The 227,053-nt window shown below is 72.8% G+C and carries 206 protein-coding genes, 4 tRNA genes, 1 other RNA gene and 4 pseudogenes (1 of these 215 cut by a window edge); 93 read left to right on the top strand and 122 right to left on the bottom strand.

Annotated features, from left to right (window positions below):
- The first annotated feature begins 122 nt into the window (after positions 1-122).
- The 4 genes from M6G08_RS03375 (at position 123) to M6G08_RS03360 (ending at position 5,309) form a co-directional block, all read left to right on the top strand.
- On the top strand, positions 123-1,118 hold the full coding sequence (locus tag M6G08_RS03375; protein ID WP_272591244.1) for a helix-turn-helix transcriptional regulator: 996 nt from the start codon (positions 123-125) through the stop codon (positions 1,116-1,118).
- Positions 1,119-1,492: 374 nt separating this feature from the next.
- A complete protein-coding gene (locus M6G08_RS03370; RefSeq protein WP_272585695.1) occupies positions 1,493-2,965 on the top strand; it encodes an NlpC/P60 family protein in 1,473 nt (490 codons plus the stop codon).
- Positions 2,966-3,063: 98 nt separating this feature from the next.
- On the top strand, positions 3,064-4,281 hold the full coding sequence (locus M6G08_RS03365) for a transglycosylase family protein (protein ID WP_336298978.1): 1,218 nt from the start codon (positions 3,064-3,066) through the stop codon (positions 4,279-4,281).
- Complete coding sequence (locus M6G08_RS03360; protein WP_272585694.1) at positions 4,281-5,309, top strand: DUF6528 family protein; 1,029 nt, start codon at positions 4,281-4,283, stop codon at positions 5,307-5,309. Before M6G08_RS03365 ends, M6G08_RS03360 begins: the two co-directional genes overlap by 1 nt.
- A gap of 51 nt (positions 5,310-5,360) precedes the next feature.
- Here the strand turns inward: M6G08_RS03360 and M6G08_RS03355 are convergent, their stop codons facing one another.
- The 5 genes and pseudogenes from M6G08_RS03355 to M6G08_RS03335 all read right to left on the bottom strand — a co-directional run bounded on the left by M6G08_RS03355 (position 5,361) and on the right by M6G08_RS03335 (position 10,097).
- Positions 5,361-5,990 carry a class F sortase gene (locus M6G08_RS03355; protein ID WP_272585693.1) on the bottom strand — a complete coding sequence of 210 codons (630 nt, stop codon included), beginning with the start codon at positions 5,988-5,990 and terminating at the stop codon, positions 5,361-5,363.
- A 122-nt stretch (positions 5,991-6,112) separates the two neighbouring features.
- On the bottom strand, positions 6,113-6,646 hold the full coding sequence (locus tag M6G08_RS03350; RefSeq protein WP_272585692.1) for a GVDTG sorting domain-containing protein: 534 nt from the start codon (positions 6,644-6,646) through the stop codon (positions 6,113-6,115).
- A 249-nt stretch (positions 6,647-6,895) separates the two neighbouring features.
- Positions 6,896-7,057: pseudogene (locus M6G08_RS03345) on the bottom strand (M4 family metallopeptidase); the annotation flags it as partial.
- Between the two features lie 31 nt (positions 7,058-7,088).
- On the bottom strand, positions 7,089-9,296 hold the full coding sequence (locus M6G08_RS03340; RefSeq protein ID WP_272585691.1) for a molybdopterin oxidoreductase family protein: 2,208 nt from the start codon (positions 9,294-9,296) through the stop codon (positions 7,089-7,091).
- A 114-nt stretch (positions 9,297-9,410) separates the two neighbouring features.
- Positions 9,411-10,097, bottom strand: a complete 687-nt coding sequence (locus M6G08_RS03335) for a SanA/YdcF family protein (RefSeq protein ID WP_272585690.1) — start codon at positions 10,095-10,097, stop codon at positions 9,411-9,413.
- Between the two features lie 167 nt (positions 10,098-10,264).
- On the opposite strand from M6G08_RS03335, the gene M6G08_RS03330 reads away from it, so the two are divergent.
- From M6G08_RS03330 to M6G08_RS03310, 5 genes are all read left to right on the top strand, one after another.
- On the top strand, positions 10,265-11,128 hold the full coding sequence (locus M6G08_RS03330; RefSeq protein WP_272585689.1) for a sirohydrochlorin chelatase: 864 nt from the start codon (positions 10,265-10,267) through the stop codon (positions 11,126-11,128).
- A 39-nt stretch (positions 11,129-11,167) separates the two neighbouring features.
- Positions 11,168-12,442: a deoxyguanosinetriphosphate triphosphohydrolase gene (locus M6G08_RS03325; RefSeq protein WP_272585688.1), complete on the top strand. Its 1,275-nt coding sequence runs from the start codon at positions 11,168-11,170 to the stop codon at positions 12,440-12,442.
- Positions 12,443-12,587: 145 nt separating this feature from the next.
- Complete coding sequence (locus M6G08_RS03320) at positions 12,588-13,853, top strand: NAD(P)/FAD-dependent oxidoreductase (protein WP_272585687.1); 1,266 nt, start codon at positions 12,588-12,590, stop codon at positions 13,851-13,853.
- Positions 13,854-13,882: 29 nt separating this feature from the next.
- Positions 13,883-15,826: a DNA primase gene (gene dnaG, locus M6G08_RS03315; protein WP_272585685.1), complete on the top strand. Its 1,944-nt coding sequence runs from the start codon at positions 13,883-13,885 to the stop codon at positions 15,824-15,826.
- Between the two features lie 94 nt (positions 15,827-15,920).
- A complete protein-coding gene (locus M6G08_RS03310) occupies positions 15,921-17,180 on the top strand; it encodes an RNA polymerase sigma factor (RefSeq protein WP_272585684.1) in 1,260 nt (419 codons plus the stop codon).
- Between the two features lie 35 nt (positions 17,181-17,215).
- Here M6G08_RS03310 and M6G08_RS03305 read toward each other — a convergent pair whose 3' ends face one another.
- From M6G08_RS03305 to M6G08_RS03285, 5 genes are all read right to left on the bottom strand, one after another.
- Entirely contained in the window at positions 17,216-17,452 is a 237-nt protein-coding gene (locus tag M6G08_RS03305) for a hypothetical protein (RefSeq protein ID WP_272585683.1), read from the bottom strand.
- A 34-nt stretch (positions 17,453-17,486) separates the two neighbouring features.
- Positions 17,487-19,415 (bottom strand): ABC transporter ATP-binding protein, encoded by a 1,929-nt coding sequence (locus M6G08_RS03300; protein WP_272585682.1) that lies wholly within the window; start codon positions 19,413-19,415, stop codon positions 17,487-17,489.
- Positions 19,415-21,148, bottom strand: a complete 1,734-nt coding sequence (locus M6G08_RS03295) for an ABC transporter ATP-binding protein (RefSeq protein ID WP_272585681.1) — start codon at positions 21,146-21,148, stop codon at positions 19,415-19,417. The genes M6G08_RS03300 and M6G08_RS03295 overlap by 1 nt, the downstream gene beginning before the upstream one ends.
- Before the next feature lie 141 nt (positions 21,149-21,289).
- Positions 21,290-22,744 carry a xylulokinase gene (locus tag M6G08_RS03290; protein ID WP_272585680.1) on the bottom strand — a complete coding sequence of 485 codons (1,455 nt, stop codon included), beginning with the start codon at positions 22,742-22,744 and terminating at the stop codon, positions 21,290-21,292.
- Between the two features lie 55 nt (positions 22,745-22,799).
- Complete coding sequence (locus tag M6G08_RS03285; protein WP_272585679.1) at positions 22,800-23,099, bottom strand: YtxH domain-containing protein; 300 nt, start codon at positions 23,097-23,099, stop codon at positions 22,800-22,802.
- Positions 23,100-23,249: 150 nt separating this feature from the next.
- Here M6G08_RS03285 and M6G08_RS03280 point away from each other — a divergent pair.
- From M6G08_RS03280 to M6G08_RS03270, 3 genes are all read left to right on the top strand, one after another.
- Positions 23,250-23,322 (top strand) — tRNA-Asn (locus M6G08_RS03280).
- Positions 23,323-23,327: 5 nt separating this feature from the next.
- Positions 23,328-23,400, top strand: a tRNA-Asn gene (locus M6G08_RS03275).
- A 188-nt stretch (positions 23,401-23,588) separates the two neighbouring features.
- A tRNA-Ile gene (locus tag M6G08_RS03270) sits at positions 23,589-23,662 on the top strand.
- A gap of 55 nt (positions 23,663-23,717) precedes the next feature.
- On the opposite strand, the gene M6G08_RS03265 is transcribed toward M6G08_RS03270, so the two are convergent.
- The 8 genes from M6G08_RS03265 to M6G08_RS03230 form a co-directional block, all read right to left on the bottom strand.
- A complete protein-coding gene (locus M6G08_RS03265; RefSeq protein WP_198941288.1) occupies positions 23,718-23,861 on the bottom strand; it encodes a hypothetical protein in 144 nt (47 codons plus the stop codon).
- Between the two features lie 77 nt (positions 23,862-23,938).
- The gene (locus M6G08_RS03260) at positions 23,939-24,607 is read right to left on the bottom strand and encodes an ANTAR domain-containing protein (RefSeq protein ID WP_272585678.1); all 669 of its coding nucleotides are present in this window, start codon (positions 24,605-24,607) and stop codon (positions 23,939-23,941) included.
- 372 nt (positions 24,608-24,979) lie between these two features.
- Positions 24,980-26,422: a sensor histidine kinase gene (locus tag M6G08_RS03255; protein ID WP_272585677.1), complete on the bottom strand. Its 1,443-nt coding sequence runs from the start codon at positions 26,420-26,422 to the stop codon at positions 24,980-24,982.
- A 55-nt stretch (positions 26,423-26,477) separates the two neighbouring features.
- Positions 26,478-27,527, bottom strand: a complete 1,050-nt coding sequence (locus M6G08_RS03250) for a rod shape-determining protein (protein WP_272585676.1) — start codon at positions 27,525-27,527, stop codon at positions 26,478-26,480.
- Positions 27,528-27,660: 133 nt separating this feature from the next.
- Positions 27,661-31,611 (bottom strand): SAV_2336 N-terminal domain-related protein, encoded by a 3,951-nt coding sequence (locus M6G08_RS03245; protein ID WP_272585675.1) that lies wholly within the window; start codon positions 31,609-31,611, stop codon positions 27,661-27,663.
- Positions 31,611-32,636, bottom strand: coding sequence for an AAA family ATPase (locus M6G08_RS03240; RefSeq protein WP_272585674.1), 1,026 nt, complete (start codon positions 32,634-32,636; stop codon positions 31,611-31,613). Before M6G08_RS03240 ends, M6G08_RS03245 begins: the two co-directional genes overlap by 1 nt.
- A 118-nt stretch (positions 32,637-32,754) precedes the next feature.
- Positions 32,755-34,416: a VMAP-C domain-containing protein gene (locus M6G08_RS03235; protein ID WP_272585673.1), complete on the bottom strand. Its 1,662-nt coding sequence runs from the start codon at positions 34,414-34,416 to the stop codon at positions 32,755-32,757.
- On the bottom strand, positions 34,413-34,799 hold the full coding sequence (locus tag M6G08_RS03230) for a CU044_2847 family protein (protein WP_272591242.1): 387 nt from the start codon (positions 34,797-34,799) through the stop codon (positions 34,413-34,415). The genes M6G08_RS03235 and M6G08_RS03230 overlap by 4 nt, the downstream gene beginning before the upstream one ends.
- A gap of 226 nt (positions 34,800-35,025) precedes the next feature.
- Here M6G08_RS03230 and M6G08_RS03225 point away from each other — a divergent pair, with 226 nt between their 5' ends.
- Positions 35,026-38,700 carry a S8 family serine peptidase gene (locus M6G08_RS03225; protein ID WP_272585672.1) on the top strand — a complete coding sequence of 1,225 codons (3,675 nt, stop codon included), beginning with the start codon at positions 35,026-35,028 and terminating at the stop codon, positions 38,698-38,700.
- Between the two features lie 258 nt (positions 38,701-38,958).
- Here M6G08_RS03225 and M6G08_RS03220 read toward each other — a convergent pair whose 3' ends face one another.
- Genes M6G08_RS03220 through M6G08_RS03210 form a run of 3 tightly spaced genes read right to left on the bottom strand, consistent with a single transcriptional unit; the run spans position 38,959 to position 43,211 of the window.
- The gene (locus M6G08_RS03220) at positions 38,959-40,323 is read right to left on the bottom strand and encodes a carboxyl transferase domain-containing protein (protein WP_272585671.1); all 1,365 of its coding nucleotides are present in this window, start codon (positions 40,321-40,323) and stop codon (positions 38,959-38,961) included.
- Positions 40,316-41,773, bottom strand: a complete 1,458-nt coding sequence (locus tag M6G08_RS03215; protein ID WP_272585670.1) for an acyl-CoA synthetase — start codon at positions 41,771-41,773, stop codon at positions 40,316-40,318. Before M6G08_RS03215 ends, M6G08_RS03220 begins: the two co-directional genes overlap by 8 nt.
- Before the next feature lie 58 nt (positions 41,774-41,831).
- Positions 41,832-43,211: an SLC13 family permease gene (locus M6G08_RS03210; RefSeq protein ID WP_272585669.1), complete on the bottom strand. Its 1,380-nt coding sequence runs from the start codon at positions 43,209-43,211 to the stop codon at positions 41,832-41,834.
- 196 nt (positions 43,212-43,407) lie between these two features.
- On the opposite strand from M6G08_RS03210, the gene M6G08_RS03205 reads away from it, so the two are divergent.
- Together M6G08_RS03205 and M6G08_RS03200 are read left to right on the top strand one after the other, a co-directional pair.
- Positions 43,408-44,115: a FadR/GntR family transcriptional regulator gene (locus M6G08_RS03205; protein WP_272585668.1), complete on the top strand. Its 708-nt coding sequence runs from the start codon at positions 43,408-43,410 to the stop codon at positions 44,113-44,115.
- Between the two features lie 4 nt (positions 44,116-44,119).
- Entirely contained in the window at positions 44,120-44,989 is an 870-nt protein-coding gene (locus tag M6G08_RS03200; protein ID WP_272585666.1) for an ATP-grasp domain-containing protein, read from the top strand.
- Here the strand turns inward: M6G08_RS03200 and M6G08_RS03195 are convergent.
- Complete coding sequence (locus M6G08_RS03195; protein ID WP_272585665.1) at positions 44,986-45,579, bottom strand: hypothetical protein; 594 nt, start codon at positions 45,577-45,579, stop codon at positions 44,986-44,988. The two genes, M6G08_RS03200 and M6G08_RS03195, sit on opposite strands and share 4 nt — an antisense overlap.
- Positions 45,580-45,715: 136 nt before the next feature.
- Here M6G08_RS03195 and M6G08_RS03190 point away from each other — a divergent pair, with 136 nt between their 5' ends.
- Both M6G08_RS03190 and M6G08_RS03185 read left to right on the top strand, forming a co-directional pair.
- On the top strand, positions 45,716-46,489 hold the full coding sequence (locus M6G08_RS03190) for an IclR family transcriptional regulator (RefSeq protein WP_272585664.1): 774 nt from the start codon (positions 45,716-45,718) through the stop codon (positions 46,487-46,489).
- Positions 46,486-47,367 (top strand): SMP-30/gluconolactonase/LRE family protein, encoded by an 882-nt coding sequence (locus M6G08_RS03185; RefSeq protein ID WP_272585663.1) that lies wholly within the window; start codon positions 46,486-46,488, stop codon positions 47,365-47,367. Before M6G08_RS03190 ends, M6G08_RS03185 begins: the two co-directional genes overlap by 4 nt.
- Before the next feature lie 665 nt (positions 47,368-48,032).
- On the opposite strand, the gene M6G08_RS03180 is transcribed toward M6G08_RS03185, so the two are convergent.
- Genes M6G08_RS03180 through M6G08_RS03170 form a run of 3 tightly spaced genes read right to left on the bottom strand, consistent with a single transcriptional unit; the run spans position 48,033 to position 51,249 of the window.
- Positions 48,033-49,427 carry an FAD-dependent oxidoreductase gene (locus tag M6G08_RS03180; protein ID WP_272585662.1) on the bottom strand — a complete coding sequence of 465 codons (1,395 nt, stop codon included), beginning with the start codon at positions 49,425-49,427 and terminating at the stop codon, positions 48,033-48,035.
- Positions 49,424-50,650: an MAB_1171c family putative transporter gene (locus tag M6G08_RS03175; RefSeq protein WP_272585661.1), complete on the bottom strand. Its 1,227-nt coding sequence runs from the start codon at positions 50,648-50,650 to the stop codon at positions 49,424-49,426. Before M6G08_RS03175 ends, M6G08_RS03180 begins: the two co-directional genes overlap by 4 nt.
- A complete protein-coding gene (locus M6G08_RS03170) occupies positions 50,647-51,249 on the bottom strand; it encodes a toxin-antitoxin system, toxin component family protein (protein ID WP_272585660.1) in 603 nt (200 codons plus the stop codon). The genes M6G08_RS03175 and M6G08_RS03170 overlap by 4 nt, the downstream gene beginning before the upstream one ends.
- Positions 51,250-51,470: 221 nt before the next feature.
- Between M6G08_RS03170 and M6G08_RS03165 the strand changes: the two genes are divergently transcribed.
- The 7 genes from M6G08_RS03165 (at position 51,471) to M6G08_RS03135 (ending at position 62,031) form a co-directional block, all read left to right on the top strand.
- Positions 51,471-52,823 (top strand): extracellular solute-binding protein, encoded by a 1,353-nt coding sequence (locus M6G08_RS03165; protein WP_272585659.1) that lies wholly within the window; start codon positions 51,471-51,473, stop codon positions 52,821-52,823.
- Positions 52,824-52,825: 2 nt separating this feature from the next.
- On the top strand, positions 52,826-53,767 hold the full coding sequence (locus tag M6G08_RS03160; RefSeq protein WP_272585658.1) for a carbohydrate ABC transporter permease: 942 nt from the start codon (positions 52,826-52,828) through the stop codon (positions 53,765-53,767).
- Positions 53,764-54,627, top strand: a complete 864-nt coding sequence (locus tag M6G08_RS03155) for a carbohydrate ABC transporter permease (protein WP_272585657.1) — start codon at positions 53,764-53,766, stop codon at positions 54,625-54,627. Before M6G08_RS03160 ends, M6G08_RS03155 begins: the two co-directional genes overlap by 4 nt.
- A complete protein-coding gene (locus M6G08_RS03150; protein ID WP_272585656.1) occupies positions 54,624-55,595 on the top strand; it encodes an arabinan endo-1,5-alpha-L-arabinosidase in 972 nt (323 codons plus the stop codon). The genes M6G08_RS03155 and M6G08_RS03150 overlap by 4 nt, the downstream gene beginning before the upstream one ends.
- 79 nt (positions 55,596-55,674) lie before the next feature.
- A complete protein-coding gene (arfA, locus tag M6G08_RS03145) occupies positions 55,675-57,180 on the top strand; it encodes an arabinosylfuranosidase ArfA (protein ID WP_272585655.1) in 1,506 nt (501 codons plus the stop codon).
- 208 nt (positions 57,181-57,388) lie between these two features.
- Positions 57,389-57,781 (top strand): CU044_2847 family protein, encoded by a 393-nt coding sequence (locus M6G08_RS03140; protein ID WP_272585654.1) that lies wholly within the window; start codon positions 57,389-57,391, stop codon positions 57,779-57,781.
- Positions 57,782-57,783: 2 nt separating this feature from the next.
- Positions 57,784-62,031: an nSTAND1 domain-containing NTPase gene (locus M6G08_RS03135; protein ID WP_272585653.1), complete on the top strand. Its 4,248-nt coding sequence runs from the start codon at positions 57,784-57,786 to the stop codon at positions 62,029-62,031.
- Positions 62,032-62,067: 36 nt separating this feature from the next.
- On the opposite strand, the gene M6G08_RS03130 is transcribed toward M6G08_RS03135, so the two are convergent.
- On the bottom strand, positions 62,068-64,806 hold the full coding sequence (locus tag M6G08_RS03130) for a beta-galactosidase (RefSeq protein ID WP_272585651.1): 2,739 nt from the start codon (positions 64,804-64,806) through the stop codon (positions 62,068-62,070).
- A 206-nt stretch (positions 64,807-65,012) separates the two neighbouring features.
- Here M6G08_RS03130 and M6G08_RS03125 point away from each other — a divergent pair, with 206 nt between their 5' ends.
- Positions 65,013-65,666, top strand: a complete 654-nt coding sequence (locus M6G08_RS03125; RefSeq protein ID WP_272585650.1) for a DUF4360 domain-containing protein — start codon at positions 65,013-65,015, stop codon at positions 65,664-65,666.
- Between the two features lie 24 nt (positions 65,667-65,690).
- On the opposite strand, the gene M6G08_RS03120 is transcribed toward M6G08_RS03125, so the two are convergent.
- Positions 65,691-67,256, bottom strand: a complete 1,566-nt coding sequence (locus tag M6G08_RS03120; RefSeq protein WP_272585649.1) for a substrate-binding domain-containing protein — start codon at positions 67,254-67,256, stop codon at positions 65,691-65,693.
- A 243-nt stretch (positions 67,257-67,499) separates the two neighbouring features.
- Between M6G08_RS03120 and M6G08_RS03115 the strand changes: the two genes are divergently transcribed.
- Together M6G08_RS03115 and M6G08_RS03110 are read left to right on the top strand one after the other, a co-directional pair.
- Entirely contained in the window at positions 67,500-68,468 is a 969-nt protein-coding gene (locus M6G08_RS03115; protein WP_272585648.1) for an arabinan endo-1,5-alpha-L-arabinosidase, read from the top strand.
- Positions 68,450-69,883: a family 43 glycosylhydrolase gene (locus M6G08_RS03110; RefSeq protein ID WP_272585647.1), complete on the top strand. Its 1,434-nt coding sequence runs from the start codon at positions 68,450-68,452 to the stop codon at positions 69,881-69,883. Before M6G08_RS03115 ends, M6G08_RS03110 begins: the two co-directional genes overlap by 19 nt.
- 16 nt (positions 69,884-69,899) lie before the next feature.
- On the opposite strand, the gene M6G08_RS03105 is transcribed toward M6G08_RS03110, so the two are convergent.
- The 8 genes from M6G08_RS03105 to M6G08_RS03070 all read right to left on the bottom strand — a co-directional run bounded on the left by M6G08_RS03105 (position 69,900) and on the right by M6G08_RS03070 (position 80,238).
- A complete protein-coding gene (locus M6G08_RS03105) occupies positions 69,900-71,582 on the bottom strand; it encodes a pyridoxal phosphate-dependent aminotransferase (RefSeq protein ID WP_272585646.1) in 1,683 nt (560 codons plus the stop codon).
- A 102-nt stretch (positions 71,583-71,684) separates the two neighbouring features.
- Entirely contained in the window at positions 71,685-72,833 is a 1,149-nt protein-coding gene (locus tag M6G08_RS03100; RefSeq protein WP_272585645.1) for an aldose epimerase family protein, read from the bottom strand.
- A gap of 65 nt (positions 72,834-72,898) precedes the next feature.
- Entirely contained in the window at positions 72,899-74,140 is a 1,242-nt protein-coding gene (gene mmsB, locus M6G08_RS03095; protein WP_272585644.1) for a multiple monosaccharide ABC transporter permease, read from the bottom strand.
- On the bottom strand, positions 74,137-75,696 hold the full coding sequence (gene mmsA / locus M6G08_RS03090; protein WP_272585643.1) for a multiple monosaccharide ABC transporter ATP-binding protein: 1,560 nt from the start codon (positions 75,694-75,696) through the stop codon (positions 74,137-74,139). The genes mmsB and mmsA overlap by 4 nt, the downstream gene beginning before the upstream one ends.
- Before the next feature lie 32 nt (positions 75,697-75,728).
- A complete protein-coding gene (chvE, locus tag M6G08_RS03085) occupies positions 75,729-76,838 on the bottom strand; it encodes a multiple monosaccharide ABC transporter substrate-binding protein (protein ID WP_272585642.1) in 1,110 nt (369 codons plus the stop codon).
- Positions 76,839-76,933: 95 nt separating this feature from the next.
- A complete protein-coding gene (locus M6G08_RS03080; protein ID WP_272585641.1) occupies positions 76,934-77,905 on the bottom strand; it encodes a hypothetical protein in 972 nt (323 codons plus the stop codon).
- 165 nt (positions 77,906-78,070) lie between these two features.
- The gene (locus M6G08_RS03075; RefSeq protein WP_272585640.1) at positions 78,071-79,075 is read right to left on the bottom strand and encodes a zinc-dependent alcohol dehydrogenase; all 1,005 of its coding nucleotides are present in this window, start codon (positions 79,073-79,075) and stop codon (positions 78,071-78,073) included.
- The gene (locus tag M6G08_RS03070; protein ID WP_272585639.1) at positions 79,072-80,238 is read right to left on the bottom strand and encodes a mandelate racemase/muconate lactonizing enzyme family protein; all 1,167 of its coding nucleotides are present in this window, start codon (positions 80,236-80,238) and stop codon (positions 79,072-79,074) included. Before M6G08_RS03070 ends, M6G08_RS03075 begins: the two co-directional genes overlap by 4 nt.
- A 215-nt stretch (positions 80,239-80,453) precedes the next feature.
- Here M6G08_RS03070 and M6G08_RS03065 point away from each other — a divergent pair, with 215 nt between their 5' ends.
- From M6G08_RS03065 to M6G08_RS03055, 3 genes and pseudogenes are all read left to right on the top strand, one after another.
- Complete coding sequence (locus M6G08_RS03065; RefSeq protein WP_272585638.1) at positions 80,454-81,176, top strand: SCO2400 family protein; 723 nt, start codon at positions 80,454-80,456, stop codon at positions 81,174-81,176.
- 266 nt (positions 81,177-81,442) lie between these two features.
- Positions 81,443-81,928, top strand: coding sequence for a GntR family transcriptional regulator (locus M6G08_RS03060; RefSeq protein ID WP_272585637.1), 486 nt, complete (start codon positions 81,443-81,445; stop codon positions 81,926-81,928).
- Positions 81,925-82,688, top strand: a pseudogene (locus M6G08_RS03055) (GntR family transcriptional regulator). Before M6G08_RS03060 ends, M6G08_RS03055 begins: the two are co-directional and overlap by 4 nt.
- A gap of 3 nt (positions 82,689-82,691) precedes the next feature.
- Here the strand turns inward: M6G08_RS03055 and M6G08_RS03050 are convergent.
- On the bottom strand, positions 82,692-83,147 hold the full coding sequence (locus M6G08_RS03050) for a MarR family winged helix-turn-helix transcriptional regulator (RefSeq protein ID WP_272585636.1): 456 nt from the start codon (positions 83,145-83,147) through the stop codon (positions 82,692-82,694).
- 104 nt (positions 83,148-83,251) lie between these two features.
- Here M6G08_RS03050 and M6G08_RS03045 point away from each other — a divergent pair, with 104 nt between their 5' ends.
- From M6G08_RS03045 to M6G08_RS03035, 3 genes are all read left to right on the top strand, one after another.
- Positions 83,252-84,274 carry an NADP-dependent oxidoreductase gene (locus tag M6G08_RS03045; RefSeq protein ID WP_272585635.1) on the top strand — a complete coding sequence of 341 codons (1,023 nt, stop codon included), beginning with the start codon at positions 83,252-83,254 and terminating at the stop codon, positions 84,272-84,274.
- Between the two features lie 121 nt (positions 84,275-84,395).
- Positions 84,396-84,815, top strand: coding sequence for an organic hydroperoxide resistance protein (locus tag M6G08_RS03040; protein WP_102930817.1), 420 nt, complete (start codon positions 84,396-84,398; stop codon positions 84,813-84,815).
- Between the two features lie 126 nt (positions 84,816-84,941).
- Positions 84,942-85,796, top strand: a complete 855-nt coding sequence (locus M6G08_RS03035; RefSeq protein WP_272585633.1) for an EI24 domain-containing protein — start codon at positions 84,942-84,944, stop codon at positions 85,794-85,796.
- Here M6G08_RS03035 and M6G08_RS03030 read toward each other — a convergent pair.
- The 3 genes from M6G08_RS03030 to M6G08_RS03020 form a co-directional block, all read right to left on the bottom strand.
- On the bottom strand, positions 85,747-87,054 hold the full coding sequence (locus M6G08_RS03030; protein ID WP_272585632.1) for a pyroglutamyl-peptidase I: 1,308 nt from the start codon (positions 87,052-87,054) through the stop codon (positions 85,747-85,749). The genes M6G08_RS03035 and M6G08_RS03030 overlap by 50 nt on opposite strands.
- A gap of 279 nt (positions 87,055-87,333) precedes the next feature.
- Positions 87,334-88,311: an aldose epimerase family protein gene (locus tag M6G08_RS03025; protein WP_272585631.1), complete on the bottom strand. Its 978-nt coding sequence runs from the start codon at positions 88,309-88,311 to the stop codon at positions 87,334-87,336.
- A 51-nt stretch (positions 88,312-88,362) separates the two neighbouring features.
- Positions 88,363-89,289, bottom strand: a complete 927-nt coding sequence (locus M6G08_RS03020) for an SGNH/GDSL hydrolase family protein (RefSeq protein ID WP_272585630.1) — start codon at positions 89,287-89,289, stop codon at positions 88,363-88,365.
- 258 nt (positions 89,290-89,547) lie between these two features.
- Here M6G08_RS03020 and M6G08_RS03015 point away from each other — a divergent pair, with 258 nt between their 5' ends.
- Complete coding sequence (locus M6G08_RS03015) at positions 89,548-90,042, top strand: DUF3145 domain-containing protein (RefSeq protein WP_272585629.1); 495 nt, start codon at positions 89,548-89,550, stop codon at positions 90,040-90,042.
- A gap of 86 nt (positions 90,043-90,128) precedes the next feature.
- Here M6G08_RS03015 and M6G08_RS03010 read toward each other — a convergent pair whose 3' ends face one another.
- The 5 genes from M6G08_RS03010 to fasR all read right to left on the bottom strand — a co-directional run bounded on the left by M6G08_RS03010 (position 90,129) and on the right by fasR (position 95,116).
- Positions 90,129-91,418, bottom strand: a complete 1,290-nt coding sequence (locus M6G08_RS03010) for a beta-ketoacyl-[acyl-carrier-protein] synthase family protein (RefSeq protein WP_272585628.1) — start codon at positions 91,416-91,418, stop codon at positions 90,129-90,131.
- Positions 91,419-91,505: 87 nt separating this feature from the next.
- A complete protein-coding gene (locus tag M6G08_RS03005) occupies positions 91,506-91,754 on the bottom strand; it encodes an acyl carrier protein (RefSeq protein ID WP_019326292.1) in 249 nt (82 codons plus the stop codon).
- Between the two features lie 79 nt (positions 91,755-91,833).
- Complete coding sequence (locus tag M6G08_RS03000; protein WP_272585627.1) at positions 91,834-92,865, bottom strand: ketoacyl-ACP synthase III; 1,032 nt, start codon at positions 92,863-92,865, stop codon at positions 91,834-91,836.
- A gap of 16 nt (positions 92,866-92,881) precedes the next feature.
- A complete protein-coding gene (locus M6G08_RS02995) occupies positions 92,882-93,820 on the bottom strand; it encodes an ACP S-malonyltransferase (protein WP_272585626.1) in 939 nt (312 codons plus the stop codon).
- Positions 93,821-93,910: 90 nt separating this feature from the next.
- Positions 93,911-95,116, bottom strand: a complete 1,206-nt coding sequence (gene fasR, locus M6G08_RS02990) for a PucR family transcriptional regulator (protein ID WP_217252297.1) — start codon at positions 95,114-95,116, stop codon at positions 93,911-93,913.
- Positions 95,117-95,178: 62 nt separating this feature from the next.
- On the opposite strand from fasR, the gene M6G08_RS02985 reads away from it, so the two are divergent.
- Positions 95,179-95,835, top strand: coding sequence for a pirin family protein (locus M6G08_RS02985; RefSeq protein ID WP_272591241.1), 657 nt, complete (start codon positions 95,179-95,181; stop codon positions 95,833-95,835).
- 18 nt (positions 95,836-95,853) lie between these two features.
- Here M6G08_RS02985 and M6G08_RS02980 read toward each other — a convergent pair whose 3' ends face one another.
- The 3 genes from M6G08_RS02980 to M6G08_RS02970 are packed head-to-tail and all read right to left on the bottom strand — an operon-like array spanning position 95,854 to position 97,576.
- Entirely contained in the window at positions 95,854-96,264 is a 411-nt protein-coding gene (locus tag M6G08_RS02980) for a hypothetical protein (protein ID WP_272585625.1), read from the bottom strand.
- A gap of 1 nt (position 96,265) precedes the next feature.
- Positions 96,266-97,087, bottom strand: a complete 822-nt coding sequence (locus M6G08_RS02975) for a serine hydrolase domain-containing protein (RefSeq protein ID WP_272585624.1) — start codon at positions 97,085-97,087, stop codon at positions 96,266-96,268.
- Between the two features lie 18 nt (positions 97,088-97,105).
- Entirely contained in the window at positions 97,106-97,576 is a 471-nt protein-coding gene (locus M6G08_RS02970; protein WP_272585623.1) for a GNAT family N-acetyltransferase, read from the bottom strand.
- Between the two features lie 97 nt (positions 97,577-97,673).
- Here M6G08_RS02970 and M6G08_RS02965 point away from each other — a divergent pair, with 97 nt between their 5' ends.
- The gene (locus M6G08_RS02965) at positions 97,674-98,159 is read left to right on the top strand and encodes a MerR family transcriptional regulator (protein WP_272585622.1); all 486 of its coding nucleotides are present in this window, start codon (positions 97,674-97,676) and stop codon (positions 98,157-98,159) included.
- Positions 98,156-99,172 (top strand): aldo/keto reductase, encoded by a 1,017-nt coding sequence (locus M6G08_RS02960; protein WP_272585621.1) that lies wholly within the window; start codon positions 98,156-98,158, stop codon positions 99,170-99,172. Before M6G08_RS02965 ends, M6G08_RS02960 begins: the two co-directional genes overlap by 4 nt.
- 78 nt (positions 99,173-99,250) lie before the next feature.
- Here the strand turns inward: M6G08_RS02960 and M6G08_RS02955 are convergent, their stop codons facing one another.
- The 3 genes from M6G08_RS02955 to M6G08_RS02945 form a co-directional block, all read right to left on the bottom strand.
- Complete coding sequence (locus tag M6G08_RS02955) at positions 99,251-100,120, bottom strand: DUF4429 domain-containing protein (RefSeq protein ID WP_272585620.1); 870 nt, start codon at positions 100,118-100,120, stop codon at positions 99,251-99,253.
- Between the two features lie 75 nt (positions 100,121-100,195).
- The gene (locus M6G08_RS02950) at positions 100,196-101,404 is read right to left on the bottom strand and encodes an alpha/beta hydrolase family protein (protein ID WP_272585619.1); all 1,209 of its coding nucleotides are present in this window, start codon (positions 101,402-101,404) and stop codon (positions 100,196-100,198) included.
- 54 nt (positions 101,405-101,458) lie between these two features.
- A complete protein-coding gene (locus tag M6G08_RS02945; protein WP_272591240.1) occupies positions 101,459-102,118 on the bottom strand; it encodes a TetR family transcriptional regulator in 660 nt (219 codons plus the stop codon).
- A 191-nt stretch (positions 102,119-102,309) separates the two neighbouring features.
- Between M6G08_RS02945 and M6G08_RS02940 the strand changes: the two genes are divergently transcribed.
- Positions 102,310-103,926 (top strand): MFS transporter, encoded by a 1,617-nt coding sequence (locus M6G08_RS02940; protein ID WP_272585618.1) that lies wholly within the window; start codon positions 102,310-102,312, stop codon positions 103,924-103,926.
- Positions 103,927-104,437: 511 nt separating this feature from the next.
- Here M6G08_RS02940 and aceE read toward each other — a convergent pair.
- Positions 104,438-107,203, bottom strand: coding sequence for a pyruvate dehydrogenase (acetyl-transferring), homodimeric type (gene aceE / locus M6G08_RS02935; RefSeq protein ID WP_272585617.1), 2,766 nt, complete (start codon positions 107,201-107,203; stop codon positions 104,438-104,440).
- A gap of 411 nt (positions 107,204-107,614) precedes the next feature.
- On the opposite strand from aceE, the gene M6G08_RS02930 reads away from it, so the two are divergent.
- The 6 genes from M6G08_RS02930 to M6G08_RS02905 all read left to right on the top strand — a co-directional run bounded on the left by M6G08_RS02930 (position 107,615) and on the right by M6G08_RS02905 (position 112,164).
- Positions 107,615-108,052, top strand: coding sequence for a DUF3052 domain-containing protein (locus M6G08_RS02930; RefSeq protein WP_019326279.1), 438 nt, complete (start codon positions 107,615-107,617; stop codon positions 108,050-108,052).
- Between the two features lie 140 nt (positions 108,053-108,192).
- The gene (locus M6G08_RS02925) at positions 108,193-108,651 is read left to right on the top strand and encodes a peroxiredoxin (protein ID WP_272585616.1); all 459 of its coding nucleotides are present in this window, start codon (positions 108,193-108,195) and stop codon (positions 108,649-108,651) included.
- Positions 108,652-108,806: 155 nt separating this feature from the next.
- Positions 108,807-109,382 (top strand): calcium homeostasis/redox stress adaptation protein, encoded by a 576-nt coding sequence (locus M6G08_RS02920; RefSeq protein WP_219177445.1) that lies wholly within the window; start codon positions 108,807-108,809, stop codon positions 109,380-109,382.
- A gap of 112 nt (positions 109,383-109,494) precedes the next feature.
- Positions 109,495-110,070 (top strand): TerD family protein, encoded by a 576-nt coding sequence (locus tag M6G08_RS02915; RefSeq protein WP_272585615.1) that lies wholly within the window; start codon positions 109,495-109,497, stop codon positions 110,068-110,070.
- Positions 110,071-110,119: 49 nt separating this feature from the next.
- Positions 110,120-111,262, top strand: coding sequence for a DUF475 domain-containing protein (locus M6G08_RS02910; RefSeq protein WP_272585614.1), 1,143 nt, complete (start codon positions 110,120-110,122; stop codon positions 111,260-111,262).
- 164 nt (positions 111,263-111,426) lie between these two features.
- A complete protein-coding gene (locus tag M6G08_RS02905; protein WP_272585613.1) occupies positions 111,427-112,164 on the top strand; it encodes a TerD family protein in 738 nt (245 codons plus the stop codon).
- A 107-nt stretch (positions 112,165-112,271) separates the two neighbouring features.
- Here the strand turns inward: M6G08_RS02905 and M6G08_RS02900 are convergent, their stop codons facing one another.
- Complete coding sequence (locus M6G08_RS02900) at positions 112,272-113,225, bottom strand: TerD family protein (protein ID WP_272585612.1); 954 nt, start codon at positions 113,223-113,225, stop codon at positions 112,272-112,274.
- A 207-nt stretch (positions 113,226-113,432) separates the two neighbouring features.
- On the opposite strand from M6G08_RS02900, the gene M6G08_RS02895 reads away from it, so the two are divergent.
- The 3 genes from M6G08_RS02895 (at position 113,433) to M6G08_RS02885 (ending at position 118,175) form a co-directional block, all read left to right on the top strand.
- Positions 113,433-114,599, top strand: coding sequence for an HpcH/HpaI aldolase/citrate lyase family protein (locus M6G08_RS02895; protein WP_272585611.1), 1,167 nt, complete (start codon positions 113,433-113,435; stop codon positions 114,597-114,599).
- A 133-nt stretch (positions 114,600-114,732) separates the two neighbouring features.
- On the top strand, positions 114,733-117,363 hold the full coding sequence (locus tag M6G08_RS02890; protein ID WP_272591239.1) for a phosphoribosyltransferase: 2,631 nt from the start codon (positions 114,733-114,735) through the stop codon (positions 117,361-117,363).
- Entirely contained in the window at positions 117,363-118,175 is an 813-nt protein-coding gene (locus M6G08_RS02885; RefSeq protein ID WP_272585610.1) for an HAD family hydrolase, read from the top strand. Before M6G08_RS02890 ends, M6G08_RS02885 begins: the two co-directional genes overlap by 1 nt.
- On the opposite strand, the gene M6G08_RS02880 is transcribed toward M6G08_RS02885, so the two are convergent.
- Positions 118,093-118,923 (bottom strand): DedA family protein, encoded by an 831-nt coding sequence (locus M6G08_RS02880; protein ID WP_272585609.1) that lies wholly within the window; start codon positions 118,921-118,923, stop codon positions 118,093-118,095. The two genes, M6G08_RS02885 and M6G08_RS02880, sit on opposite strands and share 83 nt — an antisense overlap.
- 132 nt (positions 118,924-119,055) lie before the next feature.
- On the opposite strand from M6G08_RS02880, the gene M6G08_RS02875 reads away from it, so the two are divergent.
- Together M6G08_RS02875 and M6G08_RS02870 are read left to right on the top strand one after the other, a co-directional pair.
- Positions 119,056-120,198 carry a sensor histidine kinase gene (locus M6G08_RS02875; protein WP_272585608.1) on the top strand — a complete coding sequence of 381 codons (1,143 nt, stop codon included), beginning with the start codon at positions 119,056-119,058 and terminating at the stop codon, positions 120,196-120,198.
- Positions 120,189-120,833 carry a response regulator transcription factor gene (locus M6G08_RS02870; RefSeq protein ID WP_272585607.1) on the top strand — a complete coding sequence of 215 codons (645 nt, stop codon included), beginning with the start codon at positions 120,189-120,191 and terminating at the stop codon, positions 120,831-120,833. Before M6G08_RS02875 ends, M6G08_RS02870 begins: the two co-directional genes overlap by 10 nt.
- An 89-nt stretch (positions 120,834-120,922) precedes the next feature.
- Here the strand turns inward: M6G08_RS02870 and M6G08_RS02865 are convergent, their stop codons facing one another.
- The 3 genes from M6G08_RS02865 to M6G08_RS02855 all read right to left on the bottom strand — a co-directional run bounded on the left by M6G08_RS02865 (position 120,923) and on the right by M6G08_RS02855 (position 123,505).
- Entirely contained in the window at positions 120,923-121,147 is a 225-nt protein-coding gene (locus tag M6G08_RS02865) for an FmdB family zinc ribbon protein (protein ID WP_073723898.1), read from the bottom strand.
- A gap of 97 nt (positions 121,148-121,244) precedes the next feature.
- Positions 121,245-122,651 carry a coiled-coil domain-containing protein gene (locus M6G08_RS02860; RefSeq protein ID WP_272585606.1) on the bottom strand — a complete coding sequence of 469 codons (1,407 nt, stop codon included), beginning with the start codon at positions 122,649-122,651 and terminating at the stop codon, positions 121,245-121,247.
- Positions 122,652-122,722: 71 nt separating this feature from the next.
- Positions 122,723-123,505, bottom strand: a complete 783-nt coding sequence (locus M6G08_RS02855) for a DUF4097 family beta strand repeat-containing protein (RefSeq protein WP_272585605.1) — start codon at positions 123,503-123,505, stop codon at positions 122,723-122,725.
- 224 nt (positions 123,506-123,729) lie between these two features.
- Between M6G08_RS02855 and M6G08_RS02850 the strand changes: the two genes are divergently transcribed.
- Positions 123,730-123,801: transfer RNA gene (locus M6G08_RS02850), tRNA-Val, on the top strand.
- A 200-nt stretch (positions 123,802-124,001) separates the two neighbouring features.
- On the opposite strand, the gene M6G08_RS02845 is transcribed toward M6G08_RS02850, so the two are convergent.
- The gene (locus tag M6G08_RS02845; RefSeq protein ID WP_272585604.1) at positions 124,002-124,358 is read right to left on the bottom strand and encodes a DUF8825 domain-containing protein; all 357 of its coding nucleotides are present in this window, start codon (positions 124,356-124,358) and stop codon (positions 124,002-124,004) included.
- Positions 124,359-124,474: 116 nt separating this feature from the next.
- Between M6G08_RS02845 and M6G08_RS02840 the strand changes: the two genes are divergently transcribed.
- A complete protein-coding gene (locus M6G08_RS02840; protein WP_272585603.1) occupies positions 124,475-125,008 on the top strand; it encodes a GNAT family N-acetyltransferase in 534 nt (177 codons plus the stop codon).
- A gap of 4 nt (positions 125,009-125,012) precedes the next feature.
- Positions 125,013-125,246 carry a DUF2277 domain-containing protein gene (locus M6G08_RS02835; RefSeq protein ID WP_272585602.1) on the top strand — a complete coding sequence of 78 codons (234 nt, stop codon included), beginning with the start codon at positions 125,013-125,015 and terminating at the stop codon, positions 125,244-125,246.
- Positions 125,247-125,418: 172 nt separating this feature from the next.
- On the opposite strand, the gene M6G08_RS02830 is transcribed toward M6G08_RS02835, so the two are convergent.
- From M6G08_RS02830 to M6G08_RS02815, 4 genes are all read right to left on the bottom strand, one after another.
- Positions 125,419-126,057, bottom strand: a complete 639-nt coding sequence (locus M6G08_RS02830; RefSeq protein WP_272585601.1) for a DedA family protein — start codon at positions 126,055-126,057, stop codon at positions 125,419-125,421.
- A 194-nt stretch (positions 126,058-126,251) separates the two neighbouring features.
- Positions 126,252-126,707 (bottom strand): DoxX family protein, encoded by a 456-nt coding sequence (locus M6G08_RS02825; RefSeq protein ID WP_272585600.1) that lies wholly within the window; start codon positions 126,705-126,707, stop codon positions 126,252-126,254.
- 232 nt (positions 126,708-126,939) lie between these two features.
- On the bottom strand, positions 126,940-128,754 hold the full coding sequence (locus tag M6G08_RS02820) for a DUF7800 domain-containing protein (RefSeq protein ID WP_272585599.1): 1,815 nt from the start codon (positions 128,752-128,754) through the stop codon (positions 126,940-126,942).
- A 148-nt stretch (positions 128,755-128,902) separates the two neighbouring features.
- The gene (locus M6G08_RS02815) at positions 128,903-129,547 is read right to left on the bottom strand and encodes an HNH endonuclease family protein (RefSeq protein WP_272585598.1); all 645 of its coding nucleotides are present in this window, start codon (positions 129,545-129,547) and stop codon (positions 128,903-128,905) included.
- Positions 129,548-129,981: 434 nt separating this feature from the next.
- On the opposite strand from M6G08_RS02815, the gene M6G08_RS02810 reads away from it, so the two are divergent.
- Positions 129,982-130,563, top strand: a complete 582-nt coding sequence (locus M6G08_RS02810) for a TMEM165/GDT1 family protein (protein ID WP_073722673.1) — start codon at positions 129,982-129,984, stop codon at positions 130,561-130,563.
- Between the two features lie 142 nt (positions 130,564-130,705).
- Positions 130,706-131,371, top strand: coding sequence for an HAD-IA family hydrolase (locus M6G08_RS02805; protein WP_272585596.1), 666 nt, complete (start codon positions 130,706-130,708; stop codon positions 131,369-131,371).
- A 676-nt stretch (positions 131,372-132,047) separates the two neighbouring features.
- Here M6G08_RS02805 and M6G08_RS02800 read toward each other — a convergent pair.
- The gene (locus tag M6G08_RS02800) at positions 132,048-133,262 is read right to left on the bottom strand and encodes a peptidoglycan-binding domain-containing protein (protein ID WP_272585595.1); all 1,215 of its coding nucleotides are present in this window, start codon (positions 133,260-133,262) and stop codon (positions 132,048-132,050) included.
- 125 nt (positions 133,263-133,387) lie between these two features.
- Positions 133,388-133,885: a GNAT family N-acetyltransferase gene (locus M6G08_RS02795; protein WP_272585594.1), complete on the bottom strand. Its 498-nt coding sequence runs from the start codon at positions 133,883-133,885 to the stop codon at positions 133,388-133,390.
- Between the two features lie 161 nt (positions 133,886-134,046).
- Here M6G08_RS02795 and M6G08_RS02790 point away from each other — a divergent pair, with 161 nt between their 5' ends.
- Together M6G08_RS02790 and M6G08_RS02785 are read left to right on the top strand one after the other, a co-directional pair.
- Positions 134,047-134,718: a hypothetical protein gene (locus M6G08_RS02790; RefSeq protein WP_272585593.1), complete on the top strand. Its 672-nt coding sequence runs from the start codon at positions 134,047-134,049 to the stop codon at positions 134,716-134,718.
- Positions 134,719-134,723: 5 nt separating this feature from the next.
- On the top strand, positions 134,724-135,182 hold the full coding sequence (locus M6G08_RS02785; protein WP_272585592.1) for a hypothetical protein: 459 nt from the start codon (positions 134,724-134,726) through the stop codon (positions 135,180-135,182).
- Between the two features lie 10 nt (positions 135,183-135,192).
- Here the strand turns inward: M6G08_RS02785 and M6G08_RS02780 are convergent, their stop codons facing one another.
- A complete protein-coding gene (locus M6G08_RS02780; protein WP_272585591.1) occupies positions 135,193-135,600 on the bottom strand; it encodes a DnaJ family domain-containing protein in 408 nt (135 codons plus the stop codon).
- A gap of 87 nt (positions 135,601-135,687) precedes the next feature.
- Between M6G08_RS02780 and M6G08_RS02775 the strand changes: the two genes are divergently transcribed.
- A complete protein-coding gene (locus M6G08_RS02775) occupies positions 135,688-136,080 on the top strand; it encodes an FHA domain-containing protein (protein ID WP_272585590.1) in 393 nt (130 codons plus the stop codon).
- 13 nt (positions 136,081-136,093) lie between these two features.
- Here the strand turns inward: M6G08_RS02775 and M6G08_RS02770 are convergent, their stop codons facing one another.
- On the bottom strand, positions 136,094-136,765 hold the full coding sequence (locus tag M6G08_RS02770) for an O-methyltransferase (protein WP_272585589.1): 672 nt from the start codon (positions 136,763-136,765) through the stop codon (positions 136,094-136,096).
- 523 nt (positions 136,766-137,288) lie between these two features.
- The gene (gene proP, locus M6G08_RS02765) at positions 137,289-138,722 is read right to left on the bottom strand and encodes a glycine betaine/L-proline transporter ProP (RefSeq protein ID WP_272585588.1); all 1,434 of its coding nucleotides are present in this window, start codon (positions 138,720-138,722) and stop codon (positions 137,289-137,291) included.
- Between the two features lie 482 nt (positions 138,723-139,204).
- Here proP and M6G08_RS02760 point away from each other — a divergent pair, with 482 nt between their 5' ends.
- The gene (locus M6G08_RS02760) at positions 139,205-141,364 is read left to right on the top strand and encodes a bifunctional glycosyltransferase 87/phosphatase PAP2 family protein (RefSeq protein ID WP_272585587.1); all 2,160 of its coding nucleotides are present in this window, start codon (positions 139,205-139,207) and stop codon (positions 141,362-141,364) included.
- On the opposite strand, the gene M6G08_RS02755 is transcribed toward M6G08_RS02760, so the two are convergent.
- The 3 genes from M6G08_RS02755 to M6G08_RS02745 all read right to left on the bottom strand — a co-directional run bounded on the left by M6G08_RS02755 (position 141,318) and on the right by M6G08_RS02745 (position 144,140).
- Positions 141,318-142,955 carry a DUF8823 domain-containing protein gene (locus M6G08_RS02755; protein WP_272585586.1) on the bottom strand — a complete coding sequence of 546 codons (1,638 nt, stop codon included), beginning with the start codon at positions 142,953-142,955 and terminating at the stop codon, positions 141,318-141,320. The two genes, M6G08_RS02760 and M6G08_RS02755, sit on opposite strands and share 47 nt — an antisense overlap.
- Before the next feature lie 95 nt (positions 142,956-143,050).
- Positions 143,051-143,332, bottom strand: coding sequence for a DUF397 domain-containing protein (locus M6G08_RS02750; RefSeq protein ID WP_272585585.1), 282 nt, complete (start codon positions 143,330-143,332; stop codon positions 143,051-143,053).
- Positions 143,292-144,140: a helix-turn-helix domain-containing protein gene (locus M6G08_RS02745; protein ID WP_272585584.1), complete on the bottom strand. Its 849-nt coding sequence runs from the start codon at positions 144,138-144,140 to the stop codon at positions 143,292-143,294. The genes M6G08_RS02750 and M6G08_RS02745 overlap by 41 nt, the downstream gene beginning before the upstream one ends.
- A 93-nt stretch (positions 144,141-144,233) precedes the next feature.
- On the opposite strand from M6G08_RS02745, the gene M6G08_RS02740 reads away from it, so the two are divergent.
- Positions 144,234-144,692: an ATP-binding protein gene (locus M6G08_RS02740; protein ID WP_272585583.1), complete on the top strand. Its 459-nt coding sequence runs from the start codon at positions 144,234-144,236 to the stop codon at positions 144,690-144,692.
- Here M6G08_RS02740 and M6G08_RS02735 read toward each other — a convergent pair whose 3' ends face one another.
- From M6G08_RS02735 to M6G08_RS02725, 3 genes are all read right to left on the bottom strand, one after another.
- Complete coding sequence (locus M6G08_RS02735; RefSeq protein WP_272585582.1) at positions 144,693-145,838, bottom strand: hypothetical protein; 1,146 nt, start codon at positions 145,836-145,838, stop codon at positions 144,693-144,695. It lies immediately after the preceding gene.
- Positions 145,839-145,957: 119 nt separating this feature from the next.
- A complete protein-coding gene (locus M6G08_RS02730) occupies positions 145,958-146,680 on the bottom strand; it encodes a cysteine hydrolase family protein (protein ID WP_272585581.1) in 723 nt (240 codons plus the stop codon).
- Entirely contained in the window at positions 146,680-147,270 is a 591-nt protein-coding gene (locus M6G08_RS02725) for a cysteine hydrolase family protein (RefSeq protein ID WP_272585580.1), read from the bottom strand. Before M6G08_RS02725 ends, M6G08_RS02730 begins: the two co-directional genes overlap by 1 nt.
- Positions 147,271-147,416: 146 nt before the next feature.
- On the opposite strand from M6G08_RS02725, the gene M6G08_RS02720 reads away from it, so the two are divergent.
- On the top strand, positions 147,417-148,436 hold the full coding sequence (locus M6G08_RS02720; RefSeq protein ID WP_272585579.1) for a GlxA family transcriptional regulator: 1,020 nt from the start codon (positions 147,417-147,419) through the stop codon (positions 148,434-148,436).
- On the opposite strand, the gene M6G08_RS02715 is transcribed toward M6G08_RS02720, so the two are convergent.
- The 3 genes and pseudogenes from M6G08_RS02715 to M6G08_RS02705 form a co-directional block, all read right to left on the bottom strand.
- Complete coding sequence (locus M6G08_RS02715) at positions 148,408-148,644, bottom strand: hypothetical protein (protein WP_272591523.1); 237 nt, start codon at positions 148,642-148,644, stop codon at positions 148,408-148,410. The genes M6G08_RS02720 and M6G08_RS02715 overlap by 29 nt on opposite strands.
- A 91-nt stretch (positions 148,645-148,735) precedes the next feature.
- Positions 148,736-149,269, bottom strand: a pseudogene (locus M6G08_RS02710) (hypothetical protein); the annotation flags it as partial.
- Positions 149,270-149,343: 74 nt separating this feature from the next.
- Positions 149,344-150,000: a M15 family metallopeptidase gene (locus M6G08_RS02705; RefSeq protein ID WP_272585578.1), complete on the bottom strand. Its 657-nt coding sequence runs from the start codon at positions 149,998-150,000 to the stop codon at positions 149,344-149,346.
- 125 nt (positions 150,001-150,125) lie between these two features.
- On the opposite strand from M6G08_RS02705, the gene M6G08_RS02700 reads away from it, so the two are divergent.
- The gene (locus M6G08_RS02700) at positions 150,126-150,299 is read left to right on the top strand and encodes a hypothetical protein (protein ID WP_272585577.1); all 174 of its coding nucleotides are present in this window, start codon (positions 150,126-150,128) and stop codon (positions 150,297-150,299) included.
- 89 nt (positions 150,300-150,388) lie between these two features.
- Here M6G08_RS02700 and M6G08_RS02695 read toward each other — a convergent pair whose 3' ends face one another.
- The 6 genes from M6G08_RS02695 to M6G08_RS02670 form a co-directional block, all read right to left on the bottom strand.
- A complete protein-coding gene (locus M6G08_RS02695) occupies positions 150,389-150,802 on the bottom strand; it encodes an aggregation-promoting factor C-terminal-like domain-containing protein (protein WP_272585576.1) in 414 nt (137 codons plus the stop codon).
- A 196-nt stretch (positions 150,803-150,998) separates the two neighbouring features.
- The gene (locus tag M6G08_RS02690) at positions 150,999-151,850 is read right to left on the bottom strand and encodes an ECF transporter S component (RefSeq protein WP_272585575.1); all 852 of its coding nucleotides are present in this window, start codon (positions 151,848-151,850) and stop codon (positions 150,999-151,001) included.
- Complete coding sequence (locus tag M6G08_RS02685; RefSeq protein WP_272585574.1) at positions 151,847-153,538, bottom strand: ABC transporter ATP-binding protein; 1,692 nt, start codon at positions 153,536-153,538, stop codon at positions 151,847-151,849. The genes M6G08_RS02690 and M6G08_RS02685 overlap by 4 nt, the downstream gene beginning before the upstream one ends.
- The gene (locus tag M6G08_RS02680; RefSeq protein ID WP_272585573.1) at positions 153,535-154,713 is read right to left on the bottom strand and encodes an energy-coupling factor transporter transmembrane component T; all 1,179 of its coding nucleotides are present in this window, start codon (positions 154,711-154,713) and stop codon (positions 153,535-153,537) included. Before M6G08_RS02680 ends, M6G08_RS02685 begins: the two co-directional genes overlap by 4 nt.
- Positions 154,700-155,356 (bottom strand): SCO2322 family protein, encoded by a 657-nt coding sequence (locus M6G08_RS02675; RefSeq protein WP_272585571.1) that lies wholly within the window; start codon positions 155,354-155,356, stop codon positions 154,700-154,702. Before M6G08_RS02675 ends, M6G08_RS02680 begins: the two co-directional genes overlap by 14 nt.
- Positions 155,353-156,609 (bottom strand): SCO2321 family membrane protein, encoded by a 1,257-nt coding sequence (locus tag M6G08_RS02670; RefSeq protein WP_272585570.1) that lies wholly within the window; start codon positions 156,607-156,609, stop codon positions 155,353-155,355. Before M6G08_RS02670 ends, M6G08_RS02675 begins: the two co-directional genes overlap by 4 nt.
- Before the next feature lie 313 nt (positions 156,610-156,922).
- On the opposite strand from M6G08_RS02670, the gene M6G08_RS35955 reads away from it, so the two are divergent.
- On the top strand, positions 156,923-157,075 hold the full coding sequence (locus M6G08_RS35955; RefSeq protein WP_443048726.1) for a hypothetical protein: 153 nt from the start codon (positions 156,923-156,925) through the stop codon (positions 157,073-157,075).
- A gap of 5 nt (positions 157,076-157,080) precedes the next feature.
- Here the strand turns inward: M6G08_RS35955 and M6G08_RS02660 are convergent, their stop codons facing one another.
- Positions 157,081-157,830: a TetR family transcriptional regulator gene (locus tag M6G08_RS02660; protein ID WP_443048725.1), complete on the bottom strand. Its 750-nt coding sequence runs from the start codon at positions 157,828-157,830 to the stop codon at positions 157,081-157,083.
- 181 nt (positions 157,831-158,011) lie between these two features.
- On the opposite strand from M6G08_RS02660, the gene M6G08_RS02655 reads away from it, so the two are divergent.
- The 3 genes from M6G08_RS02655 to M6G08_RS02645 are packed head-to-tail and all read left to right on the top strand — an operon-like array spanning position 158,012 to position 161,225.
- Positions 158,012-159,403 (top strand): glycosyltransferase family 4 protein, encoded by a 1,392-nt coding sequence (locus M6G08_RS02655; protein WP_272585569.1) that lies wholly within the window; start codon positions 158,012-158,014, stop codon positions 159,401-159,403.
- Positions 159,397-160,131, top strand: coding sequence for a class I SAM-dependent methyltransferase (locus M6G08_RS02650; RefSeq protein ID WP_272585568.1), 735 nt, complete (start codon positions 159,397-159,399; stop codon positions 160,129-160,131). Before M6G08_RS02655 ends, M6G08_RS02650 begins: the two co-directional genes overlap by 7 nt.
- Positions 160,128-161,225, top strand: a complete 1,098-nt coding sequence (locus M6G08_RS02645) for a prenyltransferase/squalene oxidase repeat-containing protein (RefSeq protein ID WP_272585567.1) — start codon at positions 160,128-160,130, stop codon at positions 161,223-161,225. The genes M6G08_RS02650 and M6G08_RS02645 overlap by 4 nt, the downstream gene beginning before the upstream one ends.
- A gap of 21 nt (positions 161,226-161,246) precedes the next feature.
- On the opposite strand, the gene M6G08_RS02640 is transcribed toward M6G08_RS02645, so the two are convergent.
- From M6G08_RS02640 to M6G08_RS02620, 5 genes are all read right to left on the bottom strand, one after another.
- Positions 161,247-161,540 (bottom strand): hypothetical protein, encoded by a 294-nt coding sequence (locus M6G08_RS02640; RefSeq protein ID WP_217252419.1) that lies wholly within the window; start codon positions 161,538-161,540, stop codon positions 161,247-161,249.
- Positions 161,541-161,665: 125 nt separating this feature from the next.
- Positions 161,666-162,529, bottom strand: coding sequence for a hypothetical protein (locus M6G08_RS02635; protein WP_272585566.1), 864 nt, complete (start codon positions 162,527-162,529; stop codon positions 161,666-161,668).
- A 158-nt stretch (positions 162,530-162,687) separates the two neighbouring features.
- The gene (locus M6G08_RS02630; protein ID WP_272585565.1) at positions 162,688-163,689 is read right to left on the bottom strand and encodes an N-acetylmuramoyl-L-alanine amidase; all 1,002 of its coding nucleotides are present in this window, start codon (positions 163,687-163,689) and stop codon (positions 162,688-162,690) included.
- Positions 163,690-163,699: 10 nt separating this feature from the next.
- A complete protein-coding gene (locus M6G08_RS02625) occupies positions 163,700-164,377 on the bottom strand; it encodes a class I SAM-dependent methyltransferase (RefSeq protein ID WP_272585564.1) in 678 nt (225 codons plus the stop codon).
- 105 nt (positions 164,378-164,482) lie between these two features.
- Entirely contained in the window at positions 164,483-166,249 is a 1,767-nt protein-coding gene (locus tag M6G08_RS02620) for an MFS transporter (RefSeq protein WP_272585563.1), read from the bottom strand.
- 220 nt (positions 166,250-166,469) lie between these two features.
- Between M6G08_RS02620 and M6G08_RS02615 the strand changes: the two genes are divergently transcribed.
- Positions 166,470-167,912 (top strand): MFS transporter, encoded by a 1,443-nt coding sequence (locus M6G08_RS02615; RefSeq protein ID WP_272585562.1) that lies wholly within the window; start codon positions 166,470-166,472, stop codon positions 167,910-167,912.
- A gap of 7 nt (positions 167,913-167,919) precedes the next feature.
- On the opposite strand, the gene M6G08_RS02610 is transcribed toward M6G08_RS02615, so the two are convergent.
- The 4 genes from M6G08_RS02610 to M6G08_RS02595 form a co-directional block, all read right to left on the bottom strand.
- Entirely contained in the window at positions 167,920-168,492 is a 573-nt protein-coding gene (locus tag M6G08_RS02610) for a response regulator (protein ID WP_383138785.1), read from the bottom strand.
- Positions 168,493-168,678: 186 nt separating this feature from the next.
- On the bottom strand, positions 168,679-169,878 hold the full coding sequence (locus tag M6G08_RS02605) for a sensor histidine kinase (RefSeq protein WP_272585560.1): 1,200 nt from the start codon (positions 169,876-169,878) through the stop codon (positions 168,679-168,681).
- 28 nt (positions 169,879-169,906) lie between these two features.
- Complete coding sequence (locus M6G08_RS02600) at positions 169,907-170,626, bottom strand: ABC transporter permease (RefSeq protein WP_272585559.1); 720 nt, start codon at positions 170,624-170,626, stop codon at positions 169,907-169,909.
- Positions 170,623-171,573, bottom strand: coding sequence for an ABC transporter ATP-binding protein (locus M6G08_RS02595; protein WP_272585558.1), 951 nt, complete (start codon positions 171,571-171,573; stop codon positions 170,623-170,625). Before M6G08_RS02595 ends, M6G08_RS02600 begins: the two co-directional genes overlap by 4 nt.
- A gap of 161 nt (positions 171,574-171,734) precedes the next feature.
- Here M6G08_RS02595 and M6G08_RS02590 point away from each other — a divergent pair, with 161 nt between their 5' ends.
- The gene (locus M6G08_RS02590) at positions 171,735-172,613 is read left to right on the top strand and encodes a MaoC/PaaZ C-terminal domain-containing protein (protein ID WP_272585557.1); all 879 of its coding nucleotides are present in this window, start codon (positions 171,735-171,737) and stop codon (positions 172,611-172,613) included.
- 72 nt (positions 172,614-172,685) lie between these two features.
- On the opposite strand, the gene M6G08_RS02585 is transcribed toward M6G08_RS02590, so the two are convergent.
- Positions 172,686-172,853, bottom strand: coding sequence for a hypothetical protein (locus M6G08_RS02585; RefSeq protein WP_272585556.1), 168 nt, complete (start codon positions 172,851-172,853; stop codon positions 172,686-172,688).
- 97 nt (positions 172,854-172,950) lie between these two features.
- Entirely contained in the window at positions 172,951-174,186 is a 1,236-nt protein-coding gene (locus M6G08_RS02580) for a hypothetical protein (protein WP_272585555.1), read from the bottom strand.
- A gap of 198 nt (positions 174,187-174,384) precedes the next feature.
- On the opposite strand from M6G08_RS02580, the gene M6G08_RS02575 reads away from it, so the two are divergent.
- Genes M6G08_RS02575 through M6G08_RS02565 form a run of 3 tightly spaced genes read left to right on the top strand, consistent with a single transcriptional unit; the run spans position 174,385 to position 177,548 of the window.
- Complete coding sequence (locus M6G08_RS02575) at positions 174,385-175,242, top strand: Nif3-like dinuclear metal center hexameric protein (RefSeq protein ID WP_272585554.1); 858 nt, start codon at positions 174,385-174,387, stop codon at positions 175,240-175,242.
- A complete protein-coding gene (locus M6G08_RS02570) occupies positions 175,239-175,982 on the top strand; it encodes a zinc ribbon domain-containing protein (protein ID WP_272591237.1) in 744 nt (247 codons plus the stop codon). Before M6G08_RS02575 ends, M6G08_RS02570 begins: the two co-directional genes overlap by 4 nt.
- Positions 175,983-176,030: 48 nt before the next feature.
- The gene (locus M6G08_RS02565) at positions 176,031-177,548 is read left to right on the top strand and encodes a bifunctional RNase H/acid phosphatase (RefSeq protein WP_272591236.1); all 1,518 of its coding nucleotides are present in this window, start codon (positions 176,031-176,033) and stop codon (positions 177,546-177,548) included.
- Here the strand turns inward: M6G08_RS02565 and M6G08_RS02560 are convergent.
- The 4 genes from M6G08_RS02560 to M6G08_RS02545 all read right to left on the bottom strand — a co-directional run bounded on the left by M6G08_RS02560 (position 177,523) and on the right by M6G08_RS02545 (position 180,463).
- Positions 177,523-178,188, bottom strand: a complete 666-nt coding sequence (locus M6G08_RS02560; RefSeq protein WP_272585553.1) for a bifunctional 4-hydroxy-2-oxoglutarate aldolase/2-dehydro-3-deoxy-phosphogluconate aldolase — start codon at positions 178,186-178,188, stop codon at positions 177,523-177,525. The genes M6G08_RS02565 and M6G08_RS02560 overlap by 26 nt on opposite strands.
- Before the next feature lie 72 nt (positions 178,189-178,260).
- The gene (gene yaaA, locus M6G08_RS02555; protein ID WP_272585552.1) at positions 178,261-179,043 is read right to left on the bottom strand and encodes a peroxide stress protein YaaA; all 783 of its coding nucleotides are present in this window, start codon (positions 179,041-179,043) and stop codon (positions 178,261-178,263) included.
- Between the two features lie 35 nt (positions 179,044-179,078).
- On the bottom strand, positions 179,079-179,705 hold the full coding sequence (locus M6G08_RS02550; RefSeq protein WP_272585551.1) for a hypothetical protein: 627 nt from the start codon (positions 179,703-179,705) through the stop codon (positions 179,079-179,081).
- Positions 179,702-180,463 carry a MerR family transcriptional regulator gene (locus M6G08_RS02545; RefSeq protein WP_272585550.1) on the bottom strand — a complete coding sequence of 254 codons (762 nt, stop codon included), beginning with the start codon at positions 180,461-180,463 and terminating at the stop codon, positions 179,702-179,704. The genes M6G08_RS02550 and M6G08_RS02545 overlap by 4 nt, the downstream gene beginning before the upstream one ends.
- Before the next feature lie 140 nt (positions 180,464-180,603).
- Here M6G08_RS02545 and rnpB point away from each other — a divergent pair.
- Positions 180,604-181,007, top strand: an RNA gene (rnpB, locus tag M6G08_RS02540) — RNase P RNA component class A.
- A gap of 60 nt (positions 181,008-181,067) precedes the next feature.
- Here the strand turns inward: rnpB and M6G08_RS02535 are convergent.
- The 8 genes from M6G08_RS02535 to M6G08_RS02500 all read right to left on the bottom strand — a co-directional run bounded on the left by M6G08_RS02535 (position 181,068) and on the right by M6G08_RS02500 (position 188,705).
- Entirely contained in the window at positions 181,068-182,612 is a 1,545-nt protein-coding gene (locus M6G08_RS02535; RefSeq protein WP_272585549.1) for a hypothetical protein, read from the bottom strand.
- Positions 182,609-183,241: an ABC transporter ATP-binding protein gene (locus M6G08_RS02530; protein WP_272585548.1), complete on the bottom strand. Its 633-nt coding sequence runs from the start codon at positions 183,239-183,241 to the stop codon at positions 182,609-182,611. Before M6G08_RS02530 ends, M6G08_RS02535 begins: the two co-directional genes overlap by 4 nt.
- Positions 183,238-183,975, bottom strand: a complete 738-nt coding sequence (locus tag M6G08_RS02525) for a class I SAM-dependent methyltransferase (protein WP_272585547.1) — start codon at positions 183,973-183,975, stop codon at positions 183,238-183,240. Before M6G08_RS02525 ends, M6G08_RS02530 begins: the two co-directional genes overlap by 4 nt.
- Positions 183,968-184,540: a CypD family RiPP peptide-cysteine decarboxylase gene (locus M6G08_RS02520; protein ID WP_272585546.1), complete on the bottom strand. Its 573-nt coding sequence runs from the start codon at positions 184,538-184,540 to the stop codon at positions 183,968-183,970. Before M6G08_RS02520 ends, M6G08_RS02525 begins: the two co-directional genes overlap by 8 nt.
- The gene (locus tag M6G08_RS02515) at positions 184,537-185,103 is read right to left on the bottom strand and encodes a hypothetical protein (RefSeq protein ID WP_272585545.1); all 567 of its coding nucleotides are present in this window, start codon (positions 185,101-185,103) and stop codon (positions 184,537-184,539) included. Before M6G08_RS02515 ends, M6G08_RS02520 begins: the two co-directional genes overlap by 4 nt.
- The gene (locus M6G08_RS02510; RefSeq protein ID WP_272585544.1) at positions 185,093-186,601 is read right to left on the bottom strand and encodes an alpha/beta fold hydrolase; all 1,509 of its coding nucleotides are present in this window, start codon (positions 186,599-186,601) and stop codon (positions 185,093-185,095) included. The genes M6G08_RS02515 and M6G08_RS02510 overlap by 11 nt, the downstream gene beginning before the upstream one ends.
- 360 nt (positions 186,602-186,961) lie before the next feature.
- On the bottom strand, positions 186,962-187,165 hold the full coding sequence (locus tag M6G08_RS02505; RefSeq protein WP_272585543.1) for a cypemycin family RiPP: 204 nt from the start codon (positions 187,163-187,165) through the stop codon (positions 186,962-186,964).
- Positions 187,166-187,655: 490 nt separating this feature from the next.
- Entirely contained in the window at positions 187,656-188,705 is a 1,050-nt protein-coding gene (locus M6G08_RS02500) for an LLM class flavin-dependent oxidoreductase (RefSeq protein ID WP_272585541.1), read from the bottom strand.
- 330 nt (positions 188,706-189,035) lie between these two features.
- On the opposite strand from M6G08_RS02500, the gene xynA reads away from it, so the two are divergent.
- A complete protein-coding gene (xynA, locus tag M6G08_RS02495; RefSeq protein ID WP_272585540.1) occupies positions 189,036-190,034 on the top strand; it encodes an endo-1,4-beta-xylanase XynA in 999 nt (332 codons plus the stop codon).
- Between the two features lie 34 nt (positions 190,035-190,068).
- On the top strand, positions 190,069-191,049 hold the full coding sequence (locus M6G08_RS02490) for a polysaccharide deacetylase family protein (RefSeq protein ID WP_272585539.1): 981 nt from the start codon (positions 190,069-190,071) through the stop codon (positions 191,047-191,049).
- Positions 191,050-191,093: 44 nt separating this feature from the next.
- Here M6G08_RS02490 and M6G08_RS02485 read toward each other — a convergent pair whose 3' ends face one another.
- Both M6G08_RS02485 and M6G08_RS02480 read right to left on the bottom strand, forming a co-directional pair.
- Positions 191,094-191,438 (bottom strand): MazG-like family protein, encoded by a 345-nt coding sequence (locus M6G08_RS02485; protein WP_272585538.1) that lies wholly within the window; start codon positions 191,436-191,438, stop codon positions 191,094-191,096.
- A gap of 39 nt (positions 191,439-191,477) precedes the next feature.
- Complete coding sequence (locus M6G08_RS02480; protein ID WP_272591235.1) at positions 191,478-192,020, bottom strand: DoxX family protein; 543 nt, start codon at positions 192,018-192,020, stop codon at positions 191,478-191,480.
- A 193-nt stretch (positions 192,021-192,213) separates the two neighbouring features.
- Here M6G08_RS02480 and M6G08_RS02475 point away from each other — a divergent pair, with 193 nt between their 5' ends.
- The gene (locus tag M6G08_RS02475; RefSeq protein ID WP_272585537.1) at positions 192,214-192,540 is read left to right on the top strand and encodes a nuclear transport factor 2 family protein; all 327 of its coding nucleotides are present in this window, start codon (positions 192,214-192,216) and stop codon (positions 192,538-192,540) included.
- A 268-nt stretch (positions 192,541-192,808) separates the two neighbouring features.
- Here M6G08_RS02475 and M6G08_RS02470 read toward each other — a convergent pair whose 3' ends face one another.
- Positions 192,809-193,600, bottom strand: coding sequence for an SDR family oxidoreductase (locus tag M6G08_RS02470; RefSeq protein ID WP_272585536.1), 792 nt, complete (start codon positions 193,598-193,600; stop codon positions 192,809-192,811).
- 132 nt (positions 193,601-193,732) lie between these two features.
- Here M6G08_RS02470 and M6G08_RS02465 point away from each other — a divergent pair, with 132 nt between their 5' ends.
- Entirely contained in the window at positions 193,733-195,388 is a 1,656-nt protein-coding gene (locus tag M6G08_RS02465; RefSeq protein ID WP_272585535.1) for an alkaline phosphatase D family protein, read from the top strand.
- On the opposite strand, the gene M6G08_RS02460 is transcribed toward M6G08_RS02465, so the two are convergent.
- Positions 195,375-196,397: a Gfo/Idh/MocA family protein gene (locus tag M6G08_RS02460; RefSeq protein ID WP_272585534.1), complete on the bottom strand. Its 1,023-nt coding sequence runs from the start codon at positions 196,395-196,397 to the stop codon at positions 195,375-195,377. The genes M6G08_RS02465 and M6G08_RS02460 overlap by 14 nt on opposite strands.
- Positions 196,398-196,514: 117 nt before the next feature.
- Here M6G08_RS02460 and M6G08_RS02455 point away from each other — a divergent pair, with 117 nt between their 5' ends.
- The 3 genes from M6G08_RS02455 (at position 196,515) to M6G08_RS02445 (ending at position 200,103) form a co-directional block, all read left to right on the top strand.
- A complete protein-coding gene (locus M6G08_RS02455) occupies positions 196,515-197,822 on the top strand; it encodes a multidrug effflux MFS transporter (protein ID WP_272585533.1) in 1,308 nt (435 codons plus the stop codon).
- Positions 197,789-198,958, top strand: a complete 1,170-nt coding sequence (locus tag M6G08_RS02450; protein ID WP_272585532.1) for a serine hydrolase domain-containing protein — start codon at positions 197,789-197,791, stop codon at positions 198,956-198,958. The genes M6G08_RS02455 and M6G08_RS02450 overlap by 34 nt, the downstream gene beginning before the upstream one ends.
- Positions 198,959-199,107: 149 nt before the next feature.
- On the top strand, positions 199,108-200,103 hold the full coding sequence (locus M6G08_RS02445) for a small ribosomal subunit Rsm22 family protein (protein ID WP_272585531.1): 996 nt from the start codon (positions 199,108-199,110) through the stop codon (positions 200,101-200,103).
- Between the two features lie 99 nt (positions 200,104-200,202).
- Here the strand turns inward: M6G08_RS02445 and M6G08_RS02440 are convergent, their stop codons facing one another.
- Positions 200,203-200,415, bottom strand: coding sequence for a DUF6243 family protein (locus tag M6G08_RS02440; protein ID WP_272585530.1), 213 nt, complete (start codon positions 200,413-200,415; stop codon positions 200,203-200,205).
- 105 nt (positions 200,416-200,520) lie between these two features.
- On the opposite strand from M6G08_RS02440, the gene M6G08_RS02435 reads away from it, so the two are divergent.
- Positions 200,521-201,162, top strand: a complete 642-nt coding sequence (locus M6G08_RS02435) for a TetR/AcrR family transcriptional regulator (protein WP_272585529.1) — start codon at positions 200,521-200,523, stop codon at positions 201,160-201,162.
- Positions 201,163-201,281: 119 nt separating this feature from the next.
- Positions 201,282-202,013, top strand: a complete 732-nt coding sequence (locus M6G08_RS02430) for a bifunctional DNA primase/polymerase (RefSeq protein WP_272585528.1) — start codon at positions 201,282-201,284, stop codon at positions 202,011-202,013.
- A gap of 13 nt (positions 202,014-202,026) precedes the next feature.
- Here the strand turns inward: M6G08_RS02430 and M6G08_RS02425 are convergent, their stop codons facing one another.
- The 4 genes from M6G08_RS02425 to M6G08_RS02410 all read right to left on the bottom strand — a co-directional run bounded on the left by M6G08_RS02425 (position 202,027) and on the right by M6G08_RS02410 (position 206,147).
- On the bottom strand, positions 202,027-203,016 hold the full coding sequence (locus M6G08_RS02425; protein ID WP_272585527.1) for an SCO2278 family lipoprotein: 990 nt from the start codon (positions 203,014-203,016) through the stop codon (positions 202,027-202,029).
- 100 nt (positions 203,017-203,116) lie between these two features.
- A complete protein-coding gene (locus M6G08_RS02420; protein ID WP_272585526.1) occupies positions 203,117-204,034 on the bottom strand; it encodes a heme ABC transporter ATP-binding protein in 918 nt (305 codons plus the stop codon).
- The gene (locus M6G08_RS02415) at positions 204,031-205,122 is read right to left on the bottom strand and encodes a FecCD family ABC transporter permease (protein ID WP_272585525.1); all 1,092 of its coding nucleotides are present in this window, start codon (positions 205,120-205,122) and stop codon (positions 204,031-204,033) included. The genes M6G08_RS02420 and M6G08_RS02415 overlap by 4 nt, the downstream gene beginning before the upstream one ends.
- Positions 205,119-206,147, bottom strand: coding sequence for a heme/hemin ABC transporter substrate-binding protein (locus M6G08_RS02410; RefSeq protein ID WP_272585524.1), 1,029 nt, complete (start codon positions 206,145-206,147; stop codon positions 205,119-205,121). Before M6G08_RS02410 ends, M6G08_RS02415 begins: the two co-directional genes overlap by 4 nt.
- Positions 206,148-206,248: 101 nt before the next feature.
- On the opposite strand from M6G08_RS02410, the gene M6G08_RS02405 reads away from it, so the two are divergent.
- The 4 genes from M6G08_RS02405 to M6G08_RS02390 all read left to right on the top strand — a co-directional run bounded on the left by M6G08_RS02405 (position 206,249) and on the right by M6G08_RS02390 (position 210,444).
- Entirely contained in the window at positions 206,249-207,706 is a 1,458-nt protein-coding gene (locus M6G08_RS02405) for an HtaA domain-containing protein (protein ID WP_272585523.1), read from the top strand.
- 52 nt (positions 207,707-207,758) lie between these two features.
- Positions 207,759-209,315, top strand: a complete 1,557-nt coding sequence (locus M6G08_RS02400; RefSeq protein ID WP_272585522.1) for an HtaA domain-containing protein — start codon at positions 207,759-207,761, stop codon at positions 209,313-209,315.
- A gap of 131 nt (positions 209,316-209,446) precedes the next feature.
- The gene (locus M6G08_RS02395) at positions 209,447-210,130 is read left to right on the top strand and encodes a PhzF family phenazine biosynthesis protein (RefSeq protein ID WP_272585521.1); all 684 of its coding nucleotides are present in this window, start codon (positions 209,447-209,449) and stop codon (positions 210,128-210,130) included.
- 98 nt (positions 210,131-210,228) lie between these two features.
- On the top strand, positions 210,229-210,444 hold the full coding sequence (locus tag M6G08_RS02390; RefSeq protein WP_073722444.1) for a hypothetical protein: 216 nt from the start codon (positions 210,229-210,231) through the stop codon (positions 210,442-210,444).
- 81 nt (positions 210,445-210,525) lie between these two features.
- Here the strand turns inward: M6G08_RS02390 and M6G08_RS02385 are convergent, their stop codons facing one another.
- Positions 210,526-211,173, bottom strand: a complete 648-nt coding sequence (locus M6G08_RS02385) for a biliverdin-producing heme oxygenase (RefSeq protein ID WP_272585520.1) — start codon at positions 211,171-211,173, stop codon at positions 210,526-210,528.
- 132 nt (positions 211,174-211,305) lie between these two features.
- On the bottom strand, positions 211,306-212,166 hold the full coding sequence (gene map / locus M6G08_RS02380) for a type I methionyl aminopeptidase (RefSeq protein ID WP_272585519.1): 861 nt from the start codon (positions 212,164-212,166) through the stop codon (positions 211,306-211,308).
- Positions 212,167-212,224: 58 nt separating this feature from the next.
- On the opposite strand from map, the gene M6G08_RS02375 reads away from it, so the two are divergent.
- Positions 212,225-212,455, top strand: a complete 231-nt coding sequence (locus tag M6G08_RS02375; protein ID WP_272585518.1) for a hypothetical protein — start codon at positions 212,225-212,227, stop codon at positions 212,453-212,455.
- 33 nt (positions 212,456-212,488) lie between these two features.
- On the opposite strand, the gene M6G08_RS02370 is transcribed toward M6G08_RS02375, so the two are convergent.
- On the bottom strand, positions 212,489-213,091 hold the full coding sequence (locus M6G08_RS02370) for a hypothetical protein (RefSeq protein WP_272585517.1): 603 nt from the start codon (positions 213,089-213,091) through the stop codon (positions 212,489-212,491).
- 323 nt (positions 213,092-213,414) lie between these two features.
- Here M6G08_RS02370 and npdG point away from each other — a divergent pair, with 323 nt between their 5' ends.
- Both npdG and M6G08_RS02360 read left to right on the top strand, forming a co-directional pair.
- Complete coding sequence (gene npdG, locus M6G08_RS02365; RefSeq protein WP_073722436.1) at positions 213,415-214,122, top strand: NADPH-dependent F420 reductase; 708 nt, start codon at positions 213,415-213,417, stop codon at positions 214,120-214,122.
- A 77-nt stretch (positions 214,123-214,199) separates the two neighbouring features.
- Entirely contained in the window at positions 214,200-214,391 is a 192-nt protein-coding gene (locus M6G08_RS02360) for a hypothetical protein (RefSeq protein ID WP_272585516.1), read from the top strand.
- Here the strand turns inward: M6G08_RS02360 and M6G08_RS02355 are convergent.
- Positions 214,381-215,178, bottom strand: a complete 798-nt coding sequence (locus M6G08_RS02355; RefSeq protein ID WP_272585515.1) for a site-2 protease family protein — start codon at positions 215,176-215,178, stop codon at positions 214,381-214,383. The two genes, M6G08_RS02360 and M6G08_RS02355, sit on opposite strands and share 11 nt — an antisense overlap.
- A 161-nt stretch (positions 215,179-215,339) precedes the next feature.
- On the opposite strand from M6G08_RS02355, the gene M6G08_RS02350 reads away from it, so the two are divergent.
- Positions 215,340-218,954 (top strand): AfsR/SARP family transcriptional regulator, encoded by a 3,615-nt coding sequence (locus M6G08_RS02350; RefSeq protein WP_272585514.1) that lies wholly within the window; start codon positions 215,340-215,342, stop codon positions 218,952-218,954.
- Between the two features lie 27 nt (positions 218,955-218,981).
- Here M6G08_RS02350 and M6G08_RS02345 read toward each other — a convergent pair whose 3' ends face one another.
- The 3 genes from M6G08_RS02345 to panB all read right to left on the bottom strand — a co-directional run bounded on the left by M6G08_RS02345 (position 218,982) and on the right by panB (position 221,939).
- Positions 218,982-219,812, bottom strand: a complete 831-nt coding sequence (locus M6G08_RS02345; RefSeq protein ID WP_272585513.1) for an ABC transporter permease — start codon at positions 219,810-219,812, stop codon at positions 218,982-218,984.
- Positions 219,809-220,843, bottom strand: coding sequence for an efflux ABC transporter ATPase subunit, DrrA-related (locus tag M6G08_RS02340; RefSeq protein ID WP_272585512.1), 1,035 nt, complete (start codon positions 220,841-220,843; stop codon positions 219,809-219,811). Before M6G08_RS02340 ends, M6G08_RS02345 begins: the two co-directional genes overlap by 4 nt.
- Positions 220,844-221,063: 220 nt before the next feature.
- Positions 221,064-221,939: a 3-methyl-2-oxobutanoate hydroxymethyltransferase gene (panB, locus tag M6G08_RS02335; protein WP_073722392.1), complete on the bottom strand. Its 876-nt coding sequence runs from the start codon at positions 221,937-221,939 to the stop codon at positions 221,064-221,066.
- 315 nt (positions 221,940-222,254) lie between these two features.
- Here panB and M6G08_RS02330 point away from each other — a divergent pair, with 315 nt between their 5' ends.
- The 4 genes from M6G08_RS02330 (at position 222,255) to M6G08_RS02315 (ending at position 225,864) form a co-directional block, all read left to right on the top strand.
- The gene (locus tag M6G08_RS02330; RefSeq protein WP_272585511.1) at positions 222,255-223,307 is read left to right on the top strand and encodes an endonuclease/exonuclease/phosphatase family protein; all 1,053 of its coding nucleotides are present in this window, start codon (positions 222,255-222,257) and stop codon (positions 223,305-223,307) included.
- Positions 223,308-223,417: 110 nt separating this feature from the next.
- Positions 223,418-224,641, top strand: coding sequence for an MFS transporter (locus M6G08_RS02325; RefSeq protein ID WP_272585510.1), 1,224 nt, complete (start codon positions 223,418-223,420; stop codon positions 224,639-224,641).
- Between the two features lie 162 nt (positions 224,642-224,803).
- On the top strand, positions 224,804-225,658 hold the full coding sequence (locus tag M6G08_RS02320; protein WP_272585509.1) for a helix-turn-helix domain-containing protein: 855 nt from the start codon (positions 224,804-224,806) through the stop codon (positions 225,656-225,658).
- Positions 225,655-225,864, top strand: a complete 210-nt coding sequence (locus M6G08_RS02315; protein ID WP_272585508.1) for a DUF397 domain-containing protein — start codon at positions 225,655-225,657, stop codon at positions 225,862-225,864. The genes M6G08_RS02320 and M6G08_RS02315 overlap by 4 nt, the downstream gene beginning before the upstream one ends.
- Before the next feature lie 46 nt (positions 225,865-225,910).
- On the opposite strand, the gene M6G08_RS02310 is transcribed toward M6G08_RS02315, so the two are convergent.
- Positions 225,911-226,144 carry a hypothetical protein gene (locus tag M6G08_RS02310; protein WP_272585507.1) on the bottom strand — a complete coding sequence of 78 codons (234 nt, stop codon included), beginning with the start codon at positions 226,142-226,144 and terminating at the stop codon, positions 225,911-225,913.
- A 406-nt stretch (positions 226,145-226,550) separates the two neighbouring features.
- On the opposite strand from M6G08_RS02310, the pseudogene M6G08_RS02305 reads away from it, so the two are divergent.
- Positions 226,551-227,053, top strand: a pseudogene (locus M6G08_RS02305) (class I SAM-dependent DNA methyltransferase); it runs 170 nt beyond the window's last position.

The raw sequence follows: 227,053 nt of genomic DNA, 5'->3' as shown, positions 1-227,053 counted from the left end.
TCGTCCTTGGCCGTTTCCGTCCAGGATCCTTCACCGTGCGGTCTCGATCGAACGCGTATGTGGAGTTCGATGGCATGATCAAGGAGACTTCGTGGAGGCCATTGATCGGCGCAGGGGGGCCATTGCTGACGTCATTGGGGCTCGGAGCGGTTGAGGAGGCTGTTTACCGGGCGATGCTGTCGGAGCCGCGCAGTGGGGTCGCCGACCTGGCCGTCGCCCTGGGCCGCCCCGAGGGGGAGGTCCGCCGGGCGCTCGACGTGCTCAGCGAACTGGCGCTGGTCAGGCCGTCGGCTGAGTCGCAGGGGGGTCTGCGGGCGACGGCGCCGGAGATCGCCATGGAGATCCTGATGGCCCGGCAGCATGCCGACCTCGCGGCCCAGCAGGAGCGGCTGGAGTCGGCGCGCGCCAAAGCCGCCCAGCTGATCGCCGAGTACGCGGATCTGCGGCCCAGTGCCGGCAGCCCTGGAGTGGAACACCTCATAGGGCTGGACGCGATCCGTGACCGGCTGGCCCTGCTCACCCGGGACCTCCGCCAAGAGGCCATGACCTTCGTCCCGGGGGGAGCTCAGCCGGAGCACGCCATGGAAGCCGCCCGGCCGCTCAACCGCGACCTGCTGGCCAAAGGGGTGCGGATGCGCACGGTCTATCAGGACAGTGTCCGCAACGACCGGGCGACCGTGGCCTATGTCAACTGGCTCGCGTCGCTCGGCGGGCGTGTGCGCACCGCTCCCTCACTGCCCACTCGCATGATCATTTTCGATCGTGGTGTCGCCGTGATCCCCGTGTCCAGCAGCGACACGGCCTCCGGTGCCGTGGTGCTGACCGGGCAGGGCACGCTGACCGCGCTGTGCGCGCTTTTCGAGACGGTGTGGAGCACCGCCCAGCCGCTCGGCAAGGGGCCGGTGCGGGACGGGCTGGGTCTGAGTCCGCAGGAGTCGACGGTCATCCAGCTGCTGGCCAGGGGGTACACGGACGAGTCGATCGCGAAGCGGCTGGGGGTGTCGCACCGTACCGCGCGGCGGATCGCGAACGAGCTCATGGAGCGGCTGGAGGCGCGCAGTCGCTTCGAGGCCGGTGTCCGGGCGGTGCAACGGGGCTGGCTGCCCTCGGAGCCCTGACGGGCGGTTCCGGCGTACGGCTCCCGCGCGCGGCCCGGCTTCGTGGCCCGACGTCCGGCCGGGCGGCGCGCCCTGCGGTGTGTCCCACATGGCCGTCGGTACTGAGGCCCTGTCCCTTCCGGGCAGGGCCTTTCGCCTTTCGTCATGACGGCCCGGTGTCCTGAAGCGGACAGGGCCGTTTCGGTCCAGCGCCGAGCTCTTTCCGGGCGCTCACCGCGTGGCGAGAGTTGTGTCCGCCGGAAGAGGGCGTGACCCGGCCGGTCACCCGACACCAAGCGTTCCAGAACCCCGGAACCGCTGCCTCATGTCATGACCATGTCTATCCGCGCCCCGGCCCATGCCCAGTCCATCCCGCACGCAGAGAGTGACACGCCTTGAAGAACATCAGAAGCCCTCGCCACGCGGCCGCGGTCGCCACGGTCGCCGCGGTCGCCGCCGGACTCACGCTCGCGACCGCGCTCCCCGCCGTCGCCGAGACCCCGGCGGCCGTCGGCGCCGCGTCCGACCACGGAAGCCCGGGGCAGGGCCCGGTGACGTCGGCGAGGAACTCGCCGTCCGCCTTCGCCGCGGCGAGCAGCGCGGCGCCGGCCATCAAGCGTTCGACGGTCATAGCCCGGGCGGACAGCTGGGTGGGGAAAGGGCTGGACTACAGCTGGACGGGCTCGCACGAGGGATACCGCACCGACTGCTCCGGATACGTCTCGATGGCCTGGAACCTGGACAGGTCGCTGACCACCCCCACCTTCGCGAGCGCGGGCGTCACCGAGACCATCAGCAAGGGCGAACTCAAGGCCGGTGACGCCCTGCTGGACGACGACGCGGGCGCCTCCGGGCACATCGTCCTGTTCCACAAGTGGGCCAATGACGCGAAGACGCAGTACTGGGGCTACGAGTTCACCGGGTCCGGCGTCCACCACCGGCAGATCCCCTACCCGTACTTCGCGGGCTCCGGCCCCTACGTCCCGGTGCGCAACAAGTCGATCGTCGACGACGCCCCGGCGGTGGAGGACGGTTCGGTGTGGGATCGGGAGCTGTCGGTGTCGGGGCAGTGGCAGTCGGCGGCGACGCATGTTGATGAGAACACGCGGATCAATGGGTTCGCGGCGGCGGGTCTGCCGGATGGTTCGTTGCATGTGCAGACGTTGGTGAACGGTGATGTGTGGAACCGGGTGCGGTCGGCGTCGGGGGTCTGGCAGAAGGCGGCGACGAAGATCGATGACAACGGGTCGTTGAAGGGTGTGTCGTCGGCGGCGTTGCCGGACGGGTCGCTGCATGTGCAGACGTTGGTGAACGGTGACGTGTGGAACCGGGTGCGGTCGGCGGAGGGTGTGTGGGGCAACGCGGTGAAGATCGACGACAACGGCGGGGTCACGAAGGTGTCTTCGGCGGCGTTGCCGGACGGCACGCTGCATGTGCAGGCGTTGGTGAACGGTGACGTGTGGGACCGGACGCGTCGTGTCGACGGTACGTGGACGAACGCGACGAAGATCGACGACAACGGGTCGATCAAGGATGTCGCGGCGGCGGCGTTGCCGGACGGGTCGCTGCATGTGCAGGCGCTGGTGAACGGTGACGTCTGGAGCCGCTCTCGCGGCGCGGGCGGTGCCTGGGACCGTGCGGCGGTGAAGATCGACGACAACGGCGGTATCACGGACGTGTCCTCGGCGGGTCTGGCCGATGGGACGCTGCACGTCCAGGCCGTGGTCAACGGTGATGTGTGGGACCGCACCCGTCGGGTCGGCGGTTCCTGGACGAACGCCTCGAAGATCGACGACAACGGCCGCATCTTCGACACCTACGCCGCTGCCCTGCCCGACGGCAGCATGCACGTCGGAACCATCGTCTGACCTGCTGCAACGCCTTCTTCCCTGTACTTCACGGTGCCTCGTGACGCCCTGTCGCGCCACGAGGCACCGCCTCGTGCCGATCCACCCTGGAGAATTCCTTGCGTACCTTCCAGCGGCTCATGGGCCTCGCGGTCGCCGCCGGCGTCGCCCTCCCCCTCACCGCCACCACCACCGCGGCGCAGGCCGCCTCCGTCACCACCTGGGACAAGGTCGCCGCCTGCGAGAGCGGCGGGAACTGGAGCATCAACACGGGCAACGGCTACTACGGCGGCCTGCAGTTCTCCCTCAGTACCTGGAACGCCTTCGGAGGCGGGCAGTACGCCGACTACCCGCACCGGGCCACGAAGAAGGAACAGATCCTCACCGCCGAAAAGGTGCTCGCCGTTCAGGGCGAAGGCGCCTGGCCGACCTGCGGTCCCCGGGCCGGGCTCGGTGGCGACACCGCGGAACCCTACCCCGACCCGCCGGCCCCGGCAGCCGGTTCGGTGTGGGATCGGGAGCTGTCGGTGTCGGGGCAGTGGCAGTCGGCGGCGACGCATGTTGATGAGAACACGCGGATCAATGGGTTCGCGGCGGCGGGTCTGCCGGATGGTTCGTTGCATGTGCAGACGTTGGTGAACGGTGATGTGTGGAACCGGGTGCGGTCGGCGTCGGGGGTCTGGCAGAAGGCGGCGACGAAGATCGATGACAACGGGTCGTTGAAGGGTGTGTCGTCGGCGGCGTTGCCGGACGGGTCGCTGCATGTGCAGACGTTGGTGAACGGTGACGTGTGGAACCGGGTGCGGTCGGCGGAGGGTGTGTGGGGCAACGCGGTGAAGATCGACGACAACGGCGGGGTCACGAAGGTGTCTTCGGCGGCGTTGCCGGACGGGTCGCTGCATGTGCAGGCGTTGGTGAACGGTGACGTGTGGGACCGGACGCGTCGTGTCGACGGTACGTGGACGAACGCGACGAAGATCGACGACAACGGGTCGATCAAGGATGTCGCGGCGGCGGCGTTGCCGGACGGGTCGCTGCATGTGCAGGCGCTGGTGAACGGTGACGTCTGGAGCCGCTCTCGCGGCGCGGGCGGTGCCTGGGACCGTGCGGCGGTGAAGATCGACGACAACGGCGGTATCACGGACGTGTCCTCGGCGGGTCTGGCCGATGGGACGCTGCACGTCCAGGCCGTGGTCAACGGTGATGTGTGGGACCGCACCCGTCGCGTCGGCGGTTCCTGGACGAACGCCTCGAAGATCGACGACAACGGCCGCATCTTCGACACCTACGCCGCTGCCCTGCCCGACGGCAGCATGCACGTCGGAACCATCGTCTGATGCGCGCCCGCACCACATGGACCCGCCGTGGCGTGCTGCTCGGAGCCCTCGGCGCCGGAGCGACCGCCGCACTGCACGCCACCGGCTCCGGACGGGCGACCGCGGCCGCACTGCCACCCCTGCTGGTGGGAGACCAGAAGTCCCGCCGGGTGCTGCTGCTCGACTCCGCGACGACGACGTGGGAACCGTCCGGCGATCCCGCCTCGGTGCGCTGGGAGTTCACTCCGGAAGAGGACAGCCGCTACGACGACCTGGACCCGGGCCACAGCTGGACCTACGTCAGCGAGGTCAAGTCCCGTACGTGGCAGGGGAAGACCTACCTGCTCACCACCGCGTCCTACGGCTTCGCCGCCGTCGTCGAACACCCAGGCAAGAACCGGTACTGGGCGGCCCGCGTGACGGACGCCGCGGGCACGGAGAAGTCCAACCCGCACAGTATCGAGCTGCTTCCCGACGGCAACGTGGCGGTGGCCCTCAGCGGGAGCGGCGAAGTCCGCCTGTACGCGGCCTCGCGGTCCCCGTACGCCACCGAGTACACCAGCGTCCCGCTCACCTCTGCCCACGGAGTCCACTGGGACCCCGCCACCGAGATGCTCTGGGCCGTCGGGTCCGGGCAGTTGGCGGCCTACGAGCTCAACGGGCCGGCCACCGGGCGGACGCTCGTGCGGGCCTACGCCACCGACCTGCCCGGACCGGTGCCGGGCCGGGCGCCGGGAGGTCACGACCTCAACGCCGTCGCGGGCGAGCCGGATCTCTTCTGGGTGTCGACCACGGACGGACTGCTTCAGTACTCGAAGTCCCGCCGGCAGTTCGCCCCCTACGTCCCCTCCTCGTGCGGGGGGACACTGGCGAACGTGAAGGCCGTGAGCAACGCGGGCGCCACCGTCGCCCTCACCGCCCCGGACGGCGGACTCGACAGAACCTGGTGGACCCGGTCCGTGCGCGTCGACAACGGCCCGGTGCCCGCCCACACCCTCGCCGGCGCCGCCTACGGCGGCATCTACAAGGCCAGGTGGTGGCAGCCGTGACCGCCGGGCACCGCGGGGCGGGCGGCCGCGTCCGCCTGCCTGTTCCCGGACTCACCGGCTGCCGGTCAGGTGGGCGAAGACGACCACGTTCCCCTGGTAGCCGGTACCGCGCGCGTAGTCGCCGCCGCAGGTGATCACGCGCAGTTCGGGCCGGTCGGCCGCGCCGTAGACCTTCTCGTCGGGGAAGTCCTCGGCCTCGTACACCTCGACGGCGTCCACGGTGAACACCGCGACGCCGCCGTCCTGCCGGTCGACCTCGATCACCGAGCCCCTCTCCAGTGCGCCCAGCCGGTAGAAGACGGCGGGCCCCTCGGCGTTGTCGACGTGCCCGGCGACGATCGCGGTGCCCGTCTCGCCGGGGGTGGTGCCGGCCTCGTACCAGCCGGCCAGGTTCTCGTCCTCGGCGGGCGGTACGTCGAGGCTGCCGGACGGTGTCAGTCCGAGGCCCGTCATGGGGGCGTCCACTCCGATCGCCGGGATGCGGACGCGGTCGGGCGGGGAGGGCGGCAACGCCGGTGCCACGGGCGCCCGCCCCGCCTGCCCGGCGCCGGCACGGGCGGCCTGCGCGGCCGACGGTTGCGGCGGGGCCTCGGCGCCGGTGCCGTCGAGCAGCAGCCACGCCCCGGAGCAGAGGGCGAGTGCGGTGACCGCGGCTATCGCGGAGTTGCCGATCCTGCGCATGACGCGCCCCTCTCCCTAGGGTCCCTCGGGGGCTCCCCTGCCCCCTCCGGGCCGCGAGGGGCATCGGACCCGGAGGGGGTGGGGAAGTGCGGTACCGGCGAACGGGCAGCGGAGGGTGCCCGTCAGATCCCGTCGCCTCTCGCCCGGCGATGCAGGAGCCAGGTACCGCCCGCGGCGGCGACGGCCAGAGCCGCAACACCGGCCGCGGTCTGCACGGGGTCGGGGCCAAGAGCGCCACCGACCCCCGTCTTCACGCTTCCTCTGGGGTACACCTGCTCACGGGCCGCGGTCAGCGTGACCACGAGGTCACCCGCCACCCGCTTGCCGCTCCCGCCACAGGTCGCGACGATCTCGTACGTCCCCGGCTGGGCGCTCGGCGGCACCTGGAAGCCGCCCGTCGTCTCGCCCCCGCCCGAACCCGGCGCCAGCGGGAACTGCCCGGCGCCCACGGCGCTGGCGTCCCCCGCCGCCGCGCCGTCCTCGCCGCACGCCGCCGTGCGCACCGTGGCCCGCTCGCCCGGCACGACCGAGGACGGGTACACCTCCAGACCACCGGTGACCGGGGCCTGACCGGCGTACGCGGGCGCCGGGGAGGCGAGGCCGGCGGCCGCGACGGCGAGCGCGGTGCCGGTCAGCAGTCGGGCGGTACGTCGCATCGGTGCTCCTTCGAGCTCTTCGGTGGCCCCTGCCCTACCGAGGAAAGTCGCACCGGGCGCGGCCCGCTCCCCGAGAGCGCGCCGGGAATGGGATGAACGGGTGTCGCCCGCGCTCCAGGCACCCCCGTGCGGGACGCCGTTCCGGCAGGTCACGGGCGTACAAGGCGTCCACCCGGGGAAAGTTGTGCCGGTGCGCGGGGCGCGCGTGTGAACGGGTGACCGTGCCGCCGAACGGACCCGCTCAGCGCGTCAGCCGACGCTCACCGCGCTCCACGCCGCGCCCACCGCGGCGTACTCCGCGCTGTCGACGCCGTACAGGTCCTTCGCCGCGTCCAGGGTGGCCGTGCGGGCGCCCGCGTAGTCCGTGGACGAGGTCATGTAGACCGTCAGCGCCCGGTACCGGATGTCGCCCCCGGCTGACCGGTGACCCCGGCGGACGGCCCTACGGCCCCGCCACCGCCTCCACCCGCACCGCGCACACCTTGAACTCCGGCATCCGGGAGGTCGGGTCGAGGGCCGGGTTGGTCAGGGTGTTGGCGCGGCCCTCGCCCGGCCAGTGGAAGGGCATGAACACCGTGTCGGGCCGGATGCCGGAGGTGATCCGGGCCGGGGCCACCGCCCGCCCGCGCCGCGACACGACGGCCACCGGATCGCCCTCGGCCGCCCCGAGCCGCGCCGCCAGCCGGGGGTGCAGCTCCACGAAGGGGCCGGGCGCGGCGGCGTTCAGCTCGTCCACCCGCCGGGTCTGCGCCCCCGACTGGTACTGGGCCACGACCCGGCCGGTCGTCAGCAGCACCGGGTACTCGTCGTCCGGCTCCTCGGCGCTCGGCCGGTGCGAGACGGGGACGAACCGGGCCCGGCCGTCGCCGGTGGCGAAACGGTCGAGGAAGAGGCGGGGGGTGCCCGGGTGGGGGCCGGGTGTCGCGGCGGTGCCGGCCGTCCGGTCGGTCGCGGTGGTTCCGGTGGTCCGGTCGGCTTCGGCCGTGTCGGCGGCCCGCTCCGCCCCGGTGGCCCCGTCACCGGCGTCCGCCCCCTCCGGCGCCGGACACGGCCAGAACACCCCGTCCTCATCCGCCAGCCGACGGTAGTCGATCCCGGAGTAGTCCGCCGGACCGCCCGCGCTCGCCCGGCGCAGTTCCTCGAAGACCTCCTCGGGGTCGGTCGGGAAGCCCTTCTCCACGCCGAGCCGGCCGGCCAGCCCGTGCAGCACCTCCAGGTCGCTGCGGACGCCGTCCGGCGGTGTGATCGCCCGCCGCCGCAGCAGTACCCGGCCCTCCAGGCTGGTCGTGGTCCCCGTCTCCTCCGCCCACTGCGTCACCGGCAGGACCACGTCCGCCAGCGCCGCCGTCTCGGAGAGCACCACGTCGCACACGGCGAGGAAGTCCAGCGACCGCAGCCGCCCCTCGACATGCGCCGCGCGAGGCGCCGACACCACCGGGTTGGACCCCATCACCAGCAGCGACCTGATGTCCGTCCCCAGCGCGTCCAGCAGCTCGTACGCACTGCGCCCCGGACCCGGCAGCGAGTCGGGGTCCACACCCCACACCCCGGCCACGTGCCGCCGCGCCGCCGGGTCGGTCAGCTTGCGGTAGCCCGGCAGCTGGTCGGCCTTCTGCCCGTGCTCGCGCCCGCCCTGTCCGTTGCCCTGCCCGGTCAGACAGCCGTACCCCGACAGCGGCCGCCCGGCCCGCCCGGTCGCCAGGCACAGGTTGATCCACGCGCCCACCGTGTCCGTCCCCTTGGCCTGCTGCTCGGGCCCGCGCGCGGTCAGCACCATCGCCGCCTCCGGGGCGCAGAACAGCCGCACCGCCTCCCGCAGCTCCGGGACGGACACCCCCGTGATCCGCTCCACGTGCTCCGGCCAGTGCGCCATCGCCGCCGCCCGCGCCTCCTCCCAGCCCGCCGTGCGCTCCTCGACGTACTCCGCGTCCACCCGCCCCTCGGCGACGACCAGGTGCAGCATGCCCAGCGCGAGCGCGAGGTCCGTGCCGGGCCGGGGCGCGAGGTGCAGGTCGGCCTGTTCCGCGGTCCTCGTCCGCCGCGGGTCGACGACGATCAGCGTGCCGCCGTTCTCGCGCAGCTCGGTGAAGTAGCGCAGGGACGGCGGCATGGTCTCCGCCGGGTTCGACCCGACGAGGATCACGCACCCGGTCCTCGGGATGTCCTCCAGCGGGAACGGCAGCCCCCGGTCCAGCCCGAAGGCCTTAGTGCCGGCCGCCGCGGCCGACGACATGCAGAACCGCCCGTTGTAGTCGATCTGCGAGGTGCCCAGCACCACCCGGGCGAACTTCCCCAGCGCGTACGCCTTCTCGTTGGTCAGTCCGCCCCCGCCGAACACCCCCAGCGCTTCCGCGCCGTACTCCGCCCGCGTACGGGCCAGGTTCCCGGCGATCCGCCCCAGCGACTCGTCCCAGCCCGCCGGCACCAGTACCCCCTCGCCCGACCGCACCAGCGGCGAGGTCAGCCGCACGCCCGACGAGAGCACCGCCGGCGCCGTCCGCCCCTTGCCGCACAGCGCGCCCCGGTTCACCGGGAAGTTGGCGCGCTCGGACAGCTCGACGGTGCCGTCGGCGGCGGGCGTCAGATTCATCCCGCACTGCAGCGCGCAGTACGGGCAGTGGGTGGGCGTGGGCGCGGCGGTGTTCTGCATGCCGCCAGCGTGCGACGTGCGTGTTACGCGTCCGGGCGGCCGTTTGTTACACCGCCGGGACGGTGACCTCCCCGCTGCCCGCCGGCCGCCGTGAGGGCCGCGGCACGCCACGGTTCAGCGCGCACCGGCCAGGGCGCGCTCCACCCCGGGCTCCCTCGGCCCGAGGAAGTGCGGATCCGGCTCGAAGACCGCGTCCAGCGCCGCCTTGCCCGCCGCGAGGATCTCCCGCGCGCCCCCGTAGTACCAGGTGAGGTCGTGCCGGTCGTCGACCCCGACGCCGTACGACGCCACCCCCGCCTCCTGGCACAGGGCCACCGCCCGCCGGATGTGGAAGCCCTGGCTGATCAGCACGGCCCGGTCCACACCGAAGATCTTCTTCGCGCGGACGCAGGAGTCCCAGGTGTCGAAGCCCGCGTAGTCGCTGACGATCCGCCCGTCGGGCACCCCGTGCCGGACCAGGTACGCGCGCATGGCGTCCGGCTCGTCGTACTCCTCGCGGCTGTTGTCCCCGGTGACGAGCACCACCTCGACCCGGCCCGCGCGGTACAGCCCGGCCGCCGCGTCCAGCCGGTGCGCGAGGTACGGCGACGGCTCCCCGTCCCACAGCCCCGCGCCGAACACGACCGCGACGTCGGTACGGGGCACGTCGGCGGCGGTACGCAGCCGGTCACCCGTCACGACGTACAGCCATGTCATCGGCAGCAGCGCCAGCACACACCCGGCCACCACCGCCCGCACCAGCCGCCGCTGCCCCTTCCGGGTGCGCGGAAGGCGCGGTCTGCGAGGTCTCCAGCGGCGCATCGGTGTCGGTCCCCTCCCGGTCGGCACTCCCGACTCCAGGGACGTCCGGGCGCGCGGTCCGGTTCACCGCCCGCTCACACGCACCGCCCGGCACCGTGTGAACCGCCGGAAAACACCCGTGACATCCGCGCAACGGGGAGGCAACGTCCGGCCGCCACCCTCGACACATGACGGCGACGACACCGATGGGCAGGACCACCGGCACGGCGACCCCCGGCGGCACCCCCGCCCTGGTCGTCGTCGCCCACGGCAGCCGCGACCCGCGCGCCCTGAGCACCGTACGGGCGCTGCTCGACCGGGTCCGCGCCCTGCGCCCCGCCCTCCCGGTGCACCTCGGCCACATCGAGCTGAACGCCCCGCTCCTCCCCGACACCCTGGCCGCGCTCGGCCACCGCGAGGCGGTCCTCGTCCCCCTCCTCCTCAGCCGGGGCCACCACGTCAAACGGGACATCCCGGAGATGGCCGAAGCCTCCCCGGCCCACACTCGCGTGGCCGCCCCGCTCGGTCCGCACCCCCTCCTCGTGGACGCCCTGCACGACAACCTCCTGGAGGCCGGCTGGCCCCTCCACGCCCCGCGGGACGCAGCCGTCGTCCTCGCCGCGGCGGGCTCCCGCGACCCGGACTCCAGAACCGACACGGACCGCACGGCATCGCTCCTGTCCGCCCGCCTCGGCGTCCCGGTCCTCCCGGCGTACGCCTCGGCGGCGGCCCCGACGGTGCCGCAGGCCGTACGCACGCTGACCGCCCGCGGCTACCGCGACGTCGCCGTCGCCTCGTACTTCACGGCCCCGGGCCGCTTCGCGACGGAGTCCACGACAGCCGCCCCGTGGATCGCGTCGGCCCCCCTGGGCACCCACCCGGCAATGGCCCACCTCCTCCTCCACCGCTACGACCAGGTACTCGAAGAAGACGGTGACAACAACGCACCTGAAGGGGCGCGGGGCTGTATCGATTGCGGCTCCGCCGCGCGGGCGCGACCAGCCACAACCGGACCCGCGCTCGCCCGACAACCTCACCCGGCACACGCATAGGCGACCCACCTGTCACACCTTCCGCTTAATGTTCATGGCATGGAAGGCACAGGCACCCCACCCCCGTACGACCCCACATCAGTGGCCCGCTACGCCCCCGAGCCCGACAAGCGCCCCGGCCGCACCGCCTTCCAGCGTGATCGCGCCCGCATCCTGCACTCCGCCGCCCTGCGCCGCCTCGCCGGAAAGACGCAGGTCGTCGCGCCGGGCGAGGGCAACCCCATGTGGGACGCCAGCCCCCGCACCCGCCTCACCCACTCCCTGGAATGCGCCCAGGTGGGCCGCGAGCTCGGCGCCGCCCTCGGCTGCGATGCCGACCTCGTCGAGGCCGCCTGCCTCGCCCACGACCTGGGCCACCCGCCCTTCGGCCACAACGGCGAACAGGCGCTGAACGACTTCGCCGAGGACTGCGGCGGCTTCGAGGGCAACGCCCAGTCGCTGCGGCTCCTCACCCGCATCGAGCCCAAACGGTTCACCGACGTCGGCTCCGTCGGCCTCAACCTCACCCGCGCCACCCTCGACGCCGCCACCAAGTACCCGTGGCCCCGGGGCGCCCATCCCACCGACCCGGCGTCCCCCAAGTTCGGCGTCTACGACGACGACCGGCCCGTCTTCGCGTGGCTCCGCGAGGACGCCCCCGGCGCCCGCACCTGCTTCGAGGCGCAGGTCATGGACTGGGCCGACGACGTGGCGTACTCCGTGCACGACGTCGAGGACGGCCTGCACGCCGGCCACATCGACCCGAACTGCCTGCTCGCCGACCCCGAGCGGGAGACGGTCTTCGCCGCGGCCGTCGGGCGGTACGTCCCGGACGGCACCGACCACGCCGAACTCGCCGCCGCCCTCGACCGCCTCCTCGCCCAGGACTGGTGGCCGCACGGCTACGACGGCTCGGCCGTCGCCCAGGCCCGGCTGAAGGACGCCACCAGCCAGCTCATCGGCCGGTTCTGCCTCGCCGCCGAGTCCGCCACCCGGGCCGCGTACGGGGGCGGGCGGCTCACCCGGTACACCGCCGAACTGGTGGTCCCCCGCGCCACCCGCATGGAGTGCGCCGTCCTCAAGGCGGTCGCCTTCCGGTACGTCATGCAGCGCACCGAGCAGGAGCGGCTCCGCGCCGACCAGCGCGTCGTCGTCGCCGAGCTGGCCGAGGCGCTCACCGCCCGCGCCCCGGACGGACTCGACCCGCAGTTCCGCGCGCTGTTCGACACGGCCGCCGACGACCGCGCCCGCAAACGGGTGATCGTCGACCAGATCGCCTCCCTCACCGACGCCTCGGCGCGCTCGCTTCACGCCCGCCTGACGGGGCATCCATGAGACTGACGGGACGGGAGTGACCCGACAGGCCGGACGGCGCCGGAAACAGCGTCCCCCGTGGCCTGATCGGGTCACTCCCTCTTCCCGCGCCACGCCACGTGCGGGACGCTCGCATGTGGCGGCACCCTGACGAGGAGGCAGACAAGTGGTCGACGCGGATCAGACATTCGTCATCGTCGGAGGCGGCCTGGCCGGCGCGAAGGCGGCCGAGACACTCCGCACGGAGGGCTTCAGCGGCCGGGTGATCCTCGTCTCGGACGAACGCGACCACCCCTACGAGCGCCCGCCGCTGTCCAAGGGCTTCCTCCTCGGCAAGGAGGAACGCGACAGCGTCTTCGTCCACGAGCCCGCCTGGTACGCCCAGCACGACATCGAGCTGCACCTCGGCCAGACCGTCGTCGCGATCGACCGCGCCGCGAAGACCGTCCACTACGGCGACGACGGCACCCACGTCAGGTACGACAAGCTGCTCCTCGCGACCGGCGCCGAGCCCCGCCGCCTCGACGTCCCCGGCACCGGCCTCGCGGGCGTCCACCACCTGCGCCGCCTCGCCCACGCCGAACGCCTCAAGGGCGTCCTCGCCTCCCTCGGCCGGGACAACGGCCACCTCGTGATCGCCGGCGCCGGCTGGATCGGCCTGGAGGTCGCGGCGGCGGCCCGCGAGTACGGGGCGGAGGTGACGGTCGTGGAGCCCGGACCGACCCCGCTGCACGGCGTCCTCGGCCCCGAGCTGGGCTCCGTCTTCGCCGAACTGCACGAGGCGCACGGCGTCCGCTTCCGCTTCGGGGTGCGGCTCACCGAGATCGTCGGCCAGGACGGCATGGTGCTGGCCGCCCGCACCGACGACGGCGAGGAGCACCCCGCGCACGACGTGCTCGCCGCGATCGGCGCCGCCCCGCGCACCGCGCTGGCCCAGGCGGCGGGCCTGGAGATCGCCGACCGCGCGGCCGGCGGCGGCATCGTCGTCGACGCGGACCTGCGCACCTCCGACCCCGACATCCACGCCGCCGGTGACGTCGCCTCCTTCCACCACGCCCTCTTCGGCACCCGCCTGCGGGTCGAGCACTGGGCGGGCGCCCTGAACGGCGGCCCGGCGGCCGCCCGCGCGATGCTCGGCAGGGGGCCGGCCCACGACCGCGTGCCCTACTTCTTCACCGACCAGTACGACCTGGGCATGGAGTACTCCGGCTGGGCGCCGCCCGGCTCCTACGACCAGGTGGTGATCCGCGGGGACGCGGCCAAGCGCGAGTTCATCGCCTTCTGGGTGAAGGACGGCCGGGTGCTGGCCGGGATGAACGTCAACGTGTGGGACGTCACGGAGCCGATCCAGCAGCTGATCCGCTCGAAGGCGCAGGTGAACGCGGAGGCGCTGGCCGACCCGCACGTCGCTCTGGACAGCCTCGTCCCGTGACTGTCGGACCGCCCCCGTAGAATTCACGCGTGGCAGGACGGATCAACGACGAGGACGTGAAGGCGGTACGGGACGCGGTCCCGATCGACGCCGTCGTCTCGGAGTACCTCCAGCTACGCAACGCGGGCGGCGGCAATCTGAAGGGCCTGTGCCCGTTCCACGACGAGAAGTCCCCGTCCTTCCAGGTCAGCCCGAGCAAGGGTCTCTTCCACTGCTTCGGCTGCCAGGAGGGCGGCGACACCATCACGTTCGTGATGAAGGTCGACCACCTCACCTTCTCGGAGGCCGTCGAGCGCCTGGCCGGCCAGGCCGGCATCACCCTGCGTTACGAGGAGGGCGGGTACAACCCGACCCACCAGCGCGGCGAACGCATCCGCCTGGTCGAGGCCCACAAGATCGCCGCCCAGTGGTACGCGGAGCAGCTGGCGAGCAGCCCCGAGGCGGACACCGGCCGCGCCTTCCTCGCCGAGCGCGGCTTCGACCAGGCCGCCGCCGAGCACTTCTCCGTCGGCTACAGCCCCCAGGGCTGGGACCACCTCACCCGCTTCCTGCGCGGCAAGGGCTTCAGCGACAAGGAGCTGCTGCTCTCCGGGCTCTCCCAGGAGGGCCGCCGCGGCCCCATCGACCGCTTCCGCGGCCGGCTGATGTGGCCCATCCGCGACATCGGCGGCGACGTCGTCGGCTTCGGCGCCCGCAAGCTCTACGAGGCGGACAACGGCCCGAAGTACCTGAACACCCCCGAGACCCCGATCTACCGCAAGTCCCAGGTGCTGTACGGCATCGACCTGGCGAAGAAGGACATCGCGAAGGCCTCCCGCGCGGTCGTCGTCGAGGGCTACACCGACGTCATGGCCTGCCACCTGGCCGGGGTGACGACCGCCATCGCGACCTGCGGCACCGCCTTCGGCGGCGACCACATCAAGATCCTGCGCCGCCTGCTGATGGACAACGGCTCGGCCCGCGTGATCTTCACCTTCGACGGCGACGCGGCCGGCCAGAAGGCGGCCCTGCGCGCCTTCGAGGACGACCAGAAGTTCGCCGCCGAGACCTACATCGCCATCGCCCCCGACGGCATGGACCCCTGCGACCTGCGTCTGGCCAAGGGCGACGAGGCGGTCGCCGACCTGGTGGAGCCGCGCACCCCGCTCTTCGAGTTCGCGCTCCGCCAGATCGTGGGCCGCTACGACCTGGATACCCCGGCCGGCCGCGCCGCGGCCCTGGACGAGGCCGCCCCGGTCGTCGCCCGGATCAAGAACAGCGGCGCCCAGCACGAGGTCGCCGTGCAGCTCGCCGGCATGCTCGGCATCCTCGACACCCAGTTCGTGGTCAAGCGGATCGCCCAGCTCGCCCGCTGGGCCCGCGACCGGGGCGGCAAGGGCCCCGCAGGCCCCGACCGGGGACAGCAGCACGGCAACGGCGGTGGCCCGCGGGCGTACGCGTCCGCCGCCGCCCCGGGCCCCCGCGGCGGCGGCCCGGCCCTCAACCTCCGCAACCCCGTCTTCGCCACCGAACGCGAACTGCTCAAGCTCGCCCTCCAGCGCCCCGAGCTGGTCTCCCCGGCCTTCGACGCGTACGGCGTGGACGAGTTCACCGCCGCGCCCTACGCCGCCGTGCGCCAGGCGATCCTGGAGGCGGGCGGCGCCGAGTTCGGCGTCCAGGACCCGCAGGACTACCTGGTCCGCGTCCGCGACGCGGCCCCGGACGACACCGTCCGCGCGACGGTCACCGAGCTGGCCGTCGAGGCGATCATGCTGCACCGGGGCGTCAAGGACGTCGACGAGGTCTACGCGGGCGCCCAGCTGGTGACCGTCCGCCGCCGCGCCGTCGAACGCCGCATCCGCGAGATCACGGGCCGCCTCACCCGGCTCACCGGCCACGGCGACCCCGCCGAACTGGCCGCCGTGCAGAACGAGCTCTGGGTCCTCCAGCAGTACGACCAGACCCTGCGCGAACACGGCGCCGCCGCGCTCTGAACGCCCCCGGGTAACCGTCCGGTCACGCCCCGGACGCAAAAAGTCACCGCACGCCCCTCGTGGCGGCGATGTGTCTTACCCCACACTGGGGGCGGTGCCTGAGTCCTCGGAGCGCGGCCGGGTCCCCACGATCCCCGCGGTTCCGTCCAACGCGTGCGGGGCGGACAGCGGCGTGCGAGCCGGCTCCGTCCCGAAGTACCGCCGCCGGCCGCCGCCGGCCGCGTCCATCCTGGAGGTCGCCCCCGTGCAGACCCAGACCCTCACCCAGACCGACACCAGTACCGACGGCGCGGAGCCGGACCCGGCCGGCGGCGTCCTCGTCGCGATGCCGCCGCAGCCCCGCGCCGTGCACCACCCCGACGACCGGCCCGTCGAGGACGACGCGGCCGCGGACGCCGTCGTCTCCGTCGAACCGCCGCCGCCCACCCGCACGGAGAGCGGCGGGCCCTCCTCCGACCTGTTCCGCCAGTACCTGCGGGAGATCGGCCGGATCCCGCTGCTCAGCGCCGCCGAGGAGGTCGACCTCGCCCGACGGGTGGAGGCCGGGCTGTTCGCCGAGGAGAAGCTGCGGCTCACCCCCGACCTGGACAGCCGGCTCGCCCTGGACCTCGACCGGCTCGTCGTCATGGGGCGCCTGGCCAAGCGCCGCCTGATCGAGGCGAACCTGCGGCTCGTGGTGTCGGTGGCCAAGCGGTACGTCGGACGCGGACTGACCATGCTGGACCTGGTCCAGGAGGGGAACCTCGGGCTGATCCGGGCCGTGGAGAAGTTCGACTACGCCCGCGGCTTCAAGTTCTCCACCTACGCCACCTGGTGGATCCGCCAGGCCATGTCGCGGGCGCTGGCCGACCAGGCGCGCACCATCCGCGTCCCCGTGCACGTCGTGGAACTGATCAACCGGGTGGTCCGCGTCCAGCGCCGCATGCTCCAGGAACGCGGTTACGAGCCGACGCCGCAGGAGGTCGCCGCCCACCTGGACCTGGCCCCCGAGCGGGTCGGCGAGGTGCTGCGCCTCGCCCAGGAGCCGGTCTCGCTGCACGCCCCGGTGGGGGAGGAGGACGACGTCGCCCTCGGCGACCTCATCGAGGACGGCGACGCCGCCAGCCCCGTCGAGTCCGCCGCGTTCCTGCTGCTGCGCCAGCACCTGGAGGCGGTGCTCTCCACCCTCGGCGAACGCGAGCGCAAGGTCGTCCAGCTCCGGTACGGCCTGGTCGACGGCCGGCCCCGCACGCTGGAGGAGATAGGCCGCATCTTCGGGGTCACCCGCGAGCGGATCCGCCAGATCGAGTCCAAGACGCTCAACAAGCTGCGGGACCACGCCTACGCGGACCAGCTGCGCGGGTACCTCGACTGAGGCGGGTACCTCGGCCGGGACCGGTGGCGGTCCGGTCAGGCGTCGCCCGGGCCCGCCGCCTCCCGCCGTTTCCCGGCGTCGACACCGGCACCGACCGCCACGCCGCCCGCGATCCCGAGCGCGACGCCCAGCCCCAGGTTGCCGCTCAGCTGCCCGAGGCTGAGGCCCAGCGCCACACCGATCGGCAGCCACAGCGCCAGTCCCGCGCCCGCCCGATACCCGGTGCCGTCGCCCGTCCCGTCCGTACCCGCGGCCTTGCTGTCGTCCGCCATCGTCCTGTTCCCCCTCGTGTCCGTGGCCGCGCGGTCAGTCGACCTCGGCGACCGCCTGCGCGAACTGCGCCGCGTACAGGCGCGCGTACCCGCCGCCGGCCGCCAGCAGTTCGCCGTGCGTGCCCTGCTCGATGATGGACCCATTCTCCATCACCAAGATCACGTCGGCGTCGCGGATCGTCGACAGCCGGTGCGCGATGACGAAGGACGTCCGCCCGTGCGCCAGCTTGGCCATCGCCTTCTGGATCAGCACCTCGGTACGGGTGTCCACGGAACTCGTCGCCTCGTCCAGCACCAGGATCACCGGGTCGGACAGGAACGCCCGCGCGATCGTGATCAGCTGCTTCTCGCCCGCGCTCACCCCCGTGCCCTCGTCGTCGATCACCGTGTCGTAGCCGTCGGGCAGCGTCCGCACGAACCGGTCGGCGTGCGCGGCCCGCGCCGCCTCCTCGATCTCCCCGCGCGTCACCTTCCGCGACGCCCCGTACGCGATGTTCTCCGCGATGGTCCCGCCGAACAGCCAGGTGTCCTGGAGCACCATGCCGATGCCGGAGCGCAGCTCGTCCCGGGACATCTTGGCGATGTCCACGCCGTCCAGGGTGATCCGGCCGCCGGAGACCTCGTAGAACCGCATCAGCAGGTTGACCAGGGTGGTCTTGCCGGCGCCAGTGGGGCCGACGATGGCGACCGTGTGACCCGGCTCCACCTTCAGCGACAGGTCCTCGATCAGCGGCTTCTCGGGGTCGTAGCGGAACGACACGTGCTCCAGCTCCACCCGCCCGCGCAGATCCTCCGGCCGCACACCCGGGATCGGGTCCGCCGACTGCTCCTCGGCGTCCAGCAGCTCGAAGACCCGCTCCGCCGACGCCACGCCCGACTGCACCAGGTTCGCCATCGACGCGACCTGCGTCAGCGGCATCGAGAACTGCCGGGAGTACTGGATGAAGGCCTGCACGTCACCGATGGAGAGGGAACCCGAGGCCACCCGCAGTCCGCCCACCACCGCGACCAGCACGTAGTTCAGGTTGGACACGAACATCATCAGCGGCTGCATGATCCCGCTGTTGAACTGCGCCTTGAACCCGGCCTCGTACAGCGCCTCGTTCTGCTCGGCGAACTGCTTCGCCGACTCCTCCTGGCGCCCGAACACCTTCACCAGCGTGTGCCCGGTGTACATCTCCTCGATGTGCGCGTTCAGCGCGCCCGTCGAGCGCCACTGCCGCACGAACTGCGGCTGCGACCGCTTGCCCACCCGCGTGGCCACCACGAACGACAGCGGCACCGTCACCAGCGCCACCAGGGCCAGGATCCAGGAGACGTAGAACATCATCGCCAGCACGCCGATGATCGTCAGCAGCGAGTTGATGAGCTGCCCCATCGACTGCTGCAGCGTCTGCTGGATGTTGTCGATGTCGTTCGTCGCCCGGCTCAGCACCTCGCCCCGCTGCCGCTTGTCGAAGTACGACAGCGGCAGCCGCGACAGCTTCGTCTGCACGTCCTCGCGCAGCCGGAACATGGTGCGGTTCACCGCCCGGTTCACCAGCCGCGTCGCCACCGCCATCAGCAGCCCCGCCGCGCCGAACACCGCCAGCGCCAGCAGCAGCACCTCGCCCACCGCGCCGAAGTCGATGCCCTGGCCCGGCGTGAAGTCCGTGGAGCGGAGCATGTCGGCGACGTTGCCCTCACCGCGCTCCCGCATCGACTCCAGGACCTGTTCCTTCGTGGGCCCGGACGGCATGTCCCGCCCGACGATGCCGGCGAAGACCAGGTCGGTGGCCCGGCCGAGGATCTTCGGCCCGACCACGCTGAGGCCGACGCTGACGACCACGCACGCCAGCAGCGTGAACAGGGTCGCCCGCTCCGGCCGGAACTGGGCGATCAGCCGCTTGCCCGACCCCTTGAAGTCCATCGAACGCTGGTCGGGGCCGCCCCCGGCCATCATGCGACCCGCAGGCCCCGCCATCAGGCAGCCTCCGCTTCCGTGAGCTGGGAGAGCACGATCTCCCGGTAGGTCTCGTTGTCCGCCATCAGCTCGTGGTGCCGGCCCTCGCCGACCACCCGCCCCTCGTCCAGCACGATGATCCGGTCCGCGTCCCTGATGGTCGCCACCCGCTGCGCCACGATCACCACGGTCGCCTCGGCCGTCTCCCGGCCCAGCTCGGCCCGCAGCGCCGCGTCGGTCGCGTAGTCGAGGGCGGAGAAGGAGTCGTCGAAGAGGTAGATCTCCGGTCGCTGCACCAGCGTGCGGGCGATGGCGAGCCGCTGCCGCTGACCGCCCGACACGTTGGTGCCGCCCTGGGAGACCGGCGCGTCCAGCCCGCCGTCCAGCGCGGAGACGAACTCCCTGGCCTGCGCCACCTCCAGCGCGTGCCACAGCTCCTCGTCGGTGGCGTCCGGATTGCCGTACCGCAGGTTGGTCGCGACCGTCCCCGCGAAGAGGTACGGCTTCTGCGGCACCAGTCCCACGACCCTGGCCAGCACCTTCGGATCGAGGGTCCGTACGTCCACCCCGTCGACCAGCACCTCGCCCTCCGTGGCGTCGACCAGCCGCGGGACCAGGCTGAGCAGGGTGGACTTGCCGCTGCCGGTCGAGCCGATGACGGCGGTCGTCTCGCCCGGCCGCGCCACCAGCCCGATGTTCCTGAGCACCGGCTCCTCGGCCCCCGGGAAGCGGAAACCGGCCCCCCGGACCTCCAGGTGCCCGTGCCGCCGCAGCTCGGTGACCGGCGCCGACGGCGGGACCACACTGCTTCGGGTGCCCAGCACCTCCTGGATGCGCTCGGCGCACACCTCCGCGCGCGGCACCATCATGAACATGAAGGTGGCCATCATCACGGACATGACGATCTGCATCAGATAGGCGAGGAACGCGGTGAGGTCGCCGATCTGCATCCCGCCGCTCTCGATCCGGTGCGCGCCGAACCACACCACCGCGATCGACGACAGGTTCACCACCGTCATGACCACCGGGAACATCAGCGCCAGCAGGTTGCCCGTGCCGAGGGACACCTCGGTGAGGTCGGCGTTGGCCTTCCGGAACCGCTGCTGCTCGTACTCGTCGCGCACGAAGGCCCGGATGACGCGGTTGCCGGTGATCTGCTCGCGCAGCACCCGGTTCACCGTGTCGAGGCGCTCCTGCATCGCCCGGAACAGCGGGCGCAGCCTGCGCACGATCAGCGTGACGCAGACCGCCAGCACCGGCACGACCCCGACCAGCACCCCGGACAGCGGCACGTCCAGACCGAGGGCCATCACGATGCCGCCCACGCACATGATCGGCGCCGACACCATCAGCGTGAAGGTCATCAGGGCCAGCATCTGGACCTGCTGCACGTCGTTGGTGGTCCGGGTGATCAGCGAGGGCGCGCCGAAGCCGCCGACCTCGCGGGCCGAGAAGGACTGCACCCGGTCGAAGACGGCACCGCGCACGTCCCGGCCGAGCGCGGCGGCGGTGCGGGCACCGAAGTAGACGGCACCGACGTTGCCGACCACCTGCACCAGCGAGATGGCGATCATGAGGGCGCCGTAGCCCAGGATGTAGCCGGTGTCGCCCTTGACGACGCCGTTGTCGATGATGTCCGCGTTCAGCGTCGGCAGGTAGAGGCTGGCGCAGGTCTGCACGAACTGCAGCGCCACCAGCAGGGTGATGGGTTTCCGGTAGGGCCGCAGATAGGCCCGCAGGAGTCGTATGAGCACGCTGGGTCTCTCGGAGTCGGCGACGGGGCCGGTTGGTTGCCCCTGGCCCCTATCGTCGGACACTCCACCCGCGTTACCTCAACCGAATTAACCCAAGAGCGCGGCAAATTCCGGCCTACGAGCGGTACCGGGCCCTCCGGTTCACCCGTGCAGTGCCCCCGGGTGCGTCTGCTCCCGCACCGACACGAACTGCTGCCGCACCGCCTGCCCCACGGCCAGCTCCTCGCCCGGCTCCAGCACCTGGGCCACCGCGCCCTGCCAGAGAGGGGGAGTGCGCGGGTCCAGCGTGCCCTGGGACACACCCAGCGCCCAGGCCGCCTGCCGGGCCGAGCCGAGCGCGGCGTAGTCGGCGGGCTGCGGCACGACGACCTGCGTGCCGAACAGCATGGGCGCCGCCGCCTGCACCGCCGGCAGCTCGGCCGCCGCGCCCAGCAGGAAGACCCGCCGCACGTCCACGCCCCGGCCGCGCAGCACGTCCAGGGCGTCCGCGAGGCCGCACAGCATCCCCTCGAACGCCGCCCGCGCCAGGTGCTCCGGCCTCATCGACTCGCGCCTGAGCCCCGCCAGCGTCCCGGCCGTGTGCGGCAGGTTCGGGGTGCGCTCGCCCTCCAGATAGGGCAGCAGCACCAGCCCGTGCGCGCCCGGCGTCGACTTCATCGCCAGCTCGGACAGGCTCTCCAGATCCGCCGCGCCGAGCAGTTCGGCGGTGCCGCGCAGGGTCCGTACGGCGTTCAGGGTGGTGACGACGGGCAGGTGCATGCCGGTGGCGTCCGCCAGGGCGGTGATCATCCCGGACTGGTCGACGAGCGGCTCGGTGTGCACGGCCATCACGGACCCGGAGGCCCCCAGCGACACCACCGCGTCGCCCAGCCCGATGCCGAGCCCGAAGGCGGCGGCCTGGGTCTCGCCGGTCCCGGCGGAGATCAGCAGCCCCTCCGGCGTCGTACCGGCCGCGTCGGCGGGGCCGATCACCTCCGGCAGCACCGCCTGGTGCCCGAGCGCCAGCTCGACCAGGTCGGGCCGGTACCCGCCGGTCGCCGCCGACCAGTACCCGGTGCCGGACGCCCCGCCCCGGTCGGTGGTGCGCCGGGCCGGCCGCCCGAGCAGCTGCCACACCAGCCAGTCGTGGGCCTGGAGCAGGGCCGCGGTCCGCGCGGCGGCCTCCGGCTCGCTCCGCGCCAGCCAGCGCAGTTTCGTCACCGCCTGCGCGGCCTGCGGGACACAGCCCACGGCCTGCGCCCACGCCTCGCGCCCGCCGAAGGCGTCGATCAGGTCGGCCGCCGCCACCTGCGAGCGCTTGTCACCGCCCACCATGGCCGGGCGCACCGTGTTGCCCTGGGCGTCCAGCGGCACGACCGAGTTCGCCTGCGCGGACACGCCGATGGCCTGCACGCCCTCCAGCAGCCCGCCGCCGGCCGCCTCGCCCAGGGACAGCAGCCAGGCCTGCGGATCGACGTCGGCGGGCCGGCCCCCGCCCTCGGGGCTCTCCACCGGATGAGGCGCGTAGCCCTGCCGCAGCACGGAACCGGTGTCCGAGTCACAGACGACGATACGAGTGAAATCGGGCGAACTGTCCAACCCGGCGACTATCCCCATGCCCGAAATTCTGCCGTACCGGGAGAGGTGTCCGTACCCGGTGGGGGCACGGGCGTCAGGTGTTGCTGGTGCCCCAGTCGTCCGGGCCGCTGCCGTTGCGCTCGCGCAGCGACCGCACCCGCTGGGCCACCGAGTCGGGCATCCGGTCCCCGACCCGGTCGCTCACCACGTGGTACGCCTTGTCGGCGAACTGCCTGCCCTGCTGCGCCGCGGACTCGGCGGTGTTGCGCACGGCCGGGTTCTGCGCGACCTGCCGGGCGGACCTCCGCAACTGCTCGTAACGTTCCCGCCCGGCCTTCGTGCCCAGCACGTAACCCACGGCGAGTCCGACGACGAACGTGACCCTGTAACGCATGGCGGCCACCCTTCCCTTGCTCTGGCTCCGAGGTGCCGGGGAGTACCGATTGGCGGAGCACCCCCCTGCTTGCGCTAATGTATGTGTCGCAGCGAGCGCGCGCCCCCTGGCGAATACCCAGGCCGACGCGTTCGATGCGACACGAGACCTTCCTCGGTAGCTCAATTGGCAGAGCAGCCGGCTGTTAACCGGCAGGTTACTGGTTCGAGTCCAGTCCGGGGAGCTCGGTCCTCCGTAGCTCAATTGGCAGAGCAGCCGGCTGTTAACCGGCAGGTTACTGGTTCGAGTCCAGTCGGGGGAGCATGGTGAACGAGGACCCCGCCGGGGTCCTTTTTCATGTCCTTCTCCATGTCCGGGAACCGCGCGGCACGCTGCGGAGTCCTCAAGGTCATGAAGGCGCCGCGGTAGCCGACCAGCCGAGGCAGGAGATCGTATGAGCGGCTATGCTGCGGCAGACGGCGCGCACAGATGTACGCGACACGCCGCTATGGGGCGGTAGCTCAGCCGGTTAGAGCAGCGGACTCATAATCCGTCGGCCGTGGGTTCGAGTCCCACCCGCCCCACTCCGCGCCACCTCTGCAGAAACCTTTTCTGGTCGGACGGTGGCGGCGCGTCGGCCTATCCGGCCGGCCTGGTCTCCGTGGCGTCCTCGTCGTCCCGCTCACCCTCCGCCTGGGACGGTGTGGTGTGCGGCACGTCCGGGACGTCGTCCCGTTCGTCGTCGCGTTCGCCCTCGGCCTGGGACGGGGTCGGCTCGCTCATCGTGGTCCCTCCTCCTGCCGGACGGAATCGCGGGCCGAGTACCCGCCCGTACCGCCCCCACCACACGGGACGTGGTTTCAGCGGCGCAGCCGGGCCAGCGCCGTCCGCAGGGCCGCGCGCACCCGCGGGGGCGGCGGCGGGCCGTCGCTCTCGGCACCGGCGGTGACCGCCGCGGCCACGGTGCGCAGCTTGGTGTTGGACAGCTGCGAGGCCTCCCGCAGGATGTGCCACGCCTCGTCCGAGGTGCAGGCGTGCAGCGCCATGAGGACGCCCCGGGCCTGGTCGATGACCGGGCGGGAGGCGATCGCCCGGCGCAGCTGCTCCACCTCCTCCTGGAGGACGTGCAGCCGTTCGGCGGGAGGCGCGGGGGGTTCGGTCGCGGGCTCGGTCCGGTGGGCCGGGGCGCGCAGGGGGTCGGCGGGGTCCAGTCCGGCCAGGTCCAGGACGCGCAGCGGCTGCCCGTGCCAGTTCGTGGCCGTCGCCGGCACCGCCTGCCGGTTGCTGTAGCCGCCGAGCAGGTCCAGGAACTGGAGCCCGGCCGTGTCCATGAACACCACGTCGCCCATGTCCAGGTCGACCCGGCCGATGTCGCCCGGCAGCGTGGCCAGCGCCTCGGCGAGGATGTCCGCGCAGCCGTGGACGAGTTCTCCCCGTGGCAGGAGCAGGGCCCGGCCGGCGTGCACCCGGCCGTCGATGACCAGGGTGGCCGGCCTCCCCGCCAGACGTGGTGGTGCCCCTGAGGTCATGTCACCGCCTTGTCCGTCCATGTCGATCCCCGGCAGACGTTCGCAACGCCACACAGCCCCCGTCGGTGCACCTGCCCGCCGGGCGGGGGACTACACCCGGGCGCGGGGAGTGACCGGCCCACGGGTGGGTAGCGGCGCCTCCCTCGCACTGGCGCGCGGTTCCGTTCTCGCCGTTCACCGGGTGCTCACCGGATGCCTTCGAGGAGGGCCCGGCAATCACGCGCCCTCCCCGAGGGTCAGGAACTCCGCCCGTGTGATGCCGGTCCGGGCTGGCCCCGACCCGGCGGGCGCTGATCGTGCAGGAGCGGGCGGACCCCTGGTCCCGGCCGACGTGGGCCAAAAATCCCCGTCCTCCAGGGCGGGGGAGGGATGTCAAAGCGGCGACCACCAGGTGACGGTCGTTCCCTCGCCGTCGCCCCCGGGCCCCGCGCCGTCGTCGGAGACCGTAAGCCGGACGCCGCCAGGGCCGTCCCGGCCGTCCGGCGGGGCGGCGGTCGTGCCGACGGCGACCTCGACGCGGGTCACGTCCGTCCGGTCGGCCGCGTCGGCCAGGGCCCGGCGCAGCGCCGTGAGCAGACGGTCCCCGACCGCGTCCGGTACGCGGGTGTCGACGGCGCCGGTGAAGTGCGTGGACGGGGGGAAGCCGAGCCGGGCGGCGGCGGACGCCGTCTCCCGCAGCACCCGGCCGCGCAGCCCGGTGGGCGGGCCGGCCGGGGGCTGCCGCAGCGCCAGGATGGTCGTACGGACCTCCTGGATGGTGGACCGCAGCTCGTCCACCGCCCGGCCGAGGACGTCCCGGACGTCGTCCGCGCCCGGCCGCCGCTGCGTGGACTCCAGCATCAGGCCGGTGGCGAACAGCCGTTGCACCACCAGGTCGTGCAGGTCCCGGGCGATGCGGTCCCGGTCCTCGTAGACGGCGAGACGCTCCCGGCCGCGCCGGGCGCCGGCGAGGACCAGGGCGAGCGCGGCCTGCGAGGCGAACTGCGTCGCGAGCAGCCGTTCGACGGCGGTGTACGGGCTCTCGCCGCGGCGGCGGGGCAGGGCGAGGGTGCCGATCAGCCGGCCGTCCGCCCGCAGGGGCAGCATCATGCTGGGCCCGAAGCGGTGCCGCACGTGCGTCGTCATGCGCGGGTCGGTCGCCGAGTCGGCGACGAAGACGGGCTCCCCGCCCAGGAGTTGGTCCAGGACCGGGCTGCCCGGTGCGATCGTCGCGCCGACGATGCCGTCCGGGTCCCCGGGCGCCGAGGCGGTCACGATCTCCATGCCGCCCTCGGCGGTCGGCTGAAGGATCACTCCGGCACTGGCGTCGGCGAGCAGCCGGGCGCGTTCGGCGACCGTCGTCAGCGCGTCGTCCGCGCCGTCCTCGGTGAGCAGCGCGTTGGTGACGGCCGCCGCGCCCTCGATCCAGCGCTCGCGCTGCCGGGCCGCCTCGTACAGGCGGGCGTTGCCGATCGCGATGCCGGCCTGCGTGGCCAGGAGGCGCAGCAGCTGCTCGTCCTCGGCCGTGAACGGTTCCCCGCCGGGCCGTCCGGCCAGCCGCAGCTCGCCGAACTCCTCGTCGTGCACGTGGATCGGCATCCGGAGCCGGGGCGCCTGGTCGCGCTCGCCGGGCCGGCCCGGGGTGCGGATCCCGGTCAGGCCGTCCCGGGCGGGGTCGGTGGTGGTCAGCGCCGCCGAGGTGGCGCCGGTCAGCTCGGCGGCGCCGTCCACGATGTGCTGCAGCGTGCCGCGCAGGCCGAGGTCGGTGCCGACCTCCAGGACCGCTTCGAGCAGCCGGGTCAGCCGGGTCAGCCGGGGCGCGGGCTGGGTGCTCATCGGTCCGGTCTCGTCGGTCTCTGCGGTTCCCGGCCTCCGTGCTCCCGCGCCGCCCTCAGTCCGCCGACGTCGGGTGCAGCGCCAGCGGCTCGATGCGGCCCTCCAGCATGGTGCCGAGGCCCTGGACCGCGCACACGTCGGGGCGTTCCGCGATGTGCACCGGCATGCCGGTCGCCTGACGCAGCATCTGGTCGAAGCCGGGGAGCAGCGCGCTGCCGCCGACCATCATGATCCCGCGGTCGGCGAGGTCCGCGACCAGGTCCGGCGGGCAGTCGCGCAGCACCTTGCCGATCCCGTCGAGCACGCCCGTCAGCGGCGTCTGGATGGCGTTGCGGACGGCGGCGGTGTCGACCCGCACACTGCGCGCCAGCCCGGTCGCCACGTCCCGGCCGTGGATCTCGGTGGACGCCGGGCCCTGCGGGGTCAGCCCGTTGCCGGACAGGGCGACCTGGAGCGGGCGCACTGACTGGCTGGGCAGCACCAGTTCGTGCTGGTGGCGCAGGAGCTGCACGATCGCGTGGTCGACGGCCTCACCGCCGACCGGGATGCGCTCCGCGGTCACGATCGAGCCGAGGGAGAGCACCGCGACCTGCGTGGCGTGCGCACCGCACACCATGATCATCGTCGCCTCGGGCTGTTCCACCGGCAGCCCGCAGCCGACCGCCGCGGCGATCAGCGTGTCGACGAGCTCCACCCGGCGCGCGCCCAGCCCGACCAGCGTCTCGATCGCCGCCCGCTGGGAGAGGGGGTCCGCGTCGTGCGGGGTGCACACGGCGGCGCGCAGCCGGGGCTTGCGACGCAGTGCGCGGCGGATCTTGTCGCCGAGCAGGTGCCGCAGCATCCGCTGGGCCATCTCGATGTCGACGACCGTGCCGCCGGACACGGGCCGCACGACGCGGATGTAGCCCGGGGTGCGGCCCGTCATCTTCTCCGCGAACTCACCGACCGCGATGAGTGCGCCGGTGCGGGTGTTGACCGCGGCGGCGGACGGCTGGTCGACGACGAGCCCGGCACCCTTCACGTACACGCGGGTCCGCGCCGCGCCCAGGTCGACGGCGAAGTGGCAGCGGCGCAGCGCCTCCAGGCTGGCGGTACTGGCGGTCATGGCGGATCCTCCCGAGAGCGCGGACCGTGCGGGGCCGGCGGGTGGCCGGCCTCCTTGGCATCGTGCGCGGGGCAGGGGACGGGCGCGCCTTGGAGGGGGCCGGGCGGGGGGCCGCCGAACGGGGGGTGCGCGGTCAGTGGCGGGCCGGCGCCGCGGGTTCCCCGGCGGCGGCCCGCCCGACCGGCCGGTACCAGCCGGTGTCGTCGCTCAGCGGCCGGAAGGTGTCCGGAGCGAAGGCGGGGCCGTTCTGCCCTTCCTCGTACACCTCGTCGTAGTAGAGGGAGTCCGAGAGGGCGATGAGCGCCTGGGCGCCGGTGGTGTCCAGGGCGTCGCGGACCGACCGGGGGTCGGCCCGGAAGACCTGCTCCTCGCCGCCGTCGAGCCGGAACTCCACCTGCCAGAACTCCGCCAGCAGCCGCGGACCGCCCAGGTGCGCCAGCAGGCCGGGCAGACCCTCGACGGTCGCCCGCAGGAGGGGGGAGGCTTCGACCCGCGGCGCCAGCAGCACGAGCAGGTCGCCCGCCCGGTCGTCCAGGAGCTGGTACGCGTCACCGTGCAGTCCGCTGTCCGCGAGCAGGTCGGTGACGACGCGGTGCAGGGCCGCGCGGGTCGCGCCGCCCGGGGGGCCGTCGGGGAAGGCGTAGCGGGCGCAGTCGTGGAAGTCGGTGTCGATGCCGGCGTCGTCGTCCGTGTGGTCCGTGTGGTCCGCGTCGTACGCGTCGTCCGCCGTGTGTTCCGCCCCGGGGCCCCACGCGCCCCCCGCCATGGCCCCCGCCGGTTCTCCCACCGGGATGTCCCACATATCCACGGGGAAGCGGGAAGCGTCGGTCTCCGTCCCCCCGGCCCGTACGGTGATCTCCTCGGTGGCCTCCGCCTCCTGCTCGGTGGGGCGGTCCTCCTCGCCCTCGCCCAGCAGCGGCGTCCACAGACCGTCCTCCGTGGGGAAGGGGCCCTCCGGGAGTTCGTCCGGCGCGGACACGACGGTCTCCGGTCCGTCCGGTCCCGCCGTCCCCTCGTACTCCTCCCACGGGGCGTCGTCCGCCGGCCCGGCGTGCTCCTCGCGCAGTTCCCGGCCCAGTGCCACCAGCGCCGGACTCCTCCCGCCGGACAGCTCGTACTCCCCGTACACCTCCAGCGCCTCCTCGACCCGGCCCTGGCGGCGCAGTGCGATCAGGTACAGGCGGCGGAAGTCCTCCCGGTGCGGGTGCGCGCGCAGCAGGCCGGCCAGGTCGCCGGCGGCCCGGTCGTACTCGCCCAGGGCCAGGTCGAGTTCGGCCCGCTTGGTGTGCAGGGCGAGGCAAAGCCGCGTGAGGCGGGTGCGGGCGGTGCGTGCGCCGGGGCCGGGCACGTCCGCCAGGGGTTCCGTACCGCGCCACAGCGCCAGCGCCGCGGTGACGTGGTCGCGGGCCTCGGCGAGCGCGCCCGCCAGCCGCGCCGCGTCGGCCCGGCGCACCAGCTCGTCGCAGTGCACGACGTCCACGTGGTCGCAGCTGGTGTGCAGGGCGTAGCCGTGGGCGGACGTCGCCAGTACGCCCGGACCCAGCAGGGCGGCCAGCTCCCCGGCCGCCCTGGTCACCTCGGCCCGGGGGTCGCGCGGCTCGTCGCCCGGGTCCCACAGCCCCCACCGCAGCTCCTCGTGCGTCACCGTGCGGCCGTGCTTGAGCAGCAGCGTGGCGAGCAGCGCGCGGACGGCGAACGGCAGCGTGGGGGAGCCGTCCGGGAGGTCGACCCGCAGCGGGCCCAGGGCGCCGTACCGGCGCGGCTGGTACGCCTCCCGGGCCCTGACCGGCAGCTCCGGGTGGGCGAGCAGGTCCCGGCCCCGGACCTGGGTCTCCAGCGACGGGAACATCAGCTGGTCGAAGGCGTGCGCGTAGTGGATGCGCAGGACCTCGGGCAGCCGGTCCAGGCGGCGGGACTCGATGGGGACGGTCAGGCGCGAGGTCCCCGACGTCAGCGGCAGCAGGACGTCGCACAGGGCCCGCAGATCCTCGGAGCGCCCGGCGGGGCCCGAGGTGCGGCCCGGTTCGAAGAGGCTGAGCCGGGCCGTGCCGTCCGGGAGCAGGACCACCCGGGACGCCTCCAGGCCGCCGTGCGTGACGCCCGCCTCGTGCAGGGCGGCGAGGGCCCGGGCGAGCTGCGCCCCGACCGACACCGTCAGCGGCGGCGGCAGCCGCCGGCCGTTGGACCGGGCGAGCGCGTTCAGGGCGATGCCGTCGAGGTGCTCCATGACGACGTACGGGACGTCGTCCTCGACGCCGCCGTCGAGGACGGTCACCACGTTCGGGTGGGCGAACTCCGTCAGACGGCGCGCGTTGCTCAGGAACGCCCGGCGCGCGGCGGCGTCGGGAAGGGGATCGTGCAGCCGCACCGCCACGGTCCGGCCGGTCCCGGCGTCCTCGGCCAGCCACATCCTCCCGGCCGGTGTGAGCCGCCGCACCGGCCGGTAACGGGTGCGCAGCCCGGGCGGGAAGGGCGAGGGCCCCGGCGGGCGCGGCGGCGTGGACAGCTGCCGTGCGCTCTCCTGGCTGATCGCCGCGAACGACCCCTTCCCGTCGGCCCGTTCGGTGCCGTCCCGGGAGGGGATCAGCGCACGGAACTCGCCGGGCGAGCGTCCGGCCCGCTCGTCGATCAGACCGCCGGTCCGCAGCAGCAGCTCGTGGGTGCGGGCGCGCGCGGTGCGGGGCAGACCGCGCAGGAGCAGCTCGCGTACGCCGGGGCGGAACTCGTAGGAACCGGGCGGCCCGGGGACGGTGGTGAGCAGACCGCTGAGGATGACCTCGGCCAGGTGGCTCGGGAGCGGGTCCGGCTCCACGGCCGCCTGCACCAGCCGCATCACCGGCAGGTCCGGACGCCCGAGCGCGAGGTGGCCGGCGAGCCGGAAGGCCTGCGGGGAGGCACCCGCGCGAAAGCGCAGGACCAGCTCCTCGGCGGACAGCCGCGCGACGTCGGCGCGGTCGTCGGCGTCGGCGGGCAGGGGGCGGTGCAGTACGGCCGCCGCGCCCGGGTAGCGGGTGCCGCCCGGACTCGCCACCAGCGACGCCCAGTTCGCCAGCCACTCGGGGCCCGGCTCCAGCACCGGCACGCGCACCGCGCCCCGGGGGGCCCGGGGCGCGGTGCCGTCGTACGGGGTGAAGTCGAGCGCGGCGCTGGGCGCGGCCCGGTGCGGGGCGGACAGCAGGCCGGGCACCGGCGGCAGCGCGGTGTCCCGCCACAGCTGTTCGGGCAGCGGCTGGAGGACGGCGAGGGGGGTGCGGTGCGCCCAGCGGCGCAGGGTGGCGAACCACCGGGTGCCGGCCGGGCCCTCGCGCCACTGCGGTCCCATGCAGTCGCTGATCAGCAGGGTGACCGTGCGGCCGTCGGCGGGCGCCTGGGCGCCGTCGCCGGGGACCGTGCCGTCGGCCTCCGCGCGGTGCAGGGTGACCGTGCGGAAGACGCCCGACTGGGCGAGCGCGGCGTGCAGTTCCCGCACCAGGGGCTGCCAGACGGGCATCGTGGGGCCCGCGTCGTGCACCAGGTTCAGCCGCAGCCACCGCTCCCGCACGGGGCGCAGCACCGGCAGCCACCACGCGGGTCCGGCACCGAGCCGGGCGATGCGGTCGGCGGTCGCGGCCTCGTCCACCTCCCGGCCCACCGGGGCGTCGGCACGGCGCTTGAGCGGGCGCAGCGACCGCTGGAGCGCCAGGGGGTGGCGCAGCATCGGCGGGGCGGGCGCCAGCAGGGCGCTGTGCGGTTCGGCCGCCGCCGTGCCCGGGGCGGGGGCCGGTGAGGGCAGGCGCAGGGGGCTGCGGGGGGCGGTCGGCTCGGGCGCGGGAGGGGTCACGGTCGGACGGTCCCGCCGCCGCGGCTCCCGGGGACGGTCGGCCGCCGGCGGTACGGGGGCGGGCCCGGGCGGCGGCTCGGGCGCCACGGGTTCCGTACCGGCCGACGGGCCCGGCGGGTTCTGCTCCGGGTTCTCCATGTGCCCCGCCAGCCACAGGAGCTCCGCCAGCTCCAGCGGGGTCGGGCGGGGGCCCGAGGACGCCCGGCCGAGGAGGTCGGCGAGGCGGGGCAGGGGGCCCGGCGGGCCGGGGCGGTCGGCGGGCATCAGAAGGCGTCGGGCTGCGGGGAGCGGCCCAGGTACGGCATCAGCCGCTCCGCCAGCTCGTCCAGCGAGTCGGTGCCCAGGCCGGAGGAGCGGGCCAGGTAGATGGCGTTGAGGAGCTGGTCGGTGGCGAGTTCCCCGCTGCCCACGCGGGACAGGAAGCGGTCGATCAGCTTCTGGGCGTATGCGTCGGGCTCGCCCAGGTGGGCGCGGACGATCTCGGCGAGGTGGGCGTCGTCGGGCTGCCGCAGCCGCAGCGAGACGCAGCGGCGCAGGAAGGCGGGCGGGAACTCGCGCTCGCCGTTGCTGGTCAGGACGACGAACGGGAAGGCCCGGCAGCGGACCCGGCCGCGCTCGACCGGCACCCGCCGGTCGGTGCCGTCGATCAGCACCTCGGCGCGTCCGCCCGGGGTGTCCCGCGAGGCGCGCACGAGTTCGGGGATCTCGTACTGGCCCTCCTCCAGGACGTGCAGCAGGTCGTTGGGCAGGTCGAGGTCGCTCTTGTCGATCTCGTCGATGAGCAGGGCGCGCGGACGGGCGTAGGGGAGGAGGGCGGTGCCGAGCGGGCCGAGGCGCAGGTGGTCCTCGATACCCGTGCCGCCGGCCGTGCCGCCGGGGCGTTCGGCGTCCTGGCGCGCCGCGTACAGGCGGGAGAGCGGGTCGTAGGCGTAGAGGCCGTCGTGGAGGGTGCTGCGGCTGGTGATGTTCCACCTGAGGACCGGGCCGAGCCGCAGCTCGCGCGCCACCGCGTAGGCGAGGGACGACTTCCCGGTGCCGGGCGGGCCGGTGACCAGCAGCGGGCGCCGCAGGTACAGGGCCGCGTTGACCAACTGCACCGTGTGCTCGGTGGCCTGGTAGGTCGCGGCCCGGTGCGCGCGGTCGGGGGAGGTGGCCGGGGCGTCGCCGTCGTCGTCCGGCGGGTCGAGCACGGGGTGGCCGTCGAAGGCGCGCCAGGGCGGGGGCGGGGGCAGCCTGGTGATGCCGTCGTGCGGGTCCGGCGCGCCGGTGTAGACGGGCCACAGGGGCATGGTTCTTCTCTCCGAGCGGTCGGTACGGCGGGTGGTTCCTGGGGGTCGGGGGGTCGGGGGGGGCGGGGGTTCGGGGTTCGGAGGTCCGGGGGCCCGGGTCTTTTCGGGGCGGGCGGCCTCAGGCGACGGGTGAGTGGAGCAGGGCGGCGGGTTCGGCGAAGCAGCGGGGGTCGTCCCACAGCAGCTGGAGGTCCCTCGCCCAGTGCCCGTCCGGATCGTCGGCCGCGTCCGCCGTCTCGCGCAGCTCCATCACCAGGCGGGGGAGTTCGGAGGGCGGGACCCCCGCCACGGACACGGCGAGTTCGTCGAGGAACGCGGTGCCGGAGCAGTCGCCGTCGTGCCCGTCGCCGGGGCAGCCCGCGCGCGGCCACAGCAGTACGGGCACGGGCAGGTTGAGGCCGACCTCGAAGTGCTCCCGGGCCGTCGTGGGCGGCGCGGCGAAACCGGCCAGTTCCGCGTCGTCCCGCAGCCGCCTGCGCAGTCCGGCCGGCCGCTCCGGGGTGCCGCAGTCGACGCGGTGCAGCGTGCCGCCCGGGCTGACGGCGAGCTTGCGCCACCGCTTGCGCAGCTGGTGGCGCAGCCGTCCGCTGCGGTGGCGGTACCGGTCGGTGACGACCAGCGGGTAGGCGCAGCCGAGCGGGGTGGGATCGTCCTCGCTGCACGCCCAGTGCGCGACCGGTTCGTTCAGCCACTCGCGCGGCAGGACGAAGGTGAGCAGTTCCTCGGCGCCGGGGTCGAGCTGGGTGAACGCCTCGTCGATGCGTTCCTGCACGAAGGCCCGCACCGCGCTGCGGGCCATCCGGCGCGAGGCCACGGGGCGGCGCTGCCCGTCCCGGTAGGCGGACACCTCGACGGTGACCTGGTCGGCGCCGGCGCCGCTGTGGTCGATCTCCACGACGATGGGCGACCACGTCGCGGGACGCGGCGGCGCGGACCGCCCTTCCGCCAGCCGCCGCTCCAGCCGGTCGGCGAATCGGGCCACGGCGTCCGGCTCCGTCACCTCCCACTGGACGTAGGCGGCGGCCTGGCGCAGGGAGGCGAAACCGCCCTGCGGGGGCGGTGGGGCGAAGGCGTCCATGGCGGAGACGTACAGCCGGTTCGGATCGCAGGCCAGGCCCGTCTCCTCGGCCCGGCGCACCAGCGCGTACAGCCGCCGGCGCGCGTCCGGCCGGTGCCCGGGGGTGGGGACCAGTTCGCCGAGCTCTGGCCAGTAGCGCGCCATGACCTCGACCGGCAGCATCCGCCCGACGCGCACGTCCCTGGCGCCCGCGACCGCGGAGACCATGCCGACGACCGTCCCGTCGGCCAGCGTCACCGCCGCCCCGCTGAACCCGGCCGCCAGCGGCTGCCCGTGCCCCGTCAGCGCCTCCAGCTGGACCCACTCGTCCGAGATGAGCGGGCCCGGCAGGGCACGGTAGGAGGCGAGCATGCCCTCGTCGTACCCCTTCGGGAAGCCGTAGGCGACCAGCTCGGGTGCGGGCGCGGTCCGTTCCGCGCCGGGGCGGGCGAAGACGGCCGGGGCGAGCGGCACTTCGCGCTCCAGCTCGAGTACGACCAGGTCGCCCCGGTCGGCGGCGCCGCCCCGCCAGCCGCCGTGCACGGCGACCGTCGCGGACAGCTCGCCCAGCCCCCGGTGGCCCGGGAAGGTCACCGTGACCGGGGCGTCCTCGCTCCACCTGACGACATGGGCGCAGGTGAGCAGCCGGCGCCCCGAGACGAGGAACCCGGCGCCGACCTCCTTGCCGCACTCGACGCGGGCGTGCCACGCGGCACCGCTCATGACCGGCCGGCGGCGTCCGGCCCACCGGCGTCCCGCAAGCCCCCGGGGCCACCTCCGGAATCCTCCGCGGGCCGGGGCGACCAGCTCAGCCGCACGACCAGATGCCCCTCGGCCGCGCCCTTCGCGATGACCGCGCCGGTCTCCGCGGTCAGCCTGACCCCGAACTCCAGCTCCACCGAGTCGGGTCTGAGCGAGCCGTCCCGGAACACCCGCAGCGCGGACGCGGCGGCGGCCCGCACGCCCTCCAGGGACCCCTCGAAGGTGCGGGCCGCCCGGGCCGGACCGTCGCCGCGCGAGACCAGCCGCGCGCCGTCCTCGTCCTCGACGCCCTCGACGACCACCAGCGCACCGTCCTCGGTGCTGAACTCGACCAACCGGTCCATGACGCCGTTCGCTCCCCGTTCGCCGTGCGTACCCGTGCGGAACCTCATTGTGACGGACGGTACTTGACGGTGTCCCGCTCGCCGCCGCCGGTGCCGAGCGGGGCTGGCGGAAACCCGCCAGGGCGCCAAACCGCCACCCTTGGTCAACTCACCAGCCCCGCAAGCCCCCTGAGACTGCTCTCAGCACTCGTCACAGCACTCTACGACGACACGAAGAGAGACGTGGATGAGCACAGGACCAGTCAGACGCGGGGCGACCCTCCTGTCGGCGGGGCTCGTGATCGCGCTGCTGCCGGCCGGAGCGGCGGCGGCGCAGGAGCCGCCCGGAGCGGCGGCCGGCCGCACCCAGGCCGCCGACGCCCGCACCGAGGCCCGTGAAGGCGCCGCCCGTGACGGCACCCGCACCGTCACCCTCGTCACCGGCGACCGGGTGACCGTCGGCGACCTCGGCGGTGGCCGGAAGACCGTCACGGTCGAGCGGCCGAAGGGCGCCACCGGCGCGGTGCACACCCGCAGCAGCGACGGGCGCATGCTGGTCGTGCCCGACGAGGCGCTGCCCCACCTGCGCGACGGCAGCCTCGACGAACGGCTCTTCGACGTCGGGGCGCTGCTGGAGCAGGGGCTCGCCGACACCGAGACCGGCGAACTGCCGCTGATCGTGACCTACGAGAAGGGCGCGCGGGCCGCCGTCCTGAAGGGGGCCGAGCGGACGCGGTCGCTGCCCAGCGTGCGCGGGGCCGCCGTCGATGCGGACAAGGGGCGTACGTTCTGGCGGGAATTCACCCGTCGGGGCTCCGCCGTCGACGCCGTGTGGCTCGACGGGCGGGTCACCGCCACCATGGCCGAGTCCAACACCCAGATCGGCACGCCCGAGGCCTGGGAGGCCGGGCTCACCGGCGAGGGCGTCACCGTCGCCGTGCTGGACAGCGGCGTGGACGCCGGCCACCCCGACCTGGCGGGCCGCGTCGCCGAGAGCCGCAGCTTCATACCGGGCGAGGAGGTCGCCGACCGGCACGGCCACGGCACGCACGTCGCCTCCACCGTCGGCGGCAGCGGCGCGGCCTCCGACGGCAAGGAGAAGGGCGTCGCGCCCGGCGCCACCCTCGCCGTCGGCAAGGTCCTGTCCGACGAGGGCTTCGGCAGTGAGTCCGAGATCATCGCGGGCATGGAGTGGGCGGCCCGGGACGTGGACGCCGACATCGTCTCCATGAGCCTCGGCTCCACCGAGCCCAGCGACGGCACCGACCCGATGGCGCAGGCCGTCAACACCCTGTCCGCCGAGACCGGCGCGCTGTTCGTGATCGCGGCGGGCAACACCGGCGCCCCGTCCTCCATCGGCTCGCCCGCCGCCGCCGACGCCGCGCTGACCGTGGGCGCCGTCGACTCCGCCGACCGGGCCGCCTGGTTCACCAGCGCCGGCCCCCGGTACGGGGACAACGCCCTCAAGCCCGACCTGTCCGCCCCGGGCGTCGGCATCCTCGCCGCCCGCTCCCGGCTCGCCGAGGGCAGCGGCGACTACACCTCCATGGACGGTACGTCGATGGCGACGCCGCACGTCTCCGGTGTGGCCGCCCTGCTCGCCCAGCGGCACCCCGACTGGAGCGGCGCGCAGCTCAAGAGCGCGCTGATGTCCACCTCGAAGCAACTCGACGCCTCCGCCTACCGACTGGGCGCCGGCCGGGTCAGCGTGCCGGACGCCATCGGCGCCGAGGTCACCGCCACCGGAAGCGCCGACCTGGGCTTCCACTCCTGGCCCTACGACGCCAACAAGCCGGTCACCCGAACCGTCACCTACACCAACTCCTCCGACACCGACGTCGAGTTGAAGCTGTCCGTGCAGGGCGCCCCGGACGGCGTCGCCACCCTCGCCGACACCACCCTCACCGTGCCCGCCCGCGGCACCGCCGCCACCACCGTGACCGGCGACGGCGCCAAGGCCCCGGTCGGGCAGACCAGCGGCCGGATCGTGGCGACCGGCGCGGACGGCACGCCCGTCGCGCACACGGCGTTCGGACTGGTGAAGGAGGAGGAGCGGTACACGCTCACCGTCCACGTCAAGGACCGCGACGGTGCCGCCACCGCCGCCGACCTGACCGTCCAGCGCCTCGCCGAGGGCGTCGACCCCTTCCCCGCGCACGTCGGCGACTCCGGCACCCTAGAACTGCGCCTCGTGCCGGGGACGTACAGCCTGACCTCCTTCCTCGACGTGCGCGGCAGCCACGGCGCCGACTCGCTCGGACTCGGCTTCCTCGCCGCCCCCGAGGTCGTCGTCGACCGGGACCGCGAGATCACCCTCGACGGCCGTGAGCTGCGCGAGATCAGCGCCGACGTCCGCGAGCGCACCGAGACCCGGCAGCTGATCATGGAGTTCGACCGCAGCGCGAACGGCTCCGACCTGTTCGGCGCGGTGCAGGTTCCCCTGACCTACGACAGCGTCTTCGCCGCGCCCACCGGCGAGAAGGTCACCGAGGGCGGTTTCGAGTACCGGACGGTGTGGCGGCTCGGCAAGCCGCTGCTGGAGGTCCGGGGGATCGGTGACGCCGCCGTCCAGTCGGGCGGCACCCTGATCGAGGGCCGCACCCGACTGTCGCTGACCGACGTCGGGGACGGGCCCTTCCCCGAGGGCGTGCGGGGCGAGGCGGTCCTCGCCGAGCTGACCGGGGACACCGAGCCGGCGGCGCTGGCGCGGGCCGCGCAGGACGCGGGCGTGAAGGCGCTGTTCGTCACCGACGACACCCCCGGGCGGCTGATGTCCTGGTGGGGCACGGACGACAACGCCGACCGGCCGCTGCAGATCGCCACGGTGAGCGCGGCCGACGCCGAGCGGCTGCGGGACGCCGGGCGCGTCGACATGACCGGGACGCGCAACACGCCGTACACCTACGACCTCTCCGAGGGCCATCGCGGCGCCGTGCCCGACCGGGACCTCACCTATGAGCCGGGCCGCCGCGACCTGGCCACCCTGCGGGCCAGGTACCACGCGGCCGAGCCCGCGGGCGGCGGCGAGTTCCGGTACTCCATCACCGACACCTTCCCGATCGGCCTCGGCTTCAAGGAGCGGATCGACTTCCCGGCCGAGCGCACCGAGTACGTGTCGACCGGGCCCGGCCAGCTGTGGCACGAGTCCGTGACGACCGCCGACGGCGCGCTGGAGCAGCGGTCGGGCACGGTCCGGTACGAGGGCGGCTCGCGTACCGGCCTGGACTGGTTCAAGCCGGTGTGGCACCCCTACCTCGGCACCGGTCTCGGCTGGGGCCAGCAGCGGGCCGGCAACCAGCTCAAGCTGAACGCGCCGGGCTGGGGCGACTCCGGCCCCGACCACACCGGCTTCGGCGACGTGTGGAGCGAGGGCAGCGGGATGACGCAGACGACGTCCGTGTACCTGGACGGCGAACTGGTCGACCAGGGCCCGTCTTCCGCCGCGTACGTCTGGGACGCGCCGGCCGACGAGCGCACGTACAGGCTCGTCACCGAGACCGCGCTCGACGCCGGGCGCTGGTCGCCGGCGACCGAGGGCCGCGCGGAGTGGACCTTCCGCTCGGCGGCCACGCCGGAGGACCGCTGGACCTACCTCCCGTTGATCAACCTCTCCTTCGACGTGGACACCGACCTCGCGGGGAAGGTGCGCGGCGGGAAGAAGCTGCGGGTCGGGATCGGCGCCGAGCACGTGGCCGGTGCCCCGGACGCCGGGACGATCGACGGCGGAAAGCTGGAGGTGTCGTACGACGACGGGAAGACCTGGCAGCAGGTCGGGCTGCGCGGCGGTGACGGGGAGGCGTCCTGGCACGGGACGCTGAGGGTGCCCCGCGACGCGGAGCACGTCTCGCTGCGGGCCTCGGCGAGCGACGACCGGGGCGGCTCGGTCACGCAGGAGATCGTGCGGGCCGTGGCCGTGCGCTGACACGCGGACGGCGCCGCCTCCCTGGGACGGGGTGGCGGCGCCGCCTGGTTTCTCGGACCGTCAGACCAGCCAGCCGACGAAGTGGACGAGACCGGCGAGGATGTCGGTGAGAAGGTTCATGATCGTGCAGCTCCTTGCGCTGTGCTGTGTGGGACCTACTGCTAGGACCTACTGCTACTTGGGACATGTGCGTCAACTACGGTCTGCAGCCCGTCGCTTGCACACCGTAAGTATCGTTGGTCGCTGCAGTCACATGCGTCATTCCGATCGACGATCACCTGTTCCAGGGAACAACTGATCGCCTGTTCGGATCACTCCCAGCTCCGCCAAGTCCTGTGTCCGCAGGCGCAGTTGCCCGGCCGTCGCCTCGGTCTCCTCCGGTCCCCGCTTCAGGATCGCCGCCGCGAGCTCCGGCGCGATGACGGAGAAGTAGCTGTCCGGCGTGGCCCAGGTGCGGCCGGGCGCGGCCAGCGCCAGCGCCCCGCCCGAGCCGCCCTCGCCGATCAGCAGCGTCGTCACCGGCGTCGTCACCGACGCCAGCGCGGCGAACAGGTCGGCGATCGCCGGGCCCGCGCCCTGCCGCTCCGCCTCCGCGTCGGCCGCCGCGCCCGGGGTGTCCACCAGGGTCAGCACCGGGACGCCGAGCCGGTCCGCGAGCCGGACCAGCCGGGCGGCGGTGCGGTAGCCGGCGGGACGCGTCGCCGTCCCGGTCTGGGCGGCGTACGCCACCGTCCGGCCCGCGTGCTCGCCGAAGCCGCAGAGCACGCCGTCCGGGTCGGTGCCGCCGCAGCGGTCGCCGGACAGGGCCACGCGGTGGGTGAAGTAGGCGTCCAGGTACGCCCCGGCGCGCGGGCGTTCGGGCGACCGGGCCCGCCGGACCGCGTCCCAGCCGCTCACCGGCAGGTCCCGCGCCCCCAGCGGCTCCGGCACGGGCGCCGGTTCCGCCGACGGCGTCGTCAGCAGCCGCAGCCACCGCCCCAGCGTCGCGCGCAGCTCCCCGGCCGGCACCACCGCGTCCGCGCTGCCCGCCGCCACCTGCGCCTCGGCCGTGTACGCCGCCGGGTCGGCGTCCGGCGGCCGGACCCGGGACCCGGCGAAACCGACCTGGGCGCCGGGCAGCGCGAGGACCACGTCGGCTCCCGCCCCCAGCGTCGCCCAGCCGCCGCCGGTGGCCGGGTCGCGCAGTACGGCGATCTGCGGCAGCCCGGCCTCCCGGGTGAGCGCCGACTGCCGGGCCACCCGCTGGAGCTGGGTCAGCGCGAGCATCCCCTCCTGCATCCGGCTGCCGCCGGTCGCCACCAACGGCACCACCGGCAGCCGGTGTTCACGGGCGTACGTGTACGCGGCCTCCAGCCGGTCGCCGGTGCGCCGGCCGAGCGAGCCGCCGAGGAAGCCGAACTCGAAGGCGAGCAGTACGGCCGGGGTGCCCTCGACGCGGCCGGTGCCGCAGACCACGGACTCCTCCTCGCCGGTGCGCTCGGCGGCGCGGGCGCGGGAGGCGTCGTAGCCGTGCCAGCCGAGGGGGCCGTCGGGCGGCTCCGGCCGGGAGGGCGGGTGGGGGAGTTCACGGAAGTCGTCCGTGACGAGGGCGAGGAACGCGCGTGCGGACAGCCGGTCAGCCATGGGTCAGCGCCCGCTTCATGATCTTCCCCATGTCGTTGCGGGGCAGCGCGTCCACGTGCCGCACGACACGGGGCCGCTTGTGCGGGGCCAGCCGCCCGGCGACGTGGTCGGCCAGTGTCCGGAGGGCGGGCGGTGAGGCCGGATCGGCGGGTACGATCCACGCCACGATCCGCTCGCCCAGGTCCGGGTCGGGCTCCCCGGTGACGGCGGCCTCCCGCACCGCCGGGTGTTCGAGGAGCGCGTTCTCGATCTCCCCGGCCCCGATCTTGTATCCGCCGCTCTTGATCAGGTCGGTGGCCTTGCGGCCGACGATGCGGACATAGCCGTCGGGGTCGCGCACCGCCATGTCGCCGGTGCGGAAGAAGCCGTCGGGGGTGAAGGCGGCGGCGGTGGCGTCGGGGCGGTTCAGGTACTCGGTGAACAGGTTCGGGCCGCGCACCTGGATCTCGCCGACGCTCTCCCCGTCCAGGGCCGCGATCGGCGTGCCGTCCTCCTCCACCAGCCGCAGCTCGACGCCGGGCAGCGGCACGCCCACGGTCCCGGCGCGCGGCTCGCCGTCCGCCCGCACGCTGGTGTTCATCAGCGTCTCGGTCATGCCGTACCGCTCGATGACCCGCCGTCCGGTGGCGGCGGCGATCCGCTCGTGGTCGTGCACGGGCAGCGCGGCCGACCCGGAGACCAGCAGCCGGGCCCCGGCCAGCGCCTTCGCCAGCTCCGGGTCGCCGGGCAGCGACTCGGCGATCCGGTGGTACATCGTCGGTACGCCGAACAGCATCGTCGCGCCGTCGTTCAGCTCGCGGGCCGCGCCCTCGGTGGAGAACCTGCCCAGGTGCCGCACGGACCCGCCGCGCCGCAGCGGGCCGAGGACACCCAGCACCAGCCCGTGCACGTGGAACAGCGGCAGCCCCTGCACCAGCACGTCGTCGCCGGTCCACTGCCAGGCGTCGGCGAGCGCGTCCAGCGTCGTCGCCAGCGCGCGCCTCGGGATCACCGCGCCCTTGGGCGGGCCGGTGGTGCCGGAGGTGTAGACGACGAGGGCGGGGTCACCGTCCTCGGCGCGGTCCTCGGGGACGGGGCCGGTGGCGTGCGCGTCGACGTCGATCCGCTCCAGGGCGGCGAGCGCGGGCGGGAGTTCGGCGCCCGGGGGCGTGAGGACCAGCGACGGCCCGCTGTCGGACAGGATGTGCGCCAGTTCCTTGTCGCCGGACTTCGGGTTGAGCGGTACGGCGGGGACCCCGGCCAGCAGCGCCGCGACGACGGCGACGGCGGTCTCCATCGCCGGGGTCGCCCAGACGGCGACCCGGCCGGCCCCCCGGATGCGTCCGGCGGTGCCGCCCGCCGCGGCGGCCAGTTGCGCGTACGTCAGGGAGCGCTCGCCGAACCGCAGGGCGGGCCGGTCGGCCGCGGCGCCGGTCGGAGCCGGGGTCAGGGCCGGGAAGAGAGAGGACACGCGTCGTACTCCTTAGTCGTTTCGCTGCTGCTCGCGTTTGCCGGTTTCCTGCCTGGACCTACCCGAAGCCGGGCACGACCAGCACCAGCCACGCCAGCGCGGGCACGGCGGCCACCACGATGCCTCCGTAGATCATCAACTGCCGGAAGAACCGCTCGCGGTCGACGTCCGGGGCCGCGGCCAGCACCAGCGCGCCGTTCGTGGAGAACGGGCTGACGTCCACGACCGTCGCCGACACCGCTAGCGCCGCCACCATGCCGACCGCCCCGATCTCGCCCTGCGCGAGGAACGGCACCGCCAGCGGGATCAACGCGCCCATGATGCCCACGGAGGAGGCGAAGGCCGACACGATCGCGCCGATGTAGCACAGCAGCACGGCGGCCAGCAGCGGGACGCCGATCCCGCCGACGCCCTCACCGGCCCAGGTGATCGTGCCCATCTCCTCCAGCACACCGACGTACGTCAGGACACCGCAGATCAGCAGCACGGTGGACCAGGCGATCTCGCCGACCGCGCGGCGGCTGTCGTCCGGCCAGGCGGTGCTCAGCACGACGGCGAGGGTGACCGCGGTCAGACCCGCGTCCAGGTCGAAGCCGAGGACGGCCACGACGAGGGCGACCAGGGCGCCGAGGGTGGCGATCCGGGCGGGGCTGAGACGGGTGGCGCCGCCCGTGCCGTCGGTGTCCTGGCCGGGGCGGACGGCCACGGCGGTGGGGGCGGTTGTGGCGGGTCCGGACCCGGGCGCGGTGCCGGACCCGGTGCCGGTCGCGGTGGGCTCCGTGCCCAGGTCCGCCGCGCCCGCGCCGTCGTCCTCGGGCGCCACCGACCCCCGCGCCCACAGCTTGCGCCCGCCGAAGAGCACGAACAGCACGCTCGCGATGAGCAGGTTGGCGATCAGCGAGGCCAGGAAGAGGGTGACCTCGCTGCCCGGAAGGCCCTCGCGCTCCACGATGCCGTTGACGATGGAGCCGTAGATGCTGATCGGCGAGAAGCCGCCGGCCTGCGCCCCGTGCACCACCATCGTGCCCATCAGCAGCGGACTGATCGAGTACCGCGTGGCGAAGCTCAGCGCGACCGGCGCGACGATCGCCACCGCGGCCGGGCTCACCGCGCCGATCGCCGTCAGCGCGCCGGTCAGCGCGAACATCACCCACGGGATCAGCGCCACCCGCCCCCGCACCAGCCGGACGGCGGCGTGCACCAGCCAGTCGGTGGTGCCGTTGGCGCGGGCGATCGCGAACAGGTAGGTGACACCGACGAGGACGACGAACAGGTCGCCGGGGAAACCGGCGAAGATGCCGTCCGCGTCGAGGTCCGCGACGAGCGTGCCCACCCCGAAGGCGGCGGCGAAGGCGAGGGCGCCCATGTTGACGGAGCGGGTGGTGGCGATGACGAACACCACCACGAGGACGAGGATCGAGACGAGTTCGGGGGACATGCGGGGCTCCCGAGGACCAGCCTGACGAACAGGGGCCCGATTGGCAGAGTGGCTGAGCCACTTGGACGATGCTACGGGTCGACTGGTCGGTCAGCGTGGGCCCGCTCCGGGCCCGCGTCAAGGGGTCGCGCGCGAATTGGCTCAGCCACTCGGCCACAGACGGCCCGGTGTTACGCTCCCGGCGAGAGGGGGAACCGTGACCGACGCCTTGCGCCCCATGACCAGGCAGCGCTTGTACGAGCAGGTGCTGGAGCGGCTGCGCCAGTACGTCACCGACGGCGGCCTGCGGGCCGGCGACCGTCTTCCGCCCGAACGGGACCTCGCCCGGCGCCTCGGTGTCAGCCGGGCCTCGGTGAAGCAGGCGATCGTGGTCCTGGAGGTCCAGGGCCTGGTGGAGGCGCGGCACGGCGGCGGCACGTACCTGGTACGCGACAGCCTCGACGTCGAACCGTTCGAGGACATGGTCGAACGCCGGCGACGGCTTCCGGACGTCCTGGAGGCCCGCGAGGCGCTGGAGACCAAGCTCGCCGAACTGGCCGCCGAGCGCCGCACGGAGGACGACCTGGCGGCGATGCGGTCGGCGCTCGCGGTCATGGCCGAGGAGGTCGAGGAGGGCGGTCACGGCGTCGAGGGCGACCGCCTGTTCCACGCGGCGGTGACGGCCGCGGCACACAGCAGCCTGCTCGCGGAGTTCATGCGCTCCATCGCCCACCAGATCGCCGAGAGCCGCACCGAGTCCCTGCGCCAGCCCGGCCGCCCCGGCCGCTCGCTGGCCCAGCACCGGGCCATCCTCGACGCGATCGCCGAACGCCGCCCCGGGCAGGCCGCCGCCGCTATGCGCCGCCATGTCCGTACGGTCGCCAAGGTCCGACTGCTGGACTGGGACCCGGGAGAGGAACGATAGGACCATGCCACGAATAGCACTCGTCACCTGCCGCCCCGGCCCGCAGGTCAGCGACGACCGGGACCTGCCGGTGCTGGTGCGGGCCCTGGCGGACGCCGGGGCGACGGCGTCCGCCGAGGTCTGGGACGACGACGGCGTCGACTGGGGCGCCTTCGACCTCGCCGTCATCCGCTCGACCTGGGACTACAGCTGGCGGTCCGCCGAGTTCACGGCCTGGGCCGAACAGTGCGGGAAGCTGACGCGGCTGGCGAACCCGGCACCCGTCGTGCGCTGGAACACCGACAAGCGCTACCTGGGCGAACTCGCCGGCGCCGGCGTGCCCACCGTCCCCACGAGCTACGCGGCGCCCGGTGAGGCGCCCGTCCTGCCCGACGGCCACGAGTACGTCGTCAAGCCGGCCTCCGGCGCCGGGGCCCGCTTCGCCGCCCGCTACACCCCGGGCGAGCACGCCACCGCCCTGCGCCAGGTGGAGCGGATGCACGCCGAGGGCTTCACGGCGATGGTGCAGCCGTACGTGCGCGGCATCGACGCCACCGGGGAGCGGGCGCTGCAGTTCTTCGGCGGGCGACTGCTGCACGCCAGTCGCAAGGGCGCGGTCCTCGCGCCCGGGACGCCGTACGACGAGCGCAAGGTCGCGCACCCGGGCCTGGAGCCCTGGACGCCGACCGCGGCCGAACTCGCCGTCGCCGAACGCGCCCTGGCCGCCGTGCCGGACGTTCCCGAGCTGCTGTACGCCCGGGTCGACCTGGTGGACGGGGACGACGGGCGGCCGCGGGTGATGGAACTGGAGCTGGTGGAGCCGAACCTGTTCCTGTGGCTGCACGAGCGGTCGCTGCCGCGGGTGGTGGAGGCGGTGCTGGAGGCGGCTCGCTAGCGGCCTCGGACCGCCGTCCGCTGGAGCAGGCCCCAGGTGAACTCGGCGACGACCTCGTGCCGTTGCCCGTCCGCGTCCGGGGCGGTGAAGGCCAGGCCCCACCGGGTGGGGGCCGAGCCCTGGAGCGGGCGGGCGGGTGCGAAGGCGCGGGCCGCCTCGTCGACCGTGCAGGACCAGGGGGTGAGGTCGTCCAGGGTGCGCAGCTCCGGTCCCGGGGCGCCCGGGGCGCGGACCAGCCACTCGTTCCAGACCACGCCCTTGTCGGCGACGAGCACCTCGAAGCGCAGGTCGGGCCAGAGGGGGAGCGCCCACTGCCGGGCCTCGCACTCCAGGTCGCCGATCCGGCGGGGCGCCGCCGACTCGGGTTCGCCCAGGACGGAGCGGTACCGGGAGGCGGCCGAGCGGGAGTGCGGGGAGCGGAGCATCGCCTGCCAGCGGCGGTTGGCCTCCCGCATCTGAGCGATCGAGGCGCCCAGCTCGCGGCGGGCGTCCTCCACCGGGCCGGGATTGTGGTCGGCCATGCGGCGCAGCAGCACGAGCTGGAAGTCGCGCGGGGTGAACGGGCCGGAGGGCCGCTTTCCGGTGGGCATGGGTCCATCGTGGCCCATGGGGCGGAAGAGCACGCGGGCGCACGCCCATTGCCCCGGCAAACGCGATGTGAGTAGCCTGTGTTCGTTATTCCGATCGCCTGTTGAAATCTCGAACAACTTAGGGAGGGGGCCGGACGTGGGACGCCTCGTACCAGCCGTGACCCGGGCTCTCGACATACTCGAGCTCTTCCTCGACGGGGACGGCACGCTCTCCGCCCCCGACATCGTGCGCCGGCTCCAGCTGCCGCGCACCACCGTGCACGAGCTGGTCACCACGCTCGCCGCCCGCAAGTACATCGTCCCCGTGGCCGGGCAGCCCGGACGGTACCGGCTCGGTGTGCGCCCGTACCAGCTCGGCGCCCGCTACGCCGAGCACCTCGACCTCGCCGCCGAGGGCCAGCAGGTCGCCCGGTCCGTCGCCGAGACCTGCGACGAGACGGTGCACGTGGCGATCCTCGAGGACACCGACGTCATCTACATCGCCAAGGTCGACTCCACGCACGCGGTGCGCATGGTGTCGGCGGCCGGGCGGAAGCTGCCCGCCCACTGCACCTCCGTCGGCAAGATGCTGCTGGCCTCCCTCCCCGAGCCGGAGCTCGCCGCCCGCTTCCCGGACGGCACCGAACTGGCCGCGATGACGCCGAACAGCATCACCGACCCGGCCGCGCTGCGGGAGGCCCTGGCCGGCATCCGCGAGCGCGGCACCGCGGTGGAGAACCGCGAGTCCAACCCGGACGTCTCCTGCGTCGCCGCCCCGGTCCGCGACCGCACCGGCCGGGTCGTCGCCGCGCTGTCCATCTCCGTGCCCATGATCCGCTGGAGCGAGGACCGCCTCGGCGAGCTGGAGGAACTGGCCGTCAAGGGCGCCGCCGACCTGTCCGAGCGCCTCGGTCACCGGGGTGCGGAATGACGGGGGCGGGCAGGGGCCCGGGCACGGCCACGGCGTACGAGGTGGCGGTCCGGGCGGAGGCCGCCCTCGGCGAGGGACCCACCTGGGACCCGGCGACCGGCCGCCTCCTGTGGATCGACATCCTGAACTGCCGCGTCCACACCTACGACCCGGCGACCGGCCGGCGCACGGTGCGCCGCACCGAGCAGCACGTGGGCGCGGTCAAGCCCCGCGCGGGCGGCGGGCTCGTCCTCAACCTGCGGGACGGCATCGGCCTGCTCGACCCCGACGGCGCCTTCCGCTGGCTGCACCGGGAGACCGTCCCCGGCCGCCGCGCCAACGACGCCGCCGTCGCCCACGACGGCACGCTGTGGGCCGGCACCATGCGCTACGACGAGGCACCCGGCGGCGGCACGCTGTCCCGGATCACCGGGGACGGCACGGTGACGACGGTGCTGGACGACGTCGCGGTGAGCAACGGCACCGGCTGGAGCCCCGACGGGCGGCTGATGTACTACGTCGACACACCGACCCGCCGCATCGACGTCTTCGACGTCACCGCCCCCGACGGCCGGATCACGGGCCGCCGCCCGCTGGCCACGATCGAGGACGGCGCCGGCTTCCCCGACGGGCTGTGCGTCGACGCCGAGGGGTGCGTGTGGGTCGCCCTGTGGGACGGCGGTGCGGTACGCCGCTACACGCCGGCCGGCGACCTGGACCGGGTGATCCCCCTCCCCGTGCCGCGGGTCACGGCCTGCGCGTTCGGCGGTCCCGGCCTGAGCGACCTGTACATCACCACGGCCCGCGTCGGCCTCACCGCCCCGCATCCGCTGGCGGGTTCACTGCTGGTGGTGCCGGACGCGGGGCGGGGGGTGCCGCAGCCGGCGTTCGCGGGCTGAGCACGGGGCGCGGTCGCGCCGGTCCAGGGCGGCTGCGGCCGGTCTGGGGTGTGTGCTGCGGGTTCGAGGCCGTGTGCGACCGGTGCCGGAGGGTGTGCCGCCGGTCCGGGGCGTGTGCCGCCGGTCCGGGGCGTGTGCCGCCGGTCCGGGGCGTGCGTGGCGGGTTCGGGCTGTGTGTGGCTGGTTCCGGAGTCTGGGTGTGTGCCGCCGGTTCGGGCGCCGTGTGCCGCTGATTGCGGGGCGTGTGGCGGGTCGGGGGCGTGTACGGCGGGTTCGGGGCCGCGTGTGGCGGGTTCGGGCCGTGTGCGGCCGGTCCCGGAGCTTGGGCTGCCGGTTCGGGCGCCGTGTGCCGCGTTGTGGGGCGTGTGTGGCGGGTTCGGGGTGTGTGCGGCGGGTTCGGGCCGTGTGGTGGGTTGGGGCCGTGTGCGGCCGGTCCCGGAGCTTGGGCTGCCGGTTCGGGCGCCGTGTGCCGCGTTGTGGGGCGTGTGTGGCGGGTTCGGGGTGTGTGCGGCGGGTTCGGGCCGTGCGGCGGGTTCGGGCTGTGTGCGGCCGGTCCCGGAGCTTGGGCTGCCGGTTCGGGCACCGTGTGCCGCTGATGCGGGGCGTGGGAAAACCGGCCCCCGGGGCGTATGCGACCGGTCCGGGGGCGGGGACCGGGCGTACACCTAGAGCAGCCCGGCGGCCACGCGCTCGCGCTTCGTCAGCGGTGGGCCGCTCAGCTGCGGCTTGAGCGGGCCGGCCGCCGCGGCCACGAGTACCCGCGGCGCGAGCAGTACGTGCGCGCCCCGCTCCAGGGCCATCACGTCCGTCACCCGGCGGGCGACGCGCCCGTTGCCCGTGGCGGTGTACGCGAGCCGGCCGACGTAGGCCGCCGACAGTCGCTCCAGCAGCGACGGCCCGCCCTGTGCGGCGCCGGGGAAGAACACGTCCTGCCCGACGGCGAGTTCCCACGCGGCGCCCGCCGGGCGGGCCACCGCGCGCTGGGCCGACCGGGCCAGGTCCGGTGCGTCCCAGCCGGACCGGCCGAGCACCGAGCGGAGCGCCAGCGCGCCCTGCGCCGCCACCGACATCCCGTGCCCGTAGACCGGATTGAGGGCGGCCAGCGCGTCCCCGAGCACCACGAGGTTCTCCGGCCACACGGGCATGCGCTCGTAGTAGTGACGCCGGTTGGCCGTGGCCCGCGTGGCCGACACGCCGCCCAGCGGCTCCGCCCGCGCCAGCAGCTCGCCGATCAGCGGGTGCCGCAGCTCCTCGAGGGCGTACCGTTCGAAGTCCCCGGCGTCGGCGGACGGTTCGCCGCCGCGGGTGCCGAACAGCGTGACCAGCCACCGGCCGTCCTCGACGGGCAGCAGTACCCCGCCGCGTCCCGGCCCCGGGGACCGCGGGTCGGGCTGCACGTTGACCACCGGGAAGCCGTCGTGGGCATCCCGAGGTGCCCGGTACAGGCGGCTGGCGTACCGCACCCCCGCGTCGACCCGCCGTGTCTTCGGCGCGGCCAGCCCGAGTTCCGCCAGCCACCGGGGGGTGCGCGACGCACGCCCCGTGGCGTCGACGACCAGGCCGGCGGGCAGTGTGCGCACGCCTGCGCCCGCCACCCGTATCCGCACTCCCGTCACGGCGCCGCCCGAGCCGTCGAGCCCGACCGCCTCGGCGTCCTCGACGACCTCGATCCGCTCGTCGGCGCACACCAGCTCCCGCACGGTGGCGTCCAGCAGGTCGCGGGTGCACAGCAGCATCTGGTGGGACTCGTCCCACCGCCGGTACCAGCCCCGGGGGGAGAGCACCACCATGTCCGTGGTGACGGGCAGCCGGTGGGCCCCGGCCCGCCGGAGCCGGGCGGTGACGCCCGGTACGAGTCCCTCCAGTGCCCGTGTCCCGCCCGACCACAGCTGGTGGGCGTGCCGGGCCTGGGGCAGTCCCCGGCGCGGTCCGGGCCCTGCGGGCAGCGCGTCGCGCTCGACCACGGTGACCCGGCCCGCGTACGGCGCCAGGGCACGGGCGGCGAGCATGCCGGTGAGCGAGCCGCCGAGGACGACGGCTCCGGTGGTGCGATGGCTCATGTGCGGGCGCTCTCTGTGGGGGCGGCCGCACGGGCGCGTACCGCCTCGATCTCGTCGGGGCGCCGCAGCGCCCGGGACATGGACCCGATGTCGCGGAGGAGGTCCGTGCTGTCCACCTCGCCGGTGCCGTCCGCGCGTTCCGGCGCCCGCCGTCCGTGCTCCACGGCGTCCAGGACCACCACCGCGGCGGCCAGCGCCTTGGCCCGCTCCGGTGCGAAGCCGAGCGCGAGGGCCGCCTCGTACGACCGTCTGCGCCGCGCCTCGTCGATGTGCCGGGACAGGGGAAGCAGCGCGTCCCGGATGAACGTCTCGCGGCGGACGAGGCGCAGTTCCGGCGTGGAGCGCAGGACGAACGGCAGACCGGCGCCCTCCCCCGACCGCAGCAACTGGTACAGCGGCCGCAGTTCGCGGTGGGCGGCCCGGAGCAGCCGGCGTTCGTGCAGGTACTGGCCGGCGTGCGGGAGGATGAAGCCGAGGGCGATCACGATGGCGGACAGGCAGGCGACGGGCGGGGCCAGATCGGTGCTCAGCCAGTCCGCGTCGTGGCCCGTCCAGCGGGCCACGACGGCGGTGAGCTTGGCGGCGTCGAAGACCAGGTTCAGCGCGTAGCCGACGCCGAGGAACATCAGTCCCCAGCGCAGCCAGGCGTCGAGGCCGTCGGTGCGCACCCAGTTCCAGATGAGCCACGACGTGATCAGGACGGCCACGGTGTGGGCGAGCAGGTAGAGCACGATCTGCTCGCGCATGAAGGGTGTCGTGGCGTAGTACGTGTCCAGGTCCCGCAGGCGTTCCACGGGTGCGTCGGCGAGGGCGAACAGCGTCCACAGGGCGGCGATCACCCCCGAGTAGACGCCGACCACCCAGCGCACGGCGCGGCGGGTGGCCGCCGGGCGCTCCGACGGCCCGTTGCGCCAGGTGATGATCAGCAGCAGGCAGGAGCCGCAGAACGCGGTCAGCAGGGAGTACACCCACGGCGCCGAGATGTTGGTTACGCCCGTGACCCGGTTGGTCCAGGCGATGGTCGAGGGGGCGGCGAAGACGAACACCGCGCAGGCGAGCAGCAGCAGACCGCCGACCGCGCGCAGCAACGGGTCCCGCCAGAGCCGGACGACGGTGGGCAGTTTGATCGCGAACGCGGCCGTCAGGATCGCGGCCGGTATCCAGAAGGAGATGTACAACTCGCCGAGCACGCCGGCCGGTTCGAGCGCCGACACCGTCGTCACCGCGGCGCACCTCCCCGCCCGCGGTAGCCGAGCGACCTCTGGACCGGACTGGAGGGCCTGGTGCCGGTCCGCCCCGGCAGCAGCGGCCGGCAGGCGGCGGCGAGGCGGTGACCGAAGTCGTCGGCCTCGGCCTCGTCGTCCTGCCGGGAGCCGTCGCGGGCGGCCGCGGCCAGTGCCTCGTCCGTCCAGCCCGGCCGGTCGGCGAGGGCACGGACGGCGGTGGAGCCGGCGCCGTGGTGGTGGCGGTGCCCGGCGTGGAGGTGCCACAACTCGTGCCCGAGGATGACCAGTTGCTGCACCGCCTCGGCCCGCTCCTCGACGATGACCAGGTCGCGGTCGTGGAACTCCACCCACACCCCGGTGACCAGCAGTTCGTCCGGGAACCGTTCGAAGCGCAGCTCGACCGGTCGCCCGGCGCGGCGCGCGGCCATCTCGGCGCACAGCGTGTGGCACAGCTCCCGCACGTCGCGCGGCGCCCGGTCCCGTGCGCGGGCCGCTGCGGCGAGGTCGGCGGCCAGGGCGCCGGCGGAGCCGCCGCGCGAGCGTCTGAGTGCCGCGGCGGCCCGGACGGCCCGCCCGCGCGCGCCCGCGAGGTTCATGTATCCCCCTTCTCCCGGCCGGTCCGAAGCCCTCCGAGGTTACGCGTCCGGGTCTGTCCGCGTCATGTGATCGAGGGACATCTGTTCAACGCGGAACGACTCCCGGTCGTGGAAAGTCGTGCGCGACCCATTGACGCGCCCGTCGTGCCACCTTACGGTCCCGTTCGAAGTTACGAGCGTCATCCGAAATATCGAACAGCTTCATGACAGATGGGCAGGGCATGGGACGACCTGACCTGAATCGCAGGCACTTTCTGGCCGCGGCGGGTGGCCTGACGGTCGCGGGGAGCTTCGGCTTCGCGGCCCTCGGCACGGGCGCCGACGCCCTGGCCTCCGACGCGGACACCCGGGTGCGCTACTGGAACCTCTTCAGCGGCGGCGACGGGTACAACATGATCGCGATGCTGGACGCCTTCCGGAGGGACAACCCCGGCATCGACGTGCAGGACTCCACCCTCCAGTGGGGCAGCCCCTTCTACACCAAGCTCGCCATGGCGGCCGCCGGCAACCGCGCGCCGGACCTCGGCGTGATGCACCTGGGCCGCGTCACCGGCTTCTCGCCCGGCCGCCTCCTGGACCCCTGGGACGTCGGCCTGCTCGCCAAGTACGGCGTGCGGGAAGCCGACTTCAACCCCGAGCTGTGGCGGCGCGCCGTCATCGACGGCGAGCTCTACGCCCTCCCCCTCGACATCCACGTCCAGCTCTGCTTCTACCGCAAGGACGTGCTGAAGAAGGCGGGCCTGCTCGGCGACGACGGCCGGATGGTCCCGGTCACCTCCGTCGACGAGTGGTTCGGCGTGCTGAAGGAAGCCAGGAAGGCCACCGGGAAGGGCCTGCAGACCATGGGCTTCTGGCACAACGACCAGAACTTCCAGTGGTGGTTCTTCGTCGCCTTCTACACCCAGCTCGGCGGCACCTGGTTCAACGACACCAAGACGGACGTCACCTTCGACACCGGCAAGGCCGTCCAGGTGCTGGAATTCCTGCGCCGGCACATCGCCGACGGGTACGCCAACCCCGGCTTCGGAGGCGGCGCGGGCGCCGAACAGTTCGTCAACGGCGCACCCTTCGCCTGGGAGGGCAACTGGTCGGTGCCGGTCTTCTCGGGGGCGAAGCTCGACTACGGCGCCACCCCGCTGCCGCCCGTCTTCGGCGAGCGGGCCACCCACGCCGAGTCGCACTCCTTCGTACTCCCGCACCAGGCGGACCGCGGCGGCGCCACCAACGAGGCCGCGCACCGGCTCGCCGCCTACGTCGTCAAGCACGCCCGGCAGTGGGCGGCCGGCGGCCACATCCCCGCCTACACCCCCACCCTGTCCACCGCCGCGTACCGCGAACTGGAGCCGCAGAACGAGTACGCCGCCGCCATGGACCACCAGGCCACCGAACCGAAGGTGTGGTTCGCCGGCTCCACCGGCATCCTCGCCCAGCGCGTCGGCCCCATCGTCGTCTCCTCCACGATGGGCTCCACCAAGCCCGAGGCCGCCGCCCGCCGGATGAAGGGCGCGCTGACCGAACTGCTCGCCATGAAGAACCCGATGGACGGCCGGACCGCCGCGCAGGGAGGTGCCTGAGCATGACCACCACCAGCGCCGAGACGATCGTCCGCCCCGCGCGGGCGAAGACCGCCGCGGCCGGCGCCACCGTCCGCCGCAGGCAGGGCTTCCAGCACGGCGGCTGGTTCGTCGCCCCGTTCCTCGCCCTGTTCGCGCTCTTCGTGATCTGGCCGCTGCTGCGCGGCCTCTACCTCAGCTTCACCGACGCCAACATCTCCGGCGACGGCGCGAGCTTCATCGGCCTCGACAACTACCGCGAGGCCCTCCAGGACCCCCTGATGTGGGACGCGTTCGGCCACAGCGCCTACTTCACGCTGCTAGTCGTTCCCTGCATCACGGCCCTCGCCTTCCTGCTGGCGATGCTCGCCCACCACATCGAACGCGGCAAGTGGCTGTGGCGGCTGTGCTTCTTCCTGCCCTTCCTGCTGCCGTCCACCGTCGCCGCCAACCTGTGGCAGTGGCTGTTCAACCCCGGCACGGGAATGATCAACCACGTCTTCGGCCTTCAGACACCCTGGCTGACCGACAAGTCCTACGCGCTGCTCGCCGTCGTCATCGCCACCCTGTGGTGGACGGTCGGCTTCAGCTTCCTGCTCTACCTCGCCGCCCTCCAGGGCATCCCCGCCCACCTCTACGAGGCCGCCAAGCTGGACGGCGCGAACGCCTGGCACCGCACGCTCCACATCACGCTGCCGATGCTGCGCAACATCACCGGACTCGTCGTCGCCCTCCAGATCCTCGCCTCGCTCCAGGTCTTCGACCAGGCCGTCGTCATGCAGGACTTCGGGCCCGGCCCGGAGGAATCGACCCGGACCTTCGTGCAGTACACCCTCGAACAGGGCTTCACCAGCTACCGCGTGGGCTACGCCTCCGCGATCTCCATCATCTTCTTCGTGCTCATCGCGGCCGTCGCCCTCGCCCGGATGTGGCTGCTGCGCAACCGTGAGGAGGGCGGCCGATGACCACCGCCGCACCATCGGTCCGCACCCGGCCCCGCCGGGCCTGGACCCCCGGCCAGATCGTGCTCACGCTGCTCGGCACCGCCGTCTCCGCGGTCTTCCTCGCACCCCTCGCCTGGGCCCTGTTCACCTCCCTCAAGTCGGAGACCGAGGCCGTCGAGGTACCCACGCACTGGCTGCCCGAGGACTGGACCGGCCAGGCCTGGACGGCCCTCTTCGAGACCGGCAACATCACCAACTGGTTCGTCAACTCCCTCGTCGTGTCGGTCTGCGTCACGACGGTGGTCCTGCTGGTGAGCGCGCTGGCCGGCTACGGCTTCGCCCGCACCGAGTTCCGCGGCAAGGGCGCCCTGATGGCCCTGGTGATGGCCGGCCTCATGATCTCCCCGGCCGTGCTCGGCGTGCCCCTGTTCACCACCGTCCAGCAGATGGGGATGGTCGACACCTACTGGGGCATGATCCTGCCGCAGTGCGCGCCGGCCGCGATGGTCTACATCCTCTACAAGTTCTTCCAGGGCATCCCGCGCGAACTGGAGGAGGCCGCCTTCATCGACGGCGCCGGCCGCTGGCGGGTCTTCTTCACCATCATCGTGCCGCTCTCCCGCCCCTCGCTCGCGGCGGTCGGCATCTTCACCTTCATCAGCTCCTGGAACAACTTCCTGTGGCCCTACATGGTCACCAACAACCCCGACCTGATGACCATGCCGAACGGCATCGCGACCGTCATGAACTCCTACGGCATCCAGTGGGCCCAGCTCATGGCCGGCGGCCTCATGGCCGGCCTGCCCCTGATCGTCGTCTTCGTCTTCTTCCAGCGGCAGATCGTGGCGGGCGTCGCCCACACGGGATTGGCGGGACAGTGACCGTACGCAGAATCCTCACCGCCGCGGCGACCGCGGCCCTGGTGGCCCTGCTGCCCCACACGGCCCAGGCGGCGCAGAGCTACCCCGACCCGCGCCCCATCACGGGTCAGGAGATCATCCACGACCCCACCGTGCTGCGCCTCAAGTCCGGCGGCTACGTCGCCTACTCCACCGGCGGCGTCATCGGCGCCCGCCTCTCCGAGGACGGCAGGCACTGGGACGACGCGGGCAACGCCTTCGGGAAGCCCCCGGCCTGGTGGTACGAGTACAACGACACCGGCGACCCGTGGGCCCCCGACCTCACCTACCGCGCCGGCCGCTACTGGCTGTACTACGCCGTCTCCTCCTGGGGCACCAACCACTCCGCGATCGGCGTCGCCACCTCCAGCACCGGCCTGCCCGGCACCTGGACCGACCACGGCAAGGTCTTCTCCTCCGAGACCACCGACACCTGGAACGCCATCGACCCGGCGGTCGTCCGCGCCGACGGCAGACTGTGGATGTCCTTCGGCTCGTACTGGTCCGGCATCCGCATGGTCGAGCTGGACCCGGAGACGGGCAAGGCCGTCGAGGGCGCGGAGGTCCACCATCTGGCGACCCGGCCGGACGAGCCGTACGCGGTCGAGGGCCCGGAGATCGTCAAGCACGGCCGGTACTACTACCTCTTCGCCTCGCACGACGCCTGCTGCTCCGGTGTGGACAGCACGTACAAGATCAAGGTCGGCAGGTCGACGTCGGTCACCGGCCCCTACGTCGACAGCACGGGCAAGCCCCTGCTGGAGGGCGGCGGAGACCTGCTCCTGGCCGGCCACGGCCGCTACATCGGCACCGGCGGCCAGTCGGTCTTCCGCGACCGGGGCCGCGACTGGCTGGCGTACCACTACTACGACAAGCAGGACAGCGGTACGCCGAAGCTCGGGCTCAACGAGCTGAACTGGGCGAGGAACGGTTGGCCGACCGTGGCTTAGGGGCGCGGGGAACCGCGCGACCAGCCACCGGCGACCTTCAGCCGCCAACGAACAAGCACCCCCTCTCCGAAAGGCGCACATGCGAACGGCCCGCTTCACCCTCGACCCCGCCTTCACCGTCGGCGAAGTCAACCCCCGCCTCTTCGGCTCCTTCGTCGAACACCTCGGCCGCTGCGTCTACACCGGCGTCTTCGAACCCGGCCACCCCGCCGCCGACGCCGACGGCATACGGACCGACGTGCTGGAACTGGTCCGCGAACTCGGCGTCACCGCCATCCGCTATCCCGGCGGCAACTTCGTCTCCGGCTACAAGTGGGAGGACTCGGTCGGCCCGGTCGAGGACCGCCCCCGCCGCCTCGACCTGGCCTGGCGCACCACCGAGTCGAACCGCTTCGGCCTGTCCGAGTACATCGCCTTCCTCAAGAAGATCGGCCCCCAGGCCGAGCCGATGATGGCTGTCAACCTCGGCACCCGGGGCGTCGCCGAGGCCCTCGAACTCCAGGAGTACGCCAACCACCCCTCCGGCACCGCCCTCTCCGACCTGCGCGCCGAGCACGGCGACAAGGACCCCTTCGGCATCCGCCTGTGGTGCCTGGGCAACGAGATGGACGGCCCCTGGCAGACCGGCCACAAGACCGCCGAGGAGTACGGCCGCGTCGCCGCCGAGACCGCCCGCGCCATGCGCCAGATCGACCCGGACCTCGAACTCGTCGCCTGCGGCTCCTCCGGCCAGTCCATGGAGACCTTCGCCGCGTGGGAGGCGACCGTCCTGAAGGAGACCTACGACCTGGTCGACCACATCTCCCTGCACGCCTACTACGAGCCGCACGACGGCGACGTCGACTCCTTCCTCGCCTCCGCCGTGGACATGGAGTCCTTCATCGAGAACGTCGTCGCCACCTGCGACCACGTCGGCGCCCGCCTCAAGTCCAAGAAGAAGATCAACCTCTCCTTCGACGAGTGGAACGTCTGGTACATGGCCAAGACCCAGGCGGAGGTGAGCGCCCTCGACTGGCCCGAGGCGCCCCGCCTGCTGGAGGACAACTACAGCGTCACCGACGCCGTGGTCTTCGGCTCGCTCCTCATCGCCCTGCTCAGGCACGCCGACCGCGTCACCGTCGCCTGCCTCGCCCAGCTCGTCAACGTCATCGCCCCGATCATGACCGAGCCGGGCGGCCCCGCCTGGCGCCAGACGACGTTCTTCCCCTTCGCCCAGGCCTCGAAGCACGGCCGCGGTGAGGTCCTGGACGTCCGGGTGGACTCACCGACGTACGAGACGAAGAGGTACGGCGAGGCCGACCTGCTGCACGCCACCGCCGTGCGCGCCGAGGACGGCTCGGTCACCGTCTTCGCCGTCAACCGCTCGCGCACCGAGCCGCTGCCGCTGGAGGTCGCCCTCGGCGGCCTCGGCCTCACCGAGGTCGTCGAGCACAGCGCCCTCGCGGATGCCGACCCCGACGCCCGCAACACCCTCGCCGACCCCGAGCGGGTCGTCCCGCACGCGGTGGACGGCACGACGGTGAGCGACGGCGGGCTGAGCGCCACCCTGGAGCCGCTGTCCTGGAACGTCATCCGGCTGCGCTGAGGACCGCCTCAGTGCCCGCGGGCGACGACCGGGCGTGGGCGGCGCGATCCCCGGGAGACGGAGTGCTCCGGTGTCGCCCGCGCACCGGGAGCAGGCGGGCCGGAGGCACGGAGGTTGGCCGAAATGGCTGTTGCTGGCATGTGACCGGCGACGATGGAGTGGCTGATGAGGCCGCGCCTACAGGAAGCGAGGAGCGGAGCGAACACATGTGACGGGGAGCACGATGACGTACGTGGTGGAGCTGCCGCTCGACGACGGGCCTGACGGAGCGGCTCGTGCCGTCAAGGTCGAGGTCCGGGAAAAGCCGGAAGACGGTCTGGTCAAGGTGGCCCGGCCCGGACAGGTGGTGGCCAGGGCGAGCCGCTCCATGGCAGAGATGCTGTCCGGGCTCCGGCCCGTGGCCCAGCAACTGGTGAACACCTTCGGCGAGACGGCGCCGGGCCCGCAGGAGATCACTGTGGAGTTCGGCCTGTCGCTGTCGGCCGCGGCCGACATCGTGATCAGCAGCAGCACGGCCCAGGCGCACTTCACCGTAACCCTCACATGGGACCGGAGCGGGAGCGGGGACGCGGGCCGTCCGACGGCCGAACCGGGGGCTTGAGGGTGCCGGAAACCGCCCCGACAGGCGGGAACGGCCCGGCGGCGCTCGACTCGGCCGTCCTGCGCGTCACGGACCGGCAGGGAAACTGCTGGGGCGCCGGTTTTCTGGTCGGCGAGCAGACCGCCCTGACCTGCGCCCACGTGGTGAGCGCCGCCCTCGGAACGCCCGAGGACCACCCTCCCGCGGCGACGGCGCGGGTGTTCGTCGAGCTGCCTCTCCTGCCCGCGGCCGAGTCCGGCCGGGCCGCGGTGCCGGCCCGGATCGTGCACTTCGCGGCGGGGGACGACGACGTGGCGGTGCTGCGTCTGGAAACCGTGCTCCCGCGGGCACGCCCGGTGAGAATGGTCGACGCGCCGGACGTGTGGGGGCACCCGGCCCGGATCTTCGGCTTCCCCCAGGGGCGCCCGGCCGGCGTGTGGCACGCCGGAGTGCTCCGCTCCCGCCAGGCCGACGGATGGATCCAGGCCGACCTGGCATCCCACGGCTACCGGGTCTCCGGGGGATTCAGCGGCAGTCCCGTGTGGGACGAGGATCTGTCCGCCGTCGTCGGCATGGTGGCCGTGGCGGAGTCCGGGGAGCCCGCGGCGAGCTATCTCATCCCCTCCGACGCGCTGCTGCGCCTATGGGAGCCGTTGCGGGCCCTGACGTCGCCGGTCTCCCCGTTCCGCGGCCTGGCCCCGTTCCGGGAGACGGACGCCGCGTGCTTCCACGGCAGGGAGGAGGAGAGCGAGGAGCTGACCGCCGAGGTGGCCGCCGAACGCCAGGTCTGCCTGGTCGGCCCGTCGGGGTCGGGCAAGTCATCGCTGGCCCTGGCCGGCGTGGTACCCCGCCTGCGTGCCCAGGGATTCTCCGTGGGCGTACTGCGGCCCGCCTCCGGCAGCCGGCCACTGGCCGCACTGGCGGCCGCGCTACTGCCCCTGCTGGAACCCGGCCTGTCCGCCGTCGACCGGCTGGAGCGGCTTCCGTCCTTGGTGAGCGTCCTCGAGCGGCAGGGCATCGCGGACACCGTCAGCGCGATACGGGAACGCCGGGGAACCCGCGCCCTGCTCCTCGTCGTCGACCAGTTCGAGGAACTGCTCGTCTCCGCCCCCGGCCTCGTGGACGAGTTGGCCGGCGCGCTCTACGCCGCGCCCCTGCCCGAGGGCCTGCACGTGCTCACCACCCTCCGCGCCGACTTCCTGGACAGTGCGCTGACCCATGCACAGGTGGGCGCGGCCTTCCGCAACCGGCTCCACGCCCTCGCCGCTCCCGGCCCGCGGCAGCTTCGCCGGATCGTCACCGCACCGGTGGACGCCGTACCGGGAGTCGGCTACGAGGCCGGTCTCGTCGAGCGGGTGCTCGCCGACGCGGGGCAGGAACCGGGCGCGCTGCCCCTGCTCGGCTTCACCCTGGACCGGCTGTGGCGGAACCAGCACGGCGGAGTCCTCACGCACGAGTCCTACGAGGAACTGGGCGGCGTGGCGGGAGCGCTGGGACAGCACGCGGAACGTCTGTGGAACGCACACGTCCCGCAGCACACGGCGCCCGCCGCACGCCGGCTGTTCGCGACACTGGTGCGCGTGCCCCTCGGCACCAGTGCGATCACCCGGCGGACCGCGCTGCGCAGTGAACTGGACGCCGAGGCCTGGGACATCGCGCAGACCCTGGCCGACGCACGCCTGCTCGTCACCGGGCGCAACGCCGAGGGCTTGGAGACGGTCGAGGTGGCGCACGAGGCCCTCATCGGCGAATGGCGGCGCCTGGCCGACTGGACCGAGGAGGACCGGGCGTTTCTCGTCTGGCGTGAAACGCTGCGCCACGACAGCGAACGCTGGGAGCACGGGGGAAGGCCGCCGGATCTCCTGCCGTCCTGGTCGGCCCTGGAAGCGGCCGAACGCTGGCTGCCCGACCGCGGCCGGTTCCTGACCGACGCCGAGCGGGACTACCTGCGTCGCGGTCGGACCTACCGGCACGCGCGACGGCGGAGACGGCGCGCGCTGACCACCGCCATCGCCTCCCTCACCGCCCTCGCGGTCCTCTTCGGCGCACTGTTCGCCTACTACCGCTACGTCAGTGACCAGCGCGCCGCGGAGTCCGCCTCGCGCGCGCTGGCGCAGAGCTCGGCCGACCTGGGGACGTCGGACCCGGTGGTCTCCGTCATGACGGCGCTGGCGGCCTACCGGACGTCCCCGACCGAGCAGGCCCGGGACGCCCTGCTGCGGGCCCGGCTCGCCCACCGTCCCGATCAGCGCATGCTGTCCGGGTCCGACGGCTCGGTCGGTGGCGTCGCCGCGAGCGAGGACGGCGAAGTGGTCCTCGTGCACTCGGACTTCGGCAAACCCACGCTGTACGTGCACGCTGCCACGGGAACGGTACGCACCCAACGGCTCGACCTGCCGTACCAGGCCAGACTGAGCTTCGTCTCCCCGGACGGTAGCCGGGCCGGGTTCTTCACCGACGAGCGGGAACTGGTGTGGTTCGACGTGCGGCGCGACGGCGATCCCGGTGAGCTGGCCGGCCCCGGGCATCATCTGCCGCCCCAGCTCGAACCGCCCCCCGGCTACAGCACCGCCGGTGACGACGCCGCGGTGTCGAGTGACGGGCGGATCGTCGCACAGACCGGGGCGGACGCCACGGCGATCGCCTGGTGGGATCTCGAAAGGGGAACGTCGGGAACGGTTCCGCTGCCCACCGGGTCGTCGGAGACCAGCCGCTTCGACGGTGTGCACATCGGCTCGGACGACCGAGAGCTGCTGGCCAGTGTCTGGGACCGGGAGACCGAGAAGGGCACGCTGCTCGCCATCGACCGAAGCACGCGGAACTCGCGGGTCGTCGTGGCACCGACCCCGCTCTTCGAGGTGTCCGACGCGGGGAACGCCGTAGCCGTCTGCGAGCCCTCGAAGGAGCACGGAGAGCGCGTACTCACCGTACGGAGGACCGGGCGTCCACAGGAGACGCTCCGCTACACGGGCTCGGGCCTGGGAGACGATGAGCAGTGCGGGTTGGAAGCCGTCGCCGACAGCGGCAGATGGGCGGTGACACAGGAGTACGGCGGTACGGGCGGATACCGTTTCCACCTGCTCGACCTCGAAAACGGTCGGCGTTTCTCCACCGGGAGAGCCGTGGACCCGAGCACAACGGTCCAGAAGGTGGTCACGGTCGACGGTGCCCCAGTGATCCTGGCCGCCACCGAGAAGAGCGTGCTGTTCATTCCGGCCCGGCCGCAGAGCCCCCGGATGGATCCGCTGCCGCTTGCGGCCTTCTCTCCGGACGGGAGGTCCTTCGTGGGCCTGGCGGACAGCGGGAAGCGAATCGTGCGCCGCGCGTCGGACGAGGGCGGCAAAGTGCTGGCCGAGGCGGAACGCCGGGCGGGCGACTTCGAAAACCGGGACGCGGTGCTCGGGTTCAGCGCGGACGGGGAGGTGGTGGCCGACCAGACCGGGAAGCGCACCGTCGTGCTGCGCCGGGCCTCGGACCTGCGCCCTCTCCGTACGATCACCGCGGCGGATCCGCCGGACGGTGGCTCGACGTTCAGTTACCTCCTGTCCAAGGACAGCGTGGTGACGGTGTCCGGCCCGGTGGTGCAGCAGTGGGACCGGAGGACCGGACGGCAGACGGCGCGGACGGACTTGCGCCGTCTGATCAACGGGGTCACCGCCAAGAGCGTTCTCCAGGTCAGCCACTCTCCGGAGCCCGGTCACCTGGCCGTCGTCGTGTGGGGCGACCCGAGGGTCCACATCATCGATCCGGTGACGGGGAGCGAGCTGAGGACGGTCAGGACGGGACCGGACACGGCGAGGGCCGAGTTCGCCCCGGACGGAGAGTCCTTCGCCGTGCTCCGCAGAGGAGGGAACGTCGAACTCTGGCAGAGCGACCCGCCGCACAAGGAAATCGGGCCGATCTTCACCAGCGACCCCCACAGCCGTGGCTTTGTCGCCCAGTTCCTCCGCGACGGGCGTTTCCTGCTGGCGTCGCGTACCTCGGTGCACTTCTACGACATCGGCGCGGGCAGGTCGGAGGACACCTACACCTTCGGCGTCCCCGTCGACGGCTTCCGGGGGTACTCCTACGTCGACGCATCGGCCGATGGCAGGAGCCTCATGTTCCGGGACGACGAGATGGTGGACTCCGCGTACCGGTTCATCCGGCTCGACGCGGCTCTGTGGGAGCGCCAGCTGTGCCGCGTGATCGGTTACCGGGAGTTCACCCCTGCCGAAAAGGAGGGCCTGGGCGTCTCCCTCCCCCGGGAGCCCCTCTGCCACGACGGATGACGCGGTCCGTCCCCGAGCGCCGTCGGTGCCTCGGTCTCAGTCGCGGCGCCTGCCGGGAGAGGGGACCGGTTCCACCCGCACCCCTCCGGCCGCGCCGCCCAGCAGCTCCAGCCGCACCGCCCCCGGCCCCGGCGCCGACGTGCCGTCGGACAGCACCGCGAGGGCCAGGGTGTTGGCGGCGGCGCGGGTGCGCAGGATGCCGTTGGGCAGGACGAAGGTGTGCGGCTCGCCCGTGACGTCACCCGCGTACTCGCCCATGTTCCAGCCGTTCAGGAAGAGCTGGCCGCGGCCCGGCCCGTCGAGGACCAGCCCGACGGAGGCGTCCACGTCCGGCGGGACGTCCAGCCGGAAGGCGGTCCGGTACCAGGTCACGCCCTGGCGCCGGTCGCCGCCGCCCGGGGAGGAGACGGGCTCCCAGTCGCCGTCGTCGTACCCGGGCAGATGCCAGCCGTGCCGTTCCCCGTACAGGCCGCCGTTGTTCAGCGGCCCGCGCACGGGGTCGGCGGCGGCCGTACCCATGATCCGCCAGGCCACCTCGGGCGAGGCCCCCTCGAACGCGGCCGAGGTCAGCCCGCGGGCCGCCTTGTAGTCGTCCTGGGCGTGCTGGGTCCGCCGGACCAGGACCGACAGCACCGGTGGGCCGTCCGCGCCGGGCCGCTCCCGCAGTGCGGCCCGCGATCCGTCCGGCAGCCGGAACCGGGCCGTTGCGGTCCACGTGCCCCGCCGGCCGTCCCCCTCCACGCGGTGCGTGCCCAGCGGCTCCCCGTCCAGCCAGGCCATCAGCAGCCCCCGCGCGCCCGTGCTGTAGGACAACGACACCGACTCCAGGCCCTCGGCGCCGGTGAGCCGGCCCCGGTACCAGACGTCGCCGTAGTGGAAGCCGTAGTCGTCGGCGAAGAGCACCGGCTGCCCCTCGGGCACGGGGGTCGTGCTGAACGACGTCTTCCGGTCGGCGGCCGTCCACCCCGAGTCGTCGTAGCCGGGCCGGGCCTCCGGGTTCTCGTCGCGGCGCCGCCAGCCGTCCAGCGCGGGCAGGACCAGCTCGGGGACGCCGGGCAGGGACCAGGCGGCCCACAGGCTGTGGGCCCGGCCGAGCGACGCGGTCACCCGGCTGCCGTTCCAGGTGACGTCCGTGATGCCGGGCGGCGCCCATACCTCCAGGTCGCTCTCCTCGACTGTGTCCCCGGTCAGCCGGATGGTGTCACCGTCCAGGGCGACGTCGCGCAGCAGCGCCGGGCCGTACACGAGCACCCGGCCCGACGGGGTCTCGTACGGCCACAGCCGCAGGGAGGCGGCGTCGTCGGCGAAGAGCACGATCATGGTGCGGTCGGTCTTGCCGCTGCGGATCCGGAGCCGGGTCAGCCTGTTCTTCCCGAGCTCCACCGTGACGTGCAGCTTCCCGCGGACGAACGTCCAGGCGACCTCCTCGTTGATCCGGGTCGGCCACGGATCGTGCGGGCAGTCCAGCACCAGGTGCGCCTTGTCCCCGGCCCGGCCCACGAAGGCGGCGATGTCCAGCTTCCCGACGCTCATGGAGAGCATGGGCTGCACGGTGGCGTACGCCAGTTTCCGCCCCGCGCCCAGGTGCAGCCCGGTGGCGAACAGCTTGGCGTCCCGGCCGGGGACGGTGACCTCCACGTCGGTCCCGCCCATCGGCAGCCTCGACGTGACGTCGGTGGCGGAGTCGTTGCGCACGACGTAGGCGTGGGTGCCGGTGTCCGGGTTGGCGAGGTGCCGCACCCGCAGGCGGGCGTCGGCGGCCCGGACCTCGGCGGCCTCCTCCAGCCGGGTGAAGTCGGGCACGTGGCGCAGGAGCTGCCCGAGCTGGTGGAGCGGGGCCGTCTTCTCCGTCGGCCGCCGTGCCTCGTCGATCCCGGCGGCGGGGTCGTACGTCGGGCCGGGCGCGGACGGCGCGGGCAGCCAGCCCCAGGAGGTGCCGCCGAACGCGGTGCGCACCTGGTGCAGCGCGGTTCCCCGCGCGAGCTGTGCGAGGTGGAGCTGCCGAGCCTCGCCGGCGTCCCGGGTCCGCTCGGGCTCGCCCGGGACGACGGGGGTGTCGGCGTGCAGCAGGGGTACGTCGATCCCGTCGGCGCGGACCCTCTCGTGCAGGTGGGACAGCTGGGCGCGCCGCGCGGCGTCGAGGCGGTAGAGCAGGACGGTGCCGGTGCCGCGGGTGTAGAGGTGCCGGGCGGCGACCGCGTTGACGCGGCTCAGCCACTCGTCGGCGTGGCGCAGGTACGCGGGGTCGGTGGTCCGGGCCTCGCCCCCGGTGGCCGTCAGCCAGCCGGGCAGGCCGCCGGCGTCCACGTCCGCGCCGATGTACGGGCCCGGGTCCAGGACGACGTACATCCGGGTCTCGGCGGCCGTGCGCAGGAACAGGTCCAGGTCGCGGACGCCGGTGAAGTCGTACTCGCCCGGGGCGGGGGAGTGCACGTTCCAGGCGACGCGGACACTGACCGCGTTGTAGCCGTACGCGTGCATCTTCTGGAGGACGTCCCGCCACAGGGACGGGCTCGGCAGCCGGAAGGGGTGCATCTCGCCGGCCCACAGGGCCAGGCGCCGGCCGTCGACCAGCAGGGAGTGGCGGTCCAGTGCGACGTGGTGGCGCTGCCCGTCGGCGGCGGGCGGGCCGGGCGGCGGGCCGGTGGGCACGGGCCCGCGGGCGCCGGAGCGGGGCAGTGCCTGGCTGCTCACGCTGCCGCCGAGCGCCAGACCGAGGACGGTGGTGCCCGCGAGGGCGCTGAACGCTCGTCTGCCGAGCCTGCTGAGCTCCAAGGGAGCCTCTCCTGTTTGCCGTACTTCCGCTGCTTCGCTGCCGGGCCATTCTGCACAACCGGAGCGGTGCTGCGGTAAATGGCCAAAGTGTGACCTGTCCGGGTCCGGCGGACGAACATACGATGCGAGCGCGTTGCAAATGACATGTGCACAACACATGTGCAGTGCATTCAACTACACCCCCCACCGACCGGGATGGGAGACCCATGGCCACCGGCCTGCTCCTGAGCGGCACGATCGCCGCGCTCCTCACCTCCGTGCTGCCCGCGCAGCACCAGCCCTCCGGCGGGTTCGAGGACCCGCCGCCGGACAAGATCGTCATCAAGGTCGCCACGGTGAACGGCTCCGGCTGCCCGCAGGGCACCGCGGCCGTCGCCGTCTCGGAGGACAACACCGCCTTCACGGTGACCTACAGCGACTACCTCGCCCAGGCCGGCGGCGGCTCGCCGCCCACGGCCTTCCGCAAGAACTGCCAGCTCAACCTGCTCGTCCACGTCCCGCAGGGCTTCACCTACGCCGTGGCCAGCGCGGACTACCGCGGCTTCGCCGCCCTCCAGGACGGCGCGAAGGGCACCCAGCGGGCCTCGTACTACTTCCAGGGCTCCCCGAACACGGAGTACCGCACCCACCCCTTCGACGGCCCCCTCAACGACAACTGGCAGGCCACCGACAGCACCGACTGGGCCCAGCTGGTCTGGGCGCCCTGCGGGGTCCAGCGCAACTTCAACATCAACACGGAGCTGCGGGTGAGCACGGGGACGTCCGACCCCGCCGAGGTGAGCTTCATGACGATGGACTCGACGGACGGGGACATCAGCACGGTGTACCACCTGGCGTGGAAGGAGTGCCCCGCCTCCTGACCGCCCGGAGCACGGCCGCCCGGGTCACGCCCCGCCCGGGCGGCACACCAGCGGCTCGGCCAGTTCCGAGCAGGGGCGGTGGCCCCGGGAGCGGATGATGTCCTTGCCGACCTCGTCGGCGAGGTAGCGCAGGAAGCCCGCGGCGATCGAGTCCGCCGGCGGCTCGCCGTAGGTGTAGGCGATCTCGGTCTCCCAGAAGGGGTACGCCCCCTGGTCGGCGCCCTCCAGCGTCGCCGGGTAGCCGTCGATGCGGACCTGCCGCACCCCCTCGTGGGCGGAGGCGGAGCCGACCTCGCTGTGGCCGAGGGCGCCGGGCGTCGCGGCGACGGTGTCCAGCAGGGCCCGGGTGCCGCCGACCTCGCAGCGGCCGGGTCTGCCGGTGTCGAGGCTCCGGCAGTCGTTGGTGGTGACCGCGGGCAGCGGGCTGCCGTCCAGCACCCGCCGCTCCAGGGCGGTCCGGGTGCCGGAGCCCGGGTGCCGGCTGACCAGTTGGACGGGCAGGGGGTTGCCCTTGACCTGGCTCCAGTTGGTGATCCGCCCGGCGTAGATGTCCCGGACCTGCTTCAGCGACAGGTCCCGCACCCCGGTGTCCTCGCTCACGACCAGGGTGAACAGCGACAGGGCCACCGGCCTGGGCAGCAGTTGCGGGCGGCCGTCGGACTTGGGGCCGTCGCTGAAGGCCAGCCGGTCGCCCAGCCCGCCGTCCTCGCCGAGTTCGGCCTTCCCGCCCGCCGCGGCGAGGGTGTCCAGGCCGGGGACGCTGCCCCGGAACGAGTCGGCGGTCAGCGGGATCCGGGCCCCGGGGCAGGTCTTGGCGTACTGCTCGGCGGCCTGTTCCAGCACCTCCTTGAAGGCGGTGGAGCCCGACAGGTGCAGCGTGCCCTCGGCGCAGTCCAGCGGGGCGGCGACCGCGTCCTCGCCGCGGGCGAAGGTGGACACGGACTGGGCGACGCTCACGAGGACGAGGAGGGCGAGGAGCCAGCGGACCGGCCGGGAGGCGAAGGGGTAGTACTCGGTCCTCTTGATGGTCCCGCCGCGCACCCCGCCGACGATGCCCGCGCTGATCTCCGGGCCGGGAAGGTCGTCCCCGGTGGCGTCGGGGAGGCGGTCCAGTACCGCCAGCACCTTGTAGTGGGCGCGGCGGTTGAGCTTCACCTTGGGCAGCGTGATCACGCCGTCCGTGGCTCCCAGGCCCGCCGTGCCCGGTTCGAAGAACTCGCGCAGCACGGGGTGGCTGCACTCCGTCACGACCATGCCGACCACACGGCGGCCCGGGAACGCCGCGCGTATGCCCACCGGGTCGTCCATGCGGGCGACGTAGTCCTCCTCGACGATCGGGGTCCAGCCGACGTTCTCGATGCGCAGCAGGACGACCGAGGGATCGTCCAGGTCGACGCCGTCCCACTGCATGCGCTGGAGGATCCTGGCCTGCGGTCCCGTGGACGTGCCCGAATCCCGGGCGCTGGTGTCCATCTGGACGCGGTAGCCCAGCCGTTTGCGGCCGGCCACGACGAACTCCCAGAGGGCGGCGACCACGGGTACGGCGAGGCCGAACACCGCGATCACCGACTCCCACGAGACACCGCTCATGACCGACTCCCGACGCAGGCACGCACATGGATGGGGAGGCCATGTTGTCCGGGCGCGGCCGTCCTCGAACACGGTTGCGCCGACGATCCGTCAGGAATTCACCGGTGTGTCACCTCTGCCACGGGGTGTTTTCCGGACGTTGGTTGCCCTTGCTGCGCAGACCGTTGACGCGCAAGGGGTTCGATTCTACGTTCCGTCCGACAGTCCGATCGGCGTTCGAGATATGGAACAGGAGCGTTCCCCATGAGGCGCACAAGAACCGCACTCCTCGCCCTCCCCACCGCCGCCCTGCTCTCGCTGGTCCCCACCACGGCGTCGGCGTACCCCGGCCCCGGCCGGGTCACCGGCTCCGTCGTCACCCACGACCCGACGATGATCCGCACCGCCTCCGGGCAGTACCAGCTCTACGCCACCGGCGGAGGCATCAGCAGCAAGACGTCCTCCGACCGCACCGCCTTCGCGGCGGGCGCCGACGCCTTCGGCTCCCGGCCCGGCTGGTGGTCGCGCTACTCGTCGGTCCCGGAGGCGTGGGCGCCCGACATCTCGTACCACGGCGGCAAGTACCTGATGTACTACTCCGTCTCGAAGTTCGGCTCCAACACCTCCGCCATCGGGCTCGCCGGCTCCACCACCGGGCAGCCGGGCAGCTGGAGCGACTACGGCATCGTCTACACCTCCGGCTCCTCCAGCGACTTCAACGCCATCGACCCCAACCTCTTCGTCGACGACGACGGCAAGTGGTGGCTGTCCTTCGGCAGCTGGTGGACCGGCATCAAGATGATCCGCATCGACCCGTCCACCGGCAAGCAGCACGCCTCCGACACCGCCCGGCGCTCCCTCGCCTCCCGGCCGTCCGGCACCAAGGCCGTCGAGGCCCCCTACATCGTCAAGCGCAACGGGTACTACTACCTCTTCGCCTCGTACGACACCTGCTGCGCCGGCACCAGCTCCACGTACAAGATCAAGGTGGGCCGGGCCACCAGCGTCACCGGGCCCTACCGCGACCGGAACGGCGTCTCGATGATGAACAACGGCGGCACTCCCGTGCTGGAGTCGCACGGCAGCGTCATCGGTCCCGGCGGGCAGTCGGTCATGAAGGACGTGGACGGTGACCTGCTCGTCTACCACTACTACGACGGCAACGACAACGGCACACCCAAGCTCGGCATCAACCTCCTGAACTGGAGCAGCGGATGGCCCGTCGCCTACTGACCCTGCTGGCCGCCCTGCTGCTCGCCCTCTCGCTCGGACAGCCCTCCGCGAGCGCGGCCACCTTCGCCAACCCGGTCAAGGCCCAGAAGGGCGCCGACCCCTGGATCACCCACCACGACGGCAACTACTACATGGTGACGACGAGCTGGACCGACGTCATCACCGTCCGCAGGTCGCCCACCCTCGGCGGGCTCGCCACCGCTCCCGGCGTGCAGGTCTGGAAGGGCGACGCGGCCTCCCGGTGCTGCAACATCTGGGCGCCCGAACTGCACTACCTGAACGGCCGCTGGTACCTGTACTACGTCGCCGGGCAGAACGTCCCCGACTACAACCCGACCCAGCGCAGCCACGTCCTGGAGAGCACCGGGTCCGACCCCATGGGCCCGTACACCTACCGGGGGCAGCTCAACCCGGCCTGGATGCTCGACCCCACGGTGGCCACGATCAACGGTCGGCTGTACCTCTTCGGCAGCACGCACAGCGGGACCCAGAACATCGTCGCCGCGCGGATGTCGAACCCGTACACGGTCTCCTCCTCCTTCACCACCGTCTCCACGCCGACGCACGACTGGGAACGCTCGGGCGCCCCGGTCAACGAGGGGCCGGAGATCCTCCAGCGGGGCGGCCGGACCTTCCTCGTCTACTCCGCCAGCGGCTGCTGGACCCCCGACTACAAGCTCGGGCAGCTGGAACTGACCGGGTCCGATCCGGTGTCCGCGTCCTCCTGGACGAAGAAACCGACGCCGCTGTTCCAGCGCAGTGACGGCAACGGCGTCTACGGGCCGGGGCACAACGGCTTCTTCACCTCGCCCGACGGCTCCGAGAGCTGGATCGTCTACCACGCCAACGACGCCGCCTCGGAGGGCTGCGACAACGGGCGTACGGCGCGGGCGCAGAAGTTCGGCTGGAACTCCGACGGCACCCCGAACCTCGGCACACCCGTCCGGCTCGGGGCGAGCATGCCCGGGCCCTCGGGCGAGCCGGCCTCCGTCTCGACCACGTACACGGTCACCAACCGCAACAGCGGCAAGTGCCTGGACGTGGCCGGGGGTTCGTCGGCGGACGGGGCGGACGTGGTGCAGTACTCCTGCAACGGCGGCGCCAACCAGCGCTGGCGCCTGGAGGACCGCGGCGACGACACCCACCGGCTGGTCAACGTGGCCACCGGGAAGGTGCTGGACACCGCCGACTGCTCGGCCGCCGACGGGGCGGACCTGCGGCAGTGGTCCTGGCTGGACAACACCTGCCAGCGGTTCCGGTTCCTCGCCACCGACGGCGGCCACGTCCGCATCGTCAACGAGGCCACCGGCAAGGTCGCCGACGTCGCGAACTGCTCGTCGGCGGACTCCGCCGACGTACGGCAGTGGACGTGGCTGAACAACGCCTGTCAGCAGTGGCGGCTGAACCCGGCGTGAAGCACGGTCCGCGACCTCACCCCGTACGGCCCATGCCCGCCGGGTTCGGCCAGTTCGGCGGGCCCGGCCGGCCCGTCGCCGGGACCGACTCCAGCCCGTTGGTGCCCCTGACCTGGGCGGCCGTGAGGCCACCGCGGGCCGGGACGCCGGGCGGGGTGGGGCCGGTGGGCGCCGGGTACCGCGCCGCCGCGGCGGCGGGGGCCGGGGCGGGCGCGGGGAAGGGGGCCGGTGCGGGCATGGGCTGCTGCGGGGCCGGTGCCGGGTGGGGGACCGGCACCGGCCCGGGGTACGGCACCGGCTGGGGGACCGGCGCCGGTTGTGGGACCTGCCGCGGTGCCGTCGGCGCCGCCATCGGGCCGAGGGCGGCCGCCGCCGGGTGGGCGGGCACCGCGGCGGGGAGCGGCACGCCGGTGCCGACGGCCGGAGCGGCGACGAGCCCCGGGGTGCCGGCACCGGCGGCCGGAGCGGCGAGCCCCCGCAGTCCGGCCCCGTTGGTCTCGCTCATCAGCCGGTCCACCGCCGCCGTGCCCGAGCTGTAGCCGGTCCCTGTAGCGGGCTCGGGCACGGCGGCTCCCCTCCCGGACCCGTAGAGCACCTGTTCCAGGCCGGACACCAGGCGACGCACGTCGGCCTGGGGGCGCACCACGAGACGCAGGAAGCGGCTGGACGAACCGATCTTGTTGCCGCACTCACGGACCAGGACCCGGTGCTCGGTGAGCATGCGGTCCCGGACGACGGTGCCCTCGGCGCCCACGGGCAGACGCACGAAGAGGAAGTTGCCCTGGGAGGGATAGACGGTCAGGCCGGGCAGCGAGGAGAGCCGGCCGGCCATCTCCAGGCGGTCGCGGCGGACCTGGTGCAGGCTCTGCGCGTACTCGGGCCCGTGGTCGCGCAGCATGAACACCACGTGCTCCGCGAAGGAGTTGAGGTTCCACTTGGGGAGCATGGCGCGCACCCGGCCCGCGAGCGCCGGGTTGGCGACCAGGTAGCCGAAGCGGATGCCGTGCAGTCCGAAGTTCTTGCCGAGGCTGCGCAGGACGACGACGTTGGGGCGCAGCATCGCCTCCTGGACCACACTGGGCTCCGCCTCCGCGTCGGCGAACTCCAGGAACGACTCGTCGATGACGATCAGGTCCCGGTCGGCCATGGCGTCCATGAACTCCACGAGCGCCTGCTTGTGCAGGAAGCCGCCGTCGGGGTTGTTGGGGTTGCAGACGACGGCGACCCGGGTGCCGCGGACCCGGATGAACTCGGCGTACCGCGCGAGGTCGAGGGCGAAGCCGTTGGACTCCTGGAGCGGGAACATGTCGACCCGCTTGCCGGTCTCCATGGGCTGGTCGGTCCAGCGGCCGAAGGTGGGGACGGGGACGGCGAGGGACTCCCGGACCAGCAGATGGTCGATCCAGGTGATCAGCTCCGTGGAGCCGTTGCCCATCGCCACGCACTGCGGCGGCAGTTGGAGCAGGCCGCACAGCTCGGCGGTGATGGTGTCGGCGCCGCTCGGGTAGTACGTGATGATGTCGCGCAGCCGGCCGGCCAGCTCCTCGAACATCGCCGGGGTGGGGAAGTACGGGTTGCAGGGGATGCAGAAGTCCACCGGGCCGGCGCCCGTCGCCTCGCCGCTCTCCCGCGTCAGCGCCGCCATCGACGGGCTGTGCGCCGCGGTGCCGCGGAACAACGAGGTGACGTTGCCGGACAAGAGAACCTCCGTAGGTGGGCGGCCCGCGCGGGGGAGCGCGGGCCGCCCTTACATACGGAGGGAGGTGGGACGCCGTTCAACGCGTGTGGAGAAAGTGTGCCCTCACGCGTCGAACGAGTGCACCGTGGTCGTCCGGTACGTCTGCCCCGGCCGCAGCACGGTCGACGGGAACGACGGCTGGTTCGGCGAGTCCGGGAAGTGCTGCGTCTCCAGGCACAGGGCGTCGCCCTGCCGGTAGAGCGAGCCGCCGGTGCCGGTGAGCGTGCCGTCGAGGAAGTTGCCCGAGTAGAACTGCAGACCGGGTTGGTCGGTGGCGATGCGCAGGGTGCGGCCCGAGCCGCGCTCGCGCAGGGTGGCGATGTGCTCGGGGCGGTCGGTGACGCCCTTGTCCAGCACCCAGTTGTGGTCGAAGCCCTTGGCGGTGACCAGCTGCGGGTCGGCGTCGCGGAGGTCCCGGCCGATCGGCTTGGCCCGCCGGAAGTCGAAGGGCGTGCCGGACACCCTCGCCAGCTCGCCCGTCGGGATCAGGCCCGCGTCGGTGGGCGTGTAGCGGGAGGCGGCGATCGACAGCTCGTGGTCCTCGATCGTGCCGCTGCCCTCGCCGGCCAGGTTCCAGTAGACGTGGCTGGTGAGGTTGACGACGGTGGCCTTGTCGGTGGTGGCCTCGTAGTCGATGCGCCACTCGCCGCGCCGGGTGAGGGTGTACGTCACCTTCGCCCGGAGCGTGCCGGGGTAGCCCATCTCGCCGTCGGCGCTGGTGTAGTGCAGGACCAGGCCCACGTCGGAGCCCTCGCGGAACGGTTCGACGTCCCACACCCGCTTGTCGAAGCCCTGGGCGCCGCCGTGCAGGCTCTGCTCTCCGTCGTTGACGGAGAGCTGGTACGCCGTGCCGTCCAGGGTGAAGCGGCCCTGGCCGATGCGGTTGCCGTAGCGGCCGATCAGGGCTCCGAAGTAGGGGCTGGAGGCCACGTAGTCGTCGAGGTTGTCGAAGCCCAGCGAGACGTTCTCGTAGCGGCCCCGGCGGTCGGGGATCTCCAGGGACTGGACGACGCCGCCGTACGACAGCACCTTCATCCGCGTGCCGCCGTTCTCCAGCGACCAGCGGTACACCTTCGTGCCGTCGGCGAGCTTGCCGAAGAGCTCCTTCACCGGCTTCCTGCCTCCCGTGGCGTGTGCCGTGCCGCCCACCGCGGTGGCCGTCAGGCCGGCGGCGGCCGCCGATGCGATGACCGTGCGTCTGCTCAGTTCCATGTGCGGCTCCTGTACTTCCGTGAGAAGAAGCGGGCCCCGCCGTGAGCGGCGGGGCCCGAGATCCGTTACGAACCGACCCTGCGCTTGTTCCACACGTCGAACCCGACCGCCGCCAGCAGCACGGCGCCCTTGATCACCTGCTGCCAGTCGGTGCCGATGCCGACGAGGTTCATGCCGTTGTTCAGCACGCCCAGGACCAGACCGCCGATGATCGCGCCGAGGACCGTGCCGACGCCGCCGCTCATCGACGCCCCGCCGATGAACGAGGCGGCGATGGCCTCCAGCTCGAAGTTGAGACCGGCCTTGGGGGAGGCCGCGTTGAAGCGGGCGGCGAAGACCAGGCCCGCCAGCGCCGCGAGCATGCCCATGTTCAGGAAGACCAGGAAGGTGACCTTCTTGTCCTTCACGCCCGACAGCTTGGCCGCGGGCAGGTTGCCGCCGATGGCGTAGATGTGGCGGCCGATGATCGCGTTGCGCATCAGGTAGCCGAACCCGACGACCAGCACGCCCAGGATGAGCAGCACGATCGGGGCGCCCTTGTAGCTGGCGAGCAGCAGGGTGACCACGAGGACGGCGGAGACCAGCGCGACCAGCTTGAGCCAGAACAGCTTGGCCGGCAGCACCTCGAGCGCGAACTCCTGCTGCCGCTTGCGGTCGCGGACCTCCTGGTAGACCACGAAGGCGATCAGCGCGAAGCCCAGCAGCAGGGTGAGGTTGTGGTAGTTGGTCTCCGGGCCGACCTCGGGCAGGAAGCCGTTGGCTATCTTCTGCAGGTCCCGGGGGAACGGGCCGAGGGTCTGGCCCTCCAGGAAGATCTCCGTCAGACCGCGGAAGAGCAGCATGCCCGCCAGGGTCACGATGAACGACGGTATGCCGAGATAGGCGATGAAGAACCCTTGCGCGGCGCCCGCGGCGGCGCCGATGGCCAGGCACAGCAGCACGGCGACCGGCCAGGGCAGGTCGTTCCTGACCATCAGTACGGCGGCTATCGCCCCGGTGAACGCGGTCAGTGACCCGACCGACAGGTCGATGTGCCCCGCGATGATGACCAGCATCATGCCGATCGCGAGGATCAGGATGTAGCTGTTCTGCAGCACCAGGTTGGAGACGTTGCGCGGCAGCAGCAGGTCGCCGTCGGACCAGACGGCGAACAGGGCCACGATCAGGCCGAGGGCGATCAGCATGCCGTACTGCCGCATGTTGCGGCGCAGGCCGTCGAGCATCAGCTGCCACAGGCCGCCGGCGGCCGGACCGCCTGAGCCGGGCGGCGCCGGGGCCGGGGTCTTCGCGGTCACGTCCGTGCTCATCGGGTTACCTCTTTGTCCTTCGTGTCCTTCGTCATCCGACGCATCAGCGCTTCCTGCGAGGCCTCGGCCCGTGAGAACTCGCCCGTCAGCCGGCCGGCGGCCATCGTGTAGATGCGGTCGCACATGCCGAGCAGCTCGGGCAGTTCGGAGGAGATGAAGACGACCGCCTTGCCCTGGGCGGCCAGCTGGTCGATGACCGTGTAGATCTCGTACTTGGCGCCCACGTCGATGCCCCGGGTGGGCTCGTCCAGGATCAGCACCTCGGGACCGGCGAAGATCCACTTGCTGAGGACGACCTTCTGCTGGTTGCCGCCGGACAGCTTGCCGACCGGCTCGAAGACGGTCGGCGCCTTGATGTTCATGGCCTTGCGGTAGTCCTCGGCGACCTGCCGCTCTCCGTGCTCGTCGACCACGCCCCGCTTGGCGACCTTGCCCAGCGCGGTCAGCGAGATGTTCCGGTTGATGGTGTCGATGAGGTTGAGGCCGTAGTGCTTGCGGTCCTCGGTGACGTAGGCGATGCCGTGCCCGACCGCCTCGGGGACGGTCTTCGTACGGACCTCCGTGCCGTCCCTGAGGACGGTGCCGCCCGCGTGCCGGCCGTAGGTGCGGCCGAAGACGCTCATCGCCAGCTCGGTGCGGCCCGCGCCCATCAGCCCCGCGATGCCGACGATCTCGCCGCGCCGCACCTCGATCGACACGTCGTCCACGACCTTGCGCTGCTGGTCGATGGGGTGGTGCACGGTCCAGTTGCGGATCTCCAGGGCGGGCGCGGCGCCCTCCTCCGGGTGGTGCGGGGTGCGTTCCGGGAAGCGGTTCTCCAGGTCCCGGCCGACCATCCCGGAGATGATCCGGTCCTCGGTGGTCTCCGCCGCCTTCACGTCGAGCGTCTCGATGGACTGCCCGTCGCGGATGATCGTCACCGAGTCGGCGACCCGGCGGATCTCGTTCAGCTTGTGCGAGATGATGATCGAGGTCATCCCCTGTTCCTTCAGCTGAAGGATCAGGTCGAGGAGTTTGCCGCTGTCCTCGTCGTTGAGCGCGGCGGTCGGCTCGTCGAGGATGAGCAGCTTCACCTTCTTCGACAGCGCCTTGGCGATCTCCACCAGCTGCTGCTTGCCCACGCCGATGTCGGCGACGCGGGTCTCGGGGTGCTCGTCGAGACCGACCCGGCGCAGCAGTTCGGTGGCGTGCCTCAGGGTCTCGGTCCAGTCGATCAGGCCGCGCTTGGCGTGCTCGTTGCCGAGGAAGATGTTCTCCGCGATGGACAGGTACGGCACCAGGGCCAGCTCCTGGTGGATGATCACGATGCCGTGCTGCTCGCTCGCCCGGATGTTCCGGAACCGGCAGGTCTCGCCCTCGAAGAGGATGTCCCCCTCGTAACTGCCGTGCGGATGGACGCCGGAGAGCACCTTCATCAGGGTCGACTTGCCGGCGCCGTTCTCTCCGCAGATGGCGTGGACCTCGCCCTGGCGGACGGTCAGTGTGACGTCCGACAGCGCTTTGACACCGGGAAAGGTCTTGACGATCGAGCGCATTTCCAGGACGGGTCCCGCCATGGTCGTGCCTTCCAATCCTTGTAGGGACCCGGTCAGTTGAGCTGGTCCTCGGTGTAGTAGCCGCCGTCGACGAGGACCTCCTTGTAGTTGGACTTGTCGACGCTGACCGGCTGGAGCAGGTAGGCGGGGACGACCTTGGCACCGTTGTCGTACGACTTGGTGTCGTTGACCTCGGGCTTCTTGTCGTTCAGGACCGCTTCGACCATGTTCGAGGCGACCTTGGCGAGTTCGCGGAGGTCCTTGTAGACGGTCTGGGTCTGCTGGCCCGCCTTGATCGACTTCACCGAGGCGATCTCGGCGTCCTGGCCGGTGACGACCGGCATGGGCTTGCTGCCGGAGCCGTAGCCGTCCGACTTCAGCGCGGAGAGGATGCCGATGGAGATGCCGTCGTAGGGCGAGAGCACCGCGTCGACGCGGGCGCTGCGGTAGCTGGAGGTGAGCAGGTCGTCCATGCGCTTCTGGGCGGTGCCGCCGTCCCAGCGCAGGGTGGTGACCTGGTTGAGGTCGGTCTGCTTGGAGCGGACGACGAGCTGGCCCTTGTCCATGTACGGCTTCAGGACCTTCATCGCGCCGTTGAAGAAGTACTTGGTGTTGTTGTCGTCGTTGGAGCCGGCGAACAGCTCGATGTTGAAGGGGCCCTTCTTGCCCGCCTTCAGCCCGAGCTTGTCCACGATGTACGAGCCCTGCAGCTCGCCGACCTTCTCGTTGTCGAACGAGGCGTAGTAGTCGACGTTCTCCGTGCCGAGGATCAGCCGGTCGTAGGAGATGACCGGGATGTCCGCGTCCTTGGCCTGCTGGAGGACGTTGCCCAGGGACTTGTTGTCGATCGCGGCGATGATCAGGGCGTCCACGCCCTGCGTGATCATGTTCTCGATCTGCGAGACCTGCTGGTCGGGGTCGTCCTCGCCGTAGACGAGCTTGGTCTCGTAGCCCTTGGCCTTCAGTTCCTTCTCGACGTTGGCGCCGTCGGAGATCCAGCGCTCGGAGGACTTGGTCGGCATCGCGATGCCGATGGTGGCGCCGTCGCTGCCTCCCTTGTCCTCCTCGCTGCCGCCCTCACTGTTCTGGCCGCAGGCGGTCAGCGTCAGGGCGAGCGAGGCGGCGGAGGCTATGGCGGCGAGTGCGGCTCTGCGGTTGCGCATGGTCATCATCCTTGAGGTGAGGGCTGGAACGGCGACGCAGGTGTGTGGGATTGTGCGCGGTCGTGTCTTCTTTTGTGAAGGGAGTTTCCGGAACGTTATGACGAGATCTCGAACCGGTTGAGCGGGCCCGGCAGCCGCGAACCGAGCGGTGCCATCTCCCCGTCCGCCCCGTGCCGGGCGAGCAGATCGAGGGCGAGCCGGCCGCGCCGCACCCGCTCCTTGGCGGTGGCCAGCGTCAGTTCCCGCAGGTGATGGCCGTACGGGTAGATCCCGGGCGCCTTGGAGAGGCCGAACTTCAGGTACAGCGGGGCGCCGCGCCGGATCAGCTCGGCGATCTCGTACATCCGGACATAGCCGCCCAGGTCGTCGGGAGCCTCGATGTACATGTCCATCGGCGCGGCCGAAACCCGCCGTATTTCGGTCAGGTGATCCGGCGTCAGATCGCTGGGCACGTTGATGGAGTCGGCGCCGAGCCCTTCGTAGACCGCGTACGAGGCCGGGTTGACCGGCCCGACGAGCGCCGAGAGCTTGAGCGTGGTGCCGGCGGGGATGATGCCCGCCTTCCGCGCCCGGTGCAGCGTCCACAGCACGCCCTCGTCGGCGACCAGCAGGCACTGGACGCCCAGTTCGGTCGCCCGGACGGCGTCCTCGACGCACCCGGCGACCGCGTCGTGGCCGCGGGCGCGCAGGCCCGCGCCGCCGGAGTCGGTCCGGGTGGAGCCGCCGATGTCCCAGGTGCCGCGCGGGCCGGTGAACAGGCAGAGCTCGATGTCGCGTTCGGCGGTGGCCTCGACCATCTCGGTGATCTCGGCGTCGGTCAGCATCCACACCCCGCTGCCCTGGCTGATCCGGTGGATCGGCACGTCCAGCCGCGAGGACTCCTTCAGCACCACCCCCAGCGCCTCGGGACCCTCGCAGGAGGGGATCTCGGTGCGCCAGCGGCCGCCGCCCGGGAAGGAGTGCGGCGAGGCGTCGGCGGGGTCGAGGGCGGGCGCGGCCAGGCCGAGCGCGGTGAGCGCCTGCTCACCGGGCCTGCGTGCGGCGGCCTTGGCGGAAGCGTCGGTCACAAGCGTTCCTTAGGTTCGGTACGCCGGAGTCCGCACCCGGCAGGTCGTGTTCGACATGTCGGACGAGGTTCGCGACGTGAGGTACGAAAAGCCTCGAAGTGGAGGTACGCCGGTACGGAGGCCGTCAGGTCGCCCCCGTACCGGCGTACGGCTCAAGGGGCGGGGTCAGGGATGCAGCAGCACCTTGCCGACCTTCGGGTCGCCGGACCCCACCAGCTCGATGGCCTCGGGGAACTCGGCGAGCGGCAGCTCGTGGGTGACCAGCGGCCGCGGGTCGAGCAGGCCGGCCGCGAAGACCCGCACCGTGTGCGCCCAGGCGTCCGGCGCCGCACCGAAGACGGTGTGCACCTCCAGCTGACGCACCACGAGGTCGGTGGGGTCGAGCCCGTCGGCGCCCGGCGCCGGGATACCGGTCAGGACCAGCCGCCCGCCCCGGCGCAGCAGTGCGGCGGCGGTGCGGGCGGCATCGGCGGACCCGGCGGTCTCGATCACGACGTCGAAGTCGTCCGGCAGCGGCTGGTCCTTGGTGCGGAAGTCCGTCGCCCCGTACTGCCTCGACAGCGCCTCCCGGTCCCCGCGCGAGCCGACGACCAGCAGCTCGCCGGGCGAGGCGGCGCGCAGGAACTGCACGGCGAACATGCCGAGCGTCCCCGTGCCGACCACGGCGACCCGCTCGCCCGGGCGGGCGTTCGCCTTGAGCGCGGCGGCGGCGATGCAGGCGGCGGGCTCCAGCAGGGCAGCCGCGGTGAGGTCGGCGTCGTCGGGCAGCACGTGCAGCAGCCGCGCGGGCAGGGTCAGCGTGGGCGCCATCGCCCCCGGCTGGGTGAACCCGGTCTCCTCGTAACCGGCCGTGCACAGCGTCGTCTCGCCCGCGTGGCAGCGGTCGCACACCTGGCAGTTGCGGAAGCCCTCACCGACCACCTTGCGTCCGGCGAGGGAGTCCGGCACCCCGGCGCCGACCCGCTCCACGGTCCCGGACCACTCGTGGCCCGGGACGAGCGGGTAACGCACGTACCCCTCGGGCCGGTTGCCCTGCCAGACCTCGCGGTCGCTGCCGCAGATCCCGGCCGCGTGCACCCGCACCAGCGCCTCGCCGGGACCGGGCTCGCGCACGTCGTGCGGCGCCAGCCGGTACGCGCCCGGCGCCTCGACGACGACCGCGCCGCTCATGCCCCGGTCCCCTTGGGCTTGCGCTGCTCCCAGCCCTCGGCCCACAGGTCGAACCGCGCCTGCTGCTGGGGGAACTCGGCCGCCGCGTCGGCGTCCAGCTCGACGCCGAGACCGGGCGCGTCGGACAGGTGGAAGCAGCCGTCCTCCGGGTCCACCACCGGCGCGCCCTTGACGACCTTCTTGATCTCCGCGTCCGCGAAGTCGTTGAAGTGCTCCAGGATCTTGAAGTTCGGGGAGGTGAAGCCGACCTGGAGGGAAGCGGCGGTCAGCACGGATCCCCCCACGTTGTGCGGCGCGACGAGCGTGTAGTGCGTCTCGGCGGTCGCCGCCAGCTTGCGGGTCTCCCAGATGCCGCCGATGTGACCGACGTCGGGCTGGATGACGTCCACGGACTGGTCCTCGAACAGCTCGCGGAACTCGATCCGGTCGTGGATGCGCTCACCGGTGGCGACCGGGATGTCGACCTTCTCGGCGACCTTCCGCAGCGCCTTGAGGTTCTCCGGCGGGACCGGCTCCTCCAGCCACGCCGGCTTGAACGGCGCGAGTTCCCGCGCGAGCCGGACGGCGGTGGAGGGCGAGAACCGGCCGTGCATCTCCAGCATCAGCTCGGCGTCCGGCCCGATCGCGTCCCGCACCGCCTCGATCAGCGACACGGCGTACAGGGTCTGCTCGTGGTCCAGCTCGAAGTGCCCGGTGCCGAACGGGTCGATCTTCAGCGCCCGGTACCCGCGCTCCATGACCCCCTGCGCGGCCTTGTGGTACGCCTCCGGGGTCCGCTCCGTCGTGTACCACCCGTTGGCGTACGCCTTGACCTTGTCGGTGACCTTGCCGCCCAGCAGCTGCCAGACCGGGACCCCGAGGGCCTTGCCCTTGATGTCCCAGCAGGCCATCTCCACGACCGCGATGCCGGACATCACGATCTCGCCGGCGCGGCCGTAGTCGCCGTACTTCATGCGGCGGACCAGGTCCTCGACGGCGAACGGGTCGGAGCCCAGAATGTGGTTGGCCTCCGCCTCCTTCAGATAGCCGAGGAGGGCGTCGGTGTGCCCCAGCATCCGGGTCTCGCCGACTCCAGTGATTCCCTCGTCGGTGTGCACCTGGACGTACGTCAGGTTGCGCCACGGCGTCCCGACCACGTGTGTGCTGATTCCGGTGATGCGCACGGCGGTTGCCCTTCGCTGTGTTCGATATTTCGTCACTCGTTCGAAATGCTGGCGTGACAGTAAGGAGGGGGCGGTGGGGGTGTCAATGGGTCGGACACATAACGGTTTCGGCAGTTTCGAAAGTACGGCGAGGGGCGGCCGCGGCGGCTTCGGCACACAACCTTCACAGCCGCCTCTAGGAACACGTCCGTCCCGGAACTTAACCTTCCCGCGTCATGGACTATTGCCACCCGTGCCGACGGCACCTGAACGGCGCCCTCGCCTGCCCGGGGTGCGGCGTCCCTGCCGGCCAACCCGGCGCCTCTGACGCGGACCTGACGATGAGTGGGGCGGCGGGCCCGCCGTGGTCCACCGAAGAAGTGAGCGCGCCCGAGGAGGGTGCCGACGGGGACCCCGGCGACACCGCGCCCGGCGCCCGGGCCGGCCGCCGCGACCGCAAGGCCGCCGCACACCGCAGGCGCCGCCGCCGGACCCTGTTCGTCACCGCCGGTTTCGTCCTGGCCGCCGGCGGACTGAGCCTCGCGGAACTCGGCCTCGACGCCCCGGGCGCCCCGCCGACACCGGCGGCGGCCGGCGGCGAGTCCACGGACGGCGAGGCGGCACGGGAGGTGGGGGAGGCGTCCGCCCTACCGGCCGACGCGACCTCGGCCCCGGCCCCGGCCCCGGGCACCGCCTCCCCGGACGCCTCCACGTCGGCCTCGGCGCCGGCGTCCGCGTCAGCCTCGCAGTCCCCGTCGGCGGAGAACCGGGAAACGGCCGAGGAGGAGGGTGACCCCTCCCGGCCCCCGCCGGAGTCGGCACCGGGCTCACCCGGCACCCCGGACCGCCCGACGACATCCCCGGCCGACCCGCCCCCGACCACCACCCCCACCCCTACGGCGTCACCGGACCCCACCCCCACGGAGACGTGCGACCGCTTCCTGTGGTGGTGCACGTAGGAGCCACGCCTCGGTCCTGCGGCCGTGGTCACGGACTTGACCGGCCCCTGCCGTCGCGCTGATCTTCGAGGCGGGCGGTGAGGTCGGGCCACCACTCGGACCACCGCGCCAGATCGCTCGCGGTCAACGCCCATGGTGAACGCAGGGCTTCGTTGGGAAGGAAGCGGACGCAGGTCCCCGTGGTCCCGTCGGCCTCGACGGGCATCAGGTCACTCACCGGGACACCGTGCTCATAGCGCTGGCTCCAGGATCCGTTGCGGCGGCGGTTGGTATGGATCAGCCCGGGCGCGGAGGCCGAGGCGCGGGGCCGTCGGGGGACCCAGCGCATCCTGCGCGCCGACGAGGTGGCCGCGCCCGCCGAGGTGGCGGAACTACTCGGCGTCGCCGAAGGGGATCCGGTCGTCGTGCGTCGGCGCCTGATCCTCCTCGACGAGATGCCGAACGAGCTGACCGACACGTACTACCCGCTGGCCATAGCCCAGGGCACCGCCCTGGCGCGCACCGCCAAGATCCGTGGCGGTGCCGTCACGCTGCTCGCCGAACTCGGTCACATCGGCGTCCTGGTGCGCGAGGACGTGACGGCCACGATGCCGGACGAGGAAGAGCGCCGGACCCTGAACACGGCCCCCGATGAGCCGGTGCTGCGGCTTACCCGAGTGACGCTCGACCGTGAGAACCGCCCGATCCAGGTGGACCGTATGGTGATGCCTGCCCTGCGGCAGAGACTGCGCTACGAGATCGAGATCGGATGACCGTGCCCCGAGCGGAAACGGAAGGCGTCGACCGTCGCTCCCTCCACGAGCGCATCGCCGCCGACCTGCGCGACGCCATCATGAGTGGCGAACTGGCGCCGGGCGCGAGTCTCCCCTCCACGGCGCGGCTCAAGGAGCGCTTCGACGCGTCGAACGCCACGGTGCAGAAGGCGTTGCAACTCCTCAAGGAGGAAGACCTCGTGGTCGGCAGGGCGGGAGCCTCCGTCACCGTCCGCGAGCACCGGCAGCGTACGGTCTCCCCGGCCGCGCTCACGACAGCGGACCACTGGCTCACGGAGGCCGCCAAGTACGGCACCCGCGCCCGCAGCGTTCTCCGTGAGGTCGCGGAGGTCCACCCGCCCGCCGCGTCCGTTCCGCCTTCGGTCTCCCCGCGGACGGCACGGCACTGTTGCGCAGCCAGATCCTCCTGATCGACGACGAGCCCGCGGAACTCGTCGACTGCTATTACCCGCCGGCCATCGCCCGGGGCACGGCGCTCATGGAGCGGCGCCGGATCGAAGGCGGCGCACCCGCGCTGCTGGCGGAACTGGGCCACCCCGGGCGCCGCAGCGTGGACCGGGTCTGCGCGCGGATCCCGACCCAGGAGCAGTACCGGGCCCTCCACCTCACCAGCAGCACACCGGTCCTGCGTACGCTCCGGGTCGTCCACGGGGACGGGGACAGCAGCCCGGTCGAGGTGACGGTCATGGTGAAGGCCGGGCACCTCTACGAGTTGCAGTACGAATTCGAAGCGTGCTGAGGATCAGCTCTCCGCCGAGTCCTCCCCGAGCATCCTCCGCAACGCGTCCCGCAGCGCCACCCGCTCCCCCTCCGACAACCCGGCGAGCGGCTCCCGCGCGAAGTGCAGCGACTCCCGCAGCCCCCGCGCGACCCGGCGCCCCTCGTCCGTCGCCGCCGCCACCTTCACCCGCCGGTCGGAGGGATCGGGCCGCCGTTCGACCAGTCCCCGTGCCTCCAGCCGGTCCACGATCCCGGTGACGTTCGACGGCTCGCACTTCAGTTTCCGCGCCAGCTTCCGCATCGGCAGCGGTTCCAGCGACAGCAGGCTGAGCAGCTTGGCCTGCGCGCCGGTCAGGGCGCGTTCCGCGGCCGCCTCCTCGTAGTCGGCGTGGAAGCGGGCCACGACCTCGCCGATCAGCTCGACGACTTCGAGAGTGAGTGCGTCGGGTCGACGGGTCGTGTCGCGTGGTGTGGCCATGGAATCCAGGGTAACCATTTGTTTGACAATGTGAAATGTTCAGTCGCATGGTTGTTTCATAGGCTGAAGCATTTTCTCCCCGCCCGCCACCAGGAAGGTGCGCCATGACCGACTCCCCCTCCCTCCCCTCCGTCAACCGCGAATGGCACCTGGCCAGCCGCCCGGTCGGCTGGCCCAAGCCCGAGGACTTCTCCCTCGTCGAGACGGAGCTCCCCACTCCGGGCGAGGGCCAGGTGCTCGTGCGCAACCTGTACGTCTCCGTCGACCCCTACATGCGCGGCCGCATGAGCGCCGCCAAGTCCTACGTCGCCCCCTACGAGCTGGGCAAGCCCATGCAGGGCGGCGCCGTCGGCGAGGTCGTCGCCTCCAACGCCGACGGCATCGCCGTCGGCGACCACGTCCTGCACTTCTTCGGCTGGCGCGAGTACGCCGCCGTGGACGCGAAGAACGCGGTGAAGGTCGACCCGGAGGCGGCGCCGCTGTCGACGTACCTGGGCGTGCTCGGCATGACCGGCCTGACCGCCTACGCCGGACTGCTGCGCACCGCGTCCTTCAAGGAGGGCGACTCGGTGTTCGTCTCCGGTGCCGCGGGTGCCGTCGGCAGCCAGGTCGGCCAGATCGCCAAGCTCAAGGGCGCCTCCCGCGTCATCGGTTCGGCGGGCTCGGACGAGAAGGTCAAGCTGCTCCTCGACGAGTACGGCTTCGACGCCGCCTTCAACTACAAGGACGGCCCGGTGAGCGAGCAGCTGCGCGCCGCCGCCCCGGACGGCGTCGACGTCTACTTCGACAACGTGGGCGGCGACCACCTGGAGGCCGCCATCGGGTCGCTCAACCGGGACGGCCGCATCGCCATCTGCGGTGCGATCTCCGTCTACAACAACACCGAGCCCGCCCCCGGCCCGAAGAACCTCGCCCGGCTGATCCAGACCCGCGGCCGTATCGAGGGCTTCCTCGTCGGCGACCACTACGACCTCCAGCCGCAGTTCGTCCAGGAGGTCGGCCCCTGGGTCCGCTCCGGCGAGCTGAAGTACCGCGAGACGGTCGTCGAGGGCATCGAGAACAACCTGGAGGCGTTCCTCGGAGTCCTGCGCGGCGACAACACCGGCAAGATGATCGTCAAGCTCTGACGATCCCGTGGCGTGGAGGAGGAGCGGCCTTCACTGAATTTCCGGCATGCGGTAGCGTCTTTCCGAAATCCGTCGTGGTCGTGGGCGCGAGTCACGGCGGACCGAGGAGGAAGACAACCGCATGCCCATTCAGCAGTCCGAGGTCCTCTACACCGCCGTCGCCACCGCCGAGAACGGCCGCGACGGCCGGGTCGCCACCGATGACGGCAAGCTCGACGTCGTCGTGAACCCGCCCAAGGAGATGGGCGGCAGCGGCGCCGGCACCAACCCGGAGCAGCTGTTCGCCGCCGGGTACAGCGCCTGCTTCCAGGGCGCGCTCGCCGTCGTGGCCCGCCAGGAGGGCGCCGACGTGTCCGGCTCGACCGTCACCGCGAAGGTCGGCATCGGCAAGAACGACGACGGCTTCGGCATCATCGTCGAGATCTCCGCCGAGATCCCGTCGGTGGACGCCGCCACCGCGCGCTCGCTGGTGGAGAAGGCCCACCAGGTCTGCCCGTACTCGAAGGCGACCCGCGGCAACATCACCGTGACGCTCGTCTGACCGCGGGCCGTCGCGCAGGACCCGACGCGGGACTCACCGGAGGCCGCACCCGGATGCACCGGGTGCGGCCTCCGGCGCGCTCCGGCGGCCCCGCCCGGCCGGTGCGGTCCCGGTAGAGTGCCGCACATGCGCGATCTTGGGGCGGGATTCGGTCACCTTCTGAAGGGCCAGCGCTGGGTGGCCCGGCACGGCAAGAGCTACGGCTTCGGGCTGGTCCCCGGCCTGATCACCCTTGTCCTGTACGTGGCGGCGCTGGTGTCGCTGGCGCTGTGGGGCACGGACTTCGTCGCCTGGGCGACCCCCTTCGCCGACGACTGGTCGAGCCCCTGGCCCGGCCTCTTCCGCGGCTTCCTCACCGCCGTCCTCTTCGCCCTCGCCCTGCTCCTGGCCGTCCTCACCTTCACCGCGGTCACCCTGCTGATCGGCCAGCCCTTCTACGAGAGCCTCTCCGAGCGCGTCGACCGGGACGTCTCCCCGGACGGCACCGCTCCCGAGTCGGACCTCCCGCTCCTGCGTGAACTGTGGATCTCGGGCCGCGACAGCCTCCGTATCCTCGTCCGCGCCGCCCTGTGGGGCGTACTGCTCTTCGCGCTCGGCTTCATCCCGGTCGTCGGGCAGACGGTCGTCCCGGTGGCCGGCTTCTTCGTCACCGGCTTCTTCCTCACCGAGGAGCTGACCTCCGTGGCCCTCCAGCGCCGCGGCGTCGAGCTGCGCGACCGGCTCGCCCTCCTGCGCTCCCGCAAGGCGCTGGTCTGGGGCTACGGCACCCCGCTGGCCGTGTCCTTCCTGGTGCCCTTCGTCGCGGTGTTCCTGATGCCGGGCGCGGTCGCCGGGGCCACCCTCCTCGCCCGCGACCTGCTGGGCGAGGAGATCCGGGACGGCTACGACGACGATGGCGACCGCCCCGACGGCGGCTCCGCCAGCCGGACGGTCAGCTCGGGTCCGACGACCGGTCCCGCCGGTCCGGCTCCGACGCGCTGACCGCCACCGCCACGATCGACCGCACCTGGGCCACGATGTCCAGCCGGTTCCGCACGAACGCGGGGTCGGTGACCGTCCCCGTCGCCGGGTCGGTGTTCCCGTCCCCGAACCGCAGCACCGGCGTGTGGACGTGCCCGCCCGGCAGCGTGCCGCGCAGCCCGAGCCGGTCCCGCAGCAGGGTCGCCCGGTAGGCGATCTCGTTGGAGAGGTAGTCCCCGCCGCCGCCCGCGCGGGCCGTCGAACCGGGCGTCGGGCCGTCCGGCCGTACGACCGCCTCCGTGCCGCCCGCCGGGATCTCCGTCACGCTCGTGTTGTCGTACACGGGGAACCGGCCGGTGTCCGCGGCCGTGATCGCCTCGTACGGCAGCGTCGTGGTCGTCCACTGCGGCTGCGAGGCCGGATCGGCCACGGGCACCGTCTCCGTACGGGAGACGTCGTCGTTGTCGGGGAAGCCGCCCCGCCACGCCCCGTTGGTCCGCTCCACGTCGAACCGCCCGACCCGGCCCTGGCTCACCGTCGTGAACAGGTCCACCCGCGGCAGGTACGGCCGCAGCGCTTCCTCCACCGCCCCTTGGGTGAAGTCCCGCCACCGCACCGGGAACACGGCCGTCTCCACCCGCGCGGGCCCCGCCTCCGTCCGGATCACCGTGCCGTCCAGCGCGAGCGCGGCGGCGCCGGACGGGTTGGAGATCCGGACGTCGCGGTCCAGGGTGAACGGGTCGAAGCCGGTCAGCAGGACCCGCTTGAGGCCCTTGCCGCGCCGCTGACCGCCGGGCAGGTCGATGTCGGTCTGGCCGCGCGAGGTGCGCTCCAGCACGCCGAGCAGCGCGTCCCGCTGCCGCTCCGTCAGCCGGAACCCCGGGTGCCAGGTGCGCAGTTCCCGGGTCATCCCGAGCCGCGCCCAGTACAGCGGCCGGTCGTCGTCCCGTGCGAGGTCCCCGCCGGCCGGCCCGCGCCCCTGCGCCCGGTCCACCGCCCGCCGCCACAGCGCCGAGCCCTCGCGCGCGACGAGACGGCGGGCCTCCCGGTAGGAGTCGGCCCGCCCGAGCCCGCGGGCGAACGCCGGTGCCGTCCCGGCGAAGCCGGAGCGCCGCAGGATCTCCCGGGGCACCTCGCCGTCGAGCCGCCGTTCCTCGACGGTGGGAGCGGGTGCGGTGGCGGTGGTGGCCGGGGGAGCCGCCGTGGCCGTCGCGGGGGCCAGGAGTCCCGCCACCAGGGCCAGTCCGAGTACGCCGGTGCGAACGCGTATGTGTGTCAAGGGAGTCCAGGCCTTCCGTCGCCGTGGGGTGCGCTGCGGACGGCGGCAGTATCGCGTGACGGAAGGGACGCGCGCTACGGCGAGCGGCTCATGGGCGTTTGTGAAGGGTTCGTACGAACTCCGCTTCGGGCGCTTGATCACCGGTCGTCGGATCCCGGCGGCGATTAACGTCTGGGACGGGCCGCCGCCCGACGGCGCGCCCCCGCGAGCAGCCCCGGCCCGGGACCTGACGGCCGGGCCGGGGCTCAGGACCGCGACCGGGGCCCGTGTACGCGCCCGCTACCGCACCGAGAAGCCGTACACCGTCTCCGAGTGGAACACCTCGCCCGGCCGCAGCACCGTGCCGGGGAACTCCGGACGGTTCGGGGAGTCCGGGAAGTGCTGCGTCTCCAGCGCGACGCCGTCGCCGGGCGCGAAGGGCTCGCCCAGGTGGTCGGCGGTGTACAACTGGAGGCCCGGCTCGGTCGTCGACACGGTCAGCACCCGCCCCGACGCCGGGTCGTACAGCTCGGCGACCTCGACGGCGGTGTCCGTCACGCCCTTGTCCAGGACGAAGTTGTGGTCGTAGCCGGAGCCGACCTTGCGCGGGCGCCGGAAGTCGAAGCGCGTGTCCGTCACGTCCAGGGGAGCGCCCGCCGGGATCAGGTCGGCGTCCACCGGCGTGATCCGGGATGCGGCGAGCCGCAGCTCGTGACCGCCCGCGTGCCCGGACCCGGGCCCGCCCAGGTTGAAGTAGCTGTGGTTGGTCGGGTTCAGCACGGTCGGCGCGTCGGTGACCGCCTCGTAGCCGATCCGCAGCGCGCCCGACGCGTCCAGCGCGTACGTCACCGACATCTCCAGCCGGCCCGGGAAGCCCTCCTCGCCGTGCGGGCTGACCCGGCTCAGCCGGACCCCGTCCGCGACCGGCGCCACGTCCCACACCCGCTTGTCGAAGCCGCGCTCGCCGCCGTGCAGCGAGTTCGGCCCGTTGTTGAGCGCCAGCGCGTACGTCCGCCCGTCCAGCGCGAAACGGCCGCCCGCGATCCGGTTGGCGTACCGGCCCACCAGCGCCCCGAAGTAGGGCTCCGGGTGCGCCAGGTAGCCGTCCAGAGCGGCGAACCCCAGCACCACGTCGGCACTGTTCCCGTCGCGGTCCGGGACCTCGGCCGACTGCACGATCCCGCCGTACGACAGGACCCGCACGCGTACGCCGGCCCGCTCGAGGGTCCAGCGGTGGACGGGGGTGCCGTCGGGAAGTGTGCCGAAGAGTTCGTTCATGTGCGGAACTCTAGGACACGCCGCCCAGGTCAGACCGGGTCAGGCCCGGGGTCAGGGCTGCTTCGCGGTGACCGCGCGGTAGGCGATCTCCGCCAGCCGCGCCTGGCCGTCCACGCTCGGGTGGAACCAGTCCCAGCGGCTCAGCTGGTCCGTGCCGAACCGGAACTCGTGCACCGCCCCGCCGTCGGTGCGGCACCGCCGGTCCTTCGCGCAGACGTCCCGCAGCACCGCGTTGTAGTCCTCCACCCGGTCCCGCACGGTGTTGCGCCGCAGCACCGCCGCCGAGTCCAGCGCGTCCGCGTCCGCCAGCATCGACGGACAGATGCCCAGCTTCCAGACCTGCTTGCCCAACGGGTTGGTGCGCCCCTGGGACCACAGCCGCTTCAGGTCCGGGATGCTCGCGACGTACACCTGCGCCTTCGGCAGCCTCTCGCGCAGCGCGCCCAGCGCCTCCTCGAACTGCGCCCGGAAGTCGGCCACCGACGTCATCGCGGAGGTCGTGGCCCGGCAGGCGTCGTTGGCCCCCACCATCACCGCCACCAGCTCCGGCTTTCGCGCGGCCGCCCGCGTCATCTGTCCCGTCAGGTCCGCCATCCGGGCGCCGGTGACCGCGTAGTTCCAGCTGTTCTCCGCCGCATCCGCCTGCCCGAGCAGCCGTACGGCCAGACTGTCGACCTCGGCGCTGGTGCCCGTGGCCCACGAGACCTCGGGACAGTCCGACAGGACCGCGCACGCGTCGAAGCCGCGCGTGATGGAGTCACCCACGGCGGCGACCGACTCCGGGCGGGTGTCCCACAGCGGAGCGGGCTTGGTGCTCTTCGACGCCGAGCCGGACGGGGCGGGGGAGTCCCCGCCCACCGCGTCGCAGCCCGTCGCGCCGACGACGGCCGCGGCCAGCACGGCCGTCGCGCGGACGGCGAGTACGGCACGCGCACGCCGGCGTACGCGCCACGCCCCGCGCTCCCTGCCCTGCCCCATGCCGGTCCCGTCCCTCGCCTCGTGCCTCCAGTGTGCTCAACCCATGACACCGCGCGAGGGTTCCCGGGGGCGGCGATGGTGCGTCTCACACCCGCACAAGCGTCCTGCCGGGTGAATGGCGGAGGTTTGTCGGCACCGGGACCGACGGTACGTCACACTCCGCGCCCCGGCGCACGGTAGCCTCGCCATCAACGTGGCCCGCCCGGCCACGGGCCGTTCCACCCGTTCCGAGATGTCCCGCTCAGCCCGGAGGTTCCGGTGACGACACGTGGAGTTCTGTACGTGCACTCCGCGCCGCGCGCGCTCTGCCCGCACGTCGAGTGGGCCGTCGCCGGGGTGCTCGGCACGCGCGTCAGCCTGGACTGGATCCGGCAGCCCGCCGCGCCCGGCACCTGGCGCTCGGAGTTCTCCTGGCAGGGCCAGGTCGGCACCGCCTCCAAGCTCGCCTCCGCGCTGCGGGGCTGGCAGCTGCTGCGCTTCGAGGTCACCGCGGAGCCGTCCGCGAACGCCGAGGGCGAACGCTACAGCTGCACCCCCGACCTCGGCATCTACCACGCGGTCACCGGCATCCACGGGGACATCCTGGTACCCGAGGACCGGCTGCGGGCCGCCCTGACCCGCTCCCAGCACGGGGAGAGCGACCTGGAGTCCGACATCGCCAGGCTCCTCGGCAAGCCCTGGGACGACGAACTGGAGCCCTTCCGCTACGCGGGCGAGGGCGCCCCGGTGCGCTGGCTGCACCAGGTGGTCTGAGCCCCGGCCCGCCGCCCCCCCGTACACGGACATGTGAAAGGGCCCCACCGGCCGGTGGGGCCCTTTCACACGCTTACGGAGGCCGCTCAGACCGTCCGGAACGCGAGTACGACATTGTGGCCGCCGAAGCCGAACGAGTCGTTCAGCGCGGCGATGCGGCCCTCCACCGGCAGCTTCCGGGCCTCACCGCGCACGATGTCCGCGTTGGCCTCGGCCTCCGGGTCGAGGTTCTCGACGTTGATGGTCGGCGGCGCCACCCGGTGGTACAGCGCGAGCACCGTCGCCACCGACTCCACGCCGCCCGCGCCACCGAGGAGGTGACCGGTCATCGACTTGGTGCCGGAGACCGCCATGTGGTCGACGTCGTCGCCGAGGACCTTGCGCAGCGCCTTCAGCTCGGCGATGTCACCGGCCGGCGTCGAGGTGGCGTGCGCGTTGACGTGCACGATCTCGGCCGGGTCCAGGTCGGAGCGGTCCAGCAGGTTCTGCAGGGCGTGCGAGATGCCGCGGCCCTCCGGCTCCGGCTGCACGATGTCGTGGCTGTCGGCGGAGACGCCCTGACCGACCGCCTCCGCGTAGACGCGGGCGCCGCGCGCGGCGGCGTGCTCCGCGGACTCCAGGACGAGGACGCCGGCGCCCTCGCCGAGGACGAAGCCGTCACGGCCCGTGTCGAACGGACGCGAGGCGCCCTGCGGGTCGTCGTTGTTCTTGGACATCGCCATCATGTTGCCGAACGCGGCGATGGGCAGCGGGTGGATCGCCGCCTCGGTGCCACCCGCGACGACGACGTCGGCGCGGCCGGTGCGGATCATCTCGATGGCGTAGCCGATGGCCTCGGCGCCCGACGCGCAGGCGGAGACCGGCGTGTGCACGCCCGCGCGGGCGCCCACGGCCAGACCCACGTTGGCGGAGGGGCCGTTCGGCATCAGCATGGGGACGGTGTGCGGGGAGACGCGGCGGACGCCCTTCTCCTTGAGCACGTCGTACTGGTCGAGCAGGGTCGTCACGCCGCCGATACCGGAGGCGATGACCGCGCCGAGCCGGTCGGGGTCGACGCTGCCGCCCTCACCGGGTTCGGTCGCCTCGCCGGCCTTGCCGGTGAAACCGGCGTCCTTCCAGGCCTCCTGCGCGGCGATCAGCGCGAACTGCGCCGAGCGGTCCAGCCGGCGGGCCTGCGGCCGCGGGATGACCTCGGAGGGGTCCACGGCGACGGGAGCGGCGATGCGGACCGCCTGGTCGGCGGCCCAGTCCTGCTCCAGGGGCTTGACGCCGGACTTGCCGGCGACCAGGCCCTCCCAGGTCGAGGCTGCGTCGCCACCCAGCGGTGTGGTTGCGCCGATACCGGTGACGACCACGGTGCGCTTGGTCGAGCTCACGGGAATTCTTTCTCCAACGGGATACGGATTCGTACGGCGCCACCGCCGGGTGGCGGGGCAGTCAGCCCAGAGACAGTGATCGGGTGATCAGCTCTGGTGCTTGAGGATGTACTCGGTCGCGTCGCCGACCGTCTTGAGGTTCTTGACGTCGTCGTCCGGGATCTTGACGTCGAAGCGCTCTTCGGCGGCGACGACGACCTCGACCATGGACAGCGAGTCGACGTCCAGGTCGTCGGTGAAGGACTTGTCCGTCTGGACGTCCTCAACCGGGATGCCGGCGATCTCGTTCACGATCTCCGCGAGACCGGCGACGATCTCTTCCTGAGTGGCGGCCATGATGGCGCTCCTTCGTAGATGTTCCAGAGTGGGTGGCTCTTGTGTTCCGCTCCGGACCGCATGATCCGGCACGGAGTGCCTAGGGGAGGGTAACGACCGTCGCGGCGTAGACGAGACCCGCCCCGAAGCCGATGACGAGCGCGGTGTCGCCGCTCTTCGCCTCGCCGGTCGCCAGGAGCCGCTCCATCGCGAGCGGGATCGAGGCGGCCGAGGTGTTGCCGGTGGTGCGGATGTCACGGGCGACCATGACGTGCTCCGGCAGCTTCAGTGTCTTCACCATCGAGTCGATGATCCGCACATTGGCCTGGTGCGGGATGAAGACGTCCAGGTCGTCCGGGCTGATCCCGGCCGCGTCCAGCGCCTGCTGCGCGACCTTCGCCATCTCGAACACGGCCCAGCGGAACACCGCCTGGCCCTCCTGCGTGATCGCAGGAAACTTCACGTTGCCCTCGGAGTCGAGGGGCAGTTCGGAGACGTCGCCGATCCGGAAGCGGTCCCACGGGACCGTCTGCTTGATCGTCTCGGACTTGTCGCCCTCCGAGCCCCAGACGGTGGGGCCGATCGCCGGCTCCTGGGAGGGGCCGACCACGACCGCGCCCGCGCCGTCACCGAAGAGGAAGGCCGTTGCCCGGTCCTCCAGGTCGGTCAGGTCGCTGAGCCGCTCCACGCCGATGACCAGGACGTACTCCGCCGAACCCTCGACGATCATGCCCTTGGCCAGCGTCAGACCGTAGCCGAAGCCCGCGCAGCCCGCGGAGATGTCGAAGGCGGCGGCCTTGTCCGTACCCAGCTTGTCGGCGATCTCCGTCGCGACGGCCGGCGTCTGGCTGAAGTGCGACACGGTCGAGACGACCACGGCGCCGATCTGCGAGGTGTCGATACCGGCGTCCGCGATCGCCTTGCCGGACGCCTCGATCGACATCGCGGCGACGGTCTCGTCGGGGCCGGCCCAGTGCCGGGTCTCGATGCCGGAGCGCGAGCGGATCCACTCGTCGGACGAGTCGATCGTCTCGAGGATCACCTCGTTCGGCACCACCCGGGTCGGACGGTAGCCGCCGACACCGAGGATGCGCGCGTACGGGGCGCCCTTGCTGGGCTTGATCTTCGACATGCTCTCGCGCTCCTTGTCAGGCCTGCTCGACGTGTCCGGCGTGCTCGGCCACGAGCTCGCGGGCCGCGTCGAGGTCGGCGGGGGTCTTCAGGGCCAGGGTCTGCACACCCGGCAGCGCACGCTTGGCCAGGCCGGTCAGGGTGCCGCCGGGGCACACCTCGATCAGCGCGGTGACGCCGAGCTCCTTGAACGTCTCCATGCACCGGTCCCAGCGGACCGGGTTGGCGACCTGCCCGACCAGGCGCTCCAGCACCTCGGCGCCGGAGGCGACAGCCTGCCCGTCCTTGTTGGAGACGTACGTCACCTTCGGGTCGGCGGGCGTCAGCGCCTTCGCGGCCTCGGCGAGCTTGTCCACGGCGGGCGCCATGTGGTGCGTGTGGAACGCGCCGGCCACCTTCAGCGGGACGACCTTGCGCACGCCCTCGGGCTTGTCCTCGTTCAGCGCGGTCAGCTGCTCCATGGTGCCGGCCGCCACGATCTGACCGGCGCCGTTCACGTTCGCCGGGGTCAGGCCGAGCTTCTCCAGGTGCGCGACGCTCACCTCGGGGTCGCCGCCGAGCAGCGCCGACATGCCGGTCTCGGTGACCGCGGCGGCCTCCGCCATGGCCAGCCCCCGCTTGCGCACGAGGGCCAGCGCGGCGGTGTCGTCGAGGACACCCGCGAACGCGGCGGCGGTGATCTCACCGACACTGTGGCCGGCGACCGCGCCGGGCGCGATCTCCGCGATGTCACCGAGTGCCGCGGCGGACAGCAGGCCCGCGGCGACCAGCAGCGGCTGCGCGACGGACGTGTCACGGATCTCGTCCGCGTCGCCCTTGGTGCCGTAGTGGGCGAGGTCGAGTCCGATCGCGTCGGACCACGCGGCGACGCGGTCGGCGGCGCCGGGAAGGGCGAGCCAGTCAGTCAGGAAGCCGGGCGTCTGGGCGCCCTGGCCGGGAGCGACGAGTACGAGCACTCTCACACTCTCTCTTGAGGACGGGCGCGGCCGCCCGTGAGGACAGGGACATAGAACACGAGGGGGTTTTGTAGACCCCCGACAAAAAGCCTAGAGTTGCGGATCTCCATCGGCCAGACGCCCCAGGATGAGCGCGATCCGCAGTGTGAACGCAGACCGTACATCAGAGGGTGACCAACCGGTGACGTCAGTCACACGTCGGAGCCGGTAGCGCACGGTGTTCGGGTGAACGAAGAGCATCCGGGCGGCCCCTTCGAGGCTGCTCGCCTGTTCGAGATAGACGCTGAGTGTTTCCAGCAGCGCCGCCCCGGCTTCCTCCAGTGGCCTGTAGATCTCCTCCACCAGCTGCACGCGGGCCGAGGGGTCGGAGGCGATCGCGCGCTCCGGCAGCAGATCGTCCGCCAGCACCGGGCGCGGGGCGTCCTGCCAGGCGGTGCAGGCCTTGAGACCGGCGGCGGCGGCCTGCGCGGACCGGGTCGCGGCGAGCAGGTCGGGCACCACCGGACCGGCCACCACCGGCCCCTGCGCGAACGGCCCGATCAGCGACTTGGCGACGGCGAGCGGGTTGTCGCTGCCGCCCGCGATCACCACCAGCCGGTCCCCGAGCACCCCGGTCAGCACCTGGAGCTTGGCGTGCCGCGCCGCCCGCCGGATCGCCTCCACGGTCAGCTCGGAGTCCCCGTCCGGCGCGGTGCCGAGGACGACACAGACATGCTCGGGCGAGTTCCACCCCAGCGCGGCCGCCCGGGACACGGCCCCCTCGTCGGCCTCCCCGCTGAGCACGGCGTTCACCACCAGCGACTCCAGCCGCGCGTCCCAGGCACCCCGTGCCTCGGCGGCCTGCGCGTACACCTGGGCGGTCGCGAAGGCGATCTCCCGGGCGTACACGAGCAGCGCCTCGCGCAGCACCGACTCGTCACCGGGCGCGGCGACCTCGTCGATGGCGGACTCCATCACCTCGATGGTGGTCCGCACCATCTCCACGGTCTGCCGCAGGGTGATCGCCCGGGTCAGCTCGCGCGGCGCGGTGCCGAAGACGTCGGTGGAGATGGCCTGGGGCGCGTCCGGCCGCCGGAACCACTCGGTGAACGCGGCGATGCCCGCCTGGGCCACCAGCCCGATCCAGGAACGGTTCTCCGGCGGCATGGCCCGGTACCACGGCAGGGTCTCGTCCATGCGCGCGATGGCCTGAGCGGCGAGCGATCCGGAGGACTGCTCCAGCCGCTTCAGGGTCGCGGTGTGCGGATGGACGGCGCGCGCCGCGGGCTCTGGCTTGCTGGTTTCGGGTTCGGGCACGGGGACAAGACTGCCTTATCGGGACGGGTGCGCGTGCCGCCGGGGCTACGGTGGACGGCGTGATGGACGTACGGCGCGCCGACGAGCGCTACCAGGGCGGTGACCCGGCGGCCGGGATCGAGACACGGCACGCCTTCTCCTTCGGCCCCCACTACGACCCCGGCAACCTGCGCTTCGGCTCGCTGATCGCCTGCAACGAGGAGCGCCTCGCCCCCGGCGCCGGCTTCGACGAACACCCGCACAGCCACACCGAGATCGTCACGTGGGTGGTGGAGGGCGAGCTGACCCACCGGGACACCGCGGGCCACGAGACGGTCGTGCGGGCCGGTGACGTCCAGCACCTCAGCGCGGCGGCCGGCGTACGCCACGTCGAGCGCAACGACGGCCCGGCGCCCCTGACCTTCGTACAGATGTGGCTCACCCCGATCGCCCCCGGCGGCGACCCCGCCTACGACATCGTCCGCGGCATCGCCGACTCCACCCCGTACGCCGTCCCGGAGGCCGGCGCGATGCTCCACGTACGCCGTCTGTCGGCGGGGGAGCGGACGGCGGTGCCGGACGGGGCGTGCGTGTACGTGCACGTGGTGCGGGGCGAGGTGGTGCTGGGCGGGGAGACGCTGGGCCCGGGGGACGCGGCCCGCGTCACGGACGCCGGGGCGATGGACGCGGTGGCGGTGACACGGGCCGAGGTGCTGGTGTGGGAGATGTCGGGGCGGTGACGCGGTGGGGGCCGCGCGTCAGGTCAGCGGGTGCCTGAACGGGCCCGCCGCCCTCTCGAAGGCGGCGAGGGTGGTCTCCGGCACGAGAACGGCATCGTGCTCCATGCCCTCGGGGAGCTGTCCGCGCATCTCTGCGCGGCACAGGAGCCTGCCGTCGGGGAGGAGGATCGCCGCGCGGAGCCGGTCCGCCAGCTCGACGACGGTCTTCCAGACGGCACCGGCCTCGGGGCGTATCACACTGATGAGGCCGCCGGAGACGCTCACCTCGGCCTCGCTGCCGTCCGTGGCGCGGATCCAGTACTCCGTCGCCGAGTCGATCACCCCCTCCGGCACGGCCGCGACGGCTGAGAGGACCGCCCGGACCAGGTCCATGTCGAAGTCGGCCAACTCTCCGTCGGAGAACCGGTAGAGGCCCAGGGAGTAGCCCACCTCAGCCGCGCGCCTCCGCCAGCGCCGCGTCCGTGAACGCCGGCCACACCTCGACCGCCCACGGCCCGAAGGCGCGGTCGGTGAGGGCCACGCAGGCGAGCCCGGCGTCCGGGTCGACCCACAGGAACGTGCCCGACTGGCCGAAGTGGCCGAAGGTCCGCGGCGAGGAGGTGGCGCCCGTCCAGTGGGGGGATTTCCCGTCCCGGATCTCGAAGCCGAGGCCCCAGTCGTTGGGGTTCTGGTGGCCGTAGCCCGGCAGGACGCCCTTCGTTCCCGGGTACTGGACCGTCATCGCCTCGGCGACCGTGCGCGGGTCCAGCAGGCGCGGCGCCTGCACCTCGGCGGCGAAGCGGAGCAGGTCCTCGACCGTCGACACCCCGTCCTTCGCCGGGGAGCCGTCGAGAGTGGTGTGCTTCATGCCCAGCGGCTCCAGTACCGCCTGCCGCGCGTACTCAGCGAACGGGATGTCCGCCGCCTTCGCGATGTGGTCGCCGAGCTGCTCGAAACCGGCGTTGGAGTACAGCCGGCGCTCCCCGGGAGGGGCGGTCACCTTGTGCTCGTCGAAGGCCAGCCCAGAGGTGTGGGCGAGCAGGTGACGGACCGTCGACCCGGACGGCCCGGCGGGCTCGTCCAGCTCGATCGCGCCCTCCTCGTACGCCACGAGCGCCGCGTACGCCGCGAGCGGCTTGGTGACCGAGGCGAGGGGGAAGCGGTGCGAGACCGGGCCGTGCGTGCCCAGGACCGTGCCGTCGGCGCGCACGACGCCCGCCGAGGCGGAGGGAACCGGCCAGTTCTCGATCAACGCGAAGCTCTGCAAGGACATGGCGTCGAGCCTAAGCGCTCAGAGCCTCAGCTCCAGCAAGGGGTCCGGCTTGGGCGCGAAGCCCATCGACACGTACATGGGCTCGGCCTGCGCGGACGCGGTGAGGCGCACCCGTCGGGCGCCGCGCTCGCGGAACCACTCCAGCAGGGCCTCCATGCAGGCGCGCGCGTATCCGCGGCGGCGTGCGTCCGGGTCGGTGGCGACGCTGAAGACGTAGCCGTCCGTGCCCCGCGGGTTGCCCGCGCCGCCGATGCGGTAGTCGAGCGTCCCGGCCACCAGGGCGGCCAGCGCCCCCGGGCGCTCCGGGTGGTCCGCGACGAACGCGGCGAAGTCGCCGTCCGGCTCGGCCAGCCTGCCGCGCAGCACGGGCAGAAACTCGGACTGCCACTCGGTGGACGGGTCGGACCGGGCCAGCGAGTCGATCATCAGCTGACGCAGCCGGAGCACTTCCTCCGCGTCCTCGGGCAGCGCACGGCGGACAAGGGTCATGCCGGGCATGCTAATCAGCCGGGGGCCTGCCCATCCCGCCGTTTTCCCGCCGTACGCGCTTGCTTGGAGTGCACTCCAAGGTCATAGCGTGTGGCACATGACGGTGATGCAGACCACGGCCGGGACCCTCGCGCCGGACTCCACCACAACGGACATCTGCTCCGCCCCGCCCCCGCGCCACCCGCGCCCCGACGGGCAGGACCGCTACACCATCAGCGAGGTCGTCGCCTTCACCGGGCTGACGGCCCACACCCTGCGCTGGTACGAGCGGATCGGCCTGATGTCCCACATCGACCGCTCGCACACCGGGCAGCGCCGCTACAGCAACCGCGACCTGGACTGGCTCGACCTCGTCGGCAAGCTCCGCATGACCGGCATGCCGGTCGCCGACATGGTCCGGTACGCGGAACTGGTGCGCGAGGGCGAGAGCACCTACCCCGCCCGGCGGGAACTGCTGGAGTCCACGCGCCGCGACGTGCTGACGCGGATCGCCGAACTCCAGGACACCCTCGCCGTACTCGACCGGAAGATCAGTTTCTACGGGGACGCCGGACGCGCCCGTGAAAAGGAGAGCACCCGATGACCGACAGCAGGATCCCGACGACGCGGCTCGGCGACGGCGGCCCCGAGGTGGGCGTCCAGGGCCTGGGCTGCATGGGCATGAGCTTCGCCTACGGTCCCCCGGACGCCGACGCGTCACGGGCGACCCTGGAACGGGCGCTGGAGCTCGGCGTCACGCTGTACGACACGGCCGACGCGTACGGGGCGGGCGAGAACGAGCGGTTCCTGGCGCCGTTCTTCCGGGCCCACCGCGACGAGGTCGTCGTCGCGACCAAGTTCGCCCTGTCCATTCCGCCGGACGACCCGACGAAGCGGATCATCCGCAACGACCCGCCGTACGTCCGCCAGGCCGTCGAGGGCAGCCTGAAGCGCCTCGGCATCGACGTCATCGACCTGTACTACATGCACCGGCGCGACGTGAACGTGCCGATCGAGGAGACCGTCGCCGTCATGGCCGACCTCGTGCGCGAGGGCAAGGTCAAGCACCTCGGGCTGAGCGAGGTGACGGGCGACGAGCTGCGGGCCGCGCAGGCGGTCCACCCGATCGCCGCCGTGCAGTCGGAGTGGTCGCTGTTCAGCCGGGACATCGAGGCGGGCGTGGTGCCGGCCGCCCGCGAGCTGGGCGTGGCCCTCGTCCCGTACTCCCCGCTCGGCCGCGGCTTCCTCACCGGTGCCTTCGCCGACGCCGACCAGGACCTCACGGACGGCGACTTCCGCCGTCAGCAGCCCCGCTTCACCGGCGACAACGCGGCGGCCAACGCGGCCCTCCTCGAGCCGGTCCGCACGATCGCCGAGGCCCACGGCGCCGCCCTCGGCCAGATCGCCCTGGCCTGGGTCCAGCAGCGAGCGGCGGTGCACGGCCTGCCGGTGGTCCCGATCCCGGGCACGCGGAAGCCGGCGCGAGTGGAGGAGAACACGGCGGCGACCCGGATCGTCCTGACGGAGGCCGAGCTGGCCCTGCTGGATCCGATCGCGGGAAAGGTGGCGGGCGACCGCTACGCGGACATGACGTTCGCTTCTGCCGGGCGTGAGTGAGGACACCCAGGGGCGCGGGGAACTGCGCGGCCAGCCACAGCCGGCCGGCACCCGACGAAACCGAACCCGGCAGACGCGTCAAAGCTCCGCCAACAACTCCGCCTTCTTCGAAGAGAACTCCTCGTCCGTCACCAGCCCCGCCTGATGCAGCTCCCCGAGATGCCGTATCCGCTCGGCGATGTCCGCCGGATCCCGCCGAGGCGCCGGCACGGGCACCGGCACCGGGGCGCCCGCGCCCCGCTCCCGCACCGCCGCCAGCACCGCCGCGGCGAACGGCAGTGACTCGTGCACCGGCCCGTACCCGAGCCCGAACACGACGGTGGCGGGGTCCTGGTCGGCCTGCGGAACGGCCGGCACGGCGGCCGTGGCGGACGCGTCCCGCGGCAGCAGCCGCAGGTATCCGTCGAACAGCTCGGGTGAGCGCCACTCCACTCCGCCCAGGCCGACGACCGGGAACGTCTGGTCGCCGGCCTTCCACTTCGCCGACGACGCGCCCGTCCAGAACCACCGGAAGGACACCGACGTGCCGTCGAAGGACGCCTTCCCGTCGTACGCCTTGAAGTGCAGCGGCGCCTCGGGCGCCGCCACCAGGTACCGCTCGGTCTTGCCGGACTCGGTCAGCAGCCCGCGCAGCTCGTCGGCGTAGTACTCCGCGAGCACCTCCCGCTCGGCGGGCAGCACCAGCCGGTACGGGTCGCACGCTTCCTTCAGCTGCCCGGCCGCCGCCTCCATCAGCGGGTCGGCGCCCGGGCGCGGCTCGACGCGCAGCACGACGGTGCCGCGCCTGCCGGGCGTGAGCGTCACGCCGGCGATCGCCTCCAGAGGTACCCGGCGTTCCCCCAGGGCCTGGAACAGCTTGGGTGTTCGAATCCCCCGTTCGTAGCGGATGAGCACGGAGTCGGACTCGAACTCCCAGGCGGCATGAAATCCGGCCAGTACGTCACCCATGCGGCTCATCGTATGCGGCACGAGCTCTTCCGTCCCCTCCCTGTGCAAACCGGAGTATCTGCACCTCTACGCGCGTCAGGCGGCCACCGCTTCGGACAAACCCGCCCGGCATGTGCCGTTCTCTCCGGCGCAGGCGACCGTGCGGTATGCGCCAACGCCGATCTCCGCGAAGTTCCGCAGGCTCTCCGTGCCCGGCACGAAGTAGCCGCTGTGCCCCTGGGCGCCCCGCGCGGACAGCACCCGCGCACCGAACGCGGCGGACACCGGGTCCGCGCCGTGTCCGAGGCCGCCGACCTCCAGGTACGGAACGTCCTGGATCCAGTCGTCGGCGTCCCGCATCGCCCACACGCGGGCGGAGGTGTCCAGGTGGGCGGCCTTCTCGACCCGCATGCCGGGGCTGCCGGCCACCGCTATGTCGGTCACCCGCACGGGCAGGTCGTCGGCGGCGAGGCCGCAGACCACCGAGCCGTAGCTGTGGCAGAAGAGGGAGACCGGGACCCGGCCGGGCAGCGCCCGCAGCAGGGCGTTCAGCCGGACGGCGCCGTCCTCGGCGCGGGCCGCCGTGGCCGCCTCCATGCCGAGTCCGCTCGGCGAGGTGTAGTCGGCCCAGGCGATCACGGCGGTGCGCGTGCTGGGGCTCACCGTGTGCTCGGCCGCGTACAGCGACTCGGCCATGCCCGCGGGCGCCGAGTACTTGCGGACGGTGCGCTGGAAGGTGAGCAGATCGGTGTCCACGCCGGGCACGACGACGGACACCCGGTCGGCGCGGTTCAGGTTCCCGAAGACCTCGGCGACCTTGCCCGAGCCCGCGGGGTCGAAGGCGAGGATGTGGCGGTCGGGGTCCAGCAGGGAGTCGTAGCGGTGTGCGCGCCGGCCCGCCTCGCGCTGCCCCGACGGGGACAGGCGTTCGTCGTGCATCCGCAGTCGCTCCACCGCGCGTGCCTTGCGCAGTGCCGCCCGGTTGGCGAGGTAGCGCACGTCCACGGGGGCGCCGTTCATGTTGCCGACGGCGAGGGGGTAGCGGCGGGCCAGGCTTCCCCGCTGCCGGTCGGAGAGCGAGGCGAAGAACCGGGCCAGCCGGGCGGGGGCCGACTGCGCGTCGGGCAGCCGGCGTCCGTCGATCCGGCCGTGCTCCCAGGCCGCGACCGACGCTTCGAGGGCCGTGGGTCCCCGCTGGTTGCGCAGGGCGGTCCAGCCGGTGGTCGCCAGCATCACGAACACCACGGCCAGGGCGAGCAGCGCGCGCCAGGCATTGAGTTGCGGGGAGGTGTCGAAGGAAGTCACTGGGAGGACACACTAGGAGAACGGGACGGTCTCGCGTGAATCCAGTGACACGGATCACGTTTCGGTCTTCCGGCAGGGGGTTGCTACGGCCTTCCCACTGGATTCCCCCCCGGTCCGCCAGTCGCCCGTGAGGGCGGGCTCGACCTGGTCGAGGTAGGCGGAGGTCAGCTCGCGCAGCGCCGCGAGGCCGGTGTCGTCCCGCGTCGACCAGATCCGTTCGGTGACCCTCATGACCGCCCCGAAGACGGCCACGACCACGCGGGGCCGGGGGTCGGTGTCGACGTCGAGGTGCTCGCGGTCGGCGACGACGCGGGCGATCTCCTCCTCCAGCTCGGTGGCGCGCCGCAGGTGGGCGGCGAGCAGGGCGGGCGTCGACTCGATCACCCGGTAGAACCGCATGTGCAGCTCCAACGGAACGAGCTGCTCGACGGCCTCCCCGATGGTGTCCCAGCTCTCCACGAGGGCGTGACGCAGCGCGTCCAGCGGCGCCTCCTCGGGCGGCCGGCGGCGTACGGCGTCGACGAAGTGCGACTCCGCGAGCCGTGACACGAAGAAGGCGGCCTCCTCCTTGCTGGCGAAGTAGCGGAAGAAGGTGCGCTGCGAGATCTCGGCCGCCTCCGCGATGTCGTCCACGGTCGTCGCCTCGTAGCCCCGCTCCGTGAACAGCTCGAGGGCGGAGCGCAGCAGGGTGTCCCGGGTGCGCTGCTTCTTCATCTCGCGCAGACCCTGCGGGGGTGCCGTCTCCGCCGTCTTCAAAAGGTCGCTCCTCGGGTCGGCTCGGGTGTGTCGCCGTGCTGTCGTTCTCGCGCCGTTTCCGCAGTTCAGGCTAGCCGCAGATGTCCTGTCAGTTACCGACCGGTGAAACCGTTTGTCAACTGTCAGTGGCTGTCATTAGCCTCCCCGGTATGACTAGTCAGACCACCATCGACAAGACGGGGCCGGGGGACGGACCGCCCACCCCGTCGGGCCCGGCGCCGGCCTCGGGGTTGCGCGGACACCCGTGGGTCACCCTCATCACCGTCGCGGTCGGGGTCATGATGGTGGCCCTCGACGGCACCATCGTGGCCATCGCCAACCCGGCCATCGGCAAGGACCTGGGCGCCAGCTGGTCCGAGCTGCAGTGGATCACCAACGCCTACTTCCTCGCCCTCGCGGTCTCCCTGATCACCGCGGGCAAGCTCGGTGACCGCTTCGGCCACCGGCAGACCTTCCTCATCGGCGTGGCAGGCTTCGCCGCGTCCTCGGGAGCCATCGGGCTCTCCGACAGCATCGCCGCCGTCATCGTCTTCCGTGTCTTCCAGGGACTGTTCGGTGCCCTGCTGATGCCGGCCGCGCTGGGCCTGTTGCGGGCCACCTTCCCGGCCGAGAAGCTCAACATGGCCATCGGCATCTGGGGCATGGTCATCGGCGCCTCCACCGCGGGCGGCCCGATCCTGGGCGGCGTGCTGGTCGAGCACGTCAACTGGCAGTCGGTGTTCTTCATCAACGTGCCGGTCGGCGTCCTCGCCGTGGTGCTGGGCGTACTGATCCTGCTGGACCACCGGGCCGAGAACGCGCCGCGCTCCTTCGACGTCGTCGGCATCGTCCTGCTGTCGGCCTCGATGTTCTGCCTGGTGTGGGCGCTCATCAAGGCGCCCGAGTGGGGCTGGGGCTCCGGGCAGACCTGGCTGTTCATCGCGGTCTCGGTGGTGGGCTTCGCCGCCTTCTCCTTCTGGGAGACCAGGGTGAGGGAGCCGCTGATCCCGCTGGCGATGTTCCGCTCGGTGCCGCTGTCGGCGGGTGTCGTCCTGATGGTCCTGATGGCCATCGCCTTCATGGGCGGCCTGTTCTTCGTGACGTTCTACCTCCAGAACGTGCACGGCATGAGCCCCATCGACGCCGGGCTGCACCTGCTGCCGCTCACCGCGATGATGATCGTCGCCTCGCCGCTGGCCGGCGCGATGATCACCAAGGTCGGGCCGCGCGTGCCGCTCGCGGGCGGCATGGTCTGCACCGCGATCGCCATGTACGGCATGTCCACCCTGGAGAAGGACACCGGCAGCGTCGCGATGTCGGTCTGGTTCGCGCTGCTCGGTCTCGGTCTCGCGCCGGTCATGGTGGGTGCCACCGAGGTCATCGTGGGCAACGCCCCGATGGAGCTGTCGGGCGTCGCGGGCGGTCTCCAGCAGGCGGCGATGCAGATCGGCGGCAGCCTCGGCACGGCCGTGCTGGGCGCCGTGATGGCCTCCAAGGTCGACGGCGACCTCGCGGGCAACTGGACGGACGCGGGGCTGCCCGCGCTCACGCCGGAGCAGGAGGAGCTGACGGCGCAGGCGGTGCAGCAGGGCATCGCGCCGGTGCCCGAGGGCACCCCGGAGCAGATCGCCGCGAAGATCACCGACGTCGCGCACGACACCTTCATCTCCGGCATGAGCCTGGCGTCGCTCGTCGCCGCCGGTGTGGCCGCCGTGGCCGTGCTGGTCGCCTTCCTCACCAAGCGCGGTGAGAACGCGGAGTCCGGTGCGGGCGTGGGCCACATCTGAGGAATCGCCGTGCGAACCCGGCCCTGTTCGCCTATCCGGGTGACAGGGCCGGTGAACCCTCCCCTCCGAGGGGCCTCCCAGGTCACAGTGGGTCAAGTCCTCCGCAGGGCACGGAGGGCGAGAGGCTGCGGCGCGCTGCTGGAGGGGGGCAGCGCGCAGGCAGCACGCCGCGGGCAGGCATGAGCCGCCGTGCGGGGGTACCCGAACTCCGCGAGGGGTTCAACGAGTTGATGACGGCGAGCGTCGGAGCCGACTCGCGCGGGTGCCCCCGCTCACACGGCCGGACGTGGTCATGGACCGGGCCGGATCGCGCGACCCCCGACTCGCCGTCGTCGGGCTCATCCGCCGTCCGTGCCTCGGCCCTTTCCGCGCACGCCGCGCCTACGTCGTACGGAGGACGGAGGCCGGGAAGCATCGTACGGAGGCCGGAAAGACGGCCGGGGCGGCGGAGCCGAAACCCGCCACCCCGGAAACCCGCCCCCCGGAAACCGCCGAGTGTGCGCCTGCGCGCCTACGCGTCCCCGCCCGCGACGCCGGGGTCGGCCGCCGCCACGTCGAGCAGCCGGTACCGGTCGATCGCCTGCTTCAGCACCGACCGGTCGACCTTCCCCTCCCGCGCCAGCTCGCTCAGCACCGCCACCACGATCGACTCCGCGTCGATGTGGAAGAACCGCCGGGCCGCCCCGCGCGTGTCCGCGAAGCCCCAGCCGTCCGCGCCCAGCGACTGGTACGTCCCCGGCACCCAGCGCGCGATCTGGTCCGGCACCGACCGCATCCAGTCGGAGACGGCCACGAACGGCCCCTGCGCACCGGCCAGCTTCCGCGTCACGTACGGCACCTGCTGCTCCTCCTCGGGGTGCAGCAGATTGTGCTCCTCGCAGGCCACCGCCTCGCGCCGAAGCTCGTTCCAGGAGGTCGCCGACCAGACGTCGGCGCGTACGTTCCACTCCTCGGCGAGGATCCGCTGGGCCTGGACCGCCCACGGCACCGCGACCCCGGACGCCATGATCTGCGCCGGGACGGCACCGGAGGTCCCCTCGCTGAAGCGGTGGACGCCCTTGAGGATGCCCTCCACGTCCACGTTCTCGGGCTCGGCCGGGTGCTGGATCGGCTCGTTGTAGACGGTGAGGTAGTAGAAGACGTCCTCGCCGTGCGGGTGGTGCTCGTCCGCCCCGTACATGCGGCGCAGGCCGTCCCTGACGATGTGCGCGATCTCGAACCCGAAGGCCGGGTCGTAGGCCACGCACGCCGGGTTGGTGGAGGCGAGCAGCTGGGAGTGGCCGTCCGCGTGCTGCAGACCCTCACCGGTCAGCGTCGTACGTCCCGCGGTCGCGCCCAGTACGAAACCGCGCGCCAGCTGGTCGCCCATCTGCCAGAACTGGTCACCGGTGCGCTGGAAACCGAACATCGAGTAGAAGACGTAGACCGGGATGAGCGGCTCGCCGTGCGTGGCGTAGGCCGATCCGGCCGCGATCAGCGAGGCTGTGCAGCCCGCCTCCGAGATGCCGTCGTGCAGCATCTGCCCGTTCGGCGCCTCCTTGTAGGCGAGCAGCAGGTCCCGGTCCACGGACTCGTACTGCTGGCCCAACGGGTTGTAGATCTTCGCACTCGGGAAGAACGAGTCCATACCGAATGTGCGGTACTCGTCCGGCGCGATCAGCACGAACCGCTTGCCGATCTCCTTGTCCCGCATGAGGTCCTTGAGCAGTCGCACGAACGCCATCGTCGTCGCGATGGACTGCTGACCCGACCCCTTCTTCACGGTCGCGTACGTCTTGTCGTCCGGCAGGGCGAGCGGCTTCGACCGTACGACGCGGGTCGGCACGTAGCCGCCGAGGCCGAGCCGGCGGTCGTGCATGTACTGCATCTCCTCCGTGTCCCGGCCCGGGTGGTAGTACGGCGGCGGGCCGGACTCCAGCTCCTTGTCGGAGATCGGCAGGTGCAGCCGGTCGCGGAAGCGCTTGAGGTCGTCGACCGTCAGCTTCTTCATCTGGTGGGTGGCGTTGCGGCCCTCGAAGTTCGGGCCCAGGGTCCACCCCTTGATCGTCTTGGCGAGGATGACGGTGGGCTGGCCCTTGTGCTCCAGCGCCGCCTTGTACGCCGCGTAGATCTTCCGGTGGTCGTGACCGCCGCGCCCCAGGTGCAGGATCTGGTCGTCGGTCATGTTCTCGACCATCGCGCGCAGCCGGTGGTCGTCGCCGAAGAAGTGGTCGCGGATGTAGGCGCCGGACTCGGTGGCGTACGTCTGGAACTGGCCGTCCGGGGTGGTGTTCATCCGGTTGACCAGCACGCCGTCGCGGTCCTGCGCGAGCAGCGGGTCCCAGGTGCGGTCCCACACCAGCTTGATCACGTTCCAGCCGGCGCCCCGGAAGACCGACTCCAGTTCCTGGATGATCTTCCCGTTGCCGCGCACCGGGCCGTCCAGGCGCTGGAGGTTGCAGTTGACCACGAAGGTCAGGTTGTCCAGGCCCTCGCGGGCGGCGATGGAGAGCTGGCCCAGCGACTCCGGCTCGTCCATCTCGCCGTCGCCCAGGTACGCCCACACGTGCGACCTCGACGTGTCCGCGATCCCGCGCGCGTGCATGTAGCGGTTCATCCGCGCCTGGTAGATCGCGCCGATCGGGCCGAGTCCCATCGAGACCGTCGGGAACTCCCAGAAGTCCGGCATCGAACGGGGATGCGGGTACGACGACAGCGCGTTCGGCGCCGCCGACTTCTCCTGCCGGAAGCCGTCCAGGTGCTGCTCGCTGAGCCGGTCCAGCAGGTAGGCGCGCGCGTAGATGCCCGGCGAGGCGTGGCCCTGGAAGAAGACCTGGTCGCCGCCGTCGCCCTCGTCCTTGCCCCGGAAGAAGTGGTTGAAGCCCACGTCGTACAGGGACGCCGAGGAGGCGAACGTGGCGATGTGGCCCCCGACCCCGATGCCGGGCCGCTGGGCGCGCGAGACCATCACCGCGGCGTTCCACCGGGTGGCGTTGAGGATCTTGCGCTCGATCTCCTCGTTGCCGGGGAAGAACGGCTCGCTCTTGGTCGGGATGGTGTTGACGTAGTCCGTGCTGCGCATCTCGGGCACGGCCACGCGCTTCTCACGGGCCCGCTCGATCAGCCGCAGCATCAGGTAGCGGGCCCGCTCCCGGCCGCGCGCGTCGACGGCGGCGTCGAGGGAGTCGAGCCACTCCTGCGTTTCCTCGGGGTCGAAGTCAGGAACCTGACTCGGAAGGCCGCCAATGATGATCGGACTGCGATCACTGCGATCACTGCGGTCGGATGCGGAAGCCACGCTGTTCCTTCGCTGTCAGAGGGCCACTTTGCCGGATGCTGCCTGATGCCGGATGCTGCCTGTGTCTGCGCCGATTCCCCGCCGGATCCCCATCGTGTACCTCACGGGGGCAAACGTCATCTGTACCGTGGGGTAACCGGTCCCCCCATGGGGATCGGGGGCACGTTCATTCGAGTCTCGTACCCACGCATGGTTCCCAAATACGCAAACGGGGCAGATAGGTGTGGTGTACGTCACCTTCGGTCTGGACGGCATGGCTGGAGTTGCGGCGACACGGCCGGGATCGTCACCGTTTCGGCGGTCCCAGTCGCCGGGTACTTGCGCGATCCGTCCCGCCCGTGTGGACTACGGCCAAGCTTCGCGCACGCGCGTGGCTGAAGACATCTACCGAACATGATCAGGAGGCAACCCGTGAGCGCGACCGCGGACCACGCGGAGGAGCGGACGAACCCTGCCGTCAGGCTGGGTTTCCAGCCCGGGCAGGTGGTCCAGGAGATCGGCTACGACGACGACGTCGACCAGGAGCTCCGCGAGGCCATCGAAGGCGCCGTCGAGGGCGAGCTGGTGGACGAGGACTACGAGGACGTGGCCGACGCCGTCGTGCTGTGGTTCCGTGACGACGACGGCGACCTGACGGATGCGCTGGTGGATGCCACCACGTACATCGAAGAGGGCGGGTCGATCCTCCTTCTCACGCCGAAGACCGGCCGTGACGGATACGTCGAGGCCAGTGACATCTCGGAGGCCTCGACGACCGCCGGACTGACGGCGTCCAAGAGCGTCAGCGTCGGCAAGGACTGGAGCGGCAGCCGGCTGGCGACGCCCAAGGCGGCCAAGTCCAAGCGGTAGCCGACCGGGCTCCGCACCACCACCGGACCCCCGGACGGGCCGGCCGCCGTCGGCCCGTCCGGGGGTCCGCGACGATCCCCGTGTGGCGGCCCTGCGTAGGGTGGTTCCAGCGAACCACCCTCCGAAGGGACGAACAGGACATGGCGCTCCAGGTCGGCGACAAGGCCCCCGACTTCGAACTCAAGGACAACCACGGCGCGACCGTCCGGCTGTCCGACTTCCGTGGGCAGAAGAACGTCGTGCTGCTCTTCTACCCGTTCGCCTTCACCGGCGTGTGCACCGGCGAGCTGTGCGAGGTGCGCGACAACCTGCCGCGGTTCTCCGACCGTGACACCCAGGTGCTCGCCGTCTCCAACGACTCCATCCACACCCTGCGCGTCTTCGCCGAGCAGGAGGGCCTGGAGTACCCCCTGCTGTCCGACTTCTGGCCGCACGGCAACGTCTCGCGCGACTACGGCGTCTTCGACGAGGACAAGGGCTGCGCCGTCCGTGGCACCTTCATCATCGACCGGGAGGGCGTCGTCCGCTGGACCGTCGTCAACGGCCTGCCGGACGCCCGCGACCTCGACGAGTACGTGAAGGCGCTCGACACCCTGTGACCGTCGCTCCGTGCCCGGCACGGTGTGAACCGACACCACGTGATTTGTCGGCCGCAGGGCCTGCGGGGGGCGGGAACCCGTCACTAGGATCGGATCGTTGATCCGATATCCACGCACTACGGGGCTCCCCGCCCCAGGACACCAATGGAGGACTCGTGGGAGTCAGCCTCAGCAAGGGCGGCAACGTATCGCTGACCAAGGAGGCCCCCGGCCTCACCGCGGTCATCGTCGGTCTGGGGTGGGACATCCGCACCACGACCGGCACCGACTTCGACCTCGACGCCAGCGCGCTGCTGCTGAACAGCGGCGGCAAGGTCGCCAGCGACGCGCACTTCATCTTCTTCAACAACCTGAAGAGCCCGGACGGCTCGGTCGAGCACACCGGTGACAACCTCACCGGTGAGGGCGAGGGCGACGACGAGCAGATCAAGATCGACCTCGCCGCCGTCCCCGCCGACGTCGAGAAGATCACCTTCCCGGTGTCGATCTACGACGCCGAGAACCGCCAGCAGTCCTTCGGCCAGGTCCGCAACGCGTTCATCCGCGTCGTCAACCAGGCCGGCGGCGCCGAGATCGCCCGCTACGACCTCAGTGAGGACGCCTCCACGGAGACCGCCATGGTCTTCGGCGAGCTGTACCGGCACGGCGCCGAGTGGAAGTTCCGCGCCATCGGCCAGGGCTACGCCTCCGGCCTGCGCGGCATCGCTCAGGACTTCGGCGTCAACGTCTGAGCGACCTGAACCACCGGGGTCAACGCCCCGACCGTCCGGCGCCGCACGGTTTGCGTGCGGCGCCGGACGCGCAGGAACACCAGGAACCATCACCCGGGGAGGGGACAGCAACATGGGCGTCACGCTTGCCAAGGGAGGCAACGTCTCCCTGTCCAAGGCCGCACCGAACCTGACACAGGTCCTGGTCGGACTCGGCTGGGACGCGCGCTCCACCACCGGAGCACCCTTCGACCTCGACGCCAGCGCGCTGGCGTGCAGCAGCGGTCGGGTGCTCGGCGACGAGTGGTTCGTCTTCTACAACCAGCTCAAGAGCCCGGACGGCTCCATCGAGCACACCGGCGACAACCTCACCGGCGAGGGCGACGGTGACGACGAGTCGGTGATCGTCGACCTCGCGACGGTGCCCGAGCGGTGCGACAAAATCGTCTTCCCGGTCTCGATCCACATGGCCGACGAGCGCGGCCAGACCTTCGGCCAGGTCAGCAACGCCTTCATCCGGGTCGTCAACCAGGCCGACGGCCAGGAACTGGCCCGCTACGACCTCAGCGAGGACGCCTCCACGGAGACCGCGATGATCTTCGGCGAGCTCTACCGCTACCAGGGGGAGTGGAAGTTCCGTGCGGTCGGGCAGGGGTACGCGTCGGGGCTCCGCGGCATCGCCCTAGACTTCGGAGTCAACGTTTCGTAAAGCCGCGTACGGCGCGGGGGAGCCCCGTACAAACACGATTGGGTAGCCAGTGGTTCTGAAAACCTTCGGGTGGTCGTTCGCGGTCACCGCGCTCGGCCTGGTGGCCGCGATCTTCTACGGGGGGTGGGCCGCCTTCGGCATCGTGGCGATCCTTTCCATCCTGGAGATCTCGCTGTCCTTCGACAACGCGGTGGTCAACGCCGGGATCCTGAAGAAGATGAATGCCTTCTGGCAGAAGATCTTCCTCACCATCGGCATCCTGATCGCCGTCTTCGGCATGCGCCTGGTCTTCCCGGTCGTCATCGTCGCGGTCAGCGCGTCCCTCGGCCCGATCGAGGCCGTCGACCTCGCCCTGACCGACAAGGACCGCTACCAGGAACTGGTGACGGACGCGCATCCGTCGATCGCCGCCTTCGGTGGCATGTTCCTCCTGATGATCTTCCTCGACTTCATCTTCGAGGACCGGGACATCAAGTGGCTCGGCTGGCTGGAGCGCCCGCTGGCCAAGCTCGGCAAGGTCGACATGCTGTCGGTCTGCATCGCCCTGATCGTGCTGCTGATCTCCGCGATCACCTTCGGCGCCCACGCCCACCAGCACGGCGGCACCCACGCCGACAAGGCGGAGACGGTCCTGCTCTCCGGCATCGCCGGTCTGATCACCTACCTGATCGTCGGCGGTCTCTCCGGCTTCTTCGAGGACAAGCTCGAGGAAGAGGAGGAGCGCGAGCACGAGGAGGAAGAGGCGGCCGAACGCGCGGGCAAGCCCAAGTCCGCCGTCAAGCTGGCCGGCAAGGCCGCGTTCTTCATGTTCCTCTACCTCGAGGTCCTGGACGCGTCCTTCTCGTTCGACGGCGTCATCGGCGCCTTCGCCATCACCAACGACATCGTCCTGATGGCCCTCGGCCTCGGCATCGGCGCCATGTACGTCCGTTCGCTCACGGTCTACCTGGTCCGCGAGGGCACCCTCGACGACTACGTCTACCTGGAGCACGGCGCCCACTACGCCATCGGCGCCCTGGCGGTCGTCCTCCTGGTCACCATCCAGTACGAGATCAACGAGTTCATCACCGGCATGATCGGCGTCGTCCTCATCGGTGCCTCCTTCTGGTCCTCCGTGCGCCGCAACAAGCGGCTCGCCGCGGCCGGGGGAGAAGGCGGCAAGGAGAAGGCGGAGGTCTCCTCCGGGGTGTGAAAACCTTCTGTTCCCGGGCCGGGTTCGCCCCCGGTGCGCCCGCACCTCTGGTGTGAACACGGCCCGGGTGAGGAACGCTCTCGACGGGGCGGCCGACGAGGACGACTCCTCGGGGCCGCCCCGTCGGCGGTCCGCGGCCGGTGCGAGTGAAGGTGGGGGCGGGAATGGGCTTCTTGGACGGTCTGTGGCGCGGGCGCGAGTCCGAGTTCGACTCGGGCAGCGCGGCGACCAACTCCATCCAGCTGACCAAACGGCACAGCCAGGTCTCCCTGACCAAGCAGGGCGCGGCGACCGGCAACCTCCGCATCAACCTCTCCTGGCGGATGCGGACCTCGGACATCATGGGTGCCCAGCGCGAGAGCCTGCTGCGCCACCCCTTCAAGGCGCTCAAGCCCCCCGAGGTCGTGGGCCACAGCCAGAGCATGGTCAACGTCGACCTCGACCTCGGCTGCCTCTACGAACTCAAGGACGGCACCCGGGGCGTCGTCCAGCCGCTCGGCGGCTTCCTGGGCGACGTCAACGGGCCGCCGTACGTCAAGCTCAGCGGCGACGACCGGTTCGGCTCGGCCTCCGGCGAGACGATCTACGTCAACCTGGACCACAAGGACGCCATCAAGCGGCTGCTGCTCTTCGCCTACATCTACGACCAGACGCCGGCCTTCGACCGCACCCACGCCATCGTGACGCTCTACCCGAGCAACGGGCCCCGCATCGAGATCGGCCTCGACGAGCGTCACCCCCAGGCCCGCTCCTGTGCCGTGGTGATGATCGAGAACGTCAAGGACGAGATCCTCGTCCGCCGCGAGGTGAAGTTCGTGTACGGCTTCCAGGGGGAGCTGGACCGGCTCTACGGATGGGGACTGCAGTGGGGCCGGGGGCACAAGAGCAAGGCGGAGCGGTAGAAACCGGCTGCGGTGCCCGGAGCCGGAGCCGGCTGCGGATGCGGATGCGGAACGGGTCGGTGAGGGGCCGGCGGGACGGCCGGTGAGATGACCGGTGGGACGGCCGCCTACCGTCCGACGAACTGCGGCCCCTGCGGCGGCAGCCGGAAGTCCGGGTCGGGCGTCCCGGACACCGGCGGCGGATAACCGTAGCCGGACTGCGCGCCGGTGACCCCCGCCGCCGCGGGAGCCTGCGGATACCCGTACGAGGGCCGGGCAGCGGGCTGCGGGTAGCCGTAGGCGGGCTGAACCGGCGGCGGCTGCTGCGGGTAGCCGTACGCGGGCTGCGCCGGGACCCCCGCGGGCTGCTCCGGGGGCAGCGGGCGGGAGACCTCCGGGAGGGGCTGGACCGTCGTCGGCTCCTCGGAACCGACGGCCGGCGCCGCGGGAGCGGACGGCTGGGCGGGAGCGGACGGCTGGGCGGGCGGGTGCGGGGACGTCTCCGGCCGGGGCGCCGACACCGGGTCGTCCGCCCCTTCCGACTCGTCCACCGAGATGCCGAAGTCGGTCGCCAGGCCCTTGAGCCCGTTCGAATATCCCTCGCCCAGCGCCCGGAACTTCCAGCCCTCCCCGCGCCGGTAGAGCTCGCCGCAGATCAGCGCCGTCTCCTGGCCCGTCTCCGGCTTGACGTCGAAGTGGGCCAGCGGCTCCGCGTCACCGGCCGCGGCGTCGTACAGCAGGATGCGCAGCGAGGTGACCCGGTCGAAGGCGACGCCGTCGGCCGAGGCGACCAGCAGGATCCGGCCCACCGAGGCCTCGACCCCGGTCAGGTCTGTCTGGATCGTGTCGGTCAGCCCCTCGGCGACCCGCTTCTTGCCGAGCCGCCAGACCTGGCCGGAGGGATGCCTGGGCTGGTTGTAGAAGACGAAGTCCTCGTCGGAGCGCACGCGGTCGTCCGGCCCCAGCAGCAGTGCGGAGGCATCGACGTCGGGGACCCCCTGCCCGGGAGCCCAGCGCAGCACGGCGCGTACCGTGGTGGCTTGCAGCGGGACGTTCGACCCCTTCAGCATCGCGTGCGTCATGCCGTCATCCTGCCTTCTCGGTCCTGGTCACGACAACGTGGGGGCGGGTACTCGGGTCGTGTCCGCGCTGCCCGGGTCGCCGTCGCCGACACGGCCGGGTTACCTGGAATTCATGCCCGGTGGGAACCGCCGACATGGTCACCTACGTACTATTACCGGCCACCTTGGACAGTTCACAGGTCGCCCAGACACCGCGGGGGAGTATTCATGCGTCATTTCGGACAGATCGCCCCTGAAGTGCGGAAGCGTCTCTTCCATCAGGAGCCCTGCACCTTCACCGCGGACTCCCCGGCCCGGCTGCTGTCCGCGGCCCTGGGCGCGACGCTCTACAGCCCGGCCACCCGGCCCAGACTCGACGAGGACATCCTCAAGCAGGCCGCTCGGGGCGTGGTGTCCATGGTGCTGTGCCTGGAGGACTCGATCGACGACGCCGACGTACCGGTCGGCGAGGAGAACCTCGTCCGCCGGCTCAACGACCTGGAGAAACGTTCCGACGCCGACGTTCCCCTGCTGTTCGTCCGGGTTCGCGCCCCCGAGCAGATACCCGACCTCGTACGGCGCCTCGGGCCGGCGGTCCGGCTGCTGTCCGGATTCGTACTGCCGAAGTTCACCGAGACACGCGGCATACCCTTCCTGGAAGCCCTCTCCGCCGCCGAGGCCGCCACCGGGCACCGGCTCTTCGCCATGCCCGTGCTGGAGTCGCCCGACCTGCTGTACCGCGAGACCCGCGTGCAGACCCTGGAAGGCATCTTCCGCGCGGTCGACAAGTACCGCGACCGTGTGCTCGCCCTGCGCCTCGGTGTGACCGACTTCTGCTCCTCCTACGGGCTGCGCAGGGGCCCCGACATGACGGCGTACGACGTCCAGATCGTCGCCTCCGTGATCGCCGACGTGGTGAACATGCTGGCCAGGGCCGACGGCACCGGATTCACCGTCACCGGACCGGTGTGGGAGTACTTCCGCGTCCAGGAGAGGATGTTCAAGCCGCAGCTGCGGCAGAGCCCCTTCCTCGAAGGGCAGGCCGTGGAACTGCGCTCGAAACTCATCGAACACGCCATGGACGGCCTGCTGCGGGAAATCTCCCTGGACCGCGCCAACGGTCTCCTCGGCAAGACCTGCATCCACCCCTCGCACGTCCTGCCCGTGCACGCGCTGTCCGTGGTCAGCCACGAGGAGTTCAGCGACGCCCAGGACATCCTGCGGCCGGAACGCTGCGGCGGGGGTGTACTGAGGTCGGCGTACACCAACAAGATGAACGAGGTGAAGCCCCACCGTGCCTGGGCCGAGCGGACGCTGCTGCGCGCCGAGGTCTTCGGGGTGGCCAACGAGGACATCGGCTTCGTGGAACTGCTCGCCGCCGGCCTGTCCGACTGAACACCCCGCTTGACCGAACGCCCGTCCGGCAGGGCGCCCGTCCGACCGAACATCCCGTCCGACCGAACGCAAGGAATCCATGACCGACGCCAGGGCCGCCCACACCGCGGTGGACAACGGGAGGCACGAGTACATGACCGAGAGGGCGCGCGCCGACGAGCGCGCCGGAGTCTGGTCCGGCAGCTGGGTCGCCGAGCGGCTCGGCGTCGAACTCACCGGTGACGACACACTGCCCGCCCTGCTGGGACTCGCCCTGCGCCGCAACCCCAAGCGGGCGCACCTGCTCGTCTCCAACGTGCTCGGCAAGCACGTCCCGCAGTCGCCCTCCGTCGTCCACGGCCACGGCGTCGCACTCGGCCGCCGCGTCCGCGACCTGCTCGGTGCCGAGGCCGCCGGGCGCGCCGTCGTCCTCGGCTACGCGGAGACCGCCACCGGCCTCGGCCACTCGGTCGCCGACGGTCTCGGCACCGCCCCGTACCTGCATTCCACCCGCCGCCCGGTCGCGGGGGCGGCGCGCGCGGGCGGCTTCGAGGAATCCCACTCGCACGCGACCTCCCACCTGCTGCTGCCCGAGGACCCGGCGCTGCTCGCCGGGGACGGGCCGCTGGTCCTCGTCGACGACGAGTTCTCCACCGGCAACACGGTCCTCAACACCGTCCGCGCCCTGCACGAGCGCTACCCCCGCAAGCGGTACGTCGTCGTGGCCCTGGTCGACATGCGCTCGCCCGCCGACGCGGACCGGCTGGAGGATTTCGCCCGGGAGATCGGCGCCCGCGTGGACCTGGTGACGGCCGCCTCCGGCACGGTCCGGCTGCCGGACGACGTCCTCCAGCAGGGGCAGGAACTGGTCGCCCGGTACGAGGCGCTCGCCGCCGGGCAGGCCGGTGAAAGCCGGGGCGCCGAGAAACCCGGACTCGCGAGGTCCGCCCGCGACGAGGCGGCCGGCCTCGGCTCCGGCTCCGGTGCCACCGCACCCGCCCCGGACCGTGCGGGAGCTTCCGCACACGGCGCCGCTGGGCCGGAGTCGCCCGCCCCGGCCCCCGTCTCTCCCGACGGGACCGTCGCACGCGTCGACCTGCACTGGCCCGCGGGCGTGCCGGACGGCGGACGGCACGGGTTCACGCCCGCCCACCGGGAACGGCTGGAGGCGGCGCTGCCCGGCATGGCCGGCCGGATCGCCGAAGCGCTGCCCGCCGGCGCCCGGCGGGTGCTCGTCCTCGGCTTCGAAGAGCTGATGTACGCCCCCCTGCGCCTGGCCCGCGAGCTCGAGGTCACGGTCGAGGCCGACGTGCGCTACTCGACCACCACCCGCTCGCCCGTCCTCGCCGTGGACGACCCCGGCTACGCGATACGCACCCGCCTGGTCTTCCCCGCGCACGACGATCCGGCCGACGGCCCCGGCGAGCGCTACGCCTACAACGTCGCGGGCGCCGGATTCGACACCGTCGTCGCCGTCGTCGACTCGGCCGCCGACACCCCCGCACTCCACGCGCACGACGGACTGCTGGCCCGGCTCGCCGCCCACTCCGCGCACGTCCTGCTGGCCGTGGTCCCGTCGTACGTCCCGCGAGCCCCGCATGCCTCGCACGCTCCCGAAAGGCCCCCCATGCTGCCCGAGCCCCTGCGCGGCCCCGACTTCTCCTCGTACGACCCCGACGAGGTCGGCTGGCTGCTCCAGGACCTCTCGGACGTGACGCTGGAAGCCCCGACCGAGGAGCGCGAGGAGGCCATCCAGAGCGGCGGCGCCCACTACGCGGAGTCGCTGCCGGTGGAGTACCAGCCCAGCGAGCAGTACCAGGAGCTGTTCCACGCGGCGCTGGCGACGTCCGCCGCCCGCCTGGCCCGAGCCGCCGGCGCCGTCACCGAGATCGTGCTCACGGAGCGGTCCCCCCGCCCCGTCCTGGTGTCCCTCGCCCGCGCGGGCACACCCGTCGGAATCCTGATGCGCCGCTGGGCGCAGTACCGCCATGGTCTCGACCTCCCTCACTACGCGGTGTCGATCGTCCGGGGCCGGGGCATCGACGCCAACGCACTGCGCTGGCTGGCCGACCGCCACGACCCCGCCGACGTCGTCTTCGTCGACGGCTGGACCGGCAAGGGCGCCATCACCCGAGAACTCGCCGCCGCCCTGCGCGACTTCGAGTCCACCGACGGCATCACCGGCTTCGACCCCGAGATCGCGGTGCTGGCCGATCCCGGTTCCTGCGTACGCACCTACGGCACCCGGGACGACTTCCTCATCCCCTCCGCCTGCCTCAACTCCACCGTCTCCGGCCTGATATCCCGCACCGTGCTCCGCGCCGACCTCGTCGGCCAGCACGACTTCCACGGCGCGAAGTTCTACCGCGAACTCGCCGGCGCCGACCTGTCGACGGCCTTCCTCGACGCCGTCACCGCCCGCTTCCCGGACGTCGCCGACGCGGTCGACGCCCAGGCCAAGGACCTCCTGTCCGCCGACCGCAGCCCCACCTGGGAGGGCTGGGCCGCCGTCGAGCGGATCAGCGAGGAGTACGGCATCCACGACGTCAACCTCGTCAAGCCCGGCGTCGGTGAGACCACCCGCGTCATGCTGCGACGAGTCCCGTGGAAGGTGCTCGCCCGAGCCGGCGCCGGCGCCGACCTGGACCACGTACGCCTCCTGGCGGAGCAGCGGGGCGTACCCGTCGAAGAGGTCGCCGACCTCCCCTACACCTGCGTCGGTCTGATCCACCCCAAGTACACGCGGGGCGCGACCGGCGCCGACGGCAAGGCGGTGGCGCTCTGATGCCGGTGCTCGTCGCGAGCGACCTCGACCGCACGCTCATCTACTCCGCCGCCGCGCTCGGGCTGACCATGCCCGACCTGCGGGCACCCCGGCTGCTGTGCGTCGAGGTCTACCAGAGCAAACCCCTCTCCTATATGACCGAGACGGCCGCCGGACTGCTGACCGAACTCGGCGACGCGGCGGTCTTCGTGCCGACGACCACCCGCACCCGCGCGCAGTACCAGCGCATCAACCTCCCCGGTCCGCCCGCCCGGTACGCGATCTGCGCCAACGGCGGCCACCTGCTGGTGGACGGCGTCTCCGACCCCGACTGGCACGCGCGGGTGACCGCACGGCTGGCCGACGAATGCGCCTCACTGGCCGAGATCCGCGACCACCTGACGAACACGGCCGACCCTCTGTGGGTCCGCAAGCACCGGGTCGCCGAAGACCTCTTCGCCTACCTCGTGGTCGAGCGCGAACTGCTTCCCGAGGACTGGGTGAAGGAACTCGCCGTGTGGGCCGAGAACCGGGGCTGGACCGTCTCCCTCCAGGGCCGCAAGATCTACGCCGTCCCCAAGCCGCTCACCAAGAGCGCCGCCGTGCGCGAGGTCGCCCGCCGCACCGGCGCCGACCTCACCCTCGCCGCCGGCGACTCCCTCCTCGACGCCGACCTGCTGCTCGCCGCCGACCGGGGGTGGCGCCCCGGCCACGGCGAGCTGGCCGACTCCGACTGGACGGCGCCGGCGATCAGCGCCTTGCCCGAGCGCGGTGTGCTGGCCGGTGAGCGGATTCTCCGGGAGTTCCTCCGCGCGGCGGATCCGGCTCGCTGACGCCGCCGTCACGGCCCCCGGCACCACCTCCGGTGCCGGGGTGGCCGTCGTCGTCGGCCGGCGGACGTATCTCCCGTCCTGCGTCGCGTCCGCGGCCCCGCCTGCGCTGTCCGCCGCCGGGCCGCATCAGACGCATGCCGATGAAGACCAGCAGCGCCAGGGCGGCAAGCGCGAGGATCACCTTCGAATAGGTGGAGGCGATGTCCGACACCTCGGACCAGTTGTCACCCAGGGCGTAGCCCGCGAGTACGAACACCGTGTTCCAGATCGCGCTGCCCAGCGTGGTCAGAGTGAGGAAGACGGGCAGCCGCATCCTCTCCACGCCCGCCGGCACGGAGATCAGACTCCGGAAGATGGGGATCATCCGGCCGAAGAAGACCGCCTTGGTCCCGTGCTTCTGGAACCACGCCTCCGTCTTCTCTATGTCCGACACCTTCACCAGCGGCAGCTTGCCCGCTATCGCCACCGTGCGATCCCGGCCGAGCAGGGCGCCGACCCCGTACAGGGCGAGCGCGCCGATGACCGAACCCGCCGTCGTCCACAGCAGGACGGCGATCAGGTTCATCCGGCCGGAGCTCGCCGCGAACCCGGCGAGGGGCAGGATCACTTCGCTCGGCAGGGGAGGAAAGAGGTTCTCCAGAGCGATGGCCAGACCCGCGCCCGGTGCGCCGAGCGCGTCCATGAGGTCGTTGATCCACTGCGGTGCGGCACCGCTGTCCGCGGCCGTCTGCGCTGCGATGGCTGTCATGCCGACCACGCTAGAAAATCGCAGCTGAAGGGAGGCTGAGGAAGTCCGCACGATCGTGTGCGGTGTACCGCAGGCGGACATTGCGGTTTTCCACAGTGTGCGCCGTGCAGGCGCCCGACTAGCCTCGCGATCATGCGAAACATGGCGCGACGAGTAGTGCGGTGCGGGGTGGGCCTGATCATGGGGACCGCCACGGCCGCCGTCGAGCTGCTCTTCGCCCTGCTGGCCGGCGCGGCACTTCTGCCGGTGGCCGCCTGGCCCACCGCCCGCCGTGCGGTACTCCGCCCGGTCCTCGCGGGCGCGCGGACACTGGCGGGACTGGAGCGGGCCCGGCTGGCGATGTGGCTGGACCTCCGCATCACACCCGCGCACGAGGACGTGCGGGCCCTGCGGTACGTGGCCTGCCACTGGGCCCTGGGAGTCCTGGGCGGCGTGGTGATGCTGACGGCCGCGATCGGCCTCGGGTACGGCACCTTCGGGATGTACGGCTGGTTCCTGCTGGACGGCATACGCAACCCCGGTTCGTTCGTCCTCGGCAGCCTGGGCGGCTTCTTCCTCGTGTTCCTCGCCGTGCAGGGAATATTCGGCGTGGTGGGACTGGAGGGGCAGCTGGCGCGCCACTTCCTCGGCCCCCGCCACCAGGAGGAGCTGGAGCGGCGCATCGCCGAGCTGTCCGCCAGCCGCGCGGCCGTGGTCGACGCGGTGAACGACGAACGGCGCCGCATCGAACGTGACCTGCACGACGGCGTGCAACAACGCCTCGTCGCACTCGGCATGCTGCTCGGCCGTGCCCGCCGCAGTCAGGACGCCGACCGGCGCAACCGGCTCCTGGCCCAGGCCCATGACGAGAGCCGCCGCGCCCTGGACGAGCTGCGCGAGGTGGCCTGGCGGATCTACCCGACCACGTTGGACGAGGCGGGGCTGCGCGCGGCCCTGGAGACGGTCGCCGAGCGGGCGTCCGTGCCGGTGGGGGTGGAGTACGACGTGGCCGAGGAACCCGAGCAGGCCGTGGCGACCGTCGCCTACTTCGTCGTCTGCGAGGCTGTCACGAACGCCGTCAAGCACGCGGCGCCCACCCGGATAAGCGTCGCTGTCAGAGCTGAGGAGCAACGGATGTACGTGAGCGTCCAGGACGACGGCTGCGGCGGGGCGAACGCCGCGGGCAGCGGACTGTTCGGGCTCGCCCGACGTGTCGCGGCCCTCGACGGCAGCCTCAGCGTGGTCAGCCCGCCGGGCGGTCCCACCCTCGTGGCCGCGGAGCTGCCATGCGGCTGATCCTCGCCGAGGACTCGACCCTGCTGAGGGAGGGCCTGGTGCGGCTGCTGATGGAGGAAGGACACCAGGTGCTCGCGGCCGTGGGCAACGCCGAGCTGCTGCTGAAGGCGGTCGCCGAGGATCCGCCGGACGTGGTCGTCGCAGATGTCCGGATGCCGCCCACGCACACGGACGAGGGCCTGCGCGCCGCACTGGAGATACGCGAGCGCTGGCCCGGAGTGGGGGTCCTGGTGCTCTCCCAGTACGTCGAGAAGCGGTACGCGACGGAGCTGCTGACCGGCGATACCGAAGGTGTGGGGTATCTGCTGAAGGACCGCGTGGTCCAGATCGACGAGTTCCTGGACGCGCTGGAGCGGGTGGCCGCCGGACGCGCGGCCTTCGACCCGGAGGTCGTCCGGCAGCTGCTGGGCCGCACGACCCACACCGACCTGCTCGCCCGGCTCACCGCGCGGGAGCGGGACGTGCTGGCCGAGATGGCGCAGGGGCACACCAACGCGGCGATCGCGCGGCGGCTGCACATCTCGCAGAGCGCGGTGGAGAAACACACCAACGCGATCTTCGACAAGCTGGAACTGACCGGAGGGGAGGGCTATTCACGCAGAGTGCTGGCCGTGCTGCGCTACCTGGGCAGCTGAGGGAGGCCGACGGGAAGCCGAACCGGGCTGCCTCCGGCAGCTCGCGGGGTGGCGGCCCAGACACGCGCCGGAAGGCGCGATCCGCCCGGTCAGCCGCAGCAGCCTCCGCCGCAGCAGCCGCCACCGCCTCCGCCACCCGGCGCGGGGGCGGGAGCGGACCCGGTGGAGGAGCCGCCGACCGCGACCGTCGACAGCAGCTTCACCGTGTCGTCGTGGCCCGCCGGGCAGGCGGCGGGAGCGGAGGACTCGGCCATGGGACGGCTCAGTTCGAAGGTGTCGCCGCAGCTCCGGCAGCGGTACTCGTAGCGAGGCATGGGCACAGGTTAACCGGCCGGGCGGCAGGCGTCGGCGGGTGAAGCCGGAAAACCGGTCGGGAGGAGCCGTGCACGGTCACCGACGGCCGGTCGGTGATCAGTGACCGGCGCCGCGCTCCTCACGGATCTGGGAGACCACATGGGCCACCGTCTGCCGGACCTCCTCGGTCTCCGTGAGGAAGTGCCAGTAGTCGGGGTGCCGGCCCTCCAGCGTGGTGATCGCCCGTTCCAGCCGCGCCACGGCGTCGTCCAGCGGGCGCGCGTGACGGGGGTCCGGGGTGTTGCGGCCGGCCATGGCCAGGCGCTGGGCGTCCCGGATGGCGAAACGGGTGCGTTCGATCTCCTGCTGAGGGTCCTTCTGCACGGCGTTCAGCTGCCGCAGGCGGTCGCCGGCGGCCGAGACCGCCTCGTCGGTCGCGTTCAGCAGCGCCCGTACCGTCGACAGGAGGGCGGTGGCGTCCGGCCAGCGCTGTTCGTCGCGGGCGCGCTGGGCCTCGGCCAGTTTCCGTTCGGCCTGCCGGACCGACTCGGCGGCCTGGTCGGGCACCTGCTGCAGGTCCTGCCAGCAGGCGGCGGTGAAGCGTCGTCGCAGCTCGCTCAGTACCGGTTCGACCTGCTCGGTTCGGGTGGTCAGAGCCTGGGCGCGGGTGCGCAGGGAGACCAGCCGGTGGCCGGTCTCGGCGGCTCGTTCGGGCAGCCGCTCGGCTTCCGCGCGGACCGACTCGGCCTCCCGGGTGACCCGCTCGGCCCGATCCAGGGTCTGGGGCACGCCGTGCTGTCCGGCGCCCTGGCTCAGCCGGGTCAGCTCCGGGCCCAGGGCGGCGAGCCGGGCGGCGAGGTCGTCCGCGTTCAGCCGGGACTCGCGTGCGGTGTCCAGGGCGTCGGAGGCGGCGAGCAGGGCCTGCCGGGCCCGCTCGACGGCGGGCGCCAGCCGGGCCAGTTGGGTCTCGGCCTTGCCGAGCAGGGGGCCGAGTCCTTGGGCGAAGCGGTCCAGCTCCTGTTTGACGCGGCCGAGCTCGGTCCTGGCGGCGGTCAGATCGGTGCGGGCGCGGGAGGCGGCCGAGGCCTCCAGGTCGTCCCGGTCCAGGTCGTGGGAGTCGACGGCGTTGATGTACTGGTGGCTGACCTCGTCGATGCGCCGGCCGAGCGCCTCGAAGTCGCCGACCGCGCGCCGGGCGGCGGGGGAGGAGTCGACGGCCGCGATCGTCTCCACCGAGATCCGCAGGTCCCGCTGCGCGGTGTCCAGCTCGTAGAAGGCCGCCGCGGCGTCGTCCTTCGCTGCCTGTGCCTCGGCCCGCTGACTCTCGGCCCGCCCGCCGAACCAGCGGCGCGTGCCGCCTCCGGCGAACGCGGCGGGCAGCGCGAGCACGACCAGAACGGGCAGGCCCGCGAGGGTGAGCACGTCACGGACCGTGGCGGGTGTGCGGCGGCGGGCGGAGTGGTGAGGCAGGTGCCGCGCACGCGGCACCATCGGCGAGTTCGGCTGCGATGGTGTCGCCGTCACATCCCTCTCCCGTGTCGTCCGTCCTGCCCGGGTTCATTCTCCCACCCGTTAGGGACGAACACACGGGCCGGTCAGTTCGCGGTTCGGACCGTGACTTTGCCGTCCTGGGTCCGCGCGTTCACCACGTGGGCGCTGGTGTCCTCCCGGGGCACGGACACGTCGACCGAACCGTCGTCGCTCTCGGCGGACACCTTGTACGTATCGCGGGGCAGGGTGACGCTCACGGACCCGTCGTCGCTGCGGGTCTCCACCAGGTCCGGGACGGCGCGCAGATCGAGGCGGACCGAGCCGTCCTTGGTGGACGCCTCGACGCGGCGCGAGGAGACTTCCGCGCGCAGCGATCCGTCGTCGCTGTGCAGTTCCAGCGGCCCGGTGGTGTCACTGACGCGGACGGACCCGTCCGCCGTACGGATCTCCAGCGCGTCCCGGAAGCCCTGCGCCCGTACGCTGCCGTCATCGGACTCCACCTTGACGGCGACACCGCGCGGCACTTCCACGCGGTGCTTGCTGGCACAGTCGGCGACCACGCCCGAGCAGTGTGTACGGAGCTTGAGCCGGTCGCCGTCCATGCTCCAGGTGACCTCGGGGTCGGAGCCGAGGACGACCGAGCCCTGGAACCACCGCGTCACCTCGACCTTGCCGGCGGCATTGCCGTCGGCGGCGACGACCTCCAGACCGGAGTCGTCGGCGTCGATGGTGAGGGTGTCGCCCCGGAAGGTGAAGGTGCGGTGGTCAGGGTCCTTGTCGTCCTCCGCGGAGGTACAGGCACCGAGGCCCGCGACGAGGACGGCGACGGTACCGGCGGCGGCGAGCGCGCGGACCGACGCGCGGGCCGGAAGGATACGGCGGGACATGACGGCTCCCCCAAGGACGGACGGCGAGGTGCCGCGGGTGGGTCCGCGGAGCGGGGCCCGGCGCGGCGAGGCTCTTCGAGCGTATGGAGCGGGGAGCCCAGCCGGGATCCGGACCACTCCCGGATCGGGGGTGGGGTTAACCCCCGGCCGGGAGAGGCGGGAGGCCGGCGCCAGCCGCGATTGCCGGGCAGCGCCCTGTGCCATGTAGGCTGTCCACTCGTCCTGGGTGCGTAGCTCAGGGGTAGAGCGCCTGCCTTACAAGCAGGATGTCGGCGGTTCGAAACCGTCCGCGCCCACCGGGACCGGCGCCGCTGTCGTCGGTGCGAGGCCCTCGGAGAATGCTCCGGGGGCCTTTCGCATGCGCCCGCTGAGCGTGCTCCGCAGGGTGCCTGCCGGTGCGGGGTCCTCTCAGGCGTCTTCGGTCAGGCGTCCTTCGGTCAGACGTCTTCGGTCAGGCGTCCTTCGGTCAGGCGTCCTTCGGTCAGGCGTCCTTCGGTCAGGCGTCCTCGGGCGAGGTCTCGGGGGCCGGGATGGCGTGTGCGCGTTTCAGTTCCGAACGGGCGGTCACCTGGTCGGGGCCGGTGATCTGCGACCAGTAGCGATGGGTGCTGACGAACACGGCGAGCTCGCGCTCGCGCTGTCGGAGCTTCTCCACCTCGGCCTGTTCGTCCGCGGACCAGCCGGGCGAGGCCGGGCGTTCGACCTTGCGCCAGCCGTTGTCGTCGCTGAAGCCGTCGAGCGGTTCGACGGACCAGGGGAGTCTCTTGAGCAGGGCCGACAGCTCGGCCCGGACCTGATGCAGTTCCTCCTGGCCGGCGAGGAGGTCACTGGGGAAGTCATAGGTCGTAGCCACGATCCAATGATACGCCTGTTCGATTTTGAGGCGCGCGTTCCCTTCGGTGGTTCACGCGAAAGGAGCGCCCCCGCCGCCGGGACCCACTGTCAGACCCCTGCCCTACCGTGGAGAACATGGACGGCGTGGAAGAGCGGGCCGACGGTGAAGGGGACCGGGTGTGCCTGGTGCCCTGGGCGGAGGGGGATCTGTGGCTGCTGCGCAGGACCAACGCCCCCGGAATGACCGTGCACCTGGGCGGCCCGGAGACCGAGGAGCAGCTCGCGGTACGGCACGGGCGCTACCTCGGGTTGGCATCGGGGCGGATGTACCGGGTCACGCTGGCGGACGGCGGCGAGACCGTCGGCTCGATCGGGTACTGGCAGCGGACCTGGCGGGGCGCGGAGGTCTGGGAGACCGGCTGGGCGGTGCTGCCCGAGTTCCAGGGGCGGGGGCTGGCCGCGCGGGCCGCCCGTGCCGTGACGGAGGCCGCCCGTGACGCCGGTCCGCACCGGTATCTGCACGCGTTCCCGAGCATCGACCACGCCGCCTCCAACGCGGTCTGCCGACGGGCCGGCTTCACCCTGCTCGGCCAGGCCGACTTCGAGTACCCGAAGGGCCACTGGATCAGGTCGAACGACTGGCGGGTGGACCTGAAGAGAGGAGACTGAGGCCATGTGCCGCAGCATCAAGACACTGCGTCCGCCCGCGCTCCCCGAGGAGGCCACCGAGGACGAGATCAGGGCCGCCGCCCTGCAGTACGTCCGCAAGGTCTCAGGCTTCCGCGCACCGGCCGCGCACAACCGTGAGGTTTTCGAACGGGCCGTGGAGGCCGTCGCAGGCGCCACGGCCGAGCTGCTCGCCGGCCTGGAGGTACGGGGAGGCGCCGGCGCCGGGCGGGCCTCGTGACCCGTGACTGAAGTGACCAGTGGTCTGTGCCCCGTGCCCCGTGCTCCGTGCCCCGTGCCCCGTGACCTGTGATTCGGCCCGTGTCCCCTGACCCGTGACCCGTGACCCGTGTCCCCTGACCCGTGACCCGGACGCGCCCCGTGGGTCGTCGCGACCCCGGCACCGGCGTCCGTTACGACGCCTCCGGTGCCCCGGGCTGGCGGCGCATCAGGTACGCCGCCACCGCGCCCGCGCCGAAGAGCGCCGCCAGGGACACCCCGGTCGCCAGCCAGGTCGCGCCCAGCCACTGGCTGCCGAAGTAGCCGAGGGCCACGCTGTACAGGGCCCAGACGAGTCCGGCGAGGGCGGACCAGGGGAGGAACTCGCGGATCCGGCGGTGCGCGGTGCCGGCGACGAGGGAGACGACCGAGCGGCCGGCGGGGGCGAAACGGGCCAGTACGACGAGGGCGCCGCCCCCTCGGGCGAGCGCCCCGCCGAGACGTTCCTGCGCCGTGGTCAGCCGGCGGGAACGGGCGATCGCGCGGTCCAGACGCGGCCCGCCGCGCCAGGCGAGGCGGTAGACCGCCAGGTCGCCGAGGACGGAGGCGGTCGCCGCGCACAGGATCAGGACCAGGATGTCGGGCACGTCCTGCGGGACCCGCCCGGCGGCCGCCGCGCCCGAGCCCGCTGCCGCCGCCGTGGCCGCCGCGATCACCAGGACGCCGCTCGGCAGCACCGGCAGGAAGATGTCGAGGAGTACGGAAGTGGCCACCAGCACATAGATCCATGGGCTGCTGACCAGCGAACCGATGCTTCCGAGACTCTCGACCACCACAACTCCCGTTACTCCCCCGTGGGCCGGGCCATGCCGCAGGACGCGGGGACGGCAGGAGCGGCCGATGACAGCCATACAGCGTACGCCGGGGGTGTGACAGGCGGTTCACAGGGGGCTTGGGTGTTCGGCACGGAACGTTCACCGGGAGGAGGTCGCCACGTCCCCGGACACTCCTGGGGCGTGGCGGCGGATCAGGCCGCGACCGGGGTCTGCCGCTCCGTGGCCGCCTTCTCCGTCACGGACGCGCGCCGGGTGAGGAGCCGGTCGAGGCCGAAGGCGCCGGAGCCGGTGAAGACCAGCAGCAGGAAGGCCCAGCAGAACATGGCCGAGGCCTCGCCGCCGTTCTCCATCGGCCACAGGGCGCCCGGCTGGTGCACCTTGAAGTACGCGTAGGCCATGGAGCCCGAGGAGACGAGCGCGGCGGCGCGGGTGCCGAGGCCCAGCAGGACGAGGCCGCCGCCGACCAGCTGGATCACGGCGGCGTACCAGCCGGGCCAGGTGCCCGCCTCGACCGTGCCGCCGGTGCCCGACGCTCCGCCGAGGACCCCGAAGAGGGAGGCGGCGCCGTGGCAGGCGAAAAGCAGGCCGACGACCATGCGGAACAGGCCGAGGGCATAGGGCTGGGCGCTGTTGAGGCGTCCGGACATGTGGGGGGTGCTCCTTCGGTCGGGCCGGCCCGGGACAGGGGCCGGTGGGGACGGAACCGAGTGGGCTGCCCACGTTAGGTGACCCTAACGAGTACTTGCAAGTTCAACATTTGGCCATAACGTGGCGGGTGGTCACCGCCCTGCCGCGGCGCCCTCCGCAGGTGGGAGCGCTCCCACGCTCAGGTGGAGGCCTGTGGGCATGACTGAATCCGTACCCGGCCCCGCCTCGGGCCTACGTCAGCTCCCGGTCCGTGATCACCCGCAGCGCGGTCGTCCCGTCGCGTTCGGCCCGGGCCTGCTCGAGCCGCAGCCGGGCCGTCCGTCCCCGCAGCGTCAGCGTCATGATCTGGTTGCCGAACCACGGGCCGCCGGTTTTGCGCCAGCCGACCGCCGGCGCCGCGCAGCGTCCGTGCCGGGCGACGCGCCGCCCGAGGGCTCGCGCCAGGGCGCTCCAGCCGAAACGGAAGCCGAGCCGGATGGAGAGCGGGACGGAGTTGTGGACGGGGGAGCAGGTCAGCTGCGCGACGTGGGCGTCGGGTGCGCGCCCCGGCCAGGACGGTTCCGCCACGTAGGCGTGGTGGACGTCGCCCGACAGCACGCTCACCGTCGCGGGCGCCCCGGGCCCCGTACCGGCCTCGGCGATCAGGTCCGCGAGGGCGTCGAAGGAGGACGGGAAGGCCGACCAGTGCTCCAGGTCGGCGCCCCGCCGGATCCGCTCCCCGAGCCGTGCCCAGCGCGCGCCCCGTTCACCGGCGCACATCGCGGCGTCCCACGCCTCCACGTCGTGCACAAGGTGGGGCAGCAGCCAGGGCAGGGACGTGCCGATCAGCAGGTGGTCGTACGCGCCCTCCGGCTCGCCGACGCGCACACCCTCGGCCCCACCGGTGCCAGCGCCCGCCTCCGCGCCAAGGCCCGCCTCCACGCGGCCGTCCGCCTCCGCCTCGGCGTGGCCGTCCGCGTCCGCACGCTGACCCGCGTCCGCCTCCACGTGGTCGCTCATGCCCGTGCCCACCTGCGCACCGCCGCCCCGTCCGTCGAGGATCTGCTCGCGCAGCCAGGCGGCCTCGCCCGGGTCGAGCATCGCGCGGCGGTTCTCCTTCAGGACGCGGGCCGCGCGGGAGTCCACCATCAGCAGCCGCACGCGGCCGAAGTCGCGCCGGTAGCTCCAGCGGACGGAGGCCGGGTCCGCGTCCGCCCGCGCGGCGAACGTGCGCAGCACGTCGGTGCCGTCGGGAGTGTCGCGGACGGCCGCGTAGAGGGGGTCGGCGGCCAGCTCGGCGTGGGAGAGGTTGCCGAGTTGCTGGTACACCCAGTACGACATCAGCCCGCTCAGCAGCCGCTCGCGCCACCAGTCGGTGGCCCGCATGTCGGCGAGCCAGGCCTCGGAGGTGTTCCAGTCGTCGATGACGTCGTGGTCGTCGAAGATCATGCAGCTGGGCACGGTCGACAGCAGCCAGCGCACTTCCGGGTCGAGCCACGACTCGTAGTAGAGGCGGGTGTACTCCTCGTAGTCCGCGACCTGGTCGCCGGGAGGGTCGGCGAGGTCGCGCCGGCCGGCGATCCAGCGGCGCGTGGCGTCGGAGATCTCGTCGGCGTAGACCTGGTCGCCGAGCAGGAGCAGCACGTCGGGGCGCGCGGCCCCGGGGTCGGCGGCGATGCGGGCGGAGAGGGTGTCCAGCGCGTCCGGCCCCACCGGATCGTGGCCGCCGGCCGGGGGCGCGGCCCAGCGGCAGGAGCCGAAGGCGATGCGCGTGCCCGCGTCCGCCGGGGACGTGGCGATGACGGAGGGCGGTAAACGGGAGTCGGACGGCGGCCACACGCGCGCGCCGTCGAAGAGCACCTCGTACTCGGTCGCCGTGCCGGGCGTCAGGCCGCTCACCGCGACCAGCGCGTAGTGATGGCCCGCGATCTGGAACGTACGGCTCGTGCCCGTGGCGCCGTCGGCGCAGCGCACCTCGGTGGTGCACGGCCGGTCGCTCTCGACCCACACGGTCGCGCACGAGCCGTCGGTGTATCTCAGCAGTGGTCCCAGGCGCAGTCCGGCCATGGTGATCCCCTCCTCCGTCGCCCCGTACGGTACGGAACGACGGAGACCTGCGGGGAGGTTCCGCGTCGAACGCGCCGGACACGCGTCGAACGCGCCGGACACGCGTCGAACGCGCCGGAGACGCGCCGGACACGCGGCGGACGGCGGTTCAGCAGTTGGCGAGGTGGTTCCGCAGCGCCGACTTCTCCGCGGAGTCGACCGAGAGGTCGTAGTAGTACTTCACCTGGACCCAGGCGCGGACGTACGTGCAGCGGTAGGCGCTGCGCGACGGCATCCAGGTGGCGGGGTCCTGGTCGCCCTTGGACTGGTTGACGTTGTCGGTGACCGCGAGGAGCTGGGGGCGGGTCAGGTCGTTGGCGAAGGACTGGCGCCGGGAGGTGCTCCAGGAGCCGGCGCCGGAGTCCCAGGCCTCGGCGAGCGGGACCAGGTGGTCGATGTCGACGTCGGATGCGGCGGACCAGGTGGCGCCGTCGTACGGGGAGTACCAGCTGCCGCGCGTGGGATAGCAGGAGGTGTCGGTGGTGACGCCCGAGCCGTCGCGCTTGAGGACGGTCTCGCGGGTGTTGCAGTTGCCGGACTGGGAGATCCAGTGCGGGAAGAGATCGCGGTCGTAGCCGGTGCGGCTCTCGGTCTCCACGGTGAGGGAGGCCAGGTAGGTGCGGGCGGTGGCGGCGCTGACCGGGGTGGGGAGGGCGGCGGAGGCGGCCGGGCCGTTGAGCAACCCGGCCGAGGCTATGAGCCCGGTGAACGCGGCGAGGAAACCGAGCCGTCGACGCGCGTAGAACTTCGGCATGCGAACTCCCTTTGCGGGTGGGGGTGTCGGGGTGCGAGCAGGGGAATGCTCGCGACGCCGCATGGCGCACAGGTGTGCGGCCGGTAAGAAGCTAGTGACGTGTGCATGGCACGTCTACGGGTGCGGCAGGACTCGTGACGGAGCGTCCCGGGACTTTCGCCCCTCGGGCCGGCCCGCGGGCGTCGCGTACTATGGACGGCGCAGAAGGGGAGTAGCTCTTCGCCGGACCGTCGACACACTGCTCAGCTCGCCTGAGCCGGCGCCCGGAGGCAGGTCTCGTGCGCGAGGCCGGCCAGCGAGACCTTCGGCAAGCAGTGCACGCCCGCGCCGTACGGCGGGGGCGATCCGTGTGCTGCCGTGCCGAGGTGTCCGCAGCGCAGGAGCGGCAAGGACCAGCACTCTCGGTGGGGCGGCCCCGACCGATAGAGGATCCCTTGATCAGCCTGACCGTGACGGCAGTCGTCTTCGGCGTCGTCTTCCTCGCCGAACTGCCCGACAAGACCGCGCTCGCCGGACTCGTCCTCGGCACCCGCTACCGGGCCTCGTACGTCTTCGCCGGCGTGGCCGCCGCCTTCCTCCTGCACGTCGTGCTCGCGGTCGCGGCCGGCAGCGTGCTGACCCTGCTGCCGCAGCAGATCGTGCACGCGATCACCGGTGTGCTCTTCCTGGGCGGCGCCGCCGTGCTGCTGATGAAGAAGGACGACGAGGACGAGGAGATCCGCAAGCCCGAGGACCAGTCCTTCTGGAAGGTCTCCGGCGCGGGCTTCATGCTCATCCTGGTCGCGGAGTTCGGCGACCTCACGCAGATCATGACCGCCAACCTCGCGGCCCGCTACGACGACCCGCTCTCCGTCGGCCTCGGCGCGGTGCTCGCGCTGTGGGCGGTGGCCGGGCTCGGCATCGTCGGCGGCAAGGCCCTGATGAAGCGGGTGCCGCTGGCGCTGATCACCAAGATCGCCGCGCTGCTCATGCTGGGCCTGGGTGTGTGGAGCCTGTGGGAGGCGGTCGCGGGCTGAACGGTTCGTGAACGTTCCGGCGGGGCGGTGGCGCGACCCCCGACCCGTTTTGTACCGTGGAGAAACAAAGTGGCTCCCGCCCGTTCTCCCTGACCGGCGGGCGGGGCCGCCTTGTTTCCTCCCCGCGCTTTGGAGTCTGCCGATGACGGCCACCGCCACCACCGTTCTCACCGCCCGTGCCCTGCTGCTGGACATGGACGGCACCCTCGTCAACTCGGACGCCGCCGTCGAGCGCGTCTGGCGGCGCTGGGCCGACCGGCAGGGGCTGGACGGCGACGAGGTCATGAAGGTCGTCCACGGCCGCCAGGGCTACGCCTCCATGGCGCTGCTGCTGCCGGACCGGCCCATGGAGCAGAACCACGCCGACAACGCGCGCATGCTCGCCGAGGAGACCGCCGACACCGAGGGCGTCGTCGCCATCCCGGGCGCGCCGGAGTTCCTGGCCTCGCTGCACGGCCTGCCGCACGCTCTGGTGACCTCGGCCGACGTGCCGCTTTCCACCGCGCGGATGGCCGCCGCCGGGCTCGCCCAGCCGGACGTCCGGGTCACCGCCGAGTCGGTCGGCGCCAGCAAGCCGGACCCCGAGGGCTTCCTCAAGGGCGCCGCCGAGCTGGGGGTCGAGCCCGCCGACTGCATCGCCTTCGAGGACTCCGGCGCCGGTATCGCCGCGGCCCGCGCCGCCGGGATGCGGGTCGTGGGCGTCGGCCCGCGCGCCGGTCTCCACGGGCCGGACGTGGTCGTGGAGGACCTGACGCGGGTACGGGTGCAGGCCGGCGCGGACGGCTCGCTGCGGCTGCACATCGGCTGACGGCCGGCTGCGGACCGGCTGGTCATCATCGACGGGTGGCCGCACAATCGGCGGCCGGCCACCCGTCCTTGCGCGGCCGACGGCCGATCACACGTCCGTGGCGGTCGGCGGCAGCCCCCGTCCGCGACTGCGCATCGGGGGATGGCCGCGCAGCCGGTGGCCGTCTGCCGCCCCACGACGGGTGAGTCGGCCGTCGTACGACGAGCGCCGGCTGTGGACGTCCCGTGCGGCGAGCACGGCCTCCCGTGCGGCGAGTACACGACGTCCGTACGGTGAGCACGACGTCCGTACGACGGGCACACGACGTCCGTACGGCGAGTAGCGGCGTCCCGTACGGCGAGCACGGCCTTCCGTGCGGCGAGTACACGACGTCCGTACGGTGAGCACGACGTCCGTACGACGGGCACACGACGTCCGTACGGCGAGCACGGCGGTCCCGTGCGGCGAGCACGGCCTTCCGTGCGGCGAGTACACGACGTCCGTACGGTGAGCTCGACGTCCGTACGACGGGCACACGACGTCCGTACGGCGAGTAACGGCGTCCCGTACGGCGAGCACGGCCTCCCGTGCGGCAAGCACGCGACGTCCGTACGGTGAGCCCGGCTACCGTACGGAGAGCACGGCGTCCCCGGGGCGGGCCGTCGGACCGCTCCCGCGGTGCCCGGCCGCACGCGGGCTACGGCTCGCGCGTCTCCGACTCCAGCATGCGCCGGGTGTCCTGCCCGTAGACGCCGAAGTCGTCGGAGCGGATGCCGCGGGCCCACTGGTATCGCCGGACCGCGTCCTCGACCTGGTGGTTGTAGTTGCCGTTGACGTCGCCGCCGTAGAGGTGCACCTGGGCCAGCCGCTGCTGCAGCTCGGCCACCTCGGAGCCCCGGTCGCCGCGGTGCAGCGTGGGGCCGCCGCCGTGGCCCTGGTCGCGGTCGTCGTCCTCGGACTCCTGGGCGGGCGCGTCGGGAGGGGCGGTCGTGGCGGACGGTGACGTCTCGGCCGACGGGGACGGCGACGGCGGGGCACTGGACGCCGACCGTGACGCGGACGGCGAGGGCGACGGACTGGTGCTCGTGGACGCCGACGCGGACGGGGACGGCGACCCGGAGGTCTCGGAGGCGGACGGCGAGCCCGACGCGGGAGCGGTGGACGCCGGACTGGCCGACGGCTCCGGCACGCTCGCCCTGACCTCCTCCGGCAGCGCGCCGTCCCGCGAGGGCGACTCGTAGGCGAACAGGCCGCTCGCGAACCCGGCGGCGCCCACCACGACCACGACCGCCCCCACGGCACTGAGCAGCACGCCCCGGCGCCGCCCGCGCCGCCCGCCGGTGCCGTCCGCGCCGGGCTCCACCGGCGTGCCGGGCGCGTTGGCCGAGTCGGCCGGCGTTTCGAACAGGCGCAGGTCGTGCGCGCGGGGCGCGCCGGCCGACGGTGCCAGCGGCGTGGGCAGTACCGAGGTCGCCTCCGTGGCCCCGGAGGTGGCTTCCGCGGCCGCGGCCGGCGGCTGCCCGGCACCGACGGCGCGCAGCGTCATGGTGGCGTCGGGGTCCGGCGCGGTCGGTGCGGCGGCCGAGGCGGGTGAAGTGGGTACGGACGGAGGCGTCGCGTCCTGCGGAACCGTGGCCTCCGGCACCCCGTCGGCAGAAGCCTCCCGCGGCGACGGGCCGGCCGTGCCGTCGAGCTCGACGTACGGACGTATCCGCAGCGGGTCGAAGTCCTCCGCCGCTGCCGCCTGTGCCGTACGCGCGTCGCGCAGGGCGTCGGCCGCTCGCGTTCCGCAGGCGCAGGCGGGCGTGTTGTCCGCTTCCCTGGGCGCGCCGCACTCCGGGCACGAGTGCCCAAAGGCGGTTCGCTCCCGCGACGCCTCTGCCTGCCGTTCCGGCTGTTCCCGCTGCTCCAACGCGCTCGTCCCTCCCCTCGCGACTCCCCTCGCGAACTCCAGAGATTATGCAGAGCCTCTCCGTACTTCCGCGCGCTCGCCCCCGGAATCCCGGCTTCCCCCGGTCCCGAACCGCCCGAATCCGGTCACAATCGCGGCAGCGGCTTGGCGAACCAGTGCTCGGCGTACGGGCCGTCGTTGTACGGCTCGGTCTCCGCGTAACCGAGGCGCGCGTACAAGGCACGGGCCTCGACGAGGTCACCGCGTGTGTCGAGCACCATCCGCGAGGCCCCGAGCGCCCGTGCCGCGTCCTCGGCGGCCCGTACGAGCAGCGCGGCGCCGCCCCGGCCGCGCATCCGCTCGTACAGGAACACCCGGGTCAGCTCGGCGGTGCGGGCGTCCAGCAGCCGCACGCCCGCCGTGCCCGCCGCCTCGCCGCCGTACCGCGCGACCAGCAGGCGGCCCCGGGGCGGGGCGAGGTCGGCGCCGGATTCGGCGGCGATCTCCCGTTCCAGTTCGCCGGGGTCGGTGGGCCGCCCCCGGTGCAACAGGTACCAGCGGTCGCTGACTTCGGTGTAGTACGCGCGCCACAGGGCGGCGGCCTCGGGGGAGTCGTACGGCTCCGGGGCGACGGTCCAGGTCATCCGGCCATTCTCGGAACGGGCGGGCCCACCGCGCGAGCGTATTTTCCCACGGATGCGCCGTCCCCGCTCCCCGTGCGCCGTTTGACCGGGGACCGAGGGGCAACCCGAAGGGCGAACCGGCCCACCAGGAGAGCCGGTGGGCCGACAACCGGAAGGCAGTCATGTCCACAGGCGTGATCATCGCGTTGATCGTGATCGTGGCGGCCGTGCTCGTCGTGGCGGCCGTCCTGGCCCTGCGCGCACGGGGCCCTCAGCACGGCGGAAGCCTGAAGCGGCGCTTCGGGCCCGAGTACGACCGGGCCGTGGCCCGGCACGACGGCGACACCAAGGCGGCCGAGCGGGAGCTGGCCGAGCGCGTGGAACGGCACGGGTCGCTGCGCGAACGGGAGCTGGAACCGGCCGAGCGCGAGCGCTTCGAGGCGCGCTGGACGGCGGCCCAGGAGCGCTTCGTCGACTCCCCGCGGGAGGCGGTCGGCGAGGTGGACCGGCTGCTAGCGGAGCTGGCGGGCGCCCGCGGCTTCCCGGACGGCGGACAGTACGAGGAGCAGTTGGCCGCGCTGTCCGTGCACCACGCCCACCACGTCGACGGCTACCGGCGCGTGCACCGCGTGACGCACGCGAGGACGGACGGCGCGCACGACGCCGGAGCGGGCACGGAGGAGATGCGCGAGTCCATGGTCGCGGCCCGCGCGCTCTTCGAGGACCTGGTACGCCCGGCGCGCCGCCACGACGGAGGCCGGCACCGGGCCGGCACGGACGGCCACGGAGCGGCGCCCGCCACTCGCGCGCACCACACCTGGTCGCTCGGCAAGAGCCGGCCGAAGGAGAGTTGAGGCACATGTCAGACGTGACCCGGCAGCCCGACGGCACACCCGTCGGGCCCCAGACGACCGAACCCGGCGCACGCGGTGCGGCCGCGGCTCCCGGACCGAGGACCGACGCCGAGACCCACCCCCGGCCCACCGACGGCACCGCCACCCCGGCCACCACCGCCCCCGCCGCGGCCCGGGGGGACGTGCTCCTCCCGCACGACGAGTGCGACAAGCTGGGGCAGCGGCTCCAGCACGCGGTGGCCGGCTTCGTCGACGCGCCGCGCGCCTCCGTGGAGGAGGCCGACCGCGTCCTGGAGGAGCTCACCGCGCGCTTCACGGACGCCGTGGCGCACCGTCGGCGCACCCTGCGCACGTCCTGGCACGACACCGACCCGGACGACCGCGCGACGAGCACCGACACCGAACAACTCCGCCTGGCCCTGCGGGACTACCGCGAGCTGGCGGACCGCCTGATGCGCCTGTGACCCACGGGCGTCACCGCTCCGCCCGGCGCTCCCGCCACTGCCGTACGACCTCTTCGACGTCGTAGGGCTTCAGACCCAGCGGGGGGCCGGGCGGCGGCTTGAACATCACCTCGCGGATCTTGACGTTGATCTCCTCGACGATGCGGCGCACCACCCGTTCCGACGGGGCGTCCGCCGCCGCCTGAAGGGCGTCCTCCGCCTCCTTTCGCAGGGCCAGGGTCGGCGGCAGTACGGAGAAGCCCTCGCGGGCCATCTTCCGCTTCACCCACCACAGTTCGTCGTAGGTGCTGTCCACCTCGCTCGGCAGGGGCTTGCCCGCACCGGGCAGTTCGGCGAACTCGCCGCGCGCGTCCGCATCACGGATCTGTTTGTCGACCCAGGACTCGAAGTCGACGCCGGGTGGCTTTCGCTCGGTCATGACCCCATTGTGCCGGACACCGCACCACCGGCCGACTTATCATGCGGCGGCGGTACGTCAACGAGGGACGTCACTGGAGGAGCGCACGTGCTCGAACTCACCATGGCCGCCGTCACCGCGGCGGACGCGGGTGCGACGGCCGGCATGCAGATGGCCGAGGCGCCCAGCGAGCCGGGAGCGGTGCTGCGGGTGGGCAGGGACAAGTCCGTGTGCCGACTGTCGACGCCGGACGACTGGCTGTTCGTCTCCCGGGTCCACCTGGAGTTCCGCTGCGGGCCCGACGGCACGTGGCAGCTGACGTGGCTGCGCGGCTCCCAGCCGGACCCCTCCTCGGAGGTCCGGCTCACCGCCGGCGGTCACGCCCGGTCCCTGTCCTACGGCGGGACGGTGCCGCTGCCCAGGGGCGGCAGCGGCGAGATCGTGGTCCAGGACCGCTCGCAGCCGCGCAGCGTCAACGTCGGCTTCTACCACGAGGCCTGAGGGCGCGCCGCCCTCACTCCAGCACGCGGGCCAGCGCGAAACCGTCGTAACCCTTGCTGCCGACCGTCTGGATCGCCGTACCGCTGAGCCGCGGGTGGCTGCCGATCATCTCGATCGCGGCGCGGGTGCCGCGCACGTCGTCGCCGGTGTCGTCGGCGTCGGCCACGCGGCCGCCGCGGACCACGTTGTCGACGACGATCAGGCTTCCGGTGCTGGTGAGCCTCAGGGCCCACTCCAGATAGCGCGGGTTGTTGCCCTTGTCGGCGTCGATGAAGACCAGGTCGAAGGGCGGCGGGTTGTCGTCGGCGAGCTTCGGCAGCGACTCCAGGGCCGGGCCGACGCGTACGTCGACGAGGGCGTCGAGGCCGGCGCGGGCGATGTTGCGGGTGGCGACCTCTGCGTGCCGGGCGCTGTACTCCAGCGTGACGAGACGGCCGTCGGCGGGCAGGGCACGGGCGAGCCAGATGGTGCTGTAGCCGCCGAGGGTGCCGATCTCCAGGATGGTGCGGGCGCCCTGGATCTGCGCGAGCAACTGGAGGAGCTTTCCCTGCCCGGCGGTGACGTTCACCGGCGGCAGCCCGGTGGCGTCGCTGTCCCGCAGGGCGGCGTCCAAGGCGTCGTCGGCGGGGGAGAGGTGGGCGGTGAAGTAGGCGTCGACGTCGTCCCAGAGCTGTGAGTCGCTCATGCGGGCCTCCCGTGTGCGTCGTTAGCTTTTCTAAGTAGGTGCGCTAACGAAGATAGCCCGGGGTGCGGTGAACGGGGGCGTGTTGTGGCCGGGCGGGGTGGTGCCGTGTCGCGTCGCCTGTTTCCGGGGAGCCCGGGGTGAGTGCGGGCGTCGGGGGTGGGTGCGCGGCCCGGCGCTGCGGGGTGCCGCTGCGCCCACCCGTGCCGCCCCCGGGGGTACCTCCCAGGCCGTTCAGGCACTGGGGGAGGCACGACTGCCCGCAGCTGGGCGGGACAGCGCGGCCCCACCCGCCCGCGCGCCCCGCGTGGTCGGTTGGCCGCGTACGGCGGGAAGGGGACGTGTCGGGGGGTGTCCGCCCGCAGCGGTTGGCGCGCGTCCGCGCCGTTCACCTCTGTGGCCGACCTATCTCGCGCCGTTCCGAGGACGGACACCCCCGGCACGGCCCCGACCCACGGACAACACACCGCACTACGCGCACCCCCACCGAACGGCCACAGGCCGCCGCAGGCACCCGTCACCCGTGTCAGCGTTCGCGTTCACGCTCGCGCGCGTCCACCGCCGGTGCCGAGCCCGGCAGTGGCCGGCCCGCCGACTCCGACATGAACCACACCGCCACGCCGCCGACGACGGCCGCGGCCATCATGTAGTACGCGGGCATCATCATGTTCCCCGTCGCCCCGATCAGCGCCGTCACCACCAGCGGCGTCGTCCCGCCGAACAGGGAGACGGACACGTTGAAACCGATCGACAGCGACCCGTAGCGCACCCGCGTCGGGAACAGCGCCGGCAGCGCGGACGGCATCGACGCGGTGAAGCAGACCAGCAGCAGCCCCAGCGCGGCCATGCCCAGGCCCACCGCCCACAGGCTGCCGTCGCGGATCAGCAGCAGGGCCGGGATCGACAGCAGCAGGAAGCCCGCGCAACCCGCCGCGATCACCGGACGCCGCCCGACCCGGTCGGTCAGCGCGCCCGCGAACGGCTGGACGACCATCATCAGCGCCATCACGGCCAGCACCACGAGCAGCCCGTGCGTCTCGTCGTACTCCAGCTCGCTCGTCAGGTAGCTCGGCATGTAGGACAGCAGCATGTAGTCCGTGACGTTGAAGACCAGCACCAGGCCGACGCAGAGCAGCAGCGCCTTCCACTGCCCGGTGACCATCTCCCGCAGCGGCACCTTGACCCGTTCCGCCTCCGCCTTCTCGACCTCGGCGGCGAACGCCGGCGTCTCCTCCAGCCGCATCCGCAGGTACAGCCCGATGATGCCCATCGGTCCGGCGATCAGGAACGGGATCCGCCAGCCCCAGGACGTCAGGTCGCCGTCCGACAGCAGCGCCGTCATCAGCGTCACGAGCCCCGCGCCGCCGATGTACCCGGTCAGGGTGCCGAACTCCAGCCAGCTCCCCAGGAACCCGCGCCGCTTGTCCGGCGCGTACTCGGCGATGAAGGTGGACGCGCCCGCGTACTCACCTCCGGTGGAGAACCCCTGCACCAGCCGTGCGACCAGCAGCAGCACCGGCGCCCACACGCCGATCGACGCGTAGGAGGGGATCAGCCCGATGGCGAACGTACCCGCCGCCATCATGATCATCGTCAGGGCGAGGACCTTCTGCCGTCCGACCCGGTCGCCGAGCGGCCCGAAGACCATGCCGCCCAGCGGCCGGACCAGGAACGCCGCCGCGAAGGCGCCGAAGGTGGAGAGCAGCTGGGCGGTCGGGTTGCCCGACGGGAAGAAGACCTTGCCCAGCGTCACGGCGATGTAGCTGTAGACGCCGAAGTCGAACCACTCCATGGCGTTGCCGAGCGCCGCCGCCTTGACGGCGCGCCTGACGAGCGCGGGATCGGTGGCGGTGGGGGTGCCGGAGGTACCGGAGGCACCCGAGGGGGACGCAGGGGCACCCGAGGGGGACGGTGCGGGGGTCGTGCGGGACGGATCAGCGACGACGGGGGCGGCCGACAAAACTCCGCTCGCCTACCTTTCGACGGGAACAGGGACGCCCCGACCCGCACGGCGGCGCTGTCGCCGGGCCGGAAAGAACCCGCGGCCACTCGGCCACGGGCAGAAAAGCGACCATAGGCGCTAATGCGCCGCTTACGCCCGGTATGCTTTTCGTTGCACACTGCACCGAAAGGGCGTACACGCAGGGACATCCGTGCGCCACGGAGTGCTCCTCACCCCCGTGACCTGTGATCCTTCTCGCTCCCAGGAGAGGCAACCGGCCCGCTCCGGCACTATCGTCGTCCGAACGTGGCCCGAACAAACGGCCGGAAGGCGGCCGAAACCCGGGCAGGAGAAAAAACAGGGCGAAAAGCGGGCGGCGGTCAGGTTGAGCGGGGGTTGCCTGCGTCTCCCCCCGGGGGTGGTGCGAGCCTCATAGGGTTCGCAAGGACGGACACATCGCGCACGGGCGCGGTACGAACGGGGCGGGAGGCCGACGCGGCGTGGCGAATGTGGAGCACAGTGGGCGACCGGCGGAGGCTTTCGGAGCCCCGGCCGTCGATGCGACCAGGGCGCGTCTGCGCGTAGCCCGCCTCGGCCTGTGGCTGGTCGCCGCCATCCTCGCCGTCCGGCAACTCGCCGCGGTCCTCAGCACCCCGAGCGGAGAACGGCTCACGGACCTGGAGACCTGGGTCGGTGAGCACGGCGTCCTGCACGTGGAGGGCTCGCTGTACGAGTCCACGCAGTTCACCGGCACTCCTTTCGTCGGCCTGGTCCTCAAACCCTTCACCCGCGCCGCGGAGCAGGCCCTCGGCTGGGGCTGGACCTTCGGGTCGCTGCTGCTCGTCGTCGCCCTCGGCCTGGTCGCCGCCCGCGCCCTGCCCCAGCCGGTGGGCCGCCGTGCGGCACTGCTGGCGGCGCCCGTCGCGATCAGCCTGCTGATGCTGTCCCTGCCGGTGCGCAACGCCCTGTGGCTCGGCCAGACCAGCATCCTCCCGGTCCTCCTCGTGCTACTGGGCTGCTTCGCCGTACGCGGCGCACACGCCGACCGGATCGGCGGCGTACTGATCGGCGTCGCCGCCGCCTTCCAGCCGACCGTGCTCCTCTTCGTGCCGCTCCTCTGGTTCACCGACCGCAGACGCGCCGCCGTCTCCACGGGCGTCACGTTCCTCGCCTGCACCGCCGTCGCCTGGGCGGCGATGGCGCAGGACTCGTACACCTACTGGGTCCATCACATGGCCGGCGTGGGCCTGGGCGGCGAGGCCGACGACCTCGCCAACCAGTCACTGCACGGCGCCCTGCTGCGCCTCGGCCTCAACGGCCCCCTGGAGATCGCCCTCTTCCTCCTCCTCGGCGCGGCCGTCGCCGTCCTCGCCCTGCGCCGCGCCGTGCGCTACGCCCGCGACGGCCAGCTGCTGCTCGCCGTCGCCATCACCGGCTGCGCGGCCGTCGTCGTCTCCCCGGCCACCTGGCAGCACCAGCTGCTGTGGGTGCTGCCCGCGCTCGTCGGCCGGGTCGGCAAACGCGCCTCGGACCGGCTGGTGTGGCCGGTCGCCGTCGTCCTGGTGATGACGCTGCCCGCGAAGATGATGCTGCCGAACATGGCGGCCCTGTACCCGCTGCGCGACAACGTCGTCCTCCTCGCCGCCCTGGCCGCCGCCGTCGCCGTTCCCTTCCTGTCGCGCACCTCGCCGTACTTCGACAACCCGGTCCCGACGAGCTACGCACCGCCCGTCCCGGCCCGCTTCAAGCGCGTCCCCCTGCTCCCCTTCCTGCGCAGGGTCCTCACCCGCCCCAATCTCCTCCTGGAGCTGCTCCTCATCCGGGTCACCTACGCCGCCTACTCCCAGGTCCGCCTCGCGGCGACCGGCGGCAGCAACTCGGCGGGTCGGGCCCGAGCGGAGGAGCACGGGTGGCAGATCCTCGACATCGAGCGCTTCCTGCACCTGGACATCGAGCACGCCGTCAACCACGCGGTGGTGAAGATCGGCTGGCTGCGGGACTTCTTCGACTTCTACTACACGTCGTTCCACTTCGTCGTGCCGCTGGCCGTCCTCGGCGTGCTGTACTGGCGCCGCCCGGTCGACTACCGCTGGGCCCGCGCGTCCCTCGGCTTCACCACGCTGCTGGCCCTGGTCGGCTTCTGGCTGTACCCGCTGGCGCCGCCGCGCCTGATGCCGGGGCTCGGGATCATCGACACGGTGCACGGCGTGCAGGACTTCTCCAAGCCGGACTACGGCACGCTGACCCACCTCACCAACCAGTACGCGGCGATGCCGTCGCTGCACTTCGGCTGGTCGCTGTGGTGCGGGGTGGCGATCGCGGTCATCGCCCCGAAGCTGTGGATGAAGGCCCTCGGCCTCCTCCACCCCCTCTTCACCGTCGCCGCGATCGTGGCCACCGGCAACCACTGGGTGCTGGACGCGGTGGGCGGCGCGGCGGTCGTCGCGGCGGGCTTCGGACTGGCGTACCTGTTCCAGGGGCCCAGGGCGCGGGTGACGGCGGCGCCCGAGGCACCATCGGTGGCGGAGGCGTCCCCGGCGGCCGGGGCGTCCTCGGCGGCCGGGACCGAGAAGACCGCCACCGTCCCGCCGCCGACCCGGGAAGCCGAAGGCGTCAGCAGCGATCCGCCGGCCCCGGCGAAGGACCGTACCGGGAGCTGATCCGGTACTCGCCGGGTGCCTCGACGGTCAGGCGGGTGAACTCGCCGTCCCGGGTGAGGCACCCGCCGTCCGCCCGCAGCCACGGCGACCAGGCGACCCGCACGGTCACCGGGCCGGGCCGGCCCACGCGCAGCACCAGCTCGGCGCCGGTGGCGGCCACGACGCTGCCGGGCTCGGAGACGAGCGGTACGGCGTCCCGCACCCGGAACACCCTCCAGTGTTCGTCCTGCCAGACGGGCTCCAGCCAGTCGGGCCGCCGATCCGGGTCCCCCACGAGCGCGGCCTCGGCCTTGGCGGGCCCGTCCGGCTTGGCCAGCGGCAGTACGACGAAGCCGACCGCCCAGCGGTCCAGCCAGTCCCGGTAGGCGGCCGCGGAGAAGGTGCCGTCGTAGAAGAGACGGGCGCGTTCCACGTCGAGCTGCCGGTTCCAGCCACGGGCCAGGTTGACGTGCGGGGCGAGCGAGGCGGCCTCGCGGTGGTCGCGGGCGGGCACCACCTCCACCCGCGCGCGGTCGGCGCCGAGGCCGTCCAGCGCCCGCACGACACCGTCCGTCTTCGTGGCCCAGACGGGCACCGCGGTGTACTCCGTCAGGTCGTCGGCGGTCTTCTTCCCCATCCACCCCACGGAGAAGACGAGGGCGACGACCAGCAGCCCGCGCGCGAGCCGCCGCGTCCGGTCCGCGCCGAGCAGGGCCGCGAGCAGCACGGGCGGTGCGAAGTACTCCGCGAACCGCTCGACGTTCGTGCCGACGGCGGAGGGTATGAGGTACGTCAGCACGGTCCCGACCGCGTACACGACTCCGCTCCACCGGGCGACCCGCCAGTCGCGCGGGACCAGCGCCGTGACGGCGAGGCCGAGCACGACCGGCGGCCATATTCGGGCCGCCGGCATCGGCTGCTCCCCGCTGAAGGGGAAGAACAGCGTGGTCAGCCCGACCACCGCGGCGGGCGGCACGAGGAGCACGAGGGCCCGCCCCCGGTCCCGTACCAGCAGGAACCCGGCGCCCACGACGGCCAGGAACAGCCCGGCCACCGGCGACGCCATGGTGGCCAGCGCCGCGTACCCGGCGGCGACCGCCAGCCGCCGCTCCCGCACCAGGTGCAGGCACGCGGCCAGCCCGAAGGCGAGGCCGAGCGCGAAGGTCGTACGGCCGGAGGCGACGTTGCACCACAGGGCGAGGGAGGTGAGCAGGGCGACCCACAGCGGCCTGCGCACGCCGGTCCGCGTGATCAGCACCGCCGCCAGCCAGGAGGCGGCCAGCCCCGACAGGGCGGTGACCGTGCGCACGCCGAGCGCGGCCATCAGGTACGGCGAGATGACGCTGTAGTTGGCGGTGTGCACGCCGCCGTACCAGAAGAACCCGTACGCCGAGGCGCCGTGCCGCGAGACGAAGTCGGACCACGCCACCTGCGCCGCCAGGTCGCCCCCGCCGGTGGCGAGAAACACCCACCACACCGCGTACAGCGGGATGGTGGGCAGGGTGGCGAGCAGGGCCACGCGATGCCGGCGCCCGAAGGCACGCAGGGCATCGCCGGGGCGTCTCTCCCGGCGCCGTTCGGGTCGGGAGAGGGGGAGTATGGCAGGGACCACGGTCGCGGTTTCCGTTCGGCGTCGTCGGGGTGCACGGCTGGGGCACGTGCGAAGACGATAATTCGAACAGAAACGTTGATCCGTTCCCGGCCCGGTCAGTGGGCGGCGGTGGCGGCCCAGTCGACGAAGGCGGCGAACGCGGCGGGGGCCAGGGGGATGATCGGCCCCGCCGGGTTCTTGGAGTCGCGGACGGCGACGGCGGGGTGGCGGGGGAGATCGGCGACTTCGAGGCACTCGCCGCCCTGGTCGCTGCTGTAGCTGGACTTACGCCACGCCAGCCTGCGGAGCGGCGAGCACTCGAGGCAGTCGCCGCCCTGGTCGCCGCTGTAGCTGGACTTACGCCACTGGATCCTCGTCGGCAGAGCCTTGTTCCCCATAGCGTTCCTCCATCAACCGGCGGATCAGCCCCGCCGAGTCCCTGAGGGGGAGCGCGGCGGCCCGGAGATGATCGTAACGGAGTGAACAGTCCTTGACGGTGTCCGGGTTGGCGGTCGGATGACCGGTGCCGTACCCCTCCGTGTAGACAATGGCGGGGTCCCTCGCGAAGCGATAGAGGTTGAATGAGCCTTGCAGCCCCGCGTGTGCACCCGCCGAGTACGGCAGCACTTGGACGTTGATCCGGGGATTGCTCTCGAACGACAACAGGTGGGCCAGTTGGCCGCGCATCGTCTCCCGGTCGCCGATCTCCTGACGCAGTGCAGCCTCGCTGAGGATCGCCCAGAAGACCGGAGGCTCCTCCTTGTCGAAGATGCGCTGGCGGGCGAGCCGCACGGCGGTGCGGTCGTCGAGGTCGGTGGGATCGAGCGTGCCGAGTACGGCCCGTACGTACGCGTCGGTCTGGAGCAGGCCGTGGATCATGTGCGTCTGGAAGGTGCAGATCTCGACCGCGCGCACCTCCAACTCCGCCACCTGTTGGAACCAGGCCGGAAGCTGGCTGCGCATCACCAGGTCGACCAGCCGCGAAAGGAACCCGCCCGTCCCCAGCGCCGCGTCCACCCGCTCGCTGAACTCCGGCGTCGGCAGTTTCCGCGCCGTCTCGATCTGGCCGACCAGCGACCCGGTGTAGTTGACGATGTCGCCCAGCTGCCGTTGGGTCAGCCCGGCGGCCTCCCGATGGCGGCGCAGCTCGAAGCCGTAGTAGTCGAGCGGCGAGGCACCCGGGTCCAGGACGTTGATGTGGGTCACGCACAGCCCCCTTCGTGCACAACTCGGTCCACTGGGGTACCGGTTGTATCCGTTCCGTAGCCCACGGTAGTCGTGCGACGTCAGGCTCGTGCCGTGAACGATTACTTTCCCTCGGTCCTCGTGGGCCACCGCCCGGCGGACCAGTACCGGATGAGCTTCACGGCCGGCGCGCACTCGGCGCGGCACGTCCGCCGCATCGTGCGTTCGTACCTGCGCGAGTGGGACCTCTTCGGGCTGGCCGACGCGGTGGAACTCGGCGTGACCGAGCTGCTGGCCAACGTCGTACGCCATGTCCCGGACCGCCGCTGCACGCTGCTGTTGCTGCGGCGGGCGGACGGGGGCGGGGTCCGGGTGGAGGTGGCGGACGGGAGTCCCCGGCAGCCCGTACCGGTCGCGCGGGTGAGTGACGACGCGGAGTGCGGCCGGGGCCTGGTGCTGCTGGACGCGGTGGTGGACAAGTGGGGTGTGGGGCCCGGCTTCGGGGACGGCAAGACCGTGTGGTTCGAGTGCGGTGGGGCGTCCCCCGCCCCGGAAGCGGGGGACGCCCGGTGATCACACCGCCGCGGTGTGCCCGGTGATCGGGCAGGCGCCGGCCGACGTCGTGGCTGCCGCCGTACCGAAGGCGGCGGTCTTGGCGGTGGGCGCCGTGCCGCCGATCTGCTGGAGGATCTCGTCGGAGAGCAGGTCCTCCTTGCCCTTGAGTGCGTCGGCGACCTTGAGGTCGGTGTTGAAGACCATCTCGGCGGCGACGTTGTCCTGGACGATGCGGGCCAGGTTGTCGAGGGCGACGAAAATCGGGTCCGAGGGGGTCTCCACGGTCGGCAGGTCGATGAGGTGGGTGTCCACCTTCGCCTGGTTCATGGTGCGGCGGATGATGATGGACGCCTGGTTCAGCTCGGCCGTGGTCCAGATCGACAGGACCGTGACGTAGAGGTCGCTCCACGCCTTCTCGCCGATCAGCGTGCGCCACCGCTTCATGAGCCCTTCGATGCCGGTGATCTGCGCGGTGGCGGCGAAGGTCATGTTGACGCGGATGGACGGGTAGACCGCGGCGGCGAACCGGTTGAACGACACCATGTCGAACGACTCGGCCTTGACGGACGCGTCGATGAACTTGACGGCCTCACTGAGGATCTTGTCGCAGGAGTTCTCCAGGTCCAGGGGGAGGTTCGCGGTGCCGAGCTTGGTGTGTGCCGTCTGCAGCGTGGACTTGAAGGCGTTCAGCGGGGTGATCCAGCCCTTGTCGCCCGGCGCCTTGGTGACGACCATGTCGAGGTCGTGCGGGTCGATGCGGTCCGCGTTGGGGATGTTGGGGACCTGGTCGCTGAGGTACGAGGCGAGCACCGAGAAGACGCCCAGCGGAACGTGGGCGATCGACTTGGCCAGTTCGAAGTACTCCGGAACCGGGTCGACCGTCTCGATCTGTGTGCCGTTGTTGATGAGGGTGAAGCGTCCGCCGACCGCGTTGTTGGAAACGACGATGACGGGACTGAGCTGCGTCGTCAGTTCGCTCTTGAGGGTCGCGTAGTTGGCGCGCATCCTCGCGTTGACGGCGCGTATCGCGTCGCGTGCCGCCTTCTCGTCGGTCGCGGTGACTCCCGCGGTGGCCGCCGAGGCGGTGGAGGCCGATTGGCCGGTGAACAGCGTTGCCGCCCCGACGGCCGACGCGGTACCCAGAAATCCTCTACGTGTTGCCATGCCCCGTCTTTCTGCTTGCTTCGTGAGTGAAAGTGCCGTTTGGCGATGTGGGGGGGCGTGGGGGGAGTTCAGAATGGGGGGATTTCAGGGTGGGGGGTGGGTCAGAGCCCGAGGCCAGGTCAGGTGAGGGACTTCTGCGACGGCACCACGACTCCGTAGAGATCCTGGACCGTGGCGAGAGCCGCCTCGTGGACCTGCTGCGCCGGGATGCCGTTGGGGTTGCCCTTCAGGGGCAGCGGCCGGGTCGCGGAGGCGTCGGCGACCACGGTCGGAGCGTTGCCGTTGAGGAAGGCGCCCTGAGCGGTGAACAGGGTGCACATGTTCGTCATGAACCCGGCGATGATGACGTTCTTGTTGCCGGCCTTCTTGACCTGCTCGGCGAGATCGGTGCCGTGGAAGGCGTTGGGGACGCTTTTCTCGACGACGGGCTCGCCCTCGGCCGGCTTGAGCGCCGGAATGATCTGGCCCGCCTTCGACTTCAGGTCGTAGCCCTTGTCGACGATGTGGATGACCGGGGTGCCCGCCTTCCGGGCCCGCTTCAGCAGGGCCTCGGCGTTGTCCACGGCCGGCTTCCAGCCGTCGAGTTCCATCACACCTTCGGTGTAGGTGTTCTGGTAGTCGACGAGGATGAGCGTCGCGTCGGAGAGCGTGGCCGGGGTGTCGCCGAGATCGTTGAGCTCGCGCAGCGTCGTCGTGTCCTTCGCGACGTTCGTCGCGGTGGTGGCGGAGGCCGACGGCTCGTCCTTGGCGGTGGCGGCCTCGGAGTCGCCGCCGCAGGCGGTGGCGGTGACCGAGAGGACGGCGGCGGCGGCGAGCGCGACGGCCGGACGGAGCAGCTTCATCAGGAGATCTCCTTCTGCGACGGAACGACGACCCCGTACAGGTCGGCGATGGTGGCGAGGGCGCTGTGGTGCACCTGGCGGGCGTCCAGTTCGGTGCCCGCGACCGGCAGCGCGCGGGTGGCGCAGGCGTCGGCGACGACCGTGGGGCGGTTGCCGCGCAGGAAGGCGCCCTGGGCGGTGAAGGCCACGCACATGTGCGTCATGAAGCCGGCGAGGACGAGGTCGGTGTTGCCGGCGGCGTCGACGTGCTGGTCGAGGTCCGTGCCGACGAACGCGTTGGGCGCCTTCTTGACGACCACGGGCTCACCGTCGAGCGGTGCGACGCTCGGGTGGATCGAGCCGATCTCGGCGCGGATGTCGTAAGGGGTGCCCTCGCCGCCGTCGTTGACGACGTGAACGACCTTCGCGCCCTCCTGGCGGGCCCGCGCCAGCAGCCGGGCACCGGCGTCGAGCGCGTCCTGCCAGCCGTCCAGCTCCATCACACCGGTCGTGTAGGTGTTCTGGTAGTCGATCAAAACCAGGGTCGAGTCGGCGAGCTTCGCGGGGGTGTCGTCGAAACCGTTGAGCTGGCGCAGGGTCGTTCTGGGCATGGGAAACCGCCTCATGTGGCTTGTCGGAAAAGGCAGTTCACCGGCTCGGTGACCTGCGCCCATGACGCTACGGGCCACCGACGGTGTCGGCAATGTCGTCTAACATGCAGAAACCGACACCGCTGTCGCCGAGCGTGGGGGGTTCCTTGCACACCGTCAGCCGACTGATCGCCATCGTCCTCTTCGAAGACGTCGACCTGCTCGACGTCACCGGACCGCCGGAGGTGTTCTCCCTCGCGCGACGGGAGACGGACGAGGCTGCGGGCTACGACGTCGTCCTCGCCGCGGAGACCATGGACCCGGTCACCACCGGCGCGGGGGTCCGGGTCCTGCCCGACGTCACCTTCGACGAGCTGTCCGAGCGGAGCATCGACACCCTGATCGTGCCCGGCGCGGTGGAGGTCGACGGCCAGCGCGGCGTCCATCCGCGCACCGACCCCGCCGTGGTGGACCGGGTGAGGCGACTGGCCGAGCGGACCCGACGGGTCACCTCCGTCTGCGTCGGGGCCCACATCCTCGCCGCGGCCGGGCTCCTCGACGGCAAGCGCGCCACCACCCACTGGTCGACGGCGCAGCAGCTGGCCGCCGATCATCCGGCGGTCGAGGTCGACGCCGACCCGATCTTCATCCGCGAGGGCGATGTCTGGACCGGCGCCGGGATCAGTGCCTGCCTCGACCTGTCCCTCGCCCTCATCGCCGACGACCTCGGGGAGGCCGTCGCGCTGCGTGTCGCCCGGCAGCTCGTGATGTACCTGAAGCGGCCGAGCGGGCAGAGCCAGTTCAGCGTTCCCCTGGAGCAGGTCTCCACGACGCGGCGCATCGAGGATCTCCGGCACCACATCATGCGCCACATCGCCGAACCGCTCACGGTCGCGGACCTCGCCGCGTGCGCCCATGTCAGCGACCGGCAACTCACCCGGATCTTCAAGAACGAACTCGGCACGACCCCGCACGCCTACATCGAGTCGGCCCGCGTGGAAGTGGCCCGCCACCAGCTCGAATCCACCGACGCGACCCTGGAGCGCGTCGCCTCCGCCTGCGGCTTCGGCACTGTCGACACCCTGGTCAGGGCCTTCCGCCGCCGACTCGACACGACCCCGACCGAGTACCGCCGACGCTTCCGGACCGTACCGGCGCTCACACCTGACGGAGATCCGCGCGGGTGAGCCACCACCGCAGGGTGGGCAGGACGCTCAGCGTCATACCGGCCGCACCGATCCACAGGGTGGCGGACGCCCCGAACGCCAAGCCGAAGGCTCCGCCCAGGAGGCCACCGAGAGGGACCCCGCCCGAGGCGACGAACCGGGCCGTCGCGCTCATCCGTCCCAGCAACCGGTCCGGTGTCAGCGCCTGTTGCAGACTCGCCTGCGCCACCACGCGGACGACTCCCCCCAGGGAGAGCGTCGAGGAGTCCGGACACCGTCATGCCGGCCGAACCCGCCAGGAGCGCGGCGGGAGCCCCCACCAGACCGATCAGAGGGCCCGCCACCGCCGGGCCGCCGATGCCGGTCACCGAGCGGATCGCCGAGAGCCTCGCGTTCCCCTCCACGAGGTTCTCGCGGCCCACCAGATGAGGCGGGTAGCTGATGTGGGCGACGTCGAAGAACACGGTCAGCGCCCCGTGCAACAGGGCGACGGCGTACAGCAGCCGGACGGTGAGCAGGTCGGCCCACCAGGCGACCGGGACCGCCAGCAGGACCGACGCGCGGAGGAGGTCGGTGGCGATCAGCACGGGCCCCTTTCGCATCCGGTCGACCCGCGCCCCGGCCGGCAGCCCGACCAGCAGCGATCCCGCAGTGGTCGTCGCGGCCGGCAGCCCGACCTGGAACTCGTCGGCGTGCACTCTCCGGCGCGGATCCGCGCACGCAGTACTTCTGTCAGGGATGCTTGGCCGTCCACCGGACCCGGGTCGCCGGCAAGCTACTGCACCGCCTGGAAGCTGATGCAGTAGGAATGCGCTCGGCCGCCTTCCGCCCAGCGGTCCCCCACTCGCGCCCATGCGTGAGCACATCGCCTCTGACTGTCATCGACGCGCTCGTCCGAGCGCGTCGATGACACTTGCCTCCTTGGTGCTCACGGTTTTCCGGTCGGGCCGTAGTGCGCGGCCGTCGCTCCTGTCGCCAACGCCCAGTAGCGGTCTCCGTACGACCAGTGCCACCACTCCGTCGGGTAGTTGACCAGGCCCGCGGCGGTGAGTGCGGCGCCCAGCACGGAGCGGTGGGAACGGGCCTTCTCGCTGATGTTGGCGGCGTGCGTGTAGCAGGCGCCCGCGCTCTCCTCCGGGGTCGCGTTCATGCGGGTGCCCAGGTCGAGTTCGCGGCCGTCGAGGTCCGCGAGCGTCAGGTCGACGGCCGAGCCCGCGCTGTGGGGGGCTATCTCGGGCGGGGAGACGTAGCGACTGGCCGCCGAGCGGATCCGATCGGGGGACCAGTCGGGATGTTCGGCGCGCAGTCGGGTCGCGTACTTGTCGAAGTAGTGGCGCTGGAGAGCGGGTGGGCGGTATCCCTCGACGAAGAGCAGTCGCAGTCCCGGCGGTAGCTGTGCCTGGGCTTCGAGGAGTCGGGCGAGCACGCCTTCCCGCAGGTAGGCGAAGTCGCCCGCGGAGTCCTGCCACTTGCGCCGGTCGACCAGCAGCGGGCTGCCCTGCCGAACGTCGACGAGTCGCTCGCCGCACTCCTGGACGGGCACGGCGGCGACCCTCGGGTCGGACATCAGAACGATCTCGGTCATGGCGCGATGATCTCGCGGCTGGGCTGTCCGACGGGCGACTCCTTTGGCCCGCGGGAGCGGACACGGGCTCATACTCCGCCTATGAGCGTTGCGATGATCGGGTCCCGGCCGAGGTGCGGGACCGGTTGGCAGTGATCGCGGAGGCGCGGGGGATGTCGATTCCGTCCCTGGTGCAGGAGTTTGCGGAGCCGACCTGGACGGCGGGGGAGCGTCGGGCGCGGGCCGAGAGGACGCGCGCGTACCTCGCCGCGAATTTCGGCGTCGAGGTGGGTGAGGAGGAGAGCGCGGTTCCGCTCTGATCCCCGGACACACGAAGACGGCGACCCCGGGGATCAGGGGTCGCCGCCTTCGGTACGGGGGGAGCGGGGTGCCGGTCGTGTCGGCCGGGTCAGTACCAGCCGTTGGACTGCCAGAAGCTCCACGCGTCGCAGGCGCTGCCGTAGCGGTCCTTCATGTAGTCCAGACCCCACTCGATCTGGGTGGCCGCGTTGGTCTTCCAGTCGGAACCGGCCGAGGCCATCTTCGAGCCCGGCAGGGCCTGGACCAGGCCGTAGGCGCCGCTGGAGGAGTTGGTGGCGTTGACGTTCCAGTCGCTCTCGTGGTCGACGATCTTCGAGAAGCACTGGTATTCGGCCGAGTCGCCGATCATCTTCTTCGCGGTCGCCTGTGCCGAGGAGGCCGGCGTCGCGGCCTGCGCGGGCGCGGCGGCGATCAGCGAGCCGCAGGTGGCCGCGGCCAGGGCGGCGCCCGCGAGGGCCTTCTTCGGGGTGGCGACGGAGCGGAGGAGGGAGGCGGCGGTCAACGAAGGGCCTTTCGTCGGGGACGGGGGGTGTCGCTGCCTGGCGACTGGTTCAGAGAAACAGGCGGGACAGTCGTCCGCAATCGTCCCTTTTGCTAAGCGTGGTCGTAGGCGCGGGTGGAGCGTGCTCCGTCCCGGGCGGCGTGGCCCGCTCGCCGCACGGGCGTCGGCTACGAAGACGCTTCGTAGGTGAACCACGTCACGTGGGGCGGCTCACCTCGCCGGCCTTCTCGAACGTGACCGGCGCCTCGAAGGCCGCCCGGCGGGTCGCCCGGCGCAGCGCCTTGAGGAGCGGGGTGCCGAGCGTGAGGGTCAGGACGACCGTCATGGCGGCGCGGCCCCCGTCCCAGCCGAGGGACGTGGCCAGGCAGTAGGCGACGAAGCGGGCCAGGTTGTCGGGGATCGACGCGTCCGGGTCGAAGGCGATGTTCGAGGCGAGCGTGTTCATGAACGTCCAGCCCGCCAGGTTCATGACCGTGCCGTACGCGAACGCGGCCAGGAAACCGTACGCGGCCAGCATGAGCAGTTCCGTGCGGCCGCGCAGCCGGTCGGGGCCCGGCAGCAGGCCCGCGCCCATCGTGAACCAGCCCATCGACAGCATCTGAAACGGCATCCACGGCCCCACCCCGCCGGTGAGCAGCGCGGACGCGAACATCGTGACCGAGCCGAGGACGAAGCCGAAGCCTGGGCCGAGGACCCGGCCGCTGAGGACCATGAGGAAGAACATCGGCTCCAGACCGGCCGTCCCCGCGCCGATCGGGCGCAGTGCCGCGCCCGCCGCCGCCAGGACGCCGAGCATCGCCACCGCCTTGGGACCGAGGCCCGACTCCGAGATCGTCGCCGCCACCACGGCCACCAGTAGCACCAGCAGGCCCGCGAACAGCCACGGCGCGTCCTGCGCGTGCGCGTTCAGGGACGCGTCCGGCGGGGCCAGGAACGGCCAGCCGAAGCCCGCCACCCCGACCGCGCTGACCAGCACGAGGGCGGCGACCGAGCGGGGGCCGAGACGTACCGCGCGAGCCTGGCGCTGGGGAGGGGGGCCGCCGGTCATGCCAGTGCCTCCCGTACCTGCGCGACCGTGAGCCACTTGCGCGGCGCCAGTACCTTGGCGACCTGCGGTGCGAAGGACGGGGAGGCCACCACCACGTCCGCCGCCGGACCGTCGGCGATCACCTCGCCCTCCGCGAGCAGCACCACCCGGTGGGCCAGCTCGGCCGCCAGTTCCACGTCGTGTGTGGCCAGCACGATCGCGTGCCCCTCGGCGGCGAGGGAGCGCAGGACGCCGGCCAGCCGGGCCTTCGCCGCGTAGTCCAGGCCGCGGGTCGGCTCGTCCAGGAGGAGAAGGGGCGGGCGGGCGGTCAGGACGACGGAGAGGGCGAGGGTGAGGCGCTGGCCCTCGGAGAGGTCGCGGGGGTGGGTGTCGTCGGTGACGCCCGGGAGCAGTTCGGTGAGCAGGGCGCGGCAGGTGCCGGGGGCCGCCTCCGCGTCCCGGTCGGCGGCCGCGCACTCGGCGGCGACCGTGTCGGCGTACAGCAGGTCGCGCGGCTCCTGCGGGACCAGGCCCACGCGGCGTACGAGGTCGCGGGGGGCCGTGCGGTGCGGCACCGCGTCACCGGCGCGGACCGAACCGGCGGACGGTTCGACCAGGCCGACGAGGGCGGAGAGGAGGGTGGACTTCCCGGCGCCGTTGCGGCCCATGAGGGCGACCGTCTCGCCGGGGGAGACGGTGAGGTCGACGCCGCGCAGGGCCCGGATGCGGTCGCGGCGGACGGCGAGGGAACGGACCTCGGCGGCGTAGGGGGTGGTGGAGGCGGCGGACGTTCTTGCCCGCTTGCCGCGCCGCCACCGGCGGGAGGCGGGGGGCCGGAGCGCGGGGGGCGCGGGAAGCGCGGCGGCCGGTGGGGTGTGGCCCGGTATCTCCCGGCCGGCCAGCCGATCCCGCAGCGGGGCCGCGCGGCGGCGGGCGTCCCGGATGGTCAGGGGCAGCGGGGACCAGCCCGCCAGCCGGCCCAGGTCCACCACCGGCGGGTACACCGGGGACACGGCCATCACCTCCGCCGGGGGGCCCAGCAGCGGCGGCGCGCCGGGGGCCGGGAGCAGGACGACCTGGTCGGCGTACTGGATGACCCGTTCCAGGCGGTGCTCGGCCATCAGGACCGTCGTCCCGAGGTCGTGGACCAGGCGCTGGAGGACCGCCAGGACCTCCTCCGCGGCGGCCGGGTCGAGGGCGGAGGTCGGCTCGTCCAGGACCAGTACGTCCGGGTGCGGGGTGAGGACCGAGCCGATGGCGACCCGCTGCTGCTGGCCGCCGGAGAGCGTGGCGATGGGGCGGGAGCGGAGGTCGGACAGGCCCAGCAGGTCGAGGGTCTCCTCGACGCGGCGGCGCATCACGTCCGGGGGCAGGCCCAGTGACTCCATGCCGTAGGCGAGCTCGTCCTCGACGGTGTCCGTCACGAAGTGGGACAGCGGGTCCTGGCCGACGGTGCCCACGACGTCGGCCAGTTCGCGCGGCTTGTGGGTGCGGGTGTCGCGGCCGGCGACCGTGACCCGGCCGCTCAGCGTGCCGCCGGTGAAGTGCGGGACCAGGCCGCTGACCGCGCCGAGGACGGTGGACTTGCCGACCCCGGACGGGCCGGCGAGCAGCACGAGTTCGCCCTCGGGGACCTCGAAGTCGATGCCCCGGACGGTGGGTTCGGTCGCACCGTCGTACATGACCGATACGTCCTCGAAGCGGATCACGACGGCTCCTTGGCGGGTGCGGGGTGGTCGGGGGCGGGGGTGACGAACGCCGGGAGCAGGCCGATCAGTACGGCCGCCGCCGGCCCCAGGGGGAGGTCCGGGGCCTCCAGCGGGACCACGCCCGGGTGCAGGGCCGCCGGGTCGCGGGCGGCGGCGAGGAACATCAGCGCCGCGACGGCCGCGCCGGAGGCGGTGACCAGCCAGGCGCGGGCGTCCCAGCGGTCCGGGCGGTAGCGGGTGCGCACCGTCCGGCGGCCGCCGAGCCACAGTCCGGCGAGGGCGGCGGCGACACCGATCAGGAGCACCGGGACGCCGTACGTGCCACCCGCCGCGGTCAGCAGCCCGTACGTCCCCGCGCAGACGCCGAGCAGTCCCGCGAGGGTGAGCGCGGCGGTGGTCCGGCGAACGGCGGCCGGGACCTGGGCGGTACGGCCGTAGCCGCGGGCGTCCATCGCGGCGGCGAGGGCGACGGAACGCTCCAGGGCGCCCTCCAGCACCGGCAGTCCGACCTGGAGCAGGCCCCGTACGCCGCGGTCGGGGCGGCCGCGCAGGCGGCGGGCGGCGCGCAGGCGCTGGACGTCGGCGATGAGGTTCGGGGCGAAGGTGAGGGCGACGACGACCGCGACACCCATCTCGTACAGGGCGCCGGGGAGGGACTTGAGAAGGCGGGAGGGATTGGCGAGGGCGTTCGCGGCGCCGACGCAGATGAGGAGGGTGGCCAGCTTCATCGCGTCGTACAGGGCGAAGGTGAGGCCCTCGGCGGTGACCCGTCCGCCGAGGCGGATGCCCTGCGCCCAGTCGGGGAGGGGGACTTCGGGGAGGGTGAGGAGGGTGTGGGTGCCGGGGATGGGGGAGCCCAGGAACGTGGTGAAGAGGAGGCGGATGACGAGGACGGCGAGGGCGAGCTTGACGAAGGCGCCGTAGGAGCGGGACCAGGGGGCGTGGGGGCGGCGGGTGACGACCACGTAGGCGGAGACGGCGACGAGGAGGGCGAGGAGCAGGGGGTTGGTGGTGCGGGTGGCGGCGGTGCCGAGGGCCAGCGCCCAGAGCCACCAGGCGCCGGGGTGGAGGGCCCCGCCGCCCGGGGCCGCCCTCCCCCGTGCTCGGCCGGGCTCGCGCGGGGCGATCCTCGACGCCCCGGCGGCACGGATGTCCGCAGGGTCAGTCGGACGCATTCCTGCGCCGCCTCGCCTGCCAGGTCGCCGCTCCGGCCAGGGCCGCCACGAGGGCGATGCCCGCGTAGAGGCCGACCGACGGGCCGTCCTCGTCGTCGCCGGCGTCCGCGGCGGGCTGCTGCTTCGGGGTGCTCGTCGGGTCCTGCTCCGCCACCTGTTCCCCGCAGCCCGACTTCGGGTAGCCCGCGATCGCGCACAGCAGGGCGCTGTTGTTGTAGCGGAGCGGGTCCGCCACGGCGGCCAGGGCGTCGGCCGTCGTCGCGTCGGCGGAGACCTGGGCGCAGGCCGTCCGCGCGGCCGGCGGGGTCTCGCCGGGCGGGGCGTCGGACGCGGTGCCGAAGTCCAGGACCAGCGCGACGCGCTTGGTGCCGTCCTCGGCCGGTGTCTTCGCGCAGATCGAGGCGAAGTCCGCCGTGCCACGGGGCTGGGCCGCGTCGCCCGAGTTCGCGCTCACCGCGAAACGGAAGCCCTGGACGTCGCCGTCGGAGGGGCGGGCGAGCGACGGGCCCTGGGTGGCGTAGACCCACTTGTCGCCGTCCCGGTCCCAGAAGGACCAGTAGCGGTAACCGGCGGCCTGTGCCTGGCCCGCGGTCCCGATCAGCAGGAACGCGGCCAGGAAGAGGAGTACGGCGCGGCGGGTCACGGCTGCCGCTTCTTGTTGCGGCCGCTGAGGAGGAAGCCGATGCCGATGCCGAAGAGCAGGCAGACGCCGACGAACCACCAGACGCCGAAGCCGGAGTCGTCCTTCTCCTGGTCCTTCTCGTCCTTCGTGTCGTCGTCGTTGCTCGCGCTCGCGGTGTCCTTGGCCGCCGTCCCCTGCGGGGCCGGCCCCGTGGCGTTCAGCTCCGCCACCAGGTCCGTGCCGCCGAAGGCGCGCGGGTCGGTGCCCGTGGCGTGGGCGGCGAGGATCAGCTGGGCGTAGGCGGCCGGGCCGCTCTCCTTCGCCCACTTCGCGGCGTTCTTCTCCAGCCAGGCCAGCGGCTTCGCCGCCTTGTCCGCGCCGCCCTGCGCGGCGAGCGCGACGACCGCGTCGGCGGTGTTGCCGTAGTCGGGCTGCTCGGCGGAGCCGCCGAGGGCCGACGTGAGGTGGCCGTCCTTCGCGAGGGCGTCGGCGAGGTACGCGGCGCCGCCTGCGGCGGCCTGTTCGCGGGTGGGCTTGTCCGCGGTCGTGCAGGTGGCGTCGGCGGTCTTCTCACCGGCCTCGGTGACCAGGCCCGTGCCGAGCGCGCCGAGCACACCGGCGGCGGTCGCGTCCGCGTTGGCGACCAGCTTGCCGTCCTGGTCCGGGTAGCCGAAGGCGCCGCCGTCCTTCGCACAGGGCAGGACGGAGGCCAGCAGGGCGTCGTACGGGGTCCTGCCGCCCTTCCGCGCCGTCTCCGGGTCGGTCTCCGTGGCGGTCAGGGCGCCGATGACGACGGAGGTGGAGTTGGCCTCGCTGGGGCTGCCGGGGGTGTAGCCCCAGCCGCCGTCCTCGTTCTGGACCGACTTGAGCCAGTCGAGGGCGTCCTTGACGGCGTCGCCGTGGCCGCCGACGGCCCACAGCGCCTGGACGGCGGCGGCCGTGCTGTTGGTGTCGACCGTGGTCTTGGCGTCGCAGGCCTTGGCCGGGTCGGGGCGGAAGGGGGCGAAGGCGCCGTTGTCGCACTGCTGGTCCGTGAGCCACTTCACGGCCTGCGAGGACGGGATGACGCCCGCCGTGTCCTGGGCGAGCAGTGCGAGTGACTGGCGCCAGACACCGTCGTACTGGGGGTCGGCGGACCCGTACAGCCCGGACCTGGCTGCCGTACCGGTCGGCTCGGACGGCGACGGGTCGGCGGCGACCGCGGGCCCGGCGGCGGCGCCGATCACGGCTATGGCGGCCAGAGCCGCGGCGCTGCTGCGACGGCGGACGTTCATGAGCGGCGGGTGCCTTTCCCTGTGCGGGGCCGGACAGCACGGGGCACCCCCGGGCGGCTCGGCCCCGTAAGCCTCGACGGTGCCCGTGCGCCGGCGGGTGCCGGGCACGTGAGCCGGTCACGTCCGCGCGGGGCAGTCCGGCTCACCGCCCGGGACGGACGGCTCACGGTTGCGGGTCAGCGCCGGAATTGCACCGGCTTCCCCCCGTACGGGTGTGATGACGACGCGGCCACTTTACCCGGAGGCAACCGGCCCGGACCCGTGCGTCCGCTCACGCTCGCCCGTACCCGCCGCGTCGGGCTTCCCGGCTCCCATGACGTCGGGCCCGGCCCCCGCCGCGTCGGGCTCCCCGGCCCCCGTCACCTCGATCAGCCGGCACACCGTCTCGATGTCCACCCCGACCTGCGCGATCGGCGCGCGCCCGGAGAGCCAGGCGATCAGGGTCGAGTGCCAGGTGTGCTCGTGACGCGTTTACCCGGAGGCAACCGGCCCGGACCCGTGCGTCCGCTCACGCTCGCCCGTACCCGCCGCGTCGGGCTTCCCGGCTCCCATGACGTCGGGCCCGGCCCCCGCCGCGTCGGGCTCCCCGGCCCCCGTCACCTCGATCAGCCGGCACACCGTCTCGATGTCCACCCCGACCTGCGCGATCGACGCGCGCCCGGAGAGCCAGGCGATCAGGGTCGAGTGCCAGGTGTGCTCGATGACGCGGACCGCCGACAGCTGCTCGGCCGTGGGGTTCTCCAGGCCGCCCACGGCGTCCAGGATGATCGCCGTGGTCCGGCGGGAGACCTGGTCGACCTCGGCGGAGACGCTGCGGTCGGCGAAGGTCAGGGCGCGGGCCATCGCCTCGGCCAGCCGTGGTTCGCGCTGCAGGGCCTCGAAGGCCCGCATCAGGGTCCGCGCCACCCGGTCGGCGGCCGTCTCGCCGGCCGGCGGGTTCCTGCGCAGCGCGGCGTGCAACCGCTCCAACTGGTCCTGCATGGTCGCGACCAGCAGATGGACCTTGGACGGGAAGTAGCGGTACAGGGTGCCGAGGGCGACCTGCGAGGACTCCGCGACCTCGCGCATCTGCACCGCCTCGAAGCCGCCCCGGCAGGCGAGCCGGGCGGTCGCGTGCAGGATGCGGCGGCGGCGCGCCCGCTGCCGCTCGGTGAGCGGCGGGACGGGGGAGCGGTGTGCGGATGCCGGCCCGGCCGCTTCCGGGTTGTCCACCTTGGTCACCTTCTCCCCGTCCTCCGCCCGACGGCGGTGTGCGCCGTGGCGTGAATCACCTGATCCACTCGTCACAGGTTCCCTACCTGCCGGTAGATTCGGAGCCTCCGAACGATCAAGTCTGAAACTTGTTCTAGATTAACGTCCCGGCATAGGGTCGCGGGACAGTGCAGTGAGAAGGGGGCCCAGAGTGACCGCTGAGGCCAGTCGGACGGGTCCCCGTCCGGAGCCCGCCGCCGACGGCTTGCGACCGCTCCGCATCGCGCTCCTCACCTACAAGGGGAACCCGTTCTGCGGCGGACAGGGCGTCTACGTCCGTCACCTCTCACGCGAACTGGCCCGCCTCGGCCACCGGGTCGAGGTCATCGGCTCCCAGCCCTACCCCGTACTGGACGACGGCCCGGACCACGGCACGGAGGACCGGCTCTCCCTCACCGAGCTGCCCAGCCTCGACCTCTACCGCCAGCCCGACCCCTTCCGCACCCCGAAGCGCGACGAGTACCGCGACTGGGTCGACGCGCTGGAGGTCGGCACCATGTGGACCGGCGGCTTCCCCGAGCCGCTGACCTTCTCCCTGCGCGCCCGCCGCCACCTGCGCGCCCGCCGCGGCGACTTCGACGTCGTCCACGACAACCAGACACTGGGGTACGGACTCCTCGGCGACGTGGGCGCGCCCCTCGTCACCACCATCCACCACCCCATCACCGTCGACCGGCAGCTCGAACTCGACGCCGCCGACGGCTGGAAGCGGCGGTACTCCGTGCGCCGCTGGTACGCCTTCACCCGCATGCAGAAGCGCGTCGCGCGCCGCCTGCCCTCCGTGCTCACCGTCTCCGGCACCTCCCGCCAGGAGATCGTCGACCACCTCGGCGTACGCGGCGACCGCGTCCACGTCGTCCACATCGGCGCCGACACCGACCTGTTCTCGCCCGACCCGTCGGTGCCGAAGGTGCCCGGCCGGATCGTGACGACGTCCAGCGCGGACGTGCCGCTCAAGGGCCTGGTCTTCCTCGTCGAGGCACTGGCGAAGGTGCGGACCGAGCAGCCCGCCGCCCACCTCGTCGTCGTCGGCAAGCGGCCCGCCGAGGGCCCGGTCGCCCAGGCGATCGAGCGGTACGGCCTCGAAGGCGCCGTCGACTTCGTCAAGGGCATCTCCGACACCGAACTGGTCGACCTGGTCCGCTCGGCCGAGGTCGCCTGCGTGCCCTCCCTCTACGAGGGGTTCTCACTGCCCGCCGCCGAGGCCATGGCGACCGGTACGGCGCTGCTCGCCACCACCGGCGGGGCCGTCCCGGAGGTCGCCGGAACCGACGGCGAGACCTGCCTCGCGGTGCCGCCGGGCGACGCGGGCGCCCTGGCCGCCGGACTGAACCGGCTGCTCGGCGACCGAGAACTGCGCGCCCGGCTCGGCGCGTCCGGACGCGAGCGCGTCCTGCGGCACTTCACCTGGGCCCGCGCCGCCGAGGGCACGGCCGCCCGCTACCGCGAGGCCATCGGCGCCTCGGCCACCACTTCGACGGCCGTCCCCGCGACCCCCACCAGTGACACCGGCGTCTACCCCGAAAGCAGGGCCACGTGCTGACCGTCGACTTCTCCCGGTTCCCGCTCGCCCCCGGCGACCGCGTCCTGGACCTCGGCTGCGGCGCCGGCCGGCACGCCTTCGAGTGCTACCGGCGCGGCGCCCGGGTCGTCGCGCTGGACCAGAACGCCGAGGAGATCCGCGAGGTCGCCAAGTGGTTCGCGGCGATGGAGGAGGCCGGCGAGGCCCCGGCCGGCGCCACCGCCACCGCCATGGAGGGCGACGCGCTCGCCCTGCCCTTCCCCAACGAGTCCTTCGACGTCGTCATCATCTCCGAGGTGATGGAGCACATCCACGACGACAAGGGCGTCCTCGCCGAGATGGTCCGCGTTCTCAAGCCCGGCGGACGCATCGCGATCACCGTGCCCCGCTACGGCCCCGAGAAGGTCTGCTGGACCCTCTCCGACGCCTACCACGAGGTCGAGGGCGGTCACATCCGCATCTACAAGGCCGACCAGCTCCTCGCCCGCATCCGCGAGGCCGGCCTCAAGCCCTACGGCACCCACCACGCGCATGCGCTGCACTCGCCGTACTGGTGGCTGAAGTGCGCCTTCGGCGTCGACAACGACAAGGCGCTGCCGGTGCGGGCGTACCACAAGCTGCTGGTCTGGGACATCATGAAGAAGCCGCTGGCGACCCGGGTCGCCGAGCAGGCGCTGAACCCGCTGATCGGCAAGAGCTTCGTGGCCTACGCCACCAAGCCGCACCTGCCGCCGGTGGACGCCGCGTGACCTCGCCCCGGACTCCCCGCACCCCGCGCACCCCCCGTACCGAACACCTGGTCCTGCCCGGCGTCCTCACCGCCGAGCAGGCCGCGGCCACCGTCCGCGGCATCCTCGCCGTGCAGCGGGAGGACGGCGCGATCCCGTGGTTCCGCGGCCACCACCTCGACCCCTGGGACCACGTCGAGGCGGCGATGGCCCTGGACGCGGCCGGCGAGCACGAGGCCGCCGCACGCGCCTACGAGTGGCTGGCCCGGCACCAGAACCAGGACGGCTCCTGGTACGCCGCCTACGCCGACGGTGCCCACGACGACGTCACCGACCGGGGCCGCGAGACCAACTTCGTCGCCTACGTCGCCGTCGGAGTCTGGCACCACCACCTCTCGACCGGCGACGACACCTTCCTCGACCGGATGTGGCCCGTCGTCCACGCGGCCGTCGAGTTCGTGCTGCGCCTCCAGCAGCCCGGCGGACAGATCGGCTGGCGCCGCGACGACGACGGCACCGGCACCACGGACGCGCTGCTGACCGGCAGTTCCTCCGTCCACCACGCGCTGCGCTGCGCCCTCGCCATCGCCGCACAGCGTGAGGAGCCGCAGCCCGACTGGGAGCTGGCGGCCGGCGCGCTGCGGCACGCGATCCGCCGCCACCCGGAGCGGTTCCTGGACAAGGGCCGCTACTCGATGGACTGGTACTACCCGGTGCTGGGCGGCGCGCTGACCGGCACGGAGGCCAGATCCCGCATCACCGAGAGCTGGGACCGCTTCGTGGTCCCGGGCCTCGGCGTGCGCTGCGTCGTGCCCAACCCGTGGGTCACGGGCGGCGAGTCCGCCGAACTCGCCCTCGCCCTGTGGGCGGTCGGCGAGTCCGACCACGCGCTGGAGATCCTCCAGTCGATCCAGCACCTGCGCGACGCGGACAGCGGCCTGTACTGGACGGGCTACGTCTTCGACGACGACGCCATATGGCCGCGCGAACTCACCACCTGGACGGCCGGCTCGCTGCTCCTCGCCGTCGCCGCGCTCGGCGGCCACGAGGCGACCTGCCAGGTCTTCTCCGGCGACCGCCTGCCGAGGGGACTTGACCCGGACTGCTGCGTCTGACACCGCGTCGCCGGGTGCGGATCAGTGCCGGTGGAGGCGGTTGGCGATCGCGTGGCCGACGAAGAGATAGACGACAGCGGCGAGTCCGTAGCCCGCGACCACCCGCGCCCAGGCCTCGTCGAACGTGAACAGGTCGCGTGACCAGCCGGCCAGCCAGTTCGCGGCGTCGTGGACGAACCGCACCAGGTCGTTGGCCCGGTTCGCGTCCAACAGGTACATCAGGATCCACAGTCCGAGGATGACGGCCATGATGTCCGCGACCACCGCGACGGCCGTTCCGGCGGAGTTGGAGCCACTGCGACTTCGAGGGGACATGCTTTCCGTCTGGCCCCGGATGCGTGTTTGAAACCCCGCGGCGGCAGGTACGCAGACGGCCCCCCGCCCCCGGAAGAACCGGTGGGCGAGGGGCCGTCGACGTCGTACGGCCGGGCGGGCGCGGATCAGCCGCGCTGGATGCCCGAGGTGTCCTGGAGGACGCCGCGGCGGCCGTCCTGCGTCTGCGCGACCAGGTTGGCGCCGCGCTGCTCGACCGCGAGGTACCAGGTGCCGGGCGCCAGTTCGGCGATCGGCGTGGGGTTGCCGTCCTCCGCGAACAGCGGACGCGGCACCGGCACGGCGAACCAGAACGGAGAGAAGTCCCCGGACGGCTGCGCCTGCTGCGGCGCCTGGGCCTGCTGCGGCGCCTGCGGCTGCGGCTGGCCCGGCTGGGGCTGGCCGCCACCGAAGGACTGGCCCGGCTGACCGGGCTGCCCCGGCTGGGCGCCGTACGGCTGCTGCTGCGCGCCCGGGTAGCCGTAACCACCCTGCGGCTGGCCGCCGTAGGGCTGCGGTGCGGCCGGACGGGCGGCGGGGATCAGGGAGCCCTTGAGCGCCGGGACCAGCGGGGTGGCGACGGCCGCGGCGGCCATGATCAGGGTGGCGATGAGGGCGAGGATCAGGCCCATGCCGGCGCCGAGATCGTCGATGAAGCCGCCCTCGCCGTCGAAGGCGCCCGCCGGGTCGAAGATGTTGCCGAGCGAGCTCCAGGCGGCGAAGACCGTGAACGCGACGCCGAGCTGGCCGAGGTCGAGTCCCGCCACCTTCTTCGGCTGCGGCAGCGCGCGGGCCACGATGATGAGCGCGGTGCCGATGATGCCCGCGAGGACGACACCGAGCACGACCGCCCCACTGCCCCACAGGCTGGGAATGTCGGCGTCGTCCGGGGCACCGTCGATCGAGTAGATGTCGAGGAACGACGCGATGAACAGCAACACCGCTGCTCCGATCACCACGCCGTCGCCTCGAGTGAGGGAGCGGATATTCACTTCAGGTCCTTCGTAGGTCGTCTCGTCGTCGGTAGAGGCGTCGCTGTCACGATGTCGCCGAAAGGTTCCGGTGTGAAGCGCGGGGGTGGCCCCTCATCGTACGGAGGACATTATCGTCCGCACGTCTGGCCTGTCCCCGGGGATCGGTGCGCCGGCCGCTACCCGCGCAGGAAACTCACGATTCCCTCAGACATCCCTTGCGCCGCCTTCTGTCGCCACTCGCCGCTGGTCAGCAGCGCCGCGTCCGTGCCGTCGCGCATGTTGCCGCACTCGATGAACACCTTGGGAACCGTTGACAGATTGAGACCGCCCAGGTCCGTCCGCGTCACCAGTCCGGTGCCGCCGCCGACGTAGTTGGAGGGCGCGCTGCCCGTGACGCGGACGAAGCTGCCCGCGACGCGCTCGCCGAGCTCGGCGGAGGGGGCGACGATGGCGCGGGTGTCGGCCTCGCCGTCGTGCACGGCGCCCGGCAGGATCACGTGGAAGCCGCGGTTGCCGGCCCCCGACCCGTCGGCGTGGATCGAGATCGCGGCGTCGGCCTTCGCCTCGTTGCCGATCCGGGCGCGCTCGTCCACGCAGGGCCCGTACGGGCGGTCGTCGTCCTGCGTCAGCTTCACGGTCGCGCCCTGCTCCTCCAGGAGGGTGCGCAGCCGGTGGGCCACGTCCAGGGTGAACTTCGCCTCGGGCCAGCCGGCGTTGGTGGCCGTGCCGGTCGTGTCGCACTCCTTCCAGTGCGTGCCGACGTTCACCTTGCGGTTGATCTCGGAGGCGTGCTGGAAGTTGCCCGGGTTGTGGCCCGGGTCGATGACGACGACCTTTCCCTTCAGGGGGCCGGTCGCCGGGGCGGCGTCCGCGGACTTCGACGCGGAGGCCGGGGCGGACGGCTCCTTCACGGTGGGTGAAGGGGACGTGCTCGCCGGTTCCTTGGCATCGTCGGATGCGGACGCGGAACCGCCGGGGGACGGCGCCGCTGAAGTCCGCGCGCCCTCCGCGCGGTCCGCACCGCCGCCGCTCCCGTCGTCCGGGCCGGCGACCGCCGCGTACACCCCCCACCCGAGCAGCGCCCCGGGCACGAGCGCCGCGATCGCCACGGTCAGCGGGCGGCGCAGCGGGGAGCGGCGGGGCTGGGGTGGTTCGAAGTCCGGGCCTGTGTACGACACGTCAGCGACTCTAACCGCGCCCTCGGATCCCCGTGCCCGTTCGCCGCAGGACGCGCAGCGAGTCGGTCACGGAGACCTCGGTGAACTCCCCGGACGCCAGGGCCCTGAGGTACACGCGGTACGGGGCCTGGCCGGTGAACTCGTCGGCCGGGTCCGGGAAGACGTCGTGGATGACCAGCAGCCCGCCGTCGGCGACGTGCGGGGCCCAGCCCTCGTAGTCGGCGTTCGCGTGCTCGTCGGTGTGGCCGCCGTCGATGAACACGAGGCCGAGGGGCGAGTTCCAGACCGACGCCACCTGGGGCGAGCGGCCGACCAGGGCCACCACGTGCTCCTCCAGCCCGGCCCGGTGGAGGGTGCGGCGGAAGGTGGGGAGGGTGTCCATCACGCCCAGTTCGGGATCGACCGTCTCCGGGTCGTGGTACTCCCAGCCCGGCTGCTGCTCCTCGCTGCCCCGGTGGTGGTCGACGGTGAGCGCGCTCACCCCGGCCCGGCGGGCGGCGTCGGCGAGCAGGACGGTGGAGCGCCCGCAGTAGGTGCCGACCTCCAGCAGCGGCAGTCCCAGCCCGCCGGCCTCCACGGCCGCCGCGTACAGCGCGAGGCCCTCGTGCGTGGGCATGAACCCCTTCGCGGCCTCGAAGGCGGCCAGGGTGGTGGGGCTGGGGGCGGGGGCCGCCGAGGCTGCGGGCATGGGGGGCCTTTCGGGGGCGTGGACGCTAGGCGCGGTGTACGGCGCCCCATGCTGCCGCACCCCCTGCCGCGTGGTGCGACGGGGGGTGCGTGCCTGGGGGCGCGGTCAGGCGGAGACCGGCTCGCCCGGCAGGGACAGGTCCAGGTCGACCGGGCGCTCGCCGGTGTGGGTCGCCGACTGCGCGAGCGGGCCGTGGCCCGTGGCGCGGGCGGCCAGGACGTACGGGCCCGAGGCGGGGACGGCGAGGGCGTAGCCGCCGTCGCCGGCGGAGAGCGTCGCGCCCGCCTGGCGGCCGTGCCGGTCGATCAGCGTGACCTTGGCACGGGCGACGGGCACGCCGTCGGCGGTCAGCACCCGGCCGCGGAAGCCGGACAGCTCCGCCTCGGACGGGAACCCGCCGGTCAGCGCCTGCTCGGCGCGGGCCAGGTTCGCGTCCTCCTCGCTGCTCGCGCGCAGCTGCGTGGTCGCCGCCGGGCTGCGGCGGGGGAGGAAGAACGCCAGGACCAGGCCCACGGCGACCGCGGCGGTGGCGATCAGGAACGAGACGCGGAAACCGTGCATGGTGGGGACGGCGACGCCGCCCACGTCGTTCGCCGTGCTGGCGAGCACCATGCCGATGACGGCGCTCGACACCGACGTACCGATCGACCGCATCAGGGTGTTGAGGCCGTTGGCCGCGCCCGTCTCCGAGGCCGGGACCGCGCCGATGATCAGCGCGGGGAGGGAAGAGTAGGCGAGGCCGATGCCGGCGCCGATCAGCACCGAGGTGACGACGGTCTGCCAGGCGGCGTTCATCAGGCCGAGGCCGCCGCCGTAGCCGACCGCGATGATCAGCAGGCCGGCGATCAGGGTGGTGCGGGGGCCGTAGCGGGCGGCAAGGCGGGCGTAGACCGGAGCGGTGAACATCATCGTCAGGCCCAGCGGGGCCACGCACAGGCCCGCGACGACCATCGACTGGCCGAGGCCGTAGCCGGTCTCCGCCGGGAGCTGGAGGAGCTGCGGCAGGACGAGCGAGATGACGTAGAAGGAGACGCCGACCATGATCGAGGCGAGGTTGGTGAGCAGGACCTCGCGGCGGGCCGTGGTGCGCAGGTCGACCAGCGGGGCGGCGACGCGCAGCTCCATCAGGCCCCACAGGAACAGGACCACGGCCGCCGCCGCGAACAGGCCCAGCGTGGCGGGCGAGGACCAGCCCCAGTCGCTGCCCTTGGTGATGGGCAGGAGGAAGAGGACCAGGCCGGCGGAGAGGCCCAGCGCGCCCGGCAGGTCGAAGGAGCCCTTCGCGCGCAGCGGGGACTCCGGTACGGCGAGGAGGGTCAGGGCGATGGAGAGGACACCGAGGCCGGCCGCGCCGTAGAACAGGGCGTGCCAGTCGGTGTGCTGCGCGACCAGCGCCGCGGCGGGCAGTGCCAGGCCGCCGCCGACGCCGATCGAGGAACTCATCAGCGCCATCGCCGAGCCGAGCCGCTCGCGGGGCAGCATGTCGCGCATCAGGCCGATGCCGAGGGGTATCGCACCCATCGCGAAGCCCTGGAGGGTGCGGCCGACGATCATCGGGAGCAGCGCGTCGGTGAAGGCGCTGACCAGCGCGCCCACCACCATCACCGACAGGCTGGCGATCAGCATGCGGCGCTTGCCGAACAGGTCGCCGAGCCGGCCCATGATCGGCGTGGCCACGGCTCCGGACAGGAGGGTGGAGGTCAGGACCCAGGTGGCGTTGCCGGGCGACGTGTCGAGGAGCCGGGGCAGGTCCTTGATGACCGGGACGAGCAGGGTCTGCATCACCGCGACGACGATGCCCGCGAAGGCGAGCACCGGGACGGTGGCCCCGGTCGCTCGCCGGGCGGGTTCGTCGGTCGTCGTGTGGGACATGTGGTGGGGCCTCCAGGCCGGAGTCGGCGGACGCGGACGTGATCGTGTTGCGTGCAGGTTGAACCTCGTGCGCCGGGGCAACTATTCCGTTGCTTCGAGTGCCTAACGAATTCTTGACCGTCTCTTGGGGCGACGGCGTCTCCTGGGCCGTTGGACCTAGGCCGGTCCGGGGCCGAAATACCGATGCAAGGGGCGCTTGCGGGTTGAGACCATGACACCCATGCTCGAAGCCACCGGTACCTCCGCCACCGCCCGCATATCCGCCCGCCGCAGCCCTCCTCCCACCTGGCTGGTCGTCGCGCTCGCCTGCGCCGGACAGTTCCTGGTCGTCCTCGACGTGTCCGTCGTCAACGTCGCCCTGCCCTCGATGCGGGCCGACCTCGGCCTCAGCGCGCAGGGCCTGCAGTGGGTGGTCAACGCCTACGCCATCGCCTTCGCCGGCTTCATGCTGCTCGGCGGCCGGGCCGGTGACCTCTACGGGCGCAAGCGGATGTTCCTCGTCGGGCTCGGGCTGTTCACCCTCGCCTCGCTGGGCGGCGGGTTCGCGCAGGAGGGCTGGCAGCTGCTGCTCGCCCGGGCCGTGCAGGGGCTGGGCGCGGCCGTGCTGGCGCCGTCGACGCTGACGATCTTGACCGCGGCGGTGCCCGAGGGCGCGGCGCGGGCCCGGGCGATCGCGACGTGGACCGCCGTGGGCGCGGGCGGCGGCGCGGCGGGCGGTCTGGTGGGCGGCGTCCTGGTGGACGGCCTGTCGTGGCGCTGGGTGCTGCTGATCAACGTTCCGGTGGGCGCGGTGGTGCTGGCCGGTGCCGTGGTGTGGCTGGCCGAGAGCCGGGCCGGGGAGCGGCGGCGGCTCGACCTGCCGGGCGCGATGCTGGTGACCGCCGGTCTGGCCACGCTGGCCTACGGCATCTCGCAGACCGAGTCCGAGGGGTGGGCGGCGACGGCCGCGCTCGTGCCGCTGCTCGCCGGGCTCCTGCTGCTGGGACTGTTCCTCCTCGTCGAGGCGCGGACGGCGGCGCCACTGATGCCGCCGGGGCTGCTGCGGCTGCGGTCGGTGGCGTCGGCGAACGTGGCGATGCTGGTGTCCGGCTCGTCGATGTTCGCCATGTGGTTCTTCATGACCCTGTACGCGCAGAACGTGCTCGGGTACTCGCCGCTGGAGGCCGGCGTCGCCCTGGTGCCGAGCTCCCTGGCGGTGGTCCTCGGGTCCAAGCTGGCGCCGCGGTTCATGCCGGTGCTCGGGGCGCGGAACGTGGCCGTGCTGGGCACGCTGGTGGCGGCGGCCGGCTTCGGGTGGCAGTCGACGATGAGCGCGGACGGCGCGTACCTGACCGCGATCATGATCCCGGGCGTGCTGATGATGCTGGGGGCGGGGCTGGCGGCGACTCCGCTGGCGTCGCTCGCCATCTCCGGCGCGGGGGCCGGGGACGCGGGGCTGGTCTCCGGGCTGATCAACACCTCCCGGACGATGGGGGGTTCGCTGGGGCTCGCGGTGATGTCGACGATCGCGGCGGCCCGGTCCGGGGGCGAGGACGCGGGTCCGGTGGCGCTGACGGACGGATACGCGCTGGTGTTCCGCACGGGGGCGGTGGTGCTGGTCGCGGGGGCGGTGCTGATGTGGGCGTGGCTGCCGGCGGGGGAGCGGGCGAAGAAGGCTGCGTGAGTCCGGGTCAGACCCAGCCCTGGCGTCTGGCCTCGCGCAGCGCCTCCGTGCGGTTGCGGGTGGCGGTCTTGCCGATGGCCGAGGAGAGGTAGTTGCGGACCGTGGACTCGGACAGGTGCAGGGTGCCGGCGACGTCGGCCACGGTCGCGCCGTCGGCGGAGGCCCGGAGTACGTCGCACTCGCGGGCGGTGAGCGGGCTCGGGCCGGCGCTGAGCGCGGCGGCGGCGAGCGTGGGGTCGACGACCGTCTCGCCGGCCAGGACGCGGCGGACCGCGCCGGCCAGCTCCTCCACGGGGCCGTCCTTCACCAGGAAACCGGCGGCGCCGGCCTCCATGGCGCGCCGGAGGTAGCCGGGGCGGCCGAAGGTGGTCAGGATCAGCACCCGGCAGGCGGGGACGCGCTCCCGCAGCTCGGCGGCGGCGTCGAGGCCGCTGGTGCCCGGCAGTTCGATGTCGAGGAGGGCGACGTCCGGGCGGTGCGTGAGCGCGGCGCCGACGATCTCGTCGCCGCGCGACACCTGGGCGACCACCTCGACGTCCTCCTCCATGCCGAGCAGCAGCGCGAGCGCGCCGCGCATCATGCCCTGGTCCTCGGCGAGGAGGACGCGGATGGGGTGGGGTGCGTCGGTCACGGGGTCAGGGTAGAGGGGGATGCCCGCGGGTGCCTCCGGCGGTGGGGCGGGTGGGGTGCCTGCGGCACCCCGCAGCGCCGGGCCGCGCGACCCACCCCGACGCCCACCCCCGCCCCGGGGTGCCGTCGAACCCCGCTACCCCTCCCCGTCGGAGACGACCGGCAGCACCGCCGTCACCGAGAAGCCGCCCCCCGCCCCCGCGCCGGCGGTCAGCGAGCCGCCCGCCGCGGCGAGCCGTTCCGTCAGCCCGGCCAGCCCGGTTCCGAGGCCGGAGGACGCGCCGCCTTCGCCACCGCCGTCGTCCGTCACCGTCAGCCGGACCCGCTCCGCACTGCCCGACACCGCGATCTCGCACCGGGCGGCCCCGCTGTGCCGTACGACGTTGGTGACCGCCTCCCGTACCACCCAGCCCAGCAGCGCCTCGGTCTGCGGCGGCAGCGGTGGGCCGGAGCGGTGGACCACCGGCTCCACGCCGGCCGCGCTCAGTGCCGAGCGGGCCCGGTCCAGTTCCGTGCCGAGGCTGCCCTCGCGGTAGCCGGTGACCGCCTCGCGGACCTCGGTCAGCGCCTGGCGGCCGACCGCCTCGATGTCGGTGATCTGGGTCAGGGCCGCGTCCAGGTCGCGGGGCGCCAGGCGCCGGGCCGCCTCCGACTTGACCACGATCACCGACAGGGTGTGCCCCAGCAGGTCGTGCAGGTCGCGGGAGAAGCGCAGCCGCTCCTCCGCGACCGCGCGGGTGGCCAGTTCCCCGCGGGCGGCCCGCAGTTGCCGTACCGCGTCGGACAGGCTCAGGATCGCGGCCGTCACCATCGTGGACAGGAAGGTGCCGTAGGCGATGTTCAGGCCGGTCCAGCCGTCCTTGAGACCGCCGACCGTGCCTGCCAGTGCCGCCAGCGCGACGCCCCAGCGACCCAGCCACCGGCCGCGCAGCACCGCGCCCGCGGCCAGGCCGAGCAGGAGGAAGAAGAGCAGCCAGGTGCCGCCGTAGGCCAGGGAGAGCGCGCTGGTCAGCAGGGTCATGGCGGCGAGTGCCAGGCGGGTGGGCGGTGATGTGCGCAGTCCCTGGTCGAAGGAGCGGAAGGCCACGTAGATGTAGAGCGTGTTGAAGGCGAGCAGGCCCAGGCCGCCGAGCCAGGGGTTGGCGGCGCGGCCCTGGAGGATGCTGGCGAGGCTGCCCAGGCCCAGCAGCAGCCAGGGCAGGAGGGTGAAGCCGGTGGGGGGCGGGCCGATCCGCTCGGGGTGTTCGCCGGCTGGGGACCAGTCGGACTGCCGGGCCAGTCGCCATGCGTCCAGGCGGCGCGAGATCCGGCGCAGCCGGCCTTGCTTCCCGCTCATGGCCGTCGGTTCCCTTCCGGTGAGGCGCTCAGTCGTCCGCCGTGGCGCGGCGGTAGGACAGGACGGCGTACGTCCCGAACACCAGCAGCCACACCGCCAGTACGAGAATCGCACCCGGGGACGGCGCGTGCCCCGTGGCGACCGACGTGCCCAGCTCCGCGAAGCGGTTGGCCGGGGTGTACGCCGAGACCGTGCGCAGCCACTCGGGGAACAGGGCGAGCGGGAACCACAGGCCGCCGAGGACCGCCAGACCCAGGTTGGCCACCATGTTGACCACGCCCGTGGTCTGGCCGGTCAGACGGTAGCCGTTGCCGAGGCCGAGGAGGGTGAAGGGGAGCGAACCCAGCCAGAGGAGCAGGACCAGCGCCGCCCACTGCCAGGCGGCCAGCCGTACGCCGTTGAGGAGGCCGCCGGCGGCCAGGACGGCGGCGATGGCGGGGAGCACGGTCACCGAGGCGGTCAGGGTCCGGCCCACCACCACCTGGTGCGGTCGCATCGGGGTCACCCGCAGCTGCCGCAGCAAGCCGATCGCCCGGTCCTCGGCGACCCCGCCGCCGGTGTTGAGGGCCGAACCGACCGCGCCGTAGGCGGCCATGCCGACCATCGCGGCGGTCTTCCAGCCGCCCGTGCCGCCGTCCCCGAGGTTGGTGAAGAGCAGGTACATCAGGACGGGCACCGCGACGCCGCCCACGACGAAGCCGGGGTCGCGCAGGGTGCGGCGTACCTCCAGGCGCAGGTAGTCCGTCATCGCGCGGCCTCCGTTTCCGTGCGGGCGTGCGCGGTCGTCGTCAGGGCCAGGAACGCGTCGTCCAACGACGCCGGGGCGACCTCCAGGCCGCGGACCGCGCCGAGTTCCGCGAGGGCGACCACGGTCGCGTCGGAGTCGTCGGTGCGCAGGTGGGCGCGGTCTCCCCGGACGTCCAGGGCGCGTACGCCCGGCAGCAGCGTCAGGTCCGCGGTGGGGCGGCCGTTCAGATCGAAGGAGACGCGGCTGCCGCCGGCCGCCCGGCGCAGTTCCTCGCCGGTGCCGTCCGCGACGATCCGGCCCCGGTCGACGACCAGGATGCGGTCGGCGTGCGCCTCGGCCTCCTCCAGGTAGTGGGTGGAGAAGAGGACCGTGCTGCCGCGCCGGGCGTACGCCCGCATCGACTCCCAGAAGGTGTGCCGGGCCTCCACGTCGAGGGCCGCCGTGGGTTCGTCCAGGACGAGCAGGCCGGGATTGCCGGCCAGCGCGACCGCGAACCGGACGCGCTGGGTCTGCCCGCCGGACAGCCGGTCCACCCGGCGCCCGGTCAGATGGGCGATCCCGGCCAGCTCCAGGGCTTGGGGGACGGGCATCGGGGCCGGGTAGCGACCGGCCACGAAGGTGATCAGCTCGCCCACCGTGACCCGGGGGACCGCCCGTGCCTCCTGGAGCATGGCGCCCACCCGGCCGGCCCGTACGGCCTTGTCGGGCGGCCCGCCGAAGAGCTCCACCGTGCCGGTGTCCGGCCGGCACAGGCCGAGCAGCAGCGCGATCGCCGTCGACTTCCCCGCGCCGTTGCGCCCGAGCAGCGCGACCGTCTCGCCCCCCGCGATCTCCAGGTCGACGCCGTCGACGGCGCGGACGGCGCCGTACGCCTTGGCCGCCGCGGAGAAGGAGACGGCGGGGGCGGGGGTGGGGGTGCGGTGTGCTGTCGTCGGTCCGAGTGCCATACGGGTGACGCTACGGAGGGGGACGGGACGGGCGGCAGATGCGGTTGTCCGGTCTTCGGCGGGACGAATGTCACCGGTGGACGGCCCCTGTCACGGGCCGTCCCCGTCCCGTACGGTCGTGGCAGTCCGTGATCGTCTTCCCGAACGGGGGCAGCAGAGCCGTGCCCATCGACGCAGCCCGGGCGCTCGGCGCCGCACCCCGCGTCCGTGAGATCGCCTGGGACCACGGGGACGTCCTGCTCTACCACCTCGGCGTCGGCGCCGGTCGGCCCGCCACCGATCCCCGCGAACTGCGCTACACCCTGGAGTCCCGGCTGCGGGTGCTGCCGAGCTTCGCGACGGTCGCGGGCGGCGGGCCGCCGGGTGTGATCGGCGCGCTGTCCGTGCCCGGCGTCGACGTCGACCTCGCCCGTGTCCTGCACGGCGGGCAGCGGCTGCGGGTGCACCGGCCGCTTCCCGTGCGCGGCCGGGCGCGTGCGGCCTCGCGGATCACCGCCGTGTACGACAAGGGCACGGCCGCCGTCCTGGTCCTGCGCACCGAGGCGACGGACGCGGACGGGCCGCTGTGGACGGACGAGGCCGAGGTCTTCGTGCGCGGGGAGGGCGGCTGGGGCGGCGAGCGGGGGCCGTCCGGCCGTCCCGGAGCGGCACCGGAGGGAGCGCCGGACGAGGTGGCCGAGCGGGCGGTGCGCGAGGACCAGGCGCTGCTCTACCGGCTCTCCGGGGACTGGAACCCGCTGCACGCCGACCCGGAGTTCGCCGCGCGGGCCGGCTACGAGCGGCCCGTCCTGCACGGGCTGTGCACCTACGGCGCCGCCCTCAAGGCGGTCGTGGACACGCTGCTCGACGGTGACGCGGGGCGGGTGCGGGAGTACGGGGGGCGGTTCGCCGGGGTGGTGTACCCGGGCGAGACGCTGCGGGTGCGGATGTGGCGGGCGGCCGCCGGGCCGGACGGGGGCGGGAGCGTGCGGGTGGAGGTGGGGGTGCGGGAGCGGGACGACGCGGTCGTGCTCGCCGACACGGTGGTGCGGTACGTGTGACGGCTCCGGCCCCCGTCCGGTGATGCGCTGGACGGGGGCCGGAGCCGCTTGCCGTGTGTGCTCGCCGGGCCGTCAGGCGGCCGTTTCGGACTCCTCGGCCGGCTTGCGGTGGCGGCCCCGCGGCGCCTGGGCGCCGTCCTGGCTGGACACCGGTCCCCGGTGCCTGCCGTGGCCGCTCTGGATCTCGGATACGTCGGCGCCGTCGGCCTGCGTGGGCTGGGTCGTGCTGGCGTCGTTCATCGGAAGGAATTCACCCCGTCAACATGATCTTTCCTACAGCCGGGCGAGTCTAACCGGCACCCCGCGGGGCGAATCCAGGCGGCCGCGCCAAACGGCACTACTTCGTTACAAGCCGTGCCAGCGGGGCCTGTTGCAGCGGTACTGGGCGGGGTGGGCCTGGTCGGGAGGGAGCCGGGGCGTCCGGTTCCGTCGCGTCCCGCGGGCCCTCGGGGGCGGACGCGGGCGGCTCGTCGAGGGGCGGGGCGGGCGGCTGGTGGGGAGCCGGAGTCGGAGCCTGCGCCTCCGTCGTCTTCCGCCCGTCGGCCGCCTCCGGCGGCGCGGGCAGCCGCGCCACCCCGCACGGCGACTGCGGCGTGGCGCACGGCAGCCGCAGCTCCCCGTCCGCGGTCCACAGCCCGGCGCCGGCCAACCAGCCCGCGGGCGCCGGAAGGTGACGCACCCGGCGCTCGGCGGGCCGCCACACCGCGACCCAGGTGCCGAGCGCGCCGTCCACCCGCAGCGCCACCGCGCACCGTTCCGGCGTCAGCGCCTGGCCCGGCTGGATGGCGAACGGCGTCACCACGCGGTCCGGCAGCCGCAGGCACTCCGGGAAGCGCACCGGCAGCGTGCTGCCCAGCACCCCCCAGCCCAACCGTTCCTGCCCGGGTGACGGCGCGTCCGAGCGGATCAGTACCAGCCCGCTGTCCGGGTCGGCCAGCAGTATCCGGTCGTCGCTGTCCGCAGCGATCTGGAGCAGCGGGGACACCTCGCCGTCCCGCTCCAGGTCCAGTACGACCGCCTTGGTGCGCCCGCCCGACTCCCGGTCCACCGCCAGTATCCGGCCCGTGCGGTCCAGCCAGGCGCCGCCCGAGCAGCGCCCGGGGATCTCGGCCAGCCGCTCGGGCCCGAACGCGCCGCCCGCCACCCGCCACAGCACCGTCGAGCGCGGGCCGGCGGCGAGGGCGTACGCCCGCTCCCCGCCCGGGGCCGGGGGCAGCAGCCGCAGCCCGGTGGTGCCCGCCGGGCACTCGACCGCGCCGAGCGGCTGCTCGCCGGTGCCGGGGCCGGTCGGATAGAGCAGGGAGAAGAAGTGCCGTCCGGCCGCCACGCGGTGGACCAGGACCCGCCCGTCGCCCATCGGCTGCACCTCGGTGCCGGGTTCCTCGGGCTGGTTGCCGGGCAGCGGCACCGCGTACGGTTCGGGCCCGTCCAGGGTCCAGCGCTCCGGGTACCAGGAGTCCCCGCGACGGGCCAGGCGCGCGGCGTAGGCACCCTCGGCGGTGATGGTGCAGCCCGCCGGTGGCGGGCCGTCGTTCCCGGGCGCCGCCGAAGGTTCGATAGCACAGGCTGTCATCGTTCGGTCACCTCCGGCGACGAAGGTAGTTTTCGTACGCACGGGCGGGGGACCGGCCACTGTCCGCATCACACGTACGTGTGGCACAGGAACGATTCGCCTGAGGGGCGGGCGGGGTGTGTGCTGGGCCCGGCCGGAGCGGAGCCGGGGGGCCGCCGCGGGTACGACGGCGCAGTACAGGCAGGTAGCCTTGCACCCGTGCCCCGTCTGTCAGAAGTCATCGCCGCGCTGGAGAACCTGTGGCCCGCCGAGCGGGCCGAGTCCTGGGACGCGGTCGGCACCGTCGTGGGCGACCCCGACCAGGAGGTCTTGCGGGTCCTGTTCGCCGTCGACCCGGTCCAGGAGATCGCCGACGAGGCGGTGAAGCTGGGCGCCGACCTGCTCGTCACCCACCACCCGCTGTACCTGCGCGGGACGACCACGGTCGCGGCCTCCACCTTCAAGGGCCGCGTGGTGCACACGCTCATCAAGAACGACGTCGCCCTGCACGTCGCCCACACCAACGCCGACACCGCCGACCCGGGCGTCTCCGACGCGCTGGCCGGCGCCCTCGACCTGCGCGTCGTACGGCCCCTGGTCCCGGACCCGGCCGACCCGGACGGACGTCGGGGCCTCGGCCGCGTGTGCGAGCTGGAGCACCCGCTGACCGTCCGCGAGCTGGCCGCCCGCGCCGCCGAGCGACTGCCCGCCACCGCGCAGGGCATCCGCGTCGCCGGCGACCCGGAGGCCACCGTCCGCACGGTGGCCGTCAGCGGCGGTTCCGGCGACGGCCTCTTCGACCACGTGCGGGCGGCCGGTGCCGACGCCTTCCTCACCGCGGACCTGCGCCACCACCCGGTCTCGGAGGCCCGCGCCCACAGTCCCCTCGCGCTGCTCGACGCGGCGCACTGGGCCACCGAGTGGCCCTGGTGCGAGCTGGCCGCCGCCCAGCTCGACGAGATCTCCGACCGGGAGGGATGGGACCTGAGGGTCCACGTCTCCAAGACGGTCACCGACCCCTGGACCGCCCACGCGGCGTCCGCCCCGACCTCCGAAGCAATGGGAGCCCCCAACTGAAAGCCGAGCCCGCCGACCAGATCCGACTCCTGGACGTCCAGGCCCTCGACGTCCGGCTCCAGCAGCTCGCGCACAAGCGCAGGTCCCTGCCCGAGCACGCCGAGATCGAGTCGCTGACCAAGGACCACACCCAGCTGCGCGACCTGCTCGTGGCCGCGCAGACCGAGGAGAGCGACTGCGCCCGCGAGCAGACCAAGGCCGAGCAGGACGTGGACCAGGTGCGCCAGCGCGCCGTCCGCGACCAGCAGCGCCTGGACTCCGGCGCCGTCACCTCCCCGAAGGACCTGGAGAACCTCCAGCGCGAGATCGTCTCCCTCGCCAAGCGGCAGGGCGACCTCGAGGACGTCGTCCTGGAGGTGATGGAGCGCCGCGAGTCCGCGCAGGAGCGGGTCGCCGAGCTGACCGAGCGGGTCGGCTCCGTACAGGGCAAGCTCGACGACGCCGCCGCGCGCCGGGACACCGCCGTCGGCGAACTGGACGCCGAGGCGGCCTCGGTGACCAAGGAGCGCGAGGTCGTCGCCGCCTCCGTCCCCGCCGACCTGCTGAAGCTCTACGACAAGCTGCGCGAGCAGCAGGGCGGCGTCGGCGCGGCCAAGCTGTACCAGCGCAGCTGCCAGGGCTGCCGCCAGGAGCTGGCGATCACCGAGCTGAGCGAGATCCGCTCGGCGGCGCCCGACACGGTCGTACGCTGCGAGAACTGCCGCCGCATCCTGGTGCGCACGGCGGACTCCGGCCTGTAGGGAGCCGGTTTCGTGGCAGATCCGGTGACGGAGGCGGGTGCCGGCCCCGTGCGGGAGTTCGTGGTCGAGGCCGACGGCGGGTCGCGGGGCAACCCGGGGCCCGCGGGCTACGGCGCGGTGGTGCTGGACGCGGCGACGGGGCAGACCCTGGCCGAGGCGGCCGAGTACTTGGGCGTCGTCACGAACAACGTGGCCGAGTACCGGGGCCTGCTGGCCGGTCTCCGCGCGGCGCGGGAACTGGACCCGGACGCGACCGTCCACGTCCGCATGGACTCCAAGCTGGTCGTCGAGCAGATGTCGGGCCGCTGGAAGATCAAGCACCCCGACATGAAGCCGCTGGCGGCCGAGGCCGCGCGGGTCTTCCCGCCCGGGCGGGTGACGTACGAGTGGATTCCGCGCGCCGACAACCAGCACGCCGACCGCCTGGCCAACGAGGCGATGGACGCGGGGGCGCGCGGCGAGCAGTGGTCGCCGTCGGCGTCGACGGCGGAACTGGACGCGGGGCGCTCCGCGGGCGGACGGGGCTCGGTGGGCGGCGGCTCGCGGGGCGGTATCGCGGACGCCCTCGGCGCGGAGGGCACCGAAGCCGCCGGCTCGGCGGCGTCGGAACCCGGGGTCGCCTCGGCAGCGCCGGGAGCGGCCGCACCGGCTGCCGAGGCCTCCGCAGCGCCGGAGACTTCCGCAGCGCCGGGAGCCGCCGCGTCGGACGGCTCCGCGTCGGACGGCTCCGCGTCGGGAGCCGCCGCGTCGGACGGTTCCGCGTCGGAAGTCTCCGCGTCGGACGGTTCCGCGTCGGGAGCCGCCGCGTCGGACGGTTCCGCGTCGGGAGCCGCCGCGTCGGAAGTCTCCGCGTCGGACGGCTCCGCTTCCGAAGGCGCCGCCTCCGCCGACGTCCGGGCCGCGAAGACCGTGGCCTCACCCGGCTGGGGACCCCCCGACATGGGCGCCCCCGCCACCTTCGTCCTGCTCCGGCACGGCGAGACGCCCCTGACCCCGCTGAAGCGCTTCTCCGGGAGCGGCGGCAGCGACCCGTCCCTGTCGGCCGCCGGCCGCGAACAGGCCGAGAAGGTCGCCGAGAGCCTCGCCCGGCGCGGCACGGTCCAGGCGATCGTGGCCTCCCCGCTGGCCCGCACCCGCGAGACCGCCGGCATCGTCGCCGCCCGCCTCGGTCTGGAGGTCCGGGTCGAGGAAGGCCTGCGGGAGACCGACTTCGGGGCGTGGGAGGGGCTGACCTTCGGCGAGGTGCGCGAGCGCCACCCCGACGACCTGAACGCCTGGCTGTCCTCCCCGGACGCGGAGCCGACCGGCGGCGGCGAGAGCTTCGCGGCTACCGGCGCCCGGGTCGCCGCCACCCGCGACAGGCTGGTCGCGGCGTACGCGGGCCGCACGGTCCTGCTGGTCTCCCACGTCACGCCGATCAAGACGTTCGTCCGCCTCGCCCTGGGCGCCCCGCCGGAGTCCCTGTTCCGCATGGAACTGTCGGCGGCGTCGCTGTCGGCGGTGGCGTACTACGCGGACGGCGGCGCGAGCGTGCGCCTGTTCAACGACACGTCCCACCTGCGCTGAGCCCCGCCGCCGCCCGGGCCAGCGCCGCCACGCGCTCCCAGTCCCGGCCGGCCACGGCGTCCTTGGGAAGCATCCAGCTGCCCCCGACACACCCCACGTTGGGCAGCGCCAGGTACTCCGGCGCCGAGGCCGGGGTGATGCCGCCCGTCGGGCAGAAGCGGGCCTGCGGCAGCGGCGCGGCGAGCGCCTTGAGGTAGGCGGTGCCGCCCGCGGCCTCGGCCGGGAAGAACTTCATCTCCCGCACCCCGCGCTCCAGCAGCGCCACCACCTCGGACGTGGTCGACACCCCCGGCAGGAACGGCACCCCGGACGCCCGCATCGCCTCCAGCAGTGCGTCCGTCCACCCCGGGCTGACCAGGAACCGGGCCCCGGCCGCCACGACCTCCTCGACCTGCCGCGCCGTGATGACCGTGCCCGCGCCCACCACCGCGTCCGGCACCTCGGCGGCGATCGCCCGGACCGCGTCGAGCGCGACCGGCGTCCGCAGCGTCACCTCGATCGCGGGCAGCCCGCCGGCGACGAGCGCACGGGCGAGCGGCACGGCGTCCGCGAGGTCGTCGACGACCACCACGGGTACGACGGGGGCGAGGTCCAGCACCGAGGCGGAGGCGGCGGGGGAGGAGGGCAGCGGTGAACTCATGCCCTCATCGTGCCGCCGCGCAACACTCCATGCAACGCGCGTTGCAACACATGCAACACCCGCCCGGTCGCTTCAGTGAATCTCCGCCACCAGCACGTCCAGCGACCACGCCTTCCCCGCCTTCGCGGGCGCCTCCGCCTCCACCTCGTACCCGAGGTCCCGCAACGCCTCCACCAGCTCGGCGGGCCCTTCCGGAGCACTCCCGGACGTCAGCAGGCTCCGCACGATCCGGCCCTTGGTCGCCTTGTTGAAGTGGCTTACGACCTTCCGGGTCGGCGCGTGCAGCACCCGCACGGTCGCCGTCCGCCCGGCCACCTCCCCCTTCGGCTTCCACGCCGCCGCGTACGCCGCCGAACGCAGGTCGAGCACCAGCCCGTCCCCGGCCGCCTCCGGCAGCACCTCGGCCATCGGCGCCCGCCAGTACGCGCCCAGCGCCCCGAGCCCCGGCAGCTTCACGCCCATCGAGCACCGGTAGGAAGGAATCCGGTCGTTCACCCGCAGCGCACCCCACAGCCCGGAGAACACCAGCAGCCACCGCGCGGCCCGCTTCCCGGCCGCCGCGTCCAGCGAGGCCAGGTCCAGGGCGTCGTACAGCACGCCGGTGTAGATCTCCCCGGCCGGACGCGCACCCGCCGTCCGCAGCTCCGCGTTCTTGGCGACCTCGCCGCGCAGCCCCTCGCTCAGCCCGAGCACCTCGCGCGCCTTCTCCTCGTCCCCGGCGCACAGCTCGGCCAGCTCCCCGAGGACGGTCTCCCGGGCGGGGGTCAGCCCCGGCAGCGACAGCGACTCCGGCTTCAGCGGAGCGCCCCGGCCGGACGCGGCCTTCCCCTCGGACGGCGGCAGCAGGACAAGCACACGTACTCCTTCACATCGAGCTCCAAGGCCCCTGGTCAGGGTACGGCGTGCCGCCCGGCGCGCCCCTCCCGCGCCTGGTCGACGGCCCGGACGAGCGCCCCCGGGTCGTCGGCGTGACAGCGCACGACGCGGACCTGGCGCCGCCGCCCGAAGAAGGCGACGTGGACGACGGGCTCGGTGAGTTCGATGGTCACGGACGTCTGGGAGCCGACGGCGAGGTCCAGCTCACCCTCCGCCCGCTCGTGCGTCGTCCGCAGCTCCCGGCGTACGGACACGATCCGCTCGAGCGGTATCCGCACGTCGACGTGGACGGCCCGGCGGATGCGCAGCGACCCGGCCGCGGGGTCCAGGACGTGCGGCCGGACCACGGACGCGGCGTGCAGCCCGGCCACGATCACGACGGTGTACACGTCCAGGACCAGCACCACGTGGTGCACGGCCGGCCAGTCCCGCAGCAGCACGGACATCATCACGGACTCGATCACGCACACGAACCCGAACCCGAACATCATCGCACCCTGCCCCCGCGCGTACCCGAAGACGGACCCGCCGACCACCGCCCCGTGGGTCCGCCGGGCCGCCCACAGCCACAGACTCACCAGCAGCCACAGCTCGTGCCGGACCATGAGGTACGGGGCGGTGACGAACGCCTGCCCCCTCATGACCGCCGCCCCCGCGAGGCGATCTCCAGCGCCAGCCGGACCGCCTCCGCCTGTCCCGGCGCGAAGTCGGCGTACAGGGCGCGCAGGAAAGCGTGACCGGAATCGAGCTTCGCCCCCTCCTCGGGCACCAGCCCCTCGGGCATGCACCCGGCGAGCACCCGGGCCGCCTCCGCCACCCGAGGATCATCGGCGTCGGCGTCCGCCAGCTCGTCCAGCAGCGCGTACGCCTCGTGCGCCCGCGCCACCGCCTCCGGCGACCCCAGCGCACCCCGCAGCGTGGCGAGCAGCCCCTCCCGGTCCTCCGGCGCCACCGTGCTCTCCAGCAGCGCCAGCACCTCGCGGTCCCGTACGGCCATGGGGGAGCCGGAGACGTCCCCCATCCCCGCGAACAGCTCGGCCAGCTCCGGCGAGACCGGCCCCTCGGCCGGCAGCCCGCCCTCCGTCTCCAGCAGCGCCCGCAGCCGCGTCCGGCGCTCCCGGATCGCCGCCTCCTGCCGCGCCAGATCGGCGTCCAGCTCCCGAAGCACCTCGGTGAGATCCTTCCCGGCCTCGTCCGCGAGCACGTCCCGCACCTCCGCCAGCCCGAGCCCCAGCTCGGTCAGCCGCCGGATCCGGGCCAGCACGACGACGTGCCGCAGGGTGTACGTCCGATAGCCGTTGGCCAGCCGCTCCGGTTCGGGCAGCAGGCCCTGGTGGTGGTAGTGCCGCACGGTCCGCGTGGTGACGCCGACGGCGTCGGCGAGTTCTCCGATCCGCATGGCTTCAGTAGAGACGTTGACGTTGCGGCAGGGTCAAGCGGGACGACCGTCAGGAGTCTTCGATCACCTTGTTCGTCTGAGCCTGTTTGGTCCCGTCCGCAGCGCACCCGCCCGCCCGGTACCATGGTCGACACGGCAGACGAGCCGGGCGGGCGGCCGCGTGGGGTCCCTTGCGGGACTTCCCGAGGAACGTCCGGGCTCCACAGGGCAGGGTGATGGCTAACGGCCACCCGGGGTGACCCGCGGGACAGTGCCACAGAAAGCAGACCGCCGGGGGCTTCGGCCCCCGGTAAGGGTGAAACGGTGGTGTAAGAGACCACCAGTGCCCAGGGCGACCTGGGCAGCTAGGTAAACCCCACCCGGAGCAAGGTCAAGAGGAGCGCCGTGAAAAGCGCTCTGCGCGGACGATCGAGGGCTGCCCGCCCGAGTCCGCGGGTAGACCGCTGGAGGCCGGTGGCAACGCCGGTCCTAGATGGATGGCCGTCGCCGGCGGGCCCGCGAGGACCCGCCGGAACAGAACCCGGCGTACAGCCCGACTCGTCTGCCGCCACTGGCCCCGCCCCGAGCGCGGCGCCGGCACCCTGCTCGTCGCGGCCCCGGTGGTTCAGGCTCGCCTGAAGCGGTGAAGCAGCCCCCGGTGCGCCCAGCCCGTGCGGCGCAGGCCCGCCCAGACGCAGCAGGCCGCCAGGCCGGCGGCGAGCGCCGCCGCGCCGGGCGCCGACGGGACGGCGTTCACCACCGCCACGCCGGCCACCAGGGCGACGAACCCGTCGAACTGCCAGGCCACGATCATCAGCCCGGACAGGTCGCCGAACGGCGTGACGACCGGGAGCAGCAGCGACAGCGGCAGGTTCGTCTTCATCTCGCGCAGGAACCGCGCGCCCAGCACCAGTACGACCGTCCCCGCGACGAGCAACGCCGTCTGCCCCGGTCGCCCATGCACCGGCCGGTCCACCAGGGCGGCCAGGCTGCCGCCCAGGCATGTCCCTGCCGCCACGGCGAGGACGGGCCAGGTCAGTGCGCGGGCCGCGGCGCCGCCCCACCACTCGCCGAGCAGGGGGGCGAGGGTCAGCTCGTCGCGCAGTCCGCGCCACGTCTCCCCGATCCAGCCGGAGCCGAGATACACGCAGGCCGCACCCGCCATCCACAACGTCGAGGCCGTGGTCCCGTCCGCCCGACCCGTACCCGCGGTCAGGACGGCTCCGCCGGCCAGCAGGAGCAGCACCGCCGCGGACGCTCGGCCCGGGGTCCGCAGGGCCCGCACCGCACCCTGTGCCGTGTACCCGCGCAGCCGCCCGTCCGGGCGGAGCAGAGCCGAGGTGAATCCGCGCGGCTCCGGGCGGTACAGGTCCAGCGCGTGGTGGAGCGTGCCGGTCAGCACGTATGCCTGGGCCTGGGAGGCACGCGCCGACTCGCGGGCCAGCCGGGCGAGGTCCACGGTCCGGATCGCGCGGAAGGCCGCCCGGCCGAGGGGCAGGGCGGTGGCCACCGCCGCGGCGGCGACGAGCCACAGCGTGGCGGCCCCGGCCGGGCCGCTCGCCAGGCCGAGGAGCAGTGCCCCGGCGCCCGTGGCGGCGGCGAGCACCAGGTTGTCGCGGAAGGGCCGGACCTGGCCCCACAGCCAGACCACCGCGGCGAGGACGCCGAGCGCCGCCACGGCCGCGCCCCCGGGAAGCGCGCTGTCCGTCCGGTCGAACAGGTCGGTCGCCAGGTACGCCGTCCCGCCGATCACCACCGGCAGGCCCGCGCCCGCGTACACGAGGCGGCGCCGGGCCAGGGCGCCCAGGTAGCCCGGCGGGGACAGGTCCGTGGACATGAAGACGTGCAGCACGAACGGCTGGAGCACCAGCGGTCCCCAGAACCGGCCGGCGAGCTGGGCCCCCCAGCACAGGACCACCGCGAGCAGACAGGCCGCGGGGGCCGCCTCGGCGGGTCCTGCGAAGGAGACGAGCCCCGGCGAGTCGCTCGCCGCGTGCAGGGCCGGCACCAGAAAGAAGACACCGAAGAGGAGGACGAGGTAGACGGTGTACGCGCGGCCCTGCACCGAGGCCCGATCGCCGCGGCGGGCGTAGCGGTGCCGGACGGCGTGGACGCGGTCCCCGGGGTCGGCCCCGGAGATCACGGTGTCCGGTGTCTCCCGCGTCGTCATCCCAGCTCCACGCGGCCGTCGCACGCGTCGACGAGGGAGGGTTCGTGGGTCGCGATCAGAAACGCGGTGCCCGCGCCCGCCCGTTCGGCCAGCAGGGTCGCCACGAGTTCCACCCGGTGCCGGTCCAGGTGCCGCTCGGGTTCGTCGAGGAGGACGACGTCCGCGGGACGGACCAGGGTGAGCGCGAGGCTGAAGAGCTGGGACTGCCCGGAGGAGACCTGGTGCGGGAAGCGCTCACCGAGGGCGGACAGCCCCAGCCGCTCGACGACCCGCTCGGCGCGCTCGGTGGTCTCGGGGGCGTTGCCGTACCAGGAGGCGGCGACCAGGGTCACCTGTTCGCGCAGCGTCATGTCCCGGGCGACGGGGATCGCCTCGACCAGGGAGGCCAAAAAGCGCCGGTGCGCGGGCCTGGCCATGTCGGCCCGCTCACCGTGCACGGAGACCGATCCGGCGGTCAGGTCCCGGCTGCCCGTGAAGGCCCGCAGGAGCGTGGTCTTTCCCGTGCCGTTGCTGCCCGTGACGCACCACAGCTCGCCCGGGGAGACCTCGAACGTCGTGGGGGCGAGCAGCGTGGTGTCGCCCAACGTGACCGTCGCACCGTCCGCCGCCAGTACAGGAACTTCGGTCACGTCCGCTCCAGAACCACAAGCATTTCTCGGGACCGTGAACTGTACTCCTCGCCCGCGTAGGAGCCGTTGACCGCGGTCACCTCCAGGCCGGCCGTCCGAGCCAGGAGTCGGATCTCGGGCAGGGTCGCCCAGGTGGCCGTCTCGTGGAAGGCGACGAGTTCCGTGGCGCTCTGGACCAGGAAGATGCTCATGACGGCTTGGGCGGCCCGGTCCGCCGTCTGCGTGATCGTCACCATCCGGTCGCGCCCCAGCGGATAGGTCACCGACGTCGCGTCCCCGCCCGCGCGGAGGAACTCGGCCGGGTCGGTGCAGTCCAGGAAGACGGCGCCCGAGGGCTTCAGATGCCGTTCGACGCCGCGGAGCAGCTCGATCTTCTCTTCCTGGCTCTGCGCGAGGAAGAAGGTGTTGCGCGACAGGGTGACGAGGTCGAAGGTGGCGTCCAGCCGCAGGTCGCGGAAGTCCGCCTCGACCACGTCCACCTTGCGGTCACCGCGCCTGCTCTCCAGCACGTCGAGTGAGGGGCGGGACGCGTCGACCGCGACGACCTGCGCGCCGGCGTCGGCGAGCGCCAGGGCGGAGACGCCGGTTCCGGCGCCCAGGTCCAGGACGGCCCGCCCGGACAGTGGCCGGTGCGAGCCCACCCAGGCCGCGAGTGCCGCGCCGGGGGACAGTCTCGACGACACCAGGTCGTAGGCATCGATCGCCGCAGGGTCGTACACGCTGGGGTCACTCACTCGAACGCTCTTTCCTCACCAGTTCGTTGGCCACGGTGATGGCACCGGGCAGGTTGAAGCCGACCTCCGCCTGGGACCGGGTGCTGGCGCGCACGCCGGTCACCCGGGGCGCGAAGGCGACGTTGGGACGCCCGCGCAGGGCCCGCAGGTGGCTTTCGACGATGTCGTTCGACCCCGGAAGCGTGTCGGCGATCACGATGGGCCGGTCCGTGACCTGAAGCATCAGCAGCGCGGGCGAGTCCGCCCGGCCCTGGGCCAGCCGCATGAGGGTGTCCAGGGTCGCCGGGAAGACGAGAAAGCACTCGGACGCCCCGCATTCACCGGAGTTGACTTCCAGGGGCAGCTCCGGGTCGTCCCAGGAGTCCGTCCATACCCGGCCGCCCGCGAGGTGCCGCAGTGCCCGTACCGACACGAACCGTTCCGCGGAGCGCGTGACGGAGACGTTCACGGTCAGCTCGGTGTGCGTCTGCCGCAGCCAGTGGATCCACCAGGGCACCAGCGCGGCGCTGATGGAGCCCGTCACGTGCAGGTGCAGTTCCGAGCCCTCGAACGGTTCCACGTTCATGCGATGCTCTTCCCGGCGCCGGCCGGAGAGCCGAGCGGGATCCACTCGGAGGTGAGGATCGGTTTCATCCTCTGGTCCGGCGGCGCGCTGGGGAAGACGTTCATCAGGAGGAATTGCAGCGCCGAGGAGTCCCGCGCCGCCGCCGCCCGGCTCGCGGAGAACACCAGTCGGTACGGCAGGCTCTGGGTGACCCAGCCGAAGTCCGCCTGGTTGGCGCTCATGACGGAGAGCTGCTGCATGGCGTCGAACAGCGCCTTGGGTCCCCGGCTGCCCGGGTTCCAGAGCACCTGCTTCCAGCCGTGCCGCACGCCGGGGGTCACGTCGCGCCAGGGCGTCGGCGCGCCTCCGCCGGCCGGGGCCTCGCGGATCAGCAGGTGGACGTTCTGCACCCCGGGGTTCGGGGCGAAGAACCGCCAGCCCGGTATGGGCCAGCCGCCGGTGAACGTCCGCAGGTCCTGGTTGTACGAGTCGGGGGTGTTCTGCAACACGGTCGAGGCGAGGTGCACCGTGAGGGCGCCCACGGCGAATGCGCCCGCCGCGCCCCTGATCCGGTCAACGGGCATGGATGAACCTCCGGACGGCGTCCTCCACCCTTTCGGCGTGGACGCGGTACCCGACGATCGACCGGTGCGCCGAACCGTCGACCACTTCGAAGTCGGCTTTGAGTTTCTTCGAGAACGCGGCCTGCTGCTCCGCGTTCTCGCCGGACGAGACCACCAGCACCGGGCCGGCCGAGCGCAGAGCGTCCAGGGCCCCTTCGGTCGGCATCCTGGTGTACTCGCGCACCGAGTTGACGACGTTCCTCGGGGAGAAGACGAAGTGCACGTGGCTGTACTGGGTGTCCGGCGTGTACCCGGCCTGGCGCTCGACGGCGTTCGGCGCCCACTCGTAGATGCCGGTCACCGCGGCGAACAGGGTGTGCGCCTGGGACTGGACGAACTTGCCGAACCGCCGACGGTCGGACCGGTCGGCGTCCAGCAGGTCCGGGTCGGTGCCGTCGACGACGACGACACCCCGCACCCGGCCGGCGAAACGGGGGTCGCCCACGTAGGAGGCCGCGCTGAGCGAACCGATCGAGTGGGTGACCACGAAGAAGTCGCCCTCGACCCCCGCCTCGTCGAGGACGGCGGCGAGGATGTCGGCGTCACTGCCCCGCGCCTTGGTGAGACCGTATCCGGACCGGTGGTATCGGACGACCGTGTGGTCGCGGGCCAACCCCTCGGCGACCCATTCCCAGGACTCGAGGGACTGCCCCAGCCCGCACTCGAGGACCACCACCGGCCGGGAGCGGTTCGGCCCGTCCGGCGGCCCGAGCACGGCGTACTCGACGACGCCGTGCTCGCTGTACGACCGAGAGGCGCCCTTCGGGCCGAGCCGCCGCTGCTCGGCGACCTTGCGCCGCTCACGGGCGATCAGCGCGCTCGCTGCCGCGGCTCCGCCGGCGATACCGAGGACGGTCTTCTCGAAGGTGTGACGCCGCCCTCTGGTGTCCAGGACGTAGTCGACAGCCCCGTGGGACCCGAGGAACCCCCAGACGAATCGCGGCAGCTCCATGGTGGCCGCGACGCCGGCATGGAAGAGCTTGACCGCGTGCAGGGCGAGTCCCGCCTCTCGGCGCGGCAGCAAGTAGACGAGAGGGAAGGCCACCTCCCAGGCGACCGTGCCGACGGTCAGCGCCCTGCACAGCCGCGGGTGCTTCCGCAGCAGCTGGGCGGCGGGCCCCCGGCCGTACGCCTCCGTCTGGAGGATCTCGGGCAAGGCGTCGCCCTGGAGCCAGCTGCTGCCGAAGGCCTTGGAGATGCCCGAGACCGCGTAGCTGAGTCCCGCCTGGAAGTTGATCGCGCGCAGGAACAGGTCGTCGGAGGTGCGTGAATCGGGCACGAGTGCCGTGAGCATGCGGTACTGCGTGATGACCGCCGTCATCTGGTCCGCCCCGTCCCGGCCGTAGGGGGTGCGGATCTCGCTCAGCCGGTTGCAGGTACCGATCACCGCCGCCGCCGTGATCTGCACGCGGCGGTTGCCGCGACACAGGGCGAGGCCCACCGAGGCCGCGAGCGTCACCCCGGCCAGGAGTTTGGGCGTACGCGGATGGTCGAGTACGCGGCCCAGTCGCTGCCTGACACTTCCGGGCGGATACTGCTGGGCACAAACACCCCGAAGGTATCCGTCGTCGTCGAATTCGTCCTTGAGGCTGAGGGTTTCCGCAGACGCGAGGATCTGTCCTGCCGCGATGGGCAGAAACACGCGATCGGCGGCCCTTTGCGCGGCCGTCGCGCCCGAGGCGCCCTGCCACCACCGTCTAATACTCACCGGACTCTCAGTCTTCCGTCTCGGAGATCGGACGTCGGCACGAGCACAGCAATGGTGCGTGCCGGAAAAGCACCCCCTGAGGTCCTTCTCCGGCACGCGGGTGGCGCTGTATCAGCAAACCAGGCAGATGGTGCTGCCCTGGATGACGAACTGGGCCGCGGTCGGCGTGGCCGGGGTGACCATCGCGGGCGTCTGGGCGTCGGCGTGGAAGCCCGGGGCCGCTCCGTCGAGAACGCTGTTGGCGAACTCTTGCGCCGCGAGCGCCTCGGGACGAATCTCGGCCTTTTCTCGCGCTGTGTTCGAGTCAAGTCGCATTTCGCTACCCTTCCTCGGTCCATTGGATGAGCGAAAGGGTCACGGCAAACCAGAAGTTGCGCGCCCCCGTCGCCCGCTCTGAATTGAACGCGCTGTGCACTGTCGGCAACTTGAACAATGCGCGTTCAACCTAGGCAGGCTGCATACAGGCAGTCAACACACGTTTTCAGCCGCGCGGTTCACGCCAGTGGCGGTTGTGCAACGGCGTCGGGCACCGGGCCCGGGCCGAAGTGCATGGGGTCGTTGCGGAACTCGGTGACGGGGCATCAACCAGGCTCACTTCCTGACGGCGCTCGGCCGTCGGATTCGCCATGCGGGCGCGTCCGCTCGCCCCCCGCAGGACCTCCGTCCGCACTGTCGCGGAGCTGCTCGCCTCCCGGCTGATCCACCCGGGCGCACGCGGAGGCGGGGTGGTTCCTCATCGACCTCGGCCCCTGATCGTCCGGGCTCCCCGCGCCACCTGGCTGGAGCCCGACCGAAGCGCCACCCGTCATGCGAACGCCGGCATCACCCGCTCCGCGATCAGCCGCAGCTGCGTGTCCACGTCCGCCGCCTCCGGCAGGCCCCGCCCCGTGAACGCCTTCACCAGGGTGCGGTCGGTGATGGCGCAGATCATGTGGTTGACGCCGCTCGGGGCGATGTCTCGTTCGATCTTCTCCCGGCACTCCTCGGGCGTGCCCGCGACGGAGAGGCGGTCGGCGATCTCCGGGGTGGTGAGCTCGATGCCGCGGGCCAGGTCGCCGGCGGCGATCGCGTCGATGACCGGCTTGAGTTCGGCGGGGTCTACGCCGTTGCGGAGGAGTTGTTCCTCCGGCATCGAGGACGCGTAGATGCCGACCATGCTGCGGGCCGCCTCCTTCGCGGCCGCCGAGTCGGGGCCGGTCGCGAAGACCACCCAGGCGCCGATGTCCAGCGCGCGCCAGTCCTTCCCGGCGCGCTCGGCGCCCGCCCGGATGTGCCGCACCGCGTAGTCGTAGGCCTCGCGGGTGTAGCTCAGGGCGTGGTGGCAGCCGTCCGACAACTCGCCGGCCGCCTCGAAGGACTTCGGTCCGCGCATCGCGCCGAGCTTCAGCGGCAGCCGGTCCTGCACGGGGCGGGCGAACGTGAACAGACCGTCGTAGGAATAGAACTCGCCGTCGTGCGTGATGGCGCCCTCGTCGAGGAACGTGCGCATCACGTGCAGCGCTTCCTTGACGCGGGAGAGCGGCTTGGTGCGGGCCCAGTCGATGCGGTACTGGGCGAGCAGGCCGAAGTTGCCGCTGGACAGGACGCCTTCGGCGCGGCCGCCGGAGAGTTCGTCGAGGGTGGCGAGGGCCTGGGCGATCAGGGTCGGCTCGCGGAGGGTCACCGGCGAGACGCTCGGGCCCAGGCGGATGCGGCTGGTGCGGCCCGCGGCCGCGGCGAAGAGCAGCCACAGGTCCTTGTGCCAGGTCTCATCGGCGGCGTAGCAGGCGTGGAAGCCGAGTTCGTCGGCGAGCCGGATGGAGGCCAGGGACTCGGTCAGGGGGTAGTCGGGGAGCATCGCGTAGCTGAACTTCACGTGCGGCACCTTCCGTCGGGTGGAGGGCGGGCGTCGTGCGGCTGTGTCGTGCTCTGACCGACCGAGGATCGGAGCTCCGGCCCGTGGTTGTCCAGAGCCAGCGGAGTCGAAACTTTCGGTGTGCTTGTTTGTCGTTTCAAGGGTTCGTTCTCCAGAAGATTTGAATGGATTGGTTCGGGGACTGTTGAACCGGAGCTGAAGTGGGGCTTTGTCGCGTTGGCGGATGGGCAGGAGCAGGCGAAGGTTTCGAAACATGTACCGAAACTGTTGACGCTTGACGAGTGCAGGCCAACACTGGCGCCGTTGTCCGAACGAGAGGAGCACCCCCCCATGAACCTGCTCGTCCGACCGAGGCGTCGCAGAAGCGGCCCCCTCACCCTTCTCGTCAGGAGCGCCTGGGCCGTCGCGCTGGCCGCTCTCGCCGCCATGATGCTGCCGGGCACCGCCCACGCCGGCACGGTCGTCACGACCAACCAGGAGGGCACCAACAACGGCTACTACTACTCGTTCTGGACCGACAGCCAGGGCACCGTCTCCATGGACATGGGCTCCGGCGGGCAGTACAGCACCTCGTGGCGCAACACCGGCAACTTCGTCGCCGGCAAGGGCTGGAGCAACGGCGGACGCCGGACCGTGCAGTACTCGGGTACCTTCAACCCGTCCGGCAACGCGTACCTGACCCTCTACGGGTGGACGGCGAACCCGCTCGTCGAGTACTACATCGTCGACAACTGGGGCACCTACCGGCCCACGGGTGAGTTCAAGGGCACCGTGACCACCGACGGCGGCACCTACGACATCTACAAGACGACCCGCTACAACGCGCCCTCGGTCGAAGGCACCCGCACCTTCGACCAGTACTGGAGCGTGCGGCAGTCCAAGCGGACCGGGGGCACCATCACCACCGGCAACCACTTCGACGCCTGGGCGCGGGCGGGGATGCCGCTGGGCAGCTTCAGCTACTACATGATCATGGCCACCGAGGGCTACCAGAGCAGCGGCAGCTCCAACATCACGGTCGGGGACACCGGCTCCGGCGGCGGTGGCGGGGGCGGTGGCGGCGGTGGGTGCACCGCGACCGTGTCCGCCGGGGAGAAGTGGGGGGACCGGTACAACCTCAACGTCTCCGTCAGCGGGGCCAGCGACTGGACGGTGACGATGAACGTGCCGTCCCCGGCGAAGGTCATGTCCACCTGGAACGTCAACGCCACCTACCCCAGTTCCCAGGTGCTCACCGCCCGCCCCAACGGCAACGGGAACAACTGGGGCGCCACCATCCAGGCCAACGGCAACTGGACCTGGCCGTCGGTCTCCTGCAGTGCGGGCTGACACCGCCGGGGGAGAGGAAGGAGGACTCACTCCGATGCGCACGCGATCTCGTCCGGCCTGGCGTTCCGCGGTCACGGCCGTCGCCGCCGCCGCGCTGGCCGCCGCCGGGACCGTCGCCGCCGACGCCGCACCCGCGCGGGCCGCCGCCTGCGACGGCTACGTCGGGCTCACCTTCGACGACGGCCCGTCCGGCAACACCCAGGCCCTGCTCAACGCGCTCAGGCAGAACGGGCTGAGGGCCACCATGTTCAACCAGGGCCAGTACGCGGCCCAGAACCCGTCCCTGGTCCGGGCCCAGGTCGACGCCGGCATGTGGGTCGCCAACCACAGCTACACCCATCCGCACATGACTCAGCTGAGCCAGGCGCAGATGGACTCGGAGATCTCCCGGACCCAGCAGGCCATCGCGAACGCGGGCGGCGGCACGCCGAGGCTCTTCCGTCCGCCGTACGGCGAGACCAACGCCACGCTGCGGTCGGTCGAGGCCAAGTACGGGCTGACCGAGGTGATCTGGGACGTCGACTCGCAGGACTGGAACAACGCCAGTACCGACGCGATCGTGCAGGCCGTCTCCCGGGCGGGCGACGGCCAGGTCGTCCTCATGCACGACTGGCCCGCCAACACCCTCGCGGCCATTCCGCGCATCGCGCAGACCCTGGCGGCCAAGGGTCTGTGCTCAGGCATGATCTCGCCGCGGACCGGGCGTGCCGTCGCTCCCGAAGGCGGTGGCAATGACGGTGGCGGGGGCGGTGGCTGTACCGCCGTCCTGTCCGCCGGGCAGCGGTGGGGGGACCGGTACAACCTCAACGTCTCCGTGAGCGGTGCCAGTGACTGGACGGTGACGATGAACGTGCCGTCCCCGGCCCGGGTCATGTCGACCTGGAACGTCAACGCCGGTTACCCCAGTGCCCAGGTGCTGACCGCCAAGTCCAACGGCAGCGGGAACAACTGGGGCGCCACCATCCAGGCCAACGGCAACTGGACCTGGCCGACGGTCTCCTGCCGTACGGGCTGAGCCCGGTCGGACGGGCCCGGGGCGCCGCTCCCGGGCCCGGCACCTCACGTACCGGGCGGCAGCGACCGCTTTGCCACCCGCGCCAGATGGCGGTCGAACACCGCCCGTGCGTCAGGCGTCAGCGTGCGCAGTGCCACCAGTGCCGTGATCACGACGTCGCACAGTTCCGCCTCGACGTCGTCCCACGTGTGGGTGACGCCCTTGCGCGGGTTCTGGCCGGTCGCGCCGATCACCGCCTCGGAGACCTCGCCGACCTCCTCCGACAGCTTCAGCATCCGCAGCAGCAGGCCCTCCCTGCCGCCCACGGGCTGGTCCGCCTCCAGCCACTTCCACAGGGCGTCGATGGTGGCCCACGCATCGGTGGGGGTGCCGTGGTCGTCGTCGTTCATGGCGGGCAGCCTGCCACGGGACGGCGAGCGAGCGGTACGTCAGTCGAACAGGGGCTCCTGCTCGCCCTCCGCCGCCTTCCGGACCCGCTTGTTCCGGGCCCCGACGATCGCCACCGCGGCCGCCGCCGTCACCGCCAGCGCGGCCGGGACCATCCAGTTCCGGTTGACCGCGTGGCCGAGGGCGTGGTCCAGGGAGTAGCGGCCCGGGCCCGAGACCGCGAGGCCCGCCGCCGTCAGGCCGAGGGAGACCGCGTACTCGTAGCCGCCGGCCTGGGCGAAGAAGCCGTTGGGGGCGTGCACCGCCGCGGCGCCCGCCATCGCGCCGGCCGCCGCCGCGCCCGCGGCCGGGGTGGCCAGGCCCAGCGCCAGCAGGGTTCCGCCGCCGGCCTCCGCGAGGCCCGCCGCGGTGGCGCTGGCCCGGCCGGGCGCGTAGCCCATGGCCTCCATGGCCTGGCCGGTCCCCTCGATGCCCCCACCGCCGAACCAGCCGAGCAGCTTCTGCGCGCCGTGTGCGGCCAGGACACCGCCGGTGCCCAGCCGGAGCAGCAGCAGGCCCAGATCACGCCGGTCATAACAGTTCACGTCGTCGACTCCCTCGCGGACGGTGGATCGTCGCACCACTCATCACTCACCATCCACCGTCGCCCGCCGCTGCCGTGCGGACCTTTCGCGGACGCCGTTCGGGTGAAGGGGAGGGGCAGGAGAGGGGGGCGGGCGGGCGAGCGGGCCGACGGTCGGGTGGCGGGGTGTCGTGGGCGGTGTGACTCTGGCCGGCATGACGATTCAGACCACGCGACTGAGCGACCCGGCCGTCCGCGCCTTCGTGGCCGCCGTCAACGCCCACGACCGCGACGCCTTCCTCGCGACCCTCGCGCCGGACGCCACCATGGCCGACGACGGGGACGACCGGGACCTCGCCCAGTGGATCGACCACGAGATCTTCTCGTCCAACGGGCACCTGGACGTCGAGAACGAGTCGAACGGCGGCCGCGCCCTCATCGCCCGCTACCGCAACGACACCTGGGGCGAGATGCGTACGCGGTGGGACTTCACCGTGGACGACGACGGCCGGATCGCGCGGTTCGAGACCGGTCAGGCGTAAGTGGCGTAAGCAGGCACGAAAACGCGGCAGCCGTGCCGCTCACCGGTGTGTTCCCGCGGTCCCACGCGGAATCCACCCCCAACCGGCGCGGCGGCACGGCTGCCGCCTCCCCCCTCGGTGTGGCTCGCCGAGCTTCGTGGAAGTTCTGGCTTCCATCTGTGAAGCTCTGGTGAAGGAGAGTTGAGCATAAGTCCGCCACCGGCCGCAATACTGCGGACTTTGATATTCCGATTGTGTGGATCCAGGGGTTGCCTCCCGCGGTCCTTCCTCAGCCGCGGCCCACGTACGGCATCGCCGTCGCCATGACCGTCGCGAACTGCACGTTCGCCTCCAGCGGGAGTTCGGCCATGTGCCGTACCGTGCGCGCCACGTCGGCCACGTCCATCACCGGCTCGGGCACCGTCCGGCCGTCGGCCTGGAGCGCGCCGGTCCGCATGCCCGCCGTCATGTCGGTCGCCGCGTTGCCGATGTCGATCTGGCCGACCGCGATGCCGTAGGGCCTGCCGTCCAGGGACAGTGACTTGGTCAGGCCGGTCAGCGCGTGCTTGGTCGCCGTGTACGCCACCGAGTGCGGGCGCGGGGTGTGCGCCGAGATCGAGCCGTTGTTGATGATCCGGCCGCCCTGCGGCTCCTGCTCCTTCATCTGCCGGTACGCCGCCTGTGCGCACAGGAACGCGCCGTTGAGGTTGGTGTCCACCACGTGCCGCCACGCCTCGTAGGGCAGCTCCTCGACCGGCACCCCGCCGGGACCGAACGTCCCCGCGTTGTTGAACAGCAGGTCGAGCCGCCCGAAGCGGTCGCGTACGGCGTCGAACAGGGCGGCCACGTCCTCGGGGCGTGACACGTCGGCGCGGACGGGGAGCGCCGTCCCACCGCCGGCGGGGGCCTGGGCGGCCGTTTCCTCCAGTGTCTCCACGCGTCGGCCGGCCAGGGCCACCGACCAGCCGGCCGCGAGCAGTTCGACGGTGACCGCCCGGCCGATGCCGGAGCCGGCTCCCGTGACGAGGGCTACCTTCTGCGCGCCGGTGTTCTCCTCGGCGGCGGTTCTCACGGTGTTCATGAGTCGGCAGCGTACGCGTGGCCGATCATGCGGAACTCATCCGTCCGACATGGGTTCGCCATGTCCGCGCCAAGCCAGGGTCGTCCCCGGCCATTCGAATGCCCCCTGCAACCACCGCAAGGGGAGGAACGGATGACACCCGCGCACCACCAGGCCCGGACCGACGGGCCCGGGCACGCCCCCGAACTCCGCGCCGCCGCCCGCCGGCTGGGCCGCCGCCGCTTCCTGACCGTCACCGGCGCCGCCGCGGCGCTCGCCTTCTCCGTCAACCTGCCGGCCGCCGGCACCGCGAGCGCCGCCGAACTCGACGCGGCGCACCTCACCGACGACCCCTTCACGCTCGGCGTCGCCTCCGGCGACCCGCAGCCCGGCTCCGTCCTGCTGTGGACACGCCTGGCCCCGGTCCCGTACCAGGCCGACAGCGGACTGCCCGCGAAACGGATCGACGTGAGCTGGGAGCTGGCCCTCGACGAACGCTTCCGCCGCGTGGTCAGACGGGGCCGGGCCACCGCACACCCCGAGTTCCACCACACCGTGCACGTCGAGGTCGACCACCTCGCCCCCGGCCACGTCTACCACTACCGCTTCCGCGCCGGACGGTACGTCAGCCCGGCCGGCCGCACCCGCACCGCGCCCGCGCCCCGCAGCCGGGCCTCCGACCTGACCTTCGGCGTGGTCTCCTGCCAGCGTTACGACCAGGGCCACTACACCGCGTACCGGCACCTGGCGAAGGAGGACGTGGACGTCGTCCTCCACCTCGGCGACTACCTGTACGAGTACGCCGTCAACTCCAGCGCGGGCTCCCGCGCCTACCCCGAGGGCACCCTGCCGGACCTCTTCGACCGCGAGACGGTGACGCTGGAGGACTACCGCCTGCGGTACGCCCTCTACAAGTCCGACCCCGACCTCAGGGCCGCCCACGCCGCGCACCCGTTCGTCGTCACCTGGGACGACCACGAGACCGAGAACAACTACGCCGGCGAGACGCCCGAGAACAGCGTGCCGCCGGAGGAGTTCCTGATCCGGCGGGCCGCCGCCTACCGGGCGTACTGGGAGAACATGCCGCTGCGCCGGCCCCAGCTCCCCGACGGGGCGGACCTGAGGCTGTACCGCCGCCTGCACTGGGGGCGGCTCGCCCAGTTCGACGTGCTCGACACCCGCCAGTACCGCTCCAACCAGGCCTACGGCGACGGCTGGCAGTTCCCCGGCCCCGAGTCCGAGAACCCGGGCCGCACGATGACCGGCGACGCCCAGGAACGCTGGCTGATCAACGGCTGGCACCGGTCCGACGCCCTGTGGAACGTGGTGCCCCAGCAGGTCACCTTCTCGCAGCGGTTCAACTCGACCAGCACCCCGTCCAAGGTCTCCATGGACTCCTGGGACGGCTACCCGGCCTCCCGCGAGCGGCTGCTGGCCGGCGCGCAGGCCGCCGGCGTCGAGAACCTGATGGTCCTCACCGGCGACGTGCACGTGCACTACGGCTTCGACATCAAGCGCGACTTCGAGGACCCCGGCTCCCGGACCCTGGGCACCGAGATCGTCACCACCTCCGTCACCAGCGGGCGCGACGGCTCCGCGAAGCCGTCCAACTGGGACACCCTCATGGCCGCCAACCCGCACCTGAGGTTCTACAGCGGGCTGCGCGGCTACACGACCGTCTCGCTCGGCCGCGAGGTGGCGCGCGCCGACTTCAAGACGGTCTCCCACGTCACCACCGAGGGGGCGCCGCTCACGACCGCCGCGTCCTTCGTGACGGAGGTGGGGGAGCAGGGGCTCAAGCCGGCGTGACGACCGGCGCCTCCGTCTCTCCCGGGTAGCGGACGCCGACGCGGTCCCGGATCGCGTCGAGCGTCCGCATCACGGCCAGCGTGCCGTCCAGCGGGACCAGCGGCGACTCGTTCTCACCGGCCCGCAGGGCCCGCATCACCTCCCGGGCCTCGTGCGCCAGGCTGGCCCGGGGCCCGTCCGCCGGGTCGGCCCGGAACTCCTCGGGTTCCTTGCCGTCGCGGTGCAGCACGAAGTGGTCCGGGAAGAAGAAGCCGTACGGCACGTCGACGCGGCCCCGGGACCCGGTGACCGAGGCGGAGTTGGGCGTGCCGCCGGTGATGGAGCAGTGCACGGAGGCCAGGGCGCCGCTGTCGTAGGTGAGCAGGGCGCCCGTCTGGAGGTCCACGCCCTCCTCCGACAGCACCGCCCGCGCGGCGACGTCCGACGGCTCGCCGAGCAGCAACTGCGCGAACGACACCGGGTACACGCCCAGGTCGAGCAGCGCGCCGCCGCCCTGCGCCGGGTCGCGCAGCCGGTGGGTGGGAGGGAAGGGGCCGGCGAGCCCGAAGTCCGCCTGGACGCTGCGGACCTCGCCGATCGCGCCGTCGTCGACCAGCGCCTTCAGGCGCCGCACCAGCGGGTTGCAGTACATCCACATCGCTTCCATCAGGAAGCGGTCGTTCGCGCGGGCGAGCGCGACCAGTTCCGCCGCCTCGCGCGCGTTCAGCGTGAACGGCTTCTCGCAGAGCACGTTGCGGCCCGCCTCCAGGCACAGGCCGGCCGCCGCTCGGTGCGCGGAGTGCGGGGTGGCGACGTACACCACGTCCACGTCCTCGTCCCGGGCGAGGGCCTCCCAGCCGCCGTACGCCCGCGGTATCCCGAACCGCTCCGCGAACCCCTTCGCCGACGCCTCGGTCCGCGACGCCACCGCCACGACCTTCGCGTCCGGCAGATCGACCAGATCCGCCGTGAACGTCGCCGCCATTCCACCGGTCGCCAGAATCCCCCAGCGCACCTTCTGCCCGGTCACCGCTGACACCCTGCCCCACCCTCGCTCAGGTCGTTCGAGTCTGTTCGTTTCCGTGTTCGTTCAAGACCGTACGAGCTGAGAGCATAGGTGCCGGATCTGTCGAAGAGGGAGGGGCACATGCCCGAGCGCGGGCCGTCCATACCGCACACACCACCGCAACCGACCATCACCTCACGCACCTCACCCACGGACGCGCCACACGACGGCGACGTCCGCGGGGCCCGCCGTGCCGGGCTGCTCGTCACGCTGCTCCTCGGCGGGCTGACCGCGACGCCGCCGCTGGCGATGGACATGTACCTCCCCGCGCTCCCGGAGGTCACCCGGGCCCTGGGCGCGCCCGCCGCCACCGTGCAGCTCACGCTCACCGCCTGCCTGGCCGGCATGGCGCTCGGGCAGCTCGTGGTCGGGCCGATGAGCGACAAGTGGGGGCGGCGGCGTCCCCTGCTGACCGGCCTCGCCGTCTACGTCGTCGCCACCGCGCTGTGCGCGCTGGCGCCCACCGTGGAACTGCTGGTCGCCTTCCGCCTGGCGCAGGGCCTCGCGGGGGCCGCCGCGATCGTCATCGCCCGGGCCGTCGTACGCGACCTCTACGACGGTGTCGCCATGGCCCGCTTCTTCTCCACCCTCATGCTGATCTCCGGGGTCGCGCCCGTCGTCGCGCCGCTCATCGGCGGGCAGATCCTGCGGGTGACGGACTGGCGGGGCGTCTTCGTCGTGCTCACGGTGGTGGGGGTGGCGCTGGGCGTCTTCGTGTGGGCCAAGCTGCCCGAGACGCTGCCGGAGGGGGAGCGGCACGAGGGCGGGGTCGGCGACACGCTGCGCGCCATGCGGGGGCTGCTCGCCGACCGGGCCTTCACCGGGTACATGCTCGCGGGCGGGTTCGCCTTCGCCTCGCTGTTCGCCTACATCTCCGCGTCGCCGTTCGTCATCCAGGAGATCTACGGGGCCTCGCCGCAGACGTTCAGCCTGCTGTTCGGGCTCAACTCGATCGGGCTGGTCGTGGTGGGGCAGATCAACGGAAAGATCCTCGTCGGGCGGGTGCGGCTGGACCGGGTACTGGTCCTCGGGCTCCTCATCGTCATCGCCGCCGCGACCGCCCTGCTGCTGATGTCCCTCGGCGTCTTCGGCGAGGTCGGACTCGTGCCGGTCGCCGCCGCGCTGTTCGTGCTGATGTCGGCGATGGGCATCAGCCTGCCCAACACGCAGGCGCTGGCGCTGATGCGGGTGAAGAAGTCGGCCGGCTCCGCCTCGGCGCTGCTCGGCACGTCCTCCTTCCTCATCGGTGCCGTCGCCTCGCCGCTGGTCGGGATCGCGGGCGAGGACACCGCCCTGCCGATGGCCGTGGTGCAGCTCGTCGCGGCGGTGGTGGCGCTCGCCTTCTTCGCCGGGATGTGCCGTCGTCCCGCGGAGGGAGAAGAGAGCTGAGCGCCCCGAGACTGCGTCACGGCACCCCGGAGCGGGCCGGGCTCGACCCCGAGCAGCTTCGCCTTGCCGTGGAAGAGGTGCACGGTCTCACGGTCGGGGAGCGGCCCTGGGCGGCGGGGGCCGTCGTCGCCGTGGGGCGCGGGCCCGTGCTCGCCGTGGAGGAGGCGGCGGGGTGGGCCGTGCGCTACTCGGCCTACGACGCGCGCGCCGACGCGGGCGTGGAGCTGCCCGAGCGGGCGCGGGTGCCGATGGCCGTCGGTACGCCCTTCGACCTGGCCTCCCTGACGAAGGTGTTCACCGCCGTCGCCGCCGTGCAGCAGATCGAGCGGGGCACGCTCGGCATCGACGCGCGGGTCGGGGCGTACCTGCCGGACTTCCGGGCGGCGGCGGTGCACGGGATCACGGTGCGTCAGCTGCTCACGCACACGTCGGGGCTGCGGCCCGAGCTGCCGCTGTACGACTGCGCCGACGGGGAGGAGCGGCTGCGGAGGCTGCGGGCGGAGCCGCCGGTGGGGGTGCCGGGGACGTACTGCTACTCGGACCTGAACATGCTGCTCCTCCAGCACGTCCTGGAGCGCATCACCGGGCGGACGCTCGACGTCCTCGTCCGCGACGGGATCACCCGGCCGCTGGGCATGACGGCGACGCGGTTCGGGCCGTGCCCGGGGGCGGCGGCGACGGAGGATCAGCGGCGGCCGTGGGCCAAGGCGGACCGGGGGATGCTGCGGGGGGTCGTGCACGACGAGAACGCGTGGGCGCTGGGCGGGGTGGCGGGCCATGCGGGGCTGTTCTCGACCGCGCGGGACCTGTCGGTGTTCTGCCGGGCGCTGCTGGCGGGCGGGTCGTACGGGCCGGCGCGGATCCTCGGGCCGGACTTCGTGGAGCTGCTGCTGACCGGGCCGGGGCTGGGGTTCGCCCTCGACCAGCCGTGGTTCATGGGGGAGCTGGCGGGGCGGGGGGCGGCCGGGCACACCGGGTTCACCGGGACGATGCTGGTGCTCGACCGGGCGACGGACACGTTCGCGATCCTGCTGGCCAACACGGTCCACCCGCGCCGCCGGGCACCGGACAACGGGCCTCGGGCGGGGGTGGGGACTCGGGTGGCTCGGGCCGTACGGGTTGCCTCCGGCGGTTGAGCGGGGCGCCTGCGGCGGCCTGTGCGGGTTCGGTGGGGGTGTGGATGCCTGCGGCGGCCTGTGGCCGTTCGGTGGGGGTGCGGGTGCCTCCGGCGGTGGGGCGGGTGGGGTGCCTGCGGCACCGCTGCGGGTTCCATACAATGCGCCGAGTGAACGACCCCGCCGAAACCCTGCGTGCCGCCCTCGCCGAGCTGGTCGACGGGCTGCCGCCCCGCCAGGCCGCGCAGGCCGTGGAGCGGCTGATCGCCAACTACCGCGGGGCCACCCCGACCGACGCCCCGATCCTGCGCGACCGCGCGGACGTCGTCGCCTACGCCGCCTACCGCATGCCCGCCACCTTCGCCGCCGTACGCTCCGCGCTCGCGGCGTTCGCGGACGCCGTGCCCGGGTGGGCGCCCGGCAGCCACACCGACGTGGGCGGCGGGACCGGCGCCGCGACCTGGGCCGTCAACGACACCTGGCCCGGCGCCCGACCGGTGACCGTGCTCGACTGGGCCGAGCCCGCGCTCGCCCTCGGCCGGGAGATCGCCGGGACCCTTCCGGAACTGGGTGACGTCCGTTGGCAGCGCGCCCGCATCGGAGCGGCGCTCGACGTGGCGGGCACCGACCTGGTCACCGTCTCCTACGTGCTCAACGAGCTGACCGGCCCCGACCGCGTCGCCCTCGTCGACGCCGCCGCCTCGGCCGCGCAGGCCGTCGTGATCGTGGAGGCCGGGACGCCGGACGGGTACGCCCGGGTGATCGAGGCCCGCGACCGGCTGGTCGCCGCCGGGTTCCGGGTCGCCGCGCCCTGTCCGCACAGTGCCGCCTGCCCCATCGTGCCCGGCACGGACTGGTGCCACTTCGCGGCGCGGGTCAGCCGGTCGAGCCTGCACCGGCAGGTCAAGGGCGGCTCCCTCGCCTACGAGGACGAGAAGTTCAGCTACGTCGCGGCCGCCCGGTTCCCCGTGGAGCCCGCGCCGTCCCGGGTGGTCCGGCGTCCGCAGATCCGCAAGGGGCAGGTGCTGCTCGACCTGTGCGAGCCCGACGAGCTGTTGCGCCGGCGGACGGTCACCAAGCGCCACGGCGACCTGTACAAGGCGGCCCGTGACGCGGACTGGGGCGATGCCTGGCCGTCGGGGGAGGCCACCTCGCCGGGGCGGTAGTCCGCCGTGGCATGACGGCGCGGCGACGGCCGTACCGCACTGCCTGGAGAACGCGCGGCCCCGCAGGCACCGGGGGTGCCTGCGGGGCCGCTCGGCTCCTCACGAGGTCTTCTTGCTCGTGTCCTTCTTCTCCGGTTGCCGCTGTTCGCGCCGGTGCTCCTGGAGCTTGCGCAGCAGTTCCCGCTTCTCGGCCTGCGGGTCCGCGCCGCCGCCGACGCGGCCGCCGCGGTCACCGCCGCGCAGTGCGTCGCGGCCGAGCTTCCGGCGGGCACCGCCGACGCCCAGCATGTTTCCGGCTCCACCTCGGGCCATGGGATTCCTCTCGCCGACCAGTGTGACGATACGTACCGTCTCGTTTCTGTCTCGATCCACTGTCCGGCGAGACGCACCGTCTTGTCAACCTGTTAAATTTGAGCCATGGCTGCCCAGAAACTCACCCACACCCCGCCCGACAAGCCGCAGCCCGACGTCAGCCGTCGGAGCCAGCGGTCCCGCCGCGCCATCTACGACGCCGCCCTCGAACTGGTCGCCGAGGCCGGCTACCCGAGGACCACCATCGAGGGCATCGCCGCCCGCGCCGGCGTCGGCAAACAGACGATCTACCGGTGGTGGCCCTCCAAGGCGGACGTCCTGCTGGAGGCCTTCCTCGACCTCGGCGACCGGGCCGCGCAGGAGGCAGGGGGACAGGGCGTGGGCATCCCCGACACCGGCGACCTCGCCGCCGACCTCAAGAGCGTGCTGCGCGCCACCGTCGACGAACTGCGCGACCCGAAGTTCGAGGCCCCCTCCCGCGCCCTCGCCGCGGAGGGCGTCGTCAACGAGAAGCTCGGCCGGGAGTTCTTCACCAAGCTCCTGGAGCCGTCGTTCCAGCTCTACGTCGACCGGCTGCGCTCGGCCCAGGCGGCCGGCGACCTGAGGCCGGAGGTCGATCCGCGGATCGCGCTGGAACTCTTCGTCTCCCCGCTCGCCCAGCGCTGGCTCCAGTACACGGGGCCGATCTCCTACGAGTACACCGACGCGCTGGTCGACTACGCCCTCAACGGGATCGCCCCGCGCTGACCGAAAGGTTTCGGCCAATCCGGGCTGAGCAGGGAAGTTTGTCCCTTCCCGACCCCGAAGCGCGCAATGGTGCGACGATAGGGCATGCTGGAGCGCACGACGGCGAGGCGAGGAGATTGATGAGCGCGGAGTTCGGCGGTCGGAGCGGTCTGCAGGGCAAACTCTCCTCGTGGCTGCGCGGACGCCGCCCCAAGGAGGCCGCCGGTGACGGTGGCCGGGAGGATCTGCTGCTCGCCGCCGCCGGTGCGGGACTGCCGCTGGCGCCCGCCGCGCACCCGGCCGGATACCGCTGCTCCTGCGAGCGCGTCGGCTGCCCCACCCCCGCCCGGCACCCGGTGTCCTTCGCCTGGCAGACGCAGTCCACGACCGACCGCGCGCAGATCGAGCGCTGGGCCCGCCACCAGCCGGAGGCCAACTTCATCACCGCGACCGGCATGGTGCACGACGTCCTCGACGTGCCCCTTCAGGCCGGTCGTGAGGCGCTGGAGAGGCTGCTCGACGCCGGTGTCGAGGTCGGTCCGGTCGCCGAGAGCGACGACGGCCGCATGCTGCTGTTCACCCTCACCCGCGGCACCCCCGAGGACGAGGACGAGTGGTGGCCCTGCGAGCTGGACTGCCACCCCGAGACGATGGACGAGCACCCGGGGCTGCGCTGGCACTGCCGCGGCTCCTACGTGCTCGTACCGCCGGCCCGGCTGCCCGGCGAGGACCGTACGGTGCACTGGGTGCGCGGCCCCGAGCACCCGCTGCCGGACCCGCTGACCCTGCTGGAGATCCTCACCGACGCCTGCGCCCGGTACGCCGGCGCGGACGGCGACCACGCGGGTGCCGTCTGGCCCCTGCGCCGCTGACGGCAGTCCGGGGCTACTCGCCCTTCGCCGACGTCAGGCCCTGGACCCGGCCCAGGATCGACACCGGTCCGTCCGCCGGGTCGAGCGCCAGCTGGTTGGAGACGAACTCCATCGTCAGCGACTGCTTGATCTCGCCGTCCGTCAGCGCCAGCACGTCCTTGTTCGGCGTCGGCACGGCCGCGCCCCGCGCCGCCGTCTGCTTCTCGTAGTGGCGGGAACTGAAGAACACCGCCGCCCCGCCGTCCTTCGTGCGCAGCGCCAGCGGCGCGTAGTCGCCGTCCGTCAGCGGCTCGTCGATGTACTGCGTGGCCAGTCCGGGGCGTGTCGCCCGCTTCTGCCGCAACTCCCGCCAGGAAGTGGTGTGGACGCCTTCGCCGAAGGCCTCGCCGCCGTCCTTCAGGTACGTCGTGTAGCCCTTGCTCAGGTCGGCGGGGGGTATCGCCACGTCCGTGGAGTTGGCGGGTACGGCCTCGGCCCAGCCGTCCGCGTCCGTCTTGAACTCCGGCACCTTGTCCGGCGCGACCAGCGTCAGGTACGCCGCCTGCCAGGTCTCGTCCAGGCCGTGCTTGGTGAACACCAGCAGCCAGTGCGCCTCGCCGCCCTTGTTGCCCTTGGCGTCCGCGACGAACCAGCGCGGCCAGCCCGCCTTCTCGGGGATGGTGAACTCGACGTCCGTCAGCTCCAGCGGAGCGTGCGACGGGTTGCCGTCCGGATGGTTGGTCCGGCCCGCCTTCAGCCGCGCCGAGTCGATGGCGGCGAGGGCGCCCGTGGTGTGCTCGGCGTCCAGGGAGGCGTCGTACGCCTTGTCGGCCGCGTTGTACGCGGAGGTGAACTGCTGGAGCGCCTTCGCGGCTTCGGCCCGGGTGGCCGACGGCAGCACCTCGCGCTCACCGTGCACCACCACGCATCCGCTCGCCGTCAACGACAAAGCGGTCGCCGAGGCGGCCACCAGCGCGTGCTTGCCAAGCCTGCGGGGCCTACGAGGGCCGCGATCCCTGCTCATCAGGTTCCTTCACCTTCCCCTTCCCGGAGGCGAACCCTACCGGGGTGAGGTGGCGCCCGGACGCCGGGACCGGGTACCGCCGCCTCTCCGTGACCTCGGCTCACGGATCGCGGCGCGGCAGGACCAGTACGGCACCCGTGCGCGGGTGCGGCAGCACCTCCACCGGCTGGTCGTAGACCTCGGAGAGCAGTTCCTCGGAGAAGACCCGCGCCGGGGGGCCGTCGGCCGCGATCCGGCCGGCCCGCAGGACCGCGACCCGGTCCGCGTACGCGGCCGCCAGCGCCAGGTCGTGCAGGACGACGGCCACCGCGTCCCCGGCCCGCGCCCGCTCCCGGCACAGCCGCAGCACCAGCTCCTGGTGACGCAGGTCAAGCGCCGCCGTCGGCTCGTCCAGCAGGAGCAGCGGGGCACGTTGGGCGAGGACGCGGGCCAGCGCCACCCGGGCCCGCTCGCCGCCGCTGAGCGCCGAGAACGGGCGCCCGGCGAAGCCGGTGACCTCGGTGCGCGCCATCGCCTCGGCCACCGCCGCGTCGTCCCCGTCCGCCAGGCCGGTGCCCGCCCACGGGGCCCGGCCCATCCGGACCACCTGCTCGACCGGGAACGGGAAGGACAGCGACGCCGACTGGGGCAGCACGGCCCGCCGCAGGGCGAGTTCGGGCGCGGTCCAGTCCGTCACCGGGCGGCCGTGGACCCGTACGGCCCCCTCGGCGGCCGGGACGTCGGCGGCCAGGGTCCCCAACAGGGTGGACTTGCCCGCGCCGTTGGGGCCCACCAGCGCGAGCACCTCGCCCGCCCGGACGGTGACGTCCACACCGTCCAGGACCGCCCGGCCGCCGAGGTGGACGCGGACGCCCTCCGCCTCGGCGAGCACGTCGCCGGGCGCGGCCGGGGGCGGCGGCACCGGCCGGGACGGGACGAGGCGCAGCAGCCCCCTGGCGTGCCCGGTCGTCCTCGTGCCCCTCGCGCCTGTGCTGCCCCGCGCGCCTGTGCTGCCCCCCGCGCCCGTCCTGCCCCTCATGCCCAACCCCCTTGCCTGCGCCGGGTGCGGCGCAGCAGCCAGAAGAAGAACGGGCTGCCCAGCAGCGCCGTCAGTACCCCGAGCGGCAGCTCGGCGGGCTCGGCGACCGTGCGGGCCGCCAGGTCCGCGGCGAGCAGCACCAGCGCGCCGAGCAGCGCGCTGCCCGGGATCAGGAACCGGTGCCCCGGACCGGCCGCCATCCGCAGCAGGTGCGGGACGACGAGGCCGACGAAGCCGATGACCCCGGCCACGCTCACCGCCGCCGCGGTCAGCAGCGCGATCACCAGGACCAGGACGATCCGCAGCCGCTCCACGTCCACGCCCAGGTGCCGGGCCGGACGCTCACCGAGGGCCAGGAGGTCCAGGCGGCGGGCGTACAGCGGGGCGACGCCGAGCCCGAGCGCCGCGCACGGCAGCACCGCCAGCACCTTCGGCCAGGTCGCCTGGGCGAGCGAGCCCAGTTGCCAGAAGGTGATCTGGTTGACCGCCGCCGTGTCCGCGAAGAACAGGAACAGGCCGATCAGCGCCCCCGCGAAGGCGTTGACCGCGATGCCGGTCAGGATCAGCGTCACGACCTCCGTACGGCCGCCCGAGCGGGACATGGCGTAGACGACCAGGACGGTGATCAGGCCGGAGACGAAGGCGAAGACGGACACCGTCCAGTTGCCGAGGAAGTTCAGGCCGAACGCGATGGCGGCGACCGCGCCGACCGCCGCGCCGGAGGAGACGCCGATGACACCCGGCTCGGCGAGCGGGTTGCCGAACACGCCCTGCATCAGCGCGCCCGCGCAGCCCAGCGAGGCGCCGACCAGCAGCGCCAGCACGATCCTCGGGAACCGCACGTTCCACAGCACGGAGTCGGCCACCCGGTCCAGCTCCGTACCGCCGAGGCCGATGTGGTGCAGTACCGAGCCCAGCACGTCGGCGACCGGGATCGGGTAGGCGCCGGTGCCGGCCGTGACCGGGACCAGGAGGAGGAGACCGGCGGTCAGGGCGGCGGTCAGCAGCCAGGCGGTGGTGCGCCGGGTGCGGGGCGGGGGCGCCTCGGCGGGCGCCTCGGGGCGTGCGGGCTTGTCCAGTACGGTCACCGGGCGCCGTCCTCGCCGTACAGCTGGGTCACGACCGACTCGAGCACCTGGTCGGTGCGCGGGCCGTAGTTGAGGAGCACGCCGTCCTCGACCGAGACGATACGGCGGTCCATCCCGGCCGGGGTCTGGGCGACGCCGGGGATCTTCACCAGTCCGTCCACGCCGCCGACCGATTCCAGGCCCTTGCTCATCACGAGGATCGCGTCGGGCGCCGCCTTCACCAGTGCCTCGCTGGTGATCGCGGTGAAGTCCTTCTCCAGGCCCGAGGCCGCCCCGGCGTCCACCGCGCCGGCCGCCTCGATCAGCGAACCGGCACCGGAGTCCGCGCCGCCGATCAGGTACACGGAGGCCGAGCCGCGCAGGTACAGGAAGGCGACCCGGGGCTTCTCCCCTCGCGGGACGTCCTCGCGCACGGCCTCGATCCGCTCCTTCGAACGCCGGGTCAGTTCCTCACCGGCCGCCGGTACGCCGAGCGCGTCGGCGACCGCCCGGATGCGCGGGCCCACGTCGTCCAGGCCCTTGGCCGCCTCGACGAACAGCACCGGCACTCCGGCGGCGCGGATCTGGTCCACGGCCTCCTCCGGTCCGGTGGTGGTCTCGGCGATCACCAGGTCCGGCTTCAGGGACAGCACGCTCTCGGCGGAGACGTCGTGGCCCCGGGTGACCACGGGGAGCTGCGCCGCCTGTTCGAAGGTGGCGGTGACGTCCCGGGCGACGACCCGGTCGCCGAGGCCGAGCGTGAACACGATCTCGCTGAGGCTGCCGGAGAGGGGGACGATCCGCTCGGCCCGCTCGACCTCCACCTGCTCGCCGTCGGCGGAGCGGACGGTCACGGGGAGTCTGGGCTCGGGCCTCTCCGCGAGCGGTTCCACCCGGTCGGAGACGGGCCCCGCCGCCGAAGCGGCCCCCGGCCCGGGCCCGGTGCCGGACGAGGCCTCGGAAGAGCCTCCGCATCCGGTCGCGGTCAGGGTCAGGGCGAGCACGGACAGCAGTGCTCCCGCCAGTCGGTTTCGCAAGCGTCGCACGGTTCCGTCCGTCCTTTCCGTCGGCCGCCAGTATCAGTCGGCTAGAGCTTAGGTTAGCCTTACCTTCGTTCGCTACCGGCCCCCGATCCGGAGGACTTCGCATGCCCGCCCGTCTTCGCGTCCTGGTCACCGTGTTGTGCGCGGCGGTTCTCTCGGCCCTGCTCCCCGCTGCCGCCGCGCACGCCGAGAGCCGGACCGTGCAGGGCGGACGGCTGGACTGGGGCATCAAGTCGTCGTTCCAGCGCTACGTCACCGGGCCCGTCGCGAAGGGCGGTTACTCCCTGAGCGGGGGAGCGGCCACCGTCGGCGGCAGCACCTTCCGCTTCCACTCGGCGGCCGGCACCTACGACGGCGACACCGGCGCCTTCCGCGCCGCCTTCTCCGGCGGCGTCCACTTCCTCGGCCACCGCACCGGCACGGGCTCCCACCAACTCGACCTCACCCTCAGCCGTCCCACCGTGAGCGTCTCCGGCTCCACCGGCACGCTCTACGTGGACGTCACCAGCAAGGCGAAGGACACCGGGACGGTCACGACGTCCCGTCAGGTGCCCTTCGCCGCACTCTCCCTCGGCGGCATCGACATGCGGGGCGGCGGCAGCACCGTGGCCCTGAACAACCTGCCCGCCACCCTCACCGCCGAGGGCGCCCGGTCCTTCGCCGGGTACTACACCGCCGGCACCGCGCTGGACCCGGTGAGCCTGTCCGCCGACGTGCGGGCGGCGGCGCGGCAGCAGCCGGACAAGCAGCCGTCGAGCACGCCCGCCGAGTCACCGGAGAGCAAGAGGACTCCGGACGGCGCCATCGAGGACGGCGCCGTCGACTGGGGTGTGCGCCGCACCTTCCGCGAGTACGTCACCGGCGACATCGCCGACGGCAAGTGGGCCCTGACCGCGGGCGCCCAGGACGGCGGCGCCCTCTTCCGCTTCCCCGGCGGCGAGGGGACGTACGAGGACGGCGCCCTCACCGCGGCCTTCGACGGCGCGGTGCGCTTCACCGGCGCGCACGGCCTCGACCTGAGCCTGAGCGGCGTGCGGGCCGAGGTCCAAGGAGGCGAGGGCACGCTCTACGCCGACGTGAAGAGCCCGGACCTGAACGGCCGGAAAGTGCCCCTGGTCACCTTCACCGCCGGGGACCTGAAGCCCGCCGACGGCCTGGTGAAGGTCACCGAGGCCCCCGCGAAGCTCACCGCGCGCGGCGCCGAGGCCTTCGGCGGCATGTACCAGGCGGGCACCGAGATGGACCCGGTGTCCCTGGCCGTCGCTCTCACCGCCGACGCCGAACTGCCCGCCCTGCCCGACCTGGGCAGCGCGCCCACGGCGAGCGCGAGCCCGCAGCCGGAGGAGAAGACCACCGGGCCGGACGACTCCGCCGCCGAACCCGTCGCCGGCACCGCCGGCGACGGCGACAACGGTGACGGCGACAACGGTGACTTCCCCGCACTTCCCGTCTCCCTCGCGGCCGGCGCCCTGCTGCTGGTGGCCGCGGCCCTCGTGGCCGTCGCCGTCCGCAGGCGCCGCGCCCGGCCCGCCGCGTCCGGCTCGGACGCGGACCGGGGCTGACCCGACGACACCGGCCGCCCACCGGCGGCCCGCCACCCAAGGAGAACCGAGCATGCCCGTCAGACGACGCCGCTCCACCGCACTCGCCGCCGCCGTGGCCACGGCCGCCGCACTCGGCGCCACCGCGCTGGCCACGGTCGGTACGACCACCGCCTCGGCCGCCGAGATGCCCCTCAAGGACTACGAACTCACCTGGGGCATCAAGCAGTCGTACCGCACCTACGTGGGGATGTTCGGCGGCTTCACCACGGCGGACGGCGCCTCGCAGGCCGCCGGCAACGGCGCCTTCACCTTCGTCGACGGCGCCGGCACCTACGACACCACCGGCCACACCGTGGAACTCGCCTTCAAGGGCAGCCTGGTGAGCGCGTCCAAGGCGCACGGCTTCGAGGTGACCCTCACCGACCTGCGCTTCGACAGCAAGGCCGGTGAGATCACCGCCGACGTGAAGAAGGTCGACACCTCCCAGGGCGCCCCCACGACCACGGAGGGCGACGACGTCCCGCTCGCCTCCGTCGCCGTGACCCGCGACATGAAGGAGATGGCGACCACCCTCACGGCTGAGGCCGGGGAGTTCCTCGGCAGCCCGGGCTACGCGGGCGCCGCGGGCGACCCGCTGACGGTGGCCGAGAAGACGCCGCCGACCACGCCGACCGCCTCCCCGTCCCCCACCGAGGAGCCCCAGTCGCCGGAGCCGTCCCCGTCGGCCACGGAGACCACGGACGCCACGCCCACCGCGCCGCCGAAGACCGAGACCCCGGCACCGGACCCGACGCCGTCGAGGACGAACGGCACCGGCCCGTCCCCGTCCGCCTCTGCCAAGGGCGAGATAGCCGACGGCACCCTCGGCTGGGGCGTGAAGCAGTCCTTCCGCTCCTACGTCACCGGTCCCGTCGCCAAGGGGAAGATCACCGTCTCCGCCGGCGCCGTCCAGGCGGCCGGCAACGGCGCCTTCACCTTCAAGGACGCCACCGGCACCTACGACACCGACGCCGGCAGGCTCACCGCCGCCTTCCGGGGCGCCGTCAACTTCAAGGGCCACGAGACGAACGGCACGTACGGCCTCGACCTGACCCTGAGCAATGTCGAGGCCACCCTCGACGGCGGCACCGGCAAGCTGACCGCCGACGTGAACAGCCTCGGCACGCGGACCAAGGGCGTCGTCCTGGCCGACCTCAAGGCGAAGTCCGCCGACCTGACCGCCCGCGACGACGTCATCACGGTCGACGGCGTCGCCGCCACGCTCACCGAGGCCGGCGCGAAGGCCTTCGGCGACTTCTACACCGCCGGCACCGCCCTCGACGCCGTCGACCTGTCGGTGGCGCTGAGCGAGGAAGCGCGGCTCCCGTCGGGCGGCGGCACGGGCGGCAGCGGCGGTTCGGGCACCACCGGTGGCACCGGCGGCGGCACGGGCTCGACGGCCGGCGGCACCGGGTCCACCATCGGGGGCACCGGGTCCACCACGGGCGGCTCGGCCATCGGCGGCGGCAGCCTCGCCTCCACCGGCTCGGACATCCCGGGCCCGGCCCTCGCGGGTGCGGCCGGCATCGCGGTCGCGCTCGGCGCGGGAGCGGTGTTCGCGGCGCGCAGGCGGCGCACGCAGCCGTAGCGGCAAGCGCGAAGGCGATGCGGGCTGCCCCGGCCCGCATCGCTGCGCTTCGTACGGCCGGACGAAGCGCCCCACCCGTCGGCGATACCCACGCCGGTCCGGCCGCCCGCGCGCGATGCTTGAATGCTCCGGTGACCGACTACGACGTACTGCGCGTCTTCTGCGCGCCGAACGGCGGATACGGCAACGAGCTCGGCGTGGTCCGGGACGGTTCCGTGCTGCCCGACCCCGCCGGACGGCAGGAGCTCGCCGCGAAACTCGGCTTCAGCGAGACCGTGTTCGTCGACGACCCCGAGCGCGGCGTCGTCGACATCTACACGCCCGCCCTGCGGCTGCCGTTCGCCGGACACCCCTGCGTCGGCACGGCCTGGCTGCTCGACGTACCCGAACTCGTCACCCCGGCCGGGGTGGTGGGCGCCCGGCTGGACGGCGAGTTCAGCTGGATCGAGGCCCGCCCCGAGTGGGCCCCGCCGCGCACCCTGCGCCAGTATGCCTCCGCCGCCGAGGTCGACGACCTGGCGGTGCCGCCGCCGGGCGAGCGAAGCGAGATGGGGGTCCCCCCGGACGAAGTCTGGGGGAGGATCTACGCCTGGGCGTGGGAGGACGAGCCGGCGGGACGGGTGCGGGCCCGCGCCTTTCCGGGGCGCGCCGACGGTATAGACGAGGACGAGGCGACCGGTGCGGCGGCGCTGCTGCTGACCGAGCGGCTGGGCCGGGCCCTGAACATCACCCAGGGGGCCGGTTCGCAGATCCTGACCGCGCCGCAGCCCGAGGGGTGGGTGGAGATCGGCGGACGGGTGCGTCTGGAGCGGTGACGGGCGCCGCCGTACGGGTGGAACAGCGTGTGCGCGCGGGCGGGAGGGGTTACCTCTCGCGTGACCGTTCCCTCAAGTCCACCTCTGAGAGGAAATCCATGCGCATCCGCTCCGCGCTCGCCACCGTCCTGCTGACCGCCGCCATGACCGCCGGCGGCGTCGCGACGGCCACCGCCTTCGACGGCTCCCTGCACGGTGACGAGGACGCCACCTGCAGCCCGTACTTCGGCAGTGTCTCCACGGAGATCACCGGCAGCGACGTGACCTACGGCGGCATCAACTGCCGCAGCGACGACTACGACATCGACAACTGAGCCGCAGGGCCGATCGCTCCCGGTCCCCCTCCGCCCAGGCGGCCGAGGGGGACCGGCATGTCCGCGGGGTGCCGGCGTCGCTCACGCGGAGAGCGGGAACTCCTCGCCCAGCGCCCGGAAGACCCCCGTGTTCAGCGCGAACGCCCGCTTGCACTCGGCGACGACCCGCTGCCTCTCCAGGTCGTCCGCGCGGATGCCGTCCAGCAGCTCCCGGTACTCGCGCTTGAAGGCGGCCGGGTTGGTGATCTCCTCGAAGACGTAGAACCGGACCCCGTCGCCCTTCCTGACGAAGCCCCACGTCCGCTCCGCCTTGTCGCGGATGATCTGGCCGCCGGACAGGTCACCGAGGTAGCGGGTGTAGTGATGGGCGACGTATCCCGCCGGCCAGCTCTCGGCGCACTCGCGGACCCGGGCCGCGTACTCCTCGGTCGCGGGCAGGGCGGTGAGCCCCGCGCGCCAGTCGGGGCCGCGCAGGTGCGCGAGGTCCCGCTCCAGGGAGGCCAGCCGCATCAGCTCCGGCCGGACGAACGGCCCGGCCACCGGGTCCGACGCCAGCCGGCCCGCCCCGGACTCCAGGGCCTCGTAGACGAACCACAGCTGCTCGGTGTAGCGCGCGTAGGCGTCGACGCCGAGCCGCCCGCCCAGCAGGTCGCTCATGAACGTCGAGGTCTCCGCCTCCACGTGCTGCTCGTGGGAGGCGGTGCGGATGAGCGTCGAGAAGGAGTCCATGAGCATGATTTTCTATGGTTAGGCTTACCTAAGTCAATAGCTTGCCGACGGCCTGTCGGTAAAAGCGTACCCACTGGGACGCGAAACGGCCCGCTCTCCGAGGAGAGCGGGCCGTGAAGGGGTGTACCGAGGCTACGGAAGGGTCAGGATCTCGGCGCCGGAGTCGGTCACCACCAGGGTGTGCTCGAACTGCGCCGTCCGCTTGCGGTCCTTCGTCACGACCGTCCAGCCGTCGTCCCACATGTCGTACTCGTGGGTCCCGAGCGTCAGCATCGGCTCGATCGTGAAGGTCATCCCGGGCTGGATGACGGTGGTGGCGTGCGGGCTGTCGTAGTGCGGGACGATGAGCCCCGAGTGGAACGACGAGTTGATCCCGTGCCCGGTGAAGTCCCGCACCACCCCGTACCCGAACCGCTTCGCGTACGACTCGATGACCCGGCCGATGATGTTGATCTGCCGGCCCGGCCGGACCGCCTTGATCGCGCGGGCCAGCGACTCCCGGGTCCGCTCGACCAGCAGCCGGCTCTCCTCGTCCACGTCGCCGACCAGGTACGTCGCGTTGTTGTCGCCGTGCACGCCGCCGATGTACGCCGTCACGTCCAGGTTCACGATGTCGCCGTCGCGCAGCACCGTCGAGTCGGGGATGCCGTGGCAGATGACCTCGTTGACCGAGCTGCACAGGGACTTGGGGAAACCGCGGTAGCCCAGCGTCGACGGGTAGGCGCCGTGGTCGCACATGTACTCGTGCGCCACCCGGTCCAGCTCGTCCGTCGTCACGCCGGGCGCGATGAGCTTCGCGGCCTCCTCCATGGCCCGCGCCGCGATCCGCCCGGCCACGCGCATCGCCTCGATCGTCTCGGGCGTCTGCACCTCCGGGCCGGTGTACGGCGTCGGCGCGGGCTTGCCGACATACTCGGGCCGCCGGATGTTTCCGGGCACGGAACGGGTGGGAGACAGCTCCCCAGGTACGAGCAGCGACTGGCCAGAAGACATGACAGCGAGTCTAACCAGCGGGCATACGAGACCATGTCCCTGGCGAAAGGAGCCGGTCATGGCCCTGTTCAAGAAGCGTACGGTCGGAAAGCCGGGCGAGTGGTACTACTGCCTGGAGCACCAGAAGGTCGAGGAGGGCCCGGACTGCCCGGGAAAGGACCGCTTCGGACCGTACGCCTCCCGCACCGAGGCCGAGCACGCGATGCGGACGGCCCGCGAGCGCAACCTCGAGTGGGAGAACGACCCGAAGTGGCACGACGCCCCGGCCGGGCGCACGGACGAGGACTGACCGGCCACCCCGGGGACACTCCGGCGGCGACCGTCACCAGCGCGACGGGGGCGGCGCCGTCAGGTGGTCGGCCAGGCGGGACAGGCGGTCGCGGAAGCGGCGGGGGCCGCGCGGGGGCGGCACCGCGTTCTCGCCGGCCGCCGCGCTGACCAGGTGCTGCACCGTGTCCAGGTCCAGCTCGGCGCCGTCCGGCACGGTCAGCGTCTCGTGCGCCATGGCCGTCAGCTCCCGCTCACCGCTGCCCAGCGCCAGCACCGTGGCGCCGGCCCGGCGGGCGTCGTGCACCCGTTCCAGGAGCGGGGCGCCGGGGTCGTCGGGCGTCACCACGAGCAGCGTCTCCCCGCGCCGGGCCGCCGCCAGCCGGCCGAGGCCGACGGCCAGGTGCGCCGGGTCCGAGGGACGCGCGTCGTGCCGTACGAGGGTGGGGGCCAGCTCCGGCGTCCCCGACCAGGCGGCCTCGTCCACCAGGTGCGCCGCCAGGTGCCACGGCTCGTACCCGGCGGTGCCGACCAGCAGCAGCCCGCCCCCGTGCGGCACCACCGACCCCCTGAGCGTCCCCGCGAACCTCCGGGTGGCCCCCAGCCACTCGGTCCCGGCGAGCACTTCCCGCAGCAGTGCGACCCGTACGGCGTCCATGCGCCCGCATCCTGCCGCAATCCGGCCCGCACGACCCGGCGTTCGCACGCGATTCGCCCGACTCGGGGATGGGCGGGGGCGGCCCGGGAACCTCCGGGGGTGCCTGGAGGTGGGACCGGGGATGATCAAGGGCTGCCTGGAGAGGCCCGGAAGACGGGCTCGGGGTGTCCAGGGGGGGGCGGGCTCGGGCGACACGCGCCCGGGGCGGCCGGAGGCGGTCCCGAAGACGCGCGCGGAACGCCCCGGGGGACCGGTGCGCCGGTCTCCGTCGCCGGGTGGGACCTCGGCCCGTGCGGCGGCCGGGACGGACGTAGGGTCGGCCCATGACCTCTACCGACAGTGCTGCACAGAAGGCCCCCGCCAAGGACCCCTGGGACCTGCCCGACGTCTCCGGGCTGGTCGTCGGCGTACTCGGCGGCACCGGCCCCCAGGGCAAGGGCCTCGCCTACCGCCTCGCCAAGGCCGGCCAGAAGGTGATCGTCGGCTCGCGCGCCGCCGAGCGTGCCGAGGCCGCCGCCGAGGAGATCGGGCACGGCGTCGAGGGCGCCGACAACGCCGAGACCGCCCGCCGCAGCGACGTCGTGATCGTCGCCGTGCCGTGGGACGGCCACGGGAAGACACTCGAGTCCCTGCGCGCGGAACTGGCCGGCAAGCTCGTCGTCGACTGCGTCAACCCCCTCGGCTTCGACAAGAAGGGCGCCTACGCGCTCAAGCCCGAGGAGGGCAGCGCCGCCGAGCAGGCCGCCGCGCTGCTGCCGGACAGCCGGGTCACCGCCGCCTTCCACCACCTGTCGGCGGTCCTCCTCCAGGACCCCGCCATCGACGAGATCGACACCGACGTGATGGTGCTCGGCGAGGCCCGCGCCGACGTGGAGATCGTCCAGGCCCTCGCCGGGCGCATCGCCGGCATGCGCGGCGTCTTCGCCGGGCGGCTGCGCAACGCCCACCAGGTCGAGTCGCTCGTCGCCAACCTGATCTCCGTCAACCGCCGCTACAAGGCACACGCCGGGCTCCGCGTCACCGACGTGTGAGGCGATGGGGGACACTGGTGGGTGCCGGCCGCGCCGGCGCAGTATCCGCCCGTGTCCCCCCGACAGGAGCCCGCCCCATGCCCCGCCTCGCCCGCTACGCCCTGGCCGTCTGCGTCCTCGCGGTGGCCGCCGCCGTCGTCTCCTTCGTGCAGGGCAGCGTCGCCATCGGCGTCGTGTGGGTGCTGCTGTCCGGTGTGTCGTCCAACATGTGCTGGTACTACGTGAAGCGGGACCGGGACGCCCGGCGCGCCGCCTCCGTCACGGGCTGACCGTGCACAGCTCGTCCGTCTGCCAGAAGCGGTACAGCTCGAAGCCGCAGTAGGTGTCGATCTCGGCGATCCCCAGGGAGCGCAGGATCGCGTCGACCGCGTCGAAGAACACGCCGTTGACCGCCGGGATCCACAGCAGCGCGAACACGATCAGCAGCCCGAACGGCGCCAGCGGCTCCACCTGCCGCCGCACGTTGTACGACAGCCACGGCTCGATCACCCCGTAGCCGTCCAGACCGGGCACCGGCAGGAAGTTCAGGATCGCGGCCGTGACCTGGAGCAGCGCGAGGAAGGCCAGCGCGATCCGGAAGTCGCGCGGCACGCCGTCCAGCGCGTCCAGCCAGAACGGGGCCGTGCAGACGATCGCGAACAGCACGTTCGTCAGCGGCCCCGCGGCCGAGATCAGACTGTGCCGCCAACGTCCCCGGATGCGCCCGCGCTCGATGAAGACGGCACCGCCCGGCAGACCGATCCCGCCCATGATCACGAACAGCACCGGCAGCACGATGCTCAGCAGGGCGTGCGTGTACTTCACCGGGTTCAGCGTGAGGTAGCCCTTAGCGCCGACCGAGATGTCCCCGCTGTGCAGGGCGGTGCGCGCGTGCGCGTACTCGTGCAGGCACAGCGACACGACCCAGGCGCCCGTCACGAACAGGAACACGGCCACGCCCGGCTGCTCCGCGAACCCGGTCCAGGTGGCCCAGCCCGTGACCGCGGTGACGGCGACGATCCCGAGGAAGACGGGACTGATCCGCCGGTCGCTCCGGCGGAGGTGGGCGGTGGTCATGGGGCTCCCTGGACTGTTCGGCGGGCGCGGGACTGACGAGGACTGCCCGACCGTACCGGGCGCACCGGGGAAACGTCTCGCGGTCGGCGGGAGGTTCCGGGCGCCGGGGGACGCGCCGCACCGGCAAAACCCCGTGACCGGCTCCGACGGCAGCAGGGACAATGGAGCCCGTGCGCTATCGCATCCTCGGCACCACACAGGTACTCCGCCCCGACGGCACGGCCGTCCCCGTCGGCGGGGCGCGGTTGCGCGCACTGCTGACCGTGCTCGCCCTGCGGGCCGGCCGCACCGTGCCCGCGGGGCTGCTCGTGGAGGAGGTGTGGGCGGGAGACCCGCCCGCCGACGGGCCGGGTGCGCTCCAGGCGCTGGTGGGACGGCTGCGCCGGGCGCTCGGCGCGGACGCGGTGGCCTCCGCCGACGGCGGCTACCGGCTCACCGCCGGCCCCGACGACATCGACCTGCACCGTTTCGACCGGCTGGCCGGCGAGGGCACCCGCGCCCTCGCCGACGGTGACCCCGCCAAGGCGGCCGTCGTGCTCGACGACGCCCTCGGCCTGTGGCGCGCCCCGGCCCTCGCCGACCTGCCCGACCGCACCGCCGAGGCGGCCCGCTGGGAGGCGCGGCACCTGGACGCCCTGCGCGCCCGCCACTCCGCAGCCCTGCACCTGGGGCAGGCCGAGCACTCCCTGCCGGAGCTGACCGCGCTGTGCGACGGCCACCCCCTGGACGAGTCCCTCCAGGCACTGCGGCTGCGCGCCCTGCGCGACACCGGCCGCACCGCCGAGGCGCTGGCCGCCTACGAGGACGTACGCCGCCTGCTCGCGGACCGGCTCGGCGCCGACCCGGGGCCCGAGCTGCGGGCGCTGCACGCGCGGTTGCTCGATCCGGGGGCGTTCGACCCGTCGTCCGCGAGGCGGCCGGGCGCGCCGGCCGCCGGGCCCGCCACGTCCGCCGAACGCCCGGGTGCGCCGGCCGCGCCCGCCCCCCCCGGGGCACCCACCCACCCCGCCGGACCCGCCGACCCGCCCGCGCGTCCCGCTCCGGGGGCACCGGTCCGCCCTGGGGACGCTGCCGCAGTGGCCCACCCGGCGGCGTCCGGCGACTCCACGGCGTCCTCCGCACCGGCGGCGTACGCCGGCTCCACCGCCCCCGCCGGACACCCCGCACCGGCGGCGCCCGCCCACTCCACCGCGAATACCGCCCCGGCGGCCCCCGTCGGCACCGGTGGGTCCGACGGAGCGTCCGCCTCCCGCCCCCGCGGCAACCTCCGCGCCCGGCTCACCTCCTTCGTCGGCCGGGACTCCGACCTGGACGTCCTGCGCGCCGACCTGGCGACCACGCGGCTGGTCACCCTCCTCGGGCCGGGCGGTGCCGGCAAGACCCGGCTGTCGCAGGAGGCCGCCGAGGGGGCCGGGGAGCCGGCGCGGGACGGGGCCTGGCTGGCCGAGCTCGCCCCCGTCGACGACCCCGGCGCCGTGCCGGAGGCCGTGCTGACCGCGCTGGGCGCCCGCGAGACCGTGCTGTACGGCGCCGGCGCCGAGGAGATGCGGGCCGTCGCCGCCTCCGACCGGCAGGCCACCGCCGTCGAGCGCCTCGTCGAGCACTGCGGCCGGCGCCGCATGCTGATCGTCCTGGACAACTGCGAGCACGTCGTCGACGCCGCCGCCCGCCTCGCCGAGGACCTGCTCTCCCGCTGCCCGAACCTCACCGTCCTCGCCACCAGCCGCGAACCCCTCGGCGTACCCGGCGAGCTGCTGCGCCCGGTGGAGCCGCTGCCCGAACCGGCCGCGCTGCGCCTGCTCGCCGACCGGGGAGCCGCCGCCCGCCCCGGCTTCCGCCCCGACGCCGACGAGGAGACCGCGCACGCCTGCGCCGAGATCTGCCGCCGCCTCGACGGCCTGCCGCTGGCCATCGAACTGGCCGCCGCCCGGCTGCGGATGCTGACCCCCCGCCAGATCGCCGACCGCCTCGACGACCGCTTCCGCCTGCTCACCTCCGGCAGCCGCACCGTCCTGCCCCGCCAGCAGACCCTGCGCGCCGTCGTCGACTGGTCCTGGGAGCTGCTGGACGACGAGGAGCGGGACGTGCTGCGCCGCCTGTCCGTCTTCGCCGGCGGCTGCGACCTGGCCGCCGCCGAGGCCGTCTGCGGTCCCGCCGCCCTGGAAGCGCTGGGCTCCCTCGTCGACAAGTCCCTGGTGGTGGCCGCGCCGGCCGGGAGCGACGGCATGCGCTACCGGCTCCTGGAGACCGTCGCCGAGTACGCCGCCGAACGCCTCGACGAGACCGGCGGCCGGGCCGCCGCCGAGCGCGCGCACCTGACGTACTACCGCGAACTCGCCCGCACCACCGACCCGTTGCTGCGCGGCCCCGAGCAGCTCACCGCCATCGAGCGGCTGGAGCGCGAGTACGAGAACCTGCGCACCGCCCTGCGCCACGCCATCGCCGAGCGCGACGAGCAGGAGGCGCTGAGCCTGGCCCTGTCGCTGGTCTGGTACTGGCAGATGCGCGACCTGCGGGTCGAGGCCCGGGACTGGTTCAGCGAGATCATGACCCTCGGCCCGGACCCGTTCGCCGAACCGGTGCGCCCCGCCGAGCCGGTGTGGGAGCGGTGCACGGCCGCCCCGCCCCCGATGACCGGCGAAGTCCTCGCCGAGGCCCGGCGCGGTGTCCACCTCGCCCACCTCGCCTGCATGGACACCGAGCTGGACGCCTGGCAGAACCCGGCGGCCAGGCGGAAACTGCGCGTCATCTCCGAGACGTACGAACCCGGCATGCCCCAGACCTGCACCCCGCCCGGCCTGCTCTGGTTCTTCGCCGTGATGCTCTCCGGCGACATGGAGCGCCTGCGCGTGATCATGGACGCCGCCGTGCGCACCTGCCGCGAGACGCCGGGTTACGACTGGGCGCTGGCCGGCAGCCTCCAGATGCGCGCCAACTTCCTCGCCAACCGCACCGAGTGGGCCGGCGACGCGGCCGGCGACGCCGACGAGGCACTGGAGATCTACCGCCGCCTCGGCGACGCCTGGGGCACCGCCGAGGCGCTGGCCGCCCGTGCCGAGGCCCGGGAGCGCAAGGGCGAGTTCCGGCTCGCCGCCGCCGACTACCGCGAGGCCGCGCGGCACGCCGAACGGCTCGGCGCGCACGCCCAGGTGGACGTCCTGGAGGCCCGCCTCGGCAGCGTGCTGCTGGAGGCGGGCGAGGACGAGGAGGGCGAGCGCATCCTGTACGCCGTGATCGACCGCGCCGACGGGGCCGGGCACAGCGGCGCCATGCCGTCCGCCCGGCTCTTCCTCGCCGGCTGGCTCGGCATGACCGGCCGGACCGCCGAGGCACGGGTGCAGCTGCGGCTGCTGCGCGAGGACTTCGCCATCTCCCACTTCATCGTCTTCGACGCCTTCATCCTCGCCGCCGAGGCGTGGATCGCCACACTGGACGACCGGCACGAGGAGTGCCTGGGAAAGGTCCGCAAGGCGCTGGAGAAGGCCGAGGACCCGCTGTCCTCGGCCGTCGCCCCGCACATGCGCTCCGGGTACCTGACCATCGCCGCGATGGCGCTGGCCCGCGTGGACGGCGGCCGCCGGGCCGCCGACGCCGCCCGCTGCATCGGCGCCGCCGAGGCGATGCTGCCGCCGGAGCACGTCTCGATGGGCCTGGAGCGGGACGCGCGCGTCCGGGCCACCGCGCGGGTACGCGAGGTGCTCGACGCCGAGGCGTACGAGGCCGCGTACGCGGAGGGCGCCGCCCTCTCCCCGTTGGAGGCCGTCGCCCTCGTCTGACCCGGACCCCACGTCACTGCGGACGGCTCACGTCTTCGTACGGAACTTGTGGATCGCGACCGGCGCCATCACCGCCGTGATCGCCACCGACCAGCCCAGCGTGATCCACAGGTCGTGCGCGACCGGGCCGCCCACCATCAGACCGCGCGCCGCGTCGGCGAGCGTGGACAGCGGGTTGTAGTCGGTGAAGGCCTGCAGCCAGCCCGGCATCGACTTCGTCGGCGCGAAGATCGACGAGCCGAACTGCAGCGGGAACAGCACCAGGAAGCCCATGGCCTGCACGGACTGGGCGTTCTTCAGGACCACGCCCAGGGTGATGAACACCCACATGATCGACGAGGCGAACACCGCCGACAGGCCCACTGCCGCGAACAGACCGGCCCAGTTCTCGATGTCGAAGCCGACCAGGACGGCGACGACCATCAGCACCGCCGTCGCGAACAGCATCCGCAGCATCTCCACGGCGATCTTCGCGAAGAGCACCGAGCCGCGCCCGATCGGCAGCGACCGGAAGCGGTCCATGACGCCGGAGTTGAAGTCCTGGCTGAAGCCGGTGCCGACGCCCTGGGAGAGCGTCATGCTCATCATCGCGATCATGCCGGGGATCACGTACTGCACATAGCCGTCCTGGCCGCCGCCCAGGGCCTGTCCGATCGAGCCGCCGAAGACGTACACGAACAGCAGGGTGAAGACGACCGGCATCAGCAGCGCGTCGAACATCGACTCCGGGTCCTGCCGGATCCACAGCAGGTTGCGGCGGACCAGGGCCCCGGTGTGCCGCACGTGCCCGCGCAGCGAGATCCGGGCGTCGGGAGCCTGAGTGGGGGCGGGGGTGGGGGTGACAGTGGCGGCGCTCATACGGCGACCTCCTCGCGGGCGTCTTCGGTGCTGGGCGCGGGGTCCTGCGGGGCACTGGCGCGGTGGCCGGTGAGGGACAGGAAGACCTCGTCCAGGCTGGGCAGTTCGGTGGTGACGGAGGAGACGGTGATCCCGCGCGCGGTGACCGCGCCGACCACCGCGGTCAGCTGCTCGTCGCTGAGGACCGGCACCAGGACGGCACCGCGCTCCGCGTCCACGGTGGAGCTGGCGAGCCCCGTGATGCCCAGCTCGTCCAGGTGGGAGGCGAGCGGGCGCAGCTGGAGCGGGTCGGCCGGGCGGACGCGCAGGGTGCGGCCGCCGACCTTGGCCTTCAGGTCCTCGATGCCGCCGTTCGCGATGACCTTGCCCCGGTCCACGACGGTCAGCTCGGAGGCGAGCTGCTCGGCCTCCTCCATGTACTGCGTGGTGAGCAGCACGGTGACGCCGTCGCCGACCATGCGCTTGACCTCGTCCCACACCTCGTTGCGGGTGCGCGGGTCCAGTCCGGTGGTCGGCTCGTCCAGGTACAGCACCGCCGGGTGCCCGATCATGGAGGCGGCCAGGTCGAGGCGGCGCCGCATGCCGCCGGAGTAGGTGGACGCGGGCCGCTTGGCGGCCTCGGTGAGCGAGAACCGCTCCAGCAGCTCGTCGGCCCGCCGGCGGGCGTCCTTGCGGGACAGGTCGAGCAGGCGCCCGATCATGTACAGGTTCTCCCAGCCGGGGAGCTTCTCGTCCACGGACGCGTACTGCCCGGTGAGCCCTATCGCCCGCCGCAGCTGCCGGGGCTGCCGTACGACGTCGTAACCGGCGACGTGCGCCTGGCCGGAGTCGGGCGTGATGAGGGTGGACAGGATGCGGACGAGGGTGGTCTTGCCGGCCCCGTTCGGCCCGAGCACACCCATCACGGTGCCCTCGCGCACATCGAGGTCGACGCCGTCCAGTGCCTTGGTCTCGCCGTAGTGCTTGACCAGCCCCCGCACGGTGACCGCGCTGCCCGCGACGGTCGGGGGGTTGCCATCGATTCGCTTCATGTCCCAGACGATGTCAGGGGCTGCCGACATATCGCCGACAGCCCACCGACAAACCACCGACGAGCACCGCAACCATCAATTGAGGCACCACGACGGCGAGCAACCAGCTCCGCGAGAGCGGCGCCGGTTTAGGCGCAAGAAGGCGGGGCGAAGCCCCCCGGGGCCGGTGTTGGTGCCGCGATGGCTCAGTGGCCGTGTGGCCCGGTCAGGGGCGGACGGCTCAGTGGACGGAGTGCTCCTCCTGCGGGAACGTTCCGCCGACGACGTCCTCGGCGAAGGACTTCGCCGCGTCGCCGATGACCTGGCGCAGGTCGGCGTACTTCTTCACGAACTTCGGCACCCGGCCGCCGGTCAGCCCCAGCATGTCGGTCCACACCAGCACCTGGGCGTCCGTGCCGGGCCCGGCCCCGATGCCGACCGTCGGGATGTGCAGCGACCGCGTCACCTCGGCGGCCAGCTCGGCCGGCACCAGCTCCAGGACGACCGCGAAGGCGCCCGCGTCCTGCACGGCCTTGGCGTCGCGCAGCAGCTGCTGGGCCGCCTCCTCGCCCCGGCCCTGCACCCGGTAGCCCATGGCGTTGACGGACTGCGGGGTGAGGCCGATGTGCGCCATCACCGGGATGCCGGACTCGACCAGCAGCCGGATCTGTTCGTGCGACCGCTCACCGCCCTCCAGCTTCACGGCGCCGACGCCCGCCTCCTTCACCAGCCGGGTCGCCGAGCGCAGCGCCTGCACCGGTCCCTCCTGGTAGGAGCCGAAGGGCAGGTCGCCGACGATCAGGGCGCGCGAGGTGCCCCGTACGACCGCGGCGGACAGCATGGTCATCTCGTCGAGGGTGACCGGCACGGTGGTGTCGTAGCCGAGGTGGCAGTTGCCCGCGGAGTCCCCGACGAGCATGACCGGGATGCCGGCCTCGTCGAAGACGGACGCGGTCATCGCGTCGTAGGCGGTGAGCATGGGCCACTTCTCGCCGCGCTCCTTGGCGGCGGCGATGTCCCGGACGGTGATACGACGGTTGCTCTTGCCCCCGTACAGCGCCTTGTTCCCGTCGGCGGGCCGGCTCTGTGGCGTCTGGGCAGCCGAAAGCTGCGTCATGGCAACGGCTCCTTCATGTCATCTCGAGGCGCCCTCACGGCGTCCCCGGATCCCTTCCATGGTGGCACTTCCCGCGCCCCGGCGGCTAGTGGACCCCCGCCACGGGCCCTGAGCGCCCCTCGTGCCGCGCGGGGCGAATGTGCTCGTTCTGTCACAGAGCCACCCACGGCGGCGGCGTTCGGAACTCCGGACGCCGCCCCGCACGTCCTCGTGCCCGTACGGCCGTCGAGGGACGGCAGGAACGGAACCGATCATCCCCTAGGGTGCTGAGTCACGGGGGGCGACGGTGTGCACGGCAGGCAGTGAGGCGACGGTATGGCGCAGCAGGCGTACATCACGGAGACGGACGACGGCGGCTCGGGGACCGAGCCGCGGGTGACCCGGATTCGGCGCCTGTACGACCGGGCGGTCACCGGCTGGCGCGGCGACCGGCGGATCTGGCGCCGGGGGCTGATCACCGCGGCGGTGGCCATCGTCCTGGCGGGCGTCATGGCGGCCCACTCCCACATCCCGAACGCCGTCGGCAACCTCGGCAGCCTCACCGAGACCTTCCTGCCGTGGTTCGGCCTGCTGATCCCCGTACTGCTGGTGATCGCGCTGGCCCGCAAGTCGGCGACGGCGCTGATCGCCCTGGTGCTGCCGGTCAGCGTCTGGCTCAACCTGTTCGGCGGCCTCCTCTTCGACAAGACCGGCGCCGGCGGCGACCTCACCGTGGCCACGCACAACGTCAACGCCGACAACGCCGACCCGGCCGGCACCGCCCGCGCCGTGGCCGCCGCCGGCGCGGACGTGATGGCCCTGGAGGAGCTGAAGGCGACCGCGGTGCCGACGTACGAGAAGGCGCTGCAGGCGAAGTACCCGCATCACGCCGTCGTCGGCACGGTCGGGCTGTGGAGCAAGTACCCGCTGAGCGACGTGAAGCCCGTCGACATCCAGCTCGGCTGGAAGCGCGCGATGCGCGCCACCGTCGCCACGCCCGCCGGGCCGGTCGCGGTGTACGTCGCCCACCTGCCCTCCGTCCGGGTGAAGCTGGAGGCCGGCTTCACCGCCCGGCAGCGGGACAAGAGCGCCAACGCCCTCGGCGAGGCCATCGCCGACGAGAAGCTGGACCGCAAGATCCTGCTCGGCGACCTCAACGGCACCATGAACGACCGCGCCCTCACCGCCATCACCTCCCAGATGCGCTCCCCGCAGGGCGCGGTCGGCGACGGCTTCGGCTTCAGCTGGCCGGCGGCGTTCCCGATGGCCCGCATCGACCAGATCCTGGTCAGCGGCGTCGAACCGACGACCAGCTGGACCCTCCCGGCCACCGGCAGCGACCACCTCCCGATCGCCGCGCGTGTGAAGGTCGACACAACCGCCTCCTGAGATTCGTCGGCGGAATACTCGCCCTGAGAGCCTTTGTTCCGTACGGGAACATAACGACGTCCCTCCTCCCGTACGCACTCCGCTCGAAGCTCTCGAAAGGCGAGACCCTCATGCCCCTGGCCCTGCTCGCCCTCGCCGTGGGCGCCTTCGGCATCGGCACCACCGAGTTCGTGATGATGGGCCTGCTGCCCGACGTCGCGGACGACCTGGACATCTCGATCCCCAGCGCCGGCCACCTGGTCTCGGCCTACGCGCTCGGCGTCGTCGTCGGCGCCCCGCTGCTCGCGGCGGCGACGGCGCGGATGTCCCGCCGCACGGTCCTGATCGCCCTGATGGCGCTGTTCGTGGCCGGCAACGCCCTGTCCGCCGTCGCCCCCGGCGAGGTCTCCCTCCTCGCCGCCCGCTTCGTCAGCGGCCTGCCGCACGGCGCCTTCTTCGGCGTCGGCGCCGTGGTCGCCACCGGCATGGTCGCGCCGGAACGCAAGGCCCGCTCCGTCTCCCTGATGTTCCTGGGCCTGACCGTCGCCAACGTCGTCGGCGTCCCCGCCGCCACCGCCATGGGCCAGCAGCTCGGCTGGCGGGCGACCTTCCTCGGCGTCAGCGCGATCGGCGTCGCGGCGATAGCGGCGCTGGTCGCCCTGATACCCCGCGACCACGCCCCCGCCACCGCCACCGGCCTGCGCGGCGAACTGGCCGCCCTGCGCTCGGTCCCCGTCTGGCTGGCCCTCGGCACCACGGTCGCGGGCTTCGGCGCGCTCTTCGCCGCGTACAGCTACGTCACGCCGATGCTCACGGACGCCGCCGGCTTCGCCGACGCGAGCGTCACGCTGCTCCTCGCCCTGTTCGGCGTCGGCGCCACCGCGGGCAACCTGCTGGGCGGCCGCCTGGCCGACCACTCCCTGCGGGGCACCCTCTTCGGCGGCCTGGCCTCCCTGGTCGTCGTCCTCGCCCTCTTCCCGCTCCTGATGCGCACGCCGGTGACGGCGGCCCTCGCGGTGGCCCTGCTCGGCATGGCCGCCTTCATCACCGGTTCCCCCCTCCAGCTGATGGTCATGGAGAAGGCGTCGGCGGCCCCCTCCCTCGCCTCCTCGGCCAACCAGGCCGCCTTCAACCTCGCCAACGCCGGCGGCGCCTGGATCGGCGGCCTCGCCCTGGCCGCGGGCTTCGGCGTCACCTCCCCGGCGACGGCGGGCGCGGGGCTCGCGGTGCTCGGCCTGGCGGTCGCGGGCACGGCGTGGGCGGTGGACCGGCACCGGGGCGCCGCCGCTGTGGCCGCCGGGCGTGAGCGGGTGGTCGCGGGGCACGTGCCGGAGGGGGAGACGGTACGGCGATGAGGGGCCGACGGCCCCCTGCTGCACACCCACGCGGGCCGGTCCTCACCTCGCTGTTGGTCGTCACCCGTGGGCGTGCACGGGACCCCGTTCCCGCCCGCGGGCGTAGTACGGCGCCCTACCGTGTCGCCCGTCGCGGTACGGCGCGTACGAGGAGGGGTGCGGATGTCGGTGAACGGCGAGACGGACGAGCCGGGTTGGGAGGTCGACCCGGACGACGAGTGGGGTGTGGCTGTCCTCACCACCGTGGGGAGGCAGCTGAAGCTGCGCCGCGAGGCGGTGGGGATGACGGCGGCCGAGTTCGGGACGGCGGTCGGGTACGGGGAGGATCTGGTCTACAAGGTGGAGGGCGGGAAACGGATTCCCCGGCGGGAGTACCTGCAGCGGGCCGACGAGGTGCTGGGGGCGGGTGGCCTGCTGACGGCGATGTGGGAGGACGTTGCCAGGGTCCGGTATCCGAAACGGGTCCGGGAACTGGCGAAGCTGGAGGCCAGTGCGGTCGAGATCGGGTTGTACAGCACCCACAACATCCATGGCCTGTTGCAGACCGAGGCTCACATGCGCGCTCTGTTCGACGCGTGGCTTCCCGCCCACACGGAGGAGGAGACGGAACGCATGGTGGCCGCGCGGCTGGCTCGCCGCTCGGTCTTCGAGCGGTCCCCGGCGCCCACCCTCAGCTTCGTCCAGGAGGAAGCGACGCTCCACCGCCCGGTCGGCGGCAGAATGGTGTGGCGTCGGCAGCTCGAACGTCTCTTGGAACTGGGGGAGTTGCGGAACGTGTCGATTCAAGTGATGCCGACCGACTGCGAGGAGCATGTCGGGACGGGTGGCCTGATCGAGGTGCTCAAATTCCCCGACGGCACCGCGGTGGCGCGTTCGGAGGGGGCCTTCGCCGGGCGGCCGGTGACCGATCCGAAGCAGATCAGAATCCTCGAACTGCGCTATGGCATGATCCGGGCCCAGGCTCTCACGCCCCGAGAGTCGCGGGCCGTCATCGAACAGATGCTTGGAGAGTCATGACCCGCATTTCCGTAACCCCGGACGCGTCCACGCTGGTCTGGTTCAAGAGCAGCTACAGCAGCAGCGGAGACGGCAACGACTGCGTGGAGGTCGCGATAACCCCCGCCACCATCCACATCCGCGACTCCAAGCGCCCGGACGGCCCCCGCCTCACCGTGCCCCCGGCCTCGTGGACGGCGTTCGTGGGCGGCACCGGCAAGGCGTGAGCCCCGGACACAGCGGTCCGGGGCTCACGCTCACGTCAGGCGCGGCTCAGAGCATGGTCGTCTGCGCGTGACCCTGCGCCGAGGCGCCGCCGAAGGCCGCCGAGGCGCCCAGACCGGCCGTGACCGAGAACGGGCCGACCTCAGCGTGGAAACCGGTGCCGAGCGCACCACCGGCGGTGATGACGGCCGCACCGGCGTCGACACCGATGGTGCCGCCGGACACCTGGTCCAGGTCCGCGTCGGCGATCTCAGCTGTTTCGACCTGGGGGACGAAGTTCATGACAGGTCTTTCCTCTCGTGCTGACGAAAAAGGGGGAGCGGTGAGGCACGCACGCCCGCGTTCCGAGGTGGGGGCCCGGAACCGGCCACCGGCGTGCCGCGCACCGATCAAAGCACGGGGGTGAACGGCCCACCATCCGCGCACGGTTGACGACGCTGCTTCAGGCGTCCCCGAGTTCATGAGTGTGCGCATGCGGTCGCGGAAAGGGCCCGCGTCTTCACGCTTCCCGCCGGTTTCGAGGCTCCCTCGGGCCGGAATGCGCGCGGTGGACCCTCCGCACCTTCGGCACGCCCCGCCCCCGCGACCCTGCGATGAACGGTGTGCAGGTCCGAGGGAGGTTTGGCGTCGGCCCGGTCGGCTTGGAGGTCGTCTCGTCCGCGCCGCTGAGTAGCCTGCGGGCGTGGGCATCGAAGCGAACGACGACACCTGGCTGGACGACACACGAAGGTCCTACGACACCGTCGCCGCGAGCTATGCGGACCAGGTGCGCGACCTCCTGAACCGAACGCCCGAGGAGCGCGCGGTCCTGGCCCTTTTCGCCGACCTGGTGAGGTCTCGCGGCGGGGGGGTCGGTCGCGGACGTGGGTTGTGGGCCGGGGCGGATCACCGCTCACCTGCACCGGCTGGGCGTGGACGCGTTCGGGATCGATCTGTCCCCCGGGATGGTCGAGGTGGCCCGGCGTGACCATCCCGGTCTGCGGTTCGAACTCGGCTCGATGACGGACCTCGGCCTCGGCGACGGCTCGATGGCCGGCCTGGTCGCCTGGTACTCGCTGATCCACATCCCCGACACACGGATCGGCACGGTCTTCGAGCACTTTCACCGGGTGCTGCGGCCGGGCGGACCGCTGCTCCTCGGCTTTCACGTCGGGGACACGCCGAAGCTGAAGACGGAGGGCTACGGCGGCC

It is taken from the genome of Streptomyces sp. M92 (assembly GCF_028473745.1).
Lineage (GTDB): Bacteria > Actinomycetota > Actinomycetes > Streptomycetales > Streptomycetaceae > Streptomyces.
The sequence above is the reverse complement of the archived record's forward strand: the minus strand, read 5'-3'. Positions and strand labels throughout refer to the sequence as shown.

Coding starts and splice junctions, on each gene's coding strand:
- M6G08_RS03360 (WP_272585694.1), top strand. CDS start 4,281: ATGCGCGCCCGCACCACATGGACCCGCCGTGGCGTGCTGCTCGGAGCC.
- M6G08_RS03355 (WP_272585693.1), bottom strand. CDS start 5,990: ATGCGCAGGATCGGCAACTCCGCGATAGCCGCGGTCACCGCACTCGCC.
- M6G08_RS03350 (WP_272585692.1), bottom strand. CDS start 6,646: ATGCGACGTACCGCCCGACTGCTGACCGGCACCGCGCTCGCCGTCGCG.
- M6G08_RS03340 (WP_272585691.1), bottom strand. CDS start 9,296: ATGCAGAACACCGCCGCGCCCACGCCCACCCACTGCCCGTACTGCGCG.
- M6G08_RS03335 (WP_272585690.1), bottom strand. CDS start 10,097: ATGCGCCGCTGGAGACCTCGCAGACCGCGCCTTCCGCGCACCCGGAAG.
- M6G08_RS03330 (WP_272585689.1), top strand. CDS start 10,265: ATGACGGCGACGACACCGATGGGCAGGACCACCGGCACGGCGACCCCC.
- M6G08_RS03325 (WP_272585688.1), top strand. CDS start 11,168: ATGGAAGGCACAGGCACCCCACCCCCGTACGACCCCACATCAGTGGCC.
- M6G08_RS03305 (WP_272585683.1), bottom strand. CDS start 17,452: ATGGCGGACGACAGCAAGGCCGCGGGTACGGACGGGACGGGCGACGGC.
- M6G08_RS03300 (WP_272585682.1), bottom strand. CDS start 19,415: ATGGCGGGGCCTGCGGGTCGCATGATGGCCGGGGGCGGCCCCGACCAG.
- M6G08_RS03290 (WP_272585680.1), bottom strand. CDS start 22,744: ATGGGGATAGTCGCCGGGTTGGACAGTTCGCCCGATTTCACTCGTATC.
- M6G08_RS03285 (WP_272585679.1), bottom strand. CDS start 23,099: ATGCGTTACAGGGTCACGTTCGTCGTCGGACTCGCCGTGGGTTACGTG.
- M6G08_RS03265 (WP_198941288.1), bottom strand. CDS start 23,861: ATGAGCGAGCCGACCCCGTCCCAGGCCGAGGGCGAACGCGACGACGAA.
- M6G08_RS03260 (WP_272585678.1), bottom strand. CDS start 24,607: ATGACCTCAGGGGCACCACCACGTCTGGCGGGGAGGCCGGCCACCCTG.
- M6G08_RS03255 (WP_272585677.1), bottom strand. CDS start 26,422: ATGAGCACCCAGCCCGCGCCCCGGCTGACCCGGCTGACCCGGCTGCTC.
- M6G08_RS03250 (WP_272585676.1), bottom strand. CDS start 27,527: ATGACCGCCAGTACCGCCAGCCTGGAGGCGCTGCGCCGCTGCCACTTC.
- M6G08_RS03245 (WP_272585675.1), bottom strand. CDS start 31,611: ATGCCCGCCGACCGCCCCGGCCCGCCGGGCCCCCTGCCCCGCCTCGCC.
- M6G08_RS03240 (WP_272585674.1), bottom strand. CDS start 32,636: ATGCCCCTGTGGCCCGTCTACACCGGCGCGCCGGACCCGCACGACGGC.
- M6G08_RS03235 (WP_272585673.1), bottom strand. CDS start 34,416: ATGAGCGGTGCCGCGTGGCACGCCCGCGTCGAGTGCGGCAAGGAGGTC.
- M6G08_RS03230 (WP_272591242.1), bottom strand. CDS start 34,799: ATGGACCGGTTGGTCGAGTTCAGCACCGAGGACGGTGCGCTGGTGGTC.
- M6G08_RS03225 (WP_272585672.1), top strand. CDS start 35,026: ATGAGCACAGGACCAGTCAGACGCGGGGCGACCCTCCTGTCGGCGGGG.
- M6G08_RS03220 (WP_272585671.1), bottom strand. CDS start 40,323: ATGGCTGACCGGCTGTCCGCACGCGCGTTCCTCGCCCTCGTCACGGAC.
- M6G08_RS03210 (WP_272585669.1), bottom strand. CDS start 43,211: ATGTCCCCCGAACTCGTCTCGATCCTCGTCCTCGTGGTGGTGTTCGTC.
- M6G08_RS03200 (WP_272585666.1), top strand. CDS start 44,120: ATGCCACGAATAGCACTCGTCACCTGCCGCCCCGGCCCGCAGGTCAGC.
- M6G08_RS03195 (WP_272585665.1), bottom strand. CDS start 45,579: ATGCCCACCGGAAAGCGGCCCTCCGGCCCGTTCACCCCGCGCGACTTC.
- M6G08_RS03185 (WP_272585663.1), top strand. CDS start 46,486: ATGACGGGGGCGGGCAGGGGCCCGGGCACGGCCACGGCGTACGAGGTG.
- M6G08_RS03180 (WP_272585662.1), bottom strand. CDS start 49,427: ATGAGCCATCGCACCACCGGAGCCGTCGTCCTCGGCGGCTCGCTCACC.
- M6G08_RS03170 (WP_272585660.1), bottom strand. CDS start 51,249: ATGAACCTCGCGGGCGCGCGCGGGCGGGCCGTCCGGGCCGCCGCGGCA.
- M6G08_RS03165 (WP_272585659.1), top strand. CDS start 51,471: ATGGGACGACCTGACCTGAATCGCAGGCACTTTCTGGCCGCGGCGGGT.
- M6G08_RS03160 (WP_272585658.1), top strand. CDS start 52,826: ATGACCACCACCAGCGCCGAGACGATCGTCCGCCCCGCGCGGGCGAAG.
- M6G08_RS03155 (WP_272585657.1), top strand. CDS start 53,764: ATGACCACCGCCGCACCATCGGTCCGCACCCGGCCCCGCCGGGCCTGG.
- arfA (WP_272585655.1), top strand. CDS start 55,675: ATGCGAACGGCCCGCTTCACCCTCGACCCCGCCTTCACCGTCGGCGAA.
- M6G08_RS03125 (WP_272585650.1), top strand. CDS start 65,013: ATGGCCACCGGCCTGCTCCTGAGCGGCACGATCGCCGCGCTCCTCACC.
- M6G08_RS03120 (WP_272585649.1), bottom strand. CDS start 67,256: ATGAGCGGTGTCTCGTGGGAGTCGGTGATCGCGGTGTTCGGCCTCGCC.
- M6G08_RS03115 (WP_272585648.1), top strand. CDS start 67,500: ATGAGGCGCACAAGAACCGCACTCCTCGCCCTCCCCACCGCCGCCCTG.
- M6G08_RS03110 (WP_272585647.1), top strand. CDS start 68,450: ATGGCCCGTCGCCTACTGACCCTGCTGGCCGCCCTGCTGCTCGCCCTC.
- M6G08_RS03100 (WP_272585645.1), bottom strand. CDS start 72,833: ATGGAACTGAGCAGACGCACGGTCATCGCATCGGCGGCCGCCGCCGGC.
- mmsB (WP_272585644.1), bottom strand. CDS start 74,140: ATGAGCACGGACGTGACCGCGAAGACCCCGGCCCCGGCGCCGCCCGGC.
- mmsA (WP_272585643.1), bottom strand. CDS start 75,696: ATGGCGGGACCCGTCCTGGAAATGCGCTCGATCGTCAAGACCTTTCCC.
- chvE (WP_272585642.1), bottom strand. CDS start 76,838: ATGCGCAACCGCAGAGCCGCACTCGCCGCCATAGCCTCCGCCGCCTCG.
- M6G08_RS03075 (WP_272585640.1), bottom strand. CDS start 79,075: ATGAGCGGCGCGGTCGTCGTCGAGGCGCCGGGCGCGTACCGGCTGGCG.
- M6G08_RS03065 (WP_272585638.1), top strand. CDS start 80,454: ATGGACTATTGCCACCCGTGCCGACGGCACCTGAACGGCGCCCTCGCC.
- M6G08_RS03050 (WP_272585636.1), bottom strand. CDS start 83,147: ATGGCCACACCACGCGACACGACCCGTCGACCCGACGCACTCACTCTC.
- M6G08_RS03045 (WP_272585635.1), top strand. CDS start 83,252: ATGACCGACTCCCCCTCCCTCCCCTCCGTCAACCGCGAATGGCACCTG.
- M6G08_RS03040 (WP_102930817.1), top strand. CDS start 84,396: ATGCCCATTCAGCAGTCCGAGGTCCTCTACACCGCCGTCGCCACCGCC.
- M6G08_RS03035 (WP_272585633.1), top strand. CDS start 84,942: ATGCGCGATCTTGGGGCGGGATTCGGTCACCTTCTGAAGGGCCAGCGC.
- M6G08_RS03025 (WP_272585631.1), bottom strand. CDS start 88,311: ATGAACGAACTCTTCGGCACACTTCCCGACGGCACCCCCGTCCACCGC.
- M6G08_RS03020 (WP_272585630.1), bottom strand. CDS start 89,289: ATGGGGCAGGGCAGGGAGCGCGGGGCGTGGCGCGTACGCCGGCGTGCG.
- M6G08_RS03005 (WP_019326292.1), bottom strand. CDS start 91,754: ATGGCCGCCACTCAGGAAGAGATCGTCGCCGGTCTCGCGGAGATCGTG.
- M6G08_RS03000 (WP_272585627.1), bottom strand. CDS start 92,865: ATGTCGAAGATCAAGCCCAGCAAGGGCGCCCCGTACGCGCGCATCCTC.
- M6G08_RS02985 (WP_272591241.1), top strand. CDS start 95,179: ATGGACGTACGGCGCGCCGACGAGCGCTACCAGGGCGGTGACCCGGCG.
- M6G08_RS02975 (WP_272585624.1), bottom strand. CDS start 97,087: ATGTCCTTGCAGAGCTTCGCGTTGATCGAGAACTGGCCGGTTCCCTCC.
- M6G08_RS02970 (WP_272585623.1), bottom strand. CDS start 97,576: ATGACCCTTGTCCGCCGTGCGCTGCCCGAGGACGCGGAGGAAGTGCTC.
- M6G08_RS02965 (WP_272585622.1), top strand. CDS start 97,674: ATGACGGTGATGCAGACCACGGCCGGGACCCTCGCGCCGGACTCCACC.
- M6G08_RS02960 (WP_272585621.1), top strand. CDS start 98,156: ATGACCGACAGCAGGATCCCGACGACGCGGCTCGGCGACGGCGGCCCC.
- M6G08_RS02955 (WP_272585620.1), bottom strand. CDS start 100,120: ATGGGTGACGTACTGGCCGGATTTCATGCCGCCTGGGAGTTCGAGTCC.
- M6G08_RS02945 (WP_272591240.1), bottom strand. CDS start 102,118: ATGAAGAAGCAGCGCACCCGGGACACCCTGCTGCGCTCCGCCCTCGAG.
- M6G08_RS02940 (WP_272585618.1), top strand. CDS start 102,310: ATGACTAGTCAGACCACCATCGACAAGACGGGGCCGGGGGACGGACCG.
- M6G08_RS02925 (WP_272585616.1), top strand. CDS start 108,193: ATGGCGCTCCAGGTCGGCGACAAGGCCCCCGACTTCGAACTCAAGGAC.
- M6G08_RS02915 (WP_272585615.1), top strand. CDS start 109,495: ATGGGCGTCACGCTTGCCAAGGGAGGCAACGTCTCCCTGTCCAAGGCC.
- M6G08_RS02905 (WP_272585613.1), top strand. CDS start 111,427: ATGGGCTTCTTGGACGGTCTGTGGCGCGGGCGCGAGTCCGAGTTCGAC.
- M6G08_RS02900 (WP_272585612.1), bottom strand. CDS start 113,225: ATGACGCACGCGATGCTGAAGGGGTCGAACGTCCCGCTGCAAGCCACC.
- M6G08_RS02895 (WP_272585611.1), top strand. CDS start 113,433: ATGCGTCATTTCGGACAGATCGCCCCTGAAGTGCGGAAGCGTCTCTTC.
- M6G08_RS02890 (WP_272591239.1), top strand. CDS start 114,733: ATGACCGAGAGGGCGCGCGCCGACGAGCGCGCCGGAGTCTGGTCCGGC.
- M6G08_RS02885 (WP_272585610.1), top strand. CDS start 117,363: ATGCCGGTGCTCGTCGCGAGCGACCTCGACCGCACGCTCATCTACTCC.
- M6G08_RS02880 (WP_272585609.1), bottom strand. CDS start 118,923: ATGACAGCCATCGCAGCGCAGACGGCCGCGGACAGCGGTGCCGCACCG.
- M6G08_RS02875 (WP_272585608.1), top strand. CDS start 119,056: ATGCGAAACATGGCGCGACGAGTAGTGCGGTGCGGGGTGGGCCTGATC.
- M6G08_RS02870 (WP_272585607.1), top strand. CDS start 120,189: ATGCGGCTGATCCTCGCCGAGGACTCGACCCTGCTGAGGGAGGGCCTG.
- M6G08_RS02865 (WP_073723898.1), bottom strand. CDS start 121,147: ATGCCTCGCTACGAGTACCGCTGCCGGAGCTGCGGCGACACCTTCGAA.
- M6G08_RS02855 (WP_272585605.1), bottom strand. CDS start 123,505: ATGTCCCGCCGTATCCTTCCGGCCCGCGCGTCGGTCCGCGCGCTCGCC.
- M6G08_RS02840 (WP_272585603.1), top strand. CDS start 124,475: ATGGACGGCGTGGAAGAGCGGGCCGACGGTGAAGGGGACCGGGTGTGC.
- M6G08_RS02835 (WP_272585602.1), top strand. CDS start 125,013: ATGTGCCGCAGCATCAAGACACTGCGTCCGCCCGCGCTCCCCGAGGAG.
- M6G08_RS02825 (WP_272585600.1), bottom strand. CDS start 126,707: ATGTCCGGACGCCTCAACAGCGCCCAGCCCTATGCCCTCGGCCTGTTC.
- M6G08_RS02820 (WP_272585599.1), bottom strand. CDS start 128,754: ATGGCCGGACTGCGCCTGGGACCACTGCTGAGATACACCGACGGCTCG.
- M6G08_RS02815 (WP_272585598.1), bottom strand. CDS start 129,547: ATGCCGAAGTTCTACGCGCGTCGACGGCTCGGTTTCCTCGCCGCGTTC.
- M6G08_RS02805 (WP_272585596.1), top strand. CDS start 130,706: ATGACGGCCACCGCCACCACCGTTCTCACCGCCCGTGCCCTGCTGCTG.
- M6G08_RS02795 (WP_272585594.1), bottom strand. CDS start 133,885: ATGACCTGGACCGTCGCCCCGGAGCCGTACGACTCCCCCGAGGCCGCC.
- M6G08_RS02790 (WP_272585593.1), top strand. CDS start 134,047: ATGTCCACAGGCGTGATCATCGCGTTGATCGTGATCGTGGCGGCCGTG.
- M6G08_RS02785 (WP_272585592.1), top strand. CDS start 134,724: ATGTCAGACGTGACCCGGCAGCCCGACGGCACACCCGTCGGGCCCCAG.
- M6G08_RS02780 (WP_272585591.1), bottom strand. CDS start 135,600: ATGACCGAGCGAAAGCCACCCGGCGTCGACTTCGAGTCCTGGGTCGAC.
- M6G08_RS02770 (WP_272585589.1), bottom strand. CDS start 136,765: ATGAGCGACTCACAGCTCTGGGACGACGTCGACGCCTACTTCACCGCC.
- M6G08_RS02750 (WP_272585585.1), bottom strand. CDS start 143,332: ATGGGGAACAAGGCTCTGCCGACGAGGATCCAGTGGCGTAAGTCCAGC.
- M6G08_RS02735 (WP_272585582.1), bottom strand. CDS start 145,838: ATGGCAACACGTAGAGGATTTCTGGGTACCGCGTCGGCCGTCGGGGCG.
- M6G08_RS02730 (WP_272585581.1), bottom strand. CDS start 146,680: ATGAAGCTGCTCCGTCCGGCCGTCGCGCTCGCCGCCGCCGCCGTCCTC.
- M6G08_RS02725 (WP_272585580.1), bottom strand. CDS start 147,270: ATGCCCAGAACGACCCTGCGCCAGCTCAACGGTTTCGACGACACCCCC.
- M6G08_RS02705 (WP_272585578.1), bottom strand. CDS start 150,000: ATGACCGAGATCGTTCTGATGTCCGACCCGAGGGTCGCCGCCGTGCCC.
- M6G08_RS02690 (WP_272585575.1), bottom strand. CDS start 151,850: ATGACCGGCGGCCCCCCTCCCCAGCGCCAGGCTCGCGCGGTACGTCTC.
- M6G08_RS02680 (WP_272585573.1), bottom strand. CDS start 154,713: ATGCGTCCGACTGACCCTGCGGACATCCGTGCCGCCGGGGCGTCGAGG.
- M6G08_RS02670 (WP_272585570.1), bottom strand. CDS start 156,609: ATGAACGTCCGCCGTCGCAGCAGCGCCGCGGCTCTGGCCGCCATAGCC.
- M6G08_RS35955 (WP_443048726.1), top strand. CDS start 156,923: ATGACGTCGGGCCCGGCCCCCGCCGCGTCGGGCTCCCCGGCCCCCGTC.
- M6G08_RS02640 (WP_217252419.1), bottom strand. CDS start 161,540: ATGTCCCCTCGAAGTCGCAGTGGCTCCAACTCCGCCGGAACGGCCGTC.
- M6G08_RS02625 (WP_272585564.1), bottom strand. CDS start 164,377: ATGCCCGCAGCCTCGGCGGCCCCCGCCCCCAGCCCCACCACCCTGGCC.
- M6G08_RS02620 (WP_272585563.1), bottom strand. CDS start 166,249: ATGTCCCACACGACGACCGACGAACCCGCCCGGCGAGCGACCGGGGCC.
- M6G08_RS02615 (WP_272585562.1), top strand. CDS start 166,470: ATGCTCGAAGCCACCGGTACCTCCGCCACCGCCCGCATATCCGCCCGC.
- M6G08_RS02610 (WP_383138785.1), bottom strand. CDS start 168,492: ATGATGCGCGGCGCGCTCGCGCTGCTGCTCGGCATGGAGGAGGACGTC.
- M6G08_RS02605 (WP_272585560.1), bottom strand. CDS start 169,878: ATGAGCGGGAAGCAAGGCCGGCTGCGCCGGATCTCGCGCCGCCTGGAC.
- M6G08_RS02600 (WP_272585559.1), bottom strand. CDS start 170,626: ATGACGGACTACCTGCGCCTGGAGGTACGCCGCACCCTGCGCGACCCC.
- M6G08_RS02595 (WP_272585558.1), bottom strand. CDS start 171,573: ATGGCACTCGGACCGACGACAGCACACCGCACCCCCACCCCCGCCCCC.
- M6G08_RS02585 (WP_272585556.1), bottom strand. CDS start 172,853: ATGAACGACGCCAGCACGACCCAGCCCACGCAGGCCGACGGCGCCGAC.
- M6G08_RS02580 (WP_272585555.1), bottom strand. CDS start 174,186: ATGACAGCCTGTGCTATCGAACCTTCGGCGGCGCCCGGGAACGACGGC.
- M6G08_RS02560 (WP_272585553.1), bottom strand. CDS start 178,188: ATGAGTTCACCGCTGCCCTCCTCCCCCGCCGCCTCCGCCTCGGTGCTG.
- M6G08_RS02550 (WP_272585551.1), bottom strand. CDS start 179,705: ATGAGGGGGCAGGCGTTCGTCACCGCCCCGTACCTCATGGTCCGGCAC.
- M6G08_RS02545 (WP_272585550.1), bottom strand. CDS start 180,463: ATGCGGATCGGAGAACTCGCCGACGCCGTCGGCGTCACCACGCGGACC.
- M6G08_RS02535 (WP_272585549.1), bottom strand. CDS start 182,612: ATGACGACGCGGGAGACACCGGACACCGTGATCTCCGGGGCCGACCCC.
- M6G08_RS02520 (WP_272585546.1), bottom strand. CDS start 184,540: ATGAACGTGGAACCGTTCGAGGGCTCGGAACTGCACCTGCACGTGACG.
- M6G08_RS02515 (WP_272585545.1), bottom strand. CDS start 185,103: ATGCCCGTTGACCGGATCAGGGGCGCGGCGGGCGCATTCGCCGTGGGC.
- M6G08_RS02505 (WP_272585543.1), bottom strand. CDS start 187,165: ATGCGACTTGACTCGAACACAGCGCGAGAAAAGGCCGAGATTCGTCCC.
- xynA (WP_272585540.1), top strand. CDS start 189,036: ATGAACCTGCTCGTCCGACCGAGGCGTCGCAGAAGCGGCCCCCTCACC.
- M6G08_RS02490 (WP_272585539.1), top strand. CDS start 190,069: ATGCGCACGCGATCTCGTCCGGCCTGGCGTTCCGCGGTCACGGCCGTC.
- M6G08_RS02485 (WP_272585538.1), bottom strand. CDS start 191,438: ATGAACGACGACGACCACGGCACCCCCACCGATGCGTGGGCCACCATC.
- M6G08_RS02475 (WP_272585537.1), top strand. CDS start 192,214: ATGACGATTCAGACCACGCGACTGAGCGACCCGGCCGTCCGCGCCTTC.
- M6G08_RS02470 (WP_272585536.1), bottom strand. CDS start 193,600: ATGAACACCGTGAGAACCGCCGCCGAGGAGAACACCGGCGCGCAGAAG.
- M6G08_RS02465 (WP_272585535.1), top strand. CDS start 193,733: ATGACACCCGCGCACCACCAGGCCCGGACCGACGGGCCCGGGCACGCC.
- M6G08_RS02455 (WP_272585533.1), top strand. CDS start 196,515: ATGCCCGAGCGCGGGCCGTCCATACCGCACACACCACCGCAACCGACC.
- M6G08_RS02440 (WP_272585530.1), bottom strand. CDS start 200,415: ATGGCCCGAGGTGGAGCCGGAAACATGCTGGGCGTCGGCGGTGCCCGC.
- M6G08_RS02435 (WP_272585529.1), top strand. CDS start 200,521: ATGGCTGCCCAGAAACTCACCCACACCCCGCCCGACAAGCCGCAGCCC.
- M6G08_RS02430 (WP_272585528.1), top strand. CDS start 201,282: ATGAGCGCGGAGTTCGGCGGTCGGAGCGGTCTGCAGGGCAAACTCTCC.
- M6G08_RS02425 (WP_272585527.1), bottom strand. CDS start 203,016: ATGAGCAGGGATCGCGGCCCTCGTAGGCCCCGCAGGCTTGGCAAGCAC.
- M6G08_RS02420 (WP_272585526.1), bottom strand. CDS start 204,034: ATGAGGGGCAGGACGGGCGCGGGGGGCAGCACAGGCGCGCGGGGCAGC.
- M6G08_RS02405 (WP_272585523.1), top strand. CDS start 206,249: ATGCCCGCCCGTCTTCGCGTCCTGGTCACCGTGTTGTGCGCGGCGGTT.
- M6G08_RS02400 (WP_272585522.1), top strand. CDS start 207,759: ATGCCCGTCAGACGACGCCGCTCCACCGCACTCGCCGCCGCCGTGGCC.
- M6G08_RS02390 (WP_073722444.1), top strand. CDS start 210,229: ATGCGCATCCGCTCCGCGCTCGCCACCGTCCTGCTGACCGCCGCCATG.
- M6G08_RS02385 (WP_272585520.1), bottom strand. CDS start 211,173: ATGGACTCCTTCTCGACGCTCATCCGCACCGCCTCCCACGAGCAGCAC.
- map (WP_272585519.1), bottom strand. CDS start 212,166: ATGTCTTCTGGCCAGTCGCTGCTCGTACCTGGGGAGCTGTCTCCCACC.
- M6G08_RS02375 (WP_272585518.1), top strand. CDS start 212,225: ATGGCCCTGTTCAAGAAGCGTACGGTCGGAAAGCCGGGCGAGTGGTAC.
- M6G08_RS02370 (WP_272585517.1), bottom strand. CDS start 213,091: ATGGACGCCGTACGGGTCGCACTGCTGCGGGAAGTGCTCGCCGGGACC.
- npdG (WP_073722436.1), top strand. CDS start 213,415: ATGACCTCTACCGACAGTGCTGCACAGAAGGCCCCCGCCAAGGACCCC.
- M6G08_RS02360 (WP_272585516.1), top strand. CDS start 214,200: ATGCCCCGCCTCGCCCGCTACGCCCTGGCCGTCTGCGTCCTCGCGGTG.
- M6G08_RS02355 (WP_272585515.1), bottom strand. CDS start 215,178: ATGACCACCGCCCACCTCCGCCGGAGCGACCGGCGGATCAGTCCCGTC.
- M6G08_RS02350 (WP_272585514.1), top strand. CDS start 215,340: ATGGAGCCCGTGCGCTATCGCATCCTCGGCACCACACAGGTACTCCGC.
- M6G08_RS02345 (WP_272585513.1), bottom strand. CDS start 219,812: ATGAGCGCCGCCACTGTCACCCCCACCCCCGCCCCCACTCAGGCTCCC.
- M6G08_RS02340 (WP_272585512.1), bottom strand. CDS start 220,843: ATGAAGCGAATCGATGGCAACCCCCCGACCGTCGCGGGCAGCGCGGTC.
- panB (WP_073722392.1), bottom strand. CDS start 221,939: ATGACGCAGCTTTCGGCTGCCCAGACGCCACAGAGCCGGCCCGCCGAC.
- M6G08_RS02330 (WP_272585511.1), top strand. CDS start 222,255: ATGGCGCAGCAGGCGTACATCACGGAGACGGACGACGGCGGCTCGGGG.
- M6G08_RS02325 (WP_272585510.1), top strand. CDS start 223,418: ATGCCCCTGGCCCTGCTCGCCCTCGCCGTGGGCGCCTTCGGCATCGGC.
- M6G08_RS02320 (WP_272585509.1), top strand. CDS start 224,804: ATGTCGGTGAACGGCGAGACGGACGAGCCGGGTTGGGAGGTCGACCCG.
- M6G08_RS02315 (WP_272585508.1), top strand. CDS start 225,655: ATGACCCGCATTTCCGTAACCCCGGACGCGTCCACGCTGGTCTGGTTC.
- M6G08_RS02310 (WP_272585507.1), bottom strand. CDS start 226,144: ATGAACTTCGTCCCCCAGGTCGAAACAGCTGAGATCGCCGACGCGGAC.